Annotated in this window: 204 protein-coding genes, 9 tRNA genes, 2 other RNA genes and 3 pseudogenes (1 of these 218 cut by a window edge); 86 read left to right on the top strand and 132 right to left on the bottom strand. The window is 24.7% G+C overall.

What is annotated here, in order from left to right; all coding sequences use genetic code 11:
- The 5 genes from ftsZ to speD form a co-directional block, all read left to right on the top strand.
- Positions 1 to 551: the 3' end of a cell division protein FtsZ gene (ftsZ, locus tag D9V60_RS01080; RefSeq protein WP_158360517.1), read on the top strand. Its footprint begins 604 nt before the window's first position; the window shows 551 of its 1,155 coding nt (coding positions 605-1,155); its start codon lies off the left edge, out of view; it ends in the stop codon at positions 549 to 551.
- A gap of 227 nt (positions 552 to 778) precedes the next feature.
- Entirely contained in the window at positions 779 to 1,123 is a 345-nt protein-coding gene (erpA, locus tag D9V60_RS01075) for an iron-sulfur cluster insertion protein ErpA (protein ID WP_158360516.1), read from the top strand.
- Between the two features lie 26 nt (positions 1,124 to 1,149).
- Positions 1,150 to 1,860: a 5'-methylthioadenosine/adenosylhomocysteine nucleosidase gene (locus D9V60_RS01070; RefSeq protein ID WP_158360873.1), complete on the top strand. Its 711-nt coding sequence runs from the start codon at positions 1,150 to 1,152 to the stop codon at positions 1,858 to 1,860.
- Positions 1,861 to 2,068: 208 nt separating this feature from the next.
- Positions 2,069 to 2,929 carry a polyamine aminopropyltransferase gene (speE, locus tag D9V60_RS01065; RefSeq protein ID WP_158360515.1) on the top strand — a complete coding sequence of 287 codons (861 nt, stop codon included), beginning with the start codon at positions 2,069 to 2,071 and terminating at the stop codon, positions 2,927 to 2,929.
- Between the two features lie 27 nt (positions 2,930 to 2,956).
- On the top strand, positions 2,957 to 3,763 hold the full coding sequence (gene speD, locus D9V60_RS01060; protein WP_158360514.1) for an adenosylmethionine decarboxylase: 807 nt from the start codon (positions 2,957 to 2,959) through the stop codon (positions 3,761 to 3,763).
- Positions 3,764 to 3,889: 126 nt separating this feature from the next.
- Here the strand turns inward: speD and lpdA are convergent, their stop codons facing one another.
- The 4 genes from lpdA to D9V60_RS01040 form a co-directional block, all read right to left on the bottom strand.
- Positions 3,890 to 5,314: a dihydrolipoyl dehydrogenase gene (gene lpdA, locus D9V60_RS01055; protein WP_158360513.1), complete on the bottom strand. Its 1,425-nt coding sequence runs from the start codon at positions 5,312 to 5,314 to the stop codon at positions 3,890 to 3,892.
- A gap of 53 nt (positions 5,315 to 5,367) precedes the next feature.
- Positions 5,368 to 6,534, bottom strand: a complete 1,167-nt coding sequence (locus D9V60_RS01050) for a 2-oxo acid dehydrogenase subunit E2 (RefSeq protein WP_258013326.1) — start codon at positions 6,532 to 6,534, stop codon at positions 5,368 to 5,370.
- A 13-nt stretch (positions 6,535 to 6,547) separates the two neighbouring features.
- On the bottom strand, positions 6,548 to 9,211 hold the full coding sequence (gene aceE, locus D9V60_RS01045; protein ID WP_158360512.1) for a pyruvate dehydrogenase (acetyl-transferring), homodimeric type: 2,664 nt from the start codon (positions 9,209 to 9,211) through the stop codon (positions 6,548 to 6,550).
- A gap of 241 nt (positions 9,212 to 9,452) precedes the next feature.
- Positions 9,453 to 10,502 carry a GMP reductase gene (locus D9V60_RS01040; RefSeq protein WP_158360511.1) on the bottom strand — a complete coding sequence of 350 codons (1,050 nt, stop codon included), beginning with the start codon at positions 10,500 to 10,502 and terminating at the stop codon, positions 9,453 to 9,455.
- 113 nt (positions 10,503 to 10,615) lie between these two features.
- Here D9V60_RS01040 and coaE point away from each other — a divergent pair, with 113 nt between their 5' ends.
- A complete protein-coding gene (coaE, locus tag D9V60_RS01035; RefSeq protein ID WP_158360510.1) occupies positions 10,616 to 11,275 on the top strand; it encodes a dephospho-CoA kinase in 660 nt (219 codons plus the stop codon).
- Positions 11,276 to 11,288: 13 nt separating this feature from the next.
- Here coaE and D9V60_RS01030 read toward each other — a convergent pair whose 3' ends face one another.
- The 4 genes and pseudogenes from D9V60_RS01030 to truA form a co-directional block, all read right to left on the bottom strand.
- On the bottom strand, positions 11,289 to 11,672 hold the full coding sequence (locus D9V60_RS01030; protein WP_158360509.1) for an NUDIX domain-containing protein: 384 nt from the start codon (positions 11,670 to 11,672) through the stop codon (positions 11,289 to 11,291).
- Positions 11,673 to 11,715: 43 nt separating this feature from the next.
- Positions 11,716 to 14,334, bottom strand: a complete 2,619-nt coding sequence (gene secA / locus D9V60_RS01025; RefSeq protein WP_158360508.1) for a preprotein translocase subunit SecA — start codon at positions 14,332 to 14,334, stop codon at positions 11,716 to 11,718.
- 126 nt (positions 14,335 to 14,460) lie between these two features.
- Entirely contained in the window at positions 14,461 to 16,755 is a 2,295-nt protein-coding gene (mrcB, locus tag D9V60_RS01020) for a penicillin-binding protein 1B (RefSeq protein ID WP_261979257.1), read from the bottom strand.
- An 88-nt stretch (positions 16,756 to 16,843) separates the two neighbouring features.
- Positions 16,844 to 17,655: pseudogene (gene truA / locus D9V60_RS01015) on the bottom strand (tRNA pseudouridine(38-40) synthase TruA).
- A 273-nt stretch (positions 17,656 to 17,928) separates the two neighbouring features.
- Here truA and dksA point away from each other — a divergent pair.
- The 3 genes from dksA (at position 17,929) to panC (ending at position 20,167) form a co-directional block, all read left to right on the top strand.
- Positions 17,929 to 18,384 carry an RNA polymerase-binding protein DksA gene (gene dksA, locus D9V60_RS01010; protein WP_158360506.1) on the top strand — a complete coding sequence of 152 codons (456 nt, stop codon included), beginning with the start codon at positions 17,929 to 17,931 and terminating at the stop codon, positions 18,382 to 18,384.
- Positions 18,385 to 18,485: 101 nt separating this feature from the next.
- The gene (panB, locus tag D9V60_RS01005) at positions 18,486 to 19,277 is read left to right on the top strand and encodes a 3-methyl-2-oxobutanoate hydroxymethyltransferase (RefSeq protein WP_158360505.1); all 792 of its coding nucleotides are present in this window, start codon (positions 18,486 to 18,488) and stop codon (positions 19,275 to 19,277) included.
- A 32-nt stretch (positions 19,278 to 19,309) separates the two neighbouring features.
- Positions 19,310 to 20,167, top strand: coding sequence for a pantoate--beta-alanine ligase (panC, locus tag D9V60_RS01000; protein WP_158360504.1), 858 nt, complete (start codon positions 19,310 to 19,312; stop codon positions 20,165 to 20,167).
- Positions 20,168 to 20,178: 11 nt separating this feature from the next.
- Here panC and hpt read toward each other — a convergent pair whose 3' ends face one another.
- Complete coding sequence (hpt, locus tag D9V60_RS00995) at positions 20,179 to 20,712, bottom strand: hypoxanthine phosphoribosyltransferase (RefSeq protein WP_158360503.1); 534 nt, start codon at positions 20,710 to 20,712, stop codon at positions 20,179 to 20,181.
- A 691-nt stretch (positions 20,713 to 21,403) separates the two neighbouring features.
- Between hpt and thrA the strand changes: the two genes are divergently transcribed.
- Genes thrA through thrC form a run of 3 tightly spaced genes read left to right on the top strand, consistent with a single transcriptional unit; the run spans position 21,404 to position 26,092 of the window.
- Positions 21,404 to 23,848: a bifunctional aspartate kinase/homoserine dehydrogenase I gene (thrA, locus tag D9V60_RS00990; protein ID WP_158360502.1), complete on the top strand. Its 2,445-nt coding sequence runs from the start codon at positions 21,404 to 21,406 to the stop codon at positions 23,846 to 23,848.
- Between the two features lie 21 nt (positions 23,849 to 23,869).
- Complete coding sequence (gene thrB / locus D9V60_RS00985; RefSeq protein ID WP_158360501.1) at positions 23,870 to 24,799, top strand: homoserine kinase; 930 nt, start codon at positions 23,870 to 23,872, stop codon at positions 24,797 to 24,799.
- 3 nt (positions 24,800 to 24,802) lie between these two features.
- Positions 24,803 to 26,092, top strand: a complete 1,290-nt coding sequence (gene thrC, locus D9V60_RS00980) for a threonine synthase (RefSeq protein WP_158360500.1) — start codon at positions 24,803 to 24,805, stop codon at positions 26,090 to 26,092.
- Positions 26,093 to 26,172: 80 nt separating this feature from the next.
- Here thrC and ychF read toward each other — a convergent pair whose 3' ends face one another.
- The 3 genes from ychF to D9V60_RS00965 form a co-directional block, all read right to left on the bottom strand.
- Positions 26,173 to 27,261 (bottom strand): redox-regulated ATPase YchF, encoded by a 1,089-nt coding sequence (gene ychF / locus D9V60_RS00975; protein ID WP_158360499.1) that lies wholly within the window; start codon positions 27,259 to 27,261, stop codon positions 26,173 to 26,175.
- 65 nt (positions 27,262 to 27,326) lie between these two features.
- Positions 27,327 to 27,860: an aminoacyl-tRNA hydrolase gene (gene pth / locus D9V60_RS00970; protein ID WP_158360871.1), complete on the bottom strand. Its 534-nt coding sequence runs from the start codon at positions 27,858 to 27,860 to the stop codon at positions 27,327 to 27,329.
- Between the two features lie 95 nt (positions 27,861 to 27,955).
- Positions 27,956 to 28,567, bottom strand: a complete 612-nt coding sequence (locus tag D9V60_RS00965; protein ID WP_158360498.1) for a Fe-Mn family superoxide dismutase — start codon at positions 28,565 to 28,567, stop codon at positions 27,956 to 27,958.
- Between the two features lie 171 nt (positions 28,568 to 28,738).
- Between D9V60_RS00965 and rnt the strand changes: the two genes are divergently transcribed.
- Positions 28,739 to 29,401: a ribonuclease T gene (gene rnt, locus D9V60_RS00960; protein ID WP_158360497.1), complete on the top strand. Its 663-nt coding sequence runs from the start codon at positions 28,739 to 28,741 to the stop codon at positions 29,399 to 29,401.
- Positions 29,402 to 29,517: 116 nt separating this feature from the next.
- On the opposite strand, the gene grxD is transcribed toward rnt, so the two are convergent.
- Positions 29,518 to 29,844, bottom strand: a complete 327-nt coding sequence (grxD, locus tag D9V60_RS00955) for a Grx4 family monothiol glutaredoxin (protein WP_158360496.1) — start codon at positions 29,842 to 29,844, stop codon at positions 29,518 to 29,520.
- 141 nt (positions 29,845 to 29,985) lie between these two features.
- Between grxD and ssrA the strand changes: the two genes are divergently transcribed.
- Positions 29,986 to 30,355: a transfer-messenger RNA gene (gene ssrA / locus D9V60_RS00950) on the top strand.
- A 19-nt stretch (positions 30,356 to 30,374) separates the two neighbouring features.
- Here ssrA and bamE read toward each other — a convergent pair.
- Positions 30,375 to 30,695, bottom strand: a complete 321-nt coding sequence (gene bamE / locus D9V60_RS00945; RefSeq protein WP_158360495.1) for an outer membrane protein assembly factor BamE — start codon at positions 30,693 to 30,695, stop codon at positions 30,375 to 30,377.
- A 75-nt stretch (positions 30,696 to 30,770) separates the two neighbouring features.
- Positions 30,771 to 31,649 (bottom strand): NAD(+) kinase, encoded by an 879-nt coding sequence (nadK, locus tag D9V60_RS00940; RefSeq protein ID WP_158360494.1) that lies wholly within the window; start codon positions 31,647 to 31,649, stop codon positions 30,771 to 30,773.
- Between the two features lie 111 nt (positions 31,650 to 31,760).
- Between nadK and D9V60_RS00935 the strand changes: the two genes are divergently transcribed.
- Positions 31,761 to 32,336, top strand: coding sequence for a nucleotide exchange factor GrpE (locus D9V60_RS00935; protein ID WP_158360493.1), 576 nt, complete (start codon positions 31,761 to 31,763; stop codon positions 32,334 to 32,336).
- A gap of 94 nt (positions 32,337 to 32,430) precedes the next feature.
- Here D9V60_RS00935 and ung read toward each other — a convergent pair whose 3' ends face one another.
- Positions 32,431 to 33,096 carry a uracil-DNA glycosylase gene (ung, locus tag D9V60_RS00930; protein WP_158360492.1) on the bottom strand — a complete coding sequence of 222 codons (666 nt, stop codon included), beginning with the start codon at positions 33,094 to 33,096 and terminating at the stop codon, positions 32,431 to 32,433.
- A gap of 82 nt (positions 33,097 to 33,178) precedes the next feature.
- On the opposite strand from ung, the gene D9V60_RS00925 reads away from it, so the two are divergent.
- Positions 33,179 to 33,778: a peroxiredoxin gene (locus D9V60_RS00925; RefSeq protein WP_158360491.1), complete on the top strand. Its 600-nt coding sequence runs from the start codon at positions 33,179 to 33,181 to the stop codon at positions 33,776 to 33,778.
- A gap of 90 nt (positions 33,779 to 33,868) precedes the next feature.
- Here D9V60_RS00925 and D9V60_RS00920 read toward each other — a convergent pair whose 3' ends face one another.
- On the bottom strand, positions 33,869 to 34,603 hold the full coding sequence (locus D9V60_RS00920; RefSeq protein WP_158360490.1) for a DUF2076 domain-containing protein: 735 nt from the start codon (positions 34,601 to 34,603) through the stop codon (positions 33,869 to 33,871).
- 246 nt (positions 34,604 to 34,849) lie between these two features.
- On the opposite strand from D9V60_RS00920, the gene gyrA reads away from it, so the two are divergent.
- From gyrA to yfaE, 4 genes are all read left to right on the top strand, one after another.
- On the top strand, positions 34,850 to 37,369 hold the full coding sequence (gyrA, locus tag D9V60_RS00915) for a DNA topoisomerase (ATP-hydrolyzing) subunit A (protein ID WP_158360489.1): 2,520 nt from the start codon (positions 34,850 to 34,852) through the stop codon (positions 37,367 to 37,369).
- A 100-nt stretch (positions 37,370 to 37,469) separates the two neighbouring features.
- Positions 37,470 to 39,758 (top strand): class 1a ribonucleoside-diphosphate reductase subunit alpha, encoded by a 2,289-nt coding sequence (gene nrdA, locus D9V60_RS00910; protein WP_158360488.1) that lies wholly within the window; start codon positions 37,470 to 37,472, stop codon positions 39,756 to 39,758.
- 33 nt (positions 39,759 to 39,791) lie between these two features.
- Positions 39,792 to 40,922, top strand: coding sequence for a class Ia ribonucleoside-diphosphate reductase subunit beta (gene nrdB / locus D9V60_RS00905; RefSeq protein WP_158360487.1), 1,131 nt, complete (start codon positions 39,792 to 39,794; stop codon positions 40,920 to 40,922).
- A 1-nt stretch (position 40,923) separates the two neighbouring features.
- On the top strand, positions 40,924 to 41,193 hold the full coding sequence (yfaE, locus tag D9V60_RS00900) for a class I ribonucleotide reductase maintenance protein YfaE (protein WP_158360486.1): 270 nt from the start codon (positions 40,924 to 40,926) through the stop codon (positions 41,191 to 41,193).
- Here the strand turns inward: yfaE and pta are convergent.
- Positions 41,184 to 43,313 (bottom strand): phosphate acetyltransferase, encoded by a 2,130-nt coding sequence (pta, locus tag D9V60_RS00895; RefSeq protein WP_158360485.1) that lies wholly within the window; start codon positions 43,311 to 43,313, stop codon positions 41,184 to 41,186. The two genes, yfaE and pta, sit on opposite strands and share 10 nt — an antisense overlap.
- Before the next feature lie 46 nt (positions 43,314 to 43,359).
- Positions 43,360 to 44,562, bottom strand: coding sequence for an acetate kinase (locus D9V60_RS00890; protein ID WP_158360484.1), 1,203 nt, complete (start codon positions 44,560 to 44,562; stop codon positions 43,360 to 43,362).
- A gap of 165 nt (positions 44,563 to 44,727) precedes the next feature.
- Here D9V60_RS00890 and nadE point away from each other — a divergent pair, with 165 nt between their 5' ends.
- Positions 44,728 to 45,534, top strand: a complete 807-nt coding sequence (gene nadE, locus D9V60_RS00885; RefSeq protein ID WP_158360483.1) for an ammonia-dependent NAD(+) synthetase — start codon at positions 44,728 to 44,730, stop codon at positions 45,532 to 45,534.
- 7 nt (positions 45,535 to 45,541) lie between these two features.
- Here nadE and sirB1 read toward each other — a convergent pair whose 3' ends face one another.
- The 4 genes from sirB1 to prfA all read right to left on the bottom strand — a co-directional run bounded on the left by sirB1 (position 45,542) and on the right by prfA (position 48,390).
- The gene (gene sirB1, locus D9V60_RS00880; RefSeq protein WP_158360482.1) at positions 45,542 to 46,351 is read right to left on the bottom strand and encodes an invasion regulator SirB1; all 810 of its coding nucleotides are present in this window, start codon (positions 46,349 to 46,351) and stop codon (positions 45,542 to 45,544) included.
- 130 nt (positions 46,352 to 46,481) lie between these two features.
- Positions 46,482 to 46,739, bottom strand: a complete 258-nt coding sequence (locus D9V60_RS03145) for a hypothetical protein (protein ID WP_258013318.1) — start codon at positions 46,737 to 46,739, stop codon at positions 46,482 to 46,484.
- A 53-nt stretch (positions 46,740 to 46,792) separates the two neighbouring features.
- Positions 46,793 to 47,308 (bottom strand): HemK/PrmC family methyltransferase, encoded by a 516-nt coding sequence (locus D9V60_RS03140; protein ID WP_258013317.1) that lies wholly within the window; start codon positions 47,306 to 47,308, stop codon positions 46,793 to 46,795.
- Positions 47,305 to 48,390 carry a peptide chain release factor 1 gene (prfA, locus tag D9V60_RS00870; RefSeq protein WP_158360481.1) on the bottom strand — a complete coding sequence of 362 codons (1,086 nt, stop codon included), beginning with the start codon at positions 48,388 to 48,390 and terminating at the stop codon, positions 47,305 to 47,307. The genes D9V60_RS03140 and prfA overlap by 4 nt, the downstream gene beginning before the upstream one ends.
- Positions 48,391 to 48,575: 185 nt before the next feature.
- On the opposite strand from prfA, the gene ispE reads away from it, so the two are divergent.
- On the top strand, positions 48,576 to 49,454 hold the full coding sequence (gene ispE / locus D9V60_RS00865) for a 4-(cytidine 5'-diphospho)-2-C-methyl-D-erythritol kinase (RefSeq protein ID WP_158360480.1): 879 nt from the start codon (positions 48,576 to 48,578) through the stop codon (positions 49,452 to 49,454).
- A 40-nt stretch (positions 49,455 to 49,494) separates the two neighbouring features.
- Entirely contained in the window at positions 49,495 to 50,442 is a 948-nt protein-coding gene (locus tag D9V60_RS00860; RefSeq protein WP_158360479.1) for a ribose-phosphate pyrophosphokinase, read from the top strand.
- 74 nt (positions 50,443 to 50,516) lie between these two features.
- On the opposite strand, the pseudogene D9V60_RS00855 reads toward D9V60_RS00860, so the two are convergent.
- The 16 genes and pseudogenes from D9V60_RS00855 to ndhC all read right to left on the bottom strand — a co-directional run.
- Positions 50,517 to 50,726, bottom strand: a pseudogene (locus tag D9V60_RS00855) (CvpA family protein); the annotation flags it as partial.
- 251 nt (positions 50,727 to 50,977) lie between these two features.
- Positions 50,978 to 52,048, bottom strand: coding sequence for a bifunctional tetrahydrofolate synthase/dihydrofolate synthase (gene folC, locus D9V60_RS00850; RefSeq protein WP_261979253.1), 1,071 nt, complete (start codon positions 52,046 to 52,048; stop codon positions 50,978 to 50,980).
- A gap of 248 nt (positions 52,049 to 52,296) precedes the next feature.
- Entirely contained in the window at positions 52,297 to 53,040 is a 744-nt protein-coding gene (locus D9V60_RS00845; RefSeq protein ID WP_158360478.1) for a TerC family protein, read from the bottom strand.
- Positions 53,041 to 53,336: 296 nt separating this feature from the next.
- Positions 53,337 to 54,791, bottom strand: a complete 1,455-nt coding sequence (locus tag D9V60_RS00840; protein WP_158360477.1) for an NADH-quinone oxidoreductase subunit N — start codon at positions 54,789 to 54,791, stop codon at positions 53,337 to 53,339.
- Positions 54,792 to 54,797: 6 nt separating this feature from the next.
- Positions 54,798 to 56,327 (bottom strand): NADH-quinone oxidoreductase subunit M, encoded by a 1,530-nt coding sequence (locus D9V60_RS00835; protein ID WP_158360476.1) that lies wholly within the window; start codon positions 56,325 to 56,327, stop codon positions 54,798 to 54,800.
- 71 nt (positions 56,328 to 56,398) lie between these two features.
- Positions 56,399 to 58,237 carry an NADH-quinone oxidoreductase subunit L gene (gene nuoL, locus D9V60_RS00830; RefSeq protein ID WP_158360475.1) on the bottom strand — a complete coding sequence of 613 codons (1,839 nt, stop codon included), beginning with the start codon at positions 58,235 to 58,237 and terminating at the stop codon, positions 56,399 to 56,401.
- Positions 58,234 to 58,536, bottom strand: a complete 303-nt coding sequence (gene nuoK / locus D9V60_RS00825; RefSeq protein ID WP_158360474.1) for an NADH-quinone oxidoreductase subunit NuoK — start codon at positions 58,534 to 58,536, stop codon at positions 58,234 to 58,236. The genes nuoL and nuoK overlap by 4 nt, the downstream gene beginning before the upstream one ends.
- Before the next feature lie 34 nt (positions 58,537 to 58,570).
- The gene (gene nuoJ, locus D9V60_RS00820) at positions 58,571 to 59,077 is read right to left on the bottom strand and encodes an NADH-quinone oxidoreductase subunit J (RefSeq protein ID WP_158360473.1); all 507 of its coding nucleotides are present in this window, start codon (positions 59,075 to 59,077) and stop codon (positions 58,571 to 58,573) included.
- 11 nt (positions 59,078 to 59,088) lie between these two features.
- The gene (gene nuoI / locus D9V60_RS00815; RefSeq protein ID WP_158360472.1) at positions 59,089 to 59,631 is read right to left on the bottom strand and encodes an NADH-quinone oxidoreductase subunit NuoI; all 543 of its coding nucleotides are present in this window, start codon (positions 59,629 to 59,631) and stop codon (positions 59,089 to 59,091) included.
- A 24-nt stretch (positions 59,632 to 59,655) separates the two neighbouring features.
- Complete coding sequence (gene nuoH / locus D9V60_RS00810; RefSeq protein ID WP_158360471.1) at positions 59,656 to 60,624, bottom strand: NADH-quinone oxidoreductase subunit NuoH; 969 nt, start codon at positions 60,622 to 60,624, stop codon at positions 59,656 to 59,658.
- The gene (gene nuoG, locus D9V60_RS00805; protein WP_158360470.1) at positions 60,621 to 63,344 is read right to left on the bottom strand and encodes an NADH-quinone oxidoreductase subunit NuoG; all 2,724 of its coding nucleotides are present in this window, start codon (positions 63,342 to 63,344) and stop codon (positions 60,621 to 60,623) included. Before nuoG ends, nuoH begins: the two co-directional genes overlap by 4 nt.
- A 96-nt stretch (positions 63,345 to 63,440) precedes the next feature.
- Complete coding sequence (nuoF, locus tag D9V60_RS00800) at positions 63,441 to 64,736, bottom strand: NADH-quinone oxidoreductase subunit NuoF (protein WP_158360469.1); 1,296 nt, start codon at positions 64,734 to 64,736, stop codon at positions 63,441 to 63,443.
- On the bottom strand, positions 64,733 to 65,212 hold the full coding sequence (gene nuoE, locus D9V60_RS00795; RefSeq protein ID WP_158360468.1) for an NADH-quinone oxidoreductase subunit NuoE: 480 nt from the start codon (positions 65,210 to 65,212) through the stop codon (positions 64,733 to 64,735). Before nuoE ends, nuoF begins: the two co-directional genes overlap by 4 nt.
- 31 nt (positions 65,213 to 65,243) lie before the next feature.
- Positions 65,244 to 67,046, bottom strand: coding sequence for an NADH-quinone oxidoreductase subunit C/D (nuoC, locus tag D9V60_RS00790; protein ID WP_158360869.1), 1,803 nt, complete (start codon positions 67,044 to 67,046; stop codon positions 65,244 to 65,246).
- A gap of 91 nt (positions 67,047 to 67,137) precedes the next feature.
- Positions 67,138 to 67,812, bottom strand: a complete 675-nt coding sequence (locus tag D9V60_RS00785) for a NuoB/complex I 20 kDa subunit family protein (RefSeq protein ID WP_158360868.1) — start codon at positions 67,810 to 67,812, stop codon at positions 67,138 to 67,140.
- A gap of 47 nt (positions 67,813 to 67,859) precedes the next feature.
- Positions 67,860 to 68,243, bottom strand: coding sequence for an NADH-quinone oxidoreductase subunit A (gene ndhC, locus D9V60_RS00780; protein WP_158360467.1), 384 nt, complete (start codon positions 68,241 to 68,243; stop codon positions 67,860 to 67,862).
- A gap of 336 nt (positions 68,244 to 68,579) precedes the next feature.
- Between ndhC and dnaK the strand changes: the two genes are divergently transcribed.
- Entirely contained in the window at positions 68,580 to 70,496 is a 1,917-nt protein-coding gene (dnaK, locus tag D9V60_RS00775) for a molecular chaperone DnaK (RefSeq protein WP_158360466.1), read from the top strand.
- A gap of 99 nt (positions 70,497 to 70,595) precedes the next feature.
- Positions 70,596 to 71,732, top strand: coding sequence for a molecular chaperone DnaJ (gene dnaJ / locus D9V60_RS00770; protein ID WP_158360465.1), 1,137 nt, complete (start codon positions 70,596 to 70,598; stop codon positions 71,730 to 71,732).
- 62 nt (positions 71,733 to 71,794) lie between these two features.
- Here the strand turns inward: dnaJ and rpsT are convergent, their stop codons facing one another.
- Positions 71,795 to 72,058, bottom strand: coding sequence for a 30S ribosomal protein S20 (rpsT, locus tag D9V60_RS00765; protein WP_158360464.1), 264 nt, complete (start codon positions 72,056 to 72,058; stop codon positions 71,795 to 71,797).
- Positions 72,059 to 72,230: 172 nt separating this feature from the next.
- On the opposite strand from rpsT, the gene ribF reads away from it, so the two are divergent.
- From ribF to folA, 8 genes are all read left to right on the top strand, one after another.
- On the top strand, positions 72,231 to 73,184 hold the full coding sequence (gene ribF / locus D9V60_RS00760; RefSeq protein ID WP_158360463.1) for a bifunctional riboflavin kinase/FAD synthetase: 954 nt from the start codon (positions 72,231 to 72,233) through the stop codon (positions 73,182 to 73,184).
- Between the two features lie 4 nt (positions 73,185 to 73,188).
- Positions 73,189 to 76,002, top strand: coding sequence for an isoleucine--tRNA ligase (gene ileS, locus D9V60_RS00755; protein WP_158360462.1), 2,814 nt, complete (start codon positions 73,189 to 73,191; stop codon positions 76,000 to 76,002).
- Positions 75,999 to 76,463, top strand: coding sequence for a signal peptidase II (gene lspA / locus D9V60_RS00750; protein ID WP_158360461.1), 465 nt, complete (start codon positions 75,999 to 76,001; stop codon positions 76,461 to 76,463). Before ileS ends, lspA begins: the two co-directional genes overlap by 4 nt.
- Before the next feature lie 64 nt (positions 76,464 to 76,527).
- On the top strand, positions 76,528 to 77,490 hold the full coding sequence (gene ispH / locus D9V60_RS00745) for a 4-hydroxy-3-methylbut-2-enyl diphosphate reductase (RefSeq protein ID WP_158360460.1): 963 nt from the start codon (positions 76,528 to 76,530) through the stop codon (positions 77,488 to 77,490).
- Complete coding sequence (dapB, locus tag D9V60_RS00740; protein WP_158360459.1) at positions 77,483 to 78,301, top strand: 4-hydroxy-tetrahydrodipicolinate reductase; 819 nt, start codon at positions 77,483 to 77,485, stop codon at positions 78,299 to 78,301. Before ispH ends, dapB begins: the two co-directional genes overlap by 8 nt.
- Positions 78,302 to 78,490: 189 nt before the next feature.
- Positions 78,491 to 79,642: a glutamine-hydrolyzing carbamoyl-phosphate synthase small subunit gene (gene carA, locus D9V60_RS00735; RefSeq protein WP_158360458.1), complete on the top strand. Its 1,152-nt coding sequence runs from the start codon at positions 78,491 to 78,493 to the stop codon at positions 79,640 to 79,642.
- Positions 79,643 to 79,655: 13 nt separating this feature from the next.
- Positions 79,656 to 82,886 (top strand): carbamoyl-phosphate synthase large subunit, encoded by a 3,231-nt coding sequence (carB, locus tag D9V60_RS00730; RefSeq protein ID WP_158360457.1) that lies wholly within the window; start codon positions 79,656 to 79,658, stop codon positions 82,884 to 82,886.
- Between the two features lie 77 nt (positions 82,887 to 82,963).
- Positions 82,964 to 83,461, top strand: a complete 498-nt coding sequence (gene folA, locus D9V60_RS00725) for a type 3 dihydrofolate reductase (protein ID WP_158360456.1) — start codon at positions 82,964 to 82,966, stop codon at positions 83,459 to 83,461.
- 26 nt (positions 83,462 to 83,487) lie between these two features.
- Here folA and D9V60_RS00720 read toward each other — a convergent pair whose 3' ends face one another.
- The 3 genes from D9V60_RS00720 to D9V60_RS00710 form a co-directional block, all read right to left on the bottom strand.
- On the bottom strand, positions 83,488 to 84,312 hold the full coding sequence (locus D9V60_RS00720; protein WP_158360455.1) for a symmetrical bis(5'-nucleosyl)-tetraphosphatase: 825 nt from the start codon (positions 84,310 to 84,312) through the stop codon (positions 83,488 to 83,490).
- 34 nt (positions 84,313 to 84,346) lie between these two features.
- A complete protein-coding gene (gene rsmA / locus D9V60_RS00715; protein WP_158360454.1) occupies positions 84,347 to 85,162 on the bottom strand; it encodes a 16S rRNA (adenine(1518)-N(6)/adenine(1519)-N(6))-dimethyltransferase RsmA in 816 nt (271 codons plus the stop codon).
- 61 nt (positions 85,163 to 85,223) lie between these two features.
- Complete coding sequence (locus D9V60_RS00710; protein ID WP_258013340.1) at positions 85,224 to 86,531, bottom strand: peptidylprolyl isomerase; 1,308 nt, start codon at positions 86,529 to 86,531, stop codon at positions 85,224 to 85,226.
- Between the two features lie 206 nt (positions 86,532 to 86,737).
- Here D9V60_RS00710 and D9V60_RS00705 point away from each other — a divergent pair, with 206 nt between their 5' ends.
- Positions 86,738 to 87,496, top strand: a complete 759-nt coding sequence (locus tag D9V60_RS00705) for a DedA family protein (protein WP_158360452.1) — start codon at positions 86,738 to 86,740, stop codon at positions 87,494 to 87,496.
- Positions 87,497 to 87,548: 52 nt separating this feature from the next.
- Here the strand turns inward: D9V60_RS00705 and rplY are convergent, their stop codons facing one another.
- From rplY to folE, 3 genes are all read right to left on the bottom strand, one after another.
- A complete protein-coding gene (gene rplY / locus D9V60_RS00700; RefSeq protein ID WP_158360451.1) occupies positions 87,549 to 87,833 on the bottom strand; it encodes a 50S ribosomal protein L25 in 285 nt (94 codons plus the stop codon).
- 50 nt (positions 87,834 to 87,883) lie between these two features.
- A complete protein-coding gene (gene nfo / locus D9V60_RS00695) occupies positions 87,884 to 88,723 on the bottom strand; it encodes a deoxyribonuclease IV (protein WP_158360450.1) in 840 nt (279 codons plus the stop codon).
- Positions 88,724 to 88,870: 147 nt separating this feature from the next.
- Positions 88,871 to 89,533 (bottom strand): GTP cyclohydrolase I FolE, encoded by a 663-nt coding sequence (folE, locus tag D9V60_RS00690; protein WP_158360449.1) that lies wholly within the window; start codon positions 89,531 to 89,533, stop codon positions 88,871 to 88,873.
- Between the two features lie 125 nt (positions 89,534 to 89,658).
- Here folE and glyQ point away from each other — a divergent pair, with 125 nt between their 5' ends.
- Entirely contained in the window at positions 89,659 to 90,534 is an 876-nt protein-coding gene (gene glyQ, locus D9V60_RS00685) for a glycine--tRNA ligase subunit alpha (RefSeq protein ID WP_158360448.1), read from the top strand.
- A gap of 31 nt (positions 90,535 to 90,565) precedes the next feature.
- A complete protein-coding gene (gene glyS / locus D9V60_RS00680; RefSeq protein WP_158360447.1) occupies positions 90,566 to 92,632 on the top strand; it encodes a glycine--tRNA ligase subunit beta in 2,067 nt (688 codons plus the stop codon).
- A 23-nt stretch (positions 92,633 to 92,655) separates the two neighbouring features.
- Here glyS and yajC read toward each other — a convergent pair whose 3' ends face one another.
- The 12 genes from yajC to ydiK all read right to left on the bottom strand — a co-directional run bounded on the left by yajC (position 92,656) and on the right by ydiK (position 105,012).
- Positions 92,656 to 93,012: a preprotein translocase subunit YajC gene (yajC, locus tag D9V60_RS00675; protein WP_158360446.1), complete on the bottom strand. Its 357-nt coding sequence runs from the start codon at positions 93,010 to 93,012 to the stop codon at positions 92,656 to 92,658.
- 40 nt (positions 93,013 to 93,052) lie between these two features.
- Positions 93,053 to 94,156 carry a tRNA guanosine(34) transglycosylase Tgt gene (gene tgt, locus D9V60_RS00670; protein WP_158360445.1) on the bottom strand — a complete coding sequence of 368 codons (1,104 nt, stop codon included), beginning with the start codon at positions 94,154 to 94,156 and terminating at the stop codon, positions 93,053 to 93,055.
- 37 nt (positions 94,157 to 94,193) lie between these two features.
- Positions 94,194 to 95,276, bottom strand: a complete 1,083-nt coding sequence (queA, locus tag D9V60_RS00665) for a tRNA preQ1(34) S-adenosylmethionine ribosyltransferase-isomerase QueA (protein ID WP_158360444.1) — start codon at positions 95,274 to 95,276, stop codon at positions 94,194 to 94,196.
- 31 nt (positions 95,277 to 95,307) lie between these two features.
- Positions 95,308 to 95,610, bottom strand: coding sequence for an integration host factor subunit alpha (locus D9V60_RS00660; RefSeq protein ID WP_158360443.1), 303 nt, complete (start codon positions 95,608 to 95,610; stop codon positions 95,308 to 95,310).
- 4 nt (positions 95,611 to 95,614) lie between these two features.
- Positions 95,615 to 98,020 (bottom strand): phenylalanine--tRNA ligase subunit beta, encoded by a 2,406-nt coding sequence (gene pheT / locus D9V60_RS00655; RefSeq protein WP_158360442.1) that lies wholly within the window; start codon positions 98,018 to 98,020, stop codon positions 95,615 to 95,617.
- A gap of 9 nt (positions 98,021 to 98,029) precedes the next feature.
- The gene (pheS, locus tag D9V60_RS00650) at positions 98,030 to 99,019 is read right to left on the bottom strand and encodes a phenylalanine--tRNA ligase subunit alpha (protein WP_158360441.1); all 990 of its coding nucleotides are present in this window, start codon (positions 99,017 to 99,019) and stop codon (positions 98,030 to 98,032) included.
- Between the two features lie 216 nt (positions 99,020 to 99,235).
- Positions 99,236 to 99,598 carry a 50S ribosomal protein L20 gene (gene rplT / locus D9V60_RS00645; RefSeq protein ID WP_158360440.1) on the bottom strand — a complete coding sequence of 121 codons (363 nt, stop codon included), beginning with the start codon at positions 99,596 to 99,598 and terminating at the stop codon, positions 99,236 to 99,238.
- Positions 99,599 to 99,639: 41 nt separating this feature from the next.
- Complete coding sequence (gene rpmI / locus D9V60_RS00640; protein ID WP_158360439.1) at positions 99,640 to 99,837, bottom strand: 50S ribosomal protein L35; 198 nt, start codon at positions 99,835 to 99,837, stop codon at positions 99,640 to 99,642.
- Positions 99,838 to 99,902: 65 nt separating this feature from the next.
- Positions 99,903 to 100,442: a translation initiation factor IF-3 gene (infC, locus tag D9V60_RS00635; RefSeq protein WP_158360438.1), complete on the bottom strand. Its 540-nt coding sequence runs from the start codon at positions 100,440 to 100,442 to the stop codon at positions 99,903 to 99,905.
- A gap of 3 nt (positions 100,443 to 100,445) precedes the next feature.
- On the bottom strand, positions 100,446 to 102,374 hold the full coding sequence (thrS, locus tag D9V60_RS00630; RefSeq protein ID WP_158360437.1) for a threonine--tRNA ligase: 1,929 nt from the start codon (positions 102,372 to 102,374) through the stop codon (positions 100,446 to 100,448).
- Between the two features lie 114 nt (positions 102,375 to 102,488).
- A complete protein-coding gene (locus D9V60_RS00625; protein WP_158360436.1) occupies positions 102,489 to 103,535 on the bottom strand; it encodes a 3-deoxy-7-phosphoheptulonate synthase in 1,047 nt (348 codons plus the stop codon).
- 382 nt (positions 103,536 to 103,917) lie between these two features.
- Positions 103,918 to 105,012: an AI-2E family transporter YdiK gene (gene ydiK, locus D9V60_RS00620; protein ID WP_158360435.1), complete on the bottom strand. Its 1,095-nt coding sequence runs from the start codon at positions 105,010 to 105,012 to the stop codon at positions 103,918 to 103,920.
- Between the two features lie 198 nt (positions 105,013 to 105,210).
- Here ydiK and D9V60_RS00615 point away from each other — a divergent pair, with 198 nt between their 5' ends.
- Positions 105,211 to 105,600, top strand: coding sequence for an iron-sulfur cluster assembly accessory protein (locus D9V60_RS00615; protein ID WP_158360434.1), 390 nt, complete (start codon positions 105,211 to 105,213; stop codon positions 105,598 to 105,600).
- A 20-nt stretch (positions 105,601 to 105,620) separates the two neighbouring features.
- On the opposite strand, the gene tyrS is transcribed toward D9V60_RS00615, so the two are convergent.
- The 10 genes from tyrS to D9V60_RS00565 all read right to left on the bottom strand — a co-directional run bounded on the left by tyrS (position 105,621) and on the right by D9V60_RS00565 (position 115,414).
- A complete protein-coding gene (gene tyrS / locus D9V60_RS00610; protein WP_158360433.1) occupies positions 105,621 to 106,901 on the bottom strand; it encodes a tyrosine--tRNA ligase in 1,281 nt (426 codons plus the stop codon).
- Positions 106,902 to 107,013: 112 nt separating this feature from the next.
- Positions 107,014 to 109,002 (bottom strand): primosomal protein N', encoded by a 1,989-nt coding sequence (gene priA, locus D9V60_RS00605; protein ID WP_180818849.1) that lies wholly within the window; start codon positions 109,000 to 109,002, stop codon positions 107,014 to 107,016.
- A gap of 8 nt (positions 109,003 to 109,010) precedes the next feature.
- On the bottom strand, positions 109,011 to 109,637 hold the full coding sequence (gene nth, locus D9V60_RS00600) for an endonuclease III (protein ID WP_158360432.1): 627 nt from the start codon (positions 109,635 to 109,637) through the stop codon (positions 109,011 to 109,013).
- 9 nt (positions 109,638 to 109,646) lie between these two features.
- Positions 109,647 to 110,324: an electron transport complex subunit E gene (locus D9V60_RS00595; RefSeq protein WP_158360431.1), complete on the bottom strand. Its 678-nt coding sequence runs from the start codon at positions 110,322 to 110,324 to the stop codon at positions 109,647 to 109,649.
- 6 nt (positions 110,325 to 110,330) lie between these two features.
- Positions 110,331 to 110,945, bottom strand: coding sequence for an electron transport complex subunit RsxG (rsxG, locus tag D9V60_RS00590; protein ID WP_158360430.1), 615 nt, complete (start codon positions 110,943 to 110,945; stop codon positions 110,331 to 110,333).
- On the bottom strand, positions 110,942 to 111,976 hold the full coding sequence (locus D9V60_RS00585; RefSeq protein ID WP_158360429.1) for an RnfABCDGE type electron transport complex subunit D: 1,035 nt from the start codon (positions 111,974 to 111,976) through the stop codon (positions 110,942 to 110,944). Before D9V60_RS00585 ends, rsxG begins: the two co-directional genes overlap by 4 nt.
- Before the next feature lie 25 nt (positions 111,977 to 112,001).
- A complete protein-coding gene (gene rsxC / locus D9V60_RS00580; protein WP_158360428.1) occupies positions 112,002 to 113,564 on the bottom strand; it encodes an electron transport complex subunit RsxC in 1,563 nt (520 codons plus the stop codon).
- An 80-nt stretch (positions 113,565 to 113,644) separates the two neighbouring features.
- Positions 113,645 to 114,145 carry an RnfABCDGE type electron transport complex subunit B gene (locus D9V60_RS00575; protein ID WP_158360427.1) on the bottom strand — a complete coding sequence of 167 codons (501 nt, stop codon included), beginning with the start codon at positions 114,143 to 114,145 and terminating at the stop codon, positions 113,645 to 113,647.
- 2 nt (positions 114,146 to 114,147) lie between these two features.
- On the bottom strand, positions 114,148 to 114,729 hold the full coding sequence (gene rsxA / locus D9V60_RS00570; RefSeq protein ID WP_158360426.1) for an electron transport complex subunit RsxA: 582 nt from the start codon (positions 114,727 to 114,729) through the stop codon (positions 114,148 to 114,150).
- Between the two features lie 61 nt (positions 114,730 to 114,790).
- Positions 114,791 to 115,414, bottom strand: coding sequence for a riboflavin synthase subunit alpha (locus D9V60_RS00565; protein WP_158360425.1), 624 nt, complete (start codon positions 115,412 to 115,414; stop codon positions 114,791 to 114,793).
- A 143-nt stretch (positions 115,415 to 115,557) separates the two neighbouring features.
- On the opposite strand from D9V60_RS00565, the gene D9V60_RS00560 reads away from it, so the two are divergent.
- Positions 115,558 to 115,631 (top strand) — tRNA-Val (locus D9V60_RS00560).
- A complete protein-coding gene (gene tilS / locus D9V60_RS00555) occupies positions 115,608 to 117,014 on the top strand; it encodes a tRNA lysidine(34) synthetase TilS (RefSeq protein WP_258013339.1) in 1,407 nt (468 codons plus the stop codon). The genes D9V60_RS00560 and tilS overlap by 24 nt, the downstream gene beginning before the upstream one ends.
- A 29-nt stretch (positions 117,015 to 117,043) precedes the next feature.
- On the opposite strand, the gene metG is transcribed toward tilS, so the two are convergent.
- From metG to smrB, 12 genes are all read right to left on the bottom strand, one after another.
- A complete protein-coding gene (gene metG, locus D9V60_RS00550; protein WP_158360424.1) occupies positions 117,044 to 118,687 on the bottom strand; it encodes a methionine--tRNA ligase in 1,644 nt (547 codons plus the stop codon).
- A gap of 98 nt (positions 118,688 to 118,785) precedes the next feature.
- On the bottom strand, positions 118,786 to 119,367 hold the full coding sequence (gene dcd, locus D9V60_RS00545; RefSeq protein ID WP_158360423.1) for a dCTP deaminase: 582 nt from the start codon (positions 119,365 to 119,367) through the stop codon (positions 118,786 to 118,788).
- 164 nt (positions 119,368 to 119,531) lie between these two features.
- On the bottom strand, positions 119,532 to 120,947 hold the full coding sequence (gndA, locus tag D9V60_RS00540) for an NADP-dependent phosphogluconate dehydrogenase (protein WP_158360422.1): 1,416 nt from the start codon (positions 120,945 to 120,947) through the stop codon (positions 119,532 to 119,534).
- A 345-nt stretch (positions 120,948 to 121,292) separates the two neighbouring features.
- The gene (hisIE, locus tag D9V60_RS00535) at positions 121,293 to 121,916 is read right to left on the bottom strand and encodes a bifunctional phosphoribosyl-AMP cyclohydrolase/phosphoribosyl-ATP diphosphatase HisIE (protein WP_158360421.1); all 624 of its coding nucleotides are present in this window, start codon (positions 121,914 to 121,916) and stop codon (positions 121,293 to 121,295) included.
- On the bottom strand, positions 121,907 to 122,686 hold the full coding sequence (gene hisF / locus D9V60_RS00530; RefSeq protein WP_158360420.1) for an imidazole glycerol phosphate synthase subunit HisF: 780 nt from the start codon (positions 122,684 to 122,686) through the stop codon (positions 121,907 to 121,909). The genes hisIE and hisF overlap by 10 nt, the downstream gene beginning before the upstream one ends.
- Positions 122,668 to 123,402 carry a 1-(5-phosphoribosyl)-5-[(5-phosphoribosylamino)methylideneamino]imidazole-4-carboxamide isomerase gene (gene hisA / locus D9V60_RS00525; RefSeq protein ID WP_158360419.1) on the bottom strand — a complete coding sequence of 245 codons (735 nt, stop codon included), beginning with the start codon at positions 123,400 to 123,402 and terminating at the stop codon, positions 122,668 to 122,670. The genes hisF and hisA overlap by 19 nt, the downstream gene beginning before the upstream one ends.
- A 4-nt stretch (positions 123,403 to 123,406) precedes the next feature.
- On the bottom strand, positions 123,407 to 124,000 hold the full coding sequence (gene hisH / locus D9V60_RS00520) for an imidazole glycerol phosphate synthase subunit HisH (RefSeq protein ID WP_158360418.1): 594 nt from the start codon (positions 123,998 to 124,000) through the stop codon (positions 123,407 to 123,409).
- Entirely contained in the window at positions 124,000 to 125,061 is a 1,062-nt protein-coding gene (gene hisB, locus D9V60_RS00515; protein WP_158360417.1) for a bifunctional histidinol-phosphatase/imidazoleglycerol-phosphate dehydratase HisB, read from the bottom strand. Before hisB ends, hisH begins: the two co-directional genes overlap by 1 nt.
- Before the next feature lie 24 nt (positions 125,062 to 125,085).
- Positions 125,086 to 126,159: a histidinol-phosphate transaminase gene (hisC, locus tag D9V60_RS00510; protein ID WP_158360416.1), complete on the bottom strand. Its 1,074-nt coding sequence runs from the start codon at positions 126,157 to 126,159 to the stop codon at positions 125,086 to 125,088.
- Positions 126,149 to 127,462, bottom strand: a complete 1,314-nt coding sequence (gene hisD, locus D9V60_RS00505; protein WP_158360415.1) for a histidinol dehydrogenase — start codon at positions 127,460 to 127,462, stop codon at positions 126,149 to 126,151. Before hisD ends, hisC begins: the two co-directional genes overlap by 11 nt.
- A 6-nt stretch (positions 127,463 to 127,468) precedes the next feature.
- Positions 127,469 to 128,368 (bottom strand): ATP phosphoribosyltransferase, encoded by a 900-nt coding sequence (hisG, locus tag D9V60_RS00500; RefSeq protein ID WP_158360414.1) that lies wholly within the window; start codon positions 128,366 to 128,368, stop codon positions 127,469 to 127,471.
- Between the two features lie 305 nt (positions 128,369 to 128,673).
- Positions 128,674 to 129,210, bottom strand: coding sequence for an endonuclease SmrB (smrB, locus tag D9V60_RS00495; RefSeq protein WP_158360413.1), 537 nt, complete (start codon positions 129,208 to 129,210; stop codon positions 128,674 to 128,676).
- Between the two features lie 202 nt (positions 129,211 to 129,412).
- Here smrB and aroC point away from each other — a divergent pair, with 202 nt between their 5' ends.
- The 3 genes from aroC to D9V60_RS00480 all read left to right on the top strand — a co-directional run bounded on the left by aroC (position 129,413) and on the right by D9V60_RS00480 (position 132,033).
- Complete coding sequence (aroC, locus tag D9V60_RS00490; RefSeq protein ID WP_158360412.1) at positions 129,413 to 130,483, top strand: chorismate synthase; 1,071 nt, start codon at positions 129,413 to 129,415, stop codon at positions 130,481 to 130,483.
- Positions 130,484 to 130,904: 421 nt separating this feature from the next.
- Positions 130,905 to 131,780 carry a 4-hydroxy-tetrahydrodipicolinate synthase gene (dapA, locus tag D9V60_RS00485; RefSeq protein WP_158360411.1) on the top strand — a complete coding sequence of 292 codons (876 nt, stop codon included), beginning with the start codon at positions 130,905 to 130,907 and terminating at the stop codon, positions 131,778 to 131,780.
- Positions 131,767 to 132,033 carry a hypothetical protein gene (locus D9V60_RS00480; protein ID WP_158360410.1) on the top strand — a complete coding sequence of 89 codons (267 nt, stop codon included), beginning with the start codon at positions 131,767 to 131,769 and terminating at the stop codon, positions 132,031 to 132,033. Before dapA ends, D9V60_RS00480 begins: the two co-directional genes overlap by 14 nt.
- Before the next feature lie 117 nt (positions 132,034 to 132,150).
- On the opposite strand, the gene dapE is transcribed toward D9V60_RS00480, so the two are convergent.
- From dapE to D9V60_RS00460, 4 genes are all read right to left on the bottom strand, one after another.
- On the bottom strand, positions 132,151 to 133,278 hold the full coding sequence (dapE, locus tag D9V60_RS00475) for a succinyl-diaminopimelate desuccinylase (protein WP_158360409.1): 1,128 nt from the start codon (positions 133,276 to 133,278) through the stop codon (positions 132,151 to 132,153).
- Positions 133,279 to 133,379: 101 nt separating this feature from the next.
- The gene (gene tkt, locus D9V60_RS00470; protein WP_158360408.1) at positions 133,380 to 135,377 is read right to left on the bottom strand and encodes a transketolase; all 1,998 of its coding nucleotides are present in this window, start codon (positions 135,375 to 135,377) and stop codon (positions 133,380 to 133,382) included.
- 55 nt (positions 135,378 to 135,432) lie between these two features.
- Positions 135,433 to 136,383, bottom strand: a complete 951-nt coding sequence (gene tal / locus D9V60_RS00465; protein WP_158360407.1) for a transaldolase — start codon at positions 136,381 to 136,383, stop codon at positions 135,433 to 135,435.
- Positions 136,384 to 136,501: 118 nt separating this feature from the next.
- Positions 136,502 to 137,719: a beta-ketoacyl synthase N-terminal-like domain-containing protein gene (locus D9V60_RS00460; RefSeq protein WP_158360406.1), complete on the bottom strand. Its 1,218-nt coding sequence runs from the start codon at positions 137,717 to 137,719 to the stop codon at positions 136,502 to 136,504.
- A 128-nt stretch (positions 137,720 to 137,847) separates the two neighbouring features.
- Here D9V60_RS00460 and rsmI point away from each other — a divergent pair, with 128 nt between their 5' ends.
- Together rsmI and rnpB are read left to right on the top strand one after the other, a co-directional pair.
- Positions 137,848 to 138,705: a 16S rRNA (cytidine(1402)-2'-O)-methyltransferase gene (rsmI, locus tag D9V60_RS00455; protein ID WP_158360405.1), complete on the top strand. Its 858-nt coding sequence runs from the start codon at positions 137,848 to 137,850 to the stop codon at positions 138,703 to 138,705.
- Positions 138,706 to 138,738: 33 nt separating this feature from the next.
- An RNA gene (gene rnpB / locus D9V60_RS00450) (RNase P RNA component class A) lies at positions 138,739 to 139,116 on the top strand.
- Between the two features lie 68 nt (positions 139,117 to 139,184).
- Here the strand turns inward: rnpB and pmbA are convergent.
- Positions 139,185 to 140,528: a metalloprotease PmbA gene (gene pmbA, locus D9V60_RS00445; protein WP_158360404.1), complete on the bottom strand. Its 1,344-nt coding sequence runs from the start codon at positions 140,526 to 140,528 to the stop codon at positions 139,185 to 139,187.
- A 193-nt stretch (positions 140,529 to 140,721) separates the two neighbouring features.
- Here pmbA and ppa point away from each other — a divergent pair, with 193 nt between their 5' ends.
- Positions 140,722 to 141,261, top strand: coding sequence for an inorganic diphosphatase (gene ppa, locus D9V60_RS00440; RefSeq protein WP_158360403.1), 540 nt, complete (start codon positions 140,722 to 140,724; stop codon positions 141,259 to 141,261).
- A gap of 21 nt (positions 141,262 to 141,282) precedes the next feature.
- Here ppa and D9V60_RS00435 read toward each other — a convergent pair whose 3' ends face one another.
- A complete protein-coding gene (locus tag D9V60_RS00435) occupies positions 141,283 to 143,970 on the bottom strand; it encodes a translocation/assembly module TamB (protein ID WP_158360402.1) in 2,688 nt (895 codons plus the stop codon).
- Positions 143,971 to 144,211: 241 nt separating this feature from the next.
- On the opposite strand from D9V60_RS00435, the gene rpmB reads away from it, so the two are divergent.
- Complete coding sequence (rpmB, locus tag D9V60_RS00430; protein WP_158360401.1) at positions 144,212 to 144,439, top strand: 50S ribosomal protein L28; 228 nt, start codon at positions 144,212 to 144,214, stop codon at positions 144,437 to 144,439.
- A gap of 9 nt (positions 144,440 to 144,448) precedes the next feature.
- A complete protein-coding gene (rpmG, locus tag D9V60_RS00425) occupies positions 144,449 to 144,616 on the top strand; it encodes a 50S ribosomal protein L33 (protein WP_158360400.1) in 168 nt (55 codons plus the stop codon).
- Between the two features lie 102 nt (positions 144,617 to 144,718).
- Here rpmG and fliR read toward each other — a convergent pair whose 3' ends face one another.
- From fliR to fliF, 12 genes and pseudogenes are all read right to left on the bottom strand, one after another.
- Positions 144,719 to 145,495 (bottom strand): flagellar biosynthetic protein FliR, encoded by a 777-nt coding sequence (fliR, locus tag D9V60_RS00420; protein WP_158360399.1) that lies wholly within the window; start codon positions 145,493 to 145,495, stop codon positions 144,719 to 144,721.
- Positions 145,495 to 145,764, bottom strand: a complete 270-nt coding sequence (gene fliQ / locus D9V60_RS00415; RefSeq protein WP_158360398.1) for a flagellar biosynthesis protein FliQ — start codon at positions 145,762 to 145,764, stop codon at positions 145,495 to 145,497. Before fliQ ends, fliR begins: the two co-directional genes overlap by 1 nt.
- 19 nt (positions 145,765 to 145,783) lie before the next feature.
- Positions 145,784 to 146,518 (bottom strand): flagellar type III secretion system pore protein FliP, encoded by a 735-nt coding sequence (gene fliP, locus D9V60_RS03135; RefSeq protein ID WP_258013350.1) that lies wholly within the window; start codon positions 146,516 to 146,518, stop codon positions 145,784 to 145,786.
- A 45-nt stretch (positions 146,519 to 146,563) separates the two neighbouring features.
- Positions 146,564 to 146,920, bottom strand: a pseudogene (gene fliO, locus D9V60_RS03130) (flagellar biosynthetic protein FliO); the annotation flags it as partial.
- Between the two features lie 14 nt (positions 146,921 to 146,934).
- A complete protein-coding gene (locus tag D9V60_RS03165) occupies positions 146,935 to 147,114 on the bottom strand; it encodes a FliM/FliN family flagellar motor switch protein (RefSeq protein ID WP_410049988.1) in 180 nt (59 codons plus the stop codon).
- A gap of 270 nt (positions 147,115 to 147,384) precedes the next feature.
- On the bottom strand, positions 147,385 to 148,323 hold the full coding sequence (locus tag D9V60_RS00400; protein ID WP_158360396.1) for a flagellar motor switch protein FliM: 939 nt from the start codon (positions 148,321 to 148,323) through the stop codon (positions 147,385 to 147,387).
- Between the two features lie 101 nt (positions 148,324 to 148,424).
- A complete protein-coding gene (locus D9V60_RS00395; protein WP_158360395.1) occupies positions 148,425 to 149,543 on the bottom strand; it encodes a flagellar hook-length control protein FliK in 1,119 nt (372 codons plus the stop codon).
- A complete protein-coding gene (locus tag D9V60_RS00390) occupies positions 149,543 to 149,842 on the bottom strand; it encodes a flagellar export protein FliJ (RefSeq protein WP_258013349.1) in 300 nt (99 codons plus the stop codon). Before D9V60_RS00390 ends, D9V60_RS00395 begins: the two co-directional genes overlap by 1 nt.
- A gap of 209 nt (positions 149,843 to 150,051) precedes the next feature.
- Positions 150,052 to 151,410 (bottom strand): FliI/YscN family ATPase, encoded by a 1,359-nt coding sequence (locus D9V60_RS00385; protein ID WP_158360393.1) that lies wholly within the window; start codon positions 151,408 to 151,410, stop codon positions 150,052 to 150,054.
- A complete protein-coding gene (locus D9V60_RS00380; RefSeq protein ID WP_158360392.1) occupies positions 151,410 to 152,075 on the bottom strand; it encodes a FliH/SctL family protein in 666 nt (221 codons plus the stop codon). The genes D9V60_RS00385 and D9V60_RS00380 overlap by 1 nt, the downstream gene beginning before the upstream one ends.
- The gene (locus tag D9V60_RS00375) at positions 152,068 to 153,063 is read right to left on the bottom strand and encodes a flagellar motor switch protein FliG (protein ID WP_158360391.1); all 996 of its coding nucleotides are present in this window, start codon (positions 153,061 to 153,063) and stop codon (positions 152,068 to 152,070) included. The genes D9V60_RS00380 and D9V60_RS00375 overlap by 8 nt, the downstream gene beginning before the upstream one ends.
- Positions 153,060 to 154,727: a flagellar basal-body MS-ring/collar protein FliF gene (gene fliF / locus D9V60_RS00370; RefSeq protein ID WP_158360390.1), complete on the bottom strand. Its 1,668-nt coding sequence runs from the start codon at positions 154,725 to 154,727 to the stop codon at positions 153,060 to 153,062. Before fliF ends, D9V60_RS00375 begins: the two co-directional genes overlap by 4 nt.
- Positions 154,728 to 154,895: 168 nt before the next feature.
- Between fliF and fliE the strand changes: the two genes are divergently transcribed.
- Positions 154,896 to 155,201 carry a flagellar hook-basal body complex protein FliE gene (gene fliE / locus D9V60_RS00365; protein ID WP_158360389.1) on the top strand — a complete coding sequence of 102 codons (306 nt, stop codon included), beginning with the start codon at positions 154,896 to 154,898 and terminating at the stop codon, positions 155,199 to 155,201.
- 110 nt (positions 155,202 to 155,311) lie between these two features.
- On the opposite strand, the gene D9V60_RS00360 is transcribed toward fliE, so the two are convergent.
- Positions 155,312 to 155,384 (bottom strand) — tRNA-Ala (locus D9V60_RS00360).
- Positions 155,385 to 155,520: 136 nt separating this feature from the next.
- Positions 155,521 to 156,942, bottom strand: coding sequence for a glutamate--tRNA ligase (gene gltX / locus D9V60_RS00355; protein WP_158360388.1), 1,422 nt, complete (start codon positions 156,940 to 156,942; stop codon positions 155,521 to 155,523).
- A 171-nt stretch (positions 156,943 to 157,113) separates the two neighbouring features.
- On the opposite strand from gltX, the gene D9V60_RS00350 reads away from it, so the two are divergent.
- A tRNA-Val gene (locus tag D9V60_RS00350) sits at positions 157,114 to 157,186 on the top strand.
- 12 nt (positions 157,187 to 157,198) lie between these two features.
- Positions 157,199 to 157,271 (top strand) — tRNA-Lys (locus tag D9V60_RS00345).
- 13 nt (positions 157,272 to 157,284) lie between these two features.
- On the opposite strand, the gene ligA is transcribed toward D9V60_RS00345, so the two are convergent.
- Entirely contained in the window at positions 157,285 to 159,303 is a 2,019-nt protein-coding gene (gene ligA, locus D9V60_RS00340) for an NAD-dependent DNA ligase LigA (RefSeq protein WP_158360387.1), read from the bottom strand.
- 446 nt (positions 159,304 to 159,749) lie between these two features.
- Between ligA and cysK the strand changes: the two genes are divergently transcribed.
- The 5 genes from cysK to D9V60_RS00315 all read left to right on the top strand — a co-directional run bounded on the left by cysK (position 159,750) and on the right by D9V60_RS00315 (position 164,356).
- Positions 159,750 to 160,718: a cysteine synthase A gene (gene cysK, locus D9V60_RS00335; RefSeq protein ID WP_158360386.1), complete on the top strand. Its 969-nt coding sequence runs from the start codon at positions 159,750 to 159,752 to the stop codon at positions 160,716 to 160,718.
- Between the two features lie 107 nt (positions 160,719 to 160,825).
- Positions 160,826 to 161,083 carry an HPr family phosphocarrier protein gene (locus D9V60_RS00330; RefSeq protein ID WP_158360385.1) on the top strand — a complete coding sequence of 86 codons (258 nt, stop codon included), beginning with the start codon at positions 160,826 to 160,828 and terminating at the stop codon, positions 161,081 to 161,083.
- Positions 161,084 to 161,235: 152 nt separating this feature from the next.
- Positions 161,236 to 162,945, top strand: coding sequence for a phosphoenolpyruvate-protein phosphotransferase PtsI (gene ptsI / locus D9V60_RS00325; RefSeq protein ID WP_158360864.1), 1,710 nt, complete (start codon positions 161,236 to 161,238; stop codon positions 162,943 to 162,945).
- A gap of 55 nt (positions 162,946 to 163,000) precedes the next feature.
- Positions 163,001 to 163,504, top strand: a complete 504-nt coding sequence (crr, locus tag D9V60_RS00320) for a PTS glucose transporter subunit IIA (protein WP_158360384.1) — start codon at positions 163,001 to 163,003, stop codon at positions 163,502 to 163,504.
- Between the two features lie 63 nt (positions 163,505 to 163,567).
- Positions 163,568 to 164,356 (top strand): undecaprenyl-diphosphate phosphatase, encoded by a 789-nt coding sequence (locus D9V60_RS00315; RefSeq protein WP_158360383.1) that lies wholly within the window; start codon positions 163,568 to 163,570, stop codon positions 164,354 to 164,356.
- A gap of 29 nt (positions 164,357 to 164,385) precedes the next feature.
- Here D9V60_RS00315 and D9V60_RS00310 read toward each other — a convergent pair whose 3' ends face one another.
- Complete coding sequence (locus D9V60_RS00310; RefSeq protein WP_158360382.1) at positions 164,386 to 165,609, bottom strand: tRNA CCA-pyrophosphorylase; 1,224 nt, start codon at positions 165,607 to 165,609, stop codon at positions 164,386 to 164,388.
- Positions 165,610 to 165,770: 161 nt separating this feature from the next.
- On the opposite strand from D9V60_RS00310, the gene rfaE1 reads away from it, so the two are divergent.
- Complete coding sequence (gene rfaE1, locus D9V60_RS00305; RefSeq protein WP_158360381.1) at positions 165,771 to 166,715, top strand: D-glycero-beta-D-manno-heptose-7-phosphate kinase; 945 nt, start codon at positions 165,771 to 165,773, stop codon at positions 166,713 to 166,715.
- A gap of 242 nt (positions 166,716 to 166,957) precedes the next feature.
- Positions 166,958 to 167,599 carry a 3,4-dihydroxy-2-butanone-4-phosphate synthase gene (gene ribB, locus D9V60_RS00300; protein ID WP_158360380.1) on the top strand — a complete coding sequence of 214 codons (642 nt, stop codon included), beginning with the start codon at positions 166,958 to 166,960 and terminating at the stop codon, positions 167,597 to 167,599.
- A 22-nt stretch (positions 167,600 to 167,621) separates the two neighbouring features.
- On the opposite strand, the gene tsaD is transcribed toward ribB, so the two are convergent.
- Positions 167,622 to 168,635, bottom strand: coding sequence for a tRNA (adenosine(37)-N6)-threonylcarbamoyltransferase complex transferase subunit TsaD (tsaD, locus tag D9V60_RS00295; protein WP_158360379.1), 1,014 nt, complete (start codon positions 168,633 to 168,635; stop codon positions 167,622 to 167,624).
- Between the two features lie 197 nt (positions 168,636 to 168,832).
- Here tsaD and rpsU point away from each other — a divergent pair, with 197 nt between their 5' ends.
- The 3 genes from rpsU to rpoD all read left to right on the top strand — a co-directional run bounded on the left by rpsU (position 168,833) and on the right by rpoD (position 172,862).
- Positions 168,833 to 169,048: a 30S ribosomal protein S21 gene (gene rpsU / locus D9V60_RS00290; RefSeq protein WP_158360378.1), complete on the top strand. Its 216-nt coding sequence runs from the start codon at positions 168,833 to 168,835 to the stop codon at positions 169,046 to 169,048.
- A 71-nt stretch (positions 169,049 to 169,119) separates the two neighbouring features.
- Positions 169,120 to 170,856, top strand: a complete 1,737-nt coding sequence (dnaG, locus tag D9V60_RS00285) for a DNA primase (protein WP_158360377.1) — start codon at positions 169,120 to 169,122, stop codon at positions 170,854 to 170,856.
- 131 nt (positions 170,857 to 170,987) lie between these two features.
- Positions 170,988 to 172,862, top strand: a complete 1,875-nt coding sequence (gene rpoD / locus D9V60_RS00280) for an RNA polymerase sigma factor RpoD (RefSeq protein ID WP_158360376.1) — start codon at positions 170,988 to 170,990, stop codon at positions 172,860 to 172,862.
- A gap of 110 nt (positions 172,863 to 172,972) precedes the next feature.
- On the opposite strand, the gene cysE is transcribed toward rpoD, so the two are convergent.
- The 7 genes from cysE to argC form a co-directional block, all read right to left on the bottom strand.
- The gene (gene cysE / locus D9V60_RS00275) at positions 172,973 to 173,800 is read right to left on the bottom strand and encodes a serine O-acetyltransferase (RefSeq protein ID WP_158360375.1); all 828 of its coding nucleotides are present in this window, start codon (positions 173,798 to 173,800) and stop codon (positions 172,973 to 172,975) included.
- Between the two features lie 36 nt (positions 173,801 to 173,836).
- The gene (gene secB / locus D9V60_RS00270) at positions 173,837 to 174,274 is read right to left on the bottom strand and encodes a protein-export chaperone SecB (RefSeq protein ID WP_158360374.1); all 438 of its coding nucleotides are present in this window, start codon (positions 174,272 to 174,274) and stop codon (positions 173,837 to 173,839) included.
- 48 nt (positions 174,275 to 174,322) lie between these two features.
- A complete protein-coding gene (locus D9V60_RS00265) occupies positions 174,323 to 174,766 on the bottom strand; it encodes a rhodanese-like domain-containing protein (protein WP_158360373.1) in 444 nt (147 codons plus the stop codon).
- Positions 174,767 to 174,901: 135 nt separating this feature from the next.
- Positions 174,902 to 176,281 (bottom strand): argininosuccinate lyase, encoded by a 1,380-nt coding sequence (gene argH / locus D9V60_RS00260; RefSeq protein ID WP_158360372.1) that lies wholly within the window; start codon positions 176,279 to 176,281, stop codon positions 174,902 to 174,904.
- A 51-nt stretch (positions 176,282 to 176,332) separates the two neighbouring features.
- Positions 176,333 to 177,541 carry an argininosuccinate synthase gene (locus D9V60_RS00255; RefSeq protein WP_158360371.1) on the bottom strand — a complete coding sequence of 403 codons (1,209 nt, stop codon included), beginning with the start codon at positions 177,539 to 177,541 and terminating at the stop codon, positions 176,333 to 176,335.
- Positions 177,542 to 177,570: 29 nt separating this feature from the next.
- Positions 177,571 to 178,344, bottom strand: coding sequence for an acetylglutamate kinase (argB, locus tag D9V60_RS00250; protein ID WP_158360370.1), 774 nt, complete (start codon positions 178,342 to 178,344; stop codon positions 177,571 to 177,573).
- A gap of 14 nt (positions 178,345 to 178,358) precedes the next feature.
- A complete protein-coding gene (gene argC / locus D9V60_RS00245) occupies positions 178,359 to 179,363 on the bottom strand; it encodes an N-acetyl-gamma-glutamyl-phosphate reductase (RefSeq protein ID WP_158360369.1) in 1,005 nt (334 codons plus the stop codon).
- A gap of 157 nt (positions 179,364 to 179,520) precedes the next feature.
- Here argC and argE point away from each other — a divergent pair, with 157 nt between their 5' ends.
- The gene (argE, locus tag D9V60_RS00240) at positions 179,521 to 180,666 is read left to right on the top strand and encodes an acetylornithine deacetylase (protein WP_158360368.1); all 1,146 of its coding nucleotides are present in this window, start codon (positions 179,521 to 179,523) and stop codon (positions 180,664 to 180,666) included.
- Positions 180,667 to 180,686: 20 nt separating this feature from the next.
- Here the strand turns inward: argE and metF are convergent, their stop codons facing one another.
- Positions 180,687 to 181,568 carry a methylenetetrahydrofolate reductase gene (gene metF / locus D9V60_RS00235; protein WP_158360367.1) on the bottom strand — a complete coding sequence of 294 codons (882 nt, stop codon included), beginning with the start codon at positions 181,566 to 181,568 and terminating at the stop codon, positions 180,687 to 180,689.
- A gap of 106 nt (positions 181,569 to 181,674) precedes the next feature.
- Between metF and murB the strand changes: the two genes are divergently transcribed.
- The 15 genes from murB (at position 181,675) to purH (ending at position 197,563) form a co-directional block, all read left to right on the top strand.
- Complete coding sequence (gene murB / locus D9V60_RS00230) at positions 181,675 to 182,721, top strand: UDP-N-acetylmuramate dehydrogenase (RefSeq protein ID WP_158360366.1); 1,047 nt, start codon at positions 181,675 to 181,677, stop codon at positions 182,719 to 182,721.
- 154 nt (positions 182,722 to 182,875) lie between these two features.
- Positions 182,876 to 182,948: transfer RNA gene (locus tag D9V60_RS00225), tRNA-Thr, on the top strand.
- 14 nt (positions 182,949 to 182,962) lie between these two features.
- Positions 182,963 to 183,044 (top strand) — tRNA-Tyr (locus D9V60_RS00220).
- Positions 183,045 to 183,049: 5 nt separating this feature from the next.
- Positions 183,050 to 183,121 (top strand) — tRNA-Gly (locus D9V60_RS00215).
- A gap of 11 nt (positions 183,122 to 183,132) precedes the next feature.
- Positions 183,133 to 183,205, top strand: a tRNA-Thr gene (locus tag D9V60_RS00210).
- 216 nt (positions 183,206 to 183,421) lie between these two features.
- Complete coding sequence (gene secE / locus D9V60_RS00205) at positions 183,422 to 183,805, top strand: preprotein translocase subunit SecE (RefSeq protein ID WP_158360365.1); 384 nt, start codon at positions 183,422 to 183,424, stop codon at positions 183,803 to 183,805.
- Between the two features lie 2 nt (positions 183,806 to 183,807).
- Complete coding sequence (gene nusG / locus D9V60_RS00200; RefSeq protein WP_158360364.1) at positions 183,808 to 184,353, top strand: transcription termination/antitermination protein NusG; 546 nt, start codon at positions 183,808 to 183,810, stop codon at positions 184,351 to 184,353.
- A gap of 35 nt (positions 184,354 to 184,388) precedes the next feature.
- Positions 184,389 to 184,817: a 50S ribosomal protein L11 gene (gene rplK / locus D9V60_RS00195; RefSeq protein WP_158360363.1), complete on the top strand. Its 429-nt coding sequence runs from the start codon at positions 184,389 to 184,391 to the stop codon at positions 184,815 to 184,817.
- Between the two features lie 2 nt (positions 184,818 to 184,819).
- Positions 184,820 to 185,515, top strand: coding sequence for a 50S ribosomal protein L1 (gene rplA / locus D9V60_RS00190; protein WP_158360362.1), 696 nt, complete (start codon positions 184,820 to 184,822; stop codon positions 185,513 to 185,515).
- A 192-nt stretch (positions 185,516 to 185,707) separates the two neighbouring features.
- On the top strand, positions 185,708 to 186,205 hold the full coding sequence (gene rplJ / locus D9V60_RS00185; protein ID WP_158360361.1) for a 50S ribosomal protein L10: 498 nt from the start codon (positions 185,708 to 185,710) through the stop codon (positions 186,203 to 186,205).
- A 69-nt stretch (positions 186,206 to 186,274) separates the two neighbouring features.
- Positions 186,275 to 186,643 carry a 50S ribosomal protein L7/L12 gene (gene rplL, locus D9V60_RS00180; RefSeq protein ID WP_158360360.1) on the top strand — a complete coding sequence of 123 codons (369 nt, stop codon included), beginning with the start codon at positions 186,275 to 186,277 and terminating at the stop codon, positions 186,641 to 186,643.
- A 223-nt stretch (positions 186,644 to 186,866) separates the two neighbouring features.
- The gene (gene rpoB, locus D9V60_RS00175) at positions 186,867 to 190,895 is read left to right on the top strand and encodes a DNA-directed RNA polymerase subunit beta (RefSeq protein ID WP_158360359.1); all 4,029 of its coding nucleotides are present in this window, start codon (positions 186,867 to 186,869) and stop codon (positions 190,893 to 190,895) included.
- Between the two features lie 73 nt (positions 190,896 to 190,968).
- Positions 190,969 to 195,201, top strand: coding sequence for a DNA-directed RNA polymerase subunit beta' (gene rpoC, locus D9V60_RS00170; RefSeq protein ID WP_158360358.1), 4,233 nt, complete (start codon positions 190,969 to 190,971; stop codon positions 195,199 to 195,201).
- A 408-nt stretch (positions 195,202 to 195,609) separates the two neighbouring features.
- Positions 195,610 to 195,882, top strand: coding sequence for an HU family DNA-binding protein (locus D9V60_RS00165; protein ID WP_158360357.1), 273 nt, complete (start codon positions 195,610 to 195,612; stop codon positions 195,880 to 195,882).
- A 103-nt stretch (positions 195,883 to 195,985) separates the two neighbouring features.
- Positions 195,986 to 197,563 (top strand): bifunctional phosphoribosylaminoimidazolecarboxamide formyltransferase/IMP cyclohydrolase, encoded by a 1,578-nt coding sequence (gene purH, locus D9V60_RS00160; protein ID WP_158360356.1) that lies wholly within the window; start codon positions 195,986 to 195,988, stop codon positions 197,561 to 197,563.
- Between the two features lie 156 nt (positions 197,564 to 197,719).
- Here the strand turns inward: purH and metE are convergent, their stop codons facing one another.
- A complete protein-coding gene (gene metE, locus D9V60_RS00155; RefSeq protein WP_158360355.1) occupies positions 197,720 to 199,990 on the bottom strand; it encodes a 5-methyltetrahydropteroyltriglutamate--homocysteine S-methyltransferase in 2,271 nt (756 codons plus the stop codon).
- 151 nt (positions 199,991 to 200,141) lie between these two features.
- Between metE and metR the strand changes: the two genes are divergently transcribed.
- Positions 200,142 to 201,077, top strand: coding sequence for an HTH-type transcriptional regulator MetR (metR, locus tag D9V60_RS00150; protein WP_158360354.1), 936 nt, complete (start codon positions 200,142 to 200,144; stop codon positions 201,075 to 201,077).
- A gap of 22 nt (positions 201,078 to 201,099) precedes the next feature.
- Here metR and D9V60_RS00145 read toward each other — a convergent pair whose 3' ends face one another.
- Positions 201,100 to 201,909, bottom strand: a complete 810-nt coding sequence (locus D9V60_RS00145; RefSeq protein WP_158360353.1) for a Cof-type HAD-IIB family hydrolase — start codon at positions 201,907 to 201,909, stop codon at positions 201,100 to 201,102.
- A 163-nt stretch (positions 201,910 to 202,072) separates the two neighbouring features.
- Here D9V60_RS00145 and glmU point away from each other — a divergent pair, with 163 nt between their 5' ends.
- Together glmU and glmS are read left to right on the top strand one after the other, a co-directional pair.
- Complete coding sequence (glmU, locus tag D9V60_RS00140) at positions 202,073 to 203,458, top strand: bifunctional UDP-N-acetylglucosamine diphosphorylase/glucosamine-1-phosphate N-acetyltransferase GlmU (protein ID WP_158360352.1); 1,386 nt, start codon at positions 202,073 to 202,075, stop codon at positions 203,456 to 203,458.
- Between the two features lie 50 nt (positions 203,459 to 203,508).
- Positions 203,509 to 205,338 (top strand): glutamine--fructose-6-phosphate transaminase (isomerizing), encoded by a 1,830-nt coding sequence (glmS, locus tag D9V60_RS00135; protein ID WP_158360351.1) that lies wholly within the window; start codon positions 203,509 to 203,511, stop codon positions 205,336 to 205,338.
- 108 nt (positions 205,339 to 205,446) lie between these two features.
- Here the strand turns inward: glmS and rpoH are convergent, their stop codons facing one another.
- The gene (rpoH, locus tag D9V60_RS00130; protein WP_158360350.1) at positions 205,447 to 206,304 is read right to left on the bottom strand and encodes an RNA polymerase sigma factor RpoH; all 858 of its coding nucleotides are present in this window, start codon (positions 206,302 to 206,304) and stop codon (positions 205,447 to 205,449) included.
- A 162-nt stretch (positions 206,305 to 206,466) separates the two neighbouring features.
- Complete coding sequence (gene ftsY / locus D9V60_RS00125; RefSeq protein WP_158360349.1) at positions 206,467 to 207,531, bottom strand: signal recognition particle-docking protein FtsY; 1,065 nt, start codon at positions 207,529 to 207,531, stop codon at positions 206,467 to 206,469.
- A 129-nt stretch (positions 207,532 to 207,660) separates the two neighbouring features.
- On the opposite strand from ftsY, the gene rsmD reads away from it, so the two are divergent.
- From rsmD to dnaC, 3 genes are read left to right on the top strand one after another with little or no spacing between them, the layout of a single operon-like run.
- Positions 207,661 to 208,242, top strand: a complete 582-nt coding sequence (rsmD, locus tag D9V60_RS00120) for a 16S rRNA (guanine(966)-N(2))-methyltransferase RsmD (RefSeq protein WP_158360348.1) — start codon at positions 207,661 to 207,663, stop codon at positions 208,240 to 208,242.
- Positions 208,243 to 208,281: 39 nt separating this feature from the next.
- Entirely contained in the window at positions 208,282 to 208,776 is a 495-nt protein-coding gene (dnaT, locus tag D9V60_RS00115) for a primosomal protein DnaT (RefSeq protein WP_158360347.1), read from the top strand.
- Positions 208,776 to 209,516, top strand: a complete 741-nt coding sequence (dnaC, locus tag D9V60_RS00110) for a DNA replication protein DnaC (protein WP_158360346.1) — start codon at positions 208,776 to 208,778, stop codon at positions 209,514 to 209,516. The genes dnaT and dnaC overlap by 1 nt, the downstream gene beginning before the upstream one ends.
- 10 nt (positions 209,517 to 209,526) lie before the next feature.
- Here dnaC and efp read toward each other — a convergent pair whose 3' ends face one another.
- From efp to D9V60_RS00095, 3 genes are all read right to left on the bottom strand, one after another.
- A complete protein-coding gene (gene efp, locus D9V60_RS00105; RefSeq protein ID WP_158360345.1) occupies positions 209,527 to 210,093 on the bottom strand; it encodes an elongation factor P in 567 nt (188 codons plus the stop codon).
- Positions 210,094 to 210,338: 245 nt separating this feature from the next.
- On the bottom strand, positions 210,339 to 211,985 hold the full coding sequence (gene groL, locus D9V60_RS00100; protein ID WP_158360344.1) for a chaperonin GroEL: 1,647 nt from the start codon (positions 211,983 to 211,985) through the stop codon (positions 210,339 to 210,341).
- Between the two features lie 50 nt (positions 211,986 to 212,035).
- Complete coding sequence (locus D9V60_RS00095) at positions 212,036 to 212,326, bottom strand: co-chaperone GroES (protein ID WP_158360343.1); 291 nt, start codon at positions 212,324 to 212,326, stop codon at positions 212,036 to 212,038.
- A 232-nt stretch (positions 212,327 to 212,558) separates the two neighbouring features.
- Between D9V60_RS00095 and D9V60_RS00090 the strand changes: the two genes are divergently transcribed.
- Positions 212,559 to 212,631, top strand: a tRNA-Phe gene (locus D9V60_RS00090).
- A 9-nt stretch (positions 212,632 to 212,640) separates the two neighbouring features.
- Here D9V60_RS00090 and mnmE read toward each other — a convergent pair.
- The 5 genes from mnmE to rpmH are packed head-to-tail and all read right to left on the bottom strand — an operon-like array spanning position 212,641 to position 216,399.
- Positions 212,641 to 214,008, bottom strand: coding sequence for a tRNA uridine-5-carboxymethylaminomethyl(34) synthesis GTPase MnmE (gene mnmE / locus D9V60_RS00085; protein ID WP_158360342.1), 1,368 nt, complete (start codon positions 214,006 to 214,008; stop codon positions 212,641 to 212,643).
- 53 nt (positions 214,009 to 214,061) lie between these two features.
- Positions 214,062 to 215,657, bottom strand: a complete 1,596-nt coding sequence (gene yidC, locus D9V60_RS00080; RefSeq protein ID WP_158360341.1) for a membrane protein insertase YidC — start codon at positions 215,655 to 215,657, stop codon at positions 214,062 to 214,064.
- A gap of 38 nt (positions 215,658 to 215,695) precedes the next feature.
- Positions 215,696 to 215,917, bottom strand: a complete 222-nt coding sequence (gene yidD, locus D9V60_RS00075; protein WP_158360340.1) for a membrane protein insertion efficiency factor YidD — start codon at positions 215,915 to 215,917, stop codon at positions 215,696 to 215,698.
- Entirely contained in the window at positions 215,899 to 216,243 is a 345-nt protein-coding gene (rnpA, locus tag D9V60_RS00070) for a ribonuclease P protein component (RefSeq protein ID WP_258013309.1), read from the bottom strand. The genes yidD and rnpA overlap by 19 nt, the downstream gene beginning before the upstream one ends.
- 12 nt (positions 216,244 to 216,255) lie before the next feature.
- Positions 216,256 to 216,399 carry a 50S ribosomal protein L34 gene (gene rpmH / locus D9V60_RS00065; protein WP_158360339.1) on the bottom strand — a complete coding sequence of 48 codons (144 nt, stop codon included), beginning with the start codon at positions 216,397 to 216,399 and terminating at the stop codon, positions 216,256 to 216,258.
- Positions 216,400 to 216,764: 365 nt separating this feature from the next.
- Here rpmH and dnaA point away from each other — a divergent pair, with 365 nt between their 5' ends.
- From dnaA to gyrB, 3 genes are all read left to right on the top strand, one after another.
- Complete coding sequence (gene dnaA, locus D9V60_RS00060; RefSeq protein ID WP_158360338.1) at positions 216,765 to 218,129, top strand: chromosomal replication initiator protein DnaA; 1,365 nt, start codon at positions 216,765 to 216,767, stop codon at positions 218,127 to 218,129.
- Between the two features lie 4 nt (positions 218,130 to 218,133).
- Positions 218,134 to 219,234, top strand: a complete 1,101-nt coding sequence (gene dnaN / locus D9V60_RS00055; protein WP_158360337.1) for a DNA polymerase III subunit beta — start codon at positions 218,134 to 218,136, stop codon at positions 219,232 to 219,234.
- 75 nt (positions 219,235 to 219,309) lie between these two features.
- Positions 219,310 to 221,721 (top strand): DNA topoisomerase (ATP-hydrolyzing) subunit B, encoded by a 2,412-nt coding sequence (gyrB, locus tag D9V60_RS00050; protein WP_158360336.1) that lies wholly within the window; start codon positions 219,310 to 219,312, stop codon positions 221,719 to 221,721.
- 100 nt (positions 221,722 to 221,821) lie between these two features.
- On the opposite strand, the gene D9V60_RS00045 is transcribed toward gyrB, so the two are convergent.
- From D9V60_RS00045 to mnmG, 9 genes are all read right to left on the bottom strand, one after another.
- Positions 221,822 to 222,241, bottom strand: a complete 420-nt coding sequence (locus tag D9V60_RS00045; protein ID WP_180818866.1) for a F0F1 ATP synthase subunit epsilon — start codon at positions 222,239 to 222,241, stop codon at positions 221,822 to 221,824.
- A 21-nt stretch (positions 222,242 to 222,262) separates the two neighbouring features.
- Positions 222,263 to 223,660 (bottom strand): F0F1 ATP synthase subunit beta, encoded by a 1,398-nt coding sequence (atpD, locus tag D9V60_RS00040; RefSeq protein WP_158360862.1) that lies wholly within the window; start codon positions 223,658 to 223,660, stop codon positions 222,263 to 222,265.
- Between the two features lie 22 nt (positions 223,661 to 223,682).
- Positions 223,683 to 224,555, bottom strand: a complete 873-nt coding sequence (atpG, locus tag D9V60_RS00035; RefSeq protein WP_158360334.1) for a F0F1 ATP synthase subunit gamma — start codon at positions 224,553 to 224,555, stop codon at positions 223,683 to 223,685.
- Between the two features lie 49 nt (positions 224,556 to 224,604).
- Complete coding sequence (atpA, locus tag D9V60_RS00030) at positions 224,605 to 226,137, bottom strand: F0F1 ATP synthase subunit alpha (RefSeq protein WP_158360333.1); 1,533 nt, start codon at positions 226,135 to 226,137, stop codon at positions 224,605 to 224,607.
- 11 nt (positions 226,138 to 226,148) lie between these two features.
- A complete protein-coding gene (atpH, locus tag D9V60_RS00025) occupies positions 226,149 to 226,679 on the bottom strand; it encodes an ATP synthase F1 subunit delta (protein ID WP_158360332.1) in 531 nt (176 codons plus the stop codon).
- A gap of 6 nt (positions 226,680 to 226,685) precedes the next feature.
- Positions 226,686 to 227,180 carry a F0F1 ATP synthase subunit B gene (locus tag D9V60_RS00020; protein ID WP_158360331.1) on the bottom strand — a complete coding sequence of 165 codons (495 nt, stop codon included), beginning with the start codon at positions 227,178 to 227,180 and terminating at the stop codon, positions 226,686 to 226,688.
- A gap of 110 nt (positions 227,181 to 227,290) precedes the next feature.
- The gene (atpE, locus tag D9V60_RS00015) at positions 227,291 to 227,530 is read right to left on the bottom strand and encodes a F0F1 ATP synthase subunit C (RefSeq protein ID WP_158360330.1); all 240 of its coding nucleotides are present in this window, start codon (positions 227,528 to 227,530) and stop codon (positions 227,291 to 227,293) included.
- 42 nt (positions 227,531 to 227,572) lie between these two features.
- A complete protein-coding gene (atpB, locus tag D9V60_RS00010; RefSeq protein ID WP_158360329.1) occupies positions 227,573 to 228,394 on the bottom strand; it encodes a F0F1 ATP synthase subunit A in 822 nt (273 codons plus the stop codon).
- Positions 228,395 to 228,602: 208 nt separating this feature from the next.
- Positions 228,603 to 230,498 (bottom strand): tRNA uridine-5-carboxymethylaminomethyl(34) synthesis enzyme MnmG, encoded by a 1,896-nt coding sequence (mnmG, locus tag D9V60_RS00005; RefSeq protein ID WP_158360328.1) that lies wholly within the window; start codon positions 230,496 to 230,498, stop codon positions 228,603 to 228,605.
- Between the last annotated feature and the right edge of the window lie 188 nt (positions 230,499 to 230,686).

The following is a 230,686-nucleotide window of genomic DNA, read 5'->3' as shown; positions in this document are numbered from 1 at the left end:
GACCTGGTCTTATGAACGTGGATTTTGCTGATGTTCGAACTGTTATGATGGAAATGGGATATGCAATGATGGGTACAGGAATATCTTCTGGAGAAAACCGTGCCGAAGAAGCAGCAGAAATAGCAATATCTAGCCCCTTATTAGAAGATATAGATTTATCAGGAGCTCGTGGTGTTTTGGTTAATATTACTGCTGGTTTTGATCTAAAATTAGATGAATTTGAAACTGTAGGAAATACTATTAGATCTTTCGCTTCAGATAATGCAACAGTAGTAATAGGAACGTCTTTAGACCCTGACATGAATGATACGCTCCGAGTAACAGTAGTAGCAACTGGAATTGGTATGGAAAAATATTCAGATATTAATCAAATTAAAAACAAAGCTTCTAAAGAAAAATTAATAGATTATCGTTATCAATATTTAAACATGTCATCTACAAATTTAGATAAAAAAAATATAAAAAATGAAATTAAAGAAACAGAAAATGCAAAACGTAAAGAGCCAGAATATTTAGATATTCCCGCATTTCTTCGAAAAAGATCTGATTAATTTTTTTTAAATTAAAAATTTTCACTATAAGATATAATTCAATCTTATTAATTTTATATTCTTATTAATTTATATTCATTTTATATCATTACAACCTGCGCCAATAAAAAATACCTATCGGCGCAAGGAACTAATTAATTACTGCTAATTTTTAAATTATTTATTCTATGATAGAATAAAATATCTTGTTTTGAATAATATCTAAATATTTTGAGAATATATTTAAAATGAAAAATATTATTAATAACTATGTTAAGTTAACACAAACTGCTATTAAAAAAATAAAAAATTTTATTTTAATTAAAAAAAATAAAAATCTTAAATTAAGAATATATATCATTGGTGGTGGATGCAGTGGATTTCAATATCAATTTACTTTTGATGAAAATATAAATGAAGACGATATGATAATTAACCAGGAAAATATTTTTCTAATTATTGATCCTATTAGCTTGCAATACTTAAAAGGCGGGGAAATAGATTATATAGAAAATTTAGAAGGATCTAAATTTATAGTAAATAACCCAAATGCAAAAAATACATGCGGATGTGGTTCATCATTTAATATTTAAAATAACTAAAATTAATTAATATGAGCATAAATATTGGAATTATTGGCGCTATAAATCAAGAAATTAAGATATTTAAAAAAATTATAAATTATAAACAAATAAAAAATATTGGACGATTTCAGGTTTATATAGGAAAATTTAAAAAAAATAATATTTTTTTGATAAAATCAGGTATTGGAAAAGTTTCAAGCAGTATCGCATCTATGCTTCTTGTAAGTTTATTTAAACCTAATGTTATTATTAACAGCGGTTCAGCAGGAAGTTTAAACTCAAAACTAAAAATAGGAGATATTATTATTCCTAATCAGTTATGTTACTATGATGTAAATTTAATAAATTTTGGATATGCTAGAGGTCAAATACCTCAACATCCAAAAAAATTTACAATCAATAAAAATTTACATCATATTCTTATAGAAACTGCGATAAAATTTAAATATAAATTTAATACAGGACTTCTTCTCACTGGAGATTCATTTGTTAGAGGCGAGGATTTTATTAATAAATTAAAATTTCAATTTTCTTCTGCAATTGGAGTGGAAATGGAATCTACAGCAATTGCTCAGGTCTGTTACCAATTTCATATTCCATTAATTGTAATAAAGTCAATATCTGATCTATCTGATAAACAAGCTACATTAAATTTTAAAAAAAATATATCAATTGCATCATCACAATCTGCTAATTTCGTTAAACTAGTACTAGAAAATACAAAATTTTACAAATCTATTGAATAAATAATAGCATTATCTTAATATTTTTGATAATCTTTAATAAATTAAAATATTTTTTAAATACTAATTAATTATAAACTATTAAAAAACATTTTATAAAAATCATCATCCTTCTTTAAAAAATCTAAAAATAAACTCTATTATTTCACTGCACTTACAATCAATCACTAAATAATTTATTGTTGATATATTTAAGGGTAACACAAATACCATGATTAATAAAAAAATATGGCATGAAGAGCTTCATTGTCATCTTGGGCAATATTTTTTAATTGATAAAATGTTATATCAAGAAAAAAACAAATACCATGATATTAAAATATTTAATAATTCAATTATGGGTAAAATAATGACTATAGATAATATAGTTCAAACCACAGAAAAAGATGAATTTATATATCATGAAATGTTAAGTCATGTACCTATATTTGCTCATGGATCAATAAAAGATGTATTAATAATAGGTGGAGGTGATGGAGGTATATTAAGGGAAATATCTAGACATAACAACATTAATAATATTACGATGGTAGAAATTGATATTAGCATTATTAATTTATGTAAAAAATATTTTCCAAAACATAATAATAATGCATATGAAGATCCTCGTTTAGAATTAATTATTGACAATGGATTAGATTTTGTTAAAAAAACAAATAAAAAATTTGATTTAATTGTATCTGATTCTACAGACCCAGTTGGACCTGGAAAAAGTCTGTTTCTTTCAGATTTTTATTTTAACTGTAAAAAAAGTCTTAAAAAAAATGGGATTTTTGTAGCACAAAACGGAGTTTCTTTTTTTCAAAAAAATGAGATTATTTCAACTTATAAAAATTTAAAAAAATATTTTTATGATACCAGTTTTTATCAAGCAGCAATTCCTACTTATTATGGAGGAACAATGATGTTCGCATGGGGATCAGATAATATAGAATTACGCTTGAACAATCTCGAACAGTTAAAATCTCGTATAAAAAAAACAAAACTAATTTTTAACTACTACAGTCCTCAAATACATATAAGCAGTTTTTCTTTGCCTCAATATATAATTAATACGTTAGATGAAAGTTAGAAATACTTTCATAGGAGAGTAATTAAATTGCAAAAACTAAAATTATATGGCTTTAATAACTTAACTAAAAGCCTAAGTTTTTGTATCTATGATATTTGTTATGCAAATACTAATAATTCAAGAAATAGCTATATTGCGTACATTGATGAACAATATAATGCTATTCGATTGACAAAAATATTAAAAAAAACATGTTCAATTATTGGTGCTAATGTGCTAAATATACTTCATCAAGATTATGATCCACAAGGCGCTAGTGTAACTATATTAGTATGTGAGGAACCGATAACTTTAGATACAGTAAATATTGAAAAAAAAAGTAACAATATTACTTCATCTTCTGTTTTAGCTCATCTAGATAAAAGTCACATTTGTGTTCATACATATCCAGAAAGTCACCCCCAAAGCGGAATTTGTACTTTTCGAGCAGATATTGAAGTTTCAACTTGTGGGATAATATCTCCACTTAATGCGCTAAATTATCTTATAAATCAATTAGAATCGGATATTGTAACAATTGAATATCGTGTAAGAGGTTTTACTAGAGACATTGATGGAGTAAAACATTTTATTGATCATAAAATTAACTCTATTCAAAACTTTATGTCTAATAATATTAAATCTATGTATGAAATGGTTGATGTAAATGTATATCAAGAAAACATTTTTCATACTCGAATGTTATTAAAAGAGTTTCATTTACAAAATTATTTATTTAATACTAGTGTCAATGATTTATCACAAAAGGAACGTTCTTATATTATTAATTTATTATGGAAAGAAATGAGAGAAATATATCATGGTAGAAATATTCCAATGATAGAATCAATATAAAATTAATATAATTTTTATATGTACATTTAAAAAGTAACATTTAATATAATTCTTTTAGAACAAGAAAAGATTATAGAAATTACATTTCTATAATCTTTTCTTGTTCTAAAAGAATTATATTAAATGTTATCCAATAACATTTTTTTTTGAATTTAATAAATCTGTTACTGTTCCTTGAAAAATTTGTGATGCTAAACAAATTGATTCACTTAAAGTAGGATGAGCGTGAATAGTAAGAGATAAATCTTCTGTATCACATCCCATTTCAATTGCGAGTGTAATTTCATTAATTAATTCCCCAGCATTTTGACCTACTATAGAGCCTCCAATAATTTGATTGTTTTGTTTGTTAAAAATTAATTTTGTCATTCCTATTGTACAATTTGAAGCATTCGCTCTTCCAGAAGCTTGCCAAGGAAAAATGGCAACTTCATAATCAATTCCAGACTTTATAGCATCTTTTTCATTCAAACCTACCCAAGCAATTTCAGGGTCGGTATAAGCAACGGAAGGAATTACTTTTGGCTCAAAATAATGATTTTTACCAGAAATTACTTCAGCAGCAATATGTGACTCATGAATAGCTTTATGAGCTAACATAGGAAAACCTGTAACATCACCAATTGCATAAATATTTGATATATTAGTTCTTAATTGATTATCTACATTAATAAACCCGGTATCATTTAATTTTATACCAATTTTATCTAATCCTAAATGTTTAATATTAGGAATTCGTCCTATTGCAACTAATATATTATTATAACAGATAGTATCATGTATATGATCACCTTCCATGGAAACAATTAAACCATTTTCTTTTGGTTTTACATTTTTAATATGAGTGTTTAAAAATATATTAAATCTTTTATTAATTGATTTAATATACATTTCAGAAACATCTTGATCAATTAAAGGGAGAAATACATTAAAACGATCTACAATATCTACAGTTGATCCTAATGCACTATATATTGTTGCCATTTCTAAACCAATAATTCCTCCTCCTACAATTAAAAAACGATTAGGAATATTTTTTAACGACAAAGCATCTGTAGAATCCCAAATTCTATTATCTTCAACTGGAAAAGAAGGTATTTTAATTGGATTTGAACCAGTAGCAATAATAGCATTTTGAAAAGAAATATTAAATTTGCTATGATTATTTTCTACAATAATATTAGCATCACTTTCAAAATGAGCTTTACCTTGAATAAATCTTATATTTCTTTTATTACTAATATTATATAAACCGTCTGTTAATTTACTAATGATATGATTTTTCCAATCTTGAATTTTTTTAATATCAATAGAAGGTTTTCCAAAAAAAACACCTGCTTGAGATAATTCATCAGCATCTTTTATTACTTTTGCTATATGCAATAAAGATTTTGAAGGAATACATCCTACATTCAAGCAAACACCACCTAATTTTTTATAACGCTCTATTAAAATTGTATCCAAACCTAAATCAGCACATCGAAAAGCTGCAGAATAACCAGCAGGTCCAGATCCTAAAACAACTACTTCTGCTTGAATATTTTGATGCATGTTAACCCTCTTTAATAATTAAATTAATAAAAATATTTTATCTAAATACAAAATTACATCATTAAAAGTCTTATATCAGATAATAGCTTATTAAGAAAAGAAATAAAACGAGCAGCATCAGCTCCATTAATAACACGATGATCATAAGATAAAGACAACGGTAATATTAAAGATGGAGCAAATTCTACACCATTCCATATTGGTTTGATAACTGCTTTTGAAACTCCAAGAATTGCAACTTCTGGAGAATTAATAATTGGTGTAAACCAAGACCCTCCAATACCCCCTAAATTTGAGATTGTAAAACAACTATCTTTCATATCTAACTTATTTAATTTATTATTATGTGCTTTATTAGAAAGTAATATTAATTCAGATGATAAACTCGTAATACTTTTTTTATTAACATTCTTTAAAACTGGGACAAGCAAACCATTTTTAACATCTACAGCAACACCAATATTTATGTATTTTTTAAAAATAATTGTTTTTTTATCTAAAGATAAAGAGCTATTAAAAATTGGAAACTTTAATAATGCATGTGATACTGCTTTTATAATAAAAATTAATATAGTAACATTGGTGTAATTAATATTTTTTTTATGTTCTTCATTATTATATTTTTTACGAAAATCTTCTAATGTAGTAATATTTACCTCATCAAACTGTGTAACATGAGGTATATTTATCCAATTGTTATATAAATTATTACCGACAGTTTTTTGTAAAACATTTATTTTAACTTTTTCTATTTTTAATTCATTTAAATTATTAACAGTATTTTTCGTATATAACTCAATATCATCTTTTAAAATACGATTTTTTCGACCAGAACCTATAATATTATTTAAATTAATATTTAAATCACGCGCTAATCTTCGTACTGATGGTGTTGCATGTACTATATTTTTTTTAATATCAACGTTTAGTTCACTAACTTTTTTGGGAATATCAGTATTTTCTTTTTTGCGATTATCAAAGCTAACGACATCAGTTGTAAAAATCATAATAATAGTATTAGTAGATACTTTATCTCCAATTTTTACATTAATTTTTTTTACTACACCAGATATAGGAGAAGGTATTTCCATAGAAGATTTTTCACCTTCAACAGTTATCAAGCCTTGTTCTATTTTTACTTCTTCATTCAATTTCACTAATATCTCTATTACTTCTACTTCATCTAAACCAATATCAGGCATTTTAACTTCAGTATGCACTTTGTTTCACCTCTTAAGCTAAACGTGGATTAATTTTGTCTGCATTAATATTAAATTTAATAATTGCTTCTTCTACTACCTGTTGGTTTATACTATTTAATTTTGCTAGTAAACTTAATGCAGCTAATACAATATAATGCGCGCTAACTTCAAAGTGATTACGAAGTTTCTCACGACTATCTGATCGCCCAAAACCATCTGTACCTAATACATAATATTCTTTTGACGGAATGTAATTACGTACTTGTTCTGCAAATAATTTCATATAATCAGTAGCAGCAACAGCAGGCGCTGAATTCATAATCTGTTTTATATAAGCAACTTTTTTTGTTTGATTTGGATGCAACATATTCCATCTTTCACATTCTTCACCATCTCTTGCTAATTCTGTAAAAGAAGTTACACTATAAATATCTGTGGTTATATAATAATCATTAGATAAAATTTCAGCAGCTTCACATATACAACGTAAAATAGCGCCAGAACCCATTAGTTGTATTTTTAATCCAGTAGAATACAGTGTTTTTAATTTATAAATTCCTTTTCGAATTCCTTTTTCTGAGCCTTTAGGCATAGCTGGCATATAATAATTTTCATTAATTGTGGTAATATAGTAATATATATTTTCTTGAAGAGGACCGTACATTCTTCTTAATCCATCCTGGATAATAACTGCTACTTCATAGGCAAAAGCAGGATCATAAGAGATACAATTAGGTATTGTTAAAGATTGTATATGACTATGACCATCTTCATGTTGTAAACCTTCTCCATTTAAAGTTGTTCTTCCAGATGTACCTCCAATTAAAAAACCTCTTGCCTGTTGATCTCCTGCAGCCCAAAAAAGATCACCTATACGTTGAAAACCAAATATTGAATAATAAATATAAAAAGGAATCATAGGGAAATCATTTGTACTATAAGAAGTTGCTGCAGCAAGCCAAGATGAAGCAGCTCCTAATTCATTAATTCCCTCTTGTAATATCTGTCCTTTTTTATCTTCTTTATAATATGCTAATTGTTCACGATCTTGAGGAATATATTTTTGACCATTAGAACTATAAATTCCAATTTTTCTAAATAAACCTTCCATTCCAAAAGTACGGGCTTCATCAGCAATAATAGGAACAATTAAATTCTTGATAGAGTCATTTTTTAAAATTAAATTTAAAACTCGAATAAAAGCAATAGTAGTAGAAATATGTTTAGTTTGCTCTTCTAATAATGATTTAAAATCTATTAAATTTGGAAGATTTAATTTTTTTGTGAATTTAGATAAACGAAACGGAATATAACCACCTAACTTGTTTCTTTGATTTTGCATATAACAATATTCTTTAGAGTTTTTTTCAAACGTAATATAAGGTAGTTTTTCTATTTCCTTATCAGATATAGGAATATTAAAACGATCTCTAATATAAATAATTCCTTTAATATTTATTTTCTTTATTTGATGCGCAATATTTTTACCTTCTGCAATATTACCCATACCATATCCTTTTATAGTATGCGCCAAAATAACTGTGGGTTTTCCTTTTGTTTCTTTTGCTTTTATTATTGCGTTAAACATTTTCTTAGGATCATGGCCTCCTCGATTTAAATGCCATATTTCTTCATCTGTCATATGCTCAACTAATTCCAATGTTTCTTTATATTTTCCAAAAAAATATTTTCTAACATAAGCTCCATCTTTTGATTTAAATGTTTGATAATCACCATCTATTGTTTCATTCATCAATTGAATTAACTTTCCAGTTTTATCTTTCTTTAGCAAACTATCCCATTTCCCACCCCATATTACTTTAATTACTTTCCATCCTGCACCATAAAAAAAACTTTCTAATTCGTTTACGATTTTTCCATTTCCTACAACTGGGCCATCTAATCTTTGTAAATTACAATTTATTATAAAAATTAAATTATCTAACTTTTCTCGAACTGCAATAGAAATAGCTCCTTTAGATTCTGGTTCATCCATTTCACCATCACCTAAAAAAGCGTAAACTGTTTGTTTTGAGGTATTTTTTAACTCTCGATGTTGAAGATATTTTAAAAATTTGGCTTGATAAATAGAAAAAATAGGACCTAATCCCATAGATACAGTAGGAAATTGCCAAAAATTAGGCATTAATTTAGGATGAGGATAAGAAGATAATCCATTGCCATCAACTTCTTGTCTAAAATTATCAATTTGTTTTATAGATAAACGACCTTCTAAAAATGATCGTGCGTAAATGCCAGGAGAAATATGACCTTGAAAATATACTAGATCACCTCCATCGTAATTATTTTTAGCACGAAAAAAATGATTAAAACAAACTTCATATATAGTTGCAGATGATTGAAAAGAAGATAAATGCCCACCTAAATCTAAGTTTTTTTTTGATGCACGTAACACCATCATAATAGCATTCCAACGAATGGCAGAGCGAATTTTTTTTTCTAAAATCAAATCTCCAGGATATTCAATTTCATCTTCGTTGTTAATTGTATTAATATAATCACTTGTAAAAAAACATTTAAAAAAATCTGATTTATTTATTTTAGATTGTTTTAAAACTTTTTCAATTAAAAAACGAGCTCTTTTAATACCTTCTTTTTGAATAACAGATTCAATTGATTGCACCCAATCATTAGTTTCAATTGGATCCACGTCATCATATAAATTTTCTGACATGGTATAAAGTTCCTTATATATTATTTCAATAATAAAATTTAAATTAAATTAAAAACATTATATTGATTGTTGCTTTGTTATATAATAAAATATTTGTAAGTAAAATTTCTTATCTTTTTATAAAATAATTTATTATTAATTTCTAAAAAAAATCAATAAAATTAACTATAAAATAATTAATTTTATTGATTTTATTATTTTAAATTTTTTAAAATTAAATATATATATAATATAATTTATTTTAATAAGCGAAATTATTAAAAACACGATTTTCTTGTTCATTTACTCTTATAAACGTAGTTCTTTTGGTTAACTCTTTTAATTTTTGCGCTCCTACGTAAGTACAAGAAGATCGAAGTCCACCTAAAATATCACGTATAGTTATATCGACATTTCCACGAAAAGGTATTTTTACGATTTTACCTTCCGAAGCTCGATATCCTCTAATTTTTCCAGAGTAACGTTTCATTGCAGAAGTAGAACTCATGCCATAAAATAACATAAATTTTTTTAAATTTTCTTTGACAATTTCTCCTGAACATTCATAATGTCCGGACAACATTCCTCCTAACATTACAAAATCTGCTCCACCTCCAAAAGCTTTTGCTATATCTCCAGAAACAATACATCCTCCATCACTAATAATCTGTCCATTTAATCCATGTGCAGCATCAGCACATTCTATAATAGCTGAAAGTTGAGGATAACCTACTCCTGTTTTAACTCTTGTAGTGCAAACTGAACCTGGCCCAATTCCAACTTTTACTATATCAGCACCAGATAAAATTAATTCTTCAACCATCTCTCCAGTAACAACATTTCCAGCACAAATAATTTTATTAGGAAATGTATTTCTTACCTTTTTTAAAAAAAAAACAAAATGCTCAGAGTAGCCATTAGCAACATCAATACAAATATATTTCAACTTAGAAGATAGTAATAAAATCTTTTGAATTTTTAAAAAATCTAACTCAGATGTTCCAATTGATACAATAACATGTTCCAATACTTTTTCCGAAGATGTATTAACAAAATCTTTCCATTCATCGTAAGAATAATATTTGTGTATGGCAGTTAAGATATTAAAATTTGATAAAGATAAAGCCATTTGAAATGTTCCAATAGTATCCATATTTGCAGCAATAATAGGAATACCAGACCATGTATTATTAGAATATTTAAAGGTAAAAGTACGAATAAGATCGACTTCAGAGCGACTTTTCAAAGTAGACCGTTTAGGTCTAATTAAAACATCTTTAAAACCTAACTTAACATCTTCTTCAATACGCATTAGATAAACATCCTTAAATAATAAAAATAAAAAATTTATAATCTAGACATATTTTTTGTTAATATAATAAATATTTTATATATTTAAATTTTATAAACGTAAACAAAATAATTATGACTTATATTGTAGCACTTACTGGGGGCATTGGTAGCGGAAAAACTACTATTTCTAATAGCTTTAAAAAACTAGGTGTAAATATTATTGATACCGATATTATTGGAAAAAAAATAATAGAAAAAAATGTAAAAATATTTAATGCTATTAAGAAAAAATTTGGAAACAACATATTAAACTCGAATCAATTAATCAACCGAAAATTACTTAGAAAATACGTTTTTAACGAAAAGAAAAATAAACTATGGTTAGAAAATATATTAATTCCTGAAATTTATAAAGAAAGTAAAAGACAAATAAAATTAGTAAATTCAACTTGGTGCTTATGGGTAGTTCCATTACTTATTGAAAAAAAACTAGATAACATAGCGCATCGAATTCTTATAGTTGATACACCTGTAAAAACTCAAATAAAACGAATAATGATACGAGATGAAATTAATCAATATCAAGCAAAAAACATAATTACTCAACAAACTAGCAGAAATAAAAGAATTTTAATTGCAGATGATATTATTTTAAATAAAAATACAAAAAAATTAGATACATATGTATATTATTTAAACTGCTTTTATACATATTTATTTAATAAATATAAACTACAAAAAAAAAATAAAAAACAAATTTTCAAAAAAAATTATTTAACTAAATTATATTAATCAATATAAATATTTAGTAAATATTTTTTAATTTTTTTATAACAATAAAATTAAAAACTGGAAATTTACAAAATTTTAATTTTTTAAAAAAAATCCAACTATACTTATATCCTTCTTTACTATGTGCTTGTCCTTTCCATTTTTTAATTAAGAAAAAATATAATTTTAATTTTTTAAAAAAAATTTTTTTATATTGAAAAAAATTAAATTTTAATATTATTATTCCTACTTCTTCTAGTAATTCACGTTTTAATGCATATATAATATTTTCATTTTCTTTTACTTTACCACCTGGAAATTCCCAAATATTTGCATTATATTTAATTTCATTTGATTTAGTAATATAAACTTTATTTTTCTTTAAAATAATTCCAATTGCTACTTTTGTATAACTCATAAAATACAACTTAAATTAAAATGAATGTTTTTTAAAAATACAACTATAAAATACCATGACAATATTTGTATTTTTTATTAGAACCACAAAAACATAATGTATTTCTTCCAATTTTAATATCATCTAATGATTTTTTTGCATTATCTTTAAAATTAAAGTATTTTTTTGTATAAGATACATTTAATTTACTAAGAAAGGATACAACTTCATATTTTAATAATTCTAACATGTTAGAAAACATATTAAAAGATTCTCTTTTATATTCTTGTTTAGGGTCTTTTTGTGCATAACCACGAAGATGAATACCTTGTCTTAAATAATTCATAGCTGACAAATGATCTTTCCAAAGATCATCTAATGTTTGTAACATAATCGACTTTTCTATAATTCTAATATTAGAATCACCTATTAAATTTTCTTTTTCTGTATAATTTTTTTGTGCAATATTAATAATTTTTTCTATAATACTATCTGCATTTAAATTAGGATCTTTTTTTGTCCAATCTAAAATTGATATATATATATTAAATTCAACATTTAATTTTTTTTCTAAATCTAAAATTTTCCAATTATCTTTTTCTATTTTTTTATTTATATATTTTTTTATAGTATGTTTTAAAACATCTATTAAAATATCATTAATAATTTTTTTAATATTTTTTGAATTAATTAATTTATTACGTTGAGAATAAATTATACGACGTTGCTCATTATAAACATCATCATATTCTAACAATTGTTTTCTGATATCAAAATTTCTATTTTCTACTTTTTTTTGAGCATTTTCAATAGCTTTAGTGACCCAAGGATGCTCGATAGCTTCATTAGTAGAAAGTCCTAATTTTCGCATCATATTAATAATTTTGTCAGATATAAAAATTCTCATTAAAGAATCTTCCATAGATAAATAAAAACGAGAAGAACCACTGTCTCCTTGACGGCCTGAACGTCCTCTTAGTTGATTATCAATGCGCCGTGATTCGTGACGCTCAGTGCCAATAATATGTAAACCTCCAGATGATACAACTAAATCATGTTCTTTTTTCCATTTTCTTTTAATTATTTCAATTTCTTTTAAAGACATTTTTTTATTCAACTGTAAATCTATACTTCCACCTAAAACTATATCAGTACCTCTTCCTGCCATATTAGTAGCAATTGTTACTGATTTAGATTTTCCAGCTTGAGCTATTATTTCTGCTTCTTGTGCGTGAAACTTTGCATTTAGAACACTATGTTTAATATTCAATTCTTTTAATTTTTTTGAGATAACTTCCGATTTTTCAATAGATACTGTTCCAACTAAAACAGGTCGATTTTTTTCGATACATTTTTGAATATCTTTTAAAATAGCATATATTTTTTCTTTTTCAGTCATATAAACTAAATCAGGCATATCTTTTCTTATCATTGGTTTATTTGTAGGTATCACAATTGTATCTAAATTATAAATAGCACTAAATTCAAACGCCTCAGTTTCTGCGGTACCTGTCATACCTGAAATTTTTTTATACAAACGAAAATAATTTTGAAATGTAATAGACGCCAAAGTTTGATTTTCATTTTTAATGGAAACTTTTTCTTTAGCTTCTATTGCTTGGTGTAATCCATCCGACCATCTTCTTCCAGGCATAGTTCTACCTGTATGTTCATCTACAATAATTACACTATTATTTTTTACTAGATAATCTACATCTCGAATAAATAATTTATGAGCACGTAAAGCAGATAAAACATGATGCATTAATATAATATTATTAGAAGAATATAACGATTCATTTTTTTTCATCAAACCTTTATTAATCAATAACTTTTCAACTTTAATTAACCCTCTTTCAGTTAAATAAATTTGTTTTGATTTTTCATCTATTGAAAAGTGACCTTGGCCTTGAAAATCATCAGAATCTTCTTTTTTCTGGACAATTAAAAAAGGTACTATTTTATTAATTTCTTTATATAAAAAAGAACTATCTTCCGAAGGGCCTGAAATAATCAAAGGTGTTCTAGCTTCATCTATTAAAATTGAATCTACTTCATCTATTATTGCATAGTTTAATTTACGCTGAACTCGTTCTTCATTAGAGAAAATCATATTATCACGCAAATAATCAAATCCATATTCATTATTTGTACCATAGGTAATATCGCAAGAATAAGCATATTTTTTTTCAGCAAAAGACATTCCAGATAAATTTAATCCTACTGATAAACCAAGAAATTCAAATAATGGAGTATTTTTTTTAGCATCTCTTTCTGCTAAATAATCATTCATCGTAACTATATGAACGCCTTTTTCAGATAAAGCATTTAAATAAGCAGGAAGAGTAGAGGTTAAAGTTTTTCCTTCTCCTGTTCTCATTTCTGCAATACATTGTTTATTTAAAACTATTCCACCAAGTATTTGAACATCAAAATGACGCATATTAAAAACACGTTTACTTGCTTCTCTGACTGTAGCAAAAGATTCTACTAACAAATCATTTAAATCTTCCCCGTTTTTTAAGCGTGATTGAAATAATTTTTTATTTTCTTTAAGCTGTATATCTGAAAATTTTTCAAAAGTTTTTTCTAAATAATTAATTTTAGAGATAATTTTATCGTATTTTTTTAAAATACGATCATTATAATTTACAAAAATTTTTTTTAAAAATTTAATTAACATATTATAATTCTCAAATTATATTCTTATTATAAATTAAAAATATTTATACAATACATAATAAATAAATTACTTTATTTTTAAATATTTATTTAACGTTAAATTTATTAATTCAAAAGAATTAAGATTTTATGTAAAAAAATTTTTCATCCAAAATAAAAAATTTTTTTTATGTTTACTATTTTTTTTAGAATTACTTTTTAAGTATATATTTTTATTATATAAATTTTGAGTATTGAAAAACCATATTGGCACAGATTCTGTGTATTCATTATTTTTTTTATAGAATAATTCTCCATTATTATTCATATAAAACATACGAATATTTTTAGGGCGATTTAATATTAATGGTATTGGACTTTGATATTCAAGATATTTTTGATAAACTCGCATCGCACCAGAAGAACCGTATAATCTAGTTGATTTATTATTATCTCTTCCTATCCAAGTAACTACAATTTGTTTTCCATCTATCCCTACAAACCAACTATCTACTAAATTGTTTGTAGTACCAGTTTTTCCAGCTAAAGAAAAATTTTTAAATAAAGCTCCTAAAGATTTAGCTGTTCCAGAAGTTACAACTTTTTGCATAGCATATACTGTTAAGTATGCAGCTTCAGAAGAAGCTATATTTTTAGATTGTGGTAAACTTTGATATAATATTTTTCCATCATCAGAAACAATAAATCTAACTGAAGATAATAATGATTTGCAACCTTCATTTGAAATTACTTGAAAAACTTGAGCAATTTCAATAGGTGTTAAATTAATAGATCCTAATGATATTGAAGGAAAAGGAGTTAAATATTTTTTAGAAATACCTAAATTTATCCAATTTTCTATTAATGAATTTAAACCTATATCAATACTTAGATTAACTATAGGTATATTAATAGAGTGAGTTAGTGCTTCTAAAAGCATTACGCGTTTATTAAATTGATTATTATTATTTTTTGGGATCCAATATTTACCATTTTTCAATTTAATAGCAATAGGCTGATTAGATATCCAAGTATTTAAATGATATTTTTTTGGATTAGATAACGCTTGTAAGTAAATAACAGGTTTAGATAAAGAACCAATAGAACGACGAGCTTGTAAAGCACGGTTATAACCATAAAATTTTGGATGAGAACTACCAATTAGCGCATTAATTTCTCCATTAGATTTATCTACTACGATCATTGCAATTTCTAAATCTTTTAATTTTTTTTTCTTTTTTAGTATAGGAATACTTGTTTTAACAGCTTTTTCAACAGAACTTTGAGATAAATAATCTAAAGTAGTAAATATTTTTAAACCTGATAAAATTTTAGTTTTTTTTCTTAATTTTTCTTTTACTTCCATTTGAACAAGTTGTAAAAAATCAGGATGATCTGAAATTATAAATCCTTTTGGATGGATTTTTAAAGGTCTTTTAGATAATTTAATATAAATGTTTTTTTCAATTAATCCTTTATTATACAAAGTTAATAAAACCAAATTTCTTCTATTTAAAGCAAGTTTTGGGTTGCTCCAAGGATTATATAAAGATGCTCCTTTTACCATCCCAACTAACAAAGCGTATTGATCTAAATTCAATTCATCAATCGGACGGCCAAAATAATAAAGACTAGCTAGTGGAAAACCACGAATTTGTTCGTTGCCATCTTGTCCTAAATATACTTCATTTAAGTATAATTCTAAAATGCGATCTTTTTTGTAAAAACAATCTAAAATCAACGCCATATACATCTCGTTCATTTTTCTCCATATTGAACGAGTATTTGTTAAAAAAAGATTTTTAACTAATTGCTGGGTAAGAGTGCTACCTCCTTGTATTGTTTTTCCTGCTGTAATATTAACTAATAAAGCTCTGATAATAGATGATATATTAATTCCATCGTGTTTATAAAAATTTTTATCTTCAATTGCTAATAATGTTTTAATTAAAATCATAGGGTATTTAGATCGAGGAAGAAAAATACGTTTTTTTTCTTTAGAAGAATTTAACATACTAATTAATTTTGGTTCCAAACGAAAAAAATTAAAATCACGATAATTTTCAACATTTTGAATTTTTAATAAAGAATTTGTATTAAAAACTAATCTTACATAAAGTTCATTTTCGTTAATATCAGGAAAATTAAAAGCGCGCCGTATAAATTCTATTTTATTATTTTGTATACTATATTCACCAGGAAGTATCACTTTATCGACTTTACTATACATTGTGCTCTTTAAAAATGTTTCAATTTCTTTTTGAGAGAATAAACTTCCTGGTTCTAAATTTATTATTCTACCATATATTGAGATGGGAAAATGCCATACCTTACCATTGATTAAACGGCTCATCTTCATATATAAAAAAAAACCATAAAAAATTATTAAAATTAATATTAGAATAAAAATTTTTACTAATGATTTTATTTTTTTTTTATTCATATATATTAAAAACCTTATTAATTAAAACATTTTATATTAAAAAATTATATTTTGTTTAATAATTTAAATAAACTTTTAAAAATATTCTTTATTTAAGAAAATCATTATTATATTTTAAAAAAATATCTTCAAATATTGGTAAGTTAAAACATTTAGGATATTGAACATATAACAAATATAAACCTTTTGCTGGAGCGGTAGGTCCAGCATAATTTCGATTTTTTTTTTTAATAAATCTTTCATAATATTTTCTTTGTTAATACAATTTATTTGAATTAAAGAACCAACTATATTTCGAACCATATGATATAAAAAAGAATTTGCTGTGATATCAATAACAACTAAATTATTTATGCGATAAACATTTATTTCCGTTATTGTTTTTTGAGCTGAAGAAGATTGACAGCCTAATGCTTGAAATGAAGAAAAATCATGATTTCCTAATAAACTTTGCGCTTCAGAATGCATTTTTAAAACATTTAATTTTTTGTAAATATGATTTGATTTTTTATATAAAATACTAGAACGACAAAGAGCATTATATATTAAATAACGATACGTACGTTTAATCGCACTATAACGTGCATTAAAGTAATCAGGAACTTCTTTCACCCATTTAATTGAAATATTTTTAGACAAATAAGTATTCACACCCACTGTCCAAGCATATTTACTTCTAATAGAAGTAGTTTCAAAATGTACAACTTGTCCTGTACTATGAACGCCAGAATCAGTTCGACCAGCACAAATTACATTAATTTTATGATTTGCAATTTTAGATAAACATCGTTCTACTTCTTCTTGAATAGACGGATATTTTTTTTGACGTTGCCAACCATGATAATATTCTCCATTATATTCTACTCCTAAAGCAAATTTTTTTATTTTTTTTTCTATCATTTAAAATTTTCCTTATTGACAAATTAATAGACAAAGTAAATATTAATTTAAACAAATATATAAATTTATAAAAAATATTTAATTAAAGTTTATGTTAAAATTAATTTTAATAATCTTCTTAAAATATTGTACTCAATATAAAAAATCATTTGCAAAAAATAAAATATATTACATATAAAAATATTTATAGATTCTTTATAATATATACTTATTTTTCTGAAGAAAAATAATTTTTTAAAATCTATATAATTAATTTTTTACTAGGAAAATACTATGGAAAAAGAAAAACAAAAAAAAAAATCTTCTTTAAATGTTCTTTCTATAGCAGGACTAAGACCTTATCAAAAAAAAATAGATGAACAATATATGAATGAAAACCAAATGTTACATTTTAAAAAAATTCTTGAAACTTGGAAACATCAGTTAAAATTTGAAATCAATCACACTCTACTCTATATACAAGATAAATCGACTAACTTTCCAGATCCAATTGATCGAGCTGCACAAGAAGAAGAATTTAGTTTAGAATTACGGAACCAAGATAGAAGTCGAAAATTAATAAAAAAAATTGAACTAACTTTAAAAAAAATAAAAACTAATGATTTTGGTTATTGTAATTCTTGTGGTATTGAAATTGGAATACGTCGTTTAGAAGCCAGACCAACTGCAAGTTTATGTATTGATTGTAAAACATTAGCAGAAATTAGAGAAAAACAAATGGCTGGTTAACAATATAGATTAGGATATTCGATTGATACATTAAATTATCTCGAGTATCCTTTTAACTGATTTATATTTAAATTAACTTATTAAAAAAAATTAGGTCAAAAATGGAATCTATTAATATTTCCACATTACAGAATTGGAAAAATAAAAAAAATAAATTTGCTGCCATTACAGCTTATGATTTTAGCTTTGCTAAGTTATTTTCAAATCAAGGAATTCCAATCATACTCGTTGGAGATTCTCTTGGTATGACATTTCAAGGTCATGATTCAACAATTCCTGTTACAGTTCAAAATATTGAATATCATACAAAAGCAGTAAGAAAAGGTGCTCCAAATGTTTTTTTAATATCTGATTTACCATTTATGTCTTATTGTCAAATAAATCAAGCGTTAAAAAATACTTCTAAAATTATTCAATCTGGTGCTAATATGATCAAAATAGAAGGTGGAAAAAACTTAATTCATATCATCAGGGAATTATCAAGTCATTCAATATTAGTATGCGGACATATAGGGCTTACTCCACAACATATAGATTATTTAAGTGGATATAAAATTCAGGGAAGAAATGAAAAAGATGCAAATAAAATAATAGAAGAAGCTTTATTACTTGAAGATGCAGGAATTAAAATGCTAGTATTAGAATGTATTCCTGCAAAATTATCAAAAATAATAACTGAAAAATTATCTATCCCAGTAATTGGAATAGGAGCTGGAAATTATACCGATGGGCAAATATTAGTAATGCAAGATTTATTAGGAATTACTGAAGGAAAAAAACTGAAATTTACAAAAAATTTTCTTTCGCAAAATGGAAACATTCAAAATGCAATTAAAACATACATTTATGAAGTTAAAAAAGGTATTTTCCCTAATGAAAAAAATAGTTTTTAAAAAATTTAAACATTCTATAAGTTAAGATGATTATGCGTATAATAAAAACCACCGATGCTTTATATAAAACAATTCAATTTTTAAAAAAGAAACAAAAAAAATTGGGATTAGTGCCTACAATGGGTAATTTACATAAAGGTCATATAAAATTAATTTTATTAGCAAAAAAATATGCTGATATTGTTATTGTAAGTATTTTTGTTAATCCTATGCAATTTGATAATTTATTAGATTTAAAAAAATATCCTCAAACTTTTATAGAAGATTGCTTGGTGTTAAAAAACGAAAAAGTAGACATTTTATTTGCTCCTAAAATTTCTGAAATCTATCCCGATGGTTTAAAAATGCATACTTATATCCAAGTACCTAAATTATCTAAAATTATTGAAGGAAAATCGCGACCTGGACATTTTATAGGGGTAACAACAATCATTGGAAAATTGTTTAATTTAATACAACCTAATTTTTCATTTTTCGGGGAAAAAGATTATCAACAACTATTAATAGTAAAAACTTTTGTTAAAGAATTAAACTATCCAATAAAAATAATTAGTTTACCTACAATTCGATTAAAAAATGGATTAGCTTTTAGCTCCAGGAATAAATATTTAACTAATATAGAGCTCCAAAAAGCATCTTTTTTATATAAAATTATAAGAAAAACAATAAATATTATCTTAAAAAATAATGGAAAAAAATTACACCAAACTATAAATCTTGCAAAGATGTCTTTAATACAAAAAGGATTTCTAGTGGATATATTTAATGTGTATAATTCTCAAACATTAGATGATTTTTCTGAAAAAAATAAAAAAAACATAATTCTTGCATCTGTTTGGTTAGGTTCTACTCGTTTAATCGATAATAAAAAATTTACATTACTAAATTAAGAATAAATTTTTTATTTTTTAAAAACTACTTTACCGATGTATGGTAAATAACGATAACATTGAGCATAATCTATTCCATAGCCCACCATAAATTCATCAGGTATAGAAAAACCTACAAAATCAATATTAATATTAACTTCACGACATTCAGGTTTATCTAAAAGCGTGCAAATTGATAAAGATTTTGGATTTCTAAGTTTTAAAATACCTAATACTTTACTTAAAGTTTTTCCAGAATCAATGATATCTTCAACGATTAAAACATTTTTATTATAAATGTCTTCATCTAAATCTTTTATAATCTTTACATCTCCGCTAGATATAATTCCACGTCCATAACTAGAAGTAGTCATAAAATCAACTTCATGTTCGATTTTAATATTCCGACATAAATCTGCTATAAACACAAACGAACCTCTTAATAGAGCAATTAATATCATTTTATTTGTGCTATTTTTATATTTTTTAGTAATTTCTCGTCCTAATTCGCGAACACGAATATCTAATTCTTTTTCAGAAAAAATAACTTTAATAGTATGTTTCATAATATTAATTAATTTTTTAATTTAAATTATAGTTTTATTATACTAAAAATAATCTAATTGATCTTTATCAAAAATAAAAAGTATTAATATCAAAAAATATTTAAGCGCTTAATTAAAAATTAAAATATTTATTTTTTAAACTATTGCAATAATAATAATCATTATGTTATAAAAATTATTGTATTTAAAAATTATAATTAAATACTCTACATATTATTTTATTATTTTTTATTTATGATATGTCTTAAAAATATGTATCTTGTATTATATTAAAATAAATATCTTAATAAATAATCTTATTATTTAAAATTATTTATGAATATAAAAAATTGTTAATAAATCATTTTTTCTAATACTTTTAAAAAAGACAAACTAAATTTATGATAAAATTCATAACATATAAGTTATACTAATAATAAAAAATTTAAATATATTTTCAATTAAAAATCTGATTCTTATTAAAAACTGCCTAATAAAATAATTAAATTAACTTAAACACTTACTAATTTTACCTCTCAAGGTATTAAATAAAAAATATTAATATCTATTTATAATCTTATCACAGTAGAATAACTATTCTAATTTGCTATAAATAAACTCACATATAATGTAGGGGTAATATATTTTAATAAAAAAATTAATTATAAATAATAAAAATTTTTTATGAAATAAATTTAAGGATTCATAAAACATGAAACTATTAAAATTTGGTGGCACTTCATTAGCTAATGCAGAAAAATTTTTATGTGTAGCTAATATTATAGAAAAAAACAAAAATAATGAACAAGTTGCAATAGTTCTTTCTGCTCCAGCTAAAATAACTAATTATCTAGTTAACATCGTTGAAAAAAATATTAAAATTAACGAAATATTAGACCAAATTAAATTTGCAGAAAACATATTCATTAAAATAATACAAACAATTACAAAAATACAATCTTGCTTTTTATATGAAGAAACCAAAAAAATAATAAACATAGAATTTAATAAATTAAAACAAATAATAAACGATTTTATATCATTAAAAACATACCCTGAAAATATACAAGCAATTATAATGTCTCGTGGAGAAATACTTTCAATTTGTATAATGAAAAATATATTAAAATCTCGAAACCATAAAGTTACTGTTATAAATCCTATTGAAAATATTATATCTACCGGAAGTTTTTTAAATTCTACAGTTAGTATTAATGAATCTAAAAAACGAATTAGTCAAATGACTATAAATAGCAATAATATTATTTTAATGCCCGGTTTTATTTCAGGAAACAAAAAAGGTGAACTAGTATTATTAGGGCGTAATGGATCAGACTATTCTGCAGCAATATTAGCTTGTTGTTTAAACGCAAAATTATGCGAAATATGGACAGATGTTGATGGTGTTTTTACTTCAGATCCAAACAAAATATCTAATACTTTTTTATTAAAATCAATATCATATGAAGAAGCAATGGAGTTGTCTTATTTTGGAGCAAAAGTATTACATCCACGTACTATTAAACCACTTAAGAAATTTAACATACCATGTGTTATTAAAAACACCTCTAATATCGAAGCCAAAGGCACATTAATTTGTGAAAAAAGTAACAATAAAAATATTTTAAAAGGTGTAACCAATATAGATGATGTTGTAATGTTTACAATACCTGGTGATTTATTAAAACAAAAAAATCACGGCATTGTTCATATATTAAACCTACTTGAAAAGGAAAATATTAATATTATATTAATTACTCAATCATCATCAAAAAATAATTTTAGTTTTTGTACTTTAGAAAAAGAAACACAAAAAATACTTATTTTGTTAAGTAAATCATTTAAAATAGAATTAAAAGAAAATTTTTTAAATAATATCAATATAATTAAAAATTTATCTATATTATCTGTAATTGGATTTGATATTTCTCAAAAATACGATATTGCTTCAAAAATTTTTTCTTCTTTAGGAAAATCTAAAATCAATATTCTTGCAATTGCACAAGGATCTTCAAAATATTCTATATCTTTAGTAATTAAAAAAGAGAAAATTTTAACAAGTATGCAGATTGTTCACAATGCATTATTTCATAATCAAAAAACTATAAATGTTTTTTTAATTGGAATAGGTGGAGTCGGGAAATCATTAATAAAACAAATATTAAAACAAAAGAATTTTCTAGCAAAAAAAAATATAGAAATAAAAATTCGTATTATCGCTAATTCTAAAAAAATATTATTTTTAGATGATTCAATTGATTTAAAAAATTGGGAAACAGCTTTTAAAGAATCAAAAGAAAAATTTAATCTTGAAATATTAAACACAGTATTAAAAAATAATTATTTTTTAAATTCTGTTCTAATTGATTGTACTTCTGATGAAATTTTATCTAAACAATATGTTAATTTTTTTTCAAAAGGATTTCACGTTATCACATCAAGCAAAAAAGCTAATACTAGTTCGTTAAAATATTATAATGAAATTAAAACTACTGCATTAAAAGAAGATAAAAAATTTTTATATGAAACTAATGTTGGGGCAGGACTTCCTGTTATACAAACATTACAAAATTTATTTAATACAGGTGATAATCTAATTTGTTTTAAAGGAATATTATCTGGTTCACTATCTTTTATATTTGGAAAATTAGAAGAAAATATTTTATTATCAGATGCTACTAAAAAAGCTAAAGATTTAGGTTTTACAGAACCAAATCCATGTGATGATTTATCAGGAATAGATGTGGCTAGAAAGTTATTAATTTTAGCACGAGAAGTAGGATATGAAATAGAATTAGAAGATATTAAAATTGAACCAATACTACCTGAGTATTTTAAACAATGTAAAAATACTGAAGAATTTTTATATAAATTAAAAGAAATGGACATTCCTTTTTTAGAAAGAATTAAAAAAGCACGAGATTTAGGTAAAGTATTACGTTTTGTTGGAACAATAGAAAAAGGAGGAAAATGTTCAGTAAAGATTGAAGAAATAAATAGTAATAATCCATTATACAAAGTAAAAAATGGTGAAAATGCACTGACATTTTATACGAATTATTATCAACCGATTCCTCTTGTATTAAGAGGATATGGTGCTGGTAACAATGTTACTGCCTCTGGAGTATTTTCCGACCTACTACGTATAATATTATAAACGTCAGTGTGGAGTACAGTAATGATTAAAATTTATGCACCAGCTTCTATTGGTAACGTTGGAGTTGGGTTTGATATTTTAGGTGCAGCTATTAAACCAATAAATGGTGATTTATTAGGTGATTGTATAACAATAAAATTATCAGAAAATTTTCAGTTACTTAATAAAGGAATCTTCTCTAATCAGTTACCTATAAATCAAGAACAAAATATTGTCTGGAAATGTTGGTCTAAATTTTGTAAAGTAATAAAAAAAAATATCCCAGTTTCTATAGTTTTAGAAAAAAACTTACCTATTGGATCAGGATTAGGCTCTAGTGCTTGTTCTGTAGTTGCTGCTTTAGTTGCAATTAATGAAATTTTTAAAAATCCATTAAACTCAAAAGAATTACTATTACTTATGGGAGAAGTGGAAGGAGAAATATCAGGAAGTATTCATTACGATAATGTTGCTCCATCCTATCTTGGAGGTCTTCAATTAATCTTAGAAGATTCTGATATAATTAGTCAAAAAATACCTAATTTTACAACTTGGTTTTGGATAGTAGCCTGGCCAGGAGTCAAATTATCTACTGCAGAAGCAAGAAAAATTTTACCTAAAAAATACACAAAAGACATTTGTGTAAAAAATAGTCGTTATTTAGCTAGTTTTATTCATGCATCATATACTCAACAATCCAATTTAGCAGCAAGATGTATGAAAGAATTTATCGCAGAACCATACCGTAGTAAATTATTACCTAATTTTTTTAAAAATAAAGAAGAAATTAAAAAATTAGGAGCTATAAGTTGTGGTATATCTGGTTCAGGACCAACTATTTTTGCTGTTTCAGAAAACATTAAAATAGCGAAAAAAATATCTTTATGGCTTAAAAAAAATTATTTACAAAACAAAACAGGATTTGTTCATATTTGTTATATAGATACAAAAGGTGTTCGAAAAATAGGATAAAAAATGAAACTGTACAATTTAAAAAATCATAACGAACAAGTTAATTTTGAAACTGCTATTAAACTTGGACTAGGAGAACAACAAGGACTATTTTTTCCAGTAAAAATACCAATTATTACACCTTTTGAATTATCAGAAATATTAAAAATGGATTTTATTACAAGAAGTGCCGAAATACTTTCTAAATTTATTGATAGTGAAATATCTAAAAAAACATTATATAAACATGTAAAAAAAGCATTTTCGTTTAAAAAACCATTAAAAATTTCAATTAATAAAAATATAAGTTGTTTTGAATTATTTCATGGTCCAACACTAGCATTCAAAGATTTTGGAGCCCGTTTTATGGCTCAAATGATCTTTTCTTTAAAGAAAAAAAACGAAATTTTTACTATTTTAACTGCAACTTCAGGAGACACTGGAGCTGCAGTTGCGCATGCATTTTATAAAATGAAAAATATTCGAGTAATTATTTTATATCCGAAAGGAAAAATTAGTCTCTTACAAGAAAAACTATTTTGCACTCTAGGAGAAAATATAACAACTATATCAGTTAATGGTAGTTTTGATGATTGTCAAAATTTAGTTAAAAAAGCTTTTGATGATAAAAAATTAAAAGAATTAATAGGTTTAAATTCCGCTAATTCTATTAATATCAGTCGTTTATTAGCACAAATATGTTATTATTTTGAAGCTTTTTCATTAATTACAGAAGAACAACAAAAAAACTTAGTTATAGCTGTTCCATGTGGAAATTTTGGAAATTTAACAGCTGGATTACTAGCAAAATCTCTTGGTTTACCAATCAAATCTTTCATAGCTTGCACAAATGTAAATGATACTGTTCCAAGATTTTTAAAAAATAGAAAATGGAAACCGAAAAAAACTATATCTACGATTTCTAATGCTATGGATATAAGCCAACCAAATAATTGGCCTAGAATTGAAGAATTATTTCGCAGAAATAATTGGGATTTAAATGATTTAAGATTCGGAAGTGTATCAGACAATAGCACTAAAGAAACAATTAAAGAACTATTTAAACTAGGATATGTTTCTGAACCACACGCCGCAATCGCATATCGATTATTAAATGATCAACTAAAAGAAAATGAATACGGTTTATTTTTAGGAACAGCGCATCCATCTAAATTCAAAGATACTGTTGAAAAAATTTTAAAAAACAGTATTGATTTACCAAATGAAATTAAATGTAGAACTAATTTACCATTATTATCCTATAACATAAACCCAGATTTTAATAAACTTAAAGAATTTTTACTAAATAAATAAAAACTAAAAAATTAGAGAGGACAACTTCCCTCTCTAATAAAAAATAAAGAATATTATAATATTAAACAATTAAATAATTTTTAAATGTTAAATAAAAAGTTAACAATATCACCATCTTTAATTTTATAATCTTTTCCTTCAATTTTACATTTACCCATTTCTTTAACTTTAATTTCACTTTTATACTGAATGAAATCTACATATTTAATAATTTGTGCTCGAATAAAACCTTTACTAAAATCACTATGAATTTTATGAGCCGCTTGAATACTCGTGCTACCATTAGGTATAGACCATGCATGAATTTCTTTAATTCCAACTGTAAAAAATGTTATTAAATCAAGTATTTTATAACCGTATTCAATTATCTGATTTAATCCTAAATTTCTTATGTTAAAAGCTTGCATAAAATCTTTTTGCTCTTTTTTATCCATTTGTATCAAATCTAATTCTAAATTTGAAGAAATAGGAACAACTAAAGAATTATCTTTTTTTGCTATTTCCTTTAATTCATTTAAAAAAATCAAAGATTCTTTATTCTCATTTATATTTGCAATATACATTGTTGGTTTTAAAGTTAAAAACCGAAAGTTACTAATTATTTTTTTTTCTATTTCATTTAATTTTAAAGTTTTAAGCATTAAAAAATTTTTTAAATGATCAATACATTTATTTAAAACAATTAATTTTTTTTCTGTTTCTTTTATATCATATTTTAAGTTTTTTTCTAATCTTGATATAGATTTCTCACAAGTATCAAAATCAGATAATATAAGCTCGGAATTAATTATATCTACATCATTTGCAGGTTTAATTTCATTATAAATATGACTGATATTATCATCTTTAAAGCATCTTACAACATGTGCAATAGCTTGAGTGTCTCTAATATTACTTAAAAATTGATTACCCAAACCCTCACCTTTAGATGCTCCTTTAACTAGACCAGCAATATCTACAAATTCTATATATGCATTTACTATTTTCTTAGGAGAAACAATTTTAGAAAGTTCATCGATACGAATATCAGGAACTGAAACTATTCCAACATTCGGTTTGATAGTACAAAATGGAAAATTTGCAATTGCAGAATTTCCTTTAGTTAATGCATTAAATAAAGTAGATTTTCCAACATTAGGAAGACCTATAATACCACATTTAAAACCCATATTTTTATATCCTTAAAATAAATAACTTTATTTTATGTTAAGATAATAAAATAATTTTTATTTAATTAAGAAGTATTACTCAATAATATAAGAGTTTCTTTTATAGCATATTGAATAGATATATTAATTAAATCAATTTCTGTTGTTGTAGGAGCTGAAAGTACAAAAGATGATATGTCTTTTTTATTTTTTGGTCGGCCAATACCAATCCTAAACCTATAAAAATTTATTTTTTTATTAAAAATATTAATAATGCTTCTTAAACCATTATGACCACTATGTCCATAGCTATATTTTAGCTTTGATTGTCCAGATTCTAAATCCAAGTCATCGTGTGCTATTAATATTTCATTTAAATTAATATTATAAAATGAAGCTATTTTATATATTGCGCTACCATTAATATTCATAAAAATATTAGGTATAAACAAACGAATATTATTTGAATATATATCAATAGAAGCAACAAAACCAAAAAATTTTTTTTCTTTTTTTAATAGAGTGTTAAAATTTTTAGCTAAAGAATAAATATACCAAGAACCTATATTGTGACGTGTATTATGATATTTATTTTTAGGATTAGATAGTCCTACAATCATTTTAATAATACTCAAAAATAATCCTTTAAATTTTTCTAAAATTTTTTATTAAAACATATAATATAGGTATATTATATGTTTTTAAATATAAAATTTTATTTTTGCAAACGACTATCAACTTTATCCCAATTTACCACATTCCAAAATGCTTTAATATAATCTAATTTTTTATTTTGATATTTTAAATAATACGCATGCTCCCAAATATCCAAACCTAAAATAGGATCACCATAAGTATTTGATATTAATTTACCCATTAATGGATTATCTTGATTTATGGTAGATACTATATCAAGTTTACCATTTTTATTAACTAACCAAACCCAACCTGAGCCAAAATGTTTCATAGCAATTTCTTCAAATTGATGTTTAAAAGATTCAAAACTTCCAAAATTTTTATCTAACTCTAATTTTATATTTCTATTTAATACAGTATTAATTTTTAAGGATTCCCAAAAAAAACTATGATTTATATGTCCGCCTGCATTATTTCGCAATGAATTTTTATTTTCTAAACTTATTTCGTTAAATATAGACATAAGCTCTTCAATTGAAAGGGCAGAAAAAGCTGTATCTTTCAAAATAGCATTAGTGTTATTAATATAATTTTGATGATGTTTTGTATGATGAATTTTCATTGTTTCTGTATCAAAATAAGGTTCTAAAGAATCATATGAATAAGGTATTACAGGTAAAGAATAACTCATTTTATTTTCCTATTTAAATGTAAAATATATATATAAAAAAATTAAATTAAAAATTTGATTTTAAATATTATATTAAATTATAGTACAATTACTGCATAATAAACAAGAATCATAATAAATATAAAAATTAATTTTATTAAATAAAAACGATACTTTTTAAATGAGATGTAAATGTCTACAACGCAAGATTTTAATTTATTAAATAATCGATTTCGAAGTTTTTATCCTGTCGTTATTGATATTGAAACAGCTGGTTTTAACCCGAAAACCGATGCATTATTAGAAATTGCTTTGATAACGTTAAAAATGGATAAATTAGGTTGGTTACATAAAGCAAATACACTTCACTTTCATATTAAACCGTTTAAAGGATCTATTATTAATTCCGATGCTATTGCGTTTAATAAAATTGATCCATTTAATCCATTACGTGGCGCTATTAGTGAAAAATTAGCAATTAAATCAATATTAGAAACAGTTAAACAAGGAATAAAAACAGAAGGTTGTAGAAAAGGTATTGTGGTTGCACATAATGCTAGTTTTGATCATAATTTTTTAATGGCAGCAATACAACGGGTTCAAATTAAAAAAAATCCGTTTCATCCATTTGTTACATTTGATACAGCAGCACTAAGTGCATTAGTTGTCGGAGAAACAGTTCTAGCTAAAGCATGCAAGGCTATTGGATTAACATTTGATAATAATCAAGCTCATTCTGCCCTTTACGATACTTTACAAACTGCAAATCTTTTTTGTGAATTAGTTAATCGTTGGAAATACTTAGGTGGATGGCCAGTTGACATAAAAAATAACAACATTTTTTTAAAAAATTAAAATATTATTTTATTTTTTATAAAATTTATATCATTACAAAAAGATATGACATTAATAATAGTTTTGTTTTCCAAAAATGTCATATCTTTTTTAAAAATAGTTAGATAAATTACATTTTATTTCTTATATTTATTTGTTGTTTTAGCTATTAACTTCTGTAATTCTCCATTTTGAAGCATTTCCATTATAATACTACAACCTCCTATTAACTCACCATCTATCCATAATTGAGGAAATGTAGGCCAATTTGCATATTTAGGCAATTCTCTTCTAATATCTGTGTGTTCTAATATATCTACATATGCAAATTTTTCTCCACATACTGATAAGGCTTGCACAGCTTGAGCAGAAAAACCACAACTAGGAGCACTAGGCGTTCCTTTCATGTAAATTAAAATAATATTATCTTTAATTTGACGTTCTATTTTTTGAATTACATCCATACTTTACTCCATTATAAAATTTATAAATATAAAAAATATTAGAAATGACTTTTAAGTTTAAATACTTTAAAAATATTTTATAGACAACTTTATTTTTTTTTGTAATACTAATGAATTAGTTTATTTTTAATCTAGAAATATGGGGCTGTTCTGGATTCGACAAGATTATCAAAAAAATAAAGTGCATGCCGAGGAACGGTTTGCCTCGTAAAAAAGCCGTAAAACAATAGCTACAAACAATAAACAAAACTACGCATTAGCAGCTTAAAAAACTGTAAAATGCCCTTTATTCTCAAAATTATCTCTTTTATAACGAGAAACTACTAAAGGTCATTAATTAAAGAGAAAACGTGAAAAAGCTTAATAATAACACGTAAAAATTTTTTTAAGCTATACTCCTAAAATAAGTTTTTCTAAATTAGGAAAAGAATTTAATATAAAGAAAAACTAAGCATGTAGTATCTTTATTTATAGAAATTTTGGACGCGGGTTCAAATCCCGCCAGCTCCAAAATACTTAAATTTTATCATTTATTTCAATTTTTCAATACTAAAATAAGAAACTTTATTGTTTTTAAAAAAAATATTCAACATTGTTTTTTGGCATATATTTTTTTCAGACTGTTTACAAAAAATATAATGATAAGCATCACTAAAAGAATCAGAAATTATTGGGTTTCCAAAAATATAAATTATTTGTTCTCTTGTCATATCTTTATATTTTTTTTGAAACTCATTTACACTGAAATCAAACTCATCTATATTATTAAAGCTATAATTTTTATCACCTAAAAATGCACAACTAGTTAACAAAAAAGTTATTAATAATATTTTAATTATATGAGTATTCATTAATAAATTATTTCCTAGTAATTTATAAAATATAAAATTCAAGCATTATATTTAATCTTAAAAAATTATATAATTTTAAAAAAATTTTTTAGACCAATTTAATTTTGAAGTTAAAGTTTCAAAATAGTTATAGCTTTTAGGATGAACGAGATTTAAATAGTAATTACTTTTTCGTAGTAAAACATATTCATTTTTATTAACAGATAACACTATTTGGCTATCACAACTAATTTTTAAATCTTTTTCTATATTAGAAAACTTCAAACAAATTACACTATCGCTTCTAATTACTAATGGTCGAGCTGACAAAGTATGAGGAAACATTGGTATTAATAATATAGCTTCCAAAGAGGTTGCTATAATCGGCCCCCCTGCAGAAAGCGAATAACCTGTTGAACCAGTTGGAGTTGAAACAATTAAACCATCTGAACGTTGCGAAAAAGCAAATTTTTCATCAATATAAACTTCAAATTCTATCATATGAGCTACATATTTAGGATGTAACACCACCTCATTAACAGCTATACTAGATTTGTAAAGTTTTTTTTTCTTGTAAATTTTTACATCTAATAAAAAACGATTTTCTATAAAATAATTTCCAGATAAAACTTCTGATAACTTTTTAAATCGATTATCAGGATTTAAGTCTGTTAAAAAACCTAAATTTCCTCGATTAATACCAATGATTTTAATATTAAAATATGATAAAATTCGAGCTGTACATAATAAGTTTCCATCTCCACCAATTACTATAGCTAAATCGCAAAGTTGACCAATTTCTATCAATGTAGCAGTGTTTGGATTTTTTAACTTTAATTTTTTAGAAACAGTATATTCAATAAAAACTTTATAACCTCTTTTAATTAGCCATTTATAAAGTATCTCATGTGTTATTAATGCATTAGAATGACGAGGACGTCCAACAATACCAATACAATTAAAATATTGTTTCATTGCATTAAAACCCCTAATGAATATATATTTAATCAATACATAAACCAACTTAAAAACATAAAAAAATAAATTTATATTTAACTAATACAGTAATGTTTAAATGGTGATATTATGGATACTGAAGAAAAACAAACAATAAACAAAAATATTGAAAAAAAAGATAAAGAAAAAGAAAACGAAAAAAAAATAAATAATATTTCTACACTTAAAAGTACAAATAAAAATGAATTAAACGATTTAAAAGAAAAACTATTAAATAATCAAAAAAAAATACATGATATAAAATTAAGACATTTAGCATATATAGAAAATATCAAAAAAGACTCTGAAATAAAAATAAAAAATATAAAAAATATAAAAAAAGAAGAATTTTTTAAAAAGATCATTCCTATTATAGATATTTTAGAAGATACTTTATCTTTCGCTCAAAAGTCAAACTTAGATAAAGAATCATTAGTACAAGGAATACAATTAATATTAGAGTCTTTATTAAAAATAATATATAAATTTGGAGTAAAAATAGAAGGTAAAAAAAATGAAGCTTTTAATCCAAAAATTCATAATGCTATATTAACTGAAAGTTCAACAGAAATACAACCCGATCATGTGATTCAAGTGACAAGAAAAGGTTTTAGCTTTAATAATATTATAATTCGTAAAGCATCTGTAATAGTTTCTAAAATTTAAAAAATTACATTTTTAATTGTCAAAAACATTAAAATTATTAAATAGATAAAAATAGAAAAAATTTTTCAAATTTTTTCTATTTTTACGTATAAATTTAAATATCAAACCAATTAATTGCTTTCTTTTTACATTTAACTAATATTTCATTGGTTTTAGAAAAATGTTTACATCCCAAAAAACCTCGATGTGCTGATAATGGAGATGGATGTGATGACTTTAAAATATAATGTTTATTATTATCAATTAAATTATATTTTTTTTGAGCATCATTTCCCCAGAGTAAAAAAACAATAGATTGTTTATACTTACTAATATGAGAAATCACTTTATTAGTAAATATTTGCCATCCTATATTATTATGAGATTTTGGTTTTCCTAACTCAACAGTTAAAATAGTATTTAATAAAAAAACACCTTGTTTTGCCCAACTTTCAAGACAACCATGATTAAATATATATTTTTTTTTAAAATCATTGTTTAGTTCTTTATATATATTTTTTAAAGAAGGTGGTATATTTTGATTCTTAGGAACTGAAAATGCAAGCCCATGTGCTTGATTATTTGAAAAATAAGGATCCTGCCCAATAATAACTACTTTAATTTTATCAAAATCAGTTAGTAAAAAAGCTTTAAACATATCTTTTGAAGAAGGATATATAATTTTCGTTAAACGTTCTTTTTTAATATAATTGATAATATTAAAAAAATATTTTTTTTTTTCTTGAGATAAAAGATCTTTCCAAGTTAAACTACTATTCATAAAAACTCTTTTTTAAATTAATTAAATAAAATATTTTCAAAAAAATTGCTTTGATTCTATTTCAAAATAAAAGGAGAGAAAAATGGTTTTAGTAACAAAAGAAGCACCAAATTTTATAGCTCCAGCAATTTTAAGTAATGGTGAAATAATAAATACTTTTAATCTGAAAAAATATTCTAATGGTCAATCAATTATATTATTTTTTTGGCCTATGGATTTTACTTTTGTATGTCCTTCTGAAATTATGGAGTTTAACAAATCTTATGAAGAATTTCAAAAACGAAATGTAAAGATTGTAGGTGTATCTATTGATAGCGTTTTTGTTCATCAAGCGTGGCAAAATATTCTTCCTAAAAACGGAGGAATTGGAAAAATTAAATTTCCTATGATATCTGATATAAAACATGAAATTCAAAAATCTTATGGTATTGAACACCCAGAACTAAATGTTGCATTAAGAGCATCGTTTTTAATTGATAAAAATTGGATCGTACGTCATCAAGTTATTAATGATCTTCCATTCGGACGTAATATAAATGAAATTATACGAATGATAGATGCTATAGAATTTCATAATAAATATGGAGAAGTATGTCCTGCAAATTGGGAACCAGGAAAAGATGGAATAACTACTTCTTTACAGGGAATTTCTTCATATTTAAATAAACATTTTTCTGAATAATTATTTTTTATCTTAAAGTCAGCAAAATATGCTGGCTTTATTTAAATTTTAAATTTAAAAACAGATTTTTATATAAAATATTTTAAATAATTAAATAAAATTTTCATCATTAATATCGCTTATATCACTTGTATTTTGAACGTCACTAATTTCATTCATATGATTATCATCAAAATTAGATGTATTCTCAGAAGTTTCAAAATGATTTTCATCGTCATAGTCGACTAAATGATGTTCATCTTCAGGTTGAAATTCATGATTTTCTATATTAGTTATATAAGATTCATTAATAGTATCGAATACTTCTTCTTCAGGTTTGCTATGATTAAAAATATTCATTAACATATTACCTAAAATCATCCCCCCTGCCACACCAGTTGCAGTTTGTAAAGCATTTTTAAGAAATCCATTGCTATTGCTACTACTGCTATTACCATTCCCGCTAAAATTTGGAGAAGATGATGATACAGAATTATAAGATCCTGGAATATTTTGATTTTTTTTCCAAATATCATTATTTAATGTTTCTGAAGAAGTTGGTTCTTTTTTAAAAAAACTAGATAAAAAACTTGGTTTTTTATTTGTTTTATTTAAATTTAAACTTGATATTTTATTTGTTAATTCTTCAACTTTTAAACTTAGTTTTTTTATTGCTGTTTCTTGGATTAATATTGTTTGCGCCATATAATAAGAAGAATATGGTTGTTGTTTCACTAAGTTTTGGATTAAACTATTTGCTTCACTGTCTCGTTCAGAAGAATTTAATTCAGTGTTTTTTAAACGATGAAATAAGTTTTCTATTAATTTTTTTTCTTCATCTTTCATACAAAAATCTCATATTTAATTATAATTAAAAAACATTATTTAATTGTTAAAATTAACGAAATAATTTTAACAAGCTATTATTTTAATACTTTCATTTCAAATAAACAATATAAAAATATTTTTAATTAAATTAATAGAAAAATTTTAAATATAGAATTTATTTCTTTCAATGCATCTAATACATTAATTATGTTATAATTTTTATTTGATTTAATTTCGTTAATTTAAAAAGAGACAATAGTTATTATGAGAGAACTTGCACGAGAAATCATACAAGTTAATATTGAAGAAGAATTAAAAAATTCTTATTTAGACTATGCTATGTCTGTTATAGTCGGTAGAGCTTTGCCTGATGTTCGAGATGGTTTAAAACCAGTTCATCGAAGAATACTTTTTGCAATGCATATATTAAATAATGATTGGAATAAAGCATATAAAAAATCTGCTAGAATAGTAGGAGATGTAATCGGAAAATATCATCCACATGGTGATTCTGCTGTATATGATTCAATAGTTCGCATGGCTCAAGATTTTTCCTTAAGATATATGTTAATAGATGGTCAAGGAAATTTTGGATCAGTAGATGGAGATTCTGCTGCAGCAATGCGATATACAGAAATTCGTATGTCTAAAATTGCTCATGAGTTATTAATTGATCTTGAAAAAAATACTGTTGAATTTATCCCTAACTATGACGGAACCGAGTATATTCCTGAAATATTACCATCTAAAATACCAAATCTTTTAATTAATGGATCATCTGGAATAGCTGTTGGGATGGCAACAAATATTCCACCGCATAATTTACATGAAGTAATCAATGGATGTTTAGCATATATAGAAAACAACAATATTACTTTAGAAGAATTAATCAAATATATTCCAGGACCTGATTTTCCAACCGCAGGAATTATTAATGGGAAAAAAGGAATTGAAGAAGCATATCGTACTGGAAAAGGAAAAATTTATATTCGTGCACGTAATAAAATTGAAAAAAATAAAAAAAACAATAAAGAAACAATTGTTTTTTATGAAATTCCTTATCAAGTAAATAAATCACGTTTAATAGAAAAAATTGCAGAACTAGTAAAAGATAAAAGAATTGATGGAATAACAGCTTTACGTGACGAATCTGATAAAGATGGAATGAGAATTGTTATTGAAATTAAAAAAGAATCTTTATCAGAAATAATTTTAAATCAATTATATTCTCTTACTCAATTACAAATTTCTTTCGGAATAAATATGGTTGCATTATGTCAAGGACAACCAAAAACTTTATCTTTAAAAGAAATAATTAAATATTTTATATTACATAGAAAAGAAATAGTAACACGCCGTAGTATTTTTGAATTAAAAAAAGCTCTTAAACGTACTCATATTCTTGAAGGACTCAGTGTTGCTTTAATAAATATTAATCTTATTATTGATTTAATAAAAAAATCTAAAAATTCAATAGAAGCAAAAAAGCTCATTATAGAAAAAAAATGGATTTATAAAAATAAAAAAAATAATAATCAAAATATTACAGAAATAAAAACAACAAACCAAGAAAAAAATTATTATTACTTTTCTGAACAACAAGTACAATCAATTTTAGATTTAAGATTACAAAGATTAACTAATCTAGAACAAAATAAAATTATTTTAGAGTATAATAATTTAATAAAAAAAATTTCAGAACTTGAAGAAATATTAAAAAACCCAAACTCTATGCTATCAGTTATTAAAGACGAATTATTATCAATACAATATAATTTTAATGATAAAAGAAAAACAGAAATAATCGAACATCATACTAATATCAATATTGAAGACTTAATAAATCAAGAAGATGTAGTAGTTACATTGTCTCATTCGGGATATGTAAAATATCAACCTATTTCTGATTATAACGCGCAAAAAAGAGGAGGAAAGGGAAAATCAGCTGCTAAAATTAAAGAAGAAGATGTCATACAAAGTTTAGTCATCGCGAATACACATGATACTATATTATGTTTTTCTAGTCGAGGTATTTTATATTGGATGAAAGTATATCAATTACCAGAATCTAGTAGACATGCAAAAGGTAGACCTATAGTAAATTTATTACCATTAAATAATAAAGAAAGAATTACAGCTATTTTACCCGTCCACGAATATAAAGATAATCTTAATATTTTTATGGCCACAGCTCAAGGTGTAGTAAAAAAAACTTCTTTAAAGAAATTTCAAAAACCTAGATCTGCTGGAATCATAGCGATTAATTTAAAAACTAATGATGAATTAATTGGAGTAGCATTAACAAATGGACATAATAATATTATGTTATTTACACAAAATGGAAAAGTAGTTCAATTTTCAGAAAATAGTGTTCGAGCTATGGGTAGAACAGCTTCTGGAGTAAGAGGTATTAAAATATTAAAAAATGACAAAGTGGTTTCATTGATTGTTCCTCATAAAAAAGAAAGTATTTTAATAGCAACTAATAACGGATATGGAAAACGTACAAAAATTTCTGATTTCCCAGTTAAATCACGTGCAACACAAGGAGTAATTTCAATAAAAATAACTAAAAAAAATGGAAAAATAATTGGAGCTATACAAGTAGTAGAAAAAGATCAAATTATGATGATTACTAATGCAGGCACATTAGTTAGAATTAGAGTATCAGAAATAGGAATATTAAAAAGAAACACACAAGGTGTAATTTTAACACGAACATCAAAGAATGAAAAAGTTGTTGCTTTACAAAGAATTGTTGAGCCTATCGCAGAAGTTATATAATGAAATATGCTAATAATAAATTTTATAAAAAACCAATATTTTTAAAAATTCAAAAAAAATTTTATGTAAATATTATATTTGTAAAATAGGTTAAGTAAATATGAAAAATAGTCTATTTGTGACTAAACGTGATGGAAGAAAAGAAAAAATCAACTTAGATAAAATTCATAAAGTTTTAAATTGGGCAGCTAAAGGATTAGAAAATATATCTGTTTCCCAAGTGGAATTACGCTCACGCATTCAATTTTATGATAATATAACAACTATTAATATACATGAAACAATTATTAAAGCAGCAGCAGATCTAATATCGCAAGATACACCTGATTATCAATATATGGCTGCTCGACTTGCTATTTTTCATCTCAGAAAAAAAGCTTATAATCAATTTGAACCACCAATACTATACAACCATGTTAAAAAATTAGTAAACTCAGGCAAGTATGATAAAAATTTATTACAAAATTATTCTTTTGAAGAATATGTAGTGATGAATTCTTTTCTTGATCATTGTCGTGATATGAACTTTTCTTACGCTGCAGTAAAGCAATTAGAAGGAAAATATTTATTACAAAATCGTATTACTGGAAAAATTTATGAAAGTGCACAATTTCTGTATATTTTAATATCTGCATGTTTATTCGCTAAATATCCTAAAAATATTCGGATGAACTATGTTAAACGTTTTTATGATGCTATCTCTACCTTTAAAATTTCACTGCCCACACCAATAATGTCAGGAGTAAGAACTCCAACTCGTCAATTTAGTTCTTGTGTTTTAATTGAATGTGCAGATAACCTAAATTCTATTAATGCAACAACTAGTTGCATTGTAAAATATGTGTCACAAAGAGCTGGTATTGGAATAAATGCAGGTCAAATTAGAGCGTTAGGTAGTCCAATTAGAAATGGAGAAGCATTTCACACAGGATGTATTCCTTTTTATAAACTTTTTCAAAGCGCTGTAAAATCTTGTTCACAAGGTGGTGTTAGAGGTGGTGCGGCAACAGTTTTTTACCCAATATGGCATCTTGAAATTGAAAACTTATTAGTTTTAAAAAATAATAGAGGAATTGAAGAAAACAGAGTACGCCATCTTGATTATGCTGTTCAAATTAACAAATTAATGTATCAAAGAATGTTATTAGGAAAAAATATTACATTATTTAGTCCTTCTGATGTTCCAGAATTATATGAAAATTTCTTTTCCAATCAGAAAAAATTTAAAGAAATATATATTGAATACGAAAAAAATAAAACTATAAGAAAAAAAACTATTAAAGCAATCGACTTGTTTTCTTTAATTATGCAAGAAAGAACTTCTACTGGAAGAATTTATATACAAAATGTAGATCACTGTAATTCACACAGTTCTTTTAACCCTAAATTAGCTCCAATAAAACAATCTAATTTATGTCTAGAAATCACATTACCTACAAAACCACTCGATGATATTTATGATGAAAATGGAGAAATAGCTCTTTGTACATTATCAGCTTTAAATCTAGGTTTAATTAAAGATCTGAAAGAACTTGAAGAATTATCTATATTATCTGTTCGAGCATTAGATGAAATATTAGAATATCAAAATTATCCAATAGTATCTGCGAAAAACTCTTCTATTGAAAGACGTTCTTTAGGTATTGGCGTAATTAATTTTGCATATTATTTAGCTAAAAATAAAGTTCGTTATTCAGATGGAAGTGCAAAAAAATTAACACATAGAACTTTTGAAGCAATACAATATTATTTATTAAAAGCTTCTTGTGAATTAGCAAAAGAAAAAGGATCATGCATATTATTTAATCAAACAAATTATTATTTAGGAAAATTACCGATAGATACATACAAAAAAGATGTAGACATAATCTGTAACGAACCGTTACATTTAAACTGGAATCTACTACGAAAAAAAATTAAAAAACATGGTTTAAGAAATTCTACTTTATCTGCTTTAATGCCTTCAGAAACATCTTCTCAAATCTCTAATGCTACTAATGGTATTGAACCGCCAAGAGGATTCATTAGTATCAAAGCCTCAAAAGACGGCATGTTAAAACAAGTAGTTCCAGAATATAAAAAGTTAAAATCACAGTATGAATTACTTTGGGATATACCAAATAATACTGGATATTTAGAGCTGGTTGCTATTATGCAAAAGTTTATTGATCAATCTATTTCAGTTAACACTAATTACGATCCAAAACGTTTTACAAATGAAAAAATACCAATGAAACAACTTTTATATGATTTACTTGTGGCATATAAATTAGGAATAAAAACTTTATACTATCAAAACACTAGAGATGGTGCTGAAGATAATTATAACTTTAATAAATATGAAACAAGTAAAGAAGATAATTGTACAAGCGGTTCTTGTATTATATAATAAAATATAAAAAATTAATTTTAGGTATAAAAAGTGGCTTATACAACATTTTCAAAAGAAAAAAATAATCAGCTAATAGAGCCTATGTTTTTTGGGCAATCTGTAAACATAGCTCGATATGATCAACAAAAATATAATATTTTTGAAAAATTAATTGAAAAACAACTTTCGTTTTTCTGGAGACCAGAAGAAATAGACTTATCTCAAGATCGAATAGATTTTCAAAATCTTCCTACGCATGAAAAACATATTTTCATTAGCAATTTAAAATATCAAACATTACTTGACTCGATTCAAGGAAGAAGCCCAAACATTGCTTTTTTACCTATTATATCTATTCCTGAATTAGAAACATGGATTGAAACATGGTCATTTTCAGAAACAATTCATTCTCGTTCTTATACTCATATAATTAGAAATATTATAAATAACCCATCTATTATTTTTGATGATATTATAACTAATAAAAATATTAATGACAGAGCTAAAGATATTTCCATTTACTATGATGAGTTAATTAAAATGACTAGTTACTGGCATTTATTAGGAGAAGGAGACCATATTGTTAATCAAAAAAAAATTTATATTGATTTAAATATATTAAAGAAAAAATTATATCTTTGTTTAATTAGCGTTAACGTATTAGAAGCTATTAGATTTTATGTTAGCTTTGCTTGCTCATTTGCGTTTGCAGAAAGAGAAGTTATGGAAGGAAATGCAAAAATTATCAGATTAATTGCAAGAGATGAAGCATTACATTTAACTGGCACTCAACATATTTTATATCTTTTAGCTAATAAAAAAAAGAATGAAAATATGAGTAATATTATTACAGAATGTAAAGAAATAGCAACTCAAATTTTTATATCTGCCTCAGAACAAGAAAAAAAATGGGCAGAATATTTATTTCAAGATGGTTCAATGCTCGGACTAAATAAAGATATACTATGTCAATATATAGAATATATTACTAATATTCGAATGGATGCCATAGGTCTAAAAATGCCTTTTGAAAAAAGATCTAATCCTATACCTTGGATTGATTCTTGGTTAAATTCCGATTATATACAAAACGCTCCTCAAGAAACTGAAATTAGCTCTTATTTAGTAGGTCAAATCGATTCTGATCTATCTAATCAAGAATTTAAAAAGTTTAAATTATAAAATGAACTACTCTACTATTAAGATATTAAATAAAAAAACCATCATTTATACACAAAATATTTCGTTATTATCTATTTTAAAAAAAAATAATATACATATAGGATATCAATGTAAATCTGGGTATTGCGGTACATGTCGAATAGAAATAATACAAGGAAAGGTAAATTATTTAATAAAACAGCCTATAGCTGCTTTATTTAAAAAAAATGAAATTTTTCCATGTTGTTGTAAACCAAATGGTAATATTATCATTAAAATAAATCATGATTGAATTGTAGTTAAAGCAATAGTATAAACAATATCTTCAATTGATGCTCCTCTTGATAAATCATTTACTGGTTTTTTCAATCCTTGTAACATAGGTCCAATACAAATCAGATTTAAAGAACGTTGTATTGCTTTATAAGTTATATTTCCAGAATTTAAATCTGGAAAAATAAAAACATTTGCAGATCCTGAAAGTGATGAATTTGGAACTTTTAATGCAGAAACTGTTTTTGAAATAGCTGCATCATATTGAATAGGACCTTCAATTATTAAATCAGGCTGTTTTAATTTTGCAAGAGTAGTTGCATTTCTAACTTTTTCTACTTGCAATCCATTTCCAGAATACCCGCTAGAATAAGATAACATTGCTATACGTGGCTCTATACCAAAAGTTTTAGCTGAGTTAGCAGATTGAATTGCAATTTCTGCTAATTGTTCAGCAGTTGGATCTATATTAATAGCACAATCACCATAAATATATACTTCTTGAGGAAACAACATGAAAAATATAGAAGAAACCAAAGAATAAATAGGATTAGTTTTGATAATTTGAAATGCTGGACGTATAATATTAGCTGTTGTATTAATCGAACCAGAAACTAAGCCATCAACTTTATCAGATTCTAAAATTAATGTTGCTAAAACAGTATTATCTTGTAATTGTTTTATTGCAGAAAATTCAGTTAAACCTTTTCTTCTTCTTAATTCTAAAAACCTTGAAACATAATTATCTCGTATCGAATCAGGTTCTATAATAGTAATATTTTTACTTAAATAAATTCCTTTATCATTAGCTATCTGAAAAATTTTTTTTGAGCTTCCTAATAATACACATTCTGCAATTCCAAAATCTTGAGAAATTGAAGCGGCTTTTAATATGCGAGGTTCATACGCTTCAGGAAGTATAATACGTTTTTTATTTTTTTTAGATAATATTTTTAAGTGATGACAAAATGCTTTAGGTGAATATTTTTTATTATAATTAATTATTTTATTTTGGAAAAAATTTAAATTAATATTTTTAAAATGTTTGGAAATATATTTTAATATTTTGTGAATATGTAATTTATCATAAAAATTAATATTAAAATTAAATTTTTGCAATTGAGATAGTGTTTTTATTGTGTTTGTATTGACAAAAAAAATAGGAACTTTACTATCTTTTAAACAATCAATTAAAAATAAAATCTTTTTTGTAAATTTAGATACTCCTGTTAAAATAATACCACTGATTTTATTTGTTTCTAATCTAGAATATAACTTATCAAAGAATGTTTCGAATCGATTTAAACAAATTAAAAACAAACAATAATTATAATTCTTTATTATTATTTTGTCATAATTTTCATCAAATATTATTATTTTTTTGACAATATAGTGTTTCTTATTTTGAATATCAACAATATTTGCATTTAAAAAACTACAAATTTCTATTACAGATGGTATTAATAAATTTTTATTCCAAGGAATACAAGCTAATATAGAAAAAAAATTATCTTTAGAAAAGATATCTTTTTTAATTTTTAAAATATTTTTACTTTGTTTAAAATTATATAAAACATTTAAATTTTCTATAAAATCATATTCTTTTTTTATGAAAGGAGAATTTATATTATTAAAAATAAAACCCAAAATATTTTTATATTTACTATCGTTTAAAAATATTTTTATATTTTTTTCTTTTTTATTAATATATTTTAAAGAATATTCTTTTAAATGCTCTACAAATATTACTTCAGCATTTATATTTTGAGAAACTTCATAATTTATTCTATTGGCGTCAATATTTTGATTTTTATTTATACCTTTAATTAAAATTAATCCATTAGTATCTTTTTTATTGTAACATTGTTCAATCACTTGATTAACAAGTTTATGATATTGATCGGAATTAAAATATTGTTTTGAAAAATCTATATTCTTTAATAAAATTATATTATTTAAAAAATATTTATTAATGATAAATTTAGTATTATCTATTGCATCATTTATAAGAGAAAAATAAAAAAAAGATTTAAAAAAATTTTTTTTTGTTTTTTTACTAATTAAATAAACTAAACTTAAAGTAGTAGTTGTCAAACCAACATTTTCATTTAAAGGAACTAACATTATAATACGTGACATATAAGATTCTTATTATTTTAGAGTGTAAAACTTATAAAAATAATATTTAACCAACTATTTTCATTGTTTCTTCTGCTATTAACAACTCTTCGTTTGTTGGAATTACTAAAGCTGGAATAGAACTATTTATAGTAATTAAACCACTTTTTCCATTTTTAATTAAAAGATTTTTTTCTATATCAATCTTAAAACCCATTAAATACAATTTTGACAAAGTTATTTCTCTGACTAATGAAACATTTTCGCCAATTCCACCAGTAAAAACTACCGCATCCAAACTCTTATCCATCAAACATATATACGAAGCAATATACTTAGATAATCGATGACAAAAAATATCTACAGACAACTTTGCGTTTTTACTAGTAGAATAATTTTTTTCAAGATAACGAAAATCACTACTGATTCCGCTTAATCCTAATAAACCTGATTCTTTTGTTAATATTGTATTAATTTGATCAATACTTAATCCAATTTGTTTATGCATAAAAAAAATAATTGAAGGATCTATATCACCACTTCGAGTACCCATAACTAAACCTTCTAAGGGTGTTAAACCCATGGAAGTATCTACACAAACTCCATTTCGAATTGCAGCCACAGAAGATCCGTTTCCTAAATGACATGTTATAATATTTAACAAATTAAAATCTTTATTTAACATAATAGATGCTTGACTTGAAACATAATTATGACTTATGCCATGCGCACCATAACGTCGAATATGGTGTTTTTTATAAAAAAGATATGGAATAGCATATAAAAATGAAGTTTTTGGCATCTTTTGATAAAAAGAAGTATCAAAAACTGCTACATTTTTATTTGATAAAATAGGAAATTTTTCCATCACCATTTTAATTCCTATTAAATTTGCAGGATTATGTAATGGCGCAAATGGAATAGCATTTTCAATAAAATTTATAATTTCAGTATTAATTAAAACAGATTTATTTATTTTCTTTCCACCATGAACAACTCTATGTCCTATACCAACGATATTATTATATATATTTTTTTCTTTTGATAAAACTTGGTTAAAAATAAAATTTAAAGCATCTTGATGATTTATATAAGAACCTATATATTTTTTATATTTTATACCCGAATGTTTCCACTTAACATATGTCTTTTTTAAAAATAAACACTCTACTAAACCAGATAAATATTTTTTTTTAGTTGTTGGGTTTAATATAGAAAATTTTATAGACGAACTACCACAATTTAATACAAAAATTAAATTATTCAATATTATTTACCAATGTTTAGTTAAAAATTAAAAGTAAAAATAATTTTTTAATATTCATTAAAAAAATTAATATATTTAATATATAATAATTAACAGAGTAAAAAAAGATAATCTAACAAAAAATAAATATTTTTATCACATCTCAATTAATTTAAAGTTAAATAAAATATGATATTACAAAAAAAAATTATTAAACTACTAAATGTAAAATCAAAAATTGTGCCAAAAATAGAAATTAATAATCGTATTATACGATTAAAAAAATACTTACTGCAAAACATTCATTTAAAATCTTTAATTGTAGCGATCAGTGGAGGTCAAGATTCTACATTAACAGGAAAATTGTGCCAAATAACCATTGAACAATTACGTAAAGAAAAAAAAGATCAATCCTATCAATTTATTGCATTAAGATTACCATATGGCATTCAAAAAGATGAAGAAGATTGTAAAAAAGTAATTGATTTTATTAATCCAGATAAAATTTTTACAATTAATATTAAAAAATCAGTCTTAAGTAGTGAATTATCATTGAATATAGCAGGAATTAAAATTTCAGATCATGTTAAAGGAAACGAAAAAGCAAGAGAAAGAATGAAAGTACAATATAGCGTAGCTTCAATGCAAAATGGAATAGTTGTAGGAACAGGAAACGCTGCAGAAATTATTACAGGTTTTTTTACTAAACATGGAGATCATGGAGTAGATATTAATCTTATATCTCAATTAAATAAACGACAAGGTCGATTATTGTTAAAAGAATTAAATTGTCCTGAAAATTTATATTTAAAAACACCAACAGCAGATCTTGAAGATAATAATCCACAAAAACCAGACGAATTTGCTTTAGGCATTCAATATAATATAATTGATTCCTATTTAGAAGGAAAAAAAATTAGTAAACTAGATAAAAAATTTATTGAAAAACTTTATCTAAATACACAACATAAAAGAAACACAATTAATATTGGATAAAATTTTATTAATGTAATATCATTTTTTTTTGTTCAATAGTATGAATTTGAACTTTAATTATTTCGCTAATAGGGTCTTCCGGACAATTTTCAACAAAATAAAGTAAATCTGTTAAAGCAACATGATTACACTCTAAATGTGCATAAATCAATCCTCTATCACGGATTTCATATGGATCATTAGGATCAATTTGTAAGAGAACATTACTGACATTTAGAGCTAATTCCATATTTTTTTCTTCCATTAGAGCTGATTTTAAAGTATTTAACATTTTTCGAATAATAGTAATAGACTCAGCTTGATATAAATCATTTTCATATAACTCTGCTGTTGGACTAATATTTCCTTTTAACCATACTTCTAATGTGTGCTGATCTAAAAGATCACCATTAAACGGATTAATTAACCACTTTTTTTTATTTGACCAATCAGCTCTTAGTATTAATTGTGTAGGAAATGCTACAGGATTTAATGGTAATTTTAATTCTTTCGCAATATGTAATAAAAGAACACCTAAAGACACAGCAGTACCTTGTCTAGTTTTCAAAACATTATCAATCCACAATACATCCGAAAGTTTATAAATACCACTTGCTCCACCAAAATTCCAATTTTTATAAAATAAATTTAATAATTTTTTTAATTTTTGATTTGGTTCAATTTCAGATGAAATATAAGATTGTGCTTCTTGAATTTTATTGCACATATCTAAAACTACAGATTCTACAGGAAAATCTTCTCGAATAAACTGAGAAGCAGCTATAATAGAATCAAATAATGATAATTTAGATAAATTATTTTTTGAAAAAGATTTCATATTATTATACTAATACTTTTAAGTAATAAAGAAATTAAAATTTATTTTTAAAATATTTTAATAAACAATATTTAATTATATTTAAAAATTTAAAATTTTTATTTGTAAATTAAAAACTTCAAAAATATTATTATTTTTTTTGACCAATAGTAACACGATCATTACCTCCATAATCTTTATAAGATTGTATATTTAAAAAATTATATTTTTTAAATAAAAACTGAACCTGTAACTTTTGTTTCCATCCATGTTCAATAAATAGCCAGCCGTTATAAAATAAATAATTTTTTGCTTGATTTATAATTAACTCAATATCTTTTAATCCATTATTTTCTGATACCAATGCATTAATTGGCTCGAAAATAAGATTTTTTTTATAAAATTGCATTTCTTTTAAACTAATATATGGGGGATTACTTACAATAATATGAAATTTTTTATTTATATGTGAAAACCAATTACTATAAAAAAAAAAATATTATTTAAATTTAATTCTATCGCATTTGTTTTAGCTATTTTAATAGCTTTATTTGAATTGTCAACAGCCGTAATGTTGAAATTTGAACAAATGCTTGCAAGTGCTAATGCGATGGCTCCACAGCCTGTTCCTAAATCAAGAATGTATTTTTGATCTTTATTAATTTTAGATAATACTTTTTCAACTAAAATTTCTGTATCAGGTCTAGGAATTAAAGTATCTGGAGATACATGTAAAGATAAAGACCAAAAATCTTTTTTTCCTAATATATAAGCCATAGGTTCACCTATTAATCTTCGATCAACAAAATTTTTTAACTTTTTTTGAGTAAATTCATTTAATTTTTTTTCATCAAAAGCTATAATCCAAGATCGTGAACGTTTTAATACATGACTTAATAATATTTCAGCTTCATATCGAGGATATTCAAAATTAGAGAATATTTTAATTGTTTCCTGTAGCCATTGATATATTTTCATACTTTAAACTCAGATAAAGAAGAGAGCATATCTGCTTGATATTCTTGAATTATTGGTTTAATCAAATAATCTAATTTTCCTTCTAATACTTCATCTAATTTATATATAGTTAAATTAATTCTATGATCTGTAATTCTATTTTGCGGAAAATTATATGTTCGATTTCTATCTGATCTTGATCCACTACCTAATAAGACACGTCTCATAGAAGAATTTTCTTGTTGATTTTTTTCTAATTTTGCAGTATATAAACGAGCAGATAAAATAGATAAAGCTTTTGCTTTGTTTTTATGTTGTGATCGTTCATCTTGACATTCTACTACATATCCTGTTGGTACATGAGTAATTCTAATGGCTGAATCAGTAGTATTAACATGTTGACCACCAGCTCCAGAAGAACGAAAAGTATCAATTTTTAAATCAGATAAATTAATTTCTTCTTTTTCTGTTTTAGGAAGGACAGGCATTACAGCAATAGTACAAGTAGATGTATGAATTCTCCCTTGCGATTCAGTTTCCGGTACTCGTTGGACGCGATGCCCTCCTGATTCAAATTTTAAACGACCAGAAGCACCTTTTCCTGTAATTTTAACTATAATTTCTTTAAATCCTCCCTTTTCATTTTCACTAGAACTCATTATTTCTGTTTTCCACATATAACTTTCAGCATATCTTATATACATTCTAAATAGTTGACCTGCAAAAATAGATGATTCATCTCCACCTGTAGCTGCTCGAATTTCAATTAAACAACTATGCTGATCATTAGGATCTTCAGGTAATAATAATATTTTGATTTTTTTTTCTAATTTTTTTTTTTGTTTTTTAAGTATGTAATATTCTTCTTTTGCTACATCAAACATTTCTTTATCATCAAATAAAGCATTTATATCTTTCATATCATATTCTATTTTTTCCCACTCAATAAAATATTTAATAATTTCAGAAAGTTTTAAATATTCTTTAGATAAGTTTTTTAATTTATCTTGATTTAATATAGTGTCTTTTTGAGTAAGTAACACTTCAATTTCTTGATAACGATATTTTAAAGACTTTAATTTATTAATAATAGATGCGTTCATATAATATTATCCCTTTTGTAATTCAAAAAAATTAAATAATATTTATATTTTTTAAGCTAATTAATATATTCTAATAATAAAAAATTAAAATCTTCAAATTAAAATGATTATATCATTTTTAATAATTTTCAGTATAATTTTAATAAATATTAACATAAAAATAATTTTTTAAAAACAAACACAAAATGATATATACATGGCCTTCTCCTGCAAAAATTAATTTATTTTTATACGTTACAGGTATTCGTTCAGACGGATATCATTATATACAAAGTTTATTTCAATTTCTCAATTATGGTGATACATTAAAAATAATTTCAAACAAAACTAATAAAATTGAATTATTCGCTGAAAAACAACTTTTTTTAAATAAAGAAAATACTATTATTAAAGCAGCTCAATTGTTAAAATCAAAAGCATTATATTATGAAAAAACAAATTGTACCACTCTTGGAGCAAAAATATTTTTAAATAAAAAAATACCCATAGGAAGTGGTTTAGGAGGTGGGTCATCCAATGCTGCAACAGTATTAATTGTATTAAATAAACTCTGGAAAACAAAATTTACATTGGAAGAATTAGCTAAATTCAGTCTTAAAATTGGATCAGATATTCCAGCATTTATCATGGGAAAGACATCTATTGTTGAAGGAATAGGAGAAATATTGCATCCTATTCAAAGAAATGAAAAATGGTATCTAGTTGTTTATCCTAAAATTCATATTTTAACAAAAAATATATTCTCTAGTTCTTTTCTTAAGAGCACATCTCAAAAAAAAACAATACAATTATTATTAAAATCTCCATTTAGCAATGATTTTGAAAATATAGTAAGTAATAAATTTAAAAAAATAAAAAAATTACTTTCTATGCTATCGATTTATGCGCCTACTAGAATGACTGGAACAGGATCCTGTGTTTTTGCAGAGTTTAATGATAAGCTATCTGCTCAAAAAATATTTTCTTTACTTCCCAAGAATATGGAAGGATTTATTGCTAAAAGTGTTAATACTTCTCCACTACATCATGTTTTTTATAAAAGAAATACTCATATTTTCAATTAAAAATCAACATTAAAATAAAAAATAAAAAACAAGGTTTTTTATGCCAGATATGAAATTATTTGCTGGAAATTCTATTCCAAAACTAGCAAAATTTATTGCTCACCGACTTTATATAAATTTAGGAAATGCATCTGTAGGACGATTTAGTGACGGTGAAATTAGCGTTCAAATTAATGAAAATGTTAGAGGAAGTGATGTCTTTATTATACAGTCAACCTGCTCTCCAACTAATGATAATATTATGGAGCTTGTTGTAATGGTAGACGCATTAAGAAGAGCTTCAGCTGGTAGAATTACTGCAGTAATCCCATATTTTGGATATTCACGTCAAGACAGACGTGTAAGATCCGCACGTGTTCCAATTACAGCTAAAGTTGTAGCTGATTTTTTATCCAGTATCGGAGTAGATCGTGTATTAACAGTAGATTTACATGCTGAACAAATTCAAGGATTTTTTGATGTACCTGTAGATAATGTATTTGGTAGTTTGATTCTGTTAGAAGATATGTTGCAAAGAGAATTAAAAAATCCTATTGTTGTCTCTCCTGATATTGGTGGAGTCGTAAGAGCTAGAGCAATTGCTAAACTTCTTTATGATACTGATATGGCAATTATAGATAAAAGAAGGCCTCGTCCTAATATCTCTCAAGTGATGAATATTATTGGTGATGTTGCAAATAGAGATTGCATTTTAGTTGATGATATGATTGATACTGGAGGAACACTTTGCAAAGCCGCAGAAGCTCTTAAAGAAAGAGGTGCAAAAAGAGTTTTTGCATATGCTACACATCCTATTTTTTCAGGAAAAGCATCAGAAAATTTAAAATATTCAGTCATTGATGAAGTAGTTGTATGCGATACTATTCCATTACAAGAAAAAATTAGATTATTACCAAATGTACGAACTCTTACATTGGCCGGAATGTTAGCAGAAGCTATAAGACGAATCAGTAATGAAGAATCTATTTCTGCAATGTTTGAACATTAACAAATTGATGCTAAGCACAATATATTTTTAAAAATAATGTGCTTAGTATTTTAAAATACATTAAAAATTATTTTTTAAAAATATGTAAAAAATAAATGAATTAAAAAAGATTCTTCTATTAAATTTAAATAAATAGTATTACTATACTTATAAATAAAAAATAATAAAAAAAACACTAATATTATTCCTCGAAATAAACCAAATAAACCTCCTAAAATAATATTAATGTATAATAATTTAAATTTTTTAATTATTTTATTAAAGATAAAATTCAATAATATTTTTACTGTAAAAAAAAAATAATAGTAATTAAAATTATTAAATAATTTTTATTTTTTAAAAAAATATCAGAATAAAAATTACTAAAATATATATAATTAATAAAAAAATAAACAAAAAAAAACCAAAATATAGTAGATGTTAAATCTTTCAAAAAACCTTTAAATATTCCTAAAAAAGTAGAAAAAAAAATAACAATAAAAATAATAAAATCTATTAAGATCATAGTTTTTCCAAAAAATAATTTCTTATTATGTTATTTTATTTGTTTATTTTTTATAGCAATAAATTCTGAAACAGTAATAAAAGAACCAAAAACTAACACTATATCTTTTTTAGTTAGTATTTTTTTTAAGTTATTCCAAGCATTATAAATACTATTAAAAAAAAATGTGTTATGAATAGGTAAAATATTTTTTAATTGCTTAATAGTAGCAGTTCGAGTTGTAGGTAAAGTAGAAACATACCAAGAATAAACTTTATCTTTTAATGGAGCAATAATTGATAAAATGTCTTTGTCTTTACACACACCAAATATTGAATATATCTTTCCTTGTGTATCTATTTGATCAATTTTTTTAGCAAGGTATAAAGATGCATTAGAATTATGAGCGACGTCAAGAATAATACGAGGAAAATAAGAAATAATTTGAAATCTACCTTGTAATTGTACTTTTAATATTGAATTTTTTAATGTTTCTTTATTAATTTTAAGATTAGAATAAAATAATGCTGATAAAGCAATAGCGGCATTTGGCAATGGTATTTGAGGTACTGGCAAGTTGTATAATTTTATATTTGAATGAATTAAATTCCATGTATTACTGTACTTTTCCCAATACCAATCTTTATTCACTATTTTTAATATTGTTTTACTTTTTTGTGCTTCTTGATATATAGAATCTGGGGGATTTTTTTCCCCAATAACAGCAATCTTGTTTCTTCTAAAAATACCAGCTTTTTCACGAGCTATACTGAATCTATTTGAACCTAAAATTGAAGTATGATCAAGACCTATATTGGTAATCAAAGATATATTTGAATCTATAATATTAGTAGCATCTAACCTACCTCCTAAACCAACTTCTAATATAATCACATCTAATGAATATTGTTTAAATAACAATAAAGCTGTAAGTGTAATAAATTCAAAATAACTTAAAGAATAATCTGATTTTACAGAATCTATATTAATAAATGCAGAAACATATTGTATTTCAGTGAGATATGAACCGTTAATTTTAACTCGTTCTATAAAATTTAAAAGATGCGGAGATGTATACAAACCAACTTGGTAACCTGCATCTAATAATAATTGCTCTAACATAGCACATGTTGTTCCTTTGCCATTGGTTCCTCCTATAGTAAAAAAAAAAAGACTTTAAACTTAATAAATTTAATTTTTCTGCAATATTTTTTACTTTTATTAAATTAATTTCATTTTTTTTTTCTAATTTTTCTAAATATTCAATCCACCTAGAAAAAGAAAAATTTTTTTTACACATATTTCCAACTTATTTAAAAAAATTTATCATATAAATTTTAAAAATATTAAATATAAATAATTACGTAACATTATTTTTTCTTGATAAAAATAATATTAATCATAAATGTAGCGATTAAAATGATTAATATAATACTAAAAGTAAAAAAAGTTGAAATTACTATAAATTTTTCAAGTAATATTTTAAAACCTATAAACATTAAAATAAATGATAAAGCATATTCTATCATAGGAAATTTTTTTACTACAGATGCCATAAATAAATACATAGATCTTAATCCTACAACTGAAAAAATATTAGATGATAAAATAATAAATAAATTATGAGTAATAGAAAAAATAGCAGGAATGCTATCTGCAGAAAAGAGAATATCACTAAATTCTATAAGAATTAAAGATACAAATAAAGGAGTCAAAAATATTTTATTATTTATTTTTACAAAAAAATTTTTACAACAAGCATTATCACTTATTCTAAAAATTTTATAAATCCAAAATAATCCTATATTTTTTTGTTTAGTTTCTTCTTTATTTGGTATAAAAAATGTTTTAAGACTAATTAATATAAATAATATTCCAAAAAAATATAATATCCAATGCCACTTAGAAAATAAAAAAAAACCAAAAAAAGAAAATACAAAACGTAATACTAAAGCTCCTAATAATCCATATAATAAAACTTTTTTTTGATAAATAATTGGTATTTTAAGTGATTTAAAAATTAAAAACCAAACAAAAACATTATCTATTGAAAGCATAATTTCTAATAAATAACTAGTTAAAAAAGAAACAATATTTTTATTAGCAATATGCATTCCACTTATTTTATATAAAAAACTCCAAAATATAGAAACGAACAAAAAAAAAGCAAAAAAATAACTAAAAATCCAACGATATAAATAAAAAAAATGTTTTATTTGATTTTTAAAATTATATTTTTTAAAAAATTTAATTAAAATAAAAAACCCTCCAAATATCAGCAAAATTAAAAAATAATCATTAAATCTTTTTTTATTTAATTAAAAAAATTTATTTAACAAAAAATATTATTAACTTTTTAAAAAATCAGACAATGTAAAATTATTATTTACTGATAGTTATTTACTATAAATTACTCAGCTAACTTTATTAAATATATTAACGGATTTGGAAATATCCCTAATGTTAATAATATTACCCCAGAAAATACTATGCAAATTTCAGAAGGAACATCAATGCAAATATTTGATATATTTTTATTATTTAATAATGGATCTAATGGTTTTAAATATAAATTAATAATTAATCTAAAATAACCATAAAAACCTAATATAGTTCCAAACAAAAAACTAAAACCAATTAACCATAAATTATTTTTTATTATAATAGATAAAATATAAAATTTTCCAATAAAACCTAAAGTTATAGGAATTCCAGCTAAAGAAAGTAAAGCAATCGTCATAATCCCACTTAAAATAGGTTTAGACCAAAACATGCCTCTATATGAATCAATTAAATCTACATCATTAGATGAATGAGAAAATAACTGAATAACACCAAAATATGATATATTAATAAATAAATAATTAAAAAGGTAAATGATAACCGTTTCTAAAGAAAAAAGATAATTATTTTTTAAAACAAGAAAAATTATTAATAAATAACCTAATTGAGATATTGATGAATAACCAAAAAATCTTTTAATATTATTTTGAAAAATAGCCATTAAACTTCCAAATAATATAGAAAAAATACTTATCAATAATAAAATTAAATATAATATTTTATTATTCATAATAGAATTACATGCAAATATATTTAATAAAACACTAAAAAGAGCTACTTTTCCAGAAACAGAAAAAAATGATAAAATTGAAGATGGTGTTCCTTGATAGATATCTGATGTCCATAAATGAAACGGAACTAGTGATAGTTTAAATAAAAACGAAATTAATACCATTACTATTCCAAATAGTACAACTATTTTTTCATCATTTGATATAAACGATAAAACATAATTTATAGACGAAATGCTAAGATTTCCAGAAATAGCATATATCCAAGAAATACCAAGTAATAAAAACGCAGAAGATATAGCAGATAAAATAAGATATTTAAACGCTGCTTCTAAAGCATAATTTACATAATTTGAATAAGCAAGCAAACCAAAAATTGGTAATGACATTAACTCAATACTAATAAATATTGATGACATATGATTAGAAATAGTTAAACAAATTGAACCTAATGTTGAAAGAAGTAGTAATAAATAAAATTCTTCTTTATTAAAAGGATAATTTAATAACCATGAATATGAAAAAATACAAGTCGAAAGACTAGAAATTAAAATAATACTAATATATAAAATAGAATACTTATTCACATGAAATAATACAGTGATATCAATGGGAACAATTGAAATTAAAAAATATAATGAAAAAAAAGTTGCAAATAAAGCAAATGTACTTAATACGGTAACCAAAAAATGATTTCGATTATAAGAAATAGATAATATAACTATCACTACACCTGCTACTAAAATTAACAAAGGTAATAAAGCAGTTAATTCTTTTAGATTTATCATCATTATTTATTATAACCTTGTCTTTGAAATAGAATTAATAAATTTTTTTTGAAAATAATATATAGAAGATATAGTATCTTTTGAAATATTTAATATCTTTTGAGGCATTAAACCTAAAAAAAATAATGCTAAAATTAATATTATTAATACAAAAAATTCTTTAATATTCGGGGAAAACATTAAATAATTTTTATTACAAGGGCCATAATAAATTCTTTGAATCATATATAAAGAGTAAATAGAAGAAAAAATAATACTTATTATAGCTATAATCGAAACAATAGAATATGTTTTAAATATTCCAAATAAAATTAAAAATTCACCAATAAAATTTCCTGTTCCTGGAAGCCCTAGATTTGATAAAGCAAAAAATAACGAAAAAGCAGGAATCCAATAAATTTTAGACCAAAACCCTCCCATTTCAAGAATATTTTGTGTTTGAAAATATTTATAAATTTGACCTGACAAAATACATAAAGCAGCAGTAGATAGACTATTAGAGACTATTTGAATAACTAATCCATGAAAAGCAATTTCACTATTACTATAAATAGCAATTAAAATTAATCCCATATGAGAAATAGAAGCATATGCAATTAAACGTTTGATATTCGTTTGAGAAAAAGCTAATAAAGATCCGTAAAAAATACTAAACAAACCTAAAAACATTGCAATCGGAGCAAGTGCTTGTATTGTATTTGGAAAAAGTGTCATACAATAACGAAAAAGTGCATAAGGCGCGGTTTTTAATAAAACACCAACTATATCTACTGCACCACAATATGCAGATTCAGCATGAAAATCTGATAACCATCCATGAAATGGAACAATAGGCATTTTTATAATAAAAGAAACAAAAAAACCAAACATAATAATATATGCTATATTTGAATCAATCGAATTAAAAAGTAATAAATTATAATTAAATGTTAAAATATGAGTATTATGATAATAACTAAAAACCAATAATAAAATTGAAATTAACATTATTAAACCAGAGATTTGCGAATATATAAAAAATTTATTAGCAGAATTTATAGCATTTGTTTTATCTTTTTTGTTATTTCCCCATAATGCAATTAAAAAATACATTGGAACTAGTATAACTTCCCAAAAAAAGAAAAATAAAAACAAGTCAAAAGCAATAAAAATACCTATAACTCCAGTCAAAACTAGCATCAAATTAAAATAAAAAAATCCTTCATTTCTTTTAATTTCATTCCATGCACACAAAATAGAAATAATTCCTAAAAAAAAAGTTAAAAATATCATAATGATTGAAAAACTATCAATAGCTAAATGAAATTCAATTCCAAATCTAGGTATCCAAGGCAATATTAATTCATAGTTCCAATTAGGATAATGATTTGTTTGAGATATATACAAATCTCTAAAAAACCATATTTTAATAGCAATTAAAATTGTTAGTATAATACTTATTAGTGCAATATAACGAGGAATACATTTCTTTAATTTAAAAGACAAAAGAGAAATAAAACTACTAAAAAATGGAATGATAATCAATAAAGAAAGTAACATTAGATATATATTCCTATGATTTATAAGACTATTTAATTAAAAAATTTTGTATAATTAATACATTAAATTTTTTATAAAAGTAAAATTAATATAAAAATTAAATTAACACCTAATAGCATTGATGCTATATACCATTTTATATTTCCATTAACAGTTTTTAATAAAATTAAATTAAAAATTTTTACAATATTAACAAAAAAAGTATTAATTTTATTAAATGGATCAGAAAATAAAATTTTAGAAATATATAAATATGGTTTTATAAAGCATGAATTATACAATAAATCAAAACACCATCCATTTAATAAAAAATAATGTATAAATTTAAAAATTTTTAATTTTAATATTTTAGTAATACATTCTCTATTCTTGACCCAAAAATAATATGCAATTCCAATTCCTAAAAAAGATATAAAACTAGATATAACTTCAAATAAAAATTTTTCATTTATAGCATATTGAGATATAGGAAATACAAAAGACAGTGAAGGTATAATATAAATACCAAGAACACTAGAAAGTATTAATAAAATTAACAATGGCAGATTATGCGTCAAATTTTTTTTATATGAAAAATTATAAAAATTACACTTATTAAATAACACAAAAATCATTCTAAATGTATAAATAGATGTTAATAATGAACCAAATAACCCAAATAAAAATAAATTAATATGACCACTTGCTAAAACACTAAATAAAATATTACCTTTACTATAAAAACCAGCTGTAATTAATGGAAATGAAATTAACGATGCCCCTCCAAAAATAAAACTCATACATAAAATAGGACATGTTATATTTATTTTAGACATTTTAAATATATTTTTTTCATTTTTACAAAAAATAATTAAAGAACCAGCCGATAAAAATAACAACGCTTTAAAAATAGCATGTATAATTAAATGAGTAATAGCAGCAGACCATGCTTTTACACCTAAAGCTAAAAACATATATCCTATTTGACTCATAGTAGAATACGCAAGAATACATTTTATATTTGTCTGTACTAACGCAGAAAAACTAGAAAGTAATATTGTTAAAATACCAATGACACTTATAATATACAATATATTTGGAGCTAATAAAAACAAGCAATGTGTTCTACCTATTAAATAGACACCTGCTGTCACCATAGTTGCAGCATGAATTAAAGCTGAAACAGGAGTTGGACCTACCATTGCATCTGATAACCAAGTTTGCAATGGAAATTGTGCTGACTTACCAATTACACCAATTAATAAAAAGAATGCTATAAAGTTAATGCTCGAACTATCTATATAGTGCGATAAATAATGTGATAAAAAACTAATTTTTTGAAAATTAAATGTTCCATATTTTTGATATATTAAAAAAAATGAAATAATTAAAAATACATCTGAAATTCGTGTTAAAATAAAAGCTTTTAAAGCACATTTACTATTTTTAATGCTATTATAATAAAATCCAATTAGCAAATAAGAGCAAACACTTACACCTTCCCATCCAATATACATAAATATCAAATTATCTGCTAATACTAATAAAGACATACTTGCTATAAATAAATTAGTATAAGCAAAAAAACGAGAATATCCATCTTTATTTTTCATATACCAAATAGAAAAAATATGTATTAATAACCCAACTCCTGTAATCACTCCTAGCATGCTCAAAGACAATCCATCTAGCATTAAATTACAATCTATTCTAAATGTACTAATAGTTATCCAGCACCATAAGTTTTGAGTCCAAAATTGAACAGAATGATTAATAAAAATAATACTATAAAAAAGAGTAATCAGAAAAGAAACAAATATCGAAATAACTCCTATAATAGATATATTTATTTTAGAAAGTATTCCTTGTGTAAAAGATAAAATTAAGAAACTAATTAATGGAAACAAAATTATCAAAAAAATAATATTCATCCACTCATCTCACTTAAAACATTGATATTTAATGTTTTTTTATTTCTATATAATTGCAATATTAACGCTAATGCTATGCTAGCTTCAGAAGCAGCTAATGTAATAGCAAGTATATACATTATTTGACCATCTGATTGTTTCCAATATGTACTAACCATAACCAATGCTAATGCAGCAGCATTCATCATTATTTCTAAACTAATTAATATAAATAATACGTTACGACGAACTATAAGCGATGTTAAACCTAAAATAAATAATACTAATGATAAAAATAATCCATGAAACAAAGAGATCATTAATTGTTATCCTTACAAAATTAAAAAGTGATGATTATTTTTTTTTATTTATTTTCTTTTCGGTGCCAATATGAAAAACTACAACTAAAGCGGATAATAAAAGAAAAGAAGCAAGTTCAACTAATAATAAATAAGGTCCAAATAAACTAATACCTATAATTTTTGTATTCATTAAAAAAAATTCGATTTTTTTTTCTTGAAGAAAAAAAATAACATATGTCATTGATAAAAATAAAACTAACGTCAAAAAACTTGGTGTAATCCAAAAGATAGGATGTAAATATTTTTTTTCTTGCATATCATCTTTTTTGCCAAGATTTAACATCATAATAACAAAAACAAATAAAACTATAATTGCTCCTGCGTATATTATAACCTCGAGAGCTCCTGCAAAAAAAGCACCAATTGTAAAAAAAATACCTGATATTGATAGAATTGAAATAATTAAATATAGCAAAGAATAAATCGCATTTTTTTGAATAATTACTAAAAAAGTTGAAATTATAGCTATACAAGCACATATATAAAAAACAAAATTCATTTAATAATCTCCTATGGTAACAAAGTCTTAACACTAATAGGTGATGACTCTATATTTAGTTCACCTGTCTTCTTACCATTAATAAGTGCACCGGAAAAATTATAAAAATTATAATCGGGATACTTTCCAGGTCCAGAAATTAATAAATCTTCTTTTTCATAAACTAAATTATATCTTTTAAAATCTGACAATTCAAAATCTGAAGTTAATTGAATAGCAGCAGTAGGACAAGCTTCTTCACATAAACCACAAAAAATACAACGCGAAAAATTAACTCTAAAAAATTTAGGATACCAACGACCACCTATTTTTTCGGATTTTTGTAACGAAATACAATCAACCGGGCATACTACTGCGCATAAATTACATGCAACACAACGCTCATCTCCATTTAAATTTCTTGTTAATATAATACGACCACGATATCTAGGTGGTAAATAAACTTTTTCTTCAGGGTATAACTTAGTTTCAGATTTTGAAAATATATTTATAAAAATCATCCAAATACTTCTTATTTGTACAAAAAATCCAATAATGATTTTTTTAAATTTCATAAATAAAATCTCTTTTAATAAAGTTTAGATTAATATAAAAAAAGCTGTTATCAGTAAATTTAACAAAGTCATAGGTAAACATATTTTCCATCCAAAAGATAATATCTGATCATATCTAGGTCTTGGTAAAGATGCTCGAATTAAAATAAATAAAACAATAAAAAACATCATTTTTAAGAAAAACCAAAAAAAACTAGGTTCTCCAAAACCAAAATAACCACCAAAAAAAATCACTGTTATTAATGATGAAATTGTAACAATTGAAATATATTCTCCAATAAAAAATAATCCAAATTTCATACCAGAATATTCAATATGATAACCATCAGCTAATTCTTGCTCAGACTCGGGTTGATCAAAAGGATGTCTATGACAAACAGCTAATCCAGCTATAAAAAAAGATAAAAAACCAAAAAATTGAGGTATAACATTCCAAATTTCTTTTTGATTATTTATAATATCAATTATTGAGAATGATCCTGCTTTAGCAACTACTCCCATTAATGATAAACCTAAAAAGACTTCATAACTTAAAGTCTGAGCAGAAGCTCTAATCGCTCCTAACAGAGCATATTTATTGTTACTAGACCAGCCGGCAAATAATATCGCATAAACAGATAAACCAGCCATCATTAAAAAAAATAAAATTCCTATATTTAATTTAATTATTGGATGATTTGGAATAAATGGAATTATTGGAATTACAAATAACAAAGAAATAAAAGATATAATCGGAGATAAAACGAAAATAAATTTTTTACTAAATTTTGGAATCCAATCTTCCTTAAATAAAATTTTAATCATGTCTGCACATAATTGTAAACTACCAAAATAACCAACTCGATTGGGACCATGTCTATTTTGAAAAAATGCCAATAGTCGACGCTCAAAAATACTTAACATTGCTGAAAAAAATACAACTAAAATAACAACTAATATTACTTTAAAAAATCCTAAAAACATTTCCAATATATCTATTCCAAAATATTTCATTTAACGAATTCTCTTATATATTTGATTTCTTTTCCAACTAGAGCAATAGGAAAACCTTTTCTTCCTATAGGAAGCCCAATTTGTTTTCTATTCAAATTCTTAGATAATTTTATATTAAAACGAAAATTTTTATTTAAACAATCAAACTCTATTATAGAATCTTTTTTTAAGCCCATTTCCAATGCCTCTAACCTATTTATTAAAACATATGGTATAACTATATTATCTTGAATAATAGATGAATATTGTGTTAATTCCTCATTTCCAAAAATATGGTAATACGGAATTATATACCAATATTTTTTTTTGATATTACTTTTAAAATTTAGATAAATATCTTTAATTTTTTTATTATCTTTAAATAAATGAACACCTGAATCTCCAGCTATTAATTCTTTACCCACTTCAATTTGAAATTTGTTCCATGCTTGTGGTGAATTCCATCCAGGAAACCAAGCAAATGGAATATATGAAAAATTTTTATTCGGCTGATTAAAACCTTCCATAGAAAAAGAAAACATAGTATTAATATCTTTAGGTTGAGAATTTTCATGAATATTTACATGAGATCGTACAGCAGTTCGACCGCTATAACGATTAGGAGAACGAGCTATTTTTAGATTATTAATTCGAAAATTAGCATTTGGTAAAAATTTTTTTATCTTTTTAAAAATAGGATACTTATTACTATATGCATAAATCACATCGTCTAAATTAAACCAAGATATTTCTTTGTTTAAAAATTTACATTTAATTAAATGTAACCATTTCCAACTTTCATAAAGACAATTTTTATTATCTATAAAAAGTGGATCATAAACTTGAAAAAAACGTTGTGCTCTACCTTCAAAATTAATTACTGTACCAGAACTTTCTGAAAAGTTAACACAAGGAAAAGCAAGTGTAGAATTTTTATAAGTTTCGGTATATTGGTGGTCTATTGACAAAATATTATTTTTGTTTTTCAAAAGAATATCACAATCACATTTAGCAAGATAACGATATAAATCGTATTCCATAAATATGATAGCATCTGCTTGTTTTTTAATTAATCGTTGAAATACTTCATCTATAGATATTCCACCTATTAATCCCAGTCCTAATGTATTTGAGGAGGATGTTAAAAAAGTCAAAGCAACATGATTAATCTTTTTCTTTTTAATAGATATAGCAATATTGATAGATGTCTTGATAATTGATGTGCTAAATGAATTCATACCAGAAATAATTAAAGCTTTTTTTGCTTGAAGCAATTTTTTTGAGATAATAGCAGCTTTTTCAAGTAAAAAGGGACTTAAGTTTTCAACTGCTGGCAACGTAGCATCTAAATTATGCGCAATTGCAGCACCGAACTTTGCTTGATCATCAGTTGATGCGAAATAAGACCAATCAGATATATCATCTAATTTAGTTTCATGTGTATGAGTAATATATAAAGTATTTTTATAATTTTCTGAAATATTAGATACAACTGTAGCATTCCATCGAGGTATTTTATTTAATTCAGCTATATCTTTAGCTTTATTTTTCACAGCTTGACGTACTGCTAATGAAACACGAGGTGATGTTTGAGTTAAATCTTCTCCTAAAACTAAAATAACGTCATAATCTTCAATTTCTTTTAAAGATGGAATATACAAATCATTATTTTTAAAAATATTTAAAATTAATTTTAAACAAGATTCTTCCTTAACAGACATTCCATGAGAAAAATTATTTGACCCTACTAACTCTTGTAATGCAAAATTATTTTCTATACTAGTACGTGTAGAACCAACACCAATTATATTTTTATAACGTTGAAAAAAATTTGCTCCTTCTTTTACTGCTTCATTTAAACTTAATATTTTTAAATTACCATTAAACATATAAGTAGGATTTTTAGGACGTTTTTTTAAACAATTATGTGTATATCCAAAACGTCCTAGATCGCAAATAAAATAATGATTAATATTTTGATGGTACCTATTTTCTATACGACGTATTTCACCATTCCGTTCTCCTACACTAATATTACAACCTACACTACAACTTTGACATATACTAGGTGCATATTGCATATCCCATTTTCTATTATATTTTTCAGAATGTGTTTTATCAGTAAAAACACCGGTGGGACATATTTCAATTAAGTTACCTGAATGCTCATTTTCTAAAGCTCCATCTTCTATTCGACCAAAATAAATATTATTATTAGAACCGTAAACATTTAAATCATTACCATCTGCATAATCTTTATAATATCGAACACAACGATAACATGTAATACAACGATTCATTTCATGTTTAATAAAAGAACCTAAATATTGATTTTCATGTGTTCTTTTTAAAAATCTATAACTACGAATATGATGTTTATTCATAACTGTCATATCTTGTAAATGACAATTACCACCTTCTTCACATACAGGACAGTCATGCGGATGATTTGTTAACAACAACTCTACTATACTTCTTCTAAATGTTTCTGAGGCATTATCATTAGTTGATATAATAGCTCCATCTGTTATAGGTGTCATACAAGACATAATAAGTCGTCCTTGCGAATCTGAAAAACTATTATACTGTGTTACAGCACATTGCCTACAAGCTCCTATACTACCTAACTTAGGATGCCAACAAAAATAAGGAATATCTAATCCAATTGAAAGACATATCTGCAGTAAGTTATCAGATGTATTTACATAATATTTTTTATTATTTATATAAATTTTAGACATAGCATAAAATTCCAAAATTTTTTTAGGAATAAATTTATATTTAAAATTAAACTCTTAAATTAAATTTATTAGATTTAATCCTAGTAATATTTTTGTTTAAATTTGATATTTTATATTAATTCCATTTTCAAATTCTGAACGAAAATATTTGATAGCACTTTGTAATGGTTCAATTGCTCCAGGTGCATGAGCACAAAACGTTTTTCCAGGTCCTAGTAAAACACATAATTGTTCTAAAATTTTTATATCATCGTTTCGACCTTCTTTATATTTTAAACTATGTAATATCTTTACAATCCAAGGTAACCCGTCTCTACAAGGTGTACATAAACCACATGATTCACGAGCAAAAAATTTTTCTATATTATATACAAGTGATACCATATTAACTTTATTATCAACAGCCATAGCAAGTGCAGTTCCTAAACGACTACCTGCTTTTGAAATAGTAGTAAAATCCATAGATAAATCTAAGTGTTTATGAGTAAGAAAATCAGTACCTGCGCCTCCTGGTTGCCATGCTTTTAAAGATAAACCTGATTTCATTCCAAGCGCGTAATCTTCTAAGATTTCACGTGCAGTTATACCAAATGGCAATTCCCAAACACCAGGATTGTTTACTTTTCCTGAAAAACCCATTAATTTTGTACCAGCATCAGAACTTTTAGACAATTTTTTATACCAATTAGAACCATGTAATATAATAGATGGAACATTAGACAAAGTCTCAACATTATTAACGCAAGTAGGTTTTCCCCATAACCCAAAAGTTGCAGGAAAAGGAGGTTTGAATCTAGGGTTTGCTCTTCGACCTTCTAATGAATTAATCAATGCTGTTTCTTCGCCGCAAATATAACGACCAGCTCCAGTGTGTAAAAATAAATCAAAGTTAAATCCGCTATTTAAAATATTCTGTCCAATATAACCAAAATTTATTGCCTCTTGTATAGCTTGTTTTAAAATATGTTCTCCTTTAATATATTCTCCTCGTAAAAAAATATAACCACGAGTCGCTTTTATTGCAAAAGCTGATAATAATATTCCTTCAATTAATTGATGAGGAAGTTGCTCTATTAATAACCGATCTTTATAAGTACCTGGTTCCATCTCATCTGCGTTACATAATAAATAACGATGTTCTTCACCATCAATATTATCTGGCATTAAACTCCACTTTAAACCTGTAGAAAAACCTGCTCCTCCTCTTCCTTTTAAACCTGATTCCTTGACTAAATTAATAACATCTTTTGAAGTTATTTGGTGTATTGCTTTTTTAAAAGCAGCGTAACCATTTTTGCTAGAATATTCTTCCATCCAAACAGTTTTTTTATCATTGCGCATCCTCCATGTTAATGGATGAGTTTCTTCCATACGAATAATTTTGTTATTCATTTATATGATTCCAGTAAATGTGGTATAGATTCTGGAGTTAATTTAGAATGAAGATCTTCATTGATCATTATAGTTGGGCTTTTATCACAATTTCCTAAACAACAAATAGGTAGTAACGTAAATCTTTTATCTAAAGTAGTTTGACCTGTTTTAATGGATAAATGTTTTTCCAATGCCTTTTTAATTTTTTGATAACCTGTTAAATAACAAACCACACTATCACAATAACGAATTATATTTCGTCCTACAGGTTGACGATAAATTTGACTATAAAAAGTCGCTATACCTTCTATATCACTTAAACTAATATTAAGTATTTTAGAAATCTCAATAATAGCTTGATCAGAAACCCATCCACGTTGCTTTTGAACAATTTTCAAGGCTTCTATTACGATTGCTCTATAATTTTCATAATATTTTTTTTGATTTTCTATTTCATTAATTTCGAAGGAACTTAATGTAAATTTTGTACAAATTTCTCTTAATTTTCTTTTTTTTTATTCATGATTATCTATCCACGTCTGACATAACAAAATCTATACTTCCTAAGTATACAATTAAATCTGATATTAAACTTCCACGAATTACTGAAGGTATTTGTTGTAAGTGTGGAAAACTAGGTGTTCGTATTCTTGTTCTATAACTCATGGTTCCACCATCGCTAATTAAATAATAACTATTAATTCCTTTAGTTGCTTCAATCATTTGAAAGCTTTCATTCGCTGGAATAACAAGACCCCAGGATACTTGTAAAAAATGAGTAATCATACTATCAATATCTTTTAAAACATTTTCTTTAAGAGGCGGCGTAGTTAATGGATGATCCGCTTTAAAAGGACCTTCTGGCATATTATTTAAGCATTGCTTTAAAATTAAAAGACTTTGATAAATTTCTTCTACTTTTATCATTACTCTAGAATAACAATCACTGATCCCATTGCCAACAGGAACTTCAAAAGTATAGTTTTGATATCCAGAATAAGGTCTCCATTTTCTTACATCAAAATCTAAACCAGTAGCACGCAAACCAGCACCTGTGACACCCCACTTTAAAGCTTCTTGTTGAGAGTATTTAGCAATACCTTTAGATCGGTTAATTAAAATAGTATTTTTTAAAGCTACATTTGTATAATATTTTAATCTTTTTGGCATCCATTCAAGAAAATTTTTTAACAAAATATTCCATCCTTTTGGAAGATCATGAGCTACACCTCCAATACGAAACCAAGCAGGATGCATTCTTGCTCCAGTGATCGCCTCAATTAAATCGTAAATTTTTTGACGATCTGTAAAAGCAAAAAAAACAGGCGTCATACATCCTACATCTTGAATAAAAGTTGAAATATATAATAAATGACTATTAATTCGAAATAATTCTGATAACATTACTCGAATAACCTCTACTTTTTCTGGAACAGAGATATTAGCTAATTTTTCTACTGCTAATACATAAGGCATTTCATTAACGCAACCACCTAAGTATTCAATTCGATCTGTATATGGGATATAACTATGCCATGATTGACGTTCTGCCATTTTTTCTGCTCCTCGATGGTGATACCCTATATCAGGAACACAATCAATAATGTTCTCACCATCTAATTGTAAAACAATTCTAAAAGCACCATGAGCAGAAGGATGATTTGGACCTAAATTTAGAAACATAAAATCTACATTATCATTTTTTCTTTGCATTCCCCATAATTCAGGTTTAAATTTTAAACTTTCCATTTCTAAGTCTTCTTTTTCTTCATTTAAGAAAAAAGCTTTAAACTCAGTAGCTCTAGCTGGAAAATCTTTTCTTAATGGATGTCCTTCCCATGTATTTGGCATAATAATACGATTTAAATTCGAATGATTTTTAAAAACAATACCAAACATTTCCCATGTTTCTCGTTCATACCAATTTGCATTGGGAAAGAAATTAGTACATGTAGACACAATTAAATCATCTTCTAATAAAGGGACTTTTATCATAAAATCAATATTATATTTAATAGATATTAAATGATAAAAAACTGAAAAATCAGCTAGAGGAAGATTTTCTCGATGCAATCGAAAACGCTCGTCAACACCATGTAAATCAAAAAGCATATTGTAAGAATAAGATGAATTAAATAAAAATTTAATAACTTGTAATAAAATATTTTTATTTAACCAAATTACTGGGAAATCTATTTTAGTTTTTTGAATAGTACAAAAATCTTTGCCAAATTTGTTAAACAATTTTTTAAAAACTAAATCATTTAAATTATTTTTATCTATATTTTCACTTAAAACATTACTTTTACTTATAATTTCATCTATCATGGATTTCTCGTTATGATTGATTTTAAAAGCTTGAATATTTTTCAAATGATTATCATTTTTAAATAAAATATTATTTTCATACTCAAAAAGATTAAATTTTTTCTGTTGTTGGAAGATTAATAATAGAGATTCTTTTATTTCTTTTTTTTTCTTTTTCTGATAATATTTTTTTTCGATATATTCCTTGTTCTCCAACTATCCAAGATAATGGTCTTCTTTCTTCATGAATTGAATTTTGAAGTAATTGTAACGCATGTATATACGCTTCTGGTCTAGGTGGACAACCAGGAATATAAACATCTACTGGCAAAAATTTATCTACCCCTTGAACAACAGAGTAAATATCATACATTCCACCAGAATTAGCACATGCACCCATAGAAATAACCCATTTAGGTTCCAGCATTTGATCATATAATCTTTGAATAATAGGAGCCATTTTAATGAATGGTGTACCTGCAATCACCATTACATCAGCTTGCCTTGGAGAAGCTCTTAAAACTTCAGAACCAAAACGAGCTACATCATGCACAGAAGTAAATGCAGTAACCATTTCTACGTAACAACAAGACAATCCAAAATTATAAGGCCAAAGAGAATTTTTTCGCCCCCAGTTAACTAATTTATGAAGAAGTTGGTGCAGTTTTCCTATGAAAATATTTTTTTTTAAATAACTTTCTACAGGATCTACAACAAGCTTGGTGACTTCTTTTGGATATTTTTTATTAGAATTTTTTGTTTCTGCTCGAGTTAAAGTGTAATTCATTTTATATTTCATTAAATTATATCCTAAAAATAATGAATTTAAATATTTTATTTATTTACCCATTTCAATGCTTGAATACGAATTAAATAAAATAATGATAATAATAAAAATAAGATAAAGATAAAAGCTTCAAGAAACCCTGTCCAACCAGTTTCTATTATACTAACAGACCATATATATAGATAAAGAGCTTCTACATCAAATATAACAAAAAACATTGCTACTAAATAAAATTTAACAGAAAAATGCAAACAAGTATCTCCAACTGGAGCAATACCTGACTCAAACGGTGTATGTTTATATCTTGATGATGATTTACCTCCTAAAACTGAACTTGTAAATAACATAAAAAAACAAAAAATTAAAGAAAAGGTAATAAAACATAAAAAAGATAAGCATTCACTAACATCAAATGTATTTAATACCGACATAAGGGAGCCTCAAAACTATTTTAAACAAATAAACAAATAAATATTAAAAATATTTTATAATTTTATTTTTTTAAATGAATAAAAAATTTAATATACATCAAAAATATAAAATAATAAATTATGTTTCATATCTAAAGTTATATTCTATTTAAAAACAAATTTAAAAATTCATTTTTTTTAGACTTAGACCTTGATGACTAAAAAAACGACCCCATCTAATAATCACAACACTGATAGATAATTACAAAAATACAATCCTATGTCGCTAATAAAAGCCAAAAAAATGGCTGCATAAGGGTTGAAAAAACCCAATTTTTCAAATATAGGAGAAATAAAATGGGTAAAATTATTGGTATCGATTTAGGAACAACCAACTCTTGTGTTGCCATTATGGATGGCAATAAACCTCGTGTTTTAGAGAATGCAGAAGGAGATCGCACTACACCTTCAATCATTGCATATACTCAAGAAGGTGAAGTTTTAGTAGGCCAACCTGCTAAACGTCAAGCTATTACAAATCCAAAAAATACTTTATTTGCTATAAAACGTTTAATCGGTAGAAAATTTAAAGATGAAGAAGTTCAACGTGATATAAAAATTATGCCATATAATATAATCAATTCTGAAAATGGAGATGCTTGGATTGATGTAAAAAGAAAAAAAATGGCTCCTCCTCAAATTTCTGCAGAAGTTTTAAAAAAAATGAAAAAAACTGCAGAAGATTATTTAGGAGAATCAATAAAAGAAGCTGTTATTACAGTTCCTGCTTATTTTAACGATGCCCAAAGACAAGCAACTAAAGATGCAGGTAGAATAGCAGGTTTAGAAGTAAAAAGAATTATTAACGAACCAACAGCTGCAGCACTTGCATATGGTTTAGATAAAGGAGAAGGTAATCGAACTATAGCTGTTTACGATTTAGGAGGGGGAACTTTTGATATATCAATCATTGAAATAGATGATGTAGACAAAGAAAAAACATTTGAAGTGCTTGCTACAAATGGTGATACTCATCTTGGAGGAGAAGATTTTGATAGCAGATTAATTAATTATTTAGTAAATGAATTTAAAAAAGAACAAGGTATTGACTTACGCAATGATTCATTAGCGATGCAAAGACTAAAAGAATCAGCTGAAAAAGCTAAAATTGAACTATCATCAGCACAACAAACAGATGTAAATTTACCATATATTACAGCAGATTCGAATGGTCCAAAACATTTAAATATTAAAGTTACTCGTTCAAAATTAGAGTCTTTAGTTGAAGATTTGGTATTACGATCAATTGAACCACTGAAAGTAGCACTAAAAGATGCAGGATTATCAATTTCAGATATTAATGATGTAATATTAGTAGGTGGTCAAACAAGAATGCCTATGGTTCAGTCTAAAGTAGCAGATTTCTTTGGAAAAGAACCTAGAAAGGATGTAAATCCAGATGAAGCAGTTGCAGTTGGAGCTGCAGTTCAAGGAGGCGTACTTTCAGGTGATGTTAAAGATGTTTTATTACTTGATGTAACTCCATTATCGTTAGGAATTGAAACGATGGGTGGTATCATGACCACACTTATTAGTAAAAATACTACAATTCCTACTAAACATAGTCAAGTTTTTTCAACAGCAGAAGATAACCAGTCAGCAGTAACAATACATATATTACAAGGTGAAAGAAAAAGATCAATAGATAACAAGTCTTTAGGGCAATTTAATTTAGATGGAATCGAACCTGCACCTAGAGGAACAGCTCAAATTGAAGTAACATTTGATATTGATTCCGATGGAATTTTACATGTTTCAGCAAAAGATAAGAAAACTGGAAAAGAACAAAAAATTACAATTAAAGCTTCGTCTGGACTAAATGAATCAGAAATTAAAAAAATGATAAATGATGCCGAAGCAAATTCTGAAGCAGATCGTAAATTTGAAGAATTAATTCAAATACGTAATCAAGGTGATCAATTAATTCATAGTACAAAGAAACAACTAGATGAAAATAAAGAAAAAATTGAAATTCAAGATCAAGAACAAATAAAATCAGCTTTAAATGATTTAGAACAATCATTAAAAGGAGAGAATAAGTCTGAAATTGAAAAAAATATACAAAATCTTTTAAAAATTTCATCTAAACTAACAGAAGTTCATCATAAAACAACAGAAAATAATTCAAAAAATGAAAATAAATCCTCTACATCAAAAACAGATGAAAATGTTGTAGATGCAGAATTTGAAGAAATAAAGGATCCTAAAAAATAATTATTCAATTAAAAAATAGTTATAATAATCTAAAAAAATAGCACGGGCGTAGAAAAAATCTACGCCCGTGTAATTATTTTAAAAGTAGGAAGAGTAATAATGATAAAAAAAGATTACTATCAAATTTTAGGAGTTTCAAAATCAGCTGAAGAACGCGAGATTAAAAAAGCTTATAAAAGACTAGCAATGAAATATCATCCTGATAGAAATCAAGGTGACAAAAATGCTGAAAATACATTTAAAGAAATAAAAGAAGCTTATGAAGTTTTAATAAATGAAGACAAACGAAATGCATATGATCAATATGGGCATGCAGCTTTTGAAAATGGTCATAATCAAAATACTACTTACAGTACTTTTACTAGCTCTGCAGATTTTAGTGATATTTTTGGAGATGTTTTTGGTGATATTTTTGGAGGTAATAGAAGCCAAAGAGTAAAAAAAGGTGCTGATTTATGTTATAACATGGAAATTTCTTTAGAAGAAGCAGTGAAAGGAACAATAAAAGAAATACGAATCCCAACATTTCAAAAATGTCAAATTTGTTATGGAACTGGAGCTAAAAAGGGTACTAAACCTCGTAATTGTTCTACTTGTCAAGGTAGAGGTCAAATACATATAAGAAAAGGATTTTTTACAGTTCAACAATCTTGTCCTACATGTAATGAAAAAGGAACTGTGATTAAAGACCCATGCCGTGCTTGTCACGGTCAAGGAAGAATTAAAACTAGTAAAATATTATCAGTAAAAATTCCGCCTGGTGTTGACACCAATGATCGCATTCGACTAAATAACGAAGGAGAAGCTGGAACAAATGGTGCGCCATCAGGAGATCTTTATGTTCAAATAAAAGTAAATACACATCCTATCTTTCAACGCGAAGAAAATAATCTTTATTGCGAAGTTCCAATAAATTTTACCATGGCTGCGTTAGGAGGAGAAATTGAAGTTCCTACACTAGATGGTCGAGTTAAATTAAAAATACCACCTGAAACACAATCAGGAAAACTATTTCGTATTCGAGGAAGAGGTGTAAAATCTGTACAAAATAGAAATCAAGGTGACTTATTATGCCGAGTAGTAGTAGAAACACCAGTTAATCTTAATGAACAACAAAAATACCTTTTAAATGAATTAGAAAAAAGTTTTAATGAATTTAGAGGGGAAAAAAATACACCTCGTTCAAAAAGATTTTTCGATGGAGTAAAAAGATTTTTTGATGATTTGACCAAATAGAATCTTATAAAGTATTGCTTCTTAAAAAAATTAGAGGCAATACTATTATAATAAATCTAATTTTAATTTAATTTTTTAATTTGTAATGATAAAATAGATTTATGTCGTGATGCTTTGTTTTTATGTATTAAACCCTTAGTTGAATATTTGTCAATAACAGATTGCATAGTTTTAAAAGCATTTTCTGCTTTTTTTTTATCTCCAGAAAAAATAGCTAATCGAACTTTTTTTATAAAAGTGCGAATTTTTGAACGTTGGCTCATATTGTTTTTACGACGCTGTTCTGATGCTATAGAATCTTTTTTAGATGATTTTATATTCGCCAATTTTAACTCCTAAATATTAAAATTATATTAATAATTAAATATGATACAAGAAATAATAAAAATTATTAACAATATAATAAATTATTAAAAATTATTTAACAATTATTATAAAATATAAATTCTATAATAAATTTTATGATATATTAATTAATTTAATTAGGTTAATTCAGTCATGAGAATTATACGAGGTATTCATAACTTAAAAAAAATAAATTCTAATTCAGTTATCAGTATTGGAAACTTTGATGGAGTGCATTTAGGCCATAAAAAATTACTTTCTACAGTCTATAAAATAGGTAAAGAAAATAATTTACTAACAATAATAATTTTATTTGAACCGCAACCATTAGAATTTTTTAATACTCAAAACCCTCCTAAAAGAATTACAAAATTTCGTGAAAAAATAAAATACATTCAATTATATAAAATTGATATAGTTTTATGTATTCAATTTAACAAATTTTTTTCAAATCTTAGTGCAGAAAAATTTATTATACAAATCTTAATTAACAAATTAAACATAAAATTTATTGTAGTTGGACAAGATTTTAGATTTGGTTCTAAAAGAAACGGAGATATTGAACTTTTAAAAAAGAATAGTGAAAAATATAAATTTAATGTTATTTCAGTTAAATCATTATATAAAAATAATATTAAAATTAGCAGTACTAATATTAGAAAATATTTATTAGAAAATAACATTAAATTAGCTCAAATATTACTTGGTAGACCATTTAGTATTTTTGGTCGTGTTATTTATGGTAATCAAATAGGAAGAACACTAGGTTATCCAACTGCTAATATAAAATTACATAATAATATTCCAATCACTAATGGTGTATATGCAGTGAAAATACATTATAAAAAAAAATATTTAGGCATATGCAATATAGGAGTGAAACCTAGTTATATTTCTATACCAAAAAACAAAATTCTTGAAGTTCATATATTTGATGTAAATATTAATTTATATAATAAAAAAATAGAAGTTTTACTATACAAAAAAATAAGAAACGAATGTTTTTTTTCATCGGCACAACAATTAAAAGAACAGATTTCCGAAGATATTAAAATTGTTAAAAAATATTTTAATATTTCTGATTATGAAATTAAAAATAAAAGATAAAATTATGCATGATTATAAAAAAACTTTAAACTTACCTAAAACAAAATTTTCTATGCGAGCTAATTTAACTCAAAAAGAACCTCAAATCTTAAAAAATTGGTATGAAAATAATCTTTATCAAATAATTAGAAAAAATAAAGAAAACAAAAAAATTTTTTTTCTACATGATGGACCTCCGTATGCAAATGGAAACATTCATATTGGACATGCAGTTAATAAAATTTTAAAAGACATAATAATTAAATCTAAAAATTTATCTGGTTTTGATGCTCCATATATACCTTCATGGGACTGTCATGGGTTACCTATTGAACAAAAAGTTGAAGAAAAATTAGGAGTGTACAAAAAAACAATAAATACTTCAAAATTTCAAGAAAAATGTAGAAAGTATGCAGAAAATCAAGTAAAAAAACAAAAAAAAGACTTTATTAGATTAGGAGTAATTGGAGATTGGGAAAATGCTCATCTTACAATGAATTATAAAAATGAAGCAAATATAATAAAAACACTTTCTAAAATTATTGAAAAAAAACACTTGTATAGAGATTTTAAACCTATACATTGGTGTTTAAAATGCGAATCTTCTTTATCTGATGCAGAAATTGAATATTTTGATAAAAAATCAGATGCAATTTTTGTTGCAATTAAAAGTAATGATAAAAATTTAAAAAAAATATTCAATACTTACATGTTAAATAATAAAGAAACATATTTACCTATCTGGACGACTACTCCGTGGACACTTCCATCAAGTCAAGCGATCGCAGTACATCCAGACTTTAAATATGATTTAATTGAAACTGAAAAATATAATTTAATTCTAGCTAAAGAACTTTCAAAAAACACACTTAATAGTTTAAAAATAAAAAATTGGAAATATTTAATTTCAATTGATGGAAAAAAATTAGAGGGAATAAAATTTTTACATCCGTTTTTAAAAAATATTTTATTACCTGTAATATTAGGCGAACATGTTAATATTGAAACAGGTACAGGGGCAGTTCATACTTCCCCGGATCACGGGCAAGAAGATTATACTGTGTGTCAAAAATATGATATAAACCCAATAAATTTAATCAATTATAAAGGTGATTTTAAAAAAAATATACATCCAAAATTAGACGGAATTAACATTTATAAAGCTAACGAAATAATTATAAAATTATTAATTGATCATCATTGTTTATTACGTCATGAATCTTTAGATCATAGTTACCCACATTGTTGGAGGCATAAAACCCCTATTATATTTCGAGCTACTCCGCAATGGTTTATTGATGTTAATAAAAATAATTTTCGTTTTAATACTATTAAAGAAGTTCAAAAAGTTTTATGGATCCCTAAATGGGGAGAATATAGAATAAAGGAAATGATACAAAAAAGACCTGATTGGTGTATCTCAAGACAAAGAAAATGGGGTGTTCCAATGTGTATTTTTATACACAAAAAAACAGGTGAAATACACCCTAAAAACTCTTTAATAATGAAAAATATTATTAAAAAAGTAGAATTAGAAGGAATCAAAGCATGGTGGAATATTAATTTAAAAGAAATATTAGGTGAAGAATATAATCTATATGAACAAGTTTTTGATATATTAGATGTTTGGTTTGAATCAGGAAATACTCACACTTCAATACAATATAAAAACAAAAAAAACAAAAAAAATTATGCAGATATGTTTTTAGAAGGCTCAGATCAACATAGAGGTTGGTTTATGTCATCATTGATGATATCAATGTTAATTAATAAAAAAGCGCCTTATTCTGAAGTATTAACACATGGATTTGTAGTTGATGGAAAAGGACAAAAAATGTCTAAATCTATAGGAAATACTATAAGTCCTAACGATATAATCAATACATTAGGAGCGGATGTTTTAAGACTTTGGGTAGCTTCTTCAAATTATTCTAATGATATTTCTATTTCTAATGAAATTTTAAAACGAACATCAGACATTTATCGAAGAATAAGAAATACAGCTCGTTTTATGCTGGCTAATATAAACGATTTTCACCCAAACGAAAATATTGTTCCTAAAGAAAAAATGATTCGTTTAGATCAGTGGGCTGTATCTCATACAAAAATAGTACAAGAAGAAATAATTAGACTTTATAATAAATACAATTTTCATGAAGTAATAAAAAAGTTAATGCATTTTTGTTCTGTTGAAATGAGCTCTTTTTACCTTGATATTATCAAAGATAGACAATATACTTTACAAAAAAACAGTTTAGAAAGAAGAAGTTGTCAAACAGCAATATATTATATAATACATGCACTAGTTAGATGGATATCTCCGATATTATCATTCACTGCTAATGAAATATGGAATTATTTACCTGGAAAAAATTCAGACTATGTATTTACAGAAGAATGGTCTAATGAATTATTTGCATTAAATATTAACACTACGTGTAATCATCAATTTTGGAATGAATTAATAATCATTAAAAATGAAATAAATAAATTTATAGAAGAAGAAATAAAAAATAAAAACATAAATAATTCATTAGAAATCTCTATGACATTATATGTAACACCTGAAGTAAAAGAAAAATTAAATATTTTAGGAAATGAATTAAAATTTATATTTTTAACATCTCATGTTTTAGTAAAAAGTTATGAAACAGCACCAATAAATGCAAAAAAAAGTTTTTTATTACCTAAATTTAAAATTTTGTTAAAAAAAAGCAATGAAAAAAAATGTCAAAGATGTTGGCATTATAATATTCCTATTATTCATAATAATAATGAAATTTGTATGCGTTGCATTTCTAACACTCGAGGCGATGGTGAAAAACGAATTTTTATATGAAAAAAATATATAAAAAATATATTTCAATCATAATAGTTATCTTAATAATAGATATTTTTTCTAAATATTGGATTTTTAATCATTTAGATTTATATGAAATAAAAAAAATTTTATCTGTGCTCAATTTCTTTCATGTACATAATTATGGTGTAGCTTTTAGCGCTTTTTCAAGTAAAACATTATGGAATAGATTTTTTTTATCAACATTAAGCATAATTATTATATTATTAATATTTAAAGAAATTTTGAAATCAAAAAAAAAACATAAAAAATTAGCTTTATGTTTTATTATCGCAGGAGCTATAGGAAATTTAACAGATCGTATTTATTATGGGTTTGTTATAGACTTTATTGATATGCATATTAATAACTGGCATTTTGCAACATTTAATGTATCCGATTGTAGTATTTTTATTGGAATAGTTATATATATAAAAAATAAATATAAAGTGAATAAATAAATCTATTATTTTTAATAAAATATATGTTCTTTTTAATGAAAATATTTTCTGGAGATTCTTCCAAATGGATGTTTTATTAGCGAATCCAAGAGGTTTTTGCGCAGGTGTCAAAAGAGCTATTTTAATAGTTGAAAACGCTTTAAAAATTTATAAAAAAACTATCTATATTAAACATGAGTTAGTACATAATCAATATGTTATAAAAAAATTACGTAAAAAAGGAGTAATTTTTGTTGAGAAAATTTCGGATATTCCAGATAATTCAATAGTAGTCTTTTCTGCACATGGTGTTTCAAAAAAAACAAAAGAAAAAGCTATAAAAAAAAAATTAATTATTTTAAATGCGACTTGTCCATTAGTAACAAAGGTGCATAAAGAAGTTTCAAAAGCAAGCGAAAAAAATATAGAAACTATCTTTATTGGTCATAAAGGACATCCCGAAGTTATCGGAACAATAGGGCAATACAATAAAAAAAATAGTAGTCAAATACATCTTATTGAATCAATAGAAGATATAAATAAATTATCAATTGAAAAAAATAACACAAAATTAAATTTTTTTACACAAACAACATTATCTATTAACTATACTCAATCTATTATTAAAGCTTTGAAAAAAAAATTTCCACATATTTCTGGGCCAAAAAAAGAAGATATATGTTATGCAACAACTAATCGACAAAATGCAGTTATTAAACTATCAAAGATAACTGATATGATACTTGTAATAGGTTCTAAAAATTCTTCTAATTCTAATCGGTTAACTGAAATAGGCAAAGAAACTGGCGTATTTACTAAACAAATTGAATCATTTTTAGATATTAAAGAAAAATGGATAAAAAACATAAAACATATTGGCATTACAGCAGGCGCATCTGCACCAGAATTTTTAGTAAAACAAGTAATTGAGTATTTACAAAAAATAGGTGCTAAAAAACCAAAAGAAATTTTAGGCCCTGAAGAAAAAATAATTTTTAATATCCCTAGATATTTAACACTTCCATTACATTTAAAAAACTATGAATAAAAAAATAACTCGTATTGCGATTACTGGAGCTTTAGGACGAATGGGACAAATGTTAGTTAAGGAAATACAAAAGAACAAAAAAACTTGCTTAAGTACAGTAGTAGTAAAAAAAAATCATCCATTAATTAATCATGATATTGGGAAAATAGTCGGAATAGGAAAGACAGAAGTACTTATTAAAGATCATCTAGATGTTGAAAAAAATGATTTTGATGTTTTAATCGATTTTACACATCCCATTGCAACACTAGAATATTTAAAATATTGCAATATATTTAGAAAAAAAATAATTATTGGTACAACTGGATTTTCAGATTTAGAAATAAAAAAAATCAAATCCTATTCAAAAAATATTGCTCTCTTAATATCGTCAAATTTTAGTATAGGAATAAATTTACTTTGTCAATTAGTAGAACAAACAACTCGAATTTTAGGAAATAATTCTGATATTGATATTATAGATTTCCATCATCGTAATAAAATTGATATTCCCTCAGGAACTGCATTAACTATTGGAGAAAATATATCAAAAGTGATGAAATGGAATTTAAATACAAATTCGCTATATTATAAAAAAGGACTAACAAAAATTAGAGAATCAAAAAAAATCGGATTTTCTAGTATACGATCAGGAGGCATTATTGGAAAACACTCAGTAATTTTTACAAATTCTGAAGAAGAAATTAAAATTACCCATACAGCTTTTAATAGAAAATCTTTTGCTAAAGGCGCTATTGAATCAGCTATTTGGATTATTTCAAAAGAAAAAGGATTATTTAATATGAAAGATTTTTTAAAAAATATGTTTTAAAGTTTTTATTGTAAAAAACAAATATATAAATTTTATCTTTTTAAAAAATGCTTTTTTAAAAAACTAAAACGTATAAAATATTTATTACGATAATAGACAAAAATATTAATTTTAGTTAAAATAAATATTTAATTTTTCAAAATATTTTACTTATTATTTATAAAATTTAATCAATAATTAAAAAATTTTTTGGAGGGTGCTTTGGGCCAATCAGCAGTATTAGTTTTAGAAGATGGCACTAGATTTCATGGACGTTCTATTGGAGCTAAAGGAACAACTGTCGGAGAAGTTGTTTTTAACACATCAATAACTGGATACCAAGAAATAATCACTGATCCTTCTTACTCACATCAAATAGTAACGCTAACACATCCTCATATTGGAAATATTGGTACAAATAAAAACGACGAAGAATCATCTAAAATTCATATAAGAGGGTTGATTATTCGAGATATGTCTCCAATATCCAGTAATTATCGCAGTGAAAAAAGTTTCTCTTCTTATTTAAAAGAAAACAATATTATTGCAATATCTGATATTGACACAAGGAAATTAACACGTATTTTACGAACAAAAGGATCGCAGAATGGATGTATTATAGAAGACAAAAAAGAAAATTATATTATAGCACATAAAAAAGCGAAAAACTGTTTGAGTTTACAAGGATTAGATTTAGCTAAAAAAGTTTCCACTAAAGTTATTTATAATTGGAATAAAAGTACTTACATTATTAACAAAAAAAAATCATTTTCTGAAAAAAAATTTTTATTTCATATTATTGTATATGATTTTGGTGTTAAACGAAATATTTTACGTATGTTAGTAGATCGTGGGTGTTATTTAACGATAGTACCTGCTACAACAAATTCAAAAACAGCATTAGATTTGGCTCCTGATGGAATTTTTTTATCTAATGGACCTGGTGACCCAAGACCATGCCATTATGCTATTAAATCTATTCAAGATTTCTTGAAAATTAATATCCCAATATTTGGAATATGTCTAGGACATCAACTACTTGCATTGGCTAACGGAGGTGATATCATTAAAATGAAATTTGGTCATCATGGTGCTAATCATCCAGTTAAAGAATTAAAAACAAACCGTGTAATTATTACTTCACAAAATCATAGTTTTACTGTTGATACCAAACATCTACCAAAAAATATTTCTATAACACATACTTCTCTTTTTGATGGCACAGTACAAGGATTACGTTTAACTAATAAATTAGCTTTTAGCTTTCAAGGACATCCAGAAGCAAGCCCTGGACCACATGATGCTTCTTATTTATTTGATCATTTTATAAAATTACTCAATCAAACAAAATTCAGTAATTAATTAGGAAAAAAAAATGCCTAAATCTACTGATATAAAATCCATTTTAATTCTTGGTGCAGGTCCTATTGTCATTGGACAAGCATGTGAATTTGACTATTCTGGTGCACAAGCATGTAAAGCACTCCATGAAGAAGGTTACAAAATTATTCTCGTTAATTCCAATCCTGCTACCATTATGACTGATCCATATATGGCAGATTCTACATATATTGAACCTATTCATTGGAAAATAGTAAAAAAAATAATAATCAAAGAACGCCCAGATGCGTTATTACCAACAATGGGTGGTCAAACAGCACTTAATTGCGCATTAGAACTAAACCGAAGAGGAATACTAAAAGAATTTAATGTTAAAATTATAGGAGCTACTATTGATGCGATCAATAAAGCAGAAGATAGAAAATTATTTGAATTTTCAATGAAAAAACTTAATTTAAACACCGCAAAGTGCGGTATTGCACATAATATTAAAGAAGCATTATTAGTATTAAAAAATGTAGGTTTTCCATGCATTATTAGACCTTCTTTTACTATGGGAGGGAATGGCGGGGGAATTGCTTATAATCAAGAAGAATTTGAAGAAATTTGTGAACGAGGATTAAAACTGTCTCCTACCACTGAATTACTCATTGATGAATCGTTAATTGGTTGGAAAGAATACGAAATGGAAGTTGTACGAGATAAAAATAATAATTGTATTATTGTCTGTTCAATTGAAAATTTAGATCCCATGGGAATTCACACAGGAGATTCAATTACTGTAGCTCCAGCACAAACTTTAACCGATAAAGAATACCAGATTATGAGAAACGCATCTATGGCTATTCTACAAGAAATTGGAGTAGAAACTGGAGGTTCTAATGTACAGTTTGCAATTAATCCGAAAAATGGTCGTATGATAGTTATTGAAATGAATCCTAGAGTATCTCGGTCTTCTGCACTAGCTTCCAAGGCTACAGGATTTCCCATTGCAAAAATAGCTGCAAAATTAGCAGTAGGATATACATTAGATGAACTTGCTAATGACATTACAGGTATAAATACAACAGCATCTTTTGAACCGTCAATAGATTATATAGTTACTAAAATTCCAAGATTTAATTTTGAAAAATTTTTAGGATGTAACGATAGATTGACAACTCAAATGAAATCTGTCGGAGAAGTAATGGCTATAGGAAGAACATTTCAAGAATCAATACAAAAAGCAATACGAGGATTAGAAATTGGAGTATGTGGTTTTAATTCTAAAGTATCTAAATTAGATCCACAATGCTTAATAAAAGTTAGACATGAGTTAAAAGAAGCTGGTGCAGATCGAATTTGGTATGTTGGTGACGCATTTAGATTAGGAATGTCCGTAGAAGATATTTTTGAATTAACATCAATTGACCCTTGGTTTCTTGTACAAATTCAAGAAATAATTCTTTTAGAAGAAAAAATTCAAAAAAATGGATTTATCGGACTGAATTATAAATTTTTATATTTTATTAAAAGAAAAGGTTTTTCGGATTTACGTATAGCAATGTTAACTAATAAAACAGAACATGATATACGTAATCTTCGATATGAATTAAATTTGCATCCTGTTTATAAAAGAATTGATACATGTTCAGCAGAATTTTCTACTGAAACAGCATATATGTATTCTACTTGGGAAGATGAATGTGAATCAAATCCAACTAAAAATAACAAAAAAATTATTATAATAGGTGGTGGTCCTAATAGAATAGGTCAAGGAATAGAATTTGATTATTGTTGTGTACATGCTGCTCAAGCATTGAGAGAAGATGGTTTTGAAGCAATTATGATTAATTGTAATCCAGAAACAGTTTCTACAGATTACGATATATCTGATCGGCTTTATTTTGAGCCAATTACATTAGAAAATGTCTTAGAAATAGTTAAAATAGAAAAACCTAGTGGGGTTATTATTCAATACGGAGGACAAACACCATTAAAATTAGCACGAGCATTTGAACAAGAAGGGATACCAATTATTGGTACAAAACCAGATGCTATCGATAAAGCAGAAGATCGCAATCGTTTTCAAAAAATTGTAACAAAATTAAATTTAAAACAACCCTTAAATGCTACTGTTTTAACTTTAAAAGAAGCTCATAAAAAAGCGTTAAATATTGGTTATCCTATTATGGTTAGACCATCTTATGTTTTAGGTGGAAGGGCAATGGAAATTGTATATGAACCATCAGAATTAGATAATTATTTTAAAACAATGTTAAAAGATAATAAAAATACTCCAGTACTACTAGATCAGTATTTAAATTACGCAACAGAAGTAGATGTTGATGCTATCTGCGATGGAAAAACAGTTTTAATTGGAGGTATAATGGAACATATTGAACAAGCTGGAATACATTCTGGAGATTCGGCATGTTCTTTACCAGCATATACTTTAACAAAAAAAATTCAAGATAAAATTAGAAAACAAGTAAAAAAACTAGCATTTGAATTGTCTGTAAGAGGTTTAATGAACGTTCAATTTGCAATCAAAAAAAATGAAATATATATTATTGAAGTAAATCCAAGAGCAGCGCGAACAGTTCCATTTGTATCAAAAGCCATAGGATTAGCACTAGCAAAAATATCTGTACGTGTTATGTATGGTAAAACATTAGAAGAACAAGGATTTACAAAAGAAATTATTCCGTCATTTTTTTCAGTGAAAGAAGCTGTTCTGCCTTTTGATAAATTTCAAGGTGTAGATCCTATATTAGGACCAGAAATGCGTTCTACAGGAGAGGTGATGGGTATTGGAAAAAATTTTTCAGAAGCGTTTTCTAAAGCAATGCTTGGTTCTCATACTAATATGAGAAAATCAGGTCGTGTATTACTTTCAGTAAGAGATGATGACAAAAAAAATATTGTAAATTTAGCTGTAAAATTACAAAAATTTGGTTTTGATCTTGATGCAACTAAAGGTACATCTATAGCTTTAAAAAAATCTGGAATTATTTCTAGATTAGTCAATAAAGTATCTGAAGGTAGACCTCATATCCAGGATCGTTTAAAAAACAGAGAATATGTATATATTATAAATACAACATCTTGTCATCAAGGTATAAAAGACGCAAAACTAATTTGTCGAAGTGCTTTGCAATATAAAGTTCACTATGATACTACAATTAATGGTGCATTTGCTACTGTTATGGCGTTAAATGAAGATCCAACAAAAAATATTATATCATTGCAAGAAATACATAAAAAGATACACTTAAAACATTAAATTTATTTTTAATAATTAAATTATTTTTATAAATATGTTGTGAAACATATTTATAACTCCTAAAAAAATTTTAAAATATGAAAATTAGTCTAATTGCAGCTATTTCTAATAATCTTGTTATTGGAAATAAAAACAGAATTCCTTGGAATCTCCCAGAAGATTTAAAATGGTTTAAAAAAAATACAATATATAAAAGTGTTATTATGGGACGTTTGACTTGGGAGTCTATTATCAATTCTTTACCTATGCGAACTAATATAGTAATTAGTCGAAAAAAAATCGTCAACAAAAATATTATATGGGCGAATTCAATTAATAATGCTATAGTTTCTACTATATATTCAAAATACAAAAAAAATCAAGAAATAATGGTGATTGGAGGTTCTGAAATATATAAACAAATGCTATTTTATGCTAATAAATTATATTTAACCCATGTAAATTGCAATATTATTGGAGATTCTTATTTTCCAAAATATAAATTATATAAAAATTGGAAAATAGTATTTCAAAAAAAATTTTTTAAAGATAGTAAACATTCTTATGATTTTTGCTTTGAAATATTAACAAGATAATACTTACAAATATTGATATTTCAGATTTATAATACATCTTTTTTTTGATAAGATTGATAAAAAATTTTTTTATCCTCCCATCTCAACATGAATAATTCGCCGCCCCAACAACAACCTTTATCTAATGGAAAAAATTGACAAGGAACATTCGTATTTTTTAAAGAAGACCAATGTCCAAAAATAATAGAATATTTTTCTATAAATTTATTGGATATAAGAAACCATGGTAATAATGGATATCTTATAATACTGGGAGATTCTTTACATGTAAAATTTAAATGTCCATTAGGATAACAATATCTCATGCGTGTAAAAACATTAATGCTATATCGTAATCGATTAATTTTTTTAAAATTAGAATTCCAATAATTTATTTTATTATTAAAAGTTGATTTTAAAAATAAAGGATATTCATTACTCAATAAAGATTCTTCAATTTCTAAAGAACATTTTTTAATTGTTTCAAGATCCCATTTCGGACTAATTCCTGCATGAACCATAATAATTTTTTGTTCTTCATTAATTCGTACGATAGATTGAGAACGCAACCAATTAATTAATTTATGACTATCTTTAGCAGATAAAAAATCATCAAAACAATTTTCTTGTTTATTTTCTTGTATACCGGAATATACTGCAATTAAATTTAAATCATGATTACCAAGTACTATCTTAATGCTGTTTTTTATAGAATATAAATATCTCATTACTTTTAATGAATTTGGACCTCTAGAAACTAAATCACCTGCAATCCATAAACAATCTTTTTTAATATTAAAATTTGATTTTTTTAAAATTAATCTTAATTCTTTATAACAGCCGTGAATATCACTAATAAAATAAGTACTCATTTTTTTCGCTTAAGGTATATAAAAATATACACATTTAAAGAAAATTATACTTTTGATTCATATTATTTTCTATTATATAATTGGATAACTGACAATATTGGAATATAGAAATATTTTCCGGTCTTAATTTTGGATCAATATTTAATGCTATTAAAACTTCTTTAGAAAATATTTTCCCCAAACTATGACGTAATATTTTTCTTCTTTTTTGAAAAGCTAAGTTTGTAACATAACTAAGAACTTTTATATTATGAGTAAAATAAGGAAAATCATTAGTATAAGGTTTTAAACTAACAAATATTGAATCTACTTTAGGAGTTGGTTGAAAACATTTTGGAGAAACATGCAGTAATATTTTTATATTACAATAATACTGTGCAATAATACTTAAACGACCATATAATTTACTTCCTGGAGAAGCAGTTAGACGTTCAGCAACTTCTTTTTGTAACATAAAATTCATATCTTTAATAATCTCAATTCTTTCAAATAAATATAATATTAAAGATGTAGCAATATGATATGGTAGATTACCAAAAATTCGAATTAATTTATTGCGTTGATTAAATAATTCTAAATAATTAAATTTTAAAGCATCTTGATAAAATATTATTAATTTTTTATAAAAAGAATATTTTTTAAATCTTTTTAATAAATTTTTATCAATTTCTATAATAATTAACTTATCTATTAAATTACAAACAGGTTTTGTTAGTGCAGCTAATCCAGGACCAATTTCAACTAACGTTTCATTTAATTTTGGATTAATAAATCCAACTATTTTTTTAATTATATTATAATCTATAAGAAAATTTTGACTAAATTTTTTAAGAGGAATATGCTTTTTCATTTGAATATTTATTCACTAATAATATAAAAATTTTAATATCTTATTATTTTTAAATATTGATTTAGTATTTACTAATATAAGATGATTTTTTAAGTTTTTCAATCCAATTATTTTTTTCTTTTTTTATTTCACGTTCTAATAACATTTGGTAAATTTTTTCTTTTTCTATCTTCCATTTTTCATCTATTTCACGTTTTTCTAACAATTTAATTATATGCCATCCAAATTTAGATTTAACTGGTTTGCTAACTTCATTATCATTCAAATTTTTTAAAACATTTTTAAAAACACCATTAAATGATGTATTTAAAATCCAACCTAAATCACCTTTTTTATAGGAAGAATAAACATCATGAGAGAAATTTTTAACAGCATATTCAAAACTGTAATTATTTTTTTTAATATTATTATATATTTTAAAAATATCTTTTTTTGCTTGTTTATCATTCAAAATAATTGAAGGACGTATTAAACAATGCTGAATATGAAATTCAGTTATTATTTTTTTTGTACTATTATTTTTAATATTATTAACTTTTACAATATAAAAACCTTTTTTTCCTAAAACAGGTCCTAATATTTGATTTTTTTTAAAAATATCTAATTTACTAAAAAATATTTTTCTTAGATTTTTTAAATCTTTTGATAGTATTTTTTCCACTAAAAAAATATTTTTATTTTTTTTAAAACTTTCATAAAAATAATCAAAATTAGAATTATCATTAATTATTTTAGAAAAATTATCAATTAATATTTTTTTATTTTTAATTGATTTTTCACTTTCTCTGTTAGAATAAGGTAATATAATACATTTTAAATCAATTTTTTTTAATTCATTTTGTTTTTTTATTGCTTTATTTAATAAATAATATATTTCTTTTTCAGAAACATGAACATTTTTATTTAATATATAATCTTGTAACATTTTAATTTTTAAAGATTTTTTAATATTTTTTATATAATCTTCATAATTAAAAAAATTATTGGTATTATTTAGTATAATATTATTTTTTAATTCATTTAAAGTAATATTCTTTTTAAAAGCAATATTTCTAAGTATCATGTCCACTTGAGAATCTGAAATTTCAATGTTAAATTTATTTGCTTCTTCTAAAATTAAAGTATCTATGATTAACTTTTCTAATATTTTATCTCTTAAAAAATTAACTTTTAAAGGTACAGTAATAATATCTTTGTCTTGTTTTAAATAAAAAAGAACTTGATTCACATCACTATTTAATATAGCTTGATTATTTACGACAGCAACAATTTTATCAATTTCAAAAACTTTAGCAAAACAACTCGAAAAAAAACTTGAAAATACATATAAAATTAAAACGAAATATACTCTCATTTTGCTTCTTCTTATGTTGTTAAATTTTTATATTATGATATTTTAATATATAATCCTTAATCTGTATTAAAAAATTTTAAATTTAATAAGTTTATTAAATTTAATAATACTTTTTAAAATATTTTCTTGAGGTTTTATTAAAAAAATTATAAAGTATAAAAATATTTAATTTAAAATATTATATCAAAATTTATCACATTCAAAACTAATAATGGATATTTATGGAATATTGGTTGACATCTTTAATAACACATTCTTTAATATATTCGCTTTGCATAGTAGGTGTAGTTTCTTTTTTAGAGTCTCTTGCATTAATTGGATTATTACTTCCAGGAATAGTATTAATGGCAACATTAGGTACATTTATAGGTAATGGAAAATTACCTTTTTATCCTTCTTGGATTGTAGGAATACTAGGATGCTTATTAGGAGATTGGTTATCATATTATATTGGACTATATTTTAAAAATTGGCTGCATAATCTTTCTTTTCTAAAAAAGCACTACAAAATATTAGAGAAAACTAAAAATTTATTAAATAAACATAGTATGCTAACAATACTAATTGGACGTTTTATAGGTCCAACCAGACCATTAATACCTATGGTTTCTGGAATGTTAAAATTACCATTAAAAAAATTTGTTTTGCCTAGTTTTCTAGGATGTATATTATGGCCTCCAGTATATTTTTTTCCCGGAATTGTTGCAGGTATAACCATTAATATACCTACAAATTCTGATAATAATTATTTTAAATGGTTTTTACTAGTTATTGCTATTTTAATTTGGATAGGAATATGGTTAACATCAAAATGGTGGAAAATAAAACATATAAAAAATAGAGAAAATATGAATATTATTCAAAAAAACATTGGATTTATCTCAATAATAGTTTTATTGTTTGGATTTTTTGGATTAGTACTAATACAATTTCATCCTACAATGTTAATTTTTAGAAAAGTTTTATCAACTATATTATAATTTTAAATATTTTACTTTTTAAATATATTTCGCATTTATTTAAAAATTATTTTTAAGCATATAAAAAATCTATGTGTAATAATTTTAATTTAAATGCATGTCGTTGAACAGCCTTTACTTTAACTTTATATTCTTTTCCTTGAATTAATAGCAATAATGTATTTTTATAAAAATCTGTTTTTCTTTGTAAATTAAAAACAGCATTATGATCTAAAGTAAGAGGTATAGAAGTTTTATTTAAACCATATAAAATAGCAGGAAACTTATTTTGAATACGTAATTTTCTACTAAAACTTTTTCCTTTTTTTTCTCTTATTTCTGCATTGATAATTAACATAATTTATTTTCTCTTATGATAAATACGTATATTAAAAAATAATTTTATTATTATTTTAATGACTTTAGCCAAGAAATTTCTTTTATCCACATCTTTGAATTTTTGGTCTCCAATATCATTGGAATATTATCAAAACTTTTATTTTTAATAATCCATTCAAAAACTAATGTTCCAATTTGACCTAATCCTAAATTTTCATGTCGATCAACACGACTATTAAATTCTTTCTTAGAATCATTTAAATGCAAGCATTTTAAATATTTTAATTCTATTAAATTAAAAAAATTATTGAATATATTTTGACAATTTTCTTTTGTTCGCAAATCATATCCTGCTGCAAATAAATGACAAGTATCCAGGCAAACTCCTACTCTAGATTTATCATCTATTTTATTTATAATTTCATATAAATGTTCAAAACGATATCCCACATTAGTACCCTGACCTGCGGTATTTTCTATTACAGCGACTATATTTTTAGTTTGCTCTAAAGCTATATTAATTGATTCAGAAATTCTTGATAAACAATCCATTTCTGAAATTTGATTTAAATGACTACCTGGATGAAAATTTAGAAAAAATAATCCTAAATCATCACAACGTTTTATTTCGTTAATAAATGCTACACGAGATTTTTTTAATAAATTATCATCAGGATGACCTAAATTAATTAAGTAACTACTATGAGGTATAATTTTTTCAAAAAAGAAATTATATTGATTACAAGCTTTTTTAAAATTATCTATTTCTATTAAACTTAAAGGTAACGCAGACCATTGCAATTGATTTTTAGTAAAAAATGAAAAAGCTGTAGCTTTTAATTGAAACGCTCGAAAAACTGCTTTTTCTAAACCACCTGCAGAACTAACATGAGCACCAATATATCTCATTTAACTTTTCCATTAAATTTTAAAATATTTAAAATTGATTATATTTTATTAAAAATTTATTCAAATATCAAAATATTTATAAATTAAAGATCATATCATACTGAGAAATAATATTTTAATCAATCAAATAAATTGAATATATTGTTCTTATATATTATTTTTAAAAAAAAATTCATCACGAATACTTTTTTCGCTTTTAAATAATCCTTGTAGAGACGAAGTAATAGCTACACTATTTACATCACAAATACCACGCGCCTTAACACAAAAGTGATCCATATGAAGAACAATTGCAACATCTTTAGTATTAAGTAGAACTTGTAGTACTAATAATATTTGTTTAGTAAGACGTTCTTGAATTTGAGGTCGTTTTGAATAAAACTGTACAATCCTATTTATTTTAGATAACCCAATAATTTTATTTTTAGGAATATATGCAACGCTAGCTTTTCCATGAATAGTAATAAAATGATGTTCACAAGTACTCATTAATATAATGTCACGAACAACAATCATATCATTTGATTTTATTGTATTTTCTACAAATGTAATTTTTGGAAAATTCTTATAATCTAAACCTGAAAAAATTTCATTATTATACATTTTTGATATACGAATTGGAGTGTCTTTTAAACTATCATTTTTTAAATCTAAATTTAAAATACACATAATTTTATACATATATTTAGCAATTAAGAATTCTCTTTCTTTTTTTTCTATACCATTGTATTCTTTTAAAATAGGATTTTCTAATCCCGTAGACAATAAAATATTACGCGCTAATTTAGCTTCTTTGCTAATTTTAATCATATTAAAATTTCTCCTTAATATTAAAAATTATATTTTATATGATTTGTATCTACAAAATATATAAATTATAAACATCATTACGTATAATATACAAAAATAAATACTATTCATTCTTAAGGTATAAAATGAAAAATCATTACAATACTTTTTATAACTTAATTCAAGTTTTAAAAAAATATTGGATTAAACAAGAATGTACTATTTTTCAACCATTAGACTTACCAATGGGTGCTGGTACATTTCATAATGTAACATTTTTAAGAACACTCGGTTTTGAACCTATCAAAGCTGCTTATGTGCAATGTTGCAGACGACCTACTGATGGTAGATATGCAAAAAATCCAAATCGTTTACAAAATTACTACCAATTTCAAGTGATTATCAAACCTCCTGTTAAAAATATTCAAAATATGTATTTGGAATCATTAAATGCACTTAAAATAGATGAAAAAAATAATGATATACGTTTTATAGAAGATAACTGGGAAAATCCTACTTTAGGTGCCTGGGGTATTGGATGGGAAGTTTGGTTAAACGGAATGGAAATTACTCAATTTACTTATTTTCAACAAGTAGGTGGCATAGAATGTAATCCTGTAACTGTAGAAATTACATATGGCTTAGAAAGAATAGCAATGCATATGCAAGATCAATCAAATGTATATGATTTAATTTGGGATTCAAACAAATTCCAAACAATTACTTATGGTGATATTTTTAAACAAAACGAAATAGAACAATCAAAATATAATTTCGAATATTCAAACATTGATTTATTATTTGAATATTTTGAGAAATATATATTTGAAGCAAACAATTTAATAAATTTTAAAAAACCATTATTATTAGTAGCATATGAAAAAATATTACAAGCAAATCATGTTTTTAATCTATTAGACGCAAGAAAAGCGATATCTGCTAGTGAACGTCAAAATTATATTTTAAAAATTAGAAGTTTGACTAAAAAAGTTGCACAAGAATATTTAAATTTAAAAAAATAAAATTTTATTAAACCAGTAAAAAGAGAAAAAAATGAAAAAAACATTTTTAGTTGAAATAGGAACAGAAGAATTACCTGCTAAAATATTATATCATTTAATCATTTCATTTTATAAAAGCTTTATTGATGAATTAAAATTTTATAATATTAAATACAAACAAGTTGATTATTTTGCTACTCCTAGAAGATTGGCATTAAAAATTATAGATATTGATGATACTGAAAAAACAAAAAAAATTTTAAAAAAAGGACCTTCTCTAAAATGTTCATTTAATAAAGATGGAACTCCAACAAAAGCTGCATGTTCATGGGCAAAAAATGTTGGTATTGAAATAAATAAAGCAAGTCAATTAAAAAATAAACAAGGTAGTTGGTTAGTACACTATGTAAAACAAAAACAAGAAAATATTGAAATATCACTTCCTAAAATAGTAGAAATATCATTAAAAAAAATTAATATTAAAAATTTAATGCGATGGGAAGTAAATAATGCTAAATTTTTTCGACCTATTCGAAATGTTTTAATGATGTTAGATAATAAAATAATTAATAACAAAATTTTTAATGTTTTTTCTAAAAATAAAGTTCATAATCACATCTCTTGCAAAGAAAAAAACATACACCTTAATCATGCTCAAGAATATCCATCTATTTTACTAAAAGAAAGTTATATAATAGCTGATTATGAAGCTCGTAAAGAAAAAATTAAAATAGAAATAAAAAAAACTGCTAAACAAGTTAATGGATATACCCAAATAAATTATGTTCTTTTAGACGAAATAAATTCAATAGTAGAATCTCCTAAAGGTCTTTTAGCTCATTTTAAAGAAGAATATATTAAACATATACCAAATGAAATTCTTATCTATATTATAGAAAAACAACAAAAATGTTTTCCAATATATCATCAAAAAAAACTTTTACCATATTTTACTTTTATAAGTAATATTAATTCAAAAAATAATCATCAGATTATATTAGGAAATGAAAAAGTTATGGAAGCTAGACTATCTGATGTAATGTTTTTTTTAAATAAAGACAATCAAATAAAATTATTAGACTATCTTCCATTATTAAAAAAAGTTTTATTTTATAAAAATTTAGGAACATTATATGATAAAACTATGCGATTAAAATCACTTGTAGATTTAATGTCTAATAATAGTAATAAAATTGATTTAATTAAATTAGCAATGTTGTCAAAATGTGATTTAATTACAGATATGGTATCTGAATTCCCAGAGTTACAAGGGATAATTGGTATGTATTATGCCATTAAAAATCATGAAAAATATGAAATTGCTATTTCTATCAAAGAACAATATTTGCCATCTTTTTCTGAAGATAAACTTCCATCTAGTATTATGGGGTCTATATTATCAATTGCTGATAAAATAGATACTTTATGTGGTATGTTTTTAATTAACCAAATACCATCATCAAATAAAGATCCATTTGCTTTAAGAAGAGCTGCATTAGGAATAATACGTATTATTATTAATAATAAAATGTCTTTAGACTTAAAATTTTTAATTTTTAATAGTCTTGAATTTTATAATAAAAGAGAAGTAGATTACAAATTAATATCTAATAAAATCATGGATTTTTTAAAACTGAGATTATCATTTTTTTATGAAAAAAAAGGATATAACATTCAAATAATTAAATCAGTACTATCTTTTCAATTAACAGAAATTTTAGATGTAGATCAAAAAATTAAAGCAATATCAGATTTTAAAGAAACAAAACAGTCAAAATCAATTTTTTTGACGATTAAAAGAATATCTAATATATTAAAAGTTTATAAAAAATACATAATCAATAATGAAATTGATATAAATCTAATTCAAAAAGAAGAAGAAAAGCTCTTATTTAAAGAAATAAAAAATTTCAATCATGATACAAAAAAATTATTTATAGAACAAAATTATAAAAAAATCTTATTAAGATTAAAAAATTTTGAAAATCCTATAAATAACTTTTTTAATCAAGTAAAAATTAATCATTGTGATCCTAAAATTAAAAATAATAGATTAATTTTATTAAAAAAAGTAGAAACAATCTTTTTTAGAATTGCAAACTTTTCTTTTTTATATTAAAACAATTTATTCAAAACATTTAATTAAGAGTTTTTATTATTTACTTTTTTTAAAGATTCTAAAGTATTTTTAGGAAGCAATGAAATTATAAAATCTTTTTTTATAAAAACTTCATTTGTATTATTGAGTTCTAATAAAATATATCCATTTTCTGTAATGTTTTTTACGCGACCTAAAAAACCACTATTAGTCATTACTTCATCACCTAAAGAAATCAATTTCATAAGATTTTTTCGTTCTTTTTCTTTTTTTTGTTGAGGACGAAAAAGCATAAAATAAAAAATTAATAAAAAGATTACAAGCATAACGACTAAAGAGTAAGAATTATTTTCTGTTGGTTGACTCAATGTAGCATATGCATTTTCAATTAAAAAATTCATTGCATGAAACTCCTTCGTACAATATTAATAAATAATAAATTTATTTTTTTTGATTATAAAATTTTAGCATAAAATCATCAAATCTTTTTTCTTTAATTGCGTGTCTTATATTAGACATTAATGTTTGATAATAATGTAAATTATGTATAGTGTTTAAACGAGCTCCTAAAATTTCATTACAAGAATCTAAATGATGCAAATATGATCGACTATAATTTTTACATGTATAACAAAGACATGTTTTATCTAATGCAGATAAATCTCTTTTATATTTTTTATTTCTAATTTTTATTATACCATTAGTTACAAATAAATGTCCATTTCTTGCATTTCTTGTAGGAAGAACACAATCAAACATATCGATACCACGATATACACTTTCTACTAAATCTTCTGGTTTTCCTACTCCCATCAAATATCTCGGTTTATTTGTCGGTGTTTGCGGAAGAATATGATCCAGTATATTGTACATTTCAGATTTAGACTCTCCAACTGCTAATCCACCTAAAGCATATCCATCAAAATTCATTTTAATTAATTCACTTAAAGATCTCTCTCGTAAAATTGGATATATGCCGCCATGAATAATACCAAATAAAAGATGATTATTTTTTTTATTCAAATCAAAATATATACGACATTTTTTAGACCAATTCAATGATTTTTCCATAGCATTTTTTGTTTTTTCCCAATCTGTAGTATATGAAATACACTCATCGAAAACCATAATAATATTCGAACCTAAATTTAATTGAATTTCTATTGAAAGCTCAGGTGTTAGAAAAAAACTTTTACCATTAATATGATTTTTAAAAATCACTCCTTCTTCATTAGATTTACAAAATTTTGAAAGACTAAAGATTTGAAAACCACCAGAATCTGTAAGAATAGGTCCATTCCAATTCATAAAATGGTGTAAACTATCATGTAATTTAATTACATCTTGTCCTGGTCTTAAATGTAAATGTAATGCATTAGCTAAAATTATTTTACTTCCAGTATTTTGAATTTCTTCAGGAGTAAGAGTTTTTACTGTTCCATATGTACCTACAGGCATAAAAATAGGAGTTTCTATAGGTTTTTTGTTAAAATAAAAAACTCCATATCTTGCTTTTTTATCTTGACTAATAACTTGAAATTTCATTTTTTTCTCATAAGATAAATAAAAATTTTATTTTAAATCAGAATTTTTTGCTTTTTATTTTTTCATAAGGAGCTAATTTATTATATGTAATGTACATCGCATCTCCATAACTAAAAAATCGATATTTTTTCTTAATTGCTTCAAAATAAGCATTAATAGTGTTACGATAACCTAAAAAAGAAGAGACCAACATAATTAACGTTGATTCAGGAAAATGAAAATTAGTAATTAATGCATCAACAACTTTATGTTTGTAACCAGGATATATAAAGATATTAGTATTATTTGAATAATTTTCTGAATTATTCCATGAAGTTGAATTGTACGCACTTTCCAAAGCGCGTAATGTAGTAGTTCCAACAGCTATTACACGACCTCCATTTTTTTTACATATTTTAATTTTATTAATTAAATCTGAAGAAACACTAACCCATTCAGAATGCATAACATGTTTTTCTATTTCTATAGTTCTAATAGGTTGAAATGTACCACTACCTATATGTAATGTTACAAAATCTATATTTACCTTTTTTTTAAAAAGAGCACGTAATAACGGTAAATCAAAATGCAAACCTGCAGTTGGCGCTGCTATCGAACCTAAATTTTTTTTATATATAGTTTGGTATAGATGTTGATCTAATTTTATGTTTTTTCTTTTAATATAAGGTGGTAAAGGTATATGTCCAATTTTATTAAAAATATGAATAGATGAAATCTCACTATTATTAAATTTAATTTCATAAAATGGTTTTCTATAACTAATTATAGAGCCTTTAATTTCATTATATTTTCCAAAAAAAAGATTAGAATTAATTTTCACTGGATTTGATGATTTAAGATATGCAAGTATATTATTATTGTTTAATACTTTTTCAAGTAAAACCTCAACTTTTCCTCCGCTTTCTTTAAAACCAGATAAACGAGCAGGAATAACTTCCGTATTATTAAAAATAACTAAATCACTAGAATTAATTTCATTTATAATATCAAAAAAAAATTTATGAGTTATTTGACCTGTATAACCATTAATTATCATCAAACGACATTGACTACGTACCCAAGAAGGATAAAAAGCTATCAATGACTTTGGTATCTCAAAAGAAAAATTACTAAGATTCATATTTCATTTCTTTAAAAAATTTAACTAAATATTAATTTTTAACTTTTATAAAACAATTTTCAATACGATTTTTTAATTTTTGACCAGCTTTAAAAGTAACAACTCGTCTTTTGGAAATAACTACTTTTTCTCCTGTTTTTGGATTTCTACCTGGACGTTCTTTTTTGTCTTTTAATTGAAAACTTCCAAATCCAGATAATTTAACATTTTCTCCTTTTTCTAAAGATTTTCTTACTTCTTCAAAAAAAAACTCTACGCATGCTTTTGAATCACGTTTAGTTAATTTTAATTTTTCAAATAAATTTTCTGAAATTTCAGATTTTGTTAGTACCATAAGTTTATTTCCTTAAAACAATTTGAAATGTATTTATTAATGTTCTAATGCAATAATCGAGCATTAAATTGATTTCATTTTCTTTTAAAGTTTTTTTTGAATCTTGAAAAGTAAAACTAATCGCTAAACTTTTTTTACTAGAAAATTCTTTACATGAATAAATATCAAATAGATTAATATCTACTTTTTTATCTGAAAAACAATTTTTACATACTTTTATAATATCGGAATATGAAATATTTTCTGATATTAATATTGAAATATCACGACGACTACTTGGAAACTTAGAATACTCTTTGAATTTAAAATCTTTAAAAACTTTTAAATCAAAAATTTTATCAATTAATAATTCAAATAAAAACGTATTATGATCTATATCTAGTTTTCTTTCTAAGCTCGGATCTATTTTACCAAAATTACCAATAATGTTATCATTTAAAAAAATTTGCGCACTTTGATTTGGATGTAAACCTAATACTTTTTTATTTTTTATTTCATAACTACTTGAGCCACACATTAATTCCAATATAGACTCTAAATCGCCTTTTAAATCATAAAAATCTACTTTTCTTCTTTTAGAAAACCAGTTTTCTTTACCATTAAAACCACTAATTATACCTGCTAAAAACATTGTTTGATTTACTCCAAGAGTTTTGTGATCATCCATTGAAAAGCATAAACCTTTTTCAAACAAACGAACACTATCTTGTTTTCGATTTTTATTATACAAAAGAGTTTTAAGAAGGCCTGGCCATAATGATATACGCATACACGAAAGATCTTTAGAAATAGGATTAGAAATAAATAATTCTTTATCATTTTTTGAAAAAATATGATTCTGTAAAATTGGATCAATAAATGAATAAGTAATTACTTCATGATATCCTCTATTTATAAGTAAAGTTGCTGATTGATTTAATATATCATCTTTTTTGTAATCATCATTTTGATTGTAAAAATTAAAGCTTTCTTTTAATGGGGTTAATGGAATATTATTATAACCATATATACGAAGTATATCACCTATTACATCTTCTTCTATTAATATATCAAATCTCCAAGTAGGAGGGGTGACATTCCAATATTTCTTTTTATCTTCTATCTGATATTCAAGACGTAATAGAATATTTAATAAAATTTTAGAATCAATAAAAAAACCAGCTATTTTTTTAATATTTTTATAATATAATTGAATTTTATTTCTATATTTTAAACAAGCATTATTTGTATAAGAAGTAATTTCTCCTGCATTTCCACTGCATATTTTTAAGATTAAATCTGTTGCATATTCTATTGCGTATTTTTGAAGCGAAAAATCAATACCGTAATTATGGTAATTAAGAATATTATTAGGGCCAATAATTTTATTAATATTAAACAGAGATTCTTGATCTACTGAATATGAAATTAAAAATATATTTTTAGTATTTTTATTTATTTCTAAGCAATGAGAATTTAAGTTACCAGGGATAAATAATATCTTTGATTTATCAGAAAAAACTAATATATTTTTATTTAATATTATTTTAAGATCTTTTTTTAAATACAAAATATTTTTTTCATTAGTTTTTTTAATTTGAATAAAAGTATCTATTATATCTGCATTTAGTACATTTAAAGGCTGACCAATTTCAATTAAAACATAATTAATAATATTTATTATTATATTTTCTGATAACATATCAGACATGAATAATTTTTTTTTCATCCAAAATGGAGTTTGTACATCAATGTTTACATTTGCAATTACTCTTCCAAAAAAATTAACATCTTTTTTTTCTGAGTCAACATAAATTGGAAATTTGTTTTGAATAGTAACAAGATTATTTTTTTCTTTTAATGGAGTTATATTTATATTATTTATGGCTGCTATATTACGAGCGATCCCTATAATACTCAATCCATCTGGTCGATTAGGAGTAACATTTACTTTTATAAGATTATCTTCTAGCAAAAAATAATCATTAACATTAATCCCTATTGGAGTGGTTTTAGGAAATTCAATAATTTTATTGTCGTTTGAATCAAACAAACCTAACTCCGAAAAAGAACATAGCATACCTTCAGATTTTTGATTCTGAAACTGTTTTAAATTGATTTTTATACTATTAGCTAATACACTTCCCGTCATAGCCACCGCAACTTTCATTTTATTACAACAATTAGAAGCTTTACATAAAATATTTAATAAATTTTTTTTTCCGACATCAACTTTAACTATTTTTAGATTATTTAATGTAGGATGTGTAATACAAGAAATTATTTTTCCAACTACTACACCTTTAAATAAAGGAGAAAATTTTTCAATAGATTCAATTTCTATTCCAGAATTGATAATCTGCTCACTTAAAATAATGCTTTCTATTTTAGGGTTAACCCATTCACGCAACCATTTTTCACTAAATTTCATTTTATCTCACTAAATATATTTGAATTGTTTTATAAACCTTAAATCATTCTCAAAAAAAGATCGAATATCAGAAATTCCATAACGTAACATAGTAATTCGTTCTACTCCTAACCCAAATGCACAAGCAGAATAAATGTTTGAATCAATGTTAACATTTTTTAAAACTAATGGATGAACCATTCCACAACCTAAAATTTCTAACCATTTTTTAGAATCAGACATAATATCAACTTCAGATGAAGGGGTGGTAAAAGGAAAATAAGAAGGACGAAATCTAAGAGAAACTTTTTTATTAAAAAAACTATATATAAAATTATATATAATCCATTTTAAATGAGAAAAATTAATATTTTTATCAACTATTAACCCTTCTACTTGATGAAACATAGGTGTATGTGTAGAATCATAATCATTTCGATAAACTTTTCCAGGAAAAATAAATCTCATTGGAGGTTTTTCTGATTTCATAATACGAATTTGCATAGTAGAAGTCTGAGTTCTTAACAATCGATTTTCATCTAACCAAAAAGTATCATGATTATCGCGTGCAGGATGATTTTTAGGTATATTCAATGCATCAAAATTATGATATTCATCTTCTATTTCTAAACCATTAACTGATCGAAAACCTAGTTTATTAAAAAAATTTTGTATAAAATTAATACTATGATTTATAGGATGAATAGAGCCATTTTGAATACATCGACCCGGTAAAGATACATCAATTTTTTCTTTCTGAATACGTTTTTTTAGAATAGATTCGTTTAATTCAGTTTTTTTTTCATTAATTTTAGATATTGTTTTTTTTTTAATTGTATTAATAATAACACCGTATTTTTTTTTCTCTTCAAAAGAAAAACTTTTTAAGTTTTTCATATAATTATTAAAAATTCCATTTTTTCCTAAATATTTAACTTTTATTTGATCTAATATTTCTATGTTATGAGAATTTTTAATTTCATTTTTAATTATATGCCATAATTTTTTTAACATTAACATTGTTAACTCTTTTCTATATTTTGTTTAAGTATAATTCTTAAGATATTAAAAAGCTTCCATAAAGGAAGCTTGTTTTATCGAATTCGTTAACACATATAAAATATAAATATATTTATCATTTTATCTGATAAAAATTATTCACAATAAAAAATTTAACTCTAATCTTAATAGAGGGGAGATGAATTTCCCCTTCTTTATTTGTTAAATATTATTTTCTTATGTTATAAGTAAAGCTTTTTTTGCTCTTTCAATTAAAATATTAAATCCATGTATATCAAATATTGCAATATCAGATAATATTTTACGATCAATGTTAATTGAAGCTTTTTTTAATCCGTATATAAACTTACTATAAGAAATTTTACTCTGACGAACTGCAGCATTTATTCTTGTAATCCATAACTGACGAAATTGCCTTTTTCTTTGGCGCCTATCACGATAAGCATATTGACCAGCTTTTACTACTGCTTGACATGCTACTCTATAAATACGAGAACGAGCTCCATAATAACCTTTTGCTTGTTTTAAAACTTTTTTATGACGAGCATGAGCAGTCACACCGCGTTTTACACGAGCCATTGATATGCTCTCCTGTTCATACAATTTTATTAAAGATAAATTTATACATAAGGTAAAAATAATTTAACTTTATTTATATCTCCTTTCGATACTAAAATCTTAGGACGAAGATGACGTTTTTTACTTGTTGTTTTTTTCGTCAAAATATGACGTAAGTTTGCTTGTTTACGTTTAAATTTACCAGATGCAGTTTGTTTAAAACGTTTTGCTGCACTTTTTAAAGTTTTAATTTTTGGCATACAATGTTTCTTTTAAATTATAAAAATAATTATATTTATTTTTGAACACGTTTAGTCAAAAACTACTATTTTTTTTTCGGCGCTAAAACCATTATCATTTGACGACCTTCAATTTTAGATGGAAACGATTCAACATTTGCTAACTCAATTAAATCGTTTTTTACTCTATTCAATACATTTACACCTATTTTTTGATGCGCCATTTCTCGACCTCTAAATCGCAAGGTAATTTTAACTTTATCACCATCTTCTAAAAAACGAATTAAGTTTCGCAATTTAACTTGGTAGTCTCCTTCGTCAGTTCCAGGTCGAAATTTAATTTCTTTTACTTGAACAACTTTTTGTTTTTTTTTCTGTTCTTTAGAAGATTTACTTTTTTCATAAAGAAATTTACCATAATCCATAATACGACAAACTGGTGGCTCTGCATTAGGGCTAATTTCTACTAAATCTAATCCTAATTCTTCAGATTTTTCTAAAGCTTCACGTAAATTAACTATGCCAATTTGATCGCCATCAACCCCTGTAAGACGAACTTTAGTTGCGCGAATTTCGTTATTAATACGATTTGGTCTTATCAATTGAGTTCTTTTTCCGACTTTAATACCTTATTCCTCCATTTGAAAAAAACTACGAGTAAATATTTCTTTTTGTAGTTTTTTAATAAATAAATCAACATCTATGATCCCAAGATTATTTCCATTTCTACTTCTAATAGAAACTGTGTTAGTTTGAACTTCTTTTTCGCCACAAATCAATATATATGGAATCTGACGTAAAGTATGTTCACGAATTTTAAGACCTATTTTTTCGTTTCTTAAATCTGATTCAACACGAATTTTTAAAAAATTAAATTTTTTAACTATTTTATTTATATAAACAGAATAAATGTTTTTAATACCAATTACTACAACTTGCACTGGAGATAGCCATGTTGGTAATTTACCAGAACACTCTTCTATCAATATTCCAATAAAACGCTCAATTGAACCTAATATAGCTCGATGAATGATTATAGGAATACTTTTTTTATTATGTTCATTAATATAAAATGAATTTAAACGAAGTGGCAAATAAAAATCTAACTGAATTGTTCCACATTGCCAATTTCTATTTAAAGAATCTTGTAAAATAAATTCAATTTTAGGACCGTAAAAAGCACCTTCTCCTAATTGATATTCAAATTTCAAATTATTTTTTATTAATGCATTAGATAAATCTTTTTCTGCTTTATCCCAAATTATATCATCACCAATACGTTTCTTTGGTCGAGTTGAAAATTTTATTAAAATTTTTTTAAAATTAAATATGCTATATAAATCATATATCATTTTAATGCAATTATTTATTTCAGAATGTATTTGTGATTGAGTACAAAATATATGAGCATCATCTTGAGTAAAATTACGCACTCTCATAAGACCATGCAAAGATCCTGAAGATTCATTTCTATGACAACTTCCAAACTCCGCCATACGAATAGGTAAATCTCGATAAGATTTTAATCCAATGTTAAAAATTTGAACATGTCCAGGACAATTCATAGGTTTGATACAATATTCTCTATTTTCTGAAGAAGTAGTAAAAATAGCATCTTTATAGTTGTCCCAATGACCGCTTTTTCCCCATATTGATTTATCTATTAATAAAGGCGTTTTTACTTCTTTGTATTCATATTCTTTTAATTTTTCTCGAACAAAATTTTCTAATTCATTAAAAATAATCCACCCATTATTATGCCAAAAAATCATTCCAGGAGATTCGTCTTGAATATGATATAATTTTAAATATTTATTAATTTTTCTATGATCTCTTTTTTTTACTTCACTAATATAAATTAAATGTTTATCTAATTCTTCTTGATTTAACCAAGCAGTTGCATAAATACGTTGTAACATTTTATTTTTTTTATTACCTTTCCAATAAACTCCTCCAATTTTTTGCAATTTAAAATATTTACAAAACTTTATATTAAAAACCTGCATTCCAATATCAAAATCTATATAATTTTCGTGATAATATAAAGAAATTACATCATTTTCTAGAAAATTATTTTTAATTAAATCAACTTTATACGTCTCTGATTGTTTTTTAAATTCTCTTAAAGCATCATTAAAAGAAACTTTTTTATTTAAAATATTATATTTTTTTTTCAAAAGAACTTTCATTTCTTTTTCTATTAAAACAAGATCTTTTTCTAAAATTCTCTTTTCCATATCTATGTCGCAATAAAAGCCATCACTTGTAACTTTGCTATCTGCAATTTTACATAGTGGCCATATTGTTTTAATCGAATAATTTAAAAGTTGCATGCATGAACATCGAATAATATTTAATGCATAAAGATCTTTTTTACTAATACATTGGATAGAAGAATCTTCTGTAATCAAAGTATTTAAATTAGCAAAATTTCCATTTATAGAAATAGCAATGAAAGATTGAATTATATTAGGATATTTATGTTTTAAAATTTCTTTTAATGAAATAGAATGCTCGTAAATTTCTTTACTCCCATCATAAAATTTTATTACAGGCATTCTTATATACCCTTTATTTGAAAATGTTTTTAATAAATTATAAAAATTTAATTTTTATAAAATTTCATTTATTAAACTAAAACATGCTAGTCAATATTTTGACTAGCATATAAACTAAAAACGAGTATCTACTGCATCTGCTAATTGTTTAATAATTAGAACACTATCTTCCCAATTTAAACACGCATCAGTAATTGATTGTCCATATATTAACGGTTTGTTTTTTGAAACTTTTTGAAAACCTTCTTTTAAAAAACTTTCAATCATTACTCCAAATATATTTTTTGATCCTAAAGCAATTTGTTTTGCAACAGATATAGCAACATTTTTTTGACGAATATGTTCTTTTAAACAATTACCATGACTAAAATCAATCATTAAGTGTTCAGTTAAATTAAATTCACGTAAATCTTTTATTGCCAATTCAACATCTTTAGCATGATAATTGGGAGTTCGACCACCTCTCATAATAATATGTCCATATGGATTTCCACTAGTATGATTGATAGTCATTTGTCCATCTTTATTTGGGGCAAAGAATAAATGACGAGCTTTTGCAGCTCTAATAGCATCAATTGCAATACGTATATTTCCATCAGTTCCATTCTTAAATCCTACTGGACATGAAAGTGCAGAAGCCATTTCTCTGTGAATTTGGCTTTCAGTTGTTCTAGCTCCAATAGCTCCCCAACTAATTAAATCTGCAATAAATTGACCTACTACTATATCTAAAAATTCTGTTGCAGCAGGCATTCCTAATGTATTAATATCTAATAACAATTTACGAGCAACAGAAAGTCCATGATTTACTTTAAAACTACCATCTAAATCTGGATCTGAAATTAAACCTTTCCAACCTACTACGGTTCTTGGTTTTTCAAAATATGTACGCATTATAATTTCAAGACGATCTTTATATTGTTTACGTAATTCGTATAATCGATGAGCATATTCAACTGCAGCTATAGGATCATGAACAGAGCATGGACCTATTACAACAAGCAAACGTAAATCTTCACCAGTCATAATACGAGCAATATTTTGTCTTGTTATAATAACATTATCCATAATCTCTGAAGTGATAACATATTTTTTTGCTAATTCAGAAGGAGTTATTAATGAATCAATTCGTATTGTACGTAGTTCATCTGTTTTTTTCATTTTATTCTCTAAATGAATTTTATCCTAAAAAGAATATCAAGATGTGATAAAATCACGATAAACTAATTAATCATAAACTTATCTCTAATAAATTTTATAAAATAAAAAAGAAATATTATATTTTTAGAGAAAAGAAGTATAATAGTATACTTTAAACATAATAAAAGAAGCTTAAAATAGGAAATAAAATGAATATAAAATCCTAAAAATAATACAATTATACAAGATTATTAATATTCTGTTCAGTAAATATTAAACATAATTAAATTATTTTTTATAATATCATAATTTTTTATTTATTTTTTAAAAGTGCTTATTCTATTTTTTAGATTAAATTAACTAATATATTTTTACAACTTAAAATTTAAAGATTGTCATCGTATTAATTTATCTTTGATTTCACATCTATATTATTAATAAATGAATTAATAGAAACACCATATATCCAAGATATTGTTAATCTATATAATATCACCAAAACCACTGGGCCAATAAATAATCCAATCATCCCAAAAGTTATTAAACCACCTATAACTCCTGATAAAATTAAAAAAGTAGGCAAATCAGAACCCATTCGTATAAAAAAAGGTCGAAGTATGTTATCTAATATAAATACAAAACAGCTCCAAATTAATAATAATGTACCGCATGTATTATTACCGTGCCAATAAAGCCATATAATAGATGGTATTAAAATTGGCAATGGACCTAACTGAATTAAACAAGAAAAAACAATTAAAATCATTAACAAAGTCCAATATGGGACACCTGAAAACAATAAACCTAACCCAGATAAAAAAGCTTGAATTAAAGCTGTTACTACAACTCCTAATGCAACAGATCTAACAGCTCGAACTGTCAATGAAATAATAGCATCTCCATTTTTAGAATGGATACGAGATGCAAATTGTCGAATCATATTACTAATTTTTTCACCATTCCAATAAAGCAAAATACTAAATATCAACATTAAAGTTAAATGCATGACAAATAATCCAAAATTTTTAGCTTGAATTATAAAAAATTCAGTTGTACGACCCATATATGGTCTAACTTCTTTAATTAATTCGGCTCCATCACTATCTAATAACTCTTTGTAACTAATAAAAATTTTTTTTCCAATAAGTGGTATATCTTGAAGCCAAATTAATTCCGGAAATTCTAAAGTATTTGAACTAAACCAATGAATAAGAGGGATACTTGTTGCAATCAAACTATTTACTAAAAGTACTATAGGAATAATAAATAATAATAATAAAATCACAATCATACTAATAAGAGCAATGATACGTCTTCCTCCTAGAAATTTTTCTATTTTCAGCATAAGAGGCCAAGTTGCAATTACAATTGTACTAGCCCATGAAAACCCTAATATAAATGGTTTTATTATTAAAAAACTCGTAATACTTATAGCAATAATAAATATTAATGATAAAATAAACTGCGATAAATCCATTTTTTCTTTTGGATTTTGCATATAATTCTTTCACCTCAATATTTTTACAGATAGATATCTTGATATTATAGATGATGAGTAATAAATAATTAAAAAATTATAACATTAAATTTTTAAAAATTATGAAAGAAAAATAATACTCTTTAAAAAGATATATAAAGAGATTTGCATTATTTTTGAAAAAAATATTTTTTATTAAAAGTAATAAAGAGAAAAAAAATGAAAAAAAAACAAGAAAATACTTATTTATTTAATCAACATAAATGGAAAGGAATTAAAATTACTAAAAGCGCTATCAAACAAATATTGTTTTTAATGAATCTTAATACAGAAAATCAAGGAATAAAATTAAGTATAAAAAAATCTGGATGTGCAGGTTTTCGATATATAATGGAATTTTTTAACACTAAAAAAACACCAGAAAAAGAAGATAATATAATTTTTTTTTATGAAAATATTTTGATACAAGTCTCTAAAAAAGATATACCATTTTTAGATGGTGTTAAAATTGATTTTATAAAAAACAATATTAATCAAGTATTTAAATTTAATAATCCTAAATTAGAAAAGTTTTGTGGCTGTGGAGAAAGTTTTGCAATTAATGATTGAATCAGTATGTAATAAAAAAATTATTTCCAATCTATAAGACAATGATGTTTTTTTCCTCTTGAAATTAAAGTAAATTGATTGAATAATTTATCATTATCATTAAAAACATGATTTTTATTTATAATTTTATTAGTATTAATAGATATAGAATTAGATATTATCATGTTTTTTGCTTGTGTTCGAGATTGAGCTAAAGAGCATAATACCAACGCTTCTTGTAAATCTTTAATTTGACATGCTTCAATAGAAGGTATTCCATCTTTTTTTAGTTGTTGTAAATCAGATTTTTTTATTTCATCTATATTCTTTAAAAAAAGAATATTTGTAATTCTTTCTGCAGCTAGTAAATTTTCTTCACCATGTACTAAACGAGTCATATATTTAGACAAATAAGATTTATCATTAATAATTTGATTATTTTTATATTTATTTATTTCTCTTTGATTAATTTCATGACAATCTAAAAAAGTAAATAATTTTAAAAAATTATAAACATTAGAATCTTCTATATTTTTCCAAAACTGATAAAATTTATAGGGACTAGTTTTTTGAGAATCTAACCAAATAGTTCCAGATTCTGTTTTTCCAAATTTAACACCATTAGATTGTATAAGCAAGGGTAATGTTAAACCATGTACTTGTTTTTTAGAAAGTTTATTTATTAAGTGCATGCCTGCAGAAATATTTCCCCATTGATCAGATCCCCCAATTTGGAGAGATACTTGTTTTTCTTTATTTAATATAAAAAAATCATATGCTTGCAATAAGTTGTATGAAAACTCTGTAAAAGAAATACCTTGATCTAATCTTTTAATACGTTGTTTTACTGCTTCTCTATTAATCATAGTATTAATTGAAAAATGTTTACCCACATCACGCAGAAATGATAAGATATTAATCTTTTTAAACCAATTTTTATTGTTTAATATAATTACATTGTTCATTTTATTAAGACTACTAACATCTAGAAAAGAAGATATTTGTTTGCTTATTTTAATCGACCATATATCAATATTATTATCATAATTTAACAAACGTTCTTTTTCTTTAAAACTAGGATCTCCAATAAGACTTGTAGCTCCTCCAATTAAAACAATAGGTGTATGACCTTTCATTTGAAATCTTTTTAGAGTAATTAAAGGTAAAAGATGACCTATATGCAAGCTTTCTTCAGTAGGATCAAATCCACAATAGAGTGAAATAAAATTATTCTCAATATTTTTTTTTAATATATTTTCATTTGTAATATGAGATATTAAATTTCTTTGTCTTAACTCATCTATTAAATTAACATCATTCATTAAAAACCTTTTTAACATAAAAACTTAAATTAGTTAAATATTTTATGCTAATTTATTTTAAACTTCAATAAATAAGACATATAAAAGTCTATTTTATTAAAATTAAGTAATATCAAAATTTAAAAAACCATTTAACATTATTAAAAATAGAAAAATATTTTGAAATTTCAAGCGATTTTCGTAATATTTTTTGCAAATAAACATGGGAAGAACATTGTATTAATAATTTATAAATATGTTTTTTTTGAGATATTAAAAAAACAGGGTCGGGACCTGAAAACCACAAAAAAATATTATCCTTTTTAGATCGTTTTTTTAAAAAAATATATATAAATTTTAAAAAAATAAAACTTTTTTTAAAATTTTTACTTTGACAATATAAAACTACTTGAAAATTCCATGGAGGTAATAAAAAATTCTTTCTTGAAATTAATATTTTCCGAGCATAAAATAGATATTTTTTATTACATATATTTATTAAATCTTCATTATCAGGAGTTGATGTTTGAATAAATATATTTAAAAATTTTGAATTTTTTTGTATCAAGTTCACAAGATTAAAATAAAATTGAGAAAAATATTCAGTATTATTAAAATTAAAAGAAAAAAAATAATGGTCGATATTAACCAAACCAATTAATCTTACTTTAGGGAAATAATAATTTTGAACTATTTTTTCTGTAGTAACAATAATCCCAGGATGTAAAATAGAAAACTGAGAAATATTGAAATTCAATTTTTTTATTATAGTATCTTTTAAATTTGTTAAAAATAATATTGGTATGTTAGGAAATATTTTTTTTATATTCTTTTTTATTTTTTTTATACCAAAATTAAATTTAGTTAATGGAAAAAAATTACAATTATAACAAAATAAAGGTTTTTTATAATTAATTAAACAATAACTACAAAATATAGTATTATTGTGTTTATTTATTTTGTAGTAATCATGACAAAAATTACACTTAGGAATCCAATTACAATTATTACAAATTAGACCTAAAAAAATAAAATCAGATGGATTAAAGATCAATAAAACTGAAAAATTTTTTTTTATATTTTCAAAGATTTTATTAATCAAAGTATCTGATAAACCAGTTCTTATTTTCTCTTTTTTTAAATCAATAATTTTATTTTTTAAAATTAAAGAAGTATTTTTTTGATTAAAATTTATCCAAAAAATTTTTTTATGAACAACATTATATAATGTTTTTAAAGACGGTGTATTTGAATCTAAAATAATAGGTATATTTTCTTTGCATGCTCTTAATATTGATATATCTCTAATATTCAAGTTAAATTTATTTAAATTTTTATAAATTAAATTATGTTCTTCAAAAATAATAATTAAACCTAATTTTAAAAAAGGAAAAAAAATACTTTCTTTTGTTCCTATAACAATAGAATTTTTTCCATTTTTAGTTTTAACCCAGATATCAAAAAATATTTTATCACTTAAATTAGAATGAACAATATTAATTGGAACATTAAAATATTTTTTTAATAAAAATAATATTCTATATATATCTTTTATAAAAGGAACAATAATTAAAATTTGTAAATTTTTTTTTAAAAATTTTTTAAATAATCCTAAATAAAATTTAATCTTTACATATAAATTAATTTCTGATATTAACCAAAATTTAAAAGAATTTTGAACTAAAATTTTATTTATCTTTAATAAAATTTTGTTACTTAAAGAAAACTTTTTATTAATTTTAAATTGATTAACTTGATTTATATTTTTTTCAAAACAAAATTTTTTATTTTTTTCATTTATATCTTTAGATTTTAAAATATTTGGTAAAATTGAAAATAACATACTTCCTATAGGATAATAATAATATTTGCTCAACCATATTAATATATTTAATAATGAATCATTTAAAACTGGTTGATTATCAATAATACATTTTACAAGTTTAAAATTTAAATTATTTATGTTTTTTTTTTGGTGAATTGCCACAATAACGCCTATAGTATCTTTTGAATGAAAAGGTACTAAAACACGTCCACCAATTATAGGTCGCATTGAATATGGGAGTATATAGCTAAAATACTCTCTAATTGGAAAAGGTAAAATTACGTCTACAATAATCACTTATATATTCATATATTAATAAATTCACAAAATTTGCTTATCAAACAAATATTACACTTTTGTTTTCTTGCTTTACAAATATAGCGACCATGATAAACAAACCAAAAATGAACATTTTTTTTAAAAATAGATGGTACAACTTGTATTAATTTTTGTTCAACTTTTATTACACTTTTTCCTTTAGCAAAACCAGTACGATTGGAAACCCGGAAAACATGCGTATCTACAGCGATAGTGTTTTTATTAAACAATAAATTTAAAATAATATTTGCAATTTTTCTACCTACTCCAGGCAAGGATTCTAGTTTAATACGGTCTTCGGGAATTTTGTTCTTATATTTATTAAATAGTAAAAAAGATGTTTGAAAAATATATTTAGCTTTAACATTATATAAACCAACACTTTTAATATAAAATTTTAATTTTTCTATACCTAATTGTAAAATACTTTCAGGTGTATTAGCAACTTTAAATAAAACAAAAGTTATTTTATTTACTATTGCATCAGTTGATTGAGAAGATAATATTAACGATATTAATAGTTCAAAATCTGATGAAAAAAGTAATTCTGTCATCGGATTTGGTTGATGTTCATGAAACAATGACAAAATGGCATAACGTTTTTTTTTATTCATATTTTTATATTATTTTTTAAAACTTGAATGAATACATTTTAAACATTTTTTTTTCTTTTTTTCTTTATTCTTATCTAAACAATTTTTAAAAGCAATTAAAAAACCTAATACTAAAAATCCTCCAGGAGGAGATGCAATTAAAATGATTATGTCTTTATTAAATAATTTAAAAAAACAATCAGTTCCTAAATTGTTAAAAATTTTATGAATACCAAACAAAAAGGTTCCATGACCTAATATTTCTCGTATTAATCCTATAAAAAACATTGCTAATGTTGATCCTAATCCGGTTAATAACCCATCAAAAAAAGAAACTAAAATAGAATTTTTATAAGCTATAGATTCTGCTCGACCAATTACAATACAATTCGTAACTATTAAAGGAATAAAAACACCTAATGATTTATATAAATTAAATTGATATGCATGTAATATCATTTCTATACAAGTAACTGTCGAAGAAACAATTAACATAAAAATAGGAATTCTAATATTTTTAGGTATAACATATTTAAATACAGAAATAATACTATTTGTAATAGTTAAAATAAACGTTGTAGAAATCCCTAATCCTATTGCATTTACTACATTTGTAGTCATAGCTAAAACTGGACATAAACCTAAAAGCTGAACTAAAGAAGAGTTATTAGACCATAATCTTTTCTTGAAAAAATTATTCCATTTCATAAATTTTTATCTCTTTAAATCAAATATTAATGGTATTTTTTTCACAAAAATAACTGTTCTTTTTATAGCATTAGTAACTGCTTGTGGAGTAATAGTTGCGCCTGTAAATTGATCAATTTGACCCCCATATTTTTTTAATAAAACATTATTATCTTTTTCATTTATAACACTTAAATTTTTAAATTTAGTTATCCAATTAGAAATTGATATATCAATTTTATCTCCAATTCCAGGAGTTTCTTTATGAGATAAAACTCTTACACCAATAATTTTTCCATTTAAATACGCAGCCACTAATATATAGATCGAACCAGAATATCCATCTGGAGCTGTACTTTCAACAATAGCAATTTTTGCTATTTTATCGTGAAATAATAACCATAAATTATGTTTTTTAAAATCTCCTAATAATTCATTGCTTACTAAATATTTTTCTTCTTTATAAGTATTATAAATACTATAGGGTATTACTTGCTGGATAAACATTTTTTTTTCTTGTTCTTTTTGATTTTTTATTTGGTTTTCTGTAATATAATTTATATATCCAACAACACATAAAGATAAAATAGAAAAAATACTCATTATAAATGAATTTTTTAATATTTTTTTAAAATGCTTCATACTTTTTTATGTCCATATCCAGACGTTTTTAAAAAATTATCTATTAGTGGTGCTAACATATTCCCAAATAAGACCGAAAAAGCAACTCCATCTGGATAATCACTATAATTTCGAATTATATAAACTAAAAAACCAATTATTGAACCAAAAATTATTTTTCCTATATTACTATAAGAAGTTGTAACTGGATCAGTAGAGATAAAAAAAGCACACATCATTGTGCCACCAGAAAAAAGATGAAAAAATGGAGACAGAACAAGATTAGTTGAAAAAAAATAAATAATAGTAGAAACAATAAATAAAGTGAATAAAAAACTAAATGGAATACGCCAACAAATAATTCTTTTATATAATAAAAAAAAACCACCTAATAAAAAACTTATATTAATATAATTCCAAGATGAAAAAACAGTTATTTTTTTATTTTTTAGAGTTATATTTTCCAAAGAAAAATTATAAGAAATACGGGATCTATTTTTAAAATCATTTAAAGGAGTTGCTTCTGTAAAAATATCAGGATCATTATCTAGAAAATCATTACTTTTATTTGTTTTATATAAAATTTTATTTATTGAAATTTTCAAATCATTTAAAGAAAATAATTTGGTATTTTCTTTGTGCCAAGAACTCATATATAAAGGAAAAGATATTAGTAATACGGCATAACCAATCATAGCTGGATTAAATATATTTTGACCTAATCCTCCATATAAATGTTTCGAAACAACAATAGCAAAAAAAGAAGCAAACATTATCATCCACCAAGTTAATGTAGAAGGAACACTTAAACCTAGCAATACTGCAGTTACCATTGATGAATTATCTAATATATTATTTTTAATCTTTTTACCACGTATTTTTAATATAATTATTTCAAATAGTAAAGAAAATATTATAAATAAAAATATTTGTATCAATACCACTAATCCAAAAAAATAACACTCTGTTAATATAGCCGGAATAGATGCGATAAGAACAAAAAACATAATTTTTTTTACATTGTAATTATTGTATATATAAGGAAGATTCATTTTTTATGTTATTTAAAAAGTAAGATTATAAAGTTTTATTTTTTAATTTTGCACGTTTTATTGAAGATCTCAATATTTCTTTTCTAATATTTTTTTCTATTTCTTCTTTATCAACACATTCTGTTTTTAATGTTTTTTCTAAAGTATTAGACTTAATCAAATTTTTATTATTAAAATCATTTTTATTTTTATAAAAAAATTTTTTTTGATTTAATATTCTTTCTTCTCGTTTTTTAAAATGATTAAAAAACATTTTTTTTCGCTGAATTTCTATACGTATTTTATTTTGCGTCATCTTTTCCATCTTAAAATATTTTACTAATGGAATATTGCTAGGACAAACTTTTTCACAAATTTGACACTCAATACAATCCATAATATAAAATTCTTTTGTTTTTTCATGATTGTTATTTTTAGAATATAAATATAATTTTTGCGGCAATAAATTAACTGGACATACTTGAACACAATAGCCACAATTAATACATGAATAATTAATAGACTGTTCTTCTTTTTTTTCACGTTTTCTTATTGAAATGCAATTTGTGTCTTTTGATATTGAATAATTTAAATCAAAAAGTAAATTATTCATAAATGCACCTCCTATATATATTATATAGTCTAAATTATTTTTAATCTTTAAATAATTCAAAAAGAAATTTATAGGAGTGCCTATCCTAATTAAAAAATTTTTAGATAAATTATTTTTATAATTATAAAAACTGACGATTCTTTGAATTAATGGTTCTCCGTTAATAACAGCTCTTTTAATAGCATATACAGTCGAAACATTAAAAATAAGATAACCTACATCTATAGAATGTTTTCCATAAGGAATTTCCTTTCCTGTTAAAGATTTAATTATAATTTTACTACTACCTGCAGGATATTTTTTTTTAAAAATATAAATTTGAAATAATTTTTTATTTTTAATTAATAATTTAATTTGTGCAATTAATTCAATTTTATCTTCTTGAATAACAATATAAATACACTTTACTTTAGATATCCAAGATATAATTTCACATCCTGTAAATATTTCATTTAAATAGTTATTCATTAAACAATAATCAGCAGTTATATATGGATCACTTTCAATTGCATTTACAACTAATGTATGTACTTTGTTAATGCTTAACATTAATTTTTTAGAAGAAGAAAAATGAGCACCTCCAAGCCCTACTACACCTAATTGATAAATAATTTTTATTAAATTTTGAGCAGAATATAATTTATAATTATTAATTTTTTTTAATCTAACCCATTGATCTAAGCAATCAGATATAATTGTAATTTTTATATTTTCTTTGTTAAAACCAATATAATTAGAATAAAATTCAATATCTTTAATTAAACCTGAAGTAGGAGAATGAACAGGAACACTGAAGCAATCACCAAAAGTTAAAGGTTCACCACATAATACTTTTTGATGAATTTTTACTCTTAACATATTTTTTTTTAAAGTATTGTATTTTATATAAACAAAAAACTCTTTAGGATTAGGGAGATAACTAAGAATATGATTATTGGATTCTTCTTTTATTGATATGCATTCTACTCCACCTAAAAAATTATATTTTTTTTTTATTAATAAGATTCAGCACAAAATTTTTCCAAAATTTTTTAAATAAATATTTTTTTAAAATAAATTTTATTTTTAACATAATATTATTCTTTAATAATTTTAATGCAATTAGTTGGGCAATGTGATAAACAAATGTTACAACCAGTACAAAATTTTTGTACTACTGTATGCATAAAATTAGGAGCTCCAATTATTGCATCTACCGGACAAAAAGCAGCGCATTTAGAGCATCCTATACAATTTTTTTCATCAATTTTTACTGTTGTATATAAAAGTGATTTGTTTTTAAAATTTATATTTTCTACATTTTTATCTAAATTTAATAATTTAGTAATTGTTAATATAAGCTGCTCTCCTCCAGGTATACACTTATTAATTTTTTCATTTTTATTTATAATTGCTTTTGCGTAAGGATAACAACCTGGATATCCACATTTACCGCATTGACTTTGAGGTAATTCGGAATTAATTTTATTTATTATAGAATCTGTTTTTATAGGAAAAATATAATTAACATATGAAAGTATTAAACCCAATATAAAAGAAAAAATAGAAAAAATTAAAATAATTATTATTATAGACATAATTAAATTTTTATTAAACCTCTAAATCCCATAAATGAAATAGAAATCAAACTTATCGTGATAAGAATAATAGGAGAGCCTTTAAAAAACACAGGAACATCAGATAATAATATACGTTCTCTAATGCTTGCAAATATAATCATAACCAAAGCAAATCCAAAAGAAGAACTAAGTGCGTAAAAAATTGAATCTAAAAATGTATAATTTTCATATAAACAAAATAAAGGAATTGCTAAAACTGCACAATTAGTTGTAATTAATGGTAAAAAAATACCAAGTATACGATATAAAAAAGGACTAGTATTACGTAAAATTATTTCTAAAAATTGCACAAGAAATGAAATTACTAACATATATATAATAATTCTCAAATAAACTAAATTAAATGGAGATAAAATCAAAAAATTAATACACCATAAAATCATAGTAGATACAAAAACAACAAAAATAGTAGAAAAGCTAATACCTACTGCTATTTCTAATTTATTTGAAGCTCCTGTAAAAGGACATAAACCAAGAAACTTTACTAAAATAAAATTATCAATTAATATATTTGATATAAAAAATAAAAAATAACTTTTCACTTATAATTTCCATTTATAAACATAAAATATAGTTAAATAACAGATTATAAAAATTTTTAAATTATTTGTATGCAATAAGAAAATTATTAAGCAACCGTTCTGTTGTATCTACAGTTATTTGAGTATATAAATCGATTTCAATATTAACTAATTCTCCAACTTTTTTATAACCTATTGTTGTTAAAGATAATGTTTCTGGTATTATACTTACACAAAACATATTTTTAATAACATTAACAATCGTTAAACTGATTCCATCTATACAAATAAAACCTTTATAAAAAATATATTTCATTAAAGATAAATGTTTTACTTTAATCCATATAATATAATTATTATCTGATTTTAATATTTTAAATATTTCAGCAGTATTCATAATATGACCAGATACTATATGCCCTCCAATTTCATCACCATACTTAACAGATCTTTCAATGTTAATGTAATCTCCTATATTTAAAAATCCTAAATTGGTATGTTCAAGTGTTATTTTCATTACGTCAAAAATCACATAACAGTTATCAATTTTTTTTACTGTTAAACAACATCCATTGTGCGAAACTGAAGCTCCAAGTTGTAATTTATTTAATAGAACAGATGGAAAATTAATGGTATAAGTATATAATTGTTTTTTCTTATCTATAGAAATAACTTGAGCAATTCCATTAACAATACCTGTAAACATAAAATACCCTTAACTTGATATTATCTAAAAAATATTTTTTATTTATATTTAAAAATTTATTTTTATAATAAATTAACAAGTGCATCTAGAGAAAAAAATATTTTTATGATAAAATGTTTTCGAAATAATTATTTTCAAATTTTACGTTCGTAGCTCAATTGGTTAGAGCGCCACTATGACATGGTGGAAGTTGGTGGTTCAAGTCCACTCGAACGTAATAAAAAATAACATATATTTAAAACCAGGCGATTCTTATTTGATTCAAGATATTATTGCAAAATATAAATATAAGCTATTCTTAATAGCATATAGTGGTGGAATGGATTCTACAGTATTATTATATCAATTATTAAAAATTAAACAAACAAACGATCAAATTAAAATACGTGCTATTCATATTAATCATAATATTCATACTCAATCAGAAAAATGGCAAAATCACTGTATTCGCACTTGTAAAAAAAATGATATACCATTAATTATTGAAAAAATAAATATAAATATTACAAAAAATATTGAAGAAAAATTACGTATTAAAAGATATAACTTAATTTATAACCATTTATTGAATAAAGAAATATTACTTACAGGGCATCATTTAAATGATCAATGTGAAACATTTTTTTTATCTCTAAAAAGAGGCAGTGGTCCTACTGGATTATCTTCAATGTCTTATGAAACAATTTTTGGAAAAACTAAAATTGTTCGTCCTTTTTTAAAAATAACAAAAAAAGAACTTGAAAAATGGGCTAATCTAAATAAATTAACATGGATCGAAGATATTACTAACTTGAATATAAATTATGATCGTAATTTTATAAGACATAAAATACTTCCAATTTTAGAAAAAAAATGGCCGTTTTTTTTAAAAAATTGTTTTCGTACCACTATAATATGTCACGAAGAAACTAAATTAAAAAATATTTTTCTAAAAGAAAAAATTCAAAAATTTCTTCACTGTAATGATTCTTTAAAAATTGAAAATTTTAAAAATTTACAAGAAGAATTATGTAAATCATTAATTCGATATTGGATTTCTTTAAAAAACGTTAAATTACCATCATATAAAATTATCCAACGTATATACAATGAAATTGTATATAATCAAAAAAACGCTAATATAAAAGTGACTATTGAAAAAAATGAAATAAGATCCTATAAAAAATATCTTTATTTTATTAAAATAACAAAAAGTATTAAAGATATGATTGTATTTTGGCATGATACTAATCGTAAATTAACTCTTCCTAATAATCTAGGATATATTATAAAAAACAATAAAGAAGAAGGAATAAACATACCAATACCAAAAAATAATGAATTAATTAATATTCGCTTTCAACATAAAGGAAAAATATTAATTATAGGGAGACAAAAAAGAAGAAATATCAAAAAAATTTGGCAAGAACATAATATTCCTCCTTGGTTACGTAATCAAATCCCTCTTTTATTTTACAACGATCAATTAATTAGTGCACTAGGCGTATTTGTTATTAATCAGAAAATTAAAAATCTAAAAAAAAATAATCAAAATACATGGAATATATCCTGGATAAGTACTATTCAATTTAGTTTTTATAATAATTTTTTATTTAATTAAATAAATTTATATTTTTGATATTTAAAAAATTAATTGGATAATTTTAATAATTTTAATATTTGATCAGAATTTATTCTTTCATATAATCTTGGAAAATCTTTTATTTTTTGAGATAATAATGGTTTATGAATATCATTCCAAACGAGACTTGAAATCAAAAAAAATTCTGTTTTTTTAGATAAAATAGGTAAAATAGGTTTTAAGAAAATCATAATTATTCTAAATAAATTAATTCCCATAGTACAAATCATATGTAATTTATTATTTTTTTCTATGTTTTTTTGAATCGTCCAAGGTTTTTTTTCATTTATATATTGATTTGCTATGTCTAATAAGTTCATAGAACTTTGAACAATTGCGCTAAACTTTCTATTTTCAAAAAAATTTTCAATTTTTTTCTTTGTATTAGCAAAAGAATTATATAAGTTATAATCATCTAGTTCATCGGATAAATATCCATTAAAATATTTGTTAATAAAGCTAGCACTTCTTGATGCCAAATTTACTAACTTATTTACAATATCACTATTAATTTTATATACAAAGTCATCTAAATTCATTTCAATATCATTAATATTATTTGTTAATTTACTTGCATAATAATAACGAAGACTATCAGAATCAAAACACTCTAACCAATTTGACGCTTTAATTAAATAACCTTTAGATTTAGATAATTTTAGCCCGTTAAATGTAAGATGACCATGTACAAAAATACCATTAGGTTTTCGAAAAGAAGAGGCTTCTAATATTGCAGGCCAAAATAACGTATGAAAATAAATAATATCTTTTCCAATAAAATGATACAATTCACATTTAGAATTTACATTCCAAAATTCATTAAAATTTAAATTTTTGTTTTTTAAACAAAGATTTTTAAATGAACTTATATAACCAATAGGAGCATCTAACCAAACATAAAAATATTTATTTAAACAATTTGGAATTTTAAAACCAAAATATGGAGCATCACGAGAAATACACCATGTTTTTAAACCTGATTTTAACCATTCTTCTGTTTTTTTGATTATTGACCCTTCTAAAACTCCAGAATATATCCATTTATTTAACATTTCTGAAAAAGCTGGTAAATTAAAATATAAATGCTCGGTTTCTTTCAGAATTGGAGAAGTTCCAGAAATTACTGAAATAGAATCAATTAAATCTATAGGTTCATAAATTGAACCACATAATTCACAAATATCTCCATATTGATTTTCTTGATAACAAACAGGACATGTTCCTTTAATAAACCTATCTGGAAGAAATATTTTTTCTTTATTATCATAAAATTGAATAATTTTTTTCTTATTTAAAAGTTTCTTATTATTTAAAGAAGAAAATATTTTTCTAACTAAAAATAAATTTTCTATACTGTGTGTATTATGATAATTATCATAAGAAATATTAAAATTCATAAAATCTATTTTATGCTCTTTGTGAATATTTTTTATTAACTGTTTTTCTGATATTCCTGAATCTTTAGAACGTAACATAACAGCTGTGCCATGCGCATCATCAGAAGAAATAAACCAAACTTCATGACCTCGCATTCTTTGGTAACGAACCCAAATATCTGCTTGGATATGTTCAAGCATATGTCCTATATGGATAGAACCATTAGCATATGGTAAAGCGCAAGTAACTAATATTTTTCTAGATGTAATAGACATAAAATTAATGTTTCATTTATTCAAATAATTAATATAGTATACAAAAAAATAATCATAAAGTACTTATTTTAAAAAATATAAAAATAAATTTAAAATACTTATTCTTCATAAATACGACTAGGAACTACTCCGGTTTGAATTTTATATTTTGATTCAGAACGCCTACTATAAGAACGCATAACTGACTTATCGAGTAATTCAAAACTTAATGCAGCAATTTTAATTTTTGGAGTTAATACTAATGTTAAATTTCCAGCATTAAAAATTTCTAAAACTATATTGCCATTCCAGCCCGGATCAATTCTATGAGAGGTGACATGAATCATCAAACCGAGTCTCGCTAAAGAAGACCTTCCATCTAACCAACCAACTAAATTATCCGGTAAAGTAATACTTTCTAAAGTTGAAAACAATACTAAAGATTTTGGTTTTAAAAAAAATGGATTTTTTTTAGAAAATAATTTTTCATTACTCATTACTTTTGTTAAATTTTTAGATATTTTTTCTTGTGAACTACTTAAATCCACACAAGATATAGTATGTTCATAAAATATACGAAATTTATTTCCAAGATGTATATCAACAGTAATTCCATTAATAAGTTCTTTCTTTGGATAAGGTGTAATAACTAATTTTTTCTGAATTAACCATTCTTCAATATCTTGATCACATAAACGCATAATTTTTCCTATATTTTTAAAATATCTTTATATTTACATTTTATAAATGTATTAATAGCAGAAAGATATATTTGAACATTTTCTGCTATTTTGAACACATTAAAATCATAATAAATTATATAATCAATTTAATTTATAAAAAACTGAAATATTTATAGTTTAAATTATTCTTTAAGCAACCAATCTGTATGAAAATATCCTGATTTATCAATTCTTTTATAAGTATGTGCTCCAAAATAATCTCTTTGAGCTTGAATTAAATTAGCTGATGAAGAAGAAGTGCGATAACTGTCATAATATGATATAGCAGAAGAAAAGGCAGGGATAGGAATTCCATATTTTATTCCATATATAACAATTTTTCGTAAAGATTTTTCATATTCATTAGATATTTTTGAAAAATAAGGTGTTAATAATAAGTTAGATATATTATTATTAATATTAAATGCATCTGTTATTTTTTCTAAAAAACTAGCTCGAATAATACATCCTTCTCTAAAAATTTTAGCAATTTCACCATATTTTAAATTCCAAGAATATTTTTCTGATGCTTTTTTTAATTGAGAAAAACCTTGCGCATAAGAAATAATTTTACCTAAATATAAAGCTCTTCGAACGTTTTCAATAAATTCCTTCTTATTTTCAACTGATATATATTTTAAAGCAGGTCCTTTCAATATTTTTGAGGCAAAAATACGTTGTTCTTTAAGTGAAGACAAATATCTTGAAAAAACTGATTCTGTAATTAATGCAAGCGGTTCTCTAAGCTCTAAAGCATTTTTACTAATCCATTTACCAGTACCTTTATCCTCCGCTTGATCTAAAATTAAATCTAATAAATAACGATTCTTATGATCTTTTTTAAGAAAAATATTTTTTGTTATTTCAATTAAATAACTGTTTAATTCTCCTTTATTCCAATCAGCAAATATATTTGAAAGTTCTTCATTATTTAAATTTAATAAATTTTTTAAGATAAAATATGATTCTGAAATTAATTGCATATCACCGTATTCAATTCCATTGTGAATCATTTTAACATAATGTCCAGAACCATTAGGACCGATATATGTAACACAAGATTCTTTTTTAAATTTAGCAGATATATCTTTTAAGATAGGGGAGATAAGTTTATATGCTTCTTTTGATCCACCTGGCATAATAGAAGGACCATGTAACGCACCAAATTCTCCGCCAGAAACTCCCATTCCAATAAAGTGTATACCTTTTTTAAGAAGATCATTATTTCTTCTAATAGTATCTTTATAAAAAGTATTACCTCCATCAATTAATATATCTCCTTTTTCTAAATAAGGAAGAATAGATGATATAGTGTCATCTGTAGGCGAACCTGCTTTTACCATTAACAAAATACATCTTGGTTTTATTAAAGAATTTATAAAATCTTTAATGGAAAAATATGGGAAAATATTTTTATTTTTATTTTTTTGAGCCACTTCTTCTGTTATTAATTTAGTTCTATTAAAAATAGATACACGGTAATTTTTACTTTCAATATTTAATGCTAAATTTCGACCCATTACAGCCATACCTACAACACCAATTTGTTGCTTTAACATTTGCTTCTCCAACACTCAGGATATATTGTTATTTTAAAATCAAATTACTAAATTATATGAATTACACAATAAATGATATTACAAATATTTTCAATTTTTCATTTTTGAAAAAAGATATTTTAATAAAAAATATAAAAAATTAAAATTATTACAATACTTAAAATTAATTATATATTTTATAATTCTATAAATGTTTTATTTTTTTATTTGAATTGGTTTGTACAATAAGAAAAATTTACATATATTATATGCTAATTTTATTGAAATTTTTTTGAAATTAAAATAAATTTAAAATATTTTAAGTTAAATATTATTTTATAAAAAAATCAATTTAAGAATAAAGTTTTAAGATCTTATTGTTTTTCTTTTTTTTAAGTTTTCAATAATTAAATTAAAATTTAAATTTTGATTATGTAGTAATACAAGCAAATGATAAATTAAATCTGAAGATTCATTAATTAATTCATTTGCATCTTTTTTCATAGCAGCTAATATTGTTTCTACAGCTTCTTCACCTACTTTTTGTGCTATTCGTTGGGTTCCAGATTTATATAAATTAGACGTATATGAATTTTTTATATAATTATTTTTTCTATCTTCTATTATTCTTTCTAATTCATAAAGAAAAGATAAATAATCACCTTTTAAAGAAAAACAACTTTTTTTGTCTAAATGACATGTTTTTCCAGTAGGCTCAGCTAAAATTAATAATGAATCATTATCACAATCTGTAGTTATTTCTATGACTTTTAAAAAATTCCCTGAAGTTTCTCCTTTTGTCCATAATCTTTTTTTACCACGAGAATAAAAAGTAACAAAACCTTCTTTTTGTGTTTTTAAAAGAGCTTCTTCATTCATGTAACCATGCATAAGTATTTCATTAGATAGATAATCTTGAATAATTGTAGGAATCATACCATGCACTTTATTCCAATCTAATTTTAATAGTTTTTTTTGTTTTATTGACATTTTCGAATCTCTATTCCTTGCTGAATTAAAAAATCTTTTAAATATTTTATACTAACTATATTTTTATGAAATACAGAAGCAGCTAATACACCATCTACATTAGAATAATGTAGCGCTTCATAAAAATGCTGTAAATTTCCAGCTCCACCTGATGCTATTAAAGGTACTTTACATATTTTTTTCACTTTTTTTAATTGTAATAAATCATATCCATTTTGTAATCCATCTTGATTCATCATATTTAAAACAATTTCTCCAGCACCATATTTCTGAGCTTGTTTTATCCAATTAAATGTTGTCCAATTAGTTTGATAAGTGCGATTAACATCACCTGTATATTGCTGTACCATATATTGTTTGCTGGATTTATCAAACCATGAATCGACACCAACAACCATACATTGTACCCCAAAACGATCTGAAATTCTTGTTATTAAAGTAGGATCAATTAAAGCAGAAGAATTAATTGATATTTTATCCGCTCCAAATGATAATATATCTTTTGCGTCTTCTACACTTCTAATTCCACCAGCTACACAGAAAGGAATATTAATTACTTCTGCAACTTTTTCAATCCAACTTCTATCAACTATTGTGTTATTAGTTGCTGCAGTTATGTCATAAAACACTAATTCATCAATACCTTCTTTTGTGTAACGCTTAGATAAAGAAATTATATCGCCTACAATTTGATGATTTTTAAATTGAACACCTTTTACTACAACACCATTACTAACATCAAGGCATGCTATTATTCGTTTTGCCAACATTCTAAAGCCTCTTTTATTGTAAATCTTTTTTCTAATAAACTACGACCAATAATCACGCTACTAACTCCAGTTTTTTTCAAATCGAAAATATCAGATATACTTGATATTCCGCCTGATGCTTGAAATTTAATATGTTTAAATTTTTTAACAATCTCTTTGTATAATGTGATATTGGGACCTGATAAAGTACCATCTTTAGATATGTCTGTGCAAAGTACATGTTTTAAATTTTCAACAGAAAAAAAATCAATTATTTCTTCTAATGTCGAATTAGTTTCTTTTAGCCAACCATTAATTAATATTTTTTTTTCATTATTTATAATGTTAATATCTAATGCTAAAACAATTTTACTAGAACCATAAATTTTTAACCATTTTTTTACTTCAATCTTATTTATTATTGCCAAAGAACCAATAACAACTCTTTTAAAACCCAATTCAAATAATGTATTTATATCTTGTTCGGTTCTTATTCCTCCACCAATTTGAATAGGAATTTTAGTATAAGATATTATATTCTTAAAAAGTTTTAATTGTCTTTTTTCTGAATTTTTTGCACCACTTAAATCTACTAAATGAATAATTTTTACTCCTTTATTTTTATATTTAATAAAATGTTCATATAAATCTATATTATAAAATTTTTTATCTAAATAATTACCTTGATATAAACGAACCGCTTTTCCTTCTAAAAAATCAAATGCTGGAATAATCATAAAATTATATCTCTAAAAAATTTTTTAGTAATTGAGCTCCTACATCACCTGATTTTTCTGGATGAAATTGAACTCCAAAGAAATTATTTTTTTGAATAACAGAACTGAAACATATTTCATAATTAGTTGTTGCTAAAGTATATTTATTCACTGGTACAATATAACTATGCACAAAATAAAATCTAGAATCTCTTTCGATATTTTTAAATAATGGATGTATTTTATCAAAAGTAATATAATTCCAACCAACATGCGGTAAAGATAATTTTGAACTTTTTAATAAAATAGTCGAACAATCATTTAAAATTCCGATTGTGTTTGTTCCATTGCATTCTTCACTAAAATGGCAAAAAATTTGCATTCCAAGACAAATACCTAATACAGGTTGTTTAATATTTTTAATAATATTAATTAAATTTTTTTCATTTAAAATATTCATAACTGCTGAAGCAGTTCCTACACCAGGTATTATCAGTTTTTTAGCTTTTATTAATAAGTCAGGATTAGAAGTGATTTGAGATTTGTATCCTAATCTTTTAATAGCTATTTTAATCGAAGTCAAATTAGCACAACCTGTATTTAATATCGCTATTGTCACTATAATATTCCTTTTGATGTTGGTAATGTGTCTCCTTCTATTTTAATTGCTTGACGCAGCGCTTTCCCAAACGCTTTAAATACACTTTCAATACAATGATGATCGTTGTTTCCTTTGAATGATAAATGCAAAGTAATTTTCATAGATTGACAAAGAGAATAAAAAAAATGTTCAACCATATCAGTACTTAAATCTCCAACTTTTTGATATCGAAAACAACCTTTAAAATTTAAATACGAACGATTTGATAAATCAATTACACATTTTGCTATACTTTCATCCATAGGTAAAACAAAACCAAATCTAGATATTCCATTTTTGTTTTTTAATGCTTGTAATAGCGCTTCGCCTAAAGCAATACCTGTATCTTCTACCGTATGATGATCATCAACCTTTAAGTCTCCTTCAGCTTTAATATAAATAGAAATGCCGCTATGTATGGATAATTGTTCTAACATGTGATCAAAAAAATTTATTCCTGTTGTAATATTACTCGAATGTTCTAAATCTAACCAAACTTTTACATGTATAGAAGTTTCTTTTGTTTTTCTAAAAATTTCTCCAAATCTATTTTTTTGTGTAATTTTTTTTACAATATTTTTCCAATTACAATTATCATCTTTATATTGTATACCTTGTAATTTTATATTTTTTGCTAAATCCATATCCGTTTGTCGATCGCCAATAACATAGCTTTGCTTTTTTTCAATTTTATCTAACCATTTTTTTAATAATTTAATTTTAGGTTTTCTACACTCACAGTTATCATATGAAAAATGTGGGCAAATTAAAATATCTTCAAATGTTATTCCTTCTGATTGAAAAATATTTAAAAGAAAAAAATGAGGTATATTAAATTTTTTTAATGGAAATGATTTAGTACCTAAGCCATCTTGATTTGTAATCATAATAAATTTATAACCAAGCTTCATTAATTTACATAATGAAGAAATTACATTTTTTTTAAATACAATTTTATTAATTTTATCAACCTGAAAATTATCTTCAGGCTCATCAATTAAAGTGCCATCTCGATCAATTAATAACATTTTTTGTTTCATTCTTAAAACCTTATAATTACAACATTATATTTTAGATAAAATTTTAATTTCTTCAATAAGGCGTGAACATTCTGAATAAGATCCTATTGATATTCTTAAACATTCTTTTAAATAAATTTTATGATGTTGATTTCTTACAATTATACCTTTTTCCCATAAGTGCTGAAATATTTTTTCAAACATATGAAATTTAACTAAAATATAGTTAGCACGACTATTATAAATTTTTTTAACTAAAGAAATTTTTTTTAATTCATTAATCAGCCAATTACGATTTAAATTAAGTGTTAACACCCTATTTCGCATAATTTTTATTGCATCTGTACTTAAAGATTGCACAGCAATATCAGTAACAATTGTAGAAATTGGATACGGACTAATTACCTTATTTAAAACATTAATAATTTCTTTATGAGCTAAAGTAAAGCCGCATCTTATACCTGCTAATGCAAATGCTTTAGATAAAGTTCGTAAAATAATTAAATTTGGATAATGTTTTAAAAAATAAACCATACTATCTTTAGAAGAAAATTCTATATATGCTTCGTCTATTACAACTAAAGCAAATCCTAAAGTTATTTTTAATAAATGTATAATATCTTTTTTGGAAATAATATTTCCTGTAGGATTGTTAGGGTTGCATATATATATTAATTTCACTTTATTAAGATTATGTTGAATATTTTCTAAATCTATTTGCCAAGTATTTTTAAATGTAGGAATTTCTTTTATTTCAACATTTGCAATTTTTGCGTTTATAGCATACATATCATAAGTTGGCGGGCAATAAATAATCGCATCTTCCCTAGGATTACAAAAAGCTTTGATTAATAATTCTATACCTTCGTCAGCGCCTCTAGTTACTAAAATTTGATCATTTAATAAACCAACATAATTTGCATAAGATAAAATTAAACTTTTAGGTTGACATTCAGGATAACGATTAAATGATGTAATATTAGCTGTAAAAAGACTAGGTATAGGACATTCGTTTGCATTTAGCCAGATATTACCATTTCCTCCAATACGTCTTGCAGATTGATAAGGTTGTAAATTCTTTATATTTGACCTAACTAAATGTATTATACTATCCTTCATATTTATCCTTTAAAAAATTAATACGAATTTTAACAGAATTATTATGTGCTTCTAATTTTTCTGCTTTAGATAAAACATCAAGAGTATTTGATAGATCCATAAATCCTTGAGATGTTAATTCTTGTACTAATATACGTTTTTTAAAATCTGATAAACCTAAAGCAGATTTTGCAACAGACTTGCCATATGTTGGTAAAACATGATTTGTTCCAGAAGCATAATCACCTGCTGATTCAGGAGACCAAGATCCTAAAAAAATCGAGCTCGCATTTGATATATAATGAAGTAATGATCTTGGTTTTTCTGTATGAATAATCAAGTGTTCTGGTGCATATATATTAGATATATTAATAGATTCAAGTAAATTTTTTGTTAAAATTATCGCGCTATTTTTTAAAGCAGTGTATATATCAGAAGATCTAAAAAAATTTTTTAATTGTTTGTTAATAGATAAAATAACTTTTTTTGCTAGCTGATCACAAGAAGTTAACAATATTACTTGAGAAGATGCACCATGTTCTGCTTGGGATAATAAATCAGCAGCAATGAAATCTGGATTAGAAGTTTCATCAGAGATAATTAATAATTCAGAAGGACCAGCTAACATATCTATTTCAGGACCGTTGAATATAGAGCTAACTTGTAATTTTGCTTCTGTAACATAACTGTTTCCTGGTCCAAAAATTTTATCTACTTTAGGAATACTATTAGTTCCAAAAGCCATAGCAGCAATAGCTTGGGCACCACCTACCTGAAATATTTTATTAATTCCACAAACATGCGCAGTATAAATAATTTCATCGCTAATTGGAGGAGGAGAACATAATATTACTTCTTTGCAACCAGCAATGTGAGCAGGTATACCAAGCATTAATACTGTAGATAAAAGAGGTGCTATGCCATTGGGAATATAAATTCCAATAGAATTTAAAGGTAAATATATTTGTTGACAACGTACTCCAACCTGCGTTTCAATATCTGTTTCAGGTAAGATTTGCGCTTTATGAAAAGATGTAATATTTTTTTTTGCAACTTCAATTGCTTCTTGTAATAAAGAATTAATTTTTAATGAAGAAGATAATATATCTTTTTGAGATAATTGAAATGTATTTAATAAGAATTTATCAAATAAATTAGTATAATTTTTTACAGCTTTATCACCTAAAACTTGAACATTTTTAATTATTTCTTTTACTTTTTTTTTAATAGTATTATTTTTTAAATGAATAGGTCTTGACAAAATTTTTTTTTGTTCATCAAAAGTTAACTTATTCCAATCAATAATTGTATTAAAATATTTCATAAAATTCTACTCCATCATTTTTTCAATAGGCAAAACTAAAATTGAACTAGCTCCTAATGATTTTAATTTTTCCATTGTTTCCCAAAATAATGTTTCACTACTCACCATATGCATAGCAACTCTATTTTTATCACCAGCTAATTTTAAAATTGTTGGTCTTTCTGCGCCATGTAATAAAGATATTACTTCATCAAGCTTATTAATAGGAGCATGCAACATAATATACTTTGATTCACGAGCTTGAATAACACCTTTAATACGAGTCATTAATTTATTAATTACTTCTTTTTTTACAACATTAATACTTCCTGTTCTACAAATAAGGCATGCATGTGAACGAAAAACAACTTTTACTTCACGCAATCCATTTGCTTCTAATGTAGCTCCTGTTGAAACTAAATCACAAATAGCATCAGCTAATCCAGCTCTAGGAGCTACTTCTACAGAACCATTTAACATACAAGATTTAAAATCAATTTTTTTTTGATCTAAATATTTTTTCAATAAATGAGGATATGAAGTTGCTATTCTAAAATTTTTTATAGATTCTATACCAATGTAAGAAGTATTAACAGGAATTGCAAGAGATAATCTACAAACACCAAAATCAAGACGTCTTAAAGTAATATAAGAGCTATCTAAATTTTGTGATTTTCGATTTAACAGTTCTTCTTCTAACACGTTTTCTCCTACTATTCCTAAATCAACTACTCCGTCCATTACTAAACCTGGGATATCATCATCACGTACTAACATAACATCAATGGGCATATTTTCAGCAAAAGCTATTAATTTCTGTTGTTTTAAATTAATTTTGATCCCACATGATATCAATAATTTTATAGATTCACTGCTTAAACGACCAGTTTTTTGCATCGCTATACGTACACGATTATTATTTAACATCTTCAAAAACCCTGTAATATTTTTATTTTTAAAAGTAAATTTATAAAATCATACTTTCTATAAAGCAAAAAAACCCAAAGTAAATAAGGGTTTTGAAAAAATCATTTTTATTTTAAAACATTATTTATTATTAAATTTTCAAGAAATAAAATATTTAAAAAAATTATAAATATATAAATTTATTTTAATATTATTTTTTGTTAATAATTGATTTATTAATAATTAATATAAATTGAATATTTTAAATTATAATGTATTAATTATGAAATGTATTTTTAAAAAAATATTTTAAATTTATCTCGTGTTTAATTATAAACTTCAATGATTGCTATAATTGCAGCATCACTTCCAAAAATTCTAGGAGCTTGATGAAAAGCAACTATATCAGGGTGTTGAGATAACCAAAAAGGTATTTGCTGTTTTAAAATATTTTTTCCATAACCATGTATAATATGCGCACAAAAAATTTTTTCTTTTTGACAAATAGTAATAAGTTGACCTAACTTTTTTTGTGCTTGATATTGTGTTAATCCGTGTAAATCAAGAGAAATATCTGGTAAATATTTTCCTTTTTTTAATCGTTTCAAAATATTATTTGAACTTTTACTACGCATATAAGAAACTGGATTTTCTTTAAAAAAATTTTTTTCATTTTGTAAACAAGAAAAATAATAACTATGAGCTTCTTGTTCAAAAATACTTCTTTTTGATATTACATTTTGATTGGCTATTTTATTTATTCGTGAATGAAATATTGTATCTTGTACTATTTCTCGTGCACCATTTAAATATTTACGAAATGAAATATTTTTATCATTAGTATATTCTCGATTTTTGTTCATAATCATTAATTACCACAGCTTAAATAAATTTGCATTGTTTAAAATTATTGTTTTAATAAATATTTTTTTGATTATATAATTTAGTTTTTATAAAAACAACAAATAAAAATTTTATCATTATATTATTTAATAAAAAAATTACTTTTTTATTTTTTCTGTATAGTTATATTATTTAAATATAAAATAAAATAAGAAGAAAAATATGGCTGGAAATACAATTGGAAAAATGTTTTGTGTAACAACTTTTGGTGAATCACATGGAAAAGCATTAGGATGCATAGTAGATGGTGTTCCACCAGGTTTAAAATTATGTTCTAAAGATTTACAGAATGATTTAAATCGACGAAGACCAGGAACTTCTAGATATACTACACAAAGATGTGAATTAGATCAAATTGAAATACTTTCCGGAGTTTTTAATGGTATAACAACAGGAACAAGTATTGGTTTGATTGTTAATAACACTGATCAAAGATCGCAAGATTATAAAGAAATACAAAACTTATTTAGACCAGGACATGCTGATTATACTTATGAAAAAAAATATGGTATTAGAGATTATCGAGGAGGTGGAAGAGCATCAGCACGTGAAACTGTTATGCGAGTTGCAGCAGGAGCTATTGCGAAAAAATATCTTAAAAATCAATATGGAATAATAATTAGAGCATATTTATCAGCAATAGGTCATATTAAATGTACATTTGAATCATGGGAAGAAGTAAATAAAAATCCTTTTTTTTGTCCTAATTTAAGAAAAATTGAGGATATACAAGAATTAATTAAACAATTAAAAAAAATAGGTGATTCAATCGGAGCTGAAATAACTATTGTTGCTGAAAATATTCCTGTAGGACTTGGAGAACCAGTTTTTGATAGAATAGATGCAGACTTAGCACATGCATTGATGAGTATTAATGCAGTTAAAGGAGTAGAAATTGGAGACGGATTTTTAGTTGTCAACCAAAAAGGAAGTCAAAATCGAGATGAAATAACTCCATATGGATTTAAAAGCAATCATTGCGGAGGGATTTTAGGAGGTATTAGCAATGGTGAAAATATTGTACTAAAAGCAGCATTTAAACCTACTTCAAGCATACGTATACCAGGAAAAACAATTGATATAAATAATAAAAAATCAGAAATAATTGTAAAAGGTCGACATGATCCGTGTGTAGGAATCAGAGCTGTTCCAATAACTGAGGCAATGGTTGCTATTGTAGTTATGGATCATATATTAAGATTTAGAGCACAGTGTGAAAAAGCAATGAGTTAATATGTAATTAATTCAAAATAATTTTTTTTTGCTACTAAAACTATATATTTAGTAGCATAATAAAATAAATTTATCTTTTAACTTTTTGTATTTATTTTGCTTAGTCGAATAAAATTTAAATTTTTTATAAGAAATAATTAAAATATCTATAATATAATTATAGGTTTAATTTTTTTAAATAAATTTAATCAGTATAGTTTAATGATTTTATTTTATATTTATATAAAAAATTAAATATTTAAAATTAATTTTTAAAGTATATCATTAATAATATTAATATTAAGACTCTATTAATGTGATTACATAAAAAAATTTAAATTCATCAAAAGTCATTTAAATATATTATAATTTTTAATTTGATTAACTTTAAATTTTTTATCAATATACCATAAAATATTTTTTATGGAGGAAAACAAAACTAATGTTCACAGGAAGTATTGTAGCGCTAATTACACCAATGAATAAATCAGGTGGAATTTGTCATTCTAGTTTAAAAAAATTAATTGACTATCATGTATTGAATAAAACAGCGGCAATTGTTTCTATTGGTACAACTGGAGAATCAGCTACTTTAAGTCAAGAAGAACATATTAAAGTTGTTATGTCAACATTAGAAATTGCAAATAAAAGAATTCCTATTATTGCAGGAACAGGTGCAAATGCAACAACTGAAGCGATATCCCTAACAAAAAGATTTGAGGAATCTGGAATTTCTGCTTGTCTTACTGTAACCCCATATTACAATAAACCTACTCAAGAAGGATTATATCAGCACTTTAAAGCTATTTCAGAAAATACAGAACTACCACAAATCTTATATAATGTTCCTAGTCGAACAGGATGTGATTTACTACCACAGACTATTGCTAGATTATCTAAATTTAAAAATATTATTGGAATAAAAGAAGCAACTGGAGATTTATCAAGAATCAATCAAATTAAAAAAATAGTAAAAAATAATTTCTTACTAATTAGTGGTGATGATGCAACAGCACTAGATTTTATACAATTAGGTGGACAAGGAGTAATATCAGTAACAGCAAATATTGCTGCTAAAGAAATGGCAACAATGTGCTCATATGCATTACAAGGTGATTTTGTGAATGCAAGAATTATAAATGAGCGTTTATCTTTATTACATGAAGCATTGTTTATAGAACCAAATCCAATCCCAATTAAATGGTTAGCTAAAGAAATGGGTTTAATAAAAAATGATACTCTTCGTTTACCAATGACTCCAATTTCATCTGCTGGACAGATTCAACTTAAAAAAGCTCTTCAACATGCTAAATTTTAATAAAAACACATTTTTTTTTCAAAAAAAAGTAATTATTTTAAAATTTTTTATTATACTTTCAGTGACTTCTTGTCACTTAAATATTTTACAAAAAAATCATAATATTTTATTTAATAAAAATAATCAAAATCAACTTAAAAAACTAATTATTCCAGAAGAAATAAATGTTCCTACTGAAGATCAAGAATATAAAATACCTTATACAGAAGAAGATTTACAAAAAGAAAAAATTGATATATTTCCTCCTGTATAAATGAATCAGATAAAAAATACATAAAAAATTTCATTGATATACTAAAAATAGGTGCAGATTATCTTAAAAGATTTTCTGCATCATTTGTATTCAAATAAATAATAAATTATTTTTATTTTACACAAGCAATTTCTTCATAATATTTTCATAAATTAAAGTTAATATTTTTAAATCAGATATTTTAACACATTCATTTACTTTATGAATAGTCTGATTAGTTAATCCTAATTCTATTATTTGTGAATTAAATTTAGCAATAAAACGTCCATCTGAAGTTCCCCCATCAGTAGATAAGATTGGTTTATTTTTAGTGATATTTAAAATAGATTCAATTACAGTGTCTATTAGTAATCCTTTTTTTGTAATAAAAGGAAGTCCGGATAAATACCACTTTATTGAATAATTAATCTTATTTTGTTCTAATATTTTTTTAAATTTTGTTTTTATTTGATCTACAGATATTTCATTGCTAAATCGAAAATTAAATTGTACAAATAAATCACCTGGAATTATGTTATTACTTCCATTACCTGAATGAATATTTGGAATGTTTACACTCGTTGGGGAAAAAAAACTATTACCTTGATCTAAAGGTACGGATAATAATTTTAAAATAATAGGCAATCCTTTATGGATTGGATTATCAGCTAAATGCGGATACGCAATATGTCCTTGAACACCTAAAATTTTTAAATCAGCCGTTAAAGAACCACGTCGCCCATTTTTTATAAAATCACCAATTTCATTAGAACTAGTAGGTTCTCCTATGATGCAGTAATCAATTGTATCTTTTTTAGACATTAAATAATCTACTACTTTTATTGTTCCGTCGACAGCAGAAGATTCTTCGTCTGAAGTAATTAAAAAAGATAAACGACCTTTATGATTAGGGTATTTTTTTATAAACCTTTTTGATGCTACTAGCATAGCAGCCAAAGCACCTTTCATATCTGATGCGCCTCGGCCGAATAAAACATCATTCTTCACTAAAGGATGAAATGGATTATTATTCCAATCTTTATATGCTCCAGGTGAAACTACATCTGTATGACCAGCAAAAGTTAAAGTTTTACCTGATCCTCTAGTTGCCCAAAAATTATTTGTATTATTAATATTAATTTTTTTTATTTTAAATCCAAGGTTAGATAAAAAATTTATCATAATATCTTGACAACCTAAATCTTTTGGACTTACAGATGGAATTCGAATTAATTTTTTTGTTAATTCAGTTATTGGGCAAATCATATTTTTCTCTTCAAAATTCTTTTTTGCTAATTTTAAGTATTTTAAAAAATTATTGCAATGGGGCTTAAAGCCCCTAATAACTATTTCTAATAGTTAAAAAATTAATGTTTTAAAAAAGTTTTTGATTTATTAACTATATTTTCTACAGTAAAACCAAACTCTTTAAATAAAACATCAGCTGGAGCTGACTTTCCAAACGTTTCCATACCAATAATTAAACCATTTATTCCTACATATTTATACCAAAAATCTTTTGCACTTGCTTCTATTGCAATTCTTTTAGTAATATAAGAAGGTAATATAAACTCTTTATATTCACTATCTTGTCTATCAAAAACATTGTTAGAAGGCATTGAAATTACACGTACAGAATAACCTAAAGAAACAAGTTGTTTTGCAGCAAGCAAAGTAACTTCAACTTCAGATCCAGTTGATATAAAAATAACATCAATAGGTTTTTTAGAATCATATAATATATATGCACCATATGAAATATTACTTATTTGTTCTTTATTTCTATTAAACTGAAATAAATTTTGACGTGATAAAATTAAAGCTGTTGGACCTTGTTTTTTTTCAATTGCAAACTTCCATGCTATAGCAGTTTCAACTTGATCACAAGGTCTCCATACATCTAGATTAGGAGTCATTCTTAAATTAGCTAATTGTTCTATCGGTTGATGAGTAGGTCCATCTTCACCTAAACCAATAGAATCATGAGTATACACAAAAATATGTTTAGTATTCATTAATGCGGCCATACGAACAGCATTTCTTGCATATTCAACAAACATTAAAAATGTTGAAGTATACGGAATGAACCCACCATGATGCGAAATACCATTAGCAATCGCAGTCATACCGAATTCACGAACACCATAATGAATGTAATTTCCTGATGGATTTTCTGTTATAGAGCAAGAAGATGAACAAATAGTTAAATTGCTAGGAGATAAATCTGCTGATCCACCTATTAGCTCAGGCAATAATTTTACAAATTTTTCTAAAGTATTTTGAGAAGCATTACGACTTGCTATATTTTTTGGATTATTTTGCAATTCAATAATATACTCATTAGTTTTTTTATGCCATGTTATAGGTAATTCTTTTTTAAAACGTCTTAAATACTCTTTTGCAAGATCAGGATATTTTGATTTATATAAAGCAAATTTTTCATTCCATTCTTTTTCTAATTCTAAACCTTGTTCTACAAAGTTCCATTGTTTATAGATTTCTTGTGGAATTTCAAAAGGTAAATAATTCCATTTTAATTTTTTTCTTGTTAAAATAATTTCAGATTCACCAAGAGGAGCACCATGAGATTCTGATGTACCTGATTTGTTTGGCGATCCAAACCCAATAATAGTATTACAAATAATAATAGAAGGCTGATTTTTTACAAGCATTGCTTCTTTAATACTTTTCATAATAGAATTGGAATCATGACCATTAACTTTATCTATTACATGCCAATTATAAGATTTAAAACGCATTACTGTATTGTCTGTAAACCAATTTGATATTTTTCCATCTATTGAAATACCATTACTATCATAAAAAACAATTAATTTTCCTAATTTCAAAGTTCCAGCTAAGGAACAAACCTCGTGTGAGATTCCTTCCATTAAACATCCATCTCCTACAAATACCCAGGTATAATGATTTACTATATCAAAGTTTAAGCGATTAAAATAAGAGCTTAATGTTTTTTCTGCAATAGCCATTCCTACAGCATTTGCCAAACCTTGACCTAATGGACCAGTAGTGGTTTCAACACCTGGCGTTTCTTCTATTTCAGGATGACCTGGGGTTTTAGAATTAAGTGTTCTAAATTTTTTAATTTCTTCTATTGATAAATTATACCCAGTAAGATGCAATAAACTATAAAGCAACATTGAACCATGACCATTAGACAATACAAAACGGTCTCGATTATCCCATTTAGGGTTCTTGGGGCTATGTTTTAAAAAATTTCTCCATAAAACTTCAGCAATATCAGCCATACCCATTGGCATGCCAGGGTGACCTGACTTTGCATTTTGAACTGCATCTATACTTAACATACGAATTGCGTTCGATAATTTGTTTTCTAAAGACATAGATTTTTCCCGAATTTTAATTTTATAAAAAATAAATTAATATTTTATTAAATATTTATATCAATTTTGATATAATTTGTTCTAAAAGAAGTTGGTCTTTACCAAAATTTCTTATACCTTCTGATAACTTTTGAACAGCCATCTCATCTTGATTATGTTCCCATCTAAATTCTGATTCAGTAAGAGGAATAGGTGGTGCAGTAAAAATAGTAGGTGGAATTAATTTTCTATCAAATACTGCATTATTTGATTCAAGCTCTTTTAATAACTCAGGAGAAATAGTTAATCGATCGCATCCGGATAATAATAAAATTTGTTGAATATTTCGAAAACTAGCACCCATAATAATAGTTTTATAATTATGTTTTTTATAAAAATTGTATATTTTACGAACAGAGATCACCCCCGGATCTTCGTTATAAGAAAAATTTGATGTTAAATTTTTAGCCATATACCAATCATAAATACGACCAACAAATGGAGATATTAAAAATACATTAGATTCTGCGCAAGCGCGCGCTTGAGCAAAAGAAAACAAAAGAGTTAAATTACAAAAAATATTATCTTTTTTTAGTTCTTCTGCTGCTTTTATACATTCCCATGTAGCTGCTAATTTAATTAATACTTTTTTTCTAGAAACACCTTGATCTTCATACATTTTAATAATTTTTTTTGCCTTTAAAATACATTTTTCTTGATTAAAAGACAAACGAGCATCTACTTCACTAGAAATGTAACCTGGTATGTATTTTAAAATTTCTATACCAAGATCAACTAAAATTTTATCACTTGCATTTAATAATTGTTCTTTTTTTGAACCACCCTTTTTTTTTGCATATTTTACTGCTTGGTTTATAAATTTTTGATTAGAACTTAAATTTACTGCTTTTAATATTAGAGAAGGATTTGTAGTTGCATCTTCAGGTTTATATTTTCGAATAGAATTTATATCACTTGTGTCTGCAACAATTGTTGTAAATTTTCTTAGTAATTCTAACTGATTCATATATAGCCTTTATTGTTTAAGATAGTAAAAACTGATAAAAATATAAAATGTATTTTTTATTGTGTTAATAATATACATCTCATATATAATTCAAATAATATTTATTTTTATAAAAAAATTAGTATTTCTTTAATATTAAAGAAACATTAGTTCCTCCAAATCCAAAATTATTAGACATTGCCGTCGTAATTTTTTTAGAAATAGTTTTTTGTACAATATTCATATTTTTTGCATAAGGCTCTAATACCTTAATATTAATAGAAGGAGCTATAAAATTATATTGTAGCATTAATAAAATATAAATAATTTCATGCACTCCAGATGCGCCTAAAGAATGTCCAGTTATAGATTTTGTAGCTGAAATCATTGGTTTTTTTTCATTTAAAAAAGATTTTTCAATTGCTTTTAATTCAATTAAATCACCAATTTGAGTAGACGTTCCATGAGCATTTAAATAATCAATAGATAACTGTTTTTTATCTTTTGCTAAATTCATACATCTTAAAGCACCTTCTCCAGAAGGTATAACTATATTATCACCATCAGACGTTGCGGCATATCCAATAATTTCAGCATAAATATTAGCGGAACGAGAAAGTGCTGAATTTAAATCTTCGACAACTAAAATACCTCCTCCGCCTGATATTACAAAACCATCTCGTTTTAAATCGTATACACGAGATGCTTTAGTAGGAATATTGTTGAAATTTGAAGAAAGTGCTTTCATTGAATCGAATTCAGCAGCTAATTCACAACTTACTTCTTCTCCACCACCTGCAAAAATAAGATCTTGTTTGCCAAATTTAATTAATTCAAAGGCATTTCCAATACAATGTGCAGAAGTTGCACAAGCAGAATTAACAGAATAACTTACACCATAAATTTTAAATATAGTTGATAAACAAGCAGAAATCCCAGATGTCATAGATTTAATTGCAGTATATGGGCTTAAGGATCGAAAACCATAACGATTTTTTATAGTATTCATATCTTTGACATAATCTTTACGAGAACCTCCTCCAGAACCAACAATAAGTCCAACACGAGAATTCTTTTGATAATATTTATTTTTTAAATTAGCATCTTCAATAGCTTGCTCCATTGATAAAAAAGCATAAATAGAAGCATCAGTCATAAAACGAGATATTCTTTTACTTATTAAGTTTTTATGTTCTAACTTAATATTCCCCCATACTTGACTACGCATACCTAATTCTTTCATTTGTTCTGAAAAAGTTATTCCAGAACGACCATGATACAAAGAAGTTAAAACTTCTTGTTTATTATTACCAATACTAGAAATAATACCAAATCCTGTAATAACAACTCTTTTCACTTACTTTCCTTATTAATAATAAATTTTTATTAAATCAAATATAAAAAAGATTAAGTTTAATATTATTTATATAATAAATAACAAATTGTTTGATTAAAATAAATATAAAATATATTTGGATAAAAAAAGTGAATTTATTTAAAAATACCGGAATTCTTTATATAGTGCCAACACCTATTGGCAATCTATCTGATATTACTTATCGTGCTTTAGAAATATTAGAAAAAGTTAATTTAATAGCTTGTGAAAATATTCAACATACTAATATTTTACTAAAACATTTTAATATAAAAAATATCTTAATATCTTTTAATAAAAATAATGAAGCTCAAAAAAGTGACAATTTAATTAAACAATTAAACGAAGGAAAATTAATTGCTTTAGTATCTAATGCTGGAACTCCAGTAATAAATGATCCAGGTTATTTATTAATAAAAAAATGTCATCTATTGAATATTAAAATAATTCCTCTTCCTGGGCCTTGTGCAGCTATTACCGCATTAAGCGCATCTGGAATATCTACTCATCGTTTTTGTTATGAAGGATTTCTTCCTTCTAAAAAAAAATTAAGACGAAATTTACTGCATTCTCTAAAAAAAGAAAAACGAACAATTATCTGTTATGAGTCAAAACATAGAATAATTGAAACGATTAAAGATATAATAAATGAAATTGATAAAAATAGACACATAGTAATCGCTAGAGAAATAACAAAAAAATGGGAAATAATTTATGGGAATAAAGCTTATTTAATACTTTCTTGGTTAAAATCAGATATAAATTATTATAATAAAGGAGAAAATGTTATTGTTATAGATGGTTATAAAGAACTAAAAGATACAAATTTTCCAGATAAAGTAATTGATACTTTTATATTATTAAGAAAATTCCTGTCATTAAAGCAATCAGTACTTATTACGTCTAAAATTCATAAAATCAATAAAAATAATTTATATCAATATGCAATAAAAAAAGAAGAAAAGTGACATTGTTATTAAAATAGAATATAATATTTTTAAGAAGTTAACTAAAACAGTCGCTGTTTAGTTGTTAACCTAAAGAGAGGAAAGTCCGGGCTCCATAGAGCAAGGTGCCAGGTAACACCTGGAAAGTGCGAACTTATGACTAGTGCAACAGAAAAAAAACCACCAAACTTAATATTAGATATCATATTATTAAAAACGGAAAGGGTGAAAAGGTGTGGTAAGAGCACACCGCATAATTGGTAACAATTTATGGCATGGTAAACTCCACCTGGAGCAAAGTCAAATATAGGTTATTAAGGTATTGCTCGTACTAAAAAAAAACCTGGGTAGACTGCTTGAATTAGCAAGCAATTGCTAATCTAGATGAATGACTGTTTAAAACAGAACCCGGCTTATCTGTTAACTTCTTAATACAAAATATTTCAAAAGGTAATAAATTTATTACCTTTTTACTTAAATTAATCGATTAGAATTAAAAATTAATTTCCTGAAATCTGCATTTCAGATACCAATATAGAACCACATTGAATCTTATTACGCATATCAATATCATTACTGATACTAAGAATATTAAACCACATATCTTTTAAATTACCAGATATAGTAATTTCATTTACCGGATGTTGAATTTTTCCATTTTCAACCCAAAAACCCATTGCACCTTGTGAATAATTTCCACTAACAATATCTACGCCTTGCCCCATTAGTTCAGTGACTAATAATCCCGTATTCATATTTTTTAATAAATTTTCAAATGATATATTTTGATTAGAAATCAACCAGTTATAAGTTCCTCCAGAATTTCCAGTGCTAATTAATCCTAGTTTACGAGAATTATAACTATTAAGTAACCAAGTTTTTAATATTCCATTTTCAACTATATATTTTATAGATGTTTTTACACCTTCATTATCAAATGGTTTACTTCCTAATCCTTGCGGAATATGTGGATTTTCTATAATATTTAACCAAATAGGAAAAATTTTTTTTTGTAAATCATTAAGTAAAAAAGTAGATTTACGATAAACATTGTCTCCACTGATAGCTGGTACAAGATGAGAAAAAAAATTCGAAGATATTTCTCTTGAAAATATAATAGAAGCTTTCATAGTATTAATTTTTTTAGAACCTAATCGAGAAATAGCACGTTGTGCGGTTCTTTTTCCTAAAATATCAGGTTTTTCTAAATTTTCTATTTTTCTAGAATTAGAATAATAAAAATCTCTTTGCATTGAATTTTTATCTTTTGCAATCATGCAATTATAAGCTGAATAAATAGTAGATTTATATTTTTCTAACATTCCTAAACTATTTCCGAAAACATTTATAGTAATATGATTACTAAAAAAACTTCCTTCACTATTAACAATTCTTTTATCAAATTTAAACGCTTCTTTTTCTGCTATAGAAGCAAAATGAATTCCATTTTTAATATTTAGTTCAGAAGGATAAAATAAATCAAGATCTTGAGCATGAAAACAAAGTAATTTTAATTCTGGTAATCCTACAAAAAAATCAGAAGAAGAATTTTTAGAAATATCCAAAGCAATTTCTAATATTTTTTTAATGCCATTAAGACTGAAATCTCTAGAAGATACACTACCTTTAGAAAACTTGTTATACAAGGTAATAAATAGTGCTCCATCACTGTTAAACTCTACATTTTCTACAATATTATTTCTAACATTAACATTAATTCCTATTGTTTTTTTAATAAAAACTTCAATGGAACAATTAGTTGTTTGTTTTGCTAGTTGTAAAGTATTTTTTACTGTATTTATTAATAAATTTTCTTCGCTTTTAATTTGATGTATTAATTTCATTTGTAACTCCTAAATAATATATATAATATATAAATAAGATATATTAATATTAATTTATCAATAACTGTATAAAAATAATCGTTTTTAAAAACAAATTATTTTTTGAAAATAGGCAATATTTAATTTTTATTTTTTTAAAAAATATAAAAATTTAATAATAAAATATTTTTAAAACATAAAAAGGTGAACATCAATGAATTATAATAAAATCATTGCAGGTGATAATATACCAAATGATATATATGTTATCATTGAAATACCATCTAATTCGTCTCCTATTAAATATGAAATAGACAAAAAATCAGGTTTTCTTTTTGTAGATCGTTTTATATCAACACCAATGTTTTATCCTTGTAATTATGGATATATCAATCAAACATTATCTATGGATAACGATCCTTTAGATGTTTTAGTACCATCTCTATATCCTATAAAATCTCAATCAGTGATTCACTGTAAACCTATTGGAATACTACAAATGAAAGATGAATCAGGAGATGATGCCAAAATTATAGCTGTACCAAAAAGTAAAATTTGTAAAACATATAAATATATTAATGATATTTCAGATATATCAGATTTATTGAAAGAACAAATAGAACATTTTTTTAAATATTACAAAAAAATAGAAACAGAAAAATGGACAAAAATTATAGGATGGGGTAATCATGAAGCTGCAAAATTAGAAATTAGCTCTTCATGTAATCGGTTTAAAAATAAAAAAAATATATAAAAATCTATTTTTAGTCTATTTTTAAAAAATAAAATCTTTTTCATTAATTTTAAAATCAAATAAATAAGATTTTAAATATCCAATTAAATCATATTTAAATAAAAAATAATGCAAATTTAATTGAGAACAAATATTTAATTTTATTTTTGGAAACACAAAAAAAAGAACTTGATTACTATTAAAAAAAATATTCCATTCTATAGAATTAAGAATATTATTTTTTGGCGTTGAATACAATTGAAATAACAGATTTCCTTGTTTTACAAAAATTAATTGATTAATTTTTATATATTTAATTAAATTTAAAGAAGGATAAAAAAACAAAACAATATATTTTAGTATTTTATTACTTTTAATATAAAAATTTTTTAAATGAATATCAGCCAATATATTAGGCTGATATAAAGTTCCTAAAAATTTTATATTCCCAATACATATTCCTTCTATCATTGTTGAATTCGGAATAAAAAAATTCAAAATCGAAGAAGGAAAATTAAATAAAAAACATTTACCTTGTATTTTTTGTTTATGAACAAAATCAAAAATATTTAAAAATCCAAATAATTTTTTATTTTTATTTTTTAATGGATATATTATCCAGTGAGATATAAGATTATTTTTTTTTAAATTTACAAATAATTTAAAAAAAGATATTTTTTTAGAAAAAATTTTACTTTTTATTGTTTTTTGTAATTTTATATTATGAGCATATAAAAATATTTTTATGTTAGAAAGTTTGTATTTTTTCTTTGATATAAATTTTGTTTGAAAAAATAAATTAGTTTTCAAATTAATAGATGAATTAAAAATAGATGAAAATAAAAATTTTTTAACTGCACAAATTTTATAAGTAATAGAATTTTTATGCCTTATTTTATTTTTTTTTATATTTTTATAATTAAATAAAAACATAACTGGATTATTATTTATAATCCATTTTTTATTAAAAGTCGAAATATTTACTTTTTTTAAAAAACCTTTCCAAATTGTAGCGTTATGATTAAATTTTCCATCTACAATAAAATTCATAGTCAAATTTTTATTTTTTAAATAAAAAGAAAAATTTTGACTTGTATTATTCCAATGCATTTTTATGTTTAAATAATCTAAATAAAATTTTAAAAACTTAATTTTTTTTATAGTAAGAGAAATATTTTTTTTAAAATTTTTTTCAGTATTCATATTAATAAACATTTTAATACTATTTAAATAAATTGTATTATTCCAATTTAGTTTTTCCCCTAAAAAAACAGCAGAAATAATAGGTGAAAAATAAAACCCATATATATTTAATGTCGCTGTAATTACACCTTTCAAATTAGGTATAAAATAATCTAAATTATTCGCGTTAATAGATGAACTCACGTTAATAAATTTTGATATTGAACCTGATAAAAAACCTTGATTTTTTCCGGAGAAAAAACTTATTTTGGGTATTTTTATGCCATTAATTTTATTGTAATGCAAAGCGCCTAATACGAATAATTTTTTATCTATTATATTTGCTTGAACATTAAAATTCGGAATATTAATACTATTTATGCCTTTATTAAAATTATTTAATATATTAATATTGCCTTTTAATTTAGAAATATATTGAGTTTTATTTTCTTTTTTTAAATTATCTAATTTATTATTCTTAAGATGTTTAAGCAATGGAGCACAATAAATTTGATTTAAAGAAATATTTTTTAAATTTCCATTACCAAAAATATTTAAAATAACTGATGGCATACCTGATATGCTAATAATATTTTTTAATGATAAATAATAATTATTAACGGTTCCTTTTAAAATTACATTAAAATTTTTTGAATTAAGTATTAAATTTTTCTTTATTGGTAATGATAGACGGTGAATATATAAGTTAATATATATAGGATGATTTAAATTATTTAATAATATTTTTCCATATAAATTAAGTTTAAAAAAATCATCAAATTTTAATTTAAATATAAATTTTTTATTAAAACTACCTCGAAATAAAATATTTTTAAATTTTTGATGAAAAAATTTAATTTTTTTACATTGTATAGATATTAAATTTATATTTACTGGAAATGAAAATTTTTTGTGCTCTAAAAAAAAATATAAAAAATCATTTATTTTTTTTTTGTTAAAAATATTTTGTTTATTTAAAAAATACTGTTGATTATCTTTTTTGCAATTTAAAAAAATAAAATCGATACAAGTACGAAGTACAGTAAAATGATTATTAATTAATTTTGCTCCACTATTAATATTTGATAAAATTATATTTATATTTTTTGATTTTAGTAAAATTTTATCAAAATGAATTTTTTTTAACACAATATAATTATTAAAAAAAATATTTTTTTTTAATATATTTTTTTGAAAATATTTTGTTTTTAAAGAAAATAAATTATTTTTATTAAATGAAAAAATTAAGTTTTTTGTTTCAATTTTCTTAAAAATTTTATGATCTTTAAATAAAGATTTTGGATCAATTAATATATGAATATTAGTAGCTTTAATAGACGTTCCTAAAAAATCATAAGTAATGTTTTTCAATGTAAAATCACGCCAATTACCTGACATTACTTCTGTTTTTAATCCCCAAAAAAAATAATTTGTAATATTAAAAAATAATTTAAATCCAAAATTACTTTCTAATAAAAATACTATTAAAAAAATTAAACTAGAAAAAAAAATCAAAGATTTAGATAAATATCTCTGATATATACTCATATAAATCATCCTAAATTAAAAAATTAATTAGTACTTGAAAATATAAAACTATATATTATATTAATTTAAATAAAAAATTTTATATCTTTAAATAAAACAACTATTTAATTTTCTTTTTTTTTTATAGTAAAATAATACAAAATACATAATTATTAAATTAATATATAATTTATATTGTTATATTACTTAGTAATTTTTTTAAATTAAAATAGTACAAAATTAATTCTAGGAAAAATTTTATATGTCTCGTATATGTCAAGTTACCGGAAAAAAACGGATGATTGGTAATAATAGATCACATGCTTTAAATGCGACAAAAAGAAAATTCTTACCAAATATTCAAAATCATCGTTTTTGGATCCCAGAACAAAAAAGATTTATTAAATTGCGTGTATCTGCTAATGGAATGCGTTGTATTGATAAACATGGAATCGAATCAATTCTAAAAAAAATAAAAAATAAAAAATAAGGGCATAAAATGGCTAAAAAAAATAGAGAAAAAATAAAAATGATTTCTTCTTCAGGAACAGGACATTATTATACTACTACTAAAAATAAAAGAAATACACCTGATAAACTCGTACTTAAAAAATACGATCCAACTATTCGAAAACATGTGTTGTATAACGAAGGAAAAATTAAATAGATAAAATTTAAAAATATTATTATAAAACTAAAGTATAATTTAACATAAATTATACTTTATAAATAATTTACTAATTTTAAAATACTGACTAGATTACAAAAACTATACTTTTAAAAAAATATCAGATAAAAATAAAATTAATTGACTTAATAAATTATTAAAAATAGGAAAAGAAATAGATATTAAATAATACAACACTATTATTCCTATTAATAAATTTAATGGAAAACCAATAGAAAAAATAGACATTTGAGGAGATAAACGATTTAAAATACTCATTATTAAATTAGATAATAATAAAAATATTATAATTGGTAAAACAAACATAATACTATTTAAAAAAATATTACTAGAAAATTTTAATAAATTTAAAAAAACATTACTGTTTAAAAAAACAACATTAATAGGTATACTATAAAAAGTATTAATTAATATAGATATTAAATAAAGATGCGCATTAACCGACAAAAATAAAGAAAGCATTAAAACATTTAATAAACGAGATATTATAGAAACACCAATGTTGCTATTCGCATTAAAAAAAGTTGCAAATGATAATCCCATTTGCAATCCTATAAGTTCTCCTGAAAAATTAATTGTAGCAAACAAAAATTGACAAGTAAACCCTAAAGTAATACCAATAAAAATTTGTTGTAGCAAAAGTAATAAACCAGAAAAAGAAAACATTTCGATATTTATTTTTGGTAAAAATGGAAATACTATCCAAGTAATTAATATAGATAAAACTATTTTAGTTTTTTTATTTATATGCTGATCATTAAAAATTGGGGCAGTTGAAAAAAATGCTAAAATACGAACTAAAGGCCAAAAAAAACTACTTATAATCGTTAGTAACTGTAAATTATTAAATATTAACATTATTTTATAATTACTGGTATATTATTAAACAAGTTATGCATATAATCTAACATAACACCTAACATCCAAGGACCAAATATAGCAATTGTAGCTAAAATAGAAATTATTTTAGGAATAAATGAAAGAGTTTGTTCATTTACTTGCGTAGCAGCTTGTAATATACTAATAATCAAACCACTTATTAAAGCAGATAATAATAATGGAGATGCAATCATTAATGCAACTTTCATAGCTTGACTAAATAAAACCATTACATATTCAGGAGTCATAAAAAATCCCATTAAAAAATTACATATTAAAACTTTGCGATAGCGAAGTTACTAATAATTGCCATCCATCTACTAACACAAACAACATTAATTTAAAAGGTAACGAAATCGTTGAAGGAGGAACCATCATCATGCCAAGAGCCATTAAAACGCTAGCAACAACTAAATCGATAATTAAAAAAGGTATGAAGATAGTAAAACCAATTTGAAAAGCTGTTTTTAATTCGCTTGTAATAAATGAAGGCAACAAAATTCGCATAGGTATGTCGTTTTTATCTTTATAGTAAGAAATATGTGCTATTTTCGAAAATAATTCTAAATCAGATATTCTTGTTTGATTTAACATAAATTTTTTCAATGGAATTGAACCTTTTAAAATAGCTTCGTCCATATTGATTTGTTCCTTACTAAAAGGAATATAAGCTTCTTCATAAACTTTCTCAAAAGTTGGAGACATTATAAAAAAAGTTAAAAAAAGCGCTAAACCTAATAATATTTGATTAGGAGGGGCATATGGAGTTCCTAAAGCGTTTCTTAGTAATCCAAAAACAATAATAATTCGGGTAAAACTAGTCATCATTAAAAGAAAAGCTGGAAGAAAAGTAAGTGCAGTTAAAAAAACTAAAGTTTGTATAGGTAGCGACCAAGTTTGAGTTCCATCATTTAAATTATGAATCGTTGGTCCGGGTATATCAGCATAAACCAAGGAAGAAAATAATAATAAAAATAAAAATGGAATAGTTTTATAAAGCATTGTTTTTTTCAAAAACATTTTAGTAAAATTTTTGAAAAAATCGTAACAATTTTTTTTTGGCAACATAATTTTTTCTTCTTTACTAGGTAACTCGTCTTTTAATTGAGATGTTAATGTATGCAGATGAGTAATATTAGTTTTTGTTACACCTAATATTAATTTTACCTTTTCTATTTCTATCATGACAATAGCTTCATTGGATCCTAATGATATTTTTTCTATAATATTTATATAAGAATTTTTTTTATTTTTGTTTAATGAAATTTTTTTTATAATCCAACTTAAAACTAATATTAATAATATTATTTGTCCTAATGAACTAGCTATTTGAAAAAAATTGATATTATTAAATACTGATTGGGAATTATTTAATGTTAATTGTGATTCAATATTATTTTTCATAAAATTCAAATTTATCAATTCATAGTATTTAAAGAATTTTTTATATTAATAATTCGCACACCATATGTGTTTTCTGACATAACAATTTCACCAAGCGCAACTAATTTGTCATTAGCAAAAATTTTTAAAGGCTCCTCTTTTTGTGTGTTTAAAAAAAGCATACTTCCTTTTGAAAAATTTAGTAGTTCTCTTATTTTAATTTTTGTTCTACCTAATTCTATAGTGATATTTACAGGTATATCAAATATTATTTCTTTTTTATTGTTTATTTTCTCAGAACTAACAGATATTTTTTTTTCAAGGTTATTTACTTTTTGAACGTTTTCATTTTGAACGTTTTCATTTTGAACGTTTTCATTTTGAACGTTTTCATTTTGAACGTTTTCATTTTTTTTTCATTTTGAACGTTTTCATTATTTTGAATAAAATTATTAATTTTTTCAGAATCATCTTTTTTTTTCAATTTATTCATTAAAAAACTCCTCACATTTATTTGCATCTAAATTTTTATGTATAAATTTATTTAAAAAAACAACTAATTTTTCATCAAAAATTTTATATTTACCTAAAAAAATGGGTGTTTTTTGCGTAGATACAATTACTTTATCAGGACTATCAATCAGTAAAACATCCCCTATAGATAAACTATTATATTTTATTTTAGAAGATATTATTAATTCAGAAACAAGATCTAATTTAATATCATATAAATCAATAATAGAAATATTTTTATCAGCATTTATATTTTTTATTAAAGACTTTTTATTATTTTTTGAAGAAATTGTTTTCTGAAAATTGCGCTTCATTATTGAAAGAGGAAATAAAATACTTAAAAAAATTTCTACATTATTAACACTTAAACTAAAATAATTAGTTATATAATTCTCTTTCATAAAAAGATTTTTTTCAATATCAAAAATTTTTACATGTGAAGCTTTTATATCAATAGAAAAAAATTTTTTAAAAGATTTGCAATAAGCGTTAAAAATTAATTTTAATATTTTTTGAGCAATAATTTCTTCTGTATATGTAAGATTTCTTTGTTTGGTAATTTTTTCTGTACAGGTACCATTTCCTCCAAATAACAAATCTATAAAAACAGACAAAAAATTATCTGAAAAAAATATATAAGATTTTTTATTTAAATTTAATATTTCTATTTCATTGGAAAATAAATATTTTATATTTCTATCATTATCTGTATAAGAGTTTGCTTTAATAGAAAAAAAATTCAATTTTACATGATTTTGAACAAAATTTGAAAAATATATTATTATTTTCTTTATAAATTTTTCATTTATTGTTTCTAATATTTTAATTTCATCTATATTCAAAATATTATGTATTTCTTCTTTTCCATTAATAACTTTATTTACAATATTAAAATAATTACTTTTGCCCATTTATTATATACCTTATAGGTAAAAATGGTGAAAATTAAATTAAAACTTGTTTTTTAAGTTTTAAATATAATTAGAATTTTAAATATATGTTTTTATAAAAATTAAACATACATATCAATAACTTTCTTTTGTGTGAAATTTTTATAAAAATTTTTAATTATGCTAGAGATTTTGGGTTTATATTCTGAAATAAATAAATTTTTATTTTTTTCTAAATTAAAAGAGTTGGAAATATTGACTTTTTTTAAAAAAATACCATTTTTATTTAAAGAATCGCGTAAAAATGGAATACAATTATTTAAAAAATTTTTAATTTCTATATGATCCGAAATAAATTTTAATTTCGCTTGATCATTTTTCATTTGAATTTTTACATATATTGAACCTAAAAATTCTGGTTGTAAACGAATTTCAGCTTTGTTTTCTTTATTAGAAATAGAAAATAAAACTTGTTGACTAATTGCTTTTTTCCATTGAATATTTTCTTTTTTGTTTAAAATAAACATTGTTTTTTTATTTAATTTAGAAAAATTATTTTCATTTGTTTTTTTTAAAGAATTTACTTCACAAATAGAATATTGATTTTTATGTGTATTTTTAGAAAAAATCATATTAGATATATTATTTATGCAATTTTTAAAATGTATAAAATTTTTACTATTTTTAATAAAGTTTGTTTTTCGTTTTATAATATTTAAATTACTGATTTCATTGAAGGTACGTTTATTGCAGGATTTTTTCGATAAATTATCTATATTATAATTACCATATAAAATACATTTATTTTTAATATCCATTGAGTTTTTTAATATTCCATTATTTTTGGTTTTATAATTTTTTTTATTTTCTTCTAAATTAAATTTTTCTTTGTTTTTTAAATAAGCATAAGATTTTAATTTAATATTTTCATCTAATTTTTTTTTTTGATTTTTTATACCATCGTTTTTTTTTACATAAAAACTATTATTCATATTTTTTTTATTTAAAATATTTAATAAATTATTTACTATAAAATTAGTAGATATAATATTTTCATCATTTTTTTTCTTTTGTTTTGTAGAAGTATTATCAAATTTAATTTCTTTATTTAATAAATGTTGTTTGCATTCATTTACAATAGATTCATAAAAATTAAAATTAGTAAGATCACAATAAATATTGTGATTTGAATTTAATAAAATATTTTTTTTTAATAAAATATTATTGAGATGACTTAACATTAATTACTGCCTTTTTTAATATATTTAAATTGAGAAAATTCATCGTTAACAATATTTTCTTTTAAAATTCGACGTTTTTTAAATGTTATTTTGTTTTTTTGATTTAAATAATTCCAAGTTTTTAACTTAATCTTATTTATAAACCATTGATCTATATTTTGTTTAATCGTTTCTTCATATTTTTTAATAATATTGTTATTTTCTTCAACTGCACTATATAACATAAAAATAAAGTTATTATATATTTTCCAATGATCAATAGATATTCCTAATTTAAGTTTAATATTTAATTTTTCAATATATTCATTTCGAAAATTAATTAATAATTTTAGTTGTTCAATATGTTTTTTTTTTGATTATATAAATTTTGAATATGAATTGTTTGTTGTTCTATTTTTTTATTCTCTATACTTTCTAAAATAGAAAAAAAAATTTTTTTATATTTCATAATAATATATCCTATTAAATTTTTTAAATAAGATAAATAAATGTAAAAATTTGAATAATTTTAATTAAATATTTGATTTAATTTTTCACAAGAAACTAAATAATCGATTTTTTCTGATGGTTTTTGTTGTAAAAACTTTTCTAAATTTTTCCATTTATTAATAGCTTCATCTAAAACCAAGTCATTACCTTTAACGTAAGCTCCAATATTAATTAAATCTTTATTTCTTTGATAAGAAGCTACTAATTTTTTAAAATAGCAAGCTTTTAAATATTGTTCTTTAGTGATAATTTCTGGCATTACACGACTAATAGAAGACTCAATATCAATAGCAGGATAATGTCCTAAATCAGCATAATATCGAGATAATACAATATGACCATCAAGTATAGAACGACAAATTTGTGAAACAGGATCTTGATCTTCATCATTTTCAGTTAGAACTGTATAAAACGAAGTAATAGATCCTTTTTTATCTGTATTTCCTGAACGTTCTACTAAAATAGGAATTTTAGAAAATACAGAAGATGGATATCCTCTAGAAACTGGTAATTCACCTAAAGATAATGCAACTTCTCTTTGAGCCATTGCATAACGAGTTAAAGAATCCATAATCAACAAAACATTTTTATCTTGATCTCGAAAATATTCAGCTATGCTTGTAGCATATGACGCAGCTTCAATTTGTAATAAAGGGGAAGTGTCTGCTGGTGCAGCAATTACTACAGATTTTAATAGTCCATCTGGTCCTAATACATTTTCAATAAAATCCTTTACTTCTCTTCCTCTTTCTCCAATTAATCCTATTACTACTACATCTGCTTTTGTATATTTTGCCATCATGCCAAGAAGAATACTTTTACCAATTCCTGAACTTGAAAAAATTCCTATTCTTTGTCCTCTTCCAATAGTTATCAATCCATTTATAGCACATATCCCTGTATCTAATATTTCATTAATTGGTTTTCTACTTAATGGGTTAATATGCTTTTTTTCAATTACAGAAAAACACTTTGAATCTAACTCGGGAAGTCCGTCTAATGCATGTCCTTTAGAATTCAATACTCTTCCTAATAAACTTGTTCCTAATGGAACTTTTTTAATAAATATATCTAAATTTTTAAATGTTTTTAAAAAAACTTTAGCACCAGGTAAAATACCATAAGTTTCTTCAAAAGAAAATAATAACGTTTTTTCTTTATTAAATCTCATAACTTCAGCTGAAATATTTAATACTTTACCATCTATAATTCTTTCAATAATACACTCAGCTCCAATAGGAGCTTTTAAACCTATCACTTCTAATACCAAACCGTTTATACTAATGACGTGACCATATATAATAATATCAGAAAGATTATCTATTTTATTTTCAAAAGAAGTAATTTTATTAAATAATTTAGAACATTTTAATTTCATTAATGCCCCTCTTCTTCAAGAATAATACGATATACTTCTTTCCATCTAGCATAGATAGTAGCATCTATATCACTCTGTTCAGAGTGAATTTTAAAACTATTAGGATCAATGGTTTTATTACAAATTAATTCCCATTTATTGTTTTTAGATTGTTTTAAAAGTTTTTCTAATATTTTTTTGTTATTGGGATGAATAACTAATTGTGGTTTTTTTAAAAAAAAATTATCACTTTTAATAATTTTTTTTATTTTTTTTAATAAAATTGATTCATTAATTAAAAATTTTTCCCCAACAATATACGAAGCAACTATTAAAACTGTTTTTAGTAAACGTGAAAATAATGTTTCTTCAAATAAAGAAATTGCAGATTCAAAATTTGAACATAAATCTCGCAATTTATGATTTAATAAAGTATATTCATTTTCTTTTTCTTCAAGATTGTTTTTTAATTTTAAATAATCTAATTCATTATTAAAAGATTTTTTTTTGATTTTATCTAATTGTTTAAATTCATTCGTTAATTTATTTTTTTTTAAAGTAGAAAAATCTGTTTCTTTTAATATTTCTATATCTCGAAAAAAATCGTAATTTTTTTTTGAATTATTTAAAAAAATTTTTTCTGGATTCCATTTTTTCCATTCTTTTTTTAAATCTAAATTAGACATAATACTTTCCTAAATTTTCTAATGAAAACATACCATAATCTAAAATATTTTTAATCATCATTAAAATTAGTTTTTGTTCATTTTCTATAGCTATTTCAGAAACATAAGATTTTTCCTTTAAACAAAGTAATAATCTTGTTGATTTTTCTTTATCCATATTACGAAAAAATTTATTTCTAATAATGTCACTAGTACCTTGAAGTGCAATATATAGTTTTTCTTCCTCTAAATGGTTTACTAAACATTTAATAATGCTATCATCAACACTTAATATATTTTCAAATAAAAATAATTCTTTAATAATTTTATTAAATAATTCTTTATTAAAAAATTTAATCTTTTTAAGTAAATCTTTTTCATTTTCTATATTCATAGAAGATAAAATTTTAGCAACAGTTTTTATACCTCCCTTATCTGAAAAAGTGAACTTTTTCTTTTTTAGGAAATCGTTAATAATATCTTTTAATTCAATAAATTTGGTTTCTTCAAGCCCATTAAAAACAGAAATTTTCATTATAACTTCAATACGTTTTTCTTTGCTTAAATAAGACAAAACTTGAGCTGCTTGATTTTTATTTAAATATACTAGTATTGTTGTAATAATTTGAGAATGCTGTTTTTCTAATAAATCAGCTAATTTATCAGGTTTCATTAGATTGAGAGATTCAATAGACATTTTAATGTTTCTTGTTTCTAACGCGTCATTTAACAAAACATTGGCTTTTTTATCGCCTAGTGCTTTGATTAACATATCAGATATATATTCATCATTATTGTTATAAACTAAATTATTATTTTTCATAAAAAGATTATAACATTCAGTTAATACTTGATTTAATGTTGTATTGGAAAACTGATTAATATTAACCATAGACGTAACTAATTCTTGAATTTCAAAAGGAGTTAAATATTTTAATACTTCTGATGCTTGATCAGCTCCTATTGACATTAATAAAAGAGCACTTTTCTCGATACCATTTAAAGTCATTTTTTATCACTCATCCATTGACGAATAATCGACGCTATAACACGTGGATTTTGATTAGATATATTACAAATTTGATGAACTAAATTATCTGTATTTTCTGTATTTAAGTTTTTGAAAACTTTTGTCTTAACATTATTTGCTGATTCATTTTCGTTAGAGTTTACAATTTCTTTTTTTATATTTCTTTTATCTAATCTTTTATTTTTAAAAGTATTTTTTGAAAAAGAAAAAATATATTTTTTTAGAAAATATAAAAGAAATAAAGCTAAAATGCACCATGGTATTAAAATTGAAAAAGTATTAAAAATATTAGGTTGATTAAAATTATTAAATTTAGTAAAAGTATTTTTATTGTCATACGCAGCAAAAGGCTCATTGATTACATGTACGCTATCACCTCTGATTTTAGAATAACCTATTGATTCACAGACTAAATTTTTAATATTTTTTATTTGTTTTGAATTTAAAGGAACTGCTTTTCCAGTTTTATTTTGAATAAAATTTACAACTACTGCAGCAGATAATCTTTTAACTTCTCCAACATTCATTTTGATATGTGATAAAGTATGATTTAATTCATAATTAATTGTATCATCATGATTAATAGTAGAATTGGAATTTATAAAGCTACCTTTAAATGGTTTATGATTTTTTACAGTATCAGATTTTTTAGCTTTATTATAGTTACTATTGGGTAAATTATTTCGAAGAGAATAATGATTTTCATCGTTGTCTTTTTTACTTTTTATCTTATCATTAATGCTAGTTTGATGAGAACGAATTGATTGATCTTCATAATTTGTGTTAGGTTCATATTTTTCTCGTGTTTTTTCTTGAGAATTAAAATCAATTTGTGCGGTTACTTGAGCATGTACGTTGCCAACACCAAATAATGGTTCTAAAATACTTTGAATTTTATTAGCATATCTTGATTCAATTTGTTCAGAATATCTTAATTTTACATCATTTATTTGATTTGATTCTAATGAAGTATCATTTAATAGCTTACCAAATTCATCAACTATAGTTATATTATCTACGGATAAATCAGATATACTATTAGAAATTAAATGTAATATAGCATTTGTTTGGTTTGAATTTAATGCCGTTCCAGATTTTAAACTTAAAATAACTGAAGCTGATGGTTTTTTTTTATCTTGTAAAAATAAAGAAGATTTTGGAATTGCTATATGTATTCTTGCATTTTTTACAACATTAATTCTTTCTATAGTACGAGCTAATTCACCTTCTAAAGCTCGTTGATAGTTAATTTGTTCATTAAACTGACTAATACCAAATTTTTCTTTATCCAAAATTTCAAAACCTACTCCACTACGAGGTAAATTTTTTTCTGAAAAGTGTAAGCGTAGATCGTAAATCTGATTTTTTGGAACTAATAATTTTTTAGAGTTTTCAGAAAACTGATAAGGAATTTTCATCTGGTTTAAGTAATCAATAATAAATTCACTATCTTCAATAGACAGGTTATTATATAAAATTTGATAATCAGAAGATTTTCTCCAGACAGAAATTGAAATCGTAGTAATCACCGCAAGCGCTAATAAAATTATTAAAACACGTGCATTTTTAAAAAAATAAGATAAAAAATTACTAAATTTGTTTTTCTCTTCTGAAATTGATTCTTCTATAGCACTAAAATTCATAACATCTTCCTAATCTAGTAAATAATTTTAACTATAATTGAGTAACAATTAAATTTCACTTGAAATAAAAAAAATTCCTGATAAATTACCTAGAACATAAAATATTAATCTTTATAAAAGATATGATATTATTAAAAAGTCAAAAAAAGTAAAAATTTAGAGGAAGATATGTTTATTGATAACATTCATAATCAAAATATTTATACTAAGATTAATTTTTTAGATGAAAACAAAAAAAATATTAAAGAATCTGATAATTTTACTCAATTTTTTCAAAACGCATTAGGAGAAATTAATAATATTCAAAATAATGCAAAAAAAAATATTGAAAAGTTTGAATTAAATCCATCTTCTATCTCTTTAAATGACGTAATGATAAATTTGCAAAAATCTTCTATTTCTATAGAATTAGCTATTCAAATTAGAAATAAAATTATTTCAGCTTACAAAGAAATAATGAGTCAACAGATCTAAATTAAAAACGCTGTGCTAATCATTTTGCACAGCATTTTAAAGATTTTTTTAAAGAAATATTAAAATTATTTAATAAAAAATATTTAAAATTTGAAAATTATTTAAATTTTTGGAGCTAAGCGGAATTGAACCGCTGACATTTTGCATGCCATGCAAACGCTCTACCTACTGAGCTATAGCCCCAAAATTATTACAATATAAAAACACATGAATTCTGTCAATTTATTTTTCTATAAAATGCTTTTTATATTAAAACTAATCAATTTTTTAAAATAAAAGTATTCAATTTAATATTATAAAAAATATTTGAATAAACTATTTAGTTAATATTTTTATTTTTTGTTTTTTCTATAAAAATTATTGCTTTTTTAAATCTTGATAAAGTTTTTTCTTTTCCAAGCAAAAAGATTATAGAAATTATATTTGGTGAATGCATACTTCCTGTTAACACAACTCTCAATAATATATTTATTTCTTTTAACTCAATATTTGATTCTATAGATTGATTATTAATAACTTTAGATAATACCTCGATTGTCCAAAAAGAAAGCTGTTTTAATTTATTGTAAATTTCTTTTAAAATATAAAAATTTTTTAGAATCAAATATTTATTATCAGATTTTATATTAAAAAATTTAAATTCTTCATAAAAAAATCTAAAGGAATATGCGATATCTTGCAAAGTATGAAAACGATTTTTGTACAAATTTAATAAACATTCTAAATTAGGTCCGCTTTCTATATTTATATTTTCATTTTTCATATAATCTTTTAAAAGATTAGCAACATAACTTAATGGTAAATTATTAATATAATATTTATTTAGCCATAATAATTTTTTCATACTAAAAGTACTTGCAGATTTATTAATAGCATCTAAATTGAATAACTTTTTTAATTCTGAAATAGTAAAAATTTCTTGATTTCCATGAGACCAGCCTAATCGTATTATATAATTAATTAATGCTTCTGGTAAAAACCCTTTTTTATTATACTCAATAATATTTTCAGCATTTTCTCTCTTAGAAAATTTTTTTCCATTTTCGTTTAGTATCATAGAAACATGTGCATAAATAGGTATTCGTGCTTTTAAAGATTTTAAAATATTAATTTGACGAGGTGTATTATTAATATGATCTTCTCCACGAATAACATGCGTAATATTCATATCTAAATCATCAATTACAACACAAAAGTTATAAGTAGGAATACCATTTGAACGTTGAATGATAAGATCATCTAACTCTATATTATTAAAAGTAATTTTCCCTCTAATCTTATCTTCAAATGTTACTTTTCCAAAAGTAGGATTTTTAAATCGTATTGTATATTGCTTATTAATATTATATTGGGTTTTTAAGTTTCTACAAACTCCAGTATAACGTGGTTTTTTTCCTTCAGAAATTTGTTTAGAACGTTCTTCTTCTATTTCTTTTGGTGAACAATAACACTTATATGCATTTCCTGTTTTTAACATAATTTCAATTACTTCTTTATAGCGTTTTAATCTTTCAGTTTGAAAATAAGGACCTTCGTCCCAATTTAATCCCAACCATTTTAAACCTTGAAAAATAGATTGAACTGATGACGAATTAGACCGTTCAAAATCAGTATCTTCTATACGGAGTACAAACTTGCCATTATGACGACGAGCAAATAACCAAGAATACAAAGCTGTACGAATGCTTCCAATATGCAAATTCCCAGTAGGACTAGGTGCGAAACGAGTTTTAACTTTCATATATTCCTTGAAATATTTTAAAAATTTTATACAAAGTTTTAAAATACATTTTGTATGTAATAAATATAGATAATTATTTAATCATAATGATTAAAATTACAACAAACAAATAATGTTTTAAAAAAAAAGATTGACTCTAATTTTCTTATCTTTACAATATAAACTATACAAGGGTGATTAGCTCAGTTGGTAGAGCTCCTCCTTTACACGGAGGAAGTCGGCGGTTCGAGTCCGTCATCACCCAAAAAAATACTTTGGGTCGTTAGCTCAGTTGGTAGAGCAGTTGACTTTTAATCAATTGGTCGCAGGTTCAAATCCTGCACGACCCAAAAATAAAAAATTTTAATTAATACTTTTTAATAAAGTATAAAGTTCTTTTTCATTAATCATCTGAATATTTAATTTTTCTGCTTCTAAAAATTTTCTACCAACTTTTTCTCCAAATATTAATAATTTTGTTTTTTTAGAAACTTTATTACCAATACGAGCACCTAATTTGATCAAAATTTCTTTTAATTCATTTCTAGAGTATTCTTTAAAGATGCCTGTTATAACAATATCTTTGTTAAAAATATGTTCTATTTTAGCGTTAAAAAAATTTTTACTATACGGAATAATACTTAATATTTCTGTTAATTTTTTGACTAATTTTTTGTTTTCAGAAATAGAAAAATAGTTAAATATATTATTAGCTACTACTTTTCCTATGCCATCTATTAATTCTAGCTCTTGTTTCGAAGCATACATTAAATTATTAAAAATATTAAAGTAATTAGATAGTTTTTGTGCTACAACTTCACCTACAGAAAAAATTCCTAAAGCATAAATAAAACGACTCATGGTAGTTTTTTTGGATTGCAAAATAGTTTTAATAATTTTAACACTCTTTTTTTTACCTATATTTTCTATATTTTTTAATTGATTTTCTGTAAGATAAAAAAAATCTATTAAATTTAAAACAATTTTTTTTTGAATTAATTCATTAATAACTTTAGGACCTAATCCATTAGCATTTAATGCATTCTTCGAAAAAAAATGACAAAATATTTTTTTTTTCTGAGCATCGCATATTAATCCAGAAAGACAACGTATTATTTTTCCTCCTTTATTTGAAATTAATTTTGAATTACAAACTGGACAATAAATTGGAAAAAATATTTTTTTTGCATTTTCAAGACGTTTGCTTTTAATAACATTTACAATTTTAGGTATAACATCCCCAGAACGCTGTATAATAATATAATCATTGAAATATAAATTTAATCTATTAATTTCATTTTTATTATGCAAAGAAGCTTTTTTAATCAACACTCCTGAAATATAAACTGGATTAAAATACGCTACTGGTGTGATAACCCCTGTTCTTCCAACTTCAAATTTTACATCATTTAATTTAGTAATTTCTTCTTTAGATGGATATTTAAAAGCAATAGCCCATCTAGGTGATTTATTATTAGAGCCTAATTTTTTTTGTAAATAAAGTGAATTTACTTTAATAACAATACCATCTATATCAAAGTCAAATAACAAACGATTTTTTTCAAATTTTTTATAAAAATTTAATATTTCCAAATGATCAGAGCAAACTAACATGTCTTTATTAATGGGGATTCCCCAATTTTTAAGTTGTATAAGTACCTCATAATGCGTTTGAAAAAATTTTATTTCTTCAAAAAAATTAAATCCATGACAAAAAAACATTAGTTTTCTTTTAGCTGTAATTGTAGAATCGATTTGTCTTAATGATCCAGCAGCCGCGTTTCTAGGATTAGAAAAATATTTTTTTTTAATTGATAATCCTTTATTATTCAACTTAAAAAATTCAGATTTTAACATAAAAACTTCACCTCTCACTTCTAATCTTTTCGGTATATTACTTCCTTTTAATTTTATTGGAATAGATTTAATTGTTTTTATGTTTTGTGTAACATTCTCTCCTAAATAACCATCGCCTCGAGTTGCTGCTCGAACTAAAGTACCAGATTCATAAATCAAACTAACTGCTATCCCATCAATTTTTAACTCACAGCAAAAATCTATTATATAGTTAGCTGTAAAATTTTTTTTAATTCTATTTTCAAATTTTAAATATCCATTTAAATGAAATGTGTTTTCTAAAGATAACATAGGAAAAAAATGCGTTACTTTTTTAAATTTATCAAGTAAATTTGAACCTATTTTTTGAGTAGGAGAATCAGGAGTAATAAATTCTTTGTATTTTAATTCTAAATCATATAATTGATTTAATAAATAATCATACTCTGAATCAGAAATCATAGGTTTGTCTAAAGTATGATAAAAATAATCATATTTCAAAATTTTTTTACGTAGTTCGTCAATTTGATATTTAATTTTTTTCATAAATATACTAGAGAATAAATTAATATAAAAAATTCAAATTTTATTAAAAGTTTTAATTAAAAATATTGATATTTTTTATAATATAATTATTAAAATATAAAAAATATTTTATTTTTACATATATATCCATTATAAAAAATAAAATTTTTATTATATTAATAGGTTAAAAGAATATTATTTTATACACTAAATATATATAAAAGATAAAATAATATAAAAGTTAATATTAAATTAAAATATACTATTTATTAAGTAATAATACAGAAATAAATAAAATACTTAAAAAATTAAATAAAATTAAATTTTATCAACTTATAAAAATAAATTTTTCTAATTATTATACAAAGTATAATAAAAAAATATAAAATTAAAAAATTTTAAAAAACAATAAAATTTAATTACAAAATATTTATATTACATACTATCAATTTAAAAAATGGAAAAAAATGAGTAAAATATACAAAGATAATTCATTAACTATTGGAAATACACCACTTGTTCGCTTAAATAGAATAGGAAATGGAAATATTTTAGCAAAAATAGAATCTAGAAATCCAAGTTTTAGTGTTAAATGTAGAATTGGTGCTAATATGATATGGGATGCAGAAAAAAAGGGAAATTTAAATAAGAATGTTACTTTAATTGAAGCTACAAGTGGAAATACAGGAATAGCTTTAGCATATGTTGCAGCAGCTAGAAACTACAAGTTAATTCTTACAATGCCAGAATCTATGTCAATAGAAAGAAGAAAACTGCTAATATCTTTAGGTGCAAAATTAATATTAACAGATAGCACTAAAGGAATGAAAGGAGCTATTTCTAAAGCTAATGAAATTGCATCATCGAATAAAAAACAATATTTATTGTTACAACAATTTGAAAATCCTGCTAATCCAGAAATACATGAAAATACTACTGGACCAGAAATTTGGAATGATACAAATGGAAACATAGACGTATTAATTTCAGGAGTAGGCACAGGAGGAACAATCACAGGAGTTACAAGATACATAAAAAATACCAAAAGAAAAAAAAATTTTACTAGTATTGCTGTAGAGCCTTTAGAATCTCCTGTAATTACACAGTTTTTATCAGGAAAAAAAATAACTCCTGGACTACATAAAATTCAAGGTATAGGAGCTGGTTTTATTCCTAAAAATTTAGATTTAAGTTTAATTGATAAAGTAATTACAATATCAAGTGAAGAATCAATATTACATTCTCAAAACATAATGAAAAAAGAAGGAATATTAGCTGGTATTTCTTCTGGAGCTGCTATCGCGGCAGCTTTGAAAATACAAAATCAAAAAAAATTTTTAAATAAAACAATAGTAGTAATACTTCCTTCTTCTGGAGAGCGTTATTTAAGTACAGAATTATTTTCTACATCATTTCAAAATAGAAATAAACATTAAAAATGCAACTTCTTTAATAAGAAATAATAAAAATTTTATTATAGAAGTTGTATTTTAATATTTAAAACAAAATATCCTCTGAAATTTAATATTACTAAGGAAAAAAAATGTTTCAAAATGAAATAAAAATTACTGCATTACATGGATTACATACTCGACCTGCAGCTGAATTTGTAAAAGAAGCAAAAAAATTTATTTCTGATATTCAAATTATTTATAATGGAAAATCTGTTAATGCAAAAAGTTTATTTAAAATTCAAACACTTGGTTTAGTCCATGGAAGTTTAATTACGTTATCTGCGGAAGGAAAAGATGAGAAAAAAGCTATTGAACATTTATCTAAAATAATGACAGAATTAGAATAATCATAATTAAAAAAATAATTTATGAATTTTTATAAAAACACCGGAGGTTTAATATTGCTTCCGGATTTTTCTTATAAAAAAAATATATTCGCCTGACATTCAATGTTTTCCTATCGGCAACAAATATAAAATTTATGGTTAAAGGTAATGTTATGATCTCAGGCATTTTAGCATCACCGGGTATAGCTTTTGGCAATGCTCTTTTATTAAAAAATGAAGATATTGTCATTAACCGGAAAACAATTTCTGTTGAAAACATTAAAACAGAAATAAACAAATTTTTTAACGGACGACAAAAATCAGTAAACCAATTAACAGCAATTAAATTAACTATAGGAAAAAAATTTGGAAAAAAACAAGAAGGTATTTTTGAAGGTCATATTATGCTTCTTGAAGATGAAGAACTAGAAAAAGAAATAATAGACTTAATCAAAGAAAAAAAAATATCAGCAGCAGAAGCAACTGAATATGTAATTGATGAACAAGCTAAAGCACTAGAAAAAATAAAAGATGAATATTTAAAAAATAGAGCAATTGATATAAGAGATATTGGTTTGCGTTTATTAAAAAATATACTTAATATTAATATTATTGATTTAAATAATATAAAACATAAAGTAATCTTAATTTCAAAAGATCTCACTCCTTCAGAAACTGCACAAATTAATTTAAAATATATATTAGGATTTATTACAGATTTAGGCGGTCCAACGTCTCATACTTCAATTATGGCAAGATCACTTGAAATACCTGCAATTGTAGGAACTGGTAATATTACAAATAAAGTAAAAAACAATGATTATATTATTTTAGATTCAATTAATAATCAAATTTTTATTAATCCATCTAATGAATTAATATGTAAAAAACGAGAAGTAGAAAAAAAATATTTTCTTAAAAAGAATAGTTTTAAAAAGTTAAAAGATTTACCAGCAACTACAATTGATGGGCATAATATTAAAATTGGTTCTAATATTGGTAATATTCAGGATGTTCAATCAGCGAAAAAAAATGGTGCTGAATGTATCGGTCTTTATCGAACAGAATTTTTATTTATGGGTCGTAATACACTTCCGAGTGAACAAGAACAATTTCAAGCTTATAAAGAAATTGCGGAAACCATGGAAAATAAATCAGTTATTATCAGAACGATGGATATCGGAGGTGATAAAGATCTTCCATATATGAATTTGCCAAAAGAAGAAAACCCATTTCTTGGATGGAGAGCTATACGTATTTCAATGGATAGAAAAGAAATTTTACACACTCAATTAAAAGCTATACTTAGAGCTTCCGCTTTCGGTAAAATATATATTTTATTTCCTATGATTATCTCTGTAGAAGAAATTAGAATCTTAAAAACAGAAATTAAAAAATTAAAAAGCCAATTAGATCATGACAATGTACTTTTTGATAAAAATATTAAAATTGGAATTATGATAGAAACTCCGGCATCAGCAATAATAGCAGAGCATTTAATAAAAGAAGTAGATTTTTTTAGTATTGGTACTAATGACTTAACACAGTATACTTTAGCTGTTGATAGAGGTAATGATTTAATTTCACATTTATATAATCCAATAAGCCCATCTGTATTAAAATTAATTAAAAAAGTTATCGATATTTCACATAAAAATGGAAAATGGACTGGGATGTGTGGAGAATTAGCGGGAGATGAGCGTATTACTGCTCTTTTATTAGGTATGGGTTTAGATGAATTTAGTATGAGTTCAACAAGTATTCCTAATATCAAAGAAACAATTCGAAAAATATCTTTTTCAAAAGCTCAAAATTTAGCAAAAAAAATATTAACTTTACCTACAACAAAAGAAATTTTTAATTTATTAAACAAATTTAATTAAGGAGTCATTTAATTTTTTAAAAAAAATTAATGATAGAAGTACTTAGGAGAATAAAATGGGTTTTTTATCAGATTTTTTTAATAGCAAAAAATCTAAGCTTTCAAAAAAAATAGAAATTTTTGCACCTTTATCAGGTGAAATAATAAATATTGAAGATGTACCAGATGTAGTTTTTTCAAAAAAAATTGTAGGTGATGGTATTGCAATTAAACCATCGGGTAGCAAAATAATATCACCAATAAATGGAACTATTGGTAAAATACTTGATAGCAAACATGCTTTTTCAATTCTTTCAGATGATGGAGTTGAATTATTTGTGCATTTTGGAATTGATACAATAAAACTAAAAGGGGAAGGTTTTAAAAAAATAGCAGAAGATAATCAAAAAGTAAAAATAGGAGATACTATTATATTATTTGATTTAAATATACTAGAAAAAAAAGCACGTTCTATTTTAACACCTGTAGTAATATCTAATATGGAAAAATTTAGAAAAATAGAAAAATCATCAGGTTCTATTATTGCCGGTGAAACAGTAATTATGTCTTTATATAATTAATTCCTAAAAAAATAAAAACGGTGCTATTATTTAGTACCGTTTTATCTAACAAAAGGAAAATATATGCTGTATATTTACAAAATAATTATCTCTATAATTCTTGGAACAATAGAAGGAATAACAGAATTTCTTCCTATTTCATCAACAGGTCATATAGTTGTTATTAGTAATTGGCTAAATATATCGAATAAAAACACAGATATATTAAAAATATTTATTCAATTTGGCTCAGCAATAGCAATATTAATATTTTTTTTTAAAAAAATAACAAATTTAATAAAATTTAAAAAGAAAAAAAGAACAAAAAACATTCATATTTTAACATCTCTTATACCTACGGTATCTTTAGGTTTTATATTTTATAGTGATATTAAATTATTATTTAACCCTAAAAATATTATGTACTCATTAATTTTTGGAGGTATTTTTCTCATTATTTCTGAAATTTTAAAACCTAAAAAATCAACAATAAATTCCATTGATGATATTAATTTGTTGCAATCATTTATTATTGGATGCTTTGAATCACTTTGTTTATATCCAGGATTTTCAAGATCAGGAGCTACTATAGGAACTGCAATATTATTAGGTATAAAACGTTCTGTTGCAATAGATTTCTCTTTTATTATTTCAATTCCATTAACAATAGGAGCATCTTTTTTAGATTTAATAAAAAACATAAATAATGTCAATATTGATTATATACCATATTATTTAAGTGGATTTTTTATATCTTTAATAATTTCTTTATTTTCAATTAAAAAACTAATTAAAATACTCAACAAAGTTTCACTAAATATTTTTGGATTCTATCGTTTTATATTAGCTGGATTAATCTATTTTACAAACTAACGCAATATTTTGTGCAATTAAAAAAATTTTTAAAATTGTTTTATTCTCCATAAATCTAGCTTTTTAATTCTCAATCGGTTTAATTCATTTTTTATTTGATTTCCTTTAAAACCTTTCTTTAAAATCGATTTGATAGATATATTTTGTAAAATATAAAAAGATTTTTCTAAAAACAAACCAGGTAATAAATTAATATGATAGATATTATTTAATTTATTATTTAAAAAATTAAAATTACTTAAAAACGCAAATTTTTTAATACGATCTGGTTTTCTCCAAGCATCTATTTTGCAAAAAAAATTTATAATGTTTTCAGAAGACTGATAATTAATTAAATTTAAAAAATCATAAAAACCAACACTTAATATAGCTATTTCTTTAATATGTATAGGAATATTAAAACGATTGCAAAAATTTTTCACAATAGATGCAGAAACTGTATCGTAAAATTTTTTATCAGATATACAACTTATATTTAAAGAAAAAAACTGAAATAAATAAGAAAAACGTATTGAAACATCTTTAGTTAAAAGAGATATCTTAGATAAACCAATTGATAAAAAACAATTATTTAAATGATTAAACATATTTGTAAAAAATAATTTTTTTTGATATAAAAAATATATCTCTGGAAATACTAAGTGAAGTGCTTCACATGCGTGCAATACTTGAAAATAAACATGTGGATTTTTAGTTTTAAATGCTTTTTCAGTTTCATTCCAAATTCTATTTATAGTTAAATATAATAGTTCTTTTTTTTTAACTATTTGACGCATTAAAAGCATAGTTTCTTTGGCAATTCGAAATCCTAAATGCATTAATTTAGCTGCAAACCTAGCTGTTCGTAAAACACGTAATGGATCTTCAATAAACGATTCAGAAACATGACGCAATAAACGATTTTCTAAATCTTTTATACCTTGATATGGGTCAATATAATTTCCAAATTTATCTTGAGCAATTGCATTAATTGTTAAATCACGCCTAATTAAATCTTCTTCTAAAGTTATGTTAGAACTAAAATTAGTCTGAAAACCCGTATAACCTTTCCCTAATTTTCTCTCTTTTCTTGCTAAAGCATACTCTTCATGTGTATCTGGATGCAAAAAAACTGGAAAATCTTTACCAACTTGCTGAAAATTTTTCTTTAATAGTATTTCTCTACTCCCTCCAACTACTACCCAGTCTCTATCTTTAATTTTTAAATTTAATAATTGATCGCGAACGGCCCCGCCAACTAAATATATTTTCATAAAAATTTTCTCATACTAAAAAATGAAATTTTGTTTTAAATAAAAAATACTTAAATGTTTACCGATTATTTGTAATAATTAAGTATTGTAATAATTTTATAGATAATATTAATATATAAAAAACACAATAATTATTTTAATAACATCTAAAAGGGTCCGCAATGAAAAAAGAAATCATTGATTTCAATAATGCGCTTGTTCTTGTGGTCGGAGATTTAATACTAGATTGTTATTGGTATAGCAAAAATTATTATATGCTATCAGAACAATCAATGCCTGTTGCATTAATTAAGAAAATTAAAAAACAACCAGGTGGAGCTGGAAATGTAGCTAAAAATATTGCAGAAATAGGCGGAAAATGTAAAATTATTGGTGTAATTGGAGAAGATAGTGAAGGTATAATATTACAAAAGCTACTTAAACACATAAAAATTTATGCTGATTTAATAAGTATTAAAAACAGCAAAACAATTACAAAAATTAGAGTTTTATCAAAACAAAAACAATTAATTCGACTAGATTTTCAAGAAAAATATATTTTCAATAATTTTAATTTATTATATAAAAAAATTTTAAATTCATTAAAAGATTATAAAGTTTTAGTTCTATCAGATTATGCAAAAGGAACATTATTTCACATTAAAAAAATTATTAACTTAGCAAAAAAAATGTCTATTCATATATTAATAGATCCAAAAGGAATTGATTTTAAAAAATACTCTGGAGCTAGCTTATTAACACCTAATCTTTCTGAGTTCGAGAAAATAGTAGGAAAATGTAACGAAGAACAACAAATATTAACAAAAGGGATGAAATTAGTATCCGAACTAAATTTATCAGCATTATTAGTAACGCGGTCTAAAAATGGTATGACATTGTTTCAATCTGAAAAAAAACCGATTCATTTTCCAGCTATATCTAAAACGGCATCAGATGTAACAGGTGCAGGTGATACAGTTATTTCAATTATTGCTTCTGCTTTAGCCACAGGTTATTCTTTAGAAGAATCATGTTTTTACGCTAATGTTGGAGCTAGTATAGTAATACAAAAAATAGGAACTGAAACCTTGAATATTAATGAATTAAACACAGTTTTAAATATGTAATAAACAATTTTTAAAATAAATATTTATATTATTTATTAAACAACTAAAATAATTTTATGTCTAAATATTACATGTAATACTTAGATATAAAACATATTATTTTTTTAACTATACATTTTAAGATTGATCTTAATTTTTATTCAATATATAATATAAAATTATTGTTTATTTTTAAATTCTTATACATATGTAAAATTTTTAAAATTGTTTATTTAATAGTTTAATTTAATAAGGTTTTCAAAATGAATCAAAAATTACTTTATGAGTTTGGAAACCCTATAGAACGTGTAGAAAAAGGAATATTAGCTCTAAAATCTGGACAAGGTATAATAATACTAGATGATGAAAAGAGAGAAAATGAAGGAGATCTTGTTTTTGCATGTGAAAATATGACTGTAGAACAAATGGCTTTAACAATAAGATATGGTAGCGGTATTGTATGTTTATGCATAACAGAATCTAAACGTAAAAAATTAAATTTACCTATGATGGTTAAAAATAATACAAGCACTTACCGAACAGGATTTACAGTTACAATAGAAGCCTCAAAAGGTGTTTCTACTGGTGTTTCAGCGAAAGATAGATTAACAACTATAAAAACAGCTATTTCAGATAACGCGAAACCTAGTGATTTGAATCGACCAGGTCATGTTTTTCCTTTACGAGGTAATACCGGTGGTATTTTAGCAAGAGCTGGACATACAGAAGCAGCTATTGAAATAGTATCACTTGCTGGTTTTAAACCTTATGGAGTAATTTGTGAGTTAACTAATAAAGATGGATCAATGTCTCGTACACCTGAAATTATTAAATTTTCAAAAGAAAAAAATATGACGGTGTTAACTATAAAAGATTTAATCTTATATATTCAAAAAAATAAGTAAATTTATAAAAAAATTATACTGATTACAACAAAGATAAATTGTCTAAAGACCACTTGGGTTTTATTAAAATTTCTAATGAAGAAAAATTTAATTTTTTATAATATAATGATCCTAAATAAGCAATCATAGCAGCATTATCAGTACAAAATTCCGATGCAGCATAAAATGCTTTTCCATTAAAAAATTTTTTCATCATAATATCTGATTTTTTACGCAATAATTTATTTGCACTTACACCTCCAGCTATAACTAGATTATTCCATCCTTTTTGATATAAAGCTTTTTGGGTTTTAATTAATAATATATCAATCACCGCCTCTTCAAAAGCTTTTGCAATATTTGCTTTTTGTTGAAGATTTAAAAAACTATTTTTAATAATGTTAGATGCAAAAGTTTTTAAACCTGAAAAACTAAAATTTAAACTAGAATGATTTTTCATAGGACGAGGAAAATATAAGTCAGTTTTTACGCCTTTTAATGCTAAATTGGATAATTCTTGACCATTTGGATATTTTAAACCTAACAATTTTGATATCTTATCAAAAGCTTCACCTGCAGCATCATCTAATGAAGTTCCAAGAATTTCATATTTTCCTAATTTATAAGCTGCAATAATTTGAGTATGTTTTCCAGATACTAATAGCCCAATAAATGGGAATTTTATTGACTTAGACTGTAGCATTGGTGATAATAAATGTGCTTCCATATGATTTACTGGCAATACAGGGATATTTAAAGAAAAACCCAAAGAACAAGCGAATGTCGCGCCCACCAACAAAGAACCAACTAAACCAGGTCCTGCAGTATATGCAATAAGATCAATATCTTTGTTTATATTTATTTTTTTAAAAATTTTATCAATTAAAAAAATTATTTTTTTTGCATGCGCACGAGATGCTAATTCCGGAACAACACCACCATAATTAGAGTGTATTTTTTTTTGATTATATAATTCGTTTATTAATAAACCTTGAATATTATCATAAACAGCAAGACCAGTATCATCACAAGATGTTTCAATTCCTAATATTTTCATTTCGAATACCTATTCATTTAAAGTTAAGCAATATAATTAATATTAAAAATAATTAAATTTAAAAAATGATACTTTACAATGTAATATTAATTAAGATAGGATTTATTTTATATCATCAAATATTATTAACAAAATTAAATGATAAATATAAATATTATAACATATAAAGCAAACTAAATAATCGAGGTAAATATTTTATGCCAATAATAAAAGTACGTGACAATGAACCATTTGATGTTGCACTACGTCGTTTTAAAAGATCTTGTGAAAAAGCTGGTATTTTAGCAGAAATACGAAGAAGAGAATTTTATGAAAAACCCACTACTGAAAGAAAACGTGCAAAAGCCTCTGCTATAAAACGTTTAGCAAAAAAACTTACGCGAGAAAATGCAAAAAGAATACGAATGTATTAAAATATTTTAAATATATAAAAAAATTAAAAAACCGTTCTTTGCAAAGAACGGGATTATATTATAAAAAATCTATGTCTGGGAAAATACCTAAATACTTTATTAACGATTTATTATATCGAACTAATATTATTGATCTTATTAATACACGAATAAAATTAAAAAAACAAGGTAAAAATTATCAAGCTAACTGTCCTTTTCATAATGATAAAACACCATCATTTACAGTAAGTTATGAAAAACAATTTTATTATTGTTTTGGATGTAATACACATGGAAATGCAATTGATTTTTTAATAAACTATGAAAATTTAAATTTTATAGAAAGCATTGAAGAACTTGCTTTAATACATGGTCTTTCAATACCATTCGAAACAAAAATAATATCAGAAAAAAATGATTATTTCAAAAAACAAAAGTTATACTTATTGACAGAAAAAATATCTCAATTATATCAAAAAAATATTATGTTAACTAGCTCTGCTTATGACTATCTCATTCGTAGAGGAATTAGTAAAAAAATGATGCAATTATTTTGTATTGGTTTTTCAAGCTTTACTTGGGATGTATTTTTTAAAAAATTAAATATAAAAAAAGAATTTGAAATAGAATTATTAAATTATCAAATGATTTTTATCAATAAAAATAATAAAATAAATGACCCTTTCCGAGGAAGAATAATATTTCCAATACATGATAAATACGGAAGAACTATAGGTTTTGGAGGTAGAACAATAAAAAATATTCTTCCAAAGTATTTAAATTCAACTGAAACAAACATTTTTTACAAAGGCAAACAAATTTATGGATTATATCAAGTAAAAAAGAAACATTCAAAACCAAAATATCTATTAGTTGTAGAAGGATATATTGATGTTATTATGTTAACACAACATAAAATTGATTATGTAGTTTCTTCTTTAGGAACATCAATTACAAAAGAACAAGTAAAAATACTTTTTCAAAACACTGATACAGTTATATATTGTTATGATGGTGATGATGCAGGAAAAAATGCCGCTTGGAGAACTTTAAAAATTACATTACCATATATATCTGATCAAAAAACTATAAAATTTATAATATTACCTAAAAATGAAGATCCAGATAGTATTATCCAAAAAGAAGGAGCTAAAAATTTTCAACTACGCATTAAAAATGCTCTTACAATGTCTAAATTTTTTTTTAAAAATATTCTAAAAGGAGTGAATTTGTCATCTAATGATGATAAATTTTATTTAAGTGTACGTGCTTTGCCTTTAATAAATTGTATATCTAGTGATACAATACGAATTTACTTAAGACAAATACTAGCACGAATAATAGGTATCCTAGATGATGATCAATTTGAAAAATTTTTATATCAAAAAAAACAAGAAAATAAAATTTCACAATATAAAAATAAGCAAACTCCAATGCGAACTCTTATAGGTTTACTTATTCAAAATCCTAATTTATCGAATTTAGTAACTTCAACAAAAAAATTAACAAACTCAAAGACAAAAGGCATTCCTATTTTTTTAGAAATTTTAAAAACATGCTCAGAAAACGCATTTTCTAATACCGGTCAATTATTAGAATTTTATAGAAATAATAAAATAATTAATATTTTAAAATCTCTTTCAATATTTGATCACATGATAGTTGAAGATAAAATTAAAACTGTTTTTTTAGATTTATTAAACAATATACACAAAAAAGATCTTGAAAAAAGACAAGAATACCTAATTGCAAAAGAAAGAACTAAAGGACTTACCATATATGAAAAAAAAGAAATTTGGTCTATTAATAAAAAATTAAAAAATAGTTAATAATTTTTTATGTTATCCATTAAAATTATCTTATAGTATATCTTAAAATTAAAATAATTCTATATATTCATTATTGACTATATAATAGTCAATTAATATTCATTATATTAACAGAATTTGGATATTTTCCTATGGAGCAAAACCCAAAGTCACAACTTAAGCTGCTTGTTACACATGGTAAGGAGCAAGGGTATTTAACCTACGCAGAAGTTAATGATCATCTTCCAGAAGATATTATTGATTCCGAACAAATCGATGACATTATTCAGATGATTAATGATATGGGAATTCAAGTCGTCGAAGAAGCGCCTGATGCAGATGATTTAATTTTAAATGAAATAAATACAGATACAGATGAAGATGCAGTAGAAGCAGCTGCGCAAGTTTTATCAAGTGTTGAATCTGAACTAGGAAGAACAACTGATCCTGTGCGTATGTATATGAGAGAAATGGGAACTGTTGAATTACTCACCAGAGAAGGTGAAATTGATATAGCTAAACGCATTGAAGAAGGAATTAATCAAGTTCAATCTTCAGTATCAGAATATCCAGAAGCTATTACTTATCTTTTAGATCAATATGATCGAATTAAAACCGGTCAAATAAGATTATCTGATATAGTAATAGGTTTTGTTGATCCTAATGCAGAAGAAATACCTCTTACTAATAATATTAATTTAGGATCAGAACTTTTAGATGAAGTTTCTAATACTGAAATTCATACTCATCATGAAGAAGATGAAGATGACGAAGATAATGAAGATAATGCAGATAATGAAGATGATGAAGAAAATAGTATCGATCCAGAATTAGCGAATGAAAAATTTTCTGCATTACGAAAACAATACACTAACACAAGTAATACAATTAAAATTAAAAATAGAAATCATAAAGATTCATTATTAGAAATTTATAATCTTTCAGAAATTTTTAAACAATTTAGATTAGTTCCAAAACAATTTGATCATTTAGTTAATAATATGCGTAGTATGATGGAAAGAGTAAGAAAACAAGAAAGAATTATAATGAAATTATGTGTTGAAGAATGTCAAATGCCAAAAAAAAATTTTATAAAAATTTTTTCAGGAAATAAAACAAATATAGATTGGTTTATAAAAGAAAAAAATTTAAATCAACCATGGTCTAAAAAATTACAAGAAATTGAAGAAAGAATTTTTATAAGTATAAAAAAATTAAGTAATATAGAAAAAGAAACAGGTTTAACAATTGAAGAAGTAAAAGATATTAATAAAAGAATGTCTATTGGAGAAGCAAAAGCTAAAAGAGCAAAAAAAGAAATGGTAGAGGCAAATTTAAGACTAGTGATTTCTATCGCTAAAAAATATACTAATAGAGGGCTACAATTTTTAGATTTAATTCAAGAAGGTAATATTGGTTTAATGAAAGCAGTTGATAAATTTGAATATCGTAGAGGGTATAAATTTTCAACTTATGCAACTTGGTGGATTAGACAGGCAATTACTCGATCCATTGCTGATCAAGCACGCACTATTCGTATCCCTGTTCATATGATAGAAACTATCAATAAACTAAATCGTATTTCTAGACAAATACTTCAAGAAACAGGACGCGAACCAACTCCTGAAGAACTTTCTGAAAAAATGTTAATTCCCGAAGATAAAATTAGAAAAGTTTTAAAAATAGCTAAAGAACCTATATCCATGGAAACACCTATAGGAGATGATGATGATTCTCATTTAGGTGATTTTATAGAAGATACTACATTAGAGCTTCCTCTTGATTCAGCTACATCTGAAAGTTTAAGATCAGCAACACATGATGTTTTATCAGGACTTACTGCTCGTGAAGCTAAAGTTCTTCGTATGCGTTTTGGAATTGATATGAACACCGATCATACTTTAGAAGAAGTTGGAAAACAATTTGATGTTACTCGTGAAAGAATAAGACAAATAGAAGCAAAAGCATTAAGAAAACTGCGTCATCCAAGCAGATCAGAAGTATTACGTAGTTTTTTAGATGACTAGTAGTATATATAAAAAAATCAATTTAAAAAAATAAAACTTCTGTAATAAATAATTATAACATATAAAGCTATGTTTTTAATAAAACACAGGAGTTTTAATTTCAAATAATATTAAATACCGTCTCCATATTGAAATTTATTTATACAATCTAAAAAATTGTTTTGATCTTCTTTAAAAAAAACAGCTGTGTTGTTGGTTTTATTTACAACTTTAGCAGGAATTCCGGCAACTGTTACACATGGAGGAACATTTTTTAAAACTACTGAACCAGCACCTATTTTTGCCTCATAACCAATTTCAATATTTCCTAATATTTTAGCTCCTGCACCTATACTAACTTTGCTCCTAATTATTGGATGTCTATTTTTACTATTATTTTTACCTGTTGAACCCAAAGTAACGGAATGTAAAATTGAAACATCATCTTCTATGATTACTCCTTCTCCGATAACAATACCAGTTGCATGATCAAGCATTATTCCAGAACCAATACATGCAGCTGGATGAATATCAACTGAAAAAACAGTAGAAATTCTACTTTGTAAATATGTTGACAAAGCATATTTTTTTTTATTCCAAAGATAATTACTAATTCTATAAGATTCTAATGCATGAAAACCTTTAAAATATAAAAAAGGAGTTAAATAATTATTAGCAACTGGATCTCTTTGTAAAATAGCTTTTAAATCTTTAACTACTAAATTTAACATTAGAAAGTCATTTAAATATATGTTATTAAAAATATTTTGCATATTTTTTTCAGAAATTGCTACAGTAGATAATTTAGTGGATAATATATAACTTAAAGCGCTACTTAATTTATCATGTTTTAATATATTTTCTTCGTATAAAACAGATAAAATTGGTTCTTTTTTTGCTGCGACTTTCGCTTCGTATAATATTATATTCCATAATTCTAAAATTTCTGTAGAACACATATTTTTTCCTTAAAAATATTATTAAAATTTAAAATATTAGTCTATATTAATATCATTTTTTTTTAAAATATTATCAAAATTAATAGGAGCAAGATTTAATTGCGGAAAACTTCCATAAGATACTAAACTAGATATACATGCTCTAGCATATGGAAATAAAATATTTGGACAATACGAACTTATATAATATTTTAATTCTTGCTTATCAAAGTTTGAAATAAGAAAAATACCTGCTTGGTGTACATCGCACAAGAAAATTAAATCTTTTTCACTTCTTACTACCACTCTAACTTGTAAAATAATTTCAAAAATATCTAATTTTAGTTGTTTGATATTTGTATTTACATTAAATTTCATAGTAGGAATACATTTTTTTTCAAAAATTTCTGGCGTATTAGGAGCTTCAAAAGAAATATCTTTTATATAAATTCGATGAATTGCAAAAGCTTTTTGATTTAATTTTTTTTCTGGCATGAAATATTCCGATACATAATATTTAATTAAAAATTTTATTTTACATATTTAATAATTATTATTTTGATTCGTAATAACAGGAAGATTTTCTATATTCCAAGAGTCCATTCCATTTTTTAAAATATAAATATTTTTTATTCCATTATCTATAAAAAACTTAACATATTTATTATTATTTTTTGATGAATCTATTATAAGAATAACAGGAACAATGGCAGGTAAATTAAGTTCTTTAACTTTTTTAAAAGAAATATTTTGTAATGGAATATGAATAGCATTTAAAATATGACCTGAATTATATGATTCAAAAGAACGTGTATCAATAATCTTCGCATTTTTTTTGTTAATTAATTCTATTGCATAAAAATTATTAATTAGTTTTTCTTTTAAATAAAATTGTTTAAAAATTAAAAAAATAATGATACTAAATAACAAAAACCATATAGTACTCAGTATTAAATTATTAGATATAAAGAATAATATATTGTTCATGAAATAAAATCCTATTTTTATAAATTTAAAATAATTTTATATTTAAATAGTATGGATTATGGCATTTAAAAAAACTTTAAATGCCTTTTAATATAAAATTAAAAATTATAATTGTTTTATAATAATTAAAAAAAATTATGCAATATTTAATCGTATTTTTTCTTTTTTAATTGCTTCTTGAACTTGATGCAATGAAACCCCGCCTTTCGATACACGTTTTTTAATACATGCTTCTAAAGTAATATGATCATATATATCATTTTCTATAAGATTATTATATTTTTGAAATTGAGATAAATCTAAATCTTTTAATGCTTTATTTTCGTTTATAGCTTGTAATACTATCTTTCCAGATATATAATGCGCTTCTCGAAAAGCAACTCCTTTTTTAACTAAATAATCAGCAACTTCTGTAGCATTAGAATAACCTTTTTCAGCTGCTTGATAACATAGCACACGATTTAATTTTATATTTTTCAAAACCAATCCAGCCATTAATAAAGAATTATTCCAAGTTTTGATTGCATCAAACAAACTTTCTTTATCTTCTTGCATATCTTTATTATAAGATAGTGGTAACGCTTTTAATAAAACTAAAATAGAAAATAAAGAAGAATATACGCGACTGCATTTTCCACGTATTAACTCTAAAGAATCTGGATTCTTTTTTTGAGGCATTAATGATGAACCTGAGGTAATAGAATCAGATAATTCAATGAAGTTTGCTTCACTAGAATTAAAAAAAATTAAATCTTCAGAAAACCTAGATAAATGCATCATACTTATTGAAGCTGATGCTAATAGCTCTATAATATAATCTCTATCTGAAACACTGTCTAATGCATTGTTAGTAGCGCTACTAAAACCGAGAGAAAGCGCTAATTTTTCACGATCAATATTCCATGCTGTACCAGATAAAGCACCTGATCCTAATGGGCTGATATCTAATCTTTTTAAAGTATCTTTTAAACGCTCAAAATCACGCTTGAACATTTCAACATATGCTAAACACCAATATGAAAAAGTAATCGGTTGAGCACGTTGCAAATGAGTATATCCAGGAATTATAATATCAAGATGTAGTTCGGCGCTTAAAATAAATTGTTTTTGAAGATTTAAAATACTTTCTAATAAAACTTGAATATTATTTTTGCACCATAATTTTAAATCAGTTGCAATCTGATCATTACGACTTCTACCTGTGTGTAGTTTTTTTCCTATTTCTCCTATTTTTTTAATAAGATTTATTTCTATCCAGCTATGAATATCTTCACAATCACTTTTAAGAATTTGTTCTGGATTTTTATAAATTTCTTGTTTTAAAAAGGTTAATCCAAGTTCTATTTTTTCTTGTTCTTTTTTAGTTAAAACACCAGTTTCAAAAAGAGCATAAGACCAAGCGATTGAAGCAAATATATCTTCTTGAGCTAAAATGTAATCAAATGATAAAGAAGCATTAAATTTTTTAAATAATTTATTAGATTCATCAAGGAATCTTCCACCCCAAAGCGACATATATTTTCTCTAAAAGTAATTAACTTAGTAATAACTATTTGTTTATAAAAATTATTTTAACTTATTTAAAGCACGTATTCTAGAGGAAAGAGAAAATAAACGAATAAAGCCTTCTGCATCTGAATGTTTATAAATTTCATCTTTACTAAAAGTTGCGTATTCTTGAGAATATAATGAATGTAAAGATTTCTTTTGAACAGCAGTTACACTGCCTTTATATAATTTTAAAACTACTTCTCCATTTAATAAAGAAGCTAATGAATCCGCTGCAGATTGTAAAGATTCACGAATTGGAGTAAACCATCGACCATCATAAACTACTGAGGACATTTCTAAACCAATTTTTTCTCTCCAATGAAAACTTTCTCGATCAAAAACTAACTGTTCAATTGCTCTTAAAGCAATATTAATAATCGTACCACCTGGAGTTTCATAACAACCTCTAGATTTAATTCCAATAATTCTATTTTCTACGACATCTAATCGTCCTATAGCATGATTAGACCCTATTTTATTTAATTTATTAATACATTGCAAAGGAGTAACGTTTTTATTGTTAATAGATACTACGGATCCTTTTACAATACGTAATAAAATATACTCTGGTTCTTCTGGAGCTTGTTCTGGCTCCACAGTCCAACTCCAACAATCTGCATTTGTTCTATTCCAAAGATTTTCAAGTAAACCACCTTCTGTAGAAATATGTAAAGCATTCTCATCTTTACTATAAATTTTTTCCAATGTTGCTGTGGTGTAAATATTTTTTTTACTTAAATATTTTAACAATGATTCTCTTGAATTTAAATCCCATTGCCGCCAAGGAGCGATAACCTGAAGATGAGGAGCTAATGCTGCATAAGCAATTTCAAAGCGAATTTGATCATTACCTTTTCCAGTTGCACCATGACATAAAAATTTAGCTCCGATACTTAAAGCAAATTCTACTTGTTTTTTTGCTATAATAGGTCTAGCTAATGCAGTTCCTAACAAATAAGTACCTTCATATAAAGCCCCTGTTTTTAGTATGGGAAAAACATAATTTTCTATAAACTCATCTTTTAAATCAAAAATATGACAACTTGAAGCACCAGATTGCAATGCTTTTTTATCAATATTATTTAAATCATTTTTTGATTGACCGATATCTGCTACAAAAGCAATAACATCAACTTTATAATTTTCTTTTAACCAAGGTATAATTGCAGAAGTATCTAAACCACCTGAATATGCTAACACAACTTTTTCGGGATTATTATTCATCTTTTTTAAACACCTTTAATAGAATTAAACTATGCCAAAACTCGTGTTCCAATATTTATACCATTAAATAATAATGTTAAATCTTCTATATTTTGCCAACTTGCAATATCTACTGAACGATTTAAAATTCTAGATGCATTTAGCGCTGCATTTACTTTAATAATCATACCATCCGTAATAATTCCTTGAGAAATTAATTTTTTAGCTTGCATACTGTTTATTTCTTTAATTCTTTGACCTTTTCCATTTAATATTGAACTAATATCTGATAATAAAATTAAATGCGCTTGTAATGTAGTTGCCAATGCTGTTGCAGCTAAATCTGCATTTACATTCATTAATTTTCCGTCATTAGTTATACCTATAGAGCTAATAATTGGTAAAATATTTTGTTTAAATAAATTTAACAAAAAAACAGGAGAACCTGATGTAACTTTTCCAACATGTCCTAAATCTTTATCCAGTATTTCTATATTTGTGCTTTTTCCATCAGATAAACATAATCCTACAGCATTAATTTTATTTTTTAATGCCCATGCTAAAAGAATTTTATTAGCTGTTCCAGCTAAAGCACCTGTAATAATATTAATATGTTCTGAAGGAGTAATCCGAAGCCCATTTTTTTTCTTGACTGGTAAAGATAATTTATTCATTAAATTATCTATTAATCGCCCACCTCCATGAATTATTAAGATACTACGTTTATTAGATTTTTGATACTCATGAATAGCTTTAAATAAACCCATCATTGCATTTTCACTTTCTAAAAGAACTCCACCTAATTTAATAACTAAAGGAGTCATCATTAAATACCTCATTAAATAATTGATTCTATTTCAGAAAATCCACAACGAATATTAAAACATTGCACTGCTTGAGCAGCTGCACCTTTTAACAAATTGTCTTCAGCCGCAACAATAACAAGATATTCATTTTTAATAGCGAATCCAATATCAAAAAATGGTAATTTTAATATTCCTTTAATACTCGGAAAAGTATTTTTATATATTCTTATTAATGATTTATCTTTATAAAAAGTATTATATATGTCATAAATCTTAGTTAATTTAAGATTTGTTTTTAATTTACATGTGATAGTCGCAATTATACCTCGTGAAAATGAACCTAAATGTGGAATAAAAATTACTGGAATCCCTAAATGTTCTGTAATCTCTGGAGTATGGCGATGCGTAAAAATATTATATGGAGCTAAACTAACTTCACAAAAGCTGTTATTAATATTAGGTTGTCTACCGCCCCCACTAACACCACTAATTGCATTAATTATAGGAATATATGATTTAGATAAAAGATCAGTTTCAACAAGAGGTTTTAATGCTAATTGTATACAAGTAGCATAACAACCTGGAACTGAAATTAATTTAGCTTTTCGAATTTTGTTATAATTCCATTCAGCTAATCCATAAACAGATTTTTTCAAAATTTTTTCATAATGATGTATAAAACCATAATATTCTGAATAAATATTAATATTATTTATTCTATATGCTCCAGACAAATCTATTACAATACAATTGTACTCCATAAAAAAAGGAACTAAAGTATGACTGACATTATGATCTGTAGCTAAAAATACGACATCTATATTTTCTTTGATCGCAACGAAGTTTTCAATTGATTCAAATGATAAATTTATAACATTTGTATATTCTGGATGCACATCAGAAAATGATTTTCCTATATTAATACTATCTTTAGAAATAAAAATTTTTTTTATTTTAGCAAATTTATGACGATTAATATAATTCACTAATTCTGCTCCAGAATATCCACTAGCACCAACAATTAAAACATTTAACATAAATTAAAAACCTTAAAAACAAAAATTATTATAAAAAATGAATTTATTAAATTATTTAAATATTAAATAATATTGCACTTTTATTGGTGTCGTGATATTTGTACTTTATAAGTAAGATATGTTTTAATATATAAAAAATTTTAATAAGTTGTATTAAATGAAAAAAAAAATACCTTCTTTTATTCAAATATATAAATCACTAGTTAAAATACCTACAATTAGTAGCGAAAATAAAAAAATAGATCAAAGTAACAAAATTTTAATTGATTTATTAGCAAATTATTTTTCAGAATTAAATTTTGCAATACAAATAAATAATATTCCTAATACAAATAAATTTAATATGCTATCTTCATTTGGATCAGGAAAAGGGGGTTTATTATTTTCTGGACATACAGACACCGTTGATTTTGATAAAAATACATGGAATCAAGATCCTTTTAAATTAACTGAAAAAGATAATAAATTATATGGATTAGGTGTAGTAGATATGAAAGGATTTTTTGTTTTTTTATTAGATGTTATATCTTCTATCAATATAAAAAAAATTAAAAAACCAATTTATATACTTGCTACTGCTAATGAAGAAACAGATATGTCTGGAGCAAGACATTTTGCTCAATCTACAAACATTAAACCAGATTGTATTATTATTGGTGAACCAACAGGTTTAAAATTAGTAAATGCTCACAAAGGTCATCTTTCATATAAAATTGATATTTTTGGTAATACTGGGCATTCTAGCAATCCTTCTAATGGTATTAATAGCATTGAAATTGCATATAAAGTAATAAAAAAACTAATTGACTTAAAAAAATATCTACAACAAAAATATACACATAAAGATTTTTCTATTTCATATCCAACTATGAATTTTGGATCTATACAAGGTGGTAATACAATTAACCGAATTTGTTCATTATGTACTATAACTTTTGAAATACGACCTATACCCCAATTAAATTTAAAAACACTTGAAACGCTATTACAAGAAAAACTAAAAAAAATCAAACAAAAATGGCCAAATCGAATTTTTTTAAAAAATCTTTTTTTTTCTGTTCCTGCATATGAAATATCTAAATCTCATCAAATAGTTCAAAAAGTAGAAAAATTCTGTAAAATGAAACCCATAAGCGTAAATTATTGTACAGAAGCACCATTTTTACAAAAAATTGCACCTACATTAATTTTAGGCCCTGGTTCAATTGAACAAGCGCACTATCCAAATGAATATTTAAATTGTAATTTTATTGAACCAACAAAAAAAATTTTAAAAAAATTAATAATAAAATTTTGTTATTGAAATAAAATAATTTATAATTTTTAAAAACCAAATAAACGACAGATAGAATATACTATATCTGATTGATTTAAAGTATAAAAATGAAAATTTTTTACACCTTCTTCAGATAAACTTTTTATTATATCTATAATTATACTTGCACCTATAATTTTTTGACTCATAACATCATCAGTCAGTTTATCAAAAATTTCAAACATCCAAGATGGAATTTTAACATTGGTCATTTTAGCAAATCGTTTTAACTGTTCAAAATTATAGATAGGTAATATACCTGGTACAATTTCAACATTTATATTATTTTTAATACAATTATCCCTAAAACGTAAATAACTTTCAGTGTTAAAAAAAAACTGAGTAATAGCTCGATTAGCACCTGCGTCTATTTTCTTTTTTAAATTTAAAATATCAAGTTGCGCATTTGGTGATTCTGGATGTACTTCTGGATAAGCCGCCACAGAAATATCAAAATTAGCTATTTTTTTTAATAACATAACTAAATCATAAGCGTACATTCGATGTGAATGATCTGTATTATTAGAGTCTCCTCTTAAAGCAAATATACTTCGAATACCATTTTTCCAATAAAATTTTGCTATTTTTTCTAATTCAATTGGACTGGAATCAACACAAGTTAAATGGGGAGCTGTTATAACACCTGTTTTTTCATGTATTTTTTTTACAATTTTATATGTTTTTTCACGTTCACCACTATTTGCTCCGTAAGTTACGGAAAAAAAAAATGGTTTTAATTCATTTAATTTAATTACAGAAGAAAATAATTTCTCTTCTAAATCTATGTTTTTAGGTGGAAAAAACTCAAAAGAACATTTTATTTTTTTATTTAAATTGTTTAATTTCTGATCAATTATATCTTTATGATATTTATTTTTTGAAAAACGCATTTTTAAATACTCCACTAAAACATTTTAATTTCATCTATAATATCATAAATAAATATACGACTTTTATAGTTAAAATAGTATTTTTTAAATAATATTAAAAATTTATATGCATAAAAATCAAATCTATCAAAAATCTTTAAAAGATTTAAACACATTTTCTATTAATGTAACAGCAAAAAAAATTATTTTTGTTAGAACTATTAAATCATTAATTGATATTTGTAAAAAATGTGATTTATCTAATATTCCTTATATCATTTTAGGCGAAGGTAGTAACGTATTATTTCTAGAAAATTATAAGGGAATAGTTATCATTAATAGAATTAAAGGGATTAAAGTTAAAGAAAAAAAAAATTTCTGGTTATTACATGTACTTTCAGGGGAAAAATGGAATGATTTAGTTAAATATACATTAAGAATGGGTTTTTTTGGATTAGAAAATTTAGCATTAATTCCTGGTTGTTTAGGATCTGCTGCAATTCAAAACATTGGTGCATACGGTTTAGAATTAAAAAATGTATGTCAATATGTTGATATTATTTCTTTAAAAAATTCTAAAATCATAAGGATTGAAAAAGATTTATGCAAATTCTCTTATCGTGATAGTATTTTTAAATATAAATATAGAAAAGGATATGCAGTTCTTGCTGTTGGTATAAAAATATTAAAAAAATGGAATCCTATTATTTTTAAGTCATTTTTTAAAAATATAAGTATCACAAAAACAAATCCTTATCAAATATATAACAATATATGTCAAATAAGAAAAAAAAAACTACCTAATATTAATAAATTAGGCAATGCAGGTAGCTTTTTTAAAAATCCTATTATCTCTAAAAAAGATGCAAAAAAAATTTTATCTTTGTATATGAATGTACCACATTATTTTCAAATTGATGGATCTGTAAAAATATCAGCTGCTTGGTTAATTGAAAAATATGATTTTAACAATATCAAAATTGGAGGAGCAGCTATTTATAAAAAACAAAAACTTATATTAATTAATCGTAAAAAAGCTAAACCAAAAGAAATTCTAAAATTAGCTAAAACAATACAAGAATCTATTTTAAAAAAATTTAAAATATGGTTAGAACCTGAAATAGATTTTATCAATTCTTCAGGAAAGATAAAATTGCTGAAAAATATTTATTAATTAAATTTTTATCTTAAAATATTATTTTATTTATTATATTAACTAATAATTTAGTATAAAAATTATTTTTTTAAAAAACCTTGCAATAAAAACGAAAAAACATATAATATTAAAAAGTAAAATTTATTTTACTTATTAAAGTAATTTTTAAATAGCCGGCTTAGCTCAGCAGGTAGAGCAACTGACTTGTAATCAGTAGGTCACCAGTTCGATTCCGGTAGCCGGCAAAAATATTTTAATAGGTGGGATTCCCGAGCGGCTAAAGGGAGCAGACTGTAAATCTGCCGTCTAAGACTTCGAAGGTTCGAATCCTTCTCCCACCAAAAATGCGGACATCGTATAATGGATATTACCTCAGCCTTCCAAGCTGATGATGCGGGTTCAATTCCCGCTGACCGCTTAAAAATAACTGCTGATATGGCTCAGTAGGTAGAGCACACCCTTGGTAAGGGTGAGGTCCCCAGTTCAATTCTGGGTATCAGCATTAATGAATAAATAAATTTCAAAAAATAATATTCAATCCAAACATCTCACCTAATATATTTAAAATTTTCTAAATCCTAAAATTAATACATTCTAAAAAGATTTTAATTTGGCAAAAATATTTTTTAAAATATGTACTATAAAAAATTAAATATTAAAAATTCTAACATATTGTTTCTTTTGATTATTTTATTTTTTATAATTCGCAGGAGAAACTATGAATATACAAATTCCTAAGCAAAAAAAAATTAAAAATATAGAAAAAATAAAGTGGATTTTTATATGTATAAATTTTATTTTATGTATTTTAATTGACTGCTATTTTAGTAAAATAAATTTTTTTATCCGAATTTCATTAATAATTTTTTTAATTAGCTGTACAATCGGTATTTTAATTAGCACAGAAAAAGGGAAAGATATTTTATTATATATAAATGCATCAAAAAATGAAATGCAAAAAATAATATGGCCTAAACATAAAGAAACTTTATATACTACACTTATAATTATTTTTGTGACAATATTTATGTCATTAATTTTATGGGGTTTAGATAATATTATATTTCGTTTAGTAGCATTTATTATTAATTTAAGGCTATAAAAATGCACGAAAATTTAAAAAAAAAATGGTATGTATTACAAGCTTTTTCTGGTTTTGAAGGCCGTGTTGCTCAATCAATACGAGAACATGTTAAATTAAATAAAATGCATGATTTTTTTGGGGAAGTAATGGTTCCTTCTGAAGAAGTTGTTGAAATTAGAGGAGGACAACGTAGAAAAAGCGAATATAAATTTTTTCCAGGATATGTTTTAATTCAAATGATCATGACTGATACAACGTGGCATTTAATTAGAAATATTCCTAGAGTACTAGGTTTCATTGGAGGAAAATCAGATAAACCATCACCAATCAGTAATAAAGAAGTAGAAACTATTATTAATAGACTCCGTCAAATTGGTGATAAACCAAGACCTAAAACTTTATTCGAACCTGGGGAAATGATTCGAGTAAACGACGGTCCTTTTGCTGATTTTAACGGGGTAGTAGAAGAGGTAGATTACGAAAAAAGCAGGTTAAAAGTATCTGTATCTATTTTTGGTAGGTCTACTCCTGTAGAATTAGATTTTAGACAAGTTGAAAAAAATTAAAAAAATTTTTATTAAACACTAAAGAGAAAATTGAAATGGCAAAAAAAATACAATCTTACATAAAACTTCAAGTATCTGCTGGAATGGCAAATCCAAGTCCTCCAATAGGACCTGCATTAGGACAGAAAGGAGTAAATATTATGGAATTTTGTAAGATATTTAATGCACAAACAGAAAATATGGAAAAAGGATTACCTATACCAGTAATTATAACAGTATATTCTGATCGTTCATTCACATTTATAACTAAAACACCTCCGGCTTCTATTTTGTTAAAAAAAGCCGCTGGAATTAAATCTGGATCTAGTAAACCAAAAATAGAAATGAAAGGTAAAATAACAAAATTACAGATTGAAGAAATAGCTGAAATTAAAAAAAAGGATATGACAGGTTCAAACATTCAAAATATGATTAAATCTATTAAAGGAACAGCTAAATCTATGGGCTTAATCATCGAGGATTAATTATGATTAAAATTTCTAAGCGTATGAATAAAATAAAAAAAAATATTGAAATTGACAAACTATATAATATTGATGAATTAATTGAATTATTAAAAAATTCATCAAAAGTAAATTTTATTGAAAGTATCGATATTGCTATTAATTTAGGAATAAACCCAAAAAAATCAGACCAAAATATTAGAGGAACTACTATATTACCACATGGTATTGGTCGTAATATTAAAGTAGCTGTATTTACTCAAGGTGAAAATGTTGAAATAGCTAAAAAAGCTGGTGCAGAATATATTGGAATGGAAGATCTGTCTGAAAAAATAAAAAAAGAAGGTATTATGTTTAATACTGTTATTGCATCACCTGATGCCATGAAAGTTGTAACTCAACTAGGTCATATATTAGGGCCCCGTGGATTAATGCCTAATCCTAAGTTAGGTACAGTTACAACAAATATTTCTGAAGCAATTAAAAATGCAAAAACAGGACAAATTTGTTATCGCAATGATAAAAACGGCATTATTCATGCTACTCTTGGAAAGATTAACTTCAAAAAAAGTCAAATAAAAGATAATTTCAACACTTTTTTAGAATCAATAAAAAAAGCAAAACCACCTCAAGCTAAAGGAATATACATAAAAAAAATTGTCTTATCTAGTACTATGGGAGTTGGTTTAACTGTAGATCAATCAAACTTATCTTTATAAGAACGAAATGTTTTTACTTTACGATAGAAAAAAAATTATTTATAATGGTATCCCCTTTTTTAAAAATTTAAAATTTATTTCAATAAATTTTTTATATTCATAAAGAAACAATAATATTCATCCCAATCATTACTTAGTATACTTGATTAAAAAATCTTTTCTCTAAATAAAAATCTAGGAGAATACGATAAAATGGCGTTAAATTTTGATAAAAAAAAAACAATTGTTTCTAAAATAAATCAAATTTCTAATTCAGCTTTATCAGCTGTAATTGCAAACTCTCAAGGAATTTCTGTAAATCAAATAAATCAATTAAGAAAGTCAGGGCGTAAATTAGGCGTAAAAATGAGTATTGTTCGTAATACTTTGTTATCTTTAGGAATTAAAAATACCACTTTTGAATGTTTAAAAGAAATTATAAAAGGATCTACTTTTATAGCTTATTCTACACATCATCCAGGAAGTGGAGTAAGATTATTTAAAAAATTTGAAAAAAAAAACAAACAATTTAAAATTACAGGAGCAGCATTTGAAGGTAAACTACTATCTAATTTAGAAATAAATCAACTTGCAGATATGCCAACTTATGAAGAAGCAATAGCAAAACTTTTATTAACATTAAAAATATCAGCTGCTGGAAAACTTATTTATACATTATCTGCTATAAAACAGAAAAAAGAAACCTCTTAAAAAAGGTTATTATTTTTGATGTATTACTAACATCTAAAGTAATTCTAATTGTTATTAGGAATTATTGTTATGTCTATTACTAAAGAACAAATTTTAGAAGCTGTATCAGAAATGTCTATTATGAATGTTGTAGAACTTATTTCAGCCATGGAAAAAAAATTTGGGGTTTCTGCAAATATATCCATGCAATCCAATAACAACAATGAAAAACAAGCTGCTGAAGAAAAAACAGAGTTTGATGTTTTTTTAAAAGTTATTGGTCCAAATAAAGTTTCAGTTATTAAAAGCGTTCGTAGTGCAACTGGTTTAGGACTTAAAGAAGCTAAAGATTTAGTAGAATCTGCACCAACTATTATAAAAGAAAATATAAATAAAAAAGATGCGGAATCCCTTAAAAAAACTTTAGAAGATGTTGGTGCTGAAATCGAAATTAAGTAAAATATTATATATTTAATTTAATTAACTTCCATATATGGCTGGTGTTTTTAATTCACCAGCCCTTTTATATAATACAGAATATTTAAAAATTTTTAAAAAGACTTTTAAAATAAAAATTATTTAAACAATTAAAAATAAACAATTAAAATAAAAATGTCTCTTCTTCAGATTGAAAGACAATAACATTAGTCTTCATTTATCTGTCAACAAGCTTAGGAACCCTATGGTTTACTCTTATACCGAAAAAAAACGTATTCGTAAAGATTTTGGAAAACGTCCTCAAATTTTGGATATACCATATCTTCTTTCGATTCAACTTAATTCTTATAAAAAATTTATTAAAACAGATCCAGAAGGACAACATGGATTAGAAGCAGCTTTTCAATCGGTATTTCCTATAAGAGGTTACAACGGTAATTCTGAATTACAATATGTAAGTTATCAATTAGGAGATGCAACATTTGATGTAAAGGAATGTCAAATACGAGGTGCTACTTATTCTGCTCCGTTAAGGGTAAAATTAAGATTAGTTATTTATGAACGTGATATATTAGAACCTAAAGTTAAAGACATTAAAGAACAAGAAGTATATATGGGTGAAATACCATTAATGACTAATAATGGAACTTTTATAATCAACGGAACAGAAAGAGTTGTTGTTTCTCAATTACATCGTAGTCCTGGTGTTTTTTTTGATAGTGATAAAGGAAAAACACATTCTTCAGGAAAAGTTTTATATAATGCTCGTATTATTCCTTATAGAGGATCTTGGTTAGATTTTGAGTTTGATCCAAAAGATAATTTATTTGTAAGAATTGATAGACGCAGAAAACTACCAGTCACTATTATTTTACGTGCTCTTAATTATAATACAGAAGAAATATTAAATTTATTTTTTGCAAAAAATATTTTTAAAATAGATGATAATAAAATTGAACTAGAATTAGTTTCAGAAAGACTTCGAGGTGAAACTGCTTCTTTTGATATTCAAAAAAATGGAAAAATATATATTAAAAAAGGTCGTCGTATTACTGCTAGACATATCCAAGAACTAAATAAATTTAAAATTAAATCTATTGTAGTACCAGTTGAATATATTCTAGGAAGAATAGTATCAAAAAATTATTTAAACCCAATTACAAAAGAAATTATTATCTCAGCTAATACAGAATTATCTTTAGAAATATTAACAAAATTACGTAAATTAAATTTTTCATATATTGAAACACTTTTTACTAATGATTTAGATCATGGTCCGTACATTTCTGAAACACTTCGTATTGATTCTTCAAATGATAGAACAACTGCTTTAATGGAAATCTATCGTGTTATGAGACCTGGAGAACCTTTAACGAAAGAAGCTACAGAAAATTTATTTGAAAACTTATTTTTTTCTGAAGATCGATATGATCTTTCATCCGTTGGACGTATGAAATTTAACAGATCTTTATCACGCGAAAACATTGAAGGACCAGGAACATTAAATAAACAAGATATAATTGATGTAATAAAGAAATTAATTGATATCCGAAATGGAAAAGGAGAAGTAGACGATATCGATCATTTAGGAAATAGACGAATTAGATCGGTTGGAGAAATGGCAGAAAATCAATTTAGACTCGGTTTAGTAAGAGTAGAAAGAGCTGTAAAAGAAAGATTATCAGTAGGAGATTTAGAAACCTTAATGCCGCAAGATATGATCAATGCTAAACCAATATCTGCAGCTGTAAAAGAATTTTTTGGTTCTAGTCAATTATCTCAATTTATGGATCAAAATAACCCTTTATCAGAAATTACACATAAGCGCAGAATTTCAGCTTTAGGATTAGGAGGTTTAACCAGAGAAAGAGCTGGTTTTGAAGTAAGAGATGTACATCCAACACATTATGGTCGAGTTTGTCCAATAGAAACTCCAGAAGGTCCTAATATTGGACTAATTAATTCTTTATCGGTATATGCCAGAACTAATTCATACGGTTTTTTAGAAACACCTTATAGAAAGGTTAAAAATAGATTAGTTACAAAAGAAATTCATTATTTATCTGCAATAGAAGAAGGAAATTATATTATTGCGCAAGCCAATACAAACATAGACAAAAATAATTTTTTTATTGATGATTTAGTAACTTGTAGACATAAGGGAGAATCAAGTTTATTTAATTCTAATCAAGTTGATTATATGGATGTTTCTACTCAACAAATTGTATCTGTTGGAGCATCTTTAATTCCTTTCCTTGAGCATGATGACGCAAATAGAGCTTTAATGGGAGCAAATATGCAACGTCAAGCAGTTCCCACTCTAAAAACTGATAAACCTTTAGTAGGAACGGGAATGGAAAGAGCAGTGGCTGTAGATTCAGGTGTTACAATTGTAGCAAAAAGAAGTGGCATCGTTCAATATGTAGATGCTTCTCGAATTATAATTAAAGTTTATGAACACGAAACATATTTAGGAGAAGCTGGCATAGATATTTATAATTTAACTAAATATACTCGTTCAAACCAAAATACTTGTATCAATCAAAAACCATGTGTTCAATTAAATGAAAAAATAAATAAAGGAGATGTATTAGCAGATGGACCGTCCACTGATCTAGGTGAGCTTGCATTAGGACAAAATATGCGGGTAGCATTTATGCCTTGGAATGGATATAACTTTGAAGATTCTATATTAGTTTCAGAAAAAGTTGTACAAGAAGATCGATTTACTACAATTCATATTCAAGAACTATCCTGTATATCTAGAGATACTAAGTTAGGACCTGAAGAAATTAGTTCAGATATACCGAATGTAGGAGAAGCAGCACTGTGTAAATTAGATGAATCAGGCATTGTATATATTGGAGCTGAGGTAACTGGAGGGGATATTTTAGTAGGAAAAGTAACCCCTAAGGGAGAAACACAATTAACACCAGAAGAAAAATTATTACGCGCTATTTTTGGAGAAAAAGCTTCTGATGTAAAAGATTCATCGTTAAGAGTTCCTAATGGAGTGTCTGGAACTGTAATTGATGTTCAAATTTTTACACGAGACGGTGTTAAAAAAGACAAAAGAGCTTTAGAAATTGAAGAGATGCAACTCAAAAAAGCAAAAAAAGATCTTACAGAAGAATTTAAAATATTTCAATTAAGCTTATTTTCCAAAATTAAAAAAACTCTTTTATCTTTTAACGTTGAAATAGAATATTTAAATAAATTACCATTTGAAAAATGGCTTTCAATTAATGTTAAAAAAGAAGATAAAAACCAAGAAATGGAAAAATTTATACAACAACATAATGAATTAAAAAAAGAGTTTGAAAAAAAAATAGAAATAAAACGTCGAAAAATTACACAAGGTGATGATCTTGCACCAGGAGTGTTAAAAATAGTAAAAGTATATTTAGCAGTAAAGCGTCAAATACAACCTGGAGATAAAATGGCTGGAAGACATGGAAATAAAGGGGTTATTTCTAAAATTAATCCTGTTGAAGATATGCCATACGATGAAAATGGAATACCAGTAGATATCGTTTTAAATCCTTTAGGAGTACCATCACGTATGAATATTGGACAAATTTTAGAAACACATTTAGGTATGGCTGCAAAAGGAATTGGAGATAAAATTAATCAAATGCTAAAAAAACAAGAAAAAATATCTCATTTAAGAAAATTCATTCAAAAAACTTTTGATCTAGGAGAAAATTTAAGACAAAAAGTAAATTTAGAAGAATTTTCAAATGAAGAAGTGTTATATTTAGCAAAAAATCTAAGAAAAGGTGTTCCTATCGCAACACCAGTATTTGATGGCGCAAAAGAAAATGAAATAAAACAAATGTTACATTTTGCTAATCTACCTATGTCTGGGCAAATTTTTCTTTTTGATGGAAGAACTGGAGAAAAATTTGAAAGACCTGTTACTGTTGGTTATATGTATATGTTAAAATTAAATCATCTGGTAGATGATAAAATGCATGCTCGTTCAACTGGTTCTTACAGTCTTGTAACTCAGCAACCGTTAGGGGGAAAAGCGCAATTTGGAGGGCAACGATTTGGCGAAATGGAAGTTTGGGCATTAGAAGCGTATGGAGCTTCTTATACATTACAAGAAATGTTAACTGTTAAATCCGACGATGTCAATGGAAGAACTAAAATGTATAAAAATATTGTAGATGGCAATCATCAAATGGAACCTGGAATGCCAGAATCATTTAATGTTTTATTAAAAGAAATTCGTTCACTAGGGATTAATATTGAATTAGAAAACGAATAAAAAATATTTAATATATTAAGTAAATGTATAGATTTAAAACCTTCAAAATTTTCACCCCAACGAGAGCTTATGCGTGAAAGATTTACTAAAATTTTTAAAAGCCCAAACTAAAACCGAAGATTTTGATGCAATTAAAATTTCATTAGCGTCACCAGATGTAATTAGATCTTGGTCATTCGGAGAAGTTAAAAAACCAGAAACTATTAACTATCGTACATTTAAACCAGAAAGAGATGGATTATTTTGCGCACGTATTTTTGGTCCAGTAAAAGATTATGAATGTCTGTGCGGAAAATACAAAAGATTAAAACATCGAGGTGTTATTTGCGAAAAATGCGGTGTTGAAGTTACACAAAGTAAAGTAAGACGTGAACGGATGGGTCATATAGAACTTTCATCTCCTACAGCTCATATTTGGTTTTTAAAATCATTACCGTCACGTATAGGTTTATTATTAGATATGCCATTGAGAGATATCGAAAGAGTACTCTATTTTGAATCTTATGTTGTTGTCAATCCAGGAATGACTCATCTTGAAAAAAATCAAATTTTAACAGAAGAACAATATTTAGATGCACTAGAAGAATTTGGAGATGAGTTTCATGCTGCAATGGGCGCAGAAGCAATTCAGCTATTATTAAAAAACATGCATTTAATAAAAGAATGTGAAAATTTAAGAATAGAATTGAATGAAACAAATTCTGAAACTAAACGAAAAAAACTAACAAAAAGAATTAAATTAATTGAATCATTTATACAATCTCATAATAAACCAGAGTGGATGATTCTCACTGTTTTACCAGTATTACCTCCCGATTTAAGACCACTAGTTCCGTTAGACGGTGGTAGATTTGCAACGTCTGATCTTAATGATTTATATAGAAGAGTCATTAATAGAAATAATCGGTTAAAAAGATTATTAGATTTAGCTGCTCCTGATATTATTGTTCGAAATGAAAAAAGAATGCTGCAAGAAGCTATAGATGCGTTATTAGATAATGGAAGAAGAGGAAGAGCAATTACAGGGTCTAATAAAAGACCTCTTAAATCTTTAGCTGATATGATAAAAGGAAAACAAGGTAGATTTCGTCAAAATTTACTTGGAAAACGTGTGGATTATTCAGGAAGATCAGTTATTACTGTCGGTCCTTATCTACGATTACATCAATGTGGTTTACCTAAAAAAATGGCTTTAGAACTTTTTAAACCATTTATATATGGAAAATTAGAAGTGCGTGGTTTAGCCACTACTATCAAAGCTGCAAAAAAAATGGTAGAAAGAGAAGAATCTGTAGTATGGGATATATTAGATGAAGTTATTCGAGAACATCCAGTATTATTAAATCGAGCACCTACTTTACATAGATTAGGTATTCAAGCATTTGAACCTGTTTTGATAGAAGGTAAAGCCATACAATTACATCCATTAGTTTGTGCTGCATATAATGCTGACTTTGATGGCGACCAAATGGCTGTTCATGTTCCGTTAACACTAGAAGCTCAATTAGAAGCTAGAGCGTTAATGATGTCTACAAATAATATTTTATCACCAGCTAATGGAGAACCAATTATTGTACCTTCTCAAGATGTAGTTTTAGGGTTGTATTATATGACCCGAGAAAAAATAAATGGAAAAGGCGAAGGTATGTTTTTGAATGGCTCTAATGAAGCAGAAAAAGTATATCATTTAGGTATTGCTGAGTTACATTCTTTAATTAAAATTAGAATCATAGAATATCAAAAAAACACAGAGAATCAGTTAATTCCTATAAAAAGAATAGTAAATACTACTGTAGGAAGAGCGATTTTATGGATGATTGTTCCTAAAGGTTTACCATTTAGCATGGTTAACCAAACTCTAGGAAAAAAAGATATTTCTAAAATGTTAAATACATGTTATAGAATTTTAGGGTTAAAACCTACTGTTACTTTTGCTGATCAAATTATGTATACCGGTTTTGCTTATGCAGCAAGATCAGGGGCATCTGTCGGTATTAATGATATGGTTATACCAGAAAAAAAATCAAATATTATTTATGAAGCAGAAATTGAAGTTGCTGAAATACAAGAACAATTTCAATCTGGATTAGTTACAGCAGGAGAAAGATATAATAAAGTTATTGATATTTGGGCTGCAGCAAATGAAAGAGTAGCAAAAGCAATGATGGAAAACTTATCTACAGAATTAGTTTTAAATAAACAAGGAAAATCAAAAAAACAAATTTCTTTTAACAGTATATTTATGATGGCAGATTCAGGAGCAAGAGGGTCTGCAGCACAAATTCGTCAATTAGCTGGAATGCGTGGTTTAATGGCTAAACCTGACGGCTCCATCATTGAAACTCCTATTACAGCAAATTTTAGAGAAGGTTTAAATGTATTACAATATTTTATTTCAACTCATGGAGCTCGGAAAGGACTAGCTGATACAGCATTAAAAACTGCGAATTCTGGTTATTTAACTCGTCGTCTTGTTGATGTAGCACAAGATTTAGTTGTTACAAAAAAAGATTGTGGAACACATGAAGGAATTTTAATGACTCCATTAATCGAGGGTGGAGATGTAAAAGAACCATTGCGCGAAAGAGTTTTAGGTCGCGTAACTGCAGAAAATATATTAAATCCTAATACTAAAAAAATCTTGATTGAAAGAAATACCTTATTAAATGAGCAATGGTGTGACCTTTTAGAAAAAAATTCTATCGACACTATCAAAGTAAGATCAGTAGTTAATTGTGATACTGATTTTGGTGTATGCGCATACTGTTATGGTCGAGATTTAGCAAGAGGTAATTTAGTTAATAAAGGAGAAGCAATAGGAGTAATTGCTGCTCAATCTATAGGTGAACCTGGTACTCAATTAACAATGAGAACCTTTCATATCGGAGGAGCTGCATCTAGAGCCGCAACTGAATCTAGTATTCAAATTAAAAACAAAGGTATTATAAATCTTAATAATGCAAAATCTGTAACTAATTCCTCAGGGAAAATAGTTATAACATCAAGAAATGTAGAACTAAACATTATTGATAAATTTGGTAGAACAAAAGAAAGCTATAAAATACCTTATGGATCTATAATGGCAAAAAAAAATGGAGAAGAAGTCAGTTCCGGAGAAACTATAGCAAAATGGGATCCACACACTATACCGGTAATTACAGAAGTAAATGGCTATGTTCGATTTATAGATATGATAGATGGCCAAAGCATTACAAGACAAGCAGATGAGTTAACTGGGTTATCTTCAATAGTAGTATTAGATACAGCTGAAAGAATGGCTATTGGTAAAGATTTAAGACCTTCGTTAAAAATTATCGATGAAAAAGGCAATGATGTACTTATTTCAGGAACAGAAATGCCTGCTCAATATTTTTTACCTGGAAAAGCGATTGTACAATTAAATGATGGTGTAAAAATTAGTTCAGGAGATACTTTAGCAAGAGTACCTCAAGAATCAGGAGGAACCAAAGACATAACTGGTGGGTTACCAAGAGTCGCAGATTTATTTGAAGCAAGACGTCCAAAAGAATTAGCTATTTTAGCTGAAATCAGTGGTATTATTTCATTTGGAAAAGAAACAAAAGGTAAAAGAAGATTAATTATTACTCCAGTAGATGGAAATGATTCATACGAAGAAATGATTCCCAAATGGAGACAATTAAACGTTTTTGAAGGAGAAAGAGTAGAACGAGGCGATGTTATATCTGACGGTCCAGAATCGCCGCATGATATTCTTCGTTTACGAGGTGTACAAGCTGTAACGAAATATATTGTTAATGAAGTACAAGAAGTATATCGTTTACAAGGTGTAAAAATTAACGATAAACATATTGAAGTTATCATAAGACAAATGCTTAGAAAAGCAACAATAATTAAATCAGGAAACTCAGATTTTTTAGATGGAGAACAAGTTGAATTTTCAAGAATAAAAATTTCAAATCGTATATTAAATAAAAAAAATAAAATACCAGCTACTTTTTCAAGGGATTTATTAGGAATTACTAAAGCATCATTAGCAACCGAATCATTTATATCCGCTGCATCTTTTCAAGAAACAACTAGAGTATTAACAGAATCAGCAGTAGCAGGAAAAAAAGACGAACTACGAGGATTAAAAGAAAATGTTATTGTTGGTCGTTTAATTCCAGCAGGTACTGGCTATGCATATCATAAAGAACGATTAAATCGTCGAAAAACTACAAATAATAATCATATATTAAATAATAATAACAATTCATCCTCTCAAGTTAGCGCTGAAGAAGCATCTGCAAGTTTATCTGAATTATTAAATTCTACTCTTACATAAACACTATATTATATAACTCTTAAATACCATAAAAATACGGCTGCTCTACAAAAGCAGCCTAAATAATTTGTAAAAACATTGAAAAAAATTTTTTATTTCAGTAAAAATATATACTTTATTTATACTATCTTTTTATTTTTTTTTAGATATATTATATATTTTAATTTTATTTGATTCATTGAATTAATCTTTTTCATCTTAAATCAATTTTCAAGAACACAATATCAATCACATTTCGATTTAAATTATATAAAATATCAACTTAAATATGATTTCAAAACTTTTAAGAACATAAAATTTATATTAAAAATAATTTATTTTAATTGTAAAAAAATAAATGATTTTATTAAAATTTACATTAACATAATTTAAATTAATTATTATTTTGTTAAATAAAAAGGGAAGATAATGAATAAAACTCAATTAATCAATATTATTTCTAAAAAATCTAATTTATCAAAAATACAGGTTAAATCTACCTTAGAATCAACATTATCAACCATTATAGACTCTTTAAAAAAAGGTGAATCTGTACAAATAGTTGGTTTTGGAACATTCAAAGTTAATTTAAGAGCTTCTCGTACAGGAAGAAATCCACAAACAGGAAAAGAAATTATTATTCCAGCGACAAAAGTTCCTAGTTTTATATCTGGAAAAACATTAAAAAACGCAATTAAATAAACACACTATTATATTAAAAATTTAAAGGGGCAAAGCGCCCCTATGAAATTAAATTTTTAAACAAATTTTATTAAAATATTTTTTAAATAAAAGAACCAAAATTATGTTATCAAATAATATATTAAAAAATGCTTTAATCAGTTTATCTAATAAAGAACATTTATTAGAAATGTCAAAAATTTTATTAGAAAAAAAAATTAATTTATTTGCAACAGGAGGGACTGCAAAATATTTAAAAAATCATAATATACCTGTAACTGAAATTTCAGAATATATAAATTTTCCAGAAATCATGGATGGTCGTTTAAAAACTATGCATCCAAAAATAATAGCAGGTATTTTAGCTAGAAGAGAAAAAGATCAAGAAATTATGAATTTATATAATATACTACCAATTGATATAGTAATTATTAACTTTTATCCGTTTGATAAAATCAATATGAAAAAAAAATGTAAAATAGAAGAAATGATTGAAAATATTGATATTGGAGGACCAACATTAGTTCGCTCTGCTGCTAAAAATTATAAAGATGTTATAGTTATAGTAAATTTTTGTGATTTTAAATTAATTTTTAACGAAATAAAAAATAATTATATCAGTATAGAAAAAAGATTATATTTAGCAAGTCAAGCTTTTTTATATACTTCGCGTTATGAACAAAGCATTGAAAAATATTTTACAAATCAAAATAAATTCAATATAAAAAATAAAACTAATTTATTCCCAAATCATATTAAAATGAAATTTATTAAAAAACAAAATTTGAGATACGGAGAAAATCAACACCAAAAATCCGCTTTGTACATTGAAGAAAATTTTTCAAATCCTGGTACGATTAGTTCTTCCTATCAAATGCATGGTAAAAAATTATCCTATAATAATATATCTGATGCAGATATAGCACTAGAATGCGTTAAACAATTTTCTGAGCCAGCTTGTGTTATTGTAAAACACGGCAACCCGTGTGGGGTTTCTGAAAATATATCTCTATTAGAAGCATATATATCTGCTTACAAAGCAGATCCTATTTCTGCGTTTGGAGGAATAGTCGCATTTAATTCTATAATAGATACAAATACAGCTGAAGAAATTGTTAAAAAACAATTTGTTGAAGTAATTATTGCGCCTGAAATAAATAACACATCTTTAGAAATATTAAAAAAGAAAAAAAATATAAGAATATTAATTACTGGAAAATTTAAAAAAAATAATGAAAAAATAGATTTTAAAAAAATAAAAAATGGATTGCTATTACAAGAATATGACAATGATGAAATAGATATCAAAAAATTTAATTTTGTTACAAAAAGATTACCTAACAAAGAAGAACTCAAAGATGCTATTTTCTGCTGGAAAGTAGTAAAATATGTTAAATCAAACGCAATTTTATATGGTATTAATAAAACTACTATTAGTATAGGTGCTGGTCAAACCAGTAGAGTAGATGCAACTCAATTAGCAAATATTAAAGCAAAAGATAGAGGATTTAATACAAAAGGAGCCACTATGGCATCTGATGCATTTTTTCCTTTTGTAGATGGAGTCGAAAAAGCTGCTTCTATTGGAATAAGTTGTATTATTCAACCAGGTGGTTCAATTCGTGATCAAGAAATCATTCAATGTGCCAATAAATATAATATAGCAATGATTTTTACTCAAAAACGTCATTTTAAACATTAAATTTTATAATATTAAAAGAACATAAGTATAATTTTAATATTTTAAATTAATAAAAAATTATTATATTTTTAAATCATCATTTAGATTTTTATTTATATAAAATAATCTAAAAGATGATTTAATATTTTATTAATTAAGTATTTTAAATAATATAGATTAAATATTTTTTTTAATTTTATTTCGTATTTTTTTTGAAGCTTCTACCATATTTTTTAATGCAGATATTGTTTCTTGCCAGTTTCTTGTCTTTAAGCCACAATCTGGATTTACCCAAATACGGTTTAATGGTATATATTTCATTGCTTTTTTTAATAATATATCGATTGATTCAATACTAGGTATATTGGAAGAATGAATGTCATATACTCCTGGACCGACTTCATTTGGATATTTAAATTGCTTAAATGATTCTAATAATTCCATATCAGAACGTGCTGTTTCAATTGTAATAACATCCGCATCTAACAAAGCAATAGAATCCATGATATCATTAAATTCACAATAACACATATGTGTATGAATTTGTGTTGTGTTTTTTACATTAAAACAAGTTAAACGAAAAGCGTCTACTGCCCAAGTTAAATATTCACTCCATAAACTTTTTTTCAAAGGCAAACCTTCTCTTAATGCAGGCTCATCAATTTGGATAATTTCAATTCCTTCTTTTTCTAAATCTAAAACTTCATCATGTAATGCTAGCGCAATTTGTTTAGAAATAATTTCTAATGAAATATCTTCTCTAGGAAAAGACCAAAATAAAATTGTAACTGGTCCTGTTAACATACCTTTCACTGGTTTTTTTGTTAAAGATTGAGCATATTTTGACCATTCTATAGTAATAGGTTTTGGACGACTAATATCACCGATAATAATAGGTGGTTTTACACAGCGAGAACCATAACTTTGAACCCATCCATTATCTGTAAATGCAAAACCATCTAAATTTTCACCAAAATATTCTACCATATCATTTCTTTCAGATTCTCCATGAACAAGAACATCAATGTCTAGTTCTTCCTGCTTTTGTATTACTTCTTTAATATGTTTTTTAATACCTTTTTTATATTCTTCAAAATTTATTAAATTTTCTTTATAATCTTTTCTTAACTTTCTTATTTCTATTGTTTGAGGAAAAGAACCAATAGTAGTTGTAGGTAAAATAGGCAAATTAAACTTACTTTTTTGTGCTTTAGCACGAATAGCATAATTGCTAGTACGATTAAAATTATTATTTAAAATTTTAGACACACGTTTTTGAACTTCAAATTTATGAACTTTTTCAGAAGAACTACGTTTATAAATTGGATCAGACCATTGTTTAATTAAAGTAGTATCATTACTCTTTAATGCTTTTAATAATAACGTTAATTCATTACACTTTTGCACAGCAAAAGAAAACCATTTTTTAGTTTCTTGATCTAAATTTTTTTCCATATTTAAATCAATAGGAGAATGTAATAATGAACAAGATGAACTAATTAATAAATTTTGACGAAATTTAGAAATTTTAGAAAGAATTTCAAACCATTTTAAAAGATCTGACTTCCAAACATTTCTTCCATTAATAACTCCTAAAGATAAAATCCATTCCTTAGGAATTTTATCATTAAAATCAAATAAATTATATTTTCCAAAAACTAAATCAATATGAATACCATCTACAGGTAGAGTACTGATAAATTCTATATTGTGATTAATACTATCAAAATATGTTGTTAATAATATTTTAGATTTTCCATGTAAATAGTTATAAGCATATGAGTAAGCTTTTTTCCATTTTTCTGGAAGCTCTAAGACTAACGCAGGTTCATCTATTTGAATAAAACTAATATTTCTTGCAGATAATTCGCTTAAAATATACTTATATATAGGTAATATACTGTCAAGTAAATCTAAACGATCAAAATATTCTCCTTTTACTTTTCCCAACCATAAATATGTAATAGGTCCTAGAATAATAGGCTTAACTTTATAACCTAATAATAAAGCTTCATCCGTTTCTTCTAAAATTTGATTCCAAGAAAATTTTAATTTTCTATTTTTATTAAACTCTGGAACTATATAATGATAATTAGTATTAAACCATTTTGTCATTTCTGATGCAGAAATATCTGGATAAGATCCTCTAGCTGTACGAAATAAACAATCTAAATCAAAAGAAGCATTAATATCATGATGTCTTTCTGGTATGTTTCCTAACATCATACTAGTAGTTAAAACATGATCGTACCAAGCAAAATCTCCAACTGATATATATTGTATTCCACTTTCCTTTTGTTTTTTCCAATTATCTTTCCTTAAATTTTTTCCTACAAGCAATAAATCTTTTTGTGTAATATCACCAGACCAATAAGATTCTTGAGCCCTTTTCAGTTCTCGGTTCACACCGATTCTTGGAAAACCAAGTATATGATTCGAAATAATCATTTTTTTTCCTTATAATTGCTTTATAACTATTTAATAAATATTTATTTAAAATCATTTAATAATTGATTTATTTAAAATAGATATCTTATAATTCTAGTATTAAATAAAATACGCAAGCGCAAATATTTAATTCTCGATATGAAGGAATCTCATGATCGAAATAAAACATCTCAGAACTCTTCAAGCCTTAAAGAATAGTGGTTCATTGAGTTCTGCTGCAATTCAATTACATCAAACGCAATCAGCTATTTCTCATCAATTTAATGAACTAGAAAAAAGATTAGGTTTTAAATTATTTATTAGAAAAACTAATCCTGTAAAATTTACAATCCAAGGAAAAATTTTGCTAAAATTATCTAAAGAAATCTTACCCAAAATAGATAAAGCAATAAAAAATTGTAAATATACTCATCAAACAGTGATTAAGCTTGCAATTGAATGTCATAGCTGTATTCATTGGTTAACACCAGCATTAAAAATTTTTCATAAAAACTGGCCTAAAGTAGAAATAGATTTTTATTCTGATATGATTTTCAGTCCTCAACCATCTCTACAGCAAGGCAAATTAGATATAGTATTAACTTCAGAAGTTTTACCTAAAAATGATTTAATTTATATACCCATGTTTGATTTTGAAGTTCGATTAATTTTATCTCCAAGTCACCCTTTAGCAAACAAAGAAAAAAAAATTATTCCAGAAGATTTAATATCTGAAACATTAATGACATATCCAGTAGAGCGTCATAGATTAGACATATGGAAATTTTTTTTACAACCAGCAGGAATAATACCGATATTTAAAAACGTAAATAATACTTCACTTCTTATACAAATGGTATCAGCAAAAATGGGTATTACTGCTTTACCACATTGGATAGTAGATAACTTTGAAAAACAAAATTTAATTGTTACAAAAAAATTAGGTCAGGGGATATGGAAAAGATTATATGCTGCTATAAGATATGGCGAACAAAAAGAGCTAACTCTACAAAATTTTATTTTTTCTATATGCTCACATGCCAATACTCATTTAAAATTTATTCGTCGTATACTACAGCCTAGCTTTTTTAAAAATTTTAAATATTAATTAAAACAAAATATTTATATAATTAATGGTTTGATGTAATAAACATTTTTTCTAAAAAAACTGCTACACTATCATCTGCATTATTACCGATAATCTCAGCATATGGTAAAATTTTTTTTAAACGTGAATCAGAATTTTCCATGATACATGGTTTTCCTGAAATACTTAACATATCGTAATCATTCATTCCATTACCAAATGTAATACATTCTTTTAAAGAAACACCTAAAATATTAGATATTAATTTTAATCCATGACCTTTTGAAGTTTTCCCAGATATAACTTCTAAACATCCTGGAATAGAAAAATTCACATTCACTTTATCACCTAATAAAGTAATAATATATTTTTCAAGAGCACACAATTTTTCAAGATTATTACTTGTATAAAAAATTTTGCTTACTTTGCTAAAATTAAATCTATCTAGATAAAAATACTCATGTTTTAACAATGATAAACTTGGACAAAAATTATTTTCAATTTTACTATTATTTATATACCATTGATTATTTCGATAAATTTGCGTAATAATATCTGATTCAAAATATTTTAAAGAAGCAAGTTTAAAAGCAATTTCTACATCTAAATTATTTTCGAAGATTAACTTATTATCTAAATTATAAACTTTAGCTCCATTAGAAGTGATCATAAAAATTCTAATATTTAAATTATCTCGAATATACATCATATCAATATGATGACGACCTGATGCAAAGACAATAAACAAACCTTTATTTATTAATAATTTTATGATTTTTTCTGTATATTTTGTTATTTTATTTTCTGGGGACAATAAAGTACCATCTAAATCTACTGTAATAATTCGATACATAATAAACCTTAATATTTAAAATAATATATTTAACATGTTTAAAATACTTTAATAATCAATTTATATTTATTAACTGCTGATTATAATTTTAACTTTAATAATATTTTAAATAAAATCATTTAAAAAAATTTTATGTATTTTAAAAATATAAAAAAGGATATATATGTTAAAAACTGAGACAGTTATTATTATATTAGCAGCTGGAAAAGGTAGTAGAATGAAATCTAATTACCCAAAGGTATTACATAGATTAGGTGGAAAAACAATATTAGAATATGTTTTAAATACAGCAAAATCTATTAAACCTAAAAAAATAATATTAGTTTGTACTGATAATATAAAAAAAATATTATCTAAAACTCAAAATATTTCTGTAGAATGGGTAATTCAAAAACAACAAAAGGGAACAGGAAACGCAATAATTATAGCATCAAAAAATTTTTCAGACAATGAAAACATTATTATTCTTTATGGAGATATGCCATTTATTTCAAAAGAATCTATAAAAAAATTACAAGAATCTAAAAAAAAATCAAATTTAAGTTTATTAACTAGCAACATAAAAAAACCAGAAGGATACGGAAGAGTTTTTAGAAAAAAAGGAAAAGTGATAAAAATTATAGAAGACAAATGCGCTAATAATAAAGAAAAATTAATTAAAGAAGTATACTCTGGAACATTTATAGCAAATGGAAAAGATTTGAAAAGATGGCTGTTAAAAATTAATCAAAACAATATTAATCAAGAATTTTATGCTACAGATATTGTTTATTTAGCTTATTTAGAAGGAAAGACCATTACAACAGTAAAACCTTTAAATCAAAAAGAAATATTAGGTATAAATAATCAATTGCAATTATCTATTTTAGAAAAAATTATTCAGCAAGAAATAACTAAAAATCTTATGATAGCTGGTATTACATTAAAAAATCCATATCATTTTAACTTAAGAGGAACTTTAAAGCATGGAAAAAATATAGAAATAGACACAGGTGTTATATTAGAAGGTAATGTAATTTTAGGAAATGACGTTAAAATCGGAGCAGGTTCTATAATTAGAAATAGTTTTATTAATCATCAATCCCAAATTAAAGAATATACAATTATAGAAAATGTTAAAATAGGAAAAAATTGTATAATAGGGCCTTTTTGCCACTTAAGAAACTATACTATATTAAACAACGAAACACATATAGGTAACTTTGTTGAAATTAAAGATAGTATTATAGGAAAAAAATCAAAAATAAAACATCTTAGCTATATTGGAAATTCTGAGATTGGTTCTCAAGTAAATATTGGGGCAGGTAGTATTACGTGTAACTATGATGGTTTTAAAAAATCAAAAACTATTATTGGTGATAATGTTTTTATAGGCTCTAATACAGAATTAATTGCTCCTATTCAAATTTCAGATAATACAACTATCGCAGCAGGAACTACTGTAATAAAGAGTGTGGATAAACCATGTTTAGTATATAACACAAAAGAACAAAAATATAAAGAAAACTGGATTCGTAATAAAAAAAATGATAAAAAAAATACTAATTAATAGTATAAATTACTAAAAATTATTTTATAATAAAACAAGGGTAGATCTATATGTGTGGTATTGTTGCTGCAGTAACACAACGTAATATAATTAATTTTCTTCTTGAAAACATTAAACGATTAGAATATCGAGGATACGATTCTTCTGGATTAGCGATAATAAATAAAAATAATAATTTTTCTCGAGTTAGATGTGTAGGTAAAGTAAATGAATTAATAGAAAAAACAAAAAAGAAAAAATTATTTGGAACAATTGGTCTTGCTCATACACGATGGGCAACTCATGGAAAAGTATCAGAAAAAAATACGCATCCACATATTTCCTCTCATATTGCTATCGTTCATAATGGTATTATTGAAAATAGCTTTCAACTGAGATCTTTATTAACAAAACAAGGTTATATATTTTATTCCGAAACAGATACTGAAGTTATTGTGCATTTATTACATTGGGAACAAAAAAAAACAGGTAAATCTCTTCTAGAAGTTATGCGTAATAGTTTAATGAAATTACAAGGCAATTATAGTATGGTAGTCATGGATAGTCATAATCCATCAAAATTAATAGCTGTTTGTTCTGGATGCCCATTAATTATTGGACTAGGAACAAAAGAAAATTTTATAGCTTCAGACCAAATTGCATTGTTGAATATTACAAAACGTTTTATATATTTAAAAGAAGGAGATATTGCTATTGTAAAAAGAGAAAATATTAAAATATTTAATAAAGATAATTCTATTATTAAGAGAAAGATAATTAAATCTGATGTTAAATATGAATCTGTAAAAAAAGGAAAATATAAACATTACATGGAAAAAGAAATATATGAACAACCAAAATCTATTCGAAATACTTTAAAGAACCGTTTAAAAAATAATACAAGTATTTATTTTCCAGAGTTAGGATTAAAAGAAATAAATATTTTTTTACATTTAGAACACATTCAAATCGTTGCATGTGGAACTTCTTACCATGCTGCTATGGTGTCTAAACATTGGTTTGAATCAATTGCCAATATTCCATGTGATGTAGAAGTAGCTTCTGAGTTTTCTTCACGTAAATTAGCAGTTAGAAAAAAAAGTTTTTTTATTACTTTATCTCAATCAGGTGAAACAGCAGATACTTTGAGAGCATTAAGAATTTCTAAAAAATTAGGATATTTAGGAAATTTAACTATATGTAATATGAAAGGTTCATCTTTAGTTCAAGAGTCGGACAACTATTTATTAACTAAAGCTGGAGTTGAAATTGGAGTCGCTTCTACCAAATCATTTACTACACAGCTAACTGTTTTATTAATGTTGGTAGCGAAAATAGTTAGTATCAAAAAAAAAGAAAATGATATTGAAAAAAAAATTGTAAAAATTTTAACTATTTTACCATATAGAATTGAAGAGATTTTAAAAAAAAACAAAGAAATTCAAAATATAGCAAAAAAATTATATAATAAAAAAAATATATTATTTCTTGGAAGAGGTGATCAATACCCTATAGCTATGGAAGGAGCATTAAAATTAAAAGAAATCTCTTATATTCATGCAGAAGCATATCCATCTGGAGAATTAAAACATGGTCCTCTTGCACTAATTGATAAAAATATGCCTATTATCATTACAGCTCCTAAAAATTCATTATTAGAGAAAACAAAAAAAAATATTCAAGAAATATGTACAAGAGGTGGTTTAATCTATATTTTTTCTGATGAAGAAATAAATTTAGAAAAAAATATAACACTTTTAAAAGTTCCATATGTAGAAGAAATAATAGCACCTATTTTTTATATAGTTCCATTACAGTTACTTGCATATTATATTGCTTTAAGTAAAGGAACAAATATAGATCAACCAAGAAACCTTGCAAAATCTGTAACAGTAGAATAAAAATTGATATTTATTTTATTTTATACAAAAGAGTATGAGTTTTTAGTTCTATAAAATAGTCTCATACTCTATATAACATATTCTAATTAATAATATTTATATTTTCATTTAATTTTCTATAGCTATTTTTAATTTTTTCATAGCATTTTTTTCTAATTGTCGTACACGTTCTGCGGAAATTCCATAATTATTTGCTAATGCTTGTAAAGTGTTTTTTTTATTATCATCAAGCCATCTAGATCGAATAATATCACGACTACGTTTATCTAACCTCAATAAAGCATTGCTTAATTTATTTGTAGCATGTTCGTCCCAATTATCTTGTTCAAATCCATTAGCAAAATCAGATGTCTTATCTTGTAAATAAGGCATATTTAAATTATTTTTTCCATCTTTTAAATCTTCATCTGGAAAAGAATTGAAAGTTATATCCTGAGCTGACATACGAGATTCCATTTCTCTAACATCAGAAGTACTTACTCCTAACTCTCGAGCAACTATTTCAATTTCCTCTTTATTAAACCAACCTAATCTATTTTTACTTTTTCTTAAATTAAAAAATAATTTTCTTTGGGATTTTGTAGTTGCTACTTTCACAATTCTCCAATTTCTAAGTACATATTCATGTATCTCAGATTTAATCCAATGAACTGCAAAAGAAACTAAACGAACTCCAATTTCCGGATTAAATCTTCGAACTGCTTTCATTAAACCTATATTTCCTTCTTGTATTAAATCGGCTTGAAGTAAACCATATCCTGAATAATTACGTGAAATATGAATAACAAATCGAAGATGAGAAAGAATTAAAGTTTTAGCAGCATCTAAATCACTATTATAACGTAAACGTTGAGTTAATAATTTTTCTTCTTCAATAGATAACATAGGCCATAAATTAGCTATTCTAATATAAGCATCTAAATTACCTAATGATGTTACAGACAATATCTGTACTTTATTAGTCATATTGATTCCCGCATAAACGAAATATATTAAATCAATTATAAGTATGTGGGATTTTTCATCATACTTTAGTTAAAATTGAAAATCAAAAATTTATATAAATATATTAATATTAAGTTAAAAATTAATAGCATAAATTATTTATACTGTAAAATTTACAAAAAATTATTTTATATGATGAAAAATAGAATTAATAAAATCACTACTATTAAAAGTAATTAAATCAGTTGATTTTTCACCAGTTCCAACATAACGAATCGGAATAGAAAATTGATCTGATAACGCAAAAATTACTCCTCCTTTTGCAGTTCCATCTAATTTCGTAATAATTAATCCAGTTAAATTAAGTGATTTATGAAACATTTCAGTTTGTTTTATTGTATTTTGTCCATTACAAGCATCAATTACTAATATTATTTCATGTGGAGCAGATGTATTTAGTTTTTTAATAACTCTAGTTATTTTTTTTAATTCTTCTAATAAATGTTGTTTATTGTGTAACCTTCCTGCTGTATCAACTATTAAAACATCTATTTTTTTTGAAATAGCAGATTTTAAGGCATCAAATGCTACTGCGGCTGGATCCGCCCCTGAAACTTGAGCTATAACTGGAATATCATATCTTTCTCCTAAGATTTGTAATTGTTCTATTGCTGCAGCGCGAAATGTATCTGCAGCTGCTAACATGACAGATTTTCCATCTAATTTATACTTTTTCGCTAATTTTAAAGCTGTTGTAGTTTTTCCTGTCCCATTTACTCCAACTACTAAAATAACAAATGGAATTTCATTTGAGATTAAAAGAGGTTTTTCTACTTTTTTTAAAATTAAATGCATTCTTTTTTTTAAAAGAAAATAGACTTCTTTTGGATTTTTTAATGCTTTACGATCAGCATCATTAATTAATCCTTGAATAATTTTATCAGTAGTATTAACGCCAATATCAGATAAAATCATAGTCTCTTCTAATTTTTCAAACAAAGCTTCATCTATATGCTTTAAAGAAAAAATACGATTAATTCCATTATCAAAAAATTTTTTAGTTTTTTTTAAACTTTCTTTTAATTTAAAAAAAAAATTCATTTTTACATCTTTTTTACTATCTAATTTTTTAAAATCCTTAGTATTTATTTTATCTTCTATTTGATGTTTATTTAAATCAATTTTATTTTTTTTAATTATTTTTGAATTAATCCAAGAGAATAAATTATTTTTTTTATTATCATTCATTTAAATAGTTCCTTAATGAAAAAGTAAAAATTGTTTACTTTATGTTAAAAAAATTCAAAATTAAATATTTATTTAAATTATATTTAATAATAAAATAAATTATATCACTAACATAGATAATCTAATAAAATGTGTAATTCTTTTTTAAAAAAGAAGGGAAAAGTTTATATTATTTCCGGTAAGTTAAAAGGAAGAAAATTATCTTTTAAAAATAATTTAAACATACGTCCAACAACTAATCGAATAAGAGAAACACTTTTTAATTGGCTTTCTAAATATATTCAGAATTCTCGTTGTCTAGATTGTTTTTCAGGTAGTGGAGCATTAGGAATAGAAGCTATATCTCGATATGCTACATTTGTTACGTTTTTAGAAATAGAAAAAAAAAATGTGATCTCATTAATAAAAAATACACAAAAATTAAATATATCTAATCTAGAAATTATACATACAAATGCTTTAAATTGGTTAAAAAAACCTCAAAAACCATATGATATAATATTTTTAGATCCTCCATATAATGAAGAATTAATAGAAAAAACTATTATGCTATTAGAGAAAAAAAAATGGATAAAAAACGAATCAATAATTTATATAGAAACAAAAAAAAATCAAACTTTGATAATACCACATAATTTCAATTTATATAAAAAAAAAATAACTAATCATATTGCATGCTATCTTTATATTTTTAAAACAAAAGAAATATAAAATTAAAAATATTAATAAGTTTAATAGGATAAAATTTTTATGAAAATTTTAGTCTCCAAGAATGTAAATCTAGATTTGTTTTGTAAAAATCCCTTACAAATTGTAAAAACAACAAAAAATGGAACTTTATCTATATCAAAAAATAAAAAAGTTTTATTCTATGTTATAACTCCATCAGTATTAAAAAAAATATTTGATCTTGAATACAATTTTGAAAATGAAGATAAAAAACAAGAAGAAAAAATAAAACAAAAATTTTCTATGCATCCTAAATGGACTCCTGATAAAGATTTCATTAGAAAAGCAGCATTATGGGGAATAATATTAGAAAAAGAAGTATCTAAGCACGAACTGACTTCTTTTATTTCCTATTGGGAAGCTGAAGGTTGTCTTTTTTATCATATACAATGGGAGCAAAAACTAGCAAGAAATTTACAAAGAGTTCGCTCTTTTAACTTACTTAAAAAACAAAAAGATATTACTTATATACCTATTCCTGATCAAAAAATACCCGATGGATTTAGAGGTAAATAATGATATTTCATGCCGATTTTTTTAAACGTCTTCAAAGAATTATGCCTAATAATATAAAACCTAAATTTGAAAATGATCAAGATTTATTAGCTTGGAATCAGGAACAAGGAAGAATATCTTCTGAATCAATATTACGTGAAAATAAAGCAATGAAAATGCAAAGAGTTTTAGGAAGATCTGGAATTCGTGAACTATATATGAATTGTTCTTTTGAGAATTATAAAATTGAACATGAAGGACAAAGAAAAGTATTGAAAGCAGCAAAACGTTATGCTGAAGAATTTAACGAAAATATCGCAAGTTTTATTTTTTCAGGAAGACCTGGTACTGGTAAAAATCATTTAGCATCAGCTATAGGAAACTACTTGATTTTACATGGAAAAAGTATTTTAATTGTAACAGTAGCAGACTTAATGTCTAACATGAAAGGCACGTTTAGCGGTGCTAGTAATATTACTGAAGAAAATTTGTTACACAATCTTAGCACTGTTGATTTATTAATGATTGATGAAATTGGAATGCAAACTGAATCTAGATATGAAAAAGTCATTATTAATCAAATAGTTGATAGAAGATCATCATCAAAACGATCTACCGGAATGTTATCTAACTTAGATCATAAAGGTATGAAAAATTTATTAGGAGAAAGAGTGATTGATAGAATGCGATTAGGGAATAGTTTGTGGTTAACTTTTGAATGGGAAAGTTATAGACAATATGTAAAAGGTGATGAATACTAATCATTATATTTTATTTAATTCTAGCTACATACTCACCGGATCGTGTATCTACTTTAATTAAAGATCCAACTTGTATAAATAGTGGAACTTTTACAATTGCTCCAGTATTTAATTTTGCTAATTTAGTTCCAGTATTGACTGTATCACCTTTTAAAGTTAATTCTGTATCTATTACTGTTAATTCTACAAAAATATTAGGTGTAACAGAAATTGCTTTATTATTCCAAAACATAACAAAACATGTGTCTTGTTCTGATAGCCATTTTTTATTTGAACCAATAATTTTTTTTTCTACTGAAAAATCTTCAAAAGTATTATTATTAATAAAATACCAAAAATTACCATCATTGTATAAATAAGATAATTTATATTCTAAAATATCTGCTATTTCTAATGAAGTAGTTGATTTAAACGTTTTTTCTATTAGTTGATTTGTTAATAACTTTCTTAATTTAACACGAACAAAAGCTTGGCCTTTTCCAGGTTTAACAAACTCACTAGCTTCTATTAAACAAGGTTCTTTTTCAAAAATAATTTTATGACCAATACGAAAGTGATTACTTTGATATACCCTCATAAATTCCTCTATAAAAAAATATTAAATGTTTAATTTTTAGTTAAAAAGAAAATTTTATATAATATTAAATACTTAAAAAAGTTTAAACAAACTATTTCATAAATTTTTGGTTTTAAAATTTACTAATATGTTAAAATTTAAAATCAAAATTTTTTTTATCAAAAATAAATTCTTTCCTCAGAAAAATACATCTGAGGAAAGAAATCTTTAAATTAATTTGAATAATGTGATTAACTAAAAAATTTTTACATCATACCGCCCATGCCGCCCATACCACCAGCAGGAGAAGCATTTGTATCAGAAGATTTTTCATCTTTTGGTAAGTCTGTAACCATACATTCTGTAGTAATCATTAAGCCAGCAACAGATGCAGCATATTGCAGAGCAGATCTTGTAACTTTAGTAGGATCTAATATTCCAAAATCAATCATATCTCCATACTCATCAGTAGCAGCATTATAACCATAGTTACCTTTTCCGTCTTTTACATTATTAGTAACTACAGAAGGTTCTTCACCTGAATTTGAAACAATTTGACGTAAAGGAGCTTCCATTGCACGTAAAGCCACTCTAATTCCAACATTTTGATCTTCATTTTGACCACGTAAACTAGATATTTTTCCAGCAACACGCACTAAAGCAACACCTCCACCAGCAACTACTCCTTCTTCTACAGCAGCACGAGTTGCATGTAAAGCATCTTCAACACGAGCTTTCTTTTCTTTCATTTCTACTTCTGTTGCTGCTCCAACTTTAAGTACGGCAACACCACCAGATAACTTAGCTAAACGTTCATTTAACTTCTCTTTATCATAATCGGAAGTAGCTTCTTGAATTTCTTGTCGAATTTGACCAATACGACTTTGAATAGCATATTTTTCTCCGATACCGCCAATTATAGTTGTAGTATCTTTATTAATTACAACACGCTTTGCTTGACCTAAATCTTCTAAAGTAGATTTTTCTAATTCCATTGCTAGTTCTTCTGAAATTACGGAACCTCCAGTTAGAATAGAAATATCTTGTAACATCGATTTTCTTCTATCACCAAATCCAGGAGCTTTAACAGCAGCAACTTTTACTATGCCGCGCATAGAATTAACGACTAAAGTAGCTAATGCTTCGCCTTCTAGATCTTCTGAAATTATTAACAATGGTTTGCCAGATTTAGCAACAGATTCTAATATTGGAAGCATTTCGCGAACGTTGGAAATTTTTTTATCAGCCATTAAAATATATGGATTTTCTAATTCAACAATTCCTGTTTCTGGTTTATTAATAAAGTAAGGAGATAGATATCCGCGATCAAACTGCATACCTTTAACAACTTCAAGTTCATTTTGTAAACCTGTTCCTTCTTCTACCGTAATAACTCCATCATTACCTACTTTTTCCATAGCCTCGGCAATTAAAGCTCCTACTTTTTCATCAGCATTAGCAGAAATAGTACCAACTTGTGTAATTGCTTTAGAATCAGAACATGGTACAGATAAATTTTTTAATTCTTCAACAGCACTAATCACTGCCTTATCAATGCCTCGTTTTAAATCCATAGGATTCATGCCGGCAGCTACAGCTTTTAAGCCTTCATTAACTATTGATTGTGCTAATAATGTTGCTGTTGTAGTTCCATCTCCTGCTGCATCATTTGCTTTAGATGCAACTTCTTTTACCATTTGAGCTCCCATGTTCTCGAATTTATCTTCTAATTCGATTTCACGAGCTACTGATACACCATCTTTAGTGATACTAGGTGCTCCAAAAGATTTGTCTAAAACTACATTTCTACCTTTTGGTCCTAAAGTTACTTTTACCGCATCAGCTAATACATTAACTCCGCGAAGCATTTTAATACGAGCTTCATTACCAAATTTTACATCTTTAGCGCCCATTTTGACATTTCCTTAAATATATTTTTTTTATGGATATATAGCATAGTTTACTATTCAACAATTGCTAAAATGTCACTTTCAGTTAAAATTAATAATTCTTCATTATCAATCTTTTCTGTTTTCGCACCATAACCTTCATTAAAAATTACAATATCTCCAACTTTGACATCTAATGGTTTAATATCTCCATTATCTAGAACACGACCATTACCAACTGCTGTAACTGTGCCTCGATTTGATTTTCCAGCAGCAGAACCTGTAAGAACAATACCGCCAGCAGATTTTGATTCCGCTTCTTGACGTTTTACAAGTACACGATCATGCAATGGACGAATTTTCATATGATAATACTCCTGTGAATAATCCTGTTTAATGTTATTTTATATTTTTTATTTATGCAAATTTAATATTTTATCTTTAACATTAAATATAGGGATCTTTATTAAAACTTTCAAGGGTAAAAATTATTTTTAATTATTTTTTATTAAATAAATTATTAACGTAAAACTCAAATTAATTTACTGTAAAAAAGTATTGACAAAGTTTTATATTTGATGATTTAATGTAAAAAATGCCCGGATAGCTCAGTTGGTAGAGCAGGGGACTGAAAATCCCCGTGTCGGTGGTTCAATTCCGCCTCCGGGCATAAATTAAGCTATTTTCCTATACAAAAAGTAGAAAAAATACGATTTAATAGATCATTTGAACTAAAAGAACCTGTTATTTCTCCTATTAATTTATTCATTAAACTAAGCGATTCGGCTAAAAATTCAATATTATTGTATTTTAACCAATCTTTTTTTGCTTTTAAAAATTCAAAATAAGATAAATCAATTTGATGTACATGACGTCTTCTAGCAGCAAATAAACCTTCTTTTTCTTTATTTTTTTCTGTTTTTATGAGATGTTTTTTTAATGTATTTATGCCTTGTCCTGTAAGGGCAGAAATACTAATAAAATAAAAATCTCCTATTTTTTTAATACCAAAATCATCTTGTAATAAATCATTTTTATTTAAAACAAAAGTTATTCGTATAGAATTATCATAAGAATTAATTTTTTTAATAAAATCATTTGATATTCTTTTTTGATCTTCAAAGTTAATTGTTTTATCTATTACAAACAAAACATGCTCACATTTTTTAAGAGTATTCCAAGCTCGAATAATACCAATTTTTTCAACTTCATCTTTTGTATTATGAAAACCTGCAGTATCAATAATTTCACATAGAAAACCATTAATGTTAACATATTCATAAAGAAGATCACGTGTTGTTCCAGGAATGTTTGTAACAATAGCTCGATTACTCGAAGATAGGATATTTAATAAACTAGACTTTCCAGCATTAGGAGGGCCAACAATTATAATTTTTTTCGTTTCTCTTATAATGCTTTTGTCTGTAATAATTTTTTTGATTTTTAAAAATTTATCGTCTAATTTTCGAAAATTACTGTACACAATATCATCGAAATTAAAATTAATTTCTTCTTCTGTAAAATCAATACTGGATTCAATCTCAACACGAAATTGTGTAAGTATTTCTACTAGATCCTGTATAAAATATGAAAAGTTTCCTTCTAAAGAATTTAATGAAGCTTTTGCCATAGATTCAGTTTCAGAGTTAATTAAATCATCTATTGCTTCTGCTTGAACTAAATCAATTTTACCATTTAAAAAAGCACGCTCACAAAATTCACCTGGTTTAGCTAATCTTATATTTTTAATAGATAAAATTCTTCTAATTAACAAATCTATTATAAGTGGATTACCATGACCTTGTAACTCTAATGTATCTTCACCTGTAAATGAAAAAGGCGAAGGAAACCATAAAGATATACCGTGATCTAAAACTTTTTTATTTTTATTAAAAAATTTTGCATAAGTAGCAAATCTTGGTTTAGGTATTGCACCTAAAACCTCTATAGCAACTGTTTTTGCGTTAACTCCAGAAATTCGTAATATTCCAACGGAACTTTTTCCTGGATGAGTAACTTGAGCAACAATAGTATCATTTTGTATCATAAAGTACTTTCTTATCTAAAATTATTTTTAAATTAAAATAGAAATTTTTATTTTCATGTTTTCTTTTTAAAATTAAATAAAATAAATTTTTGTTGTATAATAGTAACTAAATTACTAACTATATAATATAAAACTAATCCTGAAGGAAACCATAAAAAAAACACTGTAAAAATAACAGGCATAAAATTCATGATTTTTTGTTGTAATGGATCAGAAATATTACTAGATGATGTTCTTTGAATAAAAAACATTGTAATACCCATAATAATAGGTAATACATAATAAGGATCTTGATCAGATAAATCTTTAATCCATAGTAAAAAAGGAGCATGGCGCAATTCAACAGATCCAATTAACATATAATAAAGTGCTAAAAAAATAGGCATTTGTATAAAAACAGGCAAACAACCGCCTAATGGATTTATCTTTTCTTTCTTATACAAATTCATCATTTCTTGACTCATGCGTTGTTTATTATGCCCAAAATTTTTCTTTATTTCATTAATTTTAGGTTGCAATTTTCGCATCTTAGCCATAGAAATATATTGTGCTTTTGTTAAAGGATAAGTTATAGCTTTCATAATAAATGTAATTAAAATAATAGAAAAACCCCAATTTCCTACAATATTATATAAAATACTTAATAATTTAAATAATGGTTGAGACAAAAACCAAAGCCATCCATAATCTACTGTTAAATCTAAATTTGGAGCAACTAATGCCATATCTTTTTGTATCGCTGGTCCTATCCATAATGTTGATTTTATAACATGCTGAGAATTTGCAGGAACATTAAAAAAAGAAGATTTATATCCAATAGTGGCAATATTATTATTTATATAAGATGTGTAAATAGTATTAAAATTTATATCTTTTTCAGGTATCCAAGCTACAGAAAAATATTGTTGTAACATTGCAACCCAACCACTTTCAGTAAAAATATGTAATTGTTGATTTTTAGAAATGTTGTCAAATTTATATTTTTCATATTTTGTATCAGTGCTTGAATATGCAGCTCCTCGGAATGTCTGTAAAGCAAAATTGCCGCTATAAACATCACGTTTTTTAGGAAGTTTAATAGTTTGTTTTAACTGACCAAACATACCAAGTTGTAAATTATTATTGCTAAGATTATTTATATTATATTCTATTTTTACATCATATTTACCTGGTTTAAGAATAAAAGTTTTAGTATAAATAATATTATTATTTTTAGTAAAACTTATTGGAACACGTAATTCTTTTTTATTATTTTCTAATTCAAAAAAATTATTCGGTGCATGATAAAGCGGTCTACTATAATTTTCTGAATTATCCGGACCATCTTTTCCAATTAACCCACTTTGTGCTTGATAAATAAAATCTGGCGCTGTTTCTAATAACTTTAGTGGCTTAGAAGAATTTAATTTATCTTTATAAGCTAATAAACTAGCTTCTTCTATATCCCCTCCATACATATTTACAACTAAACGAATTACATCATTTTTAATAACAATTTGATTTTGATAATTTTTCTTTTCGGATTCTGAACTAATACTACTTTTTTCATTTTTATAAACATTTGAAAATGATTGATTTTGCCATTCTTGCCAAAGTAAAAAAGAAATAAACAAAAAGGCAAAAATAAAAAAATTACGCTGTACTTCCATAATTAATATTCGCTTTTATCTTTTATATTTAAAGATATTCAATTACATTTGCCTGAATGTAATGGGTGACACTTGAATAAACGCAAAATTGTTAATAATATACCCTTAATGACACCAAATCTACGTAAGGATAATAGCATATATGTTGAACAGGTTGGGTAAAATCGACAATTTGATCGCATAAAAGGGCTAATGCAATATTGATAAATTAAAATTAAAGAACTGAAACACCATACAACTATTATTGATAATTTACCCATAAATTCTCCAATATATTAATTATATTTTTATTTTTTAAAAAAATAGTGTTTTTTTTAACAATTACTATAAAATCCATGGAAATTAATTTATGTTGTAACAAACGAAAAGTTTCACGAATTAATCTTTTAATTATATTACGCTTGTATGCATGTTTTATATTTTTTCTAGATATATTAATACCTAATCTAGGATATCCCAAAAAATTAGGACGTCCTAATATAATTAATTCACGTTTTTTTTGAATATCATATTTTTTAAAAACATGTTTAAAATTTATAGATTTTAATAATCTTGATTTTTTTTTAAAAAAATAGTTTAACACCATACTATAAACCTATTATTTACTAGAAATACTCAAACGTGATCTTAATTTAGCACGTCTTCGTGATAAAATATAACGACCATTTTTAGTTGCCATTCGAATTCTAAATCCATGTGAACGATTACGTTTTAATATTGATGGTTGAAAAGTTCGTTTCATTTTGATATGTACCTAAATAAAATTAGTAAGATTCTAAAATATAGTTAAATGTAAAATATAAGAAAAAATGTTTTTAAAAAATAAACTATTACATTGTTACTTTTAATAAAAATAAAAAATTTTTTATAAATTTTTTGATGTTTCATTTTGAATACATATGTAAATTATTATTTATAAAAATAAAACATATTTACAAGTATTTTTTAAAATAAAAATATTTAAAAAATAAATTAAGATCTTTTCGTTATACTTGCCTAATTCTAAATTTTATAATTTTTAATATAAAAATATAACTTGATATAGTTTTTTATATAAAAAAAATTTAAACTTCAATTGTATTCAATTTTGTTCGTTTGGAGTCTACCGTGTCACTTTGTCTTTGGAAACAATGTCTTAACCGATTACAAGATGAGCTTCCATCTACAGAATTTAGTATGTGGATACGCTCTCTGAAAGCCAAACTAAATAATAATATCTTAGAAATATATGCTCCAAATCAATTTATATTAGAGTGGGTAAAAGACAAATATTTAATTGCTTTTAAAAAAATACTAAAAGATTTCTGTGGTTTAAATGCGCCACTAGTAACATTTAAAGTATATCAAAATTCTAAAGAAAAAAAATTTAAAAAAAACATTTTAAGTAATTCAAAAAAAATAAATATAAAACAAAAATGGGATAAAATACCGATTTTAAATGAATTATATTATCGTTCTAATATTAATAAAAAAAATAAATTTGAAAACTTTATAGAAGGAAAATCTAACCAATTAGCACGAGCTGCAGCTTCTCAAGTTGCACATAATCCCGGAAATTCTTACAATCCATTGTTTTTATATGGAGGTACAGGATTAGGTAAAACACACTTGCTTCATGCAATTGGAAATGAAATATTAACATATAAATATAATATGAAAATAATTTATATGCATTCTGAACGTTTTGTTCAAGATATGGTAAAAGCTTTACAAAATAATGCAATTGAAAAATTCAAACTACATTATCGTTCAGTCGATGCTTTACTAATTGATGATATTCAGTTTTTCTCTAATAAAGAACGCTCTCAAGAAGAGTTTTTTCATACATTTAACTCTCTTCTAGAAGGAAATCAACAAATTATACTCACTTCAGATCGTTATCCTAAAGAAATAAATGGTGTTGAAGACCGATTAAAATCACGATTTGGATGGGGTTTAACTGTTGCTATAGAACCTCCAGAATTAGAAACAAGAGTAGCTATATTAATAAAAAAAGCTGATGAAAAAAACATTATATTACCTGATGAAGTAGCTTTTTTTATTGCTAAACGTCTATGTTCTAATGTTCGCGAATTAGAAGGTGCTTTAAACAGAATTATCGTTAATACTGATTTTACTCATAGAACTATTACGATTGAATTTGTACGAGAAGCACTTAGAGATATATTAGCTTTACAAGCAAAACTCGTTACAATTGAAAATATCCAAAAAACAGTGGCTGAATACTATAAAATTAAAGTATCGGATTTATTGTCTAGAAGACGTTCTCGATCAGTAGCTAGACCAAGGCAAATGGCTATGGCTATGGCAAAAGAACTTACTAATTATAGTTTACCGGAAATTGGAGATGCGTTTAGCGGAAGAGATCATACCACAGTATTACATGCTTGTCGTAAGATTGAACAGTTACGAGAAGAAAGTAATGACATTAAAAAAGATTTTTCCAACTTAATTAGAACTCTATCAGTGTAATTTTATGAAATTTATTATTCAAAACAACATTTTAGTTGAAAATTTAAAAAAAATTAGTCGATTATTAGTTAAAAATACTTCGTTTCCTATTTTAGAAAATGTTCTTATAGAAATTAAAAAAAATATATTATCTTTAACTACAACGAATTTAGAGATTGAAATAATTGCAAATATTCAAATATTAACAAAATATACACCAGGAAAAACAACTATTTCAGGTAAAAAAATATTAAATATTTGTCGAAATTTACCAGAAACATCAAATATTCAAATAGAACTAAAAAATAGTAAAATATATATTTCTTCTGAAAATAGTAGTTATATACTATCAACTTTACCAGCTGAAAATTTTCCTAATCATCAAAATTTTGATGATATTGCTAATTTTTATATATCATCAGATACTTTAAGAAATATGATAATAAAAACTGAATTTGCTATGGGTAAACAAGATATTCGTTATTACTTAAATGGTATGTTATTTGAAAACAAAGAAAACTATCTTCGTAATGTTGCTACAGATGGATATCGATTAGCAACATCATGTATTCTTTTAAAAGAAAAAATAAATTCTTTTTCTATTATTATTCCAAATAAAGGAATAATGGAAATTTTAAAATTACTAAATATAAAAAAAACATTATTACATATTTTAATTGGCACTAATAATTTAAGAATATATATAAATAATTTAATTTTTACCACTCAACTTATTGAAGGGAGGTATCCTGATTATAATAGCGTTTTATTAAAAAACTCAAACTCACCTATTATTATTAACCATGATTTGTTAAAAAAATCATTATTACGAACTTCTATTTTATCGCATGAAAAATTTTCAGGAATTGAAATCAATATTAAAAATGGAGAACTTAAAACAATATCTGATAATCAAGAAGAAGAAATAGCAGAAGATAAATTTAATATTGAATATTTTGGCAATACAATAGAAATATCAATTAACGTTTATTATATATTAGATGTTCTTAATACTATTAATACTAAAAATATTTTTTTATTTTTAAATAAATCGCAATCTTCGATACAAATTGAACCAGAAAATAATTCTTCAACTGTTTACGTTATAATGTTACTTAAACGTTAATGTAAAAAAATTCTATAATATAAAATAAAAAAGTAAATAATTTTAAAACATTAAAAAAATCAAATAGGAATACTTATGATAGATACCTATAATTCTTCAAATATTCAAATTCTAAGAGGATTGGATGCAGTTCGAAAAAGACCTGGAATGTATATTGGAGACACCGATGATGGAAGTGGATTGCATCATATGGTTTTTGAAATTGTAGACAATTCTATTGATGAAGCACTAGCAGGATTTTGTAAAGAAATTATAGTTATTATTCATAAAGATAACTCAGTATCAATACAAGATGATGGGAGAGGAATTCCAACAGATATACATCATGAAGAAAAAGTTTCAGCCGCAGAAGTTATCATGACTGTATTACATTCAGGGGGAAAATTTAATGATTCTTCATATAAAATATCTGGTGGATTACATGGTGTAGGAATTTCAGTTGTTAATGCTTTATCAGAAAAACTAGAATTAATAATACACAAAAACAATAAACAATATAAACAAATATATAAAAATGGAATTCCAGAATCACCTTTATTAAAAATTGGAGTAACGAACAAAACTGGAACATATATTAGATTTTGGCCTAGTTATAAAACTTTTACAAATAAAAGAAAATTTCAATATGAAATTTTATCTAAACGTTTACGTGAACTATCTTTTCTTAATTCTAATATTTCTATTTTCTTAAAAGACAATAGAAATAATATTGAAGATCATTATCATTATAAAGGCGGAATTAAAGCGTTTATTAAATTTTTAAACAACAATAAATTAATAATTAATTCAAATATATTTTATTTTAAATCAGTTAAAAATAATATTGAATTAGAAGTGGCTATACAGTGGAATGAATCGCATAAAGAAAACATATATTGTTTTACAAATAATATACCCCAAAAAGATGGTGGTACACATTTAGCTGGTTTTCGATCTGGTGTAACACGTACATTAAACTTACATATTGAACGTGAAGGATATAATAAAAAACATAAAACTATTATTACAGGAGAAGATACACGAGAAGGATTAACAGCGATTATATCAATTAAATTACCTGACCCCAAATTCTCTTCACAAACCAAAGACAAATTAGTTTCATCTGAAGCAAAATCAGTAATAGAGTCATTAATTAATGAATATCTTATTGAATATCTTTTAGAAAACCCTGTTGATTCAAAAGCTATAATTCAAAAAATTATAAATACAGCAAAAACAAGAGAAGCTGCAAGACGAGCTAGAGAAATAAACAAAAAAAAAGGAATACTAGATTTAGGAGGATTACCAGGAAAATTATCTGATTGTCAAGAGAATGATCCTACTATATCAGAAATTTATTTAGTAGAAGGAGATTCTGCAGGAGGCTCTGCAAAACAAGGCAGAAATAGAAAAAATCAAGCAATTTTACCACTTAAGGGAAAAATATTAAATGTACAAAAATCAAAATTTAATAAAATAATTTTATCTCAAGAATTATCAGCTCTCATTACAGCATTAGGATGTGGTATTGGAGAAAACGAGTATAATTTAGAAAAATTAAGATACAATCACATTATTATAATGACTGATGCAGACGTTGATGGAGCTCATATTAGAACATTACTACTAACTTTTTTTTATCGTCAATTACCTGAACTTATTGAAAAAGGATACATTTATATTGCTCAACCCCCTTTATATAAAGTTAAAATTGGAAAAAAAGAAAAGTACATTAAAAACGATGAAGAAATGAAAAAATATCAAGTAAAAATAGCCTTAAAAAATCTAATTATAAAAAATAAAAAAAATAATGATATTGAAAATAACACAAAAATATTTAAAAAAATTATCTCTGAATTTAATAAAATTCAAATTAACTTCAAAAAAAATAAAAATAATTTCCCTGAAATAATATTAAATGAACTAATATACCAACCATATTTAAATAATTTAGAAGATGAAAAAAAAGTAATCAAATGGATAAAAAAATTAGCAGAAACATTAAATCAAAAAGATCAAAATAACACATTTTATCAAGCACAAATTAATAAAAAAGAAAATGAAAATATATTTGAACCAAGTATAATTTCATCTAGATATGAACATTATAATCAATATGAATTTACAACTCAGTTTCTTAAAAGCAAAGAATATAATTCTATTGTTAGCTTAGGAGAAAAATTTAAAAATTTTAAAGAAAACAATAACTTTATAGAAAAAGGAGATAAAAAATATAAAATAAGTGATATTAAAAATACTATGGAATGGTTGACTAATGAAACTAAAAATAATTTGTTTATACAACGCTATAAAGGACTTGGAGAAATGAATCCAGATCAATTGTGGAAAACAACAATGAATCCTGAAACAAGAAATATGTTACAAGTTACAGTTCATGATGCAATTTCAGCAAATAATTTATTTAATATTCTTATGGGGGATTCAGTCGAGCCTAGAAGAAAATTTATTGAAAATAATGCTTTAAAAGCTGAAAATATAGATATTTAAAAAATTTAAATATATTTTTTATATTACTATAATAAGTATAGATGATAAAACATGTTTTTAAAAAATTGCGGCAGGAAAAACCAGCCGCGAACACATTATATTATTTAAATTTATCCATAATTTCAAGTACACGAAGTTTTGCAATTTCTTTAGATATTTGAAGTAAAAGATCATCTTTTTTAATTTTTTTATCTTGATTTTTAAAATATTCTTCAGCTTGTTTTTTTGTTTCTAAAATACGTGCTCGATCTAAATCTACACCACGAATAGCAATGTCTGCTAAAATAGAAATAACAGAAGGTTGAATTTCTAAAATTCCTCCTGATATATAAAGACACTCTTCCGTATTATTTTTATGAAATATATATACTATTCCTGGCTTAATTATGCTTAATAATTGAGTGTGACCTGGATAAATACCCATTTCTCCTTCACTACCGGAAACTTGTATTTTTTTAACAAATCCAGAAAATATACGTTTTTCAACGCTAACAATATCTAAATAAAAATCCATAGATATATCCAAAATATTTATTGTAATTTATAATGTTTTTGATTTTTCTCGAACTTCTTCAATTGAGCCGACCATGTAAAAAGCCTGCTCCGGTAAATCATCAAATTCACCTTCTATTATTCCTTTAAATGCACGAATATTATCTTTTAAAGATACATATTTACCTGGAAATCCAGTAAAAACTTCCGCTACAAAAAATGGTTGCGATAAAAATCGCTGTACTTTACGTGCTCTTGAAACTAATTTTTTATCCTCTTCTGAAAGTTCATCCATTCCCAATATTGCAATAATATCTTTTAGCTCTTGATATCTTTGTAATATTGATTGAACTCCACGTGCTGTGTTATAATGTTCATCTCCAATAATATTAGGATCTAATTGACGACTTGTAGAATTTAAAGGATCAATAGCTGGATAAATACCTAAAGATGCAATTTGACGACTTAGTGTTACTGTAGAATCTAAATGCGCAAATGTCGTAGCAGGTGATGGGTCTGTTAAATCATCTGCAGGTACATAAACTGCTTGAACAGAGGTTATAGAACCTTTTTTAGTCGAAGTAATTCTTTCTTGTAATACACCCATTTCTTCAGATAAAGTAGGTTGATATCCTACAGCTGATGGCATTCGTCCAAGTAATGCTGATACTTCTGTGCCTGCTAAAGTATAACGATATATATTATCAATAAACAACAAAACATTCTTACCTTCATCGCGAAATTTTTCTGCAATAGTTAGTCCTGTAAAAGCAACACGTAAGCGATTTCCTGGTGGTTCATTCATTTGACCATATACTAAAGAAACTTTATCCAACACCTTAGAATCTTTCATTTCATAATAAAAATCGTTTCCTTCTCTTGTTCTTTCACCTACTCCAGTAAATACTGAATAACCAGAATGTTCTATCGCGATATTTCTAATTAATTCCATCATATTTACTGTTTTTCCTACACCAGCTCCACCAAACAAACCTACTTTTCCACCTTTTGCAAAAGGACAAATTAAATCAATAACTTTTATACCTGTTTCTAAAATTTCTTGAGAAGTAGCTTGTTCTTGATAGCTAGGAGGAGATCTATGGATTTCCCAATGTTCTATTTCAGAAGAATCTGTAGTTTTTAATGGTCCTTTATTGTCTATAGTATCTCCTAACACATTTATTATACGACCTAATGTAGCTTGTCCTACTGGTATTTTAATATAATGCCCAAGATCAATAACAATTAAACCTCTTTTTAAACCGTTTGTAGATCCCATAGCAATTGTTCTAACAATACCAGATCCTAATTGTTGTTGTACTTCTAAAATAAGTTTTACTTTTTGATTTTGCACTTCTAAAGCATTGTATATTTTTGGTACTGCACTCTGATCAAATTCTACATCTACTACAGCGCCAATAATTTGAACAATTTTCCCAGTAGCTATCATTGAATACCTCTAACTAATTTTAATCTACTGATACTGCCGATGCTCCAGCAATAATCTCATTTAACTCTTGAGTAATATTAGCTTGACGAACTTTATTATAAACAAGTCGTAATTCTTTAATGCGATTAGAACTATTATCTGTTGCAGTTTTCATAGCTACCATACGAGCTGCTTGTTCACTTGCAATATTTTCTAGAATACTTTGATAAATTTGAGATTCAATATATCGATCAAATAATGTATCTAAAATTAATTTAGATTCTGGCTCATATAAATAATCCCATTTTTCTTTATTTAATACATTTTTTTCAGGAGATAAAGGAAGAAGTTGAGTAATTATTGGGTATTGAGATAATTTATTGTGAAATTTATTATATGCAATAAATATTTTATCAATTTCATTGTTTTGATATTTTTCTAAAATAATTTGTATAGATCCAATTAATTTTGATAACTCTGGATTTTCTCCTATATTAGTTACTTGAGCAAGAATAGAGCTTCCATATAACTTAAATACAGACAAACTTTTTAAACCAAATAATATTAAATCACAAGGAATATTTTTATACGTAAATTCTTTTATTTTTAATAGTACTTGTTTAAAAAGATTAGTATTTAAACTTCCACATAAACCACGATCAGTTGAAACAATAATCATACCGATTCTTTTATTATCTCGATTTTCTAAATAACTATGTTTATATTCCAAACTTCCTTTTATAACATGAAAAATTACTTTTGTAATAATCTCGCAATAAGGTCTTCCTAATCGCATACGTTCTTCAGTTTTTCGCATTTTAGAAATAGCTACCATTTCCATTGCTTTAGTAATTTTTTTTGTATTTATAACACTAGTTATTTGATTTTGTATTTCTTTTATACTCACTAGTATTTTCTCTTTATTATAGTGATATTTTTATTTAAAATAAATTATTATAAAATCAAGAGTTTTTAAATTTTTTTATTAATTTAATAAATTTTTCTTTTATTTCGCTATTAAAATCTCCATCTTGATTTATTTTTACCATTAAATTTAAATCATAATTATATGCATATATTAAAATGTCTCGTTCAAATTCAGCTATTTTTTCAACAGAAATATCATCAAGAAAATGATTTTCTGAAATAAAAAATATTAATGCTTGCTCAGCTATACTCAATGGATTGTATTGTTTTTGTTTAAGCAATTCTGTGATTTTTTGACCATGATTTAATTGTTTTTGTGTTGCTGGATCTAAATCTGATGCAAATTGTGAAAATGCTGCAAGTTCATGATATTGAGCTAATGCTGTTCGTATCCCTGAAGATAATTGTTTAATAATTTTAGTTTGAGCTGAACTACCAACGCGAGAAACAGAAATACCAGCGTTTACAGCAGGTCGAATACCTGAATTAAATAAATTAGATTCTAAAAATATTTGACCATCAGTAATAGAAATAACATTAGTTGGAACAAATGCAGAAACATCACCAGACTGTGTTTCAATAATTGGTAACGCTGTAAGTGATCCTGTTTTTTCGATAACTTTTCCATTAGTAACATTTTTGATATATTCTTTAGAAACGCGAGCTGATCTTTCTAATAAACGAGAATGTAGGTAAAATATATCTCCAGGAAAAGCCTCTCTTCCAGGAGGACGACGTAATAACAAGGAAATTTGACGATAAGCAACTGCATGTTTAGAAAGATCGTCATAAACAATTAAAGCATCTTTTCCTTGGTCGCGAAAAAATTCTCCCATAGCACAACCTGAATATGGGGACAAATATTGTAAAGAAGCAGCTTCAGAAGCCGAAGCAACAACAACGATAGTATTTGATAAAGCATCATGTTCTTCTAATTTTTTTACAACATTAATAACCGTAGAAAGTTTTTGTCCTATAGCAACATAAATACATGGAATATCAAATTTTTTTTGATTTATAATAGTATCTATTGCAAGAGCAGTTTTTCCCGTCTGACGATCTCCAATAATTAACTCACGTTGTCCTCGACCAATAGGGATCATGGAATCAATAGCTTTATAACCAGTTTGTATAGGTTGGTTAATTGATTGTCGATCGATAACTCCTGGAGCATTTGCTTCTACTGGTAGAAAAGTATCATATTTTACAGCTCCTTTTCCATCAATAGGAGAACCTAATGCATTAATAATTCGTCCTAGAAAATTTACACCAACAGGAACTTCTAAAATTTTCCCTGTACATCTTACTTTCATTCCTTCCATGATATGAATATAAGGTCCCATAACTACAGCTGCAACTGTATCTCTTTCTATATTGAGTGCAATAGCATATTCGTTATTAGGTAATGAAATCATTTCTCCTAACATAACTTCAGAAAGACCATAAATTTTTATAATACCATCGTTCACAGAAATAATAGTACCTTCATTATAAGATTGATTAAATACCTCAAACTGATTAATTCTTTCTTTAATTAATTGACTAATTTCTGTTGAATTTAATTGCATATATTATTCTCTTAAAAATTTAATGCTAAAGATAATTGTTTTAAATAATTTTGCATAGAAAAATCAAAAATATGATCATTTATCCCTATAATTATACCATCAAGTATATAATGATTAATTTTATATATAAATTTAATTTTAGAAGATAATATTTCTTCCAAAAGAAGACGTATTTTAACAACTTGATCTTTTTTCAAAACAAATGCAGATCTCAATTCAACAATAATAATTTTTTGATAAGAAGCTTCTAGCTTAATAAATTGTTGTAATATGTTATTAAATATTTTAAAACGCTGATTATGCGCTAATAATTTTATTAAATTTTTTGAATATTCGTCAAGATATTCACCAATAACAAATATAAAAAATGATGATAAACAATTAGGAGATAAAGATCCAGATAAAAACTTTTGAATTTTTTTAAACGAAATAATTTGATCAATTAAAATTAATGTTTGTTTCCATTTTTTTATTGAATTATTTTTTATTGCTATTTCAAAAATAGCTTTAGCATAAGGTCTAGCAATAGTATCAAATGACATTAAATGTTACCTACATTGATTTTTTATCTCTGATAACGAATGTATTATATTATTTAGAAAAAATTTATTTTTGTTTTCTTGAGTATTTTTTTGAATCATTTTTTCAGTCATTAAAATAGATAGATCTATAATTTCTTTTTGTAATTTTTGACGTGCATTTATGAATTGCATATCAATTTCTGCTTGTCTTTTTAGAAGAATTTTTTTACTTTCTTCAATTGCTTTATTTCTTGCTTCTTCTAAAATTAACAATCGTTTTTGATTTGCTTCATTTAAGATACAAGAAGCTTTTTCTTTTGTATCTTTAATCATTTTATGCATTTTTTTTTGCATAATAAGATATTCTTGCTCCATTTTTTTTGAAGAAATTAAAGTATCTTCAATTTTTTTTTGCCTTGTTTCTATGGCTAAAATAATAGGAGGCCATATATATTTCATACAAAACCAGACAAATAAAAAAAATGAAATTGCTTGTCCAATAATTGTTGCATTAAGATTCACAATTATACGCCTTATATTAAAAATTAAAAATTAATCTTTACGCCATTCGAAAACGTAAAGATTTTACTAATGATTTAAAATAAAAACTATTCGTTTGAAAAAATAAAAAATTAAGAAATAGCAAAAAGCATATATAAACCTAAACCTACAGCGATCATAGGAATTGCATCGACTAACCCCATTACAACAAAAAATTGTGTTCTTAATAAAGGAATTAAATCAGGCTGTCTTGCTGCTCCTTCTAAAAATTTTCCACCTAAAATACCAATACCAATTGCGGCGCCAATTGCGGCTAATCCAATCATAATAGCTACTGCTATATACAACATATCAATATTTACATTATCCATTATAAACCTCGGTTTTTAATAGGATTATAGTCAAATTTTATCTTAATGAGATTGCGAAGAAGCTATTGATAAATAAACAATTGTCAACACCATAAAAATAAAAGCTTGTAAAAAAATTATTAAAATATGAAAAATAGCCCATGGAACATTTAAAAAACACTGAGACCACCATGGAAGTAAACCTGCAATTAAAATAAAAATCATTTCACCAGAATACATGTTACCAAAAAGTCTTAATCCCAAAGAAATAGGCTTAGATAATAAAGAAACAAATTCTAATAAAAAATTAAAAATAAAAAATACAGGATGATTAAAAGGTTGTAAAGTTAGTTCTTTAAAAAAACCAGCATATCCTTTAATCTTTATACTATAAAATAAAATTAAAATAAAAACTGATAATGACATTGATAAAGTAATATTTACATCTGCAGATGGAACAATACGAATAGCTGGAATTTGAAATAAATTTTCAAAAAATAAAGGCATAAAATCAATTGGAATTAAATCCATAAGATTCATTAAAAAAACCCACGCAAAAACTGTTAATGATAATGGTGCTATAAGCGGATTATCACCTTGAAACATATTTTTTACATTAGATAATATAAATTCAAAAATTATTTCAACACATGCTTGTAATTTATTTGGCACACCTGTCGTAATTTTTTTTGCTACTGTATAAAAGATAGTTAAAAAAATACATCCCAATACAAAAGAGAATATTATTGAATCTAGATTTATAATCCAGAAATGAGAAGAAATACTTCCAGTTTTAACAATCTTGAAATTAAATAAATCTATTTGTAAATGATGTAAATGATGACTGATATATTTTTGAGGATTGGATATTTGCTCTAAAAACATAATTTTTTCTCATTTATTTTATATTAAATTTAATATAAAAACATAAAATTTTAAAAAATTTTACTAAAAATACTATTAAAAAATATATTTTTTTAAATAATCATAAAAAATAATTAAATAATTTAAACAGTACTTATTAAATAATATCTCTTATTAAATAATATCTCTTAAAATAATTATATTATATTTTAAATTTGATAGTAAATCTTTATAAAATAAGTTTTTTATAAGCTTCTTTTTTTAAATGCATCAATAAAACAGATATAGATGCCGGTGTAATTCCAGAAATACGAGATGCTTGACCAATAGAAACCGGTTTATAATCATTTAACTTAGAAATTGCTTCGTGTGATAAACCTATTACTTTTTTATAATCATATTGAGATGGTAAGAAGGTGTTTTCATTTTTTAAATGTTTATTAATCTCTTCTAATTGTCGTTTAATATAACCTTCATATTTTATTTCATTTTCTACATGATGAATAGCTTCTAAATCAGATGTTTTAGCATGAAAAATATTTAGATGAGATAAATTTTTATATGTTATTTCTGGTCGTTTTAATAAATTGAAGACATTTATTTCTTTAGCTAATAAAATATTAAAAAAACTTTTTAACAGTTTAGAATTAGAAGATTCAGGGTGTATTTTTATTTTTTTTAAATGTTTTATTTCAGAATTAATATTTAATAATTTTTTAGTATAACGAGACCATCTAAAATCATCTATCAGCCCAAATTTATATCCAATTTCAGTAAGACGCAAATCAGCGTTGTCTTCTCTTAAAACTAATCGATATTCAGCACGCGAAGTAAACATACGATATGGTTCACTAGCCCCTTGTGTAGTAAGATCATCAATAAGAACCCCTAAATAAGCTTGATCACGTCTAGGGAACCATTGTTGTTGACCTAATGCATGTAATCCAGCATTTAAACCCGCTAAAAGACCTTGTGAAGCAGCCTCTTCATATCCAGTAGTACCATTAATTTGACCTGCTAAAAAAAGTCCTTTAATCCACTTGCTTTCTAAAGTTAAATTTAAATCTTTAGGATCAAAAAAATCATATTCTATTGCATACCCTGGATTAACAATCTTAGCTTTTTCTAAACCCTTTATAGATGTAATTATTTTTTCTTGAATTCTTAATGGTAAACTAGTTGAAATACCATTAGGGTATATTTTAGCACTAGATAAACCTTCTGGCTCTAAAAAAATCTGATGGGACATCTTATTAGGAAAACGTATTATTTTATCTTCAATAGACGGACAATATCGAGGTCCTAAACCTGTTATTAAACCTTGGTGTATTGGACTTTTATCTAAATTATCGCGTATTATTTGATGTGTTTTTTCATTAGTATGTGTAAGATAACATGGTTTTTGAAGAGGATGATTGGAAGCATTTCCTATAAAAGAAAAAACTGGAATAGGAATATCCCCATGTTGCACAGATAAATTTTTGAAATCAATAGTATTTAAATCAATTCTAGGTGGAGTGCCTGTTTTTAATCGATTAACTCGCAAAGGCAAATCCCTTAAACGACAAGCTAAATCTAAAGAAGCTTTTTCACCCATTCTTCCTGCATAATAACTATCTGATCCTATATGTATTTTCCCTCCTAAAAAAGTACCTGTAGATAAAACAACTGATTTAGCATAAAAACTTATCTGACTTTGTGTTGAAACACCAATAACTTTATAATTCTTTACAATTAAATCTTTTATTTCTTCTGATAAAATTAATAAATTTTTTTCTTTCCGTAATAATTTTTTTACATTTTTAGCATAAAGCACTCTATCTGCCTGTGCTCGAGTAGACCGTACAGCAGGGCCTTTTTTACTATTTAAAATTCTAAACTGAATACCTGAATAATCAATTGCTCGAGCCATTATACCACCTAAAGCATCTATTTCTTTTACTAAATGACCTTTTCCAATTCCACCAATCGCTGGGTTACATGACAAAACACCAATATCGCTTATATTTTTAGTTAATAATAATGTTTTGCACCCTAATCTTGCAGAAGCTGATGCAGCTTCAGTACCAGCATGTCCCCCACCAATGATAATTACATCAAAAATTTTCAAATTTGATTGCAACATATAAAAACCCTTTAAATTTAAAATTATTTTATACAGTATTAATATTTTAATCAAGATAACACATGTAAATATCAAAAATAAGACTTTAATACTAAAGATTAGTTTTTAATATTAGTTAACTCTTTAATTATTTAAAAAAAAAAAAACAAATGATAATAATATTATTATTATTATTAACAAATACAAAA

It is taken from the genome of Buchnera aphidicola (Aphis craccivora) (assembly GCF_005082145.1).
In the GTDB taxonomy this organism is placed as follows: Bacteria; Pseudomonadota; Gammaproteobacteria; order Enterobacterales; family Enterobacteriaceae; genus Buchnera; species Buchnera aphidicola_U.
This window is presented reverse-complemented; position numbering and strand designations above follow the sequence as displayed.

Bases quoted from the DNA above. Each gene is read 5' to 3' on its own strand.
- erpA (WP_158360516.1), top strand. From the start codon at position 779: ATGAAAAATATTATTAATAACTATGTTAAGTTAACACAAACTGCTATT.
- speE (WP_158360515.1), top strand. From the start codon at position 2,069: ATGATTAATAAAAAAATATGGCATGAAGAGCTTCATTGTCATCTTGGG.
- lpdA (WP_158360513.1), bottom strand. From the start codon at position 5,314: ATGCATCAAAATATTCAAGCAGAAGTAGTTGTTTTAGGATCTGGACCT.
- aceE (WP_158360512.1), bottom strand. From the start codon at position 9,211: ATGTCAGAAAATTTATATGATGACGTGGATCCAATTGAAACTAATGAT.
- D9V60_RS01040 (WP_158360511.1), bottom strand. From the start codon at position 10,502: ATGCGTATTGAAGAAGATGTTAAGTTAGGTTTTAAAGATGTTTTAATT.
- coaE (WP_158360510.1), top strand. From the start codon at position 10,616: ATGACTTATATTGTAGCACTTACTGGGGGCATTGGTAGCGGAAAAACT.
- D9V60_RS01030 (WP_158360509.1), bottom strand. From the start codon at position 11,672: ATGAGTTATACAAAAGTAGCAATTGGAATTATTTTAAAGAAAAATAAA.
- secA (WP_158360508.1), bottom strand. From the start codon at position 14,334: ATGTTAATTAAATTTTTAAAAAAAATTTTTGTAAATTATAATGATCGT.
- mrcB (WP_261979257.1), bottom strand. From the start codon at position 16,755: ATGAATAAAAAAAAAATAAAATCATTAGTAAAAATTTTTATTCTAATA.
- dksA (WP_158360506.1), top strand. From the start codon at position 17,929: ATGGAAAAAGAAAAACAAAAAAAAAAATCTTCTTTAAATGTTCTTTCT.
- panB (WP_158360505.1), top strand. From the start codon at position 18,486: ATGGAATCTATTAATATTTCCACATTACAGAATTGGAAAAATAAAAAA.
- panC (WP_158360504.1), top strand. From the start codon at position 19,310: ATGCGTATAATAAAAACCACCGATGCTTTATATAAAACAATTCAATTT.
- hpt (WP_158360503.1), bottom strand. From the start codon at position 20,712: ATGAAACATACTATTAAAGTTATTTTTTCTGAAAAAGAATTAGATATT.
- thrA (WP_158360502.1), top strand. From the start codon at position 21,404: ATGAAACTATTAAAATTTGGTGGCACTTCATTAGCTAATGCAGAAAAA.
- thrB (WP_158360501.1), top strand. From the start codon at position 23,870: ATGATTAAAATTTATGCACCAGCTTCTATTGGTAACGTTGGAGTTGGG.
- thrC (WP_158360500.1), top strand. From the start codon at position 24,803: ATGAAACTGTACAATTTAAAAAATCATAACGAACAAGTTAATTTTGAA.
- ychF (WP_158360499.1), bottom strand. From the start codon at position 27,261: ATGGGTTTTAAATGTGGTATTATAGGTCTTCCTAATGTTGGAAAATCT.
- pth (WP_158360871.1), bottom strand. From the start codon at position 27,860: ATGATTGTAGGACTATCTAATCCTAAAAATAAATATCATAATACACGT.
- D9V60_RS00965 (WP_158360498.1), bottom strand. From the start codon at position 28,567: ATGAGTTATTCTTTACCTGTAATACCTTATTCATATGATTCTTTAGAA.
- rnt (WP_158360497.1), top strand. From the start codon at position 28,739: ATGTCTACAACGCAAGATTTTAATTTATTAAATAATCGATTTCGAAGT.
- grxD (WP_158360496.1), bottom strand. From the start codon at position 29,844: ATGGATGTAATTCAAAAAATAGAACGTCAAATTAAAGATAATATTATT.
- bamE (WP_158360495.1), bottom strand. From the start codon at position 30,695: ATGAATACTCATATAATTAAAATATTATTAATAACTTTTTTGTTAACT.
- nadK (WP_158360494.1), bottom strand. From the start codon at position 31,649: ATGAAACAATATTTTAATTGTATTGGTATTGTTGGACGTCCTCGTCAT.
- D9V60_RS00935 (WP_158360493.1), top strand. From the start codon at position 31,761: ATGGATACTGAAGAAAAACAAACAATAAACAAAAATATTGAAAAAAAA.
- ung (WP_158360492.1), bottom strand. From the start codon at position 33,096: ATGAATAGTAGTTTAACTTGGAAAGATCTTTTATCTCAAGAAAAAAAA.
- D9V60_RS00925 (WP_158360491.1), top strand. From the start codon at position 33,179: ATGGTTTTAGTAACAAAAGAAGCACCAAATTTTATAGCTCCAGCAATT.
- D9V60_RS00920 (WP_158360490.1), bottom strand. From the start codon at position 34,603: ATGAAAGATGAAGAAAAAAAATTAATAGAAAACTTATTTCATCGTTTA.
- gyrA (WP_158360489.1), top strand. From the start codon at position 34,850: ATGAGAGAACTTGCACGAGAAATCATACAAGTTAATATTGAAGAAGAA.
- nrdA (WP_158360488.1), top strand. From the start codon at position 37,470: ATGAAAAATAGTCTATTTGTGACTAAACGTGATGGAAGAAAAGAAAAA.
- yfaE (WP_158360486.1), top strand. From the start codon at position 40,924: ATGAACTACTCTACTATTAAGATATTAAATAAAAAAACCATCATTTAT.
- pta (WP_158360485.1), bottom strand. From the start codon at position 43,313: ATGTCACGTATTATAATGTTAGTTCCTTTAAATGAAAATGTTGGTTTG.
- nadE (WP_158360483.1), top strand. From the start codon at position 44,728: ATGATATTACAAAAAAAAATTATTAAACTACTAAATGTAAAATCAAAA.
- sirB1 (WP_158360482.1), bottom strand. From the start codon at position 46,351: ATGAAATCTTTTTCAAAAAATAATTTATCTAAATTATCATTATTTGAT.
- D9V60_RS03145 (WP_258013318.1), bottom strand. From the start codon at position 46,739: ATGCAATTTTATAAAAAAAATCTTATTTTCGAGCCAATTAATGCATTG.
- D9V60_RS03140 (WP_258013317.1), bottom strand. From the start codon at position 47,308: ATGAAAATATATCAATGGCTACAGGAAACAATTAAAATATTCTCTAAT.
- prfA (WP_158360481.1), bottom strand. From the start codon at position 48,390: ATGAACGCATCTATTATTAATAAATTAAAGTCTTTAAAATATCGTTAT.
- ispE (WP_158360480.1), top strand. From the start codon at position 48,576: ATGATATATACATGGCCTTCTCCTGCAAAAATTAATTTATTTTTATAC.
- D9V60_RS00860 (WP_158360479.1), top strand. From the start codon at position 49,495: ATGCCAGATATGAAATTATTTGCTGGAAATTCTATTCCAAAACTAGCA.
- folC (WP_261979253.1), bottom strand. From the start codon at position 52,048: ATGTTAGAGCAATTATTATTAGATGCAGGTTACCAAGTTGGTTTGTAT.
- D9V60_RS00845 (WP_158360478.1), bottom strand. From the start codon at position 53,040: ATGCATATTGCTAATAAAAATATTGTTTCTTTTTTAACTAGTTATTTA.
- D9V60_RS00840 (WP_158360477.1), bottom strand. From the start codon at position 54,791: ATGATGATAAATCTAAAAGAATTAACTGCTTTATTACCTTTGTTAATT.
- D9V60_RS00835 (WP_158360476.1), bottom strand. From the start codon at position 56,327: ATGTTACTTTCTTTATTGATTATCATTCCATTTTTTAGTAGTTTTATT.
- nuoL (WP_158360475.1), bottom strand. From the start codon at position 58,237: ATGAATATTATTTTTTTGATAATTTTGTTTCCATTAATTAGTTTCTTA.
- nuoK (WP_158360474.1), bottom strand. From the start codon at position 58,536: ATGATCTCTTTGTTTCATGGATTATTTTTATCATTAGTATTATTTATT.
- nuoJ (WP_158360473.1), bottom strand. From the start codon at position 59,077: ATGAATTTTGTTTTTTATATATGTGCTTGTATAGCTATAATTTCAACT.
- nuoI (WP_158360472.1), bottom strand. From the start codon at position 59,631: ATGAAATTTAAAAAAATCATTATTGGATTTTTTGTACAAATAAGAAGT.
- nuoH (WP_158360471.1), bottom strand. From the start codon at position 60,624: ATGAAATATTTTGGAATAGATATATTGGAAATGTTTTTAGGATTTTTT.
- nuoG (WP_158360470.1), bottom strand. From the start codon at position 63,344: ATGTCTAAAATTTATATAAATAATAAAAAATATTATGTAAATACATCT.
- nuoF (WP_158360469.1), bottom strand. From the start codon at position 64,736: ATGAATAACAAAATTATTCGTATGGAAGAAACTCATCCATTAACATGG.
- nuoC (WP_158360869.1), bottom strand. From the start codon at position 67,046: ATGATAGATGAAATTATAAGTAAAAGTAATGTTTTAAGTGAAAATATA.
- D9V60_RS00785 (WP_158360868.1), bottom strand. From the start codon at position 67,812: ATGAATTACACTTTAACTCGAGCAGAAACAAAAAATTCTAATAAAAAA.
- ndhC (WP_158360467.1), bottom strand. From the start codon at position 68,243: ATGTCGGTATTAAATACATTTGATGTTAGTGAATGCTTATCTTTTTTA.
- dnaK (WP_158360466.1), top strand. From the start codon at position 68,580: ATGGGTAAAATTATTGGTATCGATTTAGGAACAACCAACTCTTGTGTT.
- dnaJ (WP_158360465.1), top strand. From the start codon at position 70,596: ATGATAAAAAAAGATTACTATCAAATTTTAGGAGTTTCAAAATCAGCT.
- ribF (WP_158360463.1), top strand. From the start codon at position 72,231: ATGAGAATTATACGAGGTATTCATAACTTAAAAAAAATAAATTCTAAT.
- ileS (WP_158360462.1), top strand. From the start codon at position 73,189: ATGCATGATTATAAAAAAACTTTAAACTTACCTAAAACAAAATTTTCT.
- lspA (WP_158360461.1), top strand. From the start codon at position 75,999: ATGAAAAAAATATATAAAAAATATATTTCAATCATAATAGTTATCTTA.
- ispH (WP_158360460.1), top strand. From the start codon at position 76,528: ATGGATGTTTTATTAGCGAATCCAAGAGGTTTTTGCGCAGGTGTCAAA.
- dapB (WP_158360459.1), top strand. From the start codon at position 77,483: ATGAATAAAAAAATAACTCGTATTGCGATTACTGGAGCTTTAGGACGA.
- carB (WP_158360457.1), top strand. From the start codon at position 79,656: ATGCCTAAATCTACTGATATAAAATCCATTTTAATTCTTGGTGCAGGT.
- folA (WP_158360456.1), top strand. From the start codon at position 82,964: ATGAAAATTAGTCTAATTGCAGCTATTTCTAATAATCTTGTTATTGGA.
- D9V60_RS00720 (WP_158360455.1), bottom strand. From the start codon at position 84,312: ATGAGTACTTATTTTATTAGTGATATTCACGGCTGTTATAAAGAATTA.
- rsmA (WP_158360454.1), bottom strand. From the start codon at position 85,162: ATGAAAAAGCATATTCCTCTTAAAAAATTTAGTCAAAATTTTCTTATA.
- D9V60_RS00705 (WP_158360452.1), top strand. From the start codon at position 86,738: ATGGAATATTGGTTGACATCTTTAATAACACATTCTTTAATATATTCG.
- rplY (WP_158360451.1), bottom strand. From the start codon at position 87,833: ATGTTAATTATCAATGCAGAAATAAGAGAAAAAAAAGGAAAAAGTTTT.
- nfo (WP_158360450.1), bottom strand. From the start codon at position 88,723: ATGAGATATATTGGTGCTCATGTTAGTTCTGCAGGTGGTTTAGAAAAA.
- folE (WP_158360449.1), bottom strand. From the start codon at position 89,533: ATGATTAAAATTAGCAAAGAAGCTAAATTAGCGCGTAATATTTTATTG.
- glyQ (WP_158360448.1), top strand. From the start codon at position 89,659: ATGAAAAATCATTACAATACTTTTTATAACTTAATTCAAGTTTTAAAA.
- glyS (WP_158360447.1), top strand. From the start codon at position 90,566: ATGAAAAAAACATTTTTAGTTGAAATAGGAACAGAAGAATTACCTGCT.
- yajC (WP_158360446.1), bottom strand. From the start codon at position 93,012: ATGAATTTTTTAATTGAAAATGCATATGCTACATTGAGTCAACCAACA.
- tgt (WP_158360445.1), bottom strand. From the start codon at position 94,156: ATGAAATTTCAAGTTATTAGTCAAGATAAAAAAGCAAGATATGGAGTT.
- queA (WP_158360444.1), bottom strand. From the start codon at position 95,276: ATGAATCTTAGTAATTTTTCTTTTGAGATACCAAAGTCATTGATAGCT.
- D9V60_RS00660 (WP_158360443.1), bottom strand. From the start codon at position 95,610: ATGGTACTAACAAAATCTGAAATTTCAGAAAATTTATTTGAAAAATTA.
- pheT (WP_158360442.1), bottom strand. From the start codon at position 98,020: ATGAAATTTAGTGAAAAATGGTTGCGTGAATGGGTTAACCCTAAAATA.
- pheS (WP_158360441.1), bottom strand. From the start codon at position 99,019: ATGTTAATGTTAAAAAAATTATGGCATATAATTAAAAATGAAATTAAA.
- rplT (WP_158360440.1), bottom strand. From the start codon at position 99,598: ATGGCTCGTGTAAAACGCGGTGTGACTGCTCATGCTCGTCATAAAAAA.
- rpmI (WP_158360439.1), bottom strand. From the start codon at position 99,837: ATGCCAAAAATTAAAACTTTAAAAAGTGCAGCAAAACGTTTTAAACAA.
- thrS (WP_158360437.1), bottom strand. From the start codon at position 102,374: ATGCCTGTAATAAAATTTTATGATGGGAGTAAAGAAATTTACGAGCAT.
- D9V60_RS00625 (WP_158360436.1), bottom strand. From the start codon at position 103,535: ATGAAAAAAACAGATGAACTACGTACAATACGAATTGATTCATTAATA.
- ydiK (WP_158360435.1), bottom strand. From the start codon at position 105,012: ATGCAAAATCCAAAAGAAAAAATGGATTTATCGCAGTTTATTTTATCA.
- D9V60_RS00615 (WP_158360434.1), top strand. From the start codon at position 105,211: ATGAAAAAAAAACAAGAAAATACTTATTTATTTAATCAACATAAATGG.
- tyrS (WP_158360433.1), bottom strand. From the start codon at position 106,901: ATGAATGATGTTAATTTAATAGATGAGTTAAGACAAAGAAATTTAATA.
- nth (WP_158360432.1), bottom strand. From the start codon at position 109,637: ATGAATAAAAAAAAACGTTATGCCATTTTGTCATTGTTTCATGAACAT.
- D9V60_RS00595 (WP_158360431.1), bottom strand. From the start codon at position 110,324: ATGAAATGGAATAATTTTTTCAAGAAAAGATTATGGTCTAATAACTCT.
- rsxG (WP_158360430.1), bottom strand. From the start codon at position 110,945: ATGAAGCATTTTAAAAAAATATTAAAAAATTCATTTATAATGAGTATT.
- D9V60_RS00585 (WP_158360429.1), bottom strand. From the start codon at position 111,976: ATGAATCTTCCTTATATATACAATAATTACAATGTAAAAAAAATTATG.
- D9V60_RS00575 (WP_158360427.1), bottom strand. From the start codon at position 114,145: ATGTCTATAATAATAATTATTTTAATTTTTTCTATTTTTTCTTTTATA.
- D9V60_RS00565 (WP_158360425.1), bottom strand. From the start codon at position 115,414: ATGTTTACAGGTATTGTTAATGGAATTGCTCAAGTTATTTCTATAGAT.
- metG (WP_158360424.1), bottom strand. From the start codon at position 118,687: ATGTCTATTACATCTAGAAAAATATTAGTTACTTGCGCTTTACCATAT.
- dcd (WP_158360423.1), bottom strand. From the start codon at position 119,367: ATGCGTTTATGTGATCAAGATATTGAAGAATGGTTAATTCAGAAAAAA.
- gndA (WP_158360422.1), bottom strand. From the start codon at position 120,947: ATGTTAAAGCAACAAATTGGTGTTGTAGGTATGGCTGTAATGGGTCGA.
- hisIE (WP_158360421.1), bottom strand. From the start codon at position 121,916: ATGTCAATAAAACAAAAAAAACTATTAAAATTAGATTGGAATAAAGTG.
- hisF (WP_158360420.1), bottom strand. From the start codon at position 122,686: ATGTTGGCAAAACGAATAATAGCATGCCTTGATGTTAGTAATGGTGTT.
- hisA (WP_158360419.1), bottom strand. From the start codon at position 123,402: ATGATTATTCCAGCATTTGATTTTTTAGAAGGAAAAGCGGTTCGTTTA.
- hisB (WP_158360417.1), bottom strand. From the start codon at position 125,061: ATGAAACAAAAAATGTTATTAATTGATCGAGATGGCACTTTAATTGAT.
- hisC (WP_158360416.1), bottom strand. From the start codon at position 126,159: ATGAAGGATAGTATAATACATTTAGTTAGGTCAAATATAAAGAATTTA.
- hisD (WP_158360415.1), bottom strand. From the start codon at position 127,462: ATGAAATATTTTAATACAATTATTGATTGGAATAAGTTAACTTTTGAT.
- hisG (WP_158360414.1), bottom strand. From the start codon at position 128,368: ATGTTAAATAATAATCGTGTACGTATAGCGATGCAAAAAACTGGTCGT.
- smrB (WP_158360413.1), bottom strand. From the start codon at position 129,210: ATGAACAAAAATCGAGAATATACTAATGATAAAAATATTTCATTTCGT.
- aroC (WP_158360412.1), top strand. From the start codon at position 129,413: ATGGCTGGAAATACAATTGGAAAAATGTTTTGTGTAACAACTTTTGGT.
- dapA (WP_158360411.1), top strand. From the start codon at position 130,905: ATGTTCACAGGAAGTATTGTAGCGCTAATTACACCAATGAATAAATCA.
- D9V60_RS00480 (WP_158360410.1), top strand. From the start codon at position 131,767: ATGCTAAATTTTAATAAAAACACATTTTTTTTTCAAAAAAAAGTAATT.
- dapE (WP_158360409.1), bottom strand. From the start codon at position 133,278: ATGATTTGCCCAATAACTGAATTAACAAAAAAATTAATTCGAATTCCA.
- tkt (WP_158360408.1), bottom strand. From the start codon at position 135,377: ATGTCTTTAGAAAACAAATTATCGAACGCAATTCGTATGTTAAGTATA.
- tal (WP_158360407.1), bottom strand. From the start codon at position 136,383: ATGAATCAGTTAGAATTACTAAGAAAATTTACAACAATTGTTGCAGAC.
- pmbA (WP_158360404.1), bottom strand. From the start codon at position 140,528: ATGAAATTAATACATCAAATTAAAAGCGAAGAAAATTTATTAATAAAT.
- ppa (WP_158360403.1), top strand. From the start codon at position 140,722: ATGAATTATAATAAAATCATTGCAGGTGATAATATACCAAATGATATA.
- D9V60_RS00435 (WP_158360402.1), bottom strand. From the start codon at position 143,970: ATGAGTATATATCAGAGATATTTATCTAAATCTTTGATTTTTTTTTCT.
- rpmB (WP_158360401.1), top strand. From the start codon at position 144,212: ATGTCTCGTATATGTCAAGTTACCGGAAAAAAACGGATGATTGGTAAT.
- rpmG (WP_158360400.1), top strand. From the start codon at position 144,449: ATGGCTAAAAAAAATAGAGAAAAAATAAAAATGATTTCTTCTTCAGGA.
- fliR (WP_158360399.1), bottom strand. From the start codon at position 145,495: ATGTTAATATTTAATAATTTACAGTTACTAACGATTATAAGTAGTTTT.
- fliQ (WP_158360398.1), bottom strand. From the start codon at position 145,764: ATGACTCCTGAATATGTAATGGTTTTATTTAGTCAAGCTATGAAAGTT.
- fliP (WP_258013350.1), bottom strand. From the start codon at position 146,518: ATGCTTTATAAAACTATTCCATTTTTATTTTTATTATTATTTTCTTCC.
- D9V60_RS00400 (WP_158360396.1), bottom strand. From the start codon at position 148,323: ATGGGCAAAAGTAATTATTTTAATATTGTAAATAAAGTTATTAATGGA.
- D9V60_RS00395 (WP_158360395.1), bottom strand. From the start codon at position 149,543: ATGTTAAGTCATCTCAATAATATTTTATTAAAAAAAAATATTTTATTA.
- D9V60_RS00385 (WP_158360393.1), bottom strand. From the start codon at position 151,410: ATGAAATTAAAATGTTCTAAATTATTTAATAAAATTACTTCTTTTGAA.
- D9V60_RS00380 (WP_158360392.1), bottom strand. From the start codon at position 152,075: ATGTCTAATTTAGATTTAAAAAAAGAATGGAAAAAATGGAATCCAGAA.
- D9V60_RS00375 (WP_158360391.1), bottom strand. From the start codon at position 153,063: ATGACTTTAAATGGTATCGAGAAAAGTGCTCTTTTATTAATGTCAATA.
- fliF (WP_158360390.1), bottom strand. From the start codon at position 154,727: ATGAATTTTAGTGCTATAGAAGAATCAATTTCAGAAGAGAAAAACAAA.
- fliE (WP_158360389.1), top strand. From the start codon at position 154,896: ATGTTTATTGATAACATTCATAATCAAAATATTTATACTAAGATTAAT.
- gltX (WP_158360388.1), bottom strand. From the start codon at position 156,942: ATGAAAGTTAAAACTCGTTTCGCACCTAGTCCTACTGGGAATTTGCAT.
- ligA (WP_158360387.1), bottom strand. From the start codon at position 159,303: ATGAAAAAAATTAAATATCAAATTGACGAACTACGTAAAAAAATTTTG.
- cysK (WP_158360386.1), top strand. From the start codon at position 159,750: ATGAGTAAAATATACAAAGATAATTCATTAACTATTGGAAATACACCA.
- D9V60_RS00330 (WP_158360385.1), top strand. From the start codon at position 160,826: ATGTTTCAAAATGAAATAAAAATTACTGCATTACATGGATTACATACT.
- ptsI (WP_158360864.1), top strand. From the start codon at position 161,236: ATGATCTCAGGCATTTTAGCATCACCGGGTATAGCTTTTGGCAATGCT.
- crr (WP_158360384.1), top strand. From the start codon at position 163,001: ATGGGTTTTTTATCAGATTTTTTTAATAGCAAAAAATCTAAGCTTTCA.
- D9V60_RS00315 (WP_158360383.1), top strand. From the start codon at position 163,568: ATGCTGTATATTTACAAAATAATTATCTCTATAATTCTTGGAACAATA.
- D9V60_RS00310 (WP_158360382.1), bottom strand. From the start codon at position 165,609: ATGAAAATATATTTAGTTGGCGGGGCCGTTCGCGATCAATTATTAAAT.
- rfaE1 (WP_158360381.1), top strand. From the start codon at position 165,771: ATGAAAAAAGAAATCATTGATTTCAATAATGCGCTTGTTCTTGTGGTC.
- ribB (WP_158360380.1), top strand. From the start codon at position 166,958: ATGAATCAAAAATTACTTTATGAGTTTGGAAACCCTATAGAACGTGTA.
- tsaD (WP_158360379.1), bottom strand. From the start codon at position 168,635: ATGAAAATATTAGGAATTGAAACATCTTGTGATGATACTGGTCTTGCT.
- rpsU (WP_158360378.1), top strand. From the start codon at position 168,833: ATGCCAATAATAAAAGTACGTGACAATGAACCATTTGATGTTGCACTA.
- dnaG (WP_158360377.1), top strand. From the start codon at position 169,120: ATGTCTGGGAAAATACCTAAATACTTTATTAACGATTTATTATATCGA.
- rpoD (WP_158360376.1), top strand. From the start codon at position 170,988: ATGGAGCAAAACCCAAAGTCACAACTTAAGCTGCTTGTTACACATGGT.
- cysE (WP_158360375.1), bottom strand. From the start codon at position 173,800: ATGTGTTCTACAGAAATTTTAGAATTATGGAATATAATATTATACGAA.
- secB (WP_158360374.1), bottom strand. From the start codon at position 174,274: ATGCCAGAAAAAAAATTAAATCAAAAAGCTTTTGCAATTCATCGAATT.
- D9V60_RS00265 (WP_158360373.1), bottom strand. From the start codon at position 174,766: ATGAACAATATATTATTCTTTATATCTAATAATTTAATACTGAGTACT.
- argH (WP_158360372.1), bottom strand. From the start codon at position 176,281: ATGTCGCTTTGGGGTGGAAGATTCCTTGATGAATCTAATAAATTATTT.
- D9V60_RS00255 (WP_158360371.1), bottom strand. From the start codon at position 177,541: ATGAATAATAATCCCGAAAAAGTTGTGTTAGCATATTCAGGTGGTTTA.
- argB (WP_158360370.1), bottom strand. From the start codon at position 178,344: ATGACTCCTTTAGTTATTAAATTAGGTGGAGTTCTTTTAGAAAGTGAA.
- argC (WP_158360369.1), bottom strand. From the start codon at position 179,363: ATGTTAAATGTTTTAATTGTTGGTGCTAGTGGATATTCTGGAGCAGAA.
- argE (WP_158360368.1), top strand. From the start codon at position 179,521: ATGAAAAAAAAAATACCTTCTTTTATTCAAATATATAAATCACTAGTT.
- metF (WP_158360367.1), bottom strand. From the start codon at position 181,568: ATGCGTTTTTCAAAAAATAAATATCATAAAGATATAATTGATCAGAAA.
- murB (WP_158360366.1), top strand. From the start codon at position 181,675: ATGCATAAAAATCAAATCTATCAAAAATCTTTAAAAGATTTAAACACA.
- secE (WP_158360365.1), top strand. From the start codon at position 183,422: ATGAATATACAAATTCCTAAGCAAAAAAAAATTAAAAATATAGAAAAA.
- nusG (WP_158360364.1), top strand. From the start codon at position 183,808: ATGCACGAAAATTTAAAAAAAAAATGGTATGTATTACAAGCTTTTTCT.
- rplK (WP_158360363.1), top strand. From the start codon at position 184,389: ATGGCAAAAAAAATACAATCTTACATAAAACTTCAAGTATCTGCTGGA.
- rplA (WP_158360362.1), top strand. From the start codon at position 184,820: ATGATTAAAATTTCTAAGCGTATGAATAAAATAAAAAAAAATATTGAA.
- rplJ (WP_158360361.1), top strand. From the start codon at position 185,708: ATGGCGTTAAATTTTGATAAAAAAAAAACAATTGTTTCTAAAATAAAT.
- rplL (WP_158360360.1), top strand. From the start codon at position 186,275: ATGTCTATTACTAAAGAACAAATTTTAGAAGCTGTATCAGAAATGTCT.
- rpoB (WP_158360359.1), top strand. From the start codon at position 186,867: ATGGTTTACTCTTATACCGAAAAAAAACGTATTCGTAAAGATTTTGGA.
- D9V60_RS00165 (WP_158360357.1), top strand. From the start codon at position 195,610: ATGAATAAAACTCAATTAATCAATATTATTTCTAAAAAATCTAATTTA.
- purH (WP_158360356.1), top strand. From the start codon at position 195,986: ATGTTATCAAATAATATATTAAAAAATGCTTTAATCAGTTTATCTAAT.
- metE (WP_158360355.1), bottom strand. From the start codon at position 199,990: ATGATTATTTCGAATCATATACTTGGTTTTCCAAGAATCGGTGTGAAC.
- metR (WP_158360354.1), top strand. From the start codon at position 200,142: ATGATCGAAATAAAACATCTCAGAACTCTTCAAGCCTTAAAGAATAGT.
- D9V60_RS00145 (WP_158360353.1), bottom strand. From the start codon at position 201,909: ATGTATCGAATTATTACAGTAGATTTAGATGGTACTTTATTGTCCCCA.
- glmU (WP_158360352.1), top strand. From the start codon at position 202,073: ATGTTAAAAACTGAGACAGTTATTATTATATTAGCAGCTGGAAAAGGT.
- glmS (WP_158360351.1), top strand. From the start codon at position 203,509: ATGTGTGGTATTGTTGCTGCAGTAACACAACGTAATATAATTAATTTT.
- rpoH (WP_158360350.1), bottom strand. From the start codon at position 206,304: ATGACTAATAAAGTACAGATATTGTCTGTAACATCATTAGGTAATTTA.
- ftsY (WP_158360349.1), bottom strand. From the start codon at position 207,531: ATGAATGATAATAAAAAAAATAATTTATTCTCTTGGATTAATTCAAAA.
- rsmD (WP_158360348.1), top strand. From the start codon at position 207,661: ATGTGTAATTCTTTTTTAAAAAAGAAGGGAAAAGTTTATATTATTTCC.
- dnaT (WP_158360347.1), top strand. From the start codon at position 208,282: ATGAAAATTTTAGTCTCCAAGAATGTAAATCTAGATTTGTTTTGTAAA.
- dnaC (WP_158360346.1), top strand. From the start codon at position 208,776: ATGATATTTCATGCCGATTTTTTTAAACGTCTTCAAAGAATTATGCCT.
- efp (WP_158360345.1), bottom strand. From the start codon at position 210,093: ATGAGGGTATATCAAAGTAATCACTTTCGTATTGGTCATAAAATTATT.
- groL (WP_158360344.1), bottom strand. From the start codon at position 211,985: ATGGGCGCTAAAGATGTAAAATTTGGTAATGAAGCTCGTATTAAAATG.
- D9V60_RS00095 (WP_158360343.1), bottom strand. From the start codon at position 212,326: ATGAAAATTCGTCCATTGCATGATCGTGTACTTGTAAAACGTCAAGAA.
- mnmE (WP_158360342.1), bottom strand. From the start codon at position 214,008: ATGATACAAAATGATACTATTGTTGCTCAAGTTACTCATCCAGGAAAA.
- yidC (WP_158360341.1), bottom strand. From the start codon at position 215,657: ATGGAAGTACAGCGTAATTTTTTTATTTTTGCCTTTTTGTTTATTTCT.
- yidD (WP_158360340.1), bottom strand. From the start codon at position 215,917: ATGGGTAAATTATCAATAATAGTTGTATGGTGTTTCAGTTCTTTAATT.
- rnpA (WP_258013309.1), bottom strand. From the start codon at position 216,243: ATGGTGTTAAACTATTTTTTTAAAAAAAAATCAAGATTATTAAAATCT.
- rpmH (WP_158360339.1), bottom strand. From the start codon at position 216,399: ATGAAACGAACTTTTCAACCATCAATATTAAAACGTAATCGTTCACAT.
- dnaN (WP_158360337.1), top strand. From the start codon at position 218,134: ATGAAATTTATTATTCAAAACAACATTTTAGTTGAAAATTTAAAAAAA.
- gyrB (WP_158360336.1), top strand. From the start codon at position 219,310: ATGATAGATACCTATAATTCTTCAAATATTCAAATTCTAAGAGGATTG.
- atpA (WP_158360333.1), bottom strand. From the start codon at position 226,137: ATGCAATTAAATTCAACAGAAATTAGTCAATTAATTAAAGAAAGAATT.
- atpH (WP_158360332.1), bottom strand. From the start codon at position 226,679: ATGTCATTTGATACTATTGCTAGACCTTATGCTAAAGCTATTTTTGAA.
- atpE (WP_158360330.1), bottom strand. From the start codon at position 227,530: ATGGATAATGTAAATATTGATATGTTGTATATAGCAGTAGCTATTATG.
- atpB (WP_158360329.1), bottom strand. From the start codon at position 228,394: ATGTTTTTAGAGCAAATATCCAATCCTCAAAAATATATCAGTCATCAT.
- mnmG (WP_158360328.1), bottom strand. From the start codon at position 230,498: ATGTTGCAATCAAATTTGAAAATTTTTGATGTAATTATCATTGGTGGG.